The organism is Lentzea sokolovensis, from assembly GCF_033949975.1.
In the GTDB taxonomy this organism is placed as follows: Bacteria; Actinomycetota; Actinomycetes; order Mycobacteriales; family Pseudonocardiaceae; genus Lentzea; species Lentzea sokolovensis.
In genome coordinates, this window is sequence record NZ_JAXAVU010000018.1 from 1 (window position 1) to 230,686 (window position 230,686).

Annotated in this window: 178 protein-coding genes, 1 tRNA gene and 3 pseudogenes (1 of these 182 cut by a window edge); 80 read left to right on the plus strand and 102 right to left on the minus strand. The window is 68.2% G+C overall.

The window, feature by feature from the left end; translation table 11 throughout:
• From SK854_RS45615 to SK854_RS45680, 14 genes are all read right to left on the minus strand, one after another.
• The coding region (locus SK854_RS45615) for a hypothetical protein (RefSeq protein ID WP_319981449.1) at positions 1-15,295 on the minus strand (15,295 nt) is incomplete at its 3' end.
• A gap of 89 nt (positions 15,296-15,384) precedes the next feature.
• Positions 15,385-15,855 (minus strand): hypothetical protein, encoded by a 471-nt coding sequence (locus tag SK854_RS45620; protein WP_319981450.1) that lies wholly within the window; start codon positions 15,853-15,855, stop codon positions 15,385-15,387.
• Between the two features lie 9 nt (positions 15,856-15,864).
• A complete protein-coding gene (locus SK854_RS45625; protein ID WP_319981451.1) occupies positions 15,865-16,248 on the minus strand; it encodes a YbaB/EbfC family nucleoid-associated protein in 384 nt (127 codons plus the stop codon).
• A 167-nt stretch (positions 16,249-16,415) separates the two neighbouring features.
• Positions 16,416-19,724, minus strand: a complete 3,309-nt coding sequence (locus SK854_RS45630) for a right-handed parallel beta-helix repeat-containing protein (protein WP_319981452.1) — start codon at positions 19,722-19,724, stop codon at positions 16,416-16,418.
• A gap of 16 nt (positions 19,725-19,740) precedes the next feature.
• A complete protein-coding gene (locus SK854_RS45635; RefSeq protein WP_319981453.1) occupies positions 19,741-22,317 on the minus strand; it encodes a hypothetical protein in 2,577 nt (858 codons plus the stop codon).
• Positions 22,318-22,322: 5 nt separating this feature from the next.
• The gene (gene eccB, locus SK854_RS45640; protein ID WP_319981454.1) at positions 22,323-23,672 is read right to left on the minus strand and encodes a type VII secretion protein EccB; all 1,350 of its coding nucleotides are present in this window, start codon (positions 23,670-23,672) and stop codon (positions 22,323-22,325) included.
• A 4-nt stretch (positions 23,673-23,676) separates the two neighbouring features.
• Positions 23,677-25,092 (minus strand): type VII secretion integral membrane protein EccD, encoded by a 1,416-nt coding sequence (gene eccD / locus SK854_RS45645; RefSeq protein ID WP_319981455.1) that lies wholly within the window; start codon positions 25,090-25,092, stop codon positions 23,677-23,679.
• Entirely contained in the window at positions 25,089-29,063 is a 3,975-nt protein-coding gene (eccCa, locus tag SK854_RS45650; protein WP_319981456.1) for a type VII secretion protein EccCa, read from the minus strand. The genes eccD and eccCa overlap by 4 nt, the downstream gene beginning before the upstream one ends.
• Before the next feature lie 19 nt (positions 29,064-29,082).
• Positions 29,083-32,286: a hypothetical protein gene (locus SK854_RS45655; RefSeq protein WP_319981457.1), complete on the minus strand. Its 3,204-nt coding sequence runs from the start codon at positions 32,284-32,286 to the stop codon at positions 29,083-29,085.
• A gap of 129 nt (positions 32,287-32,415) precedes the next feature.
• Positions 32,416-32,979, minus strand: a complete 564-nt coding sequence (locus tag SK854_RS45660; protein ID WP_319981458.1) for a hypothetical protein — start codon at positions 32,977-32,979, stop codon at positions 32,416-32,418.
• A 102-nt stretch (positions 32,980-33,081) separates the two neighbouring features.
• On the minus strand, positions 33,082-33,369 hold the full coding sequence (locus SK854_RS45665) for a WXG100 family type VII secretion target (RefSeq protein WP_319981459.1): 288 nt from the start codon (positions 33,367-33,369) through the stop codon (positions 33,082-33,084).
• A gap of 31 nt (positions 33,370-33,400) precedes the next feature.
• Entirely contained in the window at positions 33,401-33,742 is a 342-nt protein-coding gene (locus SK854_RS45670) for a WXG100 family type VII secretion target (protein ID WP_319981460.1), read from the minus strand.
• A gap of 473 nt (positions 33,743-34,215) precedes the next feature.
• Positions 34,216-34,491 (minus strand): hypothetical protein, encoded by a 276-nt coding sequence (locus SK854_RS45675; RefSeq protein WP_319981461.1) that lies wholly within the window; start codon positions 34,489-34,491, stop codon positions 34,216-34,218.
• A 128-nt stretch (positions 34,492-34,619) separates the two neighbouring features.
• Positions 34,620-36,416: a 1-deoxy-D-xylulose-5-phosphate synthase gene (locus tag SK854_RS45680; protein ID WP_319981462.1), complete on the minus strand. Its 1,797-nt coding sequence runs from the start codon at positions 36,414-36,416 to the stop codon at positions 34,620-34,622.
• A gap of 188 nt (positions 36,417-36,604) precedes the next feature.
• On the opposite strand from SK854_RS45680, the gene SK854_RS45685 reads away from it, so the two are divergent.
• Entirely contained in the window at positions 36,605-36,811 is a 207-nt protein-coding gene (locus SK854_RS45685; RefSeq protein ID WP_319981463.1) for a hypothetical protein, read from the plus strand.
• A gap of 8 nt (positions 36,812-36,819) precedes the next feature.
• Here SK854_RS45685 and SK854_RS45690 read toward each other — a convergent pair whose 3' ends face one another.
• Positions 36,820-37,320, minus strand: coding sequence for a hypothetical protein (locus tag SK854_RS45690; RefSeq protein ID WP_319981464.1), 501 nt, complete (start codon positions 37,318-37,320; stop codon positions 36,820-36,822).
• A 212-nt stretch (positions 37,321-37,532) separates the two neighbouring features.
• On the opposite strand from SK854_RS45690, the gene SK854_RS45695 reads away from it, so the two are divergent.
• Positions 37,533-38,351, plus strand: coding sequence for an SAM-dependent methyltransferase (locus SK854_RS45695; protein WP_319981465.1), 819 nt, complete (start codon positions 37,533-37,535; stop codon positions 38,349-38,351).
• A 50-nt stretch (positions 38,352-38,401) separates the two neighbouring features.
• Here the strand turns inward: SK854_RS45695 and SK854_RS45700 are convergent, their stop codons facing one another.
• From SK854_RS45700 to SK854_RS45720, 5 genes are all read right to left on the minus strand, one after another.
• Complete coding sequence (locus SK854_RS45700) at positions 38,402-39,784, minus strand: aromatic prenyltransferase (protein ID WP_319981466.1); 1,383 nt, start codon at positions 39,782-39,784, stop codon at positions 38,402-38,404.
• 53 nt (positions 39,785-39,837) lie between these two features.
• A complete protein-coding gene (locus tag SK854_RS45705; RefSeq protein ID WP_319981467.1) occupies positions 39,838-40,797 on the minus strand; it encodes a 4-hydroxy-3-methylbut-2-enyl diphosphate reductase in 960 nt (319 codons plus the stop codon).
• Positions 40,798-40,991: 194 nt separating this feature from the next.
• Positions 40,992-41,666, minus strand: a complete 675-nt coding sequence (locus tag SK854_RS45710; protein WP_319981468.1) for an SAM-dependent methyltransferase — start codon at positions 41,664-41,666, stop codon at positions 40,992-40,994.
• Positions 41,667-41,767: 101 nt separating this feature from the next.
• Positions 41,768-43,519, minus strand: a complete 1,752-nt coding sequence (locus tag SK854_RS45715) for a hypothetical protein (protein ID WP_319981469.1) — start codon at positions 43,517-43,519, stop codon at positions 41,768-41,770.
• On the minus strand, positions 43,519-43,842 hold the full coding sequence (locus SK854_RS45720) for a hypothetical protein (protein ID WP_319981470.1): 324 nt from the start codon (positions 43,840-43,842) through the stop codon (positions 43,519-43,521). The genes SK854_RS45715 and SK854_RS45720 overlap by 1 nt, the downstream gene beginning before the upstream one ends.
• Positions 43,843-44,094: 252 nt before the next feature.
• Between SK854_RS45720 and SK854_RS45725 the strand changes: the two genes are divergently transcribed.
• On the plus strand, positions 44,095-44,778 hold the full coding sequence (locus SK854_RS45725; protein ID WP_319981471.1) for a hypothetical protein: 684 nt from the start codon (positions 44,095-44,097) through the stop codon (positions 44,776-44,778).
• Positions 44,779-44,803: 25 nt separating this feature from the next.
• On the opposite strand, the gene SK854_RS45730 is transcribed toward SK854_RS45725, so the two are convergent.
• Positions 44,804-46,255, minus strand: a complete 1,452-nt coding sequence (locus tag SK854_RS45730; RefSeq protein WP_319981472.1) for an aldehyde dehydrogenase family protein — start codon at positions 46,253-46,255, stop codon at positions 44,804-44,806.
• Positions 46,256-46,446: 191 nt separating this feature from the next.
• Here SK854_RS45730 and SK854_RS45735 point away from each other — a divergent pair, with 191 nt between their 5' ends.
• Positions 46,447-46,677: a hypothetical protein gene (locus tag SK854_RS45735; RefSeq protein ID WP_319981473.1), complete on the plus strand. Its 231-nt coding sequence runs from the start codon at positions 46,447-46,449 to the stop codon at positions 46,675-46,677.
• 40 nt (positions 46,678-46,717) lie between these two features.
• Complete coding sequence (locus SK854_RS45740; RefSeq protein WP_319981474.1) at positions 46,718-49,759, plus strand: AfsR/SARP family transcriptional regulator; 3,042 nt, start codon at positions 46,718-46,720, stop codon at positions 49,757-49,759.
• Positions 49,760-50,002: 243 nt separating this feature from the next.
• Here the strand turns inward: SK854_RS45740 and SK854_RS45745 are convergent, their stop codons facing one another.
• The 4 genes from SK854_RS45745 to SK854_RS45760 are packed head-to-tail and all read right to left on the minus strand — an operon-like array spanning position 50,003 to position 57,008.
• Positions 50,003-50,761, minus strand: a complete 759-nt coding sequence (locus SK854_RS45745; RefSeq protein WP_319981475.1) for a thioesterase II family protein — start codon at positions 50,759-50,761, stop codon at positions 50,003-50,005.
• 13 nt (positions 50,762-50,774) lie between these two features.
• Positions 50,775-51,998, minus strand: coding sequence for a cytochrome P450 (locus SK854_RS45750; RefSeq protein WP_319981476.1), 1,224 nt, complete (start codon positions 51,996-51,998; stop codon positions 50,775-50,777).
• On the minus strand, positions 51,995-55,414 hold the full coding sequence (locus SK854_RS45755; RefSeq protein ID WP_319981477.1) for a non-ribosomal peptide synthetase: 3,420 nt from the start codon (positions 55,412-55,414) through the stop codon (positions 51,995-51,997). Before SK854_RS45755 ends, SK854_RS45750 begins: the two co-directional genes overlap by 4 nt.
• Before the next feature lie 13 nt (positions 55,415-55,427).
• Positions 55,428-57,008 carry an amino acid adenylation domain-containing protein gene (locus SK854_RS45760; RefSeq protein WP_319981478.1) on the minus strand — a complete coding sequence of 527 codons (1,581 nt, stop codon included), beginning with the start codon at positions 57,006-57,008 and terminating at the stop codon, positions 55,428-55,430.
• 440 nt (positions 57,009-57,448) lie between these two features.
• On the opposite strand from SK854_RS45760, the gene SK854_RS45765 reads away from it, so the two are divergent.
• The 3 genes from SK854_RS45765 to SK854_RS45775 are packed head-to-tail and all read left to right on the plus strand — an operon-like array spanning position 57,449 to position 64,251.
• Positions 57,449-59,767 carry an ATP-binding protein gene (locus SK854_RS45765; RefSeq protein WP_319981479.1) on the plus strand — a complete coding sequence of 773 codons (2,319 nt, stop codon included), beginning with the start codon at positions 57,449-57,451 and terminating at the stop codon, positions 59,765-59,767.
• An 18-nt stretch (positions 59,768-59,785) separates the two neighbouring features.
• The gene (locus SK854_RS45770; protein ID WP_319981480.1) at positions 59,786-62,026 is read left to right on the plus strand and encodes a helix-turn-helix transcriptional regulator; all 2,241 of its coding nucleotides are present in this window, start codon (positions 59,786-59,788) and stop codon (positions 62,024-62,026) included.
• 2 nt (positions 62,027-62,028) lie between these two features.
• Complete coding sequence (locus SK854_RS45775) at positions 62,029-64,251, plus strand: ATP-binding protein (RefSeq protein WP_319981481.1); 2,223 nt, start codon at positions 62,029-62,031, stop codon at positions 64,249-64,251.
• Between the two features lie 236 nt (positions 64,252-64,487).
• Here the strand turns inward: SK854_RS45775 and SK854_RS45780 are convergent, their stop codons facing one another.
• Positions 64,488-64,652, minus strand: coding sequence for a hypothetical protein (locus SK854_RS45780; RefSeq protein WP_319981482.1), 165 nt, complete (start codon positions 64,650-64,652; stop codon positions 64,488-64,490).
• Positions 64,653-65,108: 456 nt separating this feature from the next.
• Here SK854_RS45780 and SK854_RS45785 point away from each other — a divergent pair, with 456 nt between their 5' ends.
• The 5 genes and pseudogenes from SK854_RS45785 to SK854_RS45805 all read left to right on the plus strand — a co-directional run bounded on the left by SK854_RS45785 (position 65,109) and on the right by SK854_RS45805 (position 70,932).
• Positions 65,109-65,507: a helix-turn-helix domain-containing protein gene (locus SK854_RS45785; RefSeq protein ID WP_319981483.1), complete on the plus strand. Its 399-nt coding sequence runs from the start codon at positions 65,109-65,111 to the stop codon at positions 65,505-65,507.
• Positions 65,508-65,827: 320 nt separating this feature from the next.
• Positions 65,828-66,190, plus strand: a complete 363-nt coding sequence (locus SK854_RS45790; RefSeq protein ID WP_319981484.1) for an integrase core domain-containing protein — start codon at positions 65,828-65,830, stop codon at positions 66,188-66,190.
• Positions 66,191-66,660: 470 nt separating this feature from the next.
• Positions 66,661-67,137: pseudogene (gene pssA, locus SK854_RS45795) on the plus strand (CDP-diacylglycerol--serine O-phosphatidyltransferase); the annotation flags it as partial.
• 700 nt (positions 67,138-67,837) lie between these two features.
• Entirely contained in the window at positions 67,838-68,275 is a 438-nt protein-coding gene (locus tag SK854_RS45800) for a VMAP-C domain-containing protein (protein WP_406601911.1), read from the plus strand.
• Entirely contained in the window at positions 68,272-70,932 is a 2,661-nt protein-coding gene (locus SK854_RS45805) for a MoxR family ATPase (protein ID WP_319981485.1), read from the plus strand. Before SK854_RS45800 ends, SK854_RS45805 begins: the two co-directional genes overlap by 4 nt.
• A 1,344-nt stretch (positions 70,933-72,276) precedes the next feature.
• Here the strand turns inward: SK854_RS45805 and SK854_RS45810 are convergent.
• From SK854_RS45810 to SK854_RS45830, 5 genes are all read right to left on the minus strand, one after another.
• Positions 72,277-72,627 (minus strand): Imm8 family immunity protein, encoded by a 351-nt coding sequence (locus SK854_RS45810; RefSeq protein ID WP_319981486.1) that lies wholly within the window; start codon positions 72,625-72,627, stop codon positions 72,277-72,279.
• A 75-nt stretch (positions 72,628-72,702) separates the two neighbouring features.
• Positions 72,703-73,440, minus strand: coding sequence for a hypothetical protein (locus SK854_RS45815; RefSeq protein ID WP_319981487.1), 738 nt, complete (start codon positions 73,438-73,440; stop codon positions 72,703-72,705).
• An 836-nt stretch (positions 73,441-74,276) separates the two neighbouring features.
• Complete coding sequence (locus SK854_RS45820; protein WP_319981488.1) at positions 74,277-74,555, minus strand: DUF6959 family protein; 279 nt, start codon at positions 74,553-74,555, stop codon at positions 74,277-74,279.
• Positions 74,556-75,096: 541 nt separating this feature from the next.
• Entirely contained in the window at positions 75,097-75,687 is a 591-nt protein-coding gene (locus SK854_RS45825) for a DUF4240 domain-containing protein (protein ID WP_319981489.1), read from the minus strand.
• Positions 75,681-81,764: a polymorphic toxin-type HINT domain-containing protein gene (locus tag SK854_RS45830; protein WP_319981640.1), complete on the minus strand. Its 6,084-nt coding sequence runs from the start codon at positions 81,762-81,764 to the stop codon at positions 75,681-75,683. The genes SK854_RS45825 and SK854_RS45830 overlap by 7 nt, the downstream gene beginning before the upstream one ends.
• Between SK854_RS45830 and SK854_RS45835 the strand changes: the two genes are divergently transcribed.
• Together SK854_RS45835 and SK854_RS45840 are read left to right on the plus strand one after the other, a co-directional pair.
• Complete coding sequence (locus tag SK854_RS45835; protein ID WP_319981642.1) at positions 81,691-81,897, plus strand: hypothetical protein; 207 nt, start codon at positions 81,691-81,693, stop codon at positions 81,895-81,897. The two genes, SK854_RS45830 and SK854_RS45835, sit on opposite strands and share 74 nt — an antisense overlap.
• Positions 81,898-81,930: 33 nt before the next feature.
• Entirely contained in the window at positions 81,931-82,230 is a 300-nt protein-coding gene (locus tag SK854_RS45840) for a hypothetical protein (RefSeq protein WP_319981643.1), read from the plus strand.
• 130 nt (positions 82,231-82,360) lie between these two features.
• Here SK854_RS45840 and SK854_RS45845 read toward each other — a convergent pair whose 3' ends face one another.
• Positions 82,361-86,965 (minus strand): LamG-like jellyroll fold domain-containing protein, encoded by a 4,605-nt coding sequence (locus SK854_RS45845; protein WP_319981490.1) that lies wholly within the window; start codon positions 86,963-86,965, stop codon positions 82,361-82,363.
• 604 nt (positions 86,966-87,569) lie between these two features.
• On the opposite strand from SK854_RS45845, the pseudogene SK854_RS48345 reads away from it, so the two are divergent.
• A pseudogene (locus SK854_RS48345) lies at positions 87,570-87,764 on the plus strand (integrase core domain-containing protein); the annotation flags it as partial.
• On the opposite strand, the gene SK854_RS45850 reads toward SK854_RS48345, so the two are convergent.
• Entirely contained in the window at positions 87,761-88,249 is a 489-nt protein-coding gene (locus SK854_RS45850) for a hypothetical protein (protein WP_319981491.1), read from the minus strand. The pseudogene SK854_RS48345 and the gene SK854_RS45850 overlap by 4 nt on opposite strands.
• A gap of 710 nt (positions 88,250-88,959) precedes the next feature.
• Here SK854_RS45850 and SK854_RS45855 point away from each other — a divergent pair.
• The 7 genes from SK854_RS45855 to SK854_RS45885 all read left to right on the plus strand — a co-directional run bounded on the left by SK854_RS45855 (position 88,960) and on the right by SK854_RS45885 (position 99,796).
• Positions 88,960-89,358: a CU044_2847 family protein gene (locus SK854_RS45855; protein WP_319981492.1), complete on the plus strand. Its 399-nt coding sequence runs from the start codon at positions 88,960-88,962 to the stop codon at positions 89,356-89,358.
• Entirely contained in the window at positions 89,355-93,875 is a 4,521-nt protein-coding gene (locus tag SK854_RS45860) for a serine protease (RefSeq protein ID WP_319981493.1), read from the plus strand. The genes SK854_RS45855 and SK854_RS45860 overlap by 4 nt, the downstream gene beginning before the upstream one ends.
• Positions 93,876-94,107: 232 nt before the next feature.
• Positions 94,108-94,707, plus strand: a complete 600-nt coding sequence (locus SK854_RS45865; protein ID WP_319981494.1) for an ImmA/IrrE family metallo-endopeptidase — start codon at positions 94,108-94,110, stop codon at positions 94,705-94,707.
• A gap of 1,288 nt (positions 94,708-95,995) precedes the next feature.
• The gene (locus tag SK854_RS45870; RefSeq protein WP_319981495.1) at positions 95,996-96,742 is read left to right on the plus strand and encodes a Crp/Fnr family transcriptional regulator; all 747 of its coding nucleotides are present in this window, start codon (positions 95,996-95,998) and stop codon (positions 96,740-96,742) included.
• A gap of 61 nt (positions 96,743-96,803) precedes the next feature.
• Positions 96,804-97,937 (plus strand): hypothetical protein, encoded by a 1,134-nt coding sequence (locus SK854_RS45875; protein ID WP_319981496.1) that lies wholly within the window; start codon positions 96,804-96,806, stop codon positions 97,935-97,937.
• Between the two features lie 344 nt (positions 97,938-98,281).
• On the plus strand, positions 98,282-98,566 hold the full coding sequence (locus tag SK854_RS45880; RefSeq protein ID WP_319981497.1) for a hypothetical protein: 285 nt from the start codon (positions 98,282-98,284) through the stop codon (positions 98,564-98,566).
• Positions 98,567-98,578: 12 nt separating this feature from the next.
• Entirely contained in the window at positions 98,579-99,796 is a 1,218-nt protein-coding gene (locus tag SK854_RS45885; protein ID WP_319981498.1) for a hypothetical protein, read from the plus strand.
• A gap of 921 nt (positions 99,797-100,717) precedes the next feature.
• Here SK854_RS45885 and SK854_RS45890 read toward each other — a convergent pair.
• The gene (locus SK854_RS45890) at positions 100,718-100,936 is read right to left on the minus strand and encodes a hypothetical protein (protein ID WP_319981499.1); all 219 of its coding nucleotides are present in this window, start codon (positions 100,934-100,936) and stop codon (positions 100,718-100,720) included.
• Positions 100,937-101,129: 193 nt separating this feature from the next.
• Here SK854_RS45890 and SK854_RS45895 point away from each other — a divergent pair, with 193 nt between their 5' ends.
• Positions 101,130-102,098, plus strand: a complete 969-nt coding sequence (locus tag SK854_RS45895; RefSeq protein ID WP_319981500.1) for a DUF4238 domain-containing protein — start codon at positions 101,130-101,132, stop codon at positions 102,096-102,098.
• Between the two features lie 120 nt (positions 102,099-102,218).
• Positions 102,219-102,995 (plus strand): hypothetical protein, encoded by a 777-nt coding sequence (locus SK854_RS45900; RefSeq protein ID WP_319981501.1) that lies wholly within the window; start codon positions 102,219-102,221, stop codon positions 102,993-102,995.
• Positions 102,996-103,243: 248 nt separating this feature from the next.
• On the opposite strand, the gene SK854_RS45905 is transcribed toward SK854_RS45900, so the two are convergent.
• Positions 103,244-105,355, minus strand: a complete 2,112-nt coding sequence (locus tag SK854_RS45905) for a helix-turn-helix domain-containing protein (protein WP_319981502.1) — start codon at positions 105,353-105,355, stop codon at positions 103,244-103,246.
• A gap of 138 nt (positions 105,356-105,493) precedes the next feature.
• Between SK854_RS45905 and SK854_RS45910 the strand changes: the two genes are divergently transcribed.
• Positions 105,494-105,856, plus strand: coding sequence for a hypothetical protein (locus SK854_RS45910; RefSeq protein ID WP_319981503.1), 363 nt, complete (start codon positions 105,494-105,496; stop codon positions 105,854-105,856).
• Positions 105,853-106,350, plus strand: a complete 498-nt coding sequence (locus SK854_RS45915) for an abortive infection family protein (RefSeq protein ID WP_319981504.1) — start codon at positions 105,853-105,855, stop codon at positions 106,348-106,350. Before SK854_RS45910 ends, SK854_RS45915 begins: the two co-directional genes overlap by 4 nt.
• A 24-nt stretch (positions 106,351-106,374) precedes the next feature.
• On the opposite strand, the gene SK854_RS45920 is transcribed toward SK854_RS45915, so the two are convergent.
• Positions 106,375-107,841 (minus strand): caspase, EACC1-associated type, encoded by a 1,467-nt coding sequence (locus SK854_RS45920; protein ID WP_319981505.1) that lies wholly within the window; start codon positions 107,839-107,841, stop codon positions 106,375-106,377.
• Positions 107,828-108,199, minus strand: coding sequence for an effector-associated constant component EACC1 (locus tag SK854_RS45925; protein WP_319981506.1), 372 nt, complete (start codon positions 108,197-108,199; stop codon positions 107,828-107,830). The genes SK854_RS45920 and SK854_RS45925 overlap by 14 nt, the downstream gene beginning before the upstream one ends.
• A gap of 279 nt (positions 108,200-108,478) precedes the next feature.
• On the opposite strand from SK854_RS45925, the gene SK854_RS45930 reads away from it, so the two are divergent.
• The 4 genes from SK854_RS45930 (at position 108,479) to SK854_RS45945 (ending at position 112,643) form a co-directional block, all read left to right on the plus strand.
• Positions 108,479-108,790, plus strand: a complete 312-nt coding sequence (locus tag SK854_RS45930; RefSeq protein ID WP_166056390.1) for a transposase — start codon at positions 108,479-108,481, stop codon at positions 108,788-108,790.
• A complete protein-coding gene (locus SK854_RS45935) occupies positions 108,787-109,692 on the plus strand; it encodes an IS3 family transposase (RefSeq protein ID WP_319981507.1) in 906 nt (301 codons plus the stop codon). Before SK854_RS45930 ends, SK854_RS45935 begins: the two co-directional genes overlap by 4 nt.
• A gap of 257 nt (positions 109,693-109,949) precedes the next feature.
• Positions 109,950-111,989 (plus strand): hypothetical protein, encoded by a 2,040-nt coding sequence (locus SK854_RS45940; protein ID WP_319981508.1) that lies wholly within the window; start codon positions 109,950-109,952, stop codon positions 111,987-111,989.
• 24 nt (positions 111,990-112,013) lie between these two features.
• The gene (locus SK854_RS45945) at positions 112,014-112,643 is read left to right on the plus strand and encodes a hypothetical protein (protein ID WP_319981509.1); all 630 of its coding nucleotides are present in this window, start codon (positions 112,014-112,016) and stop codon (positions 112,641-112,643) included.
• Between the two features lie 96 nt (positions 112,644-112,739).
• Here the strand turns inward: SK854_RS45945 and SK854_RS45950 are convergent.
• The 6 genes from SK854_RS45950 to cmk form a co-directional block, all read right to left on the minus strand.
• Positions 112,740-112,813, minus strand: a tRNA-Pro gene (locus tag SK854_RS45950).
• A gap of 172 nt (positions 112,814-112,985) precedes the next feature.
• Entirely contained in the window at positions 112,986-114,101 is a 1,116-nt protein-coding gene (locus SK854_RS45955) for a sensor histidine kinase (RefSeq protein WP_319981510.1), read from the minus strand.
• Positions 114,095-114,727, minus strand: a complete 633-nt coding sequence (locus SK854_RS45960) for a response regulator transcription factor (protein ID WP_319981511.1) — start codon at positions 114,725-114,727, stop codon at positions 114,095-114,097. Before SK854_RS45960 ends, SK854_RS45955 begins: the two co-directional genes overlap by 7 nt.
• 65 nt (positions 114,728-114,792) lie before the next feature.
• Positions 114,793-116,214: a ribosome biogenesis GTPase Der gene (gene der / locus SK854_RS45965; protein WP_319981512.1), complete on the minus strand. Its 1,422-nt coding sequence runs from the start codon at positions 116,212-116,214 to the stop codon at positions 114,793-114,795.
• Positions 116,211-116,843, minus strand: a complete 633-nt coding sequence (locus SK854_RS45970) for a lysophospholipid acyltransferase family protein (protein WP_319981513.1) — start codon at positions 116,841-116,843, stop codon at positions 116,211-116,213. The genes der and SK854_RS45970 overlap by 4 nt, the downstream gene beginning before the upstream one ends.
• Entirely contained in the window at positions 116,840-117,526 is a 687-nt protein-coding gene (cmk, locus tag SK854_RS45975; RefSeq protein WP_319981641.1) for a (d)CMP kinase, read from the minus strand. The genes SK854_RS45970 and cmk overlap by 4 nt, the downstream gene beginning before the upstream one ends.
• A 127-nt stretch (positions 117,527-117,653) precedes the next feature.
• Here cmk and SK854_RS45980 point away from each other — a divergent pair, with 127 nt between their 5' ends.
• Positions 117,654-118,706 carry an NACHT domain-containing protein gene (locus SK854_RS45980; RefSeq protein ID WP_319981514.1) on the plus strand — a complete coding sequence of 351 codons (1,053 nt, stop codon included), beginning with the start codon at positions 117,654-117,656 and terminating at the stop codon, positions 118,704-118,706.
• Between the two features lie 363 nt (positions 118,707-119,069).
• On the opposite strand, the gene SK854_RS45985 is transcribed toward SK854_RS45980, so the two are convergent.
• The gene (locus SK854_RS45985) at positions 119,070-125,129 is read right to left on the minus strand and encodes an RHS repeat-associated core domain-containing protein (protein ID WP_319981515.1); all 6,060 of its coding nucleotides are present in this window, start codon (positions 125,127-125,129) and stop codon (positions 119,070-119,072) included.
• Between the two features lie 317 nt (positions 125,130-125,446).
• Here SK854_RS45985 and SK854_RS45990 point away from each other — a divergent pair, with 317 nt between their 5' ends.
• Positions 125,447-125,887, plus strand: a complete 441-nt coding sequence (locus tag SK854_RS45990) for a pyridoxamine 5'-phosphate oxidase family protein (RefSeq protein WP_319981516.1) — start codon at positions 125,447-125,449, stop codon at positions 125,885-125,887.
• On the opposite strand, the gene SK854_RS45995 is transcribed toward SK854_RS45990, so the two are convergent.
• Complete coding sequence (locus tag SK854_RS45995) at positions 125,877-126,914, minus strand: hypothetical protein (RefSeq protein WP_319981517.1); 1,038 nt, start codon at positions 126,912-126,914, stop codon at positions 125,877-125,879. The genes SK854_RS45990 and SK854_RS45995 overlap by 11 nt on opposite strands.
• Before the next feature lie 87 nt (positions 126,915-127,001).
• On the opposite strand from SK854_RS45995, the gene SK854_RS46000 reads away from it, so the two are divergent.
• Positions 127,002-127,922 carry a homocysteine S-methyltransferase family protein gene (locus SK854_RS46000; protein ID WP_319981518.1) on the plus strand — a complete coding sequence of 307 codons (921 nt, stop codon included), beginning with the start codon at positions 127,002-127,004 and terminating at the stop codon, positions 127,920-127,922.
• On the opposite strand, the gene aroH is transcribed toward SK854_RS46000, so the two are convergent.
• The 5 genes from aroH to SK854_RS46025 form a co-directional block, all read right to left on the minus strand.
• Positions 127,912-128,274, minus strand: coding sequence for a chorismate mutase (gene aroH / locus SK854_RS46005; RefSeq protein WP_093605103.1), 363 nt, complete (start codon positions 128,272-128,274; stop codon positions 127,912-127,914). The genes SK854_RS46000 and aroH overlap by 11 nt on opposite strands.
• Before the next feature lie 31 nt (positions 128,275-128,305).
• Positions 128,306-128,605, minus strand: a complete 300-nt coding sequence (locus SK854_RS46010) for an STAS domain-containing protein (RefSeq protein ID WP_319981519.1) — start codon at positions 128,603-128,605, stop codon at positions 128,306-128,308.
• A 31-nt stretch (positions 128,606-128,636) separates the two neighbouring features.
• A complete protein-coding gene (locus tag SK854_RS46015) occupies positions 128,637-129,383 on the minus strand; it encodes an ATP-binding protein (RefSeq protein WP_319981520.1) in 747 nt (248 codons plus the stop codon).
• Positions 129,383-130,327: a hypothetical protein gene (locus SK854_RS46020; RefSeq protein ID WP_319981521.1), complete on the minus strand. Its 945-nt coding sequence runs from the start codon at positions 130,325-130,327 to the stop codon at positions 129,383-129,385. The genes SK854_RS46015 and SK854_RS46020 overlap by 1 nt, the downstream gene beginning before the upstream one ends.
• A gap of 63 nt (positions 130,328-130,390) precedes the next feature.
• Positions 130,391-131,491: a DUF1015 family protein gene (locus tag SK854_RS46025; RefSeq protein ID WP_319981522.1), complete on the minus strand. Its 1,101-nt coding sequence runs from the start codon at positions 131,489-131,491 to the stop codon at positions 130,391-130,393.
• Between the two features lie 18 nt (positions 131,492-131,509).
• Here SK854_RS46025 and SK854_RS46030 point away from each other — a divergent pair, with 18 nt between their 5' ends.
• The 5 genes from SK854_RS46030 (at position 131,510) to SK854_RS46050 (ending at position 135,155) form a co-directional block, all read left to right on the plus strand.
• Entirely contained in the window at positions 131,510-131,983 is a 474-nt protein-coding gene (locus SK854_RS46030; protein ID WP_319981523.1) for a cation:proton antiporter regulatory subunit, read from the plus strand.
• A 20-nt stretch (positions 131,984-132,003) separates the two neighbouring features.
• A complete protein-coding gene (locus SK854_RS46035) occupies positions 132,004-133,161 on the plus strand; it encodes a cation:proton antiporter (protein WP_406601910.1) in 1,158 nt (385 codons plus the stop codon).
• 63 nt (positions 133,162-133,224) lie between these two features.
• Positions 133,225-134,382, plus strand: coding sequence for a S8 family peptidase (locus SK854_RS46040; protein WP_319981525.1), 1,158 nt, complete (start codon positions 133,225-133,227; stop codon positions 134,380-134,382).
• Positions 134,379-134,600 carry a hypothetical protein gene (locus tag SK854_RS46045; protein WP_319981526.1) on the plus strand — a complete coding sequence of 74 codons (222 nt, stop codon included), beginning with the start codon at positions 134,379-134,381 and terminating at the stop codon, positions 134,598-134,600. The genes SK854_RS46040 and SK854_RS46045 overlap by 4 nt, the downstream gene beginning before the upstream one ends.
• A gap of 93 nt (positions 134,601-134,693) precedes the next feature.
• On the plus strand, positions 134,694-135,155 hold the full coding sequence (locus SK854_RS46050; RefSeq protein WP_245983645.1) for a DUF6319 family protein: 462 nt from the start codon (positions 134,694-134,696) through the stop codon (positions 135,153-135,155).
• Between the two features lie 336 nt (positions 135,156-135,491).
• On the opposite strand, the gene SK854_RS46055 is transcribed toward SK854_RS46050, so the two are convergent.
• Positions 135,492-136,463, minus strand: coding sequence for a quinone oxidoreductase family protein (locus tag SK854_RS46055; RefSeq protein WP_319981527.1), 972 nt, complete (start codon positions 136,461-136,463; stop codon positions 135,492-135,494).
• 2 nt (positions 136,464-136,465) lie between these two features.
• The gene (locus SK854_RS46060) at positions 136,466-137,266 is read right to left on the minus strand and encodes an SDR family NAD(P)-dependent oxidoreductase (RefSeq protein ID WP_319981528.1); all 801 of its coding nucleotides are present in this window, start codon (positions 137,264-137,266) and stop codon (positions 136,466-136,468) included.
• A gap of 130 nt (positions 137,267-137,396) precedes the next feature.
• On the opposite strand from SK854_RS46060, the gene SK854_RS46065 reads away from it, so the two are divergent.
• A complete protein-coding gene (locus SK854_RS46065) occupies positions 137,397-138,149 on the plus strand; it encodes an SDR family oxidoreductase (RefSeq protein ID WP_319981529.1) in 753 nt (250 codons plus the stop codon).
• 11 nt (positions 138,150-138,160) lie between these two features.
• Positions 138,161-138,613 (plus strand): MaoC family dehydratase, encoded by a 453-nt coding sequence (locus SK854_RS46070; protein ID WP_319981530.1) that lies wholly within the window; start codon positions 138,161-138,163, stop codon positions 138,611-138,613.
• Here SK854_RS46070 and SK854_RS46075 read toward each other — a convergent pair.
• The gene (locus SK854_RS46075; protein ID WP_319981531.1) at positions 138,594-139,169 is read right to left on the minus strand and encodes a TetR/AcrR family transcriptional regulator; all 576 of its coding nucleotides are present in this window, start codon (positions 139,167-139,169) and stop codon (positions 138,594-138,596) included. The two genes, SK854_RS46070 and SK854_RS46075, sit on opposite strands and share 20 nt — an antisense overlap.
• Positions 139,170-139,207: 38 nt before the next feature.
• Between SK854_RS46075 and SK854_RS46080 the strand changes: the two genes are divergently transcribed.
• Positions 139,208-140,263: a DUF2855 family protein gene (locus SK854_RS46080; protein ID WP_319981532.1), complete on the plus strand. Its 1,056-nt coding sequence runs from the start codon at positions 139,208-139,210 to the stop codon at positions 140,261-140,263.
• Here SK854_RS46080 and SK854_RS46085 read toward each other — a convergent pair.
• Positions 140,253-140,441 carry a DUF397 domain-containing protein gene (locus tag SK854_RS46085; RefSeq protein WP_319981533.1) on the minus strand — a complete coding sequence of 63 codons (189 nt, stop codon included), beginning with the start codon at positions 140,439-140,441 and terminating at the stop codon, positions 140,253-140,255. The genes SK854_RS46080 and SK854_RS46085 overlap by 11 nt on opposite strands.
• An 8-nt stretch (positions 140,442-140,449) precedes the next feature.
• A complete protein-coding gene (locus SK854_RS46090) occupies positions 140,450-141,238 on the minus strand; it encodes a helix-turn-helix domain-containing protein (RefSeq protein ID WP_319981534.1) in 789 nt (262 codons plus the stop codon).
• 98 nt (positions 141,239-141,336) lie between these two features.
• Here SK854_RS46090 and SK854_RS46095 point away from each other — a divergent pair, with 98 nt between their 5' ends.
• Positions 141,337-141,594: a hypothetical protein gene (locus SK854_RS46095; RefSeq protein ID WP_319981535.1), complete on the plus strand. Its 258-nt coding sequence runs from the start codon at positions 141,337-141,339 to the stop codon at positions 141,592-141,594.
• 2 nt (positions 141,595-141,596) lie between these two features.
• Here SK854_RS46095 and SK854_RS46100 read toward each other — a convergent pair whose 3' ends face one another.
• From SK854_RS46100 to SK854_RS46130, 7 genes are read right to left on the minus strand one after another with little or no spacing between them, the layout of a single operon-like run.
• The gene (locus SK854_RS46100; protein WP_319981536.1) at positions 141,597-142,139 is read right to left on the minus strand and encodes a 3'-5' exonuclease; all 543 of its coding nucleotides are present in this window, start codon (positions 142,137-142,139) and stop codon (positions 141,597-141,599) included.
• 22 nt (positions 142,140-142,161) lie between these two features.
• Positions 142,162-142,869: a hypothetical protein gene (locus SK854_RS46105; RefSeq protein ID WP_319981537.1), complete on the minus strand. Its 708-nt coding sequence runs from the start codon at positions 142,867-142,869 to the stop codon at positions 142,162-142,164.
• Positions 142,856-144,280: a vWA domain-containing protein gene (locus SK854_RS46110; protein WP_319981538.1), complete on the minus strand. Its 1,425-nt coding sequence runs from the start codon at positions 144,278-144,280 to the stop codon at positions 142,856-142,858. The genes SK854_RS46105 and SK854_RS46110 overlap by 14 nt, the downstream gene beginning before the upstream one ends.
• Complete coding sequence (locus SK854_RS46115; RefSeq protein ID WP_319981539.1) at positions 144,277-145,410, minus strand: hypothetical protein; 1,134 nt, start codon at positions 145,408-145,410, stop codon at positions 144,277-144,279. The genes SK854_RS46110 and SK854_RS46115 overlap by 4 nt, the downstream gene beginning before the upstream one ends.
• A gap of 14 nt (positions 145,411-145,424) precedes the next feature.
• Positions 145,425-146,183, minus strand: coding sequence for an SDR family NAD(P)-dependent oxidoreductase (locus tag SK854_RS46120; RefSeq protein WP_319981540.1), 759 nt, complete (start codon positions 146,181-146,183; stop codon positions 145,425-145,427).
• Positions 146,183-147,379: an acetyl-CoA C-acetyltransferase gene (locus tag SK854_RS46125; RefSeq protein ID WP_319981541.1), complete on the minus strand. Its 1,197-nt coding sequence runs from the start codon at positions 147,377-147,379 to the stop codon at positions 146,183-146,185. Before SK854_RS46125 ends, SK854_RS46120 begins: the two co-directional genes overlap by 1 nt.
• A gap of 10 nt (positions 147,380-147,389) precedes the next feature.
• On the minus strand, positions 147,390-148,535 hold the full coding sequence (locus SK854_RS46130; protein WP_319981542.1) for an acyl-CoA dehydrogenase family protein: 1,146 nt from the start codon (positions 148,533-148,535) through the stop codon (positions 147,390-147,392).
• Positions 148,536-148,627: 92 nt separating this feature from the next.
• Between SK854_RS46130 and SK854_RS46135 the strand changes: the two genes are divergently transcribed.
• Positions 148,628-149,248 carry a TetR/AcrR family transcriptional regulator gene (locus SK854_RS46135; protein ID WP_319981543.1) on the plus strand — a complete coding sequence of 207 codons (621 nt, stop codon included), beginning with the start codon at positions 148,628-148,630 and terminating at the stop codon, positions 149,246-149,248.
• On the opposite strand, the gene SK854_RS46140 is transcribed toward SK854_RS46135, so the two are convergent.
• A complete protein-coding gene (locus SK854_RS46140) occupies positions 149,241-149,513 on the minus strand; it encodes a GlsB/YeaQ/YmgE family stress response membrane protein (RefSeq protein ID WP_319981544.1) in 273 nt (90 codons plus the stop codon). The genes SK854_RS46135 and SK854_RS46140 overlap by 8 nt on opposite strands.
• 115 nt (positions 149,514-149,628) lie before the next feature.
• Positions 149,629-150,408 carry a sporulation protein gene (locus tag SK854_RS46145; RefSeq protein WP_319981545.1) on the minus strand — a complete coding sequence of 260 codons (780 nt, stop codon included), beginning with the start codon at positions 150,406-150,408 and terminating at the stop codon, positions 149,629-149,631.
• Positions 150,409-150,585: 177 nt separating this feature from the next.
• Here SK854_RS46145 and SK854_RS46150 point away from each other — a divergent pair, with 177 nt between their 5' ends.
• The 3 genes from SK854_RS46150 (at position 150,586) to secA2 (ending at position 157,325) form a co-directional block, all read left to right on the plus strand.
• Positions 150,586-153,633: a carboxyl transferase domain-containing protein gene (locus tag SK854_RS46150; RefSeq protein WP_319981546.1), complete on the plus strand. Its 3,048-nt coding sequence runs from the start codon at positions 150,586-150,588 to the stop codon at positions 153,631-153,633.
• A 54-nt stretch (positions 153,634-153,687) separates the two neighbouring features.
• Positions 153,688-154,944, plus strand: a complete 1,257-nt coding sequence (locus SK854_RS46155) for an MFS transporter (RefSeq protein ID WP_319981547.1) — start codon at positions 153,688-153,690, stop codon at positions 154,942-154,944.
• Between the two features lie 95 nt (positions 154,945-155,039).
• On the plus strand, positions 155,040-157,325 hold the full coding sequence (gene secA2, locus SK854_RS46160; protein WP_319981548.1) for an accessory Sec system translocase SecA2: 2,286 nt from the start codon (positions 155,040-155,042) through the stop codon (positions 157,323-157,325).
• Positions 157,326-157,328: 3 nt separating this feature from the next.
• Here the strand turns inward: secA2 and SK854_RS46165 are convergent, their stop codons facing one another.
• The 5 genes from SK854_RS46165 to SK854_RS46185 all read right to left on the minus strand — a co-directional run bounded on the left by SK854_RS46165 (position 157,329) and on the right by SK854_RS46185 (position 163,110).
• Positions 157,329-157,598, minus strand: a complete 270-nt coding sequence (locus SK854_RS46165) for a hypothetical protein (RefSeq protein WP_319981549.1) — start codon at positions 157,596-157,598, stop codon at positions 157,329-157,331.
• 44 nt (positions 157,599-157,642) lie between these two features.
• Complete coding sequence (locus SK854_RS46170; RefSeq protein WP_319981550.1) at positions 157,643-158,755, minus strand: aromatic ring-hydroxylating oxygenase subunit alpha; 1,113 nt, start codon at positions 158,753-158,755, stop codon at positions 157,643-157,645.
• A complete protein-coding gene (gene solA / locus SK854_RS46175) occupies positions 158,752-159,849 on the minus strand; it encodes an N-methyl-L-tryptophan oxidase (protein ID WP_319981551.1) in 1,098 nt (365 codons plus the stop codon). The genes SK854_RS46170 and solA overlap by 4 nt, the downstream gene beginning before the upstream one ends.
• Positions 159,846-162,212, minus strand: coding sequence for a GcvT family protein (locus SK854_RS46180; protein WP_319981552.1), 2,367 nt, complete (start codon positions 162,210-162,212; stop codon positions 159,846-159,848). Before SK854_RS46180 ends, solA begins: the two co-directional genes overlap by 4 nt.
• Before the next feature lie 127 nt (positions 162,213-162,339).
• Positions 162,340-163,110 carry an IclR family transcriptional regulator gene (locus SK854_RS46185; RefSeq protein WP_319981553.1) on the minus strand — a complete coding sequence of 257 codons (771 nt, stop codon included), beginning with the start codon at positions 163,108-163,110 and terminating at the stop codon, positions 162,340-162,342.
• 119 nt (positions 163,111-163,229) lie between these two features.
• Between SK854_RS46185 and SK854_RS46190 the strand changes: the two genes are divergently transcribed.
• The 5 genes from SK854_RS46190 (at position 163,230) to SK854_RS46210 (ending at position 169,115) form a co-directional block, all read left to right on the plus strand.
• Complete coding sequence (locus SK854_RS46190) at positions 163,230-163,550, plus strand: bifunctional 3-phenylpropionate/cinnamic acid dioxygenase ferredoxin subunit (RefSeq protein ID WP_319981554.1); 321 nt, start codon at positions 163,230-163,232, stop codon at positions 163,548-163,550.
• Positions 163,547-164,650 (plus strand): NAD(P)/FAD-dependent oxidoreductase, encoded by a 1,104-nt coding sequence (locus SK854_RS46195; RefSeq protein ID WP_319981555.1) that lies wholly within the window; start codon positions 163,547-163,549, stop codon positions 164,648-164,650. Before SK854_RS46190 ends, SK854_RS46195 begins: the two co-directional genes overlap by 4 nt.
• Positions 164,651-164,728: 78 nt before the next feature.
• Positions 164,729-166,168, plus strand: coding sequence for an aldehyde dehydrogenase family protein (locus SK854_RS46200; RefSeq protein ID WP_319981556.1), 1,440 nt, complete (start codon positions 164,729-164,731; stop codon positions 166,166-166,168).
• Positions 166,165-167,634, plus strand: a complete 1,470-nt coding sequence (locus SK854_RS46205; protein WP_319981557.1) for a GMC family oxidoreductase — start codon at positions 166,165-166,167, stop codon at positions 167,632-167,634. Before SK854_RS46200 ends, SK854_RS46205 begins: the two co-directional genes overlap by 4 nt.
• The gene (locus SK854_RS46210; RefSeq protein WP_319981558.1) at positions 167,634-169,115 is read left to right on the plus strand and encodes an APC family permease; all 1,482 of its coding nucleotides are present in this window, start codon (positions 167,634-167,636) and stop codon (positions 169,113-169,115) included. The genes SK854_RS46205 and SK854_RS46210 overlap by 1 nt, the downstream gene beginning before the upstream one ends.
• On the opposite strand, the gene SK854_RS46215 is transcribed toward SK854_RS46210, so the two are convergent.
• The 9 genes from SK854_RS46215 to SK854_RS46255 all read right to left on the minus strand — a co-directional run bounded on the left by SK854_RS46215 (position 169,095) and on the right by SK854_RS46255 (position 178,084).
• A complete protein-coding gene (locus tag SK854_RS46215) occupies positions 169,095-170,642 on the minus strand; it encodes a helix-turn-helix domain-containing protein (RefSeq protein ID WP_319981559.1) in 1,548 nt (515 codons plus the stop codon). The two genes, SK854_RS46210 and SK854_RS46215, sit on opposite strands and share 21 nt — an antisense overlap.
• The gene (locus SK854_RS46220) at positions 170,639-171,931 is read right to left on the minus strand and encodes an MFS transporter (RefSeq protein ID WP_319981560.1); all 1,293 of its coding nucleotides are present in this window, start codon (positions 171,929-171,931) and stop codon (positions 170,639-170,641) included. The genes SK854_RS46215 and SK854_RS46220 overlap by 4 nt, the downstream gene beginning before the upstream one ends.
• A gap of 10 nt (positions 171,932-171,941) precedes the next feature.
• Positions 171,942-172,673: an SDR family NAD(P)-dependent oxidoreductase gene (locus tag SK854_RS46225; protein WP_319981561.1), complete on the minus strand. Its 732-nt coding sequence runs from the start codon at positions 172,671-172,673 to the stop codon at positions 171,942-171,944.
• 300 nt (positions 172,674-172,973) lie between these two features.
• Positions 172,974-173,993, minus strand: coding sequence for an LCP family protein (locus tag SK854_RS46230; RefSeq protein ID WP_319981562.1), 1,020 nt, complete (start codon positions 173,991-173,993; stop codon positions 172,974-172,976).
• Positions 173,994-174,070: 77 nt separating this feature from the next.
• Entirely contained in the window at positions 174,071-174,457 is a 387-nt protein-coding gene (locus tag SK854_RS46235) for a DUF3037 domain-containing protein (protein ID WP_319981563.1), read from the minus strand.
• Positions 174,441-175,223 carry a HipA family kinase gene (locus SK854_RS46240; RefSeq protein ID WP_319981564.1) on the minus strand — a complete coding sequence of 261 codons (783 nt, stop codon included), beginning with the start codon at positions 175,221-175,223 and terminating at the stop codon, positions 174,441-174,443. Before SK854_RS46240 ends, SK854_RS46235 begins: the two co-directional genes overlap by 17 nt.
• A 51-nt stretch (positions 175,224-175,274) precedes the next feature.
• A complete protein-coding gene (locus SK854_RS46245) occupies positions 175,275-175,997 on the minus strand; it encodes an SGNH/GDSL hydrolase family protein (protein WP_319981565.1) in 723 nt (240 codons plus the stop codon).
• 50 nt (positions 175,998-176,047) lie between these two features.
• Positions 176,048-177,103 (minus strand): lactonase family protein, encoded by a 1,056-nt coding sequence (locus SK854_RS46250; RefSeq protein WP_319981566.1) that lies wholly within the window; start codon positions 177,101-177,103, stop codon positions 176,048-176,050.
• Positions 177,104-177,253: 150 nt separating this feature from the next.
• Positions 177,254-178,084 (minus strand): PPK2 family polyphosphate kinase, encoded by an 831-nt coding sequence (locus tag SK854_RS46255; RefSeq protein WP_319981567.1) that lies wholly within the window; start codon positions 178,082-178,084, stop codon positions 177,254-177,256.
• 140 nt (positions 178,085-178,224) lie between these two features.
• On the opposite strand from SK854_RS46255, the gene rocD reads away from it, so the two are divergent.
• The 3 genes from rocD to SK854_RS46270 all read left to right on the plus strand — a co-directional run bounded on the left by rocD (position 178,225) and on the right by SK854_RS46270 (position 181,383).
• The gene (rocD, locus tag SK854_RS46260) at positions 178,225-179,469 is read left to right on the plus strand and encodes an ornithine--oxo-acid transaminase (RefSeq protein WP_319981568.1); all 1,245 of its coding nucleotides are present in this window, start codon (positions 178,225-178,227) and stop codon (positions 179,467-179,469) included.
• Between the two features lie 79 nt (positions 179,470-179,548).
• Positions 179,549-180,934 carry a DUF2252 domain-containing protein gene (locus SK854_RS46265; protein WP_319981569.1) on the plus strand — a complete coding sequence of 462 codons (1,386 nt, stop codon included), beginning with the start codon at positions 179,549-179,551 and terminating at the stop codon, positions 180,932-180,934.
• A 44-nt stretch (positions 180,935-180,978) separates the two neighbouring features.
• Positions 180,979-181,383 (plus strand): GNAT family N-acetyltransferase, encoded by a 405-nt coding sequence (locus SK854_RS46270; protein WP_319981570.1) that lies wholly within the window; start codon positions 180,979-180,981, stop codon positions 181,381-181,383.
• On the opposite strand, the gene SK854_RS46275 is transcribed toward SK854_RS46270, so the two are convergent.
• From SK854_RS46275 to zapE, 3 genes are all read right to left on the minus strand, one after another.
• A complete protein-coding gene (locus SK854_RS46275; RefSeq protein ID WP_319981571.1) occupies positions 181,380-182,975 on the minus strand; it encodes an ABC-F family ATP-binding cassette domain-containing protein in 1,596 nt (531 codons plus the stop codon). The genes SK854_RS46270 and SK854_RS46275 overlap by 4 nt on opposite strands.
• A 46-nt stretch (positions 182,976-183,021) precedes the next feature.
• Positions 183,022-183,267, minus strand: coding sequence for a DUF3040 domain-containing protein (locus SK854_RS46280; protein WP_319981572.1), 246 nt, complete (start codon positions 183,265-183,267; stop codon positions 183,022-183,024).
• 73 nt (positions 183,268-183,340) lie between these two features.
• Entirely contained in the window at positions 183,341-184,333 is a 993-nt protein-coding gene (gene zapE, locus SK854_RS46285; RefSeq protein ID WP_319981573.1) for a cell division protein ZapE, read from the minus strand.
• Between the two features lie 66 nt (positions 184,334-184,399).
• On the opposite strand from zapE, the gene SK854_RS46290 reads away from it, so the two are divergent.
• Both SK854_RS46290 and SK854_RS46295 read left to right on the plus strand, forming a co-directional pair.
• On the plus strand, positions 184,400-185,053 hold the full coding sequence (locus SK854_RS46290) for a dihydrofolate reductase family protein (protein WP_319981574.1): 654 nt from the start codon (positions 184,400-184,402) through the stop codon (positions 185,051-185,053).
• Between the two features lie 17 nt (positions 185,054-185,070).
• On the plus strand, positions 185,071-186,132 hold the full coding sequence (locus tag SK854_RS46295) for an ATP-dependent DNA ligase (protein WP_319981575.1): 1,062 nt from the start codon (positions 185,071-185,073) through the stop codon (positions 186,130-186,132).
• On the opposite strand, the gene SK854_RS46300 is transcribed toward SK854_RS46295, so the two are convergent.
• On the minus strand, positions 186,129-186,998 hold the full coding sequence (locus SK854_RS46300; RefSeq protein ID WP_319981576.1) for an EamA family transporter: 870 nt from the start codon (positions 186,996-186,998) through the stop codon (positions 186,129-186,131). The two genes, SK854_RS46295 and SK854_RS46300, sit on opposite strands and share 4 nt — an antisense overlap.
• 113 nt (positions 186,999-187,111) lie before the next feature.
• On the opposite strand from SK854_RS46300, the gene SK854_RS46305 reads away from it, so the two are divergent.
• The gene (locus SK854_RS46305; RefSeq protein WP_319981577.1) at positions 187,112-188,614 is read left to right on the plus strand and encodes an alpha/beta hydrolase; all 1,503 of its coding nucleotides are present in this window, start codon (positions 187,112-187,114) and stop codon (positions 188,612-188,614) included.
• Between the two features lie 7 nt (positions 188,615-188,621).
• Here SK854_RS46305 and SK854_RS46310 read toward each other — a convergent pair whose 3' ends face one another.
• The 7 genes from SK854_RS46310 to SK854_RS46340 all read right to left on the minus strand — a co-directional run bounded on the left by SK854_RS46310 (position 188,622) and on the right by SK854_RS46340 (position 193,631).
• On the minus strand, positions 188,622-188,825 hold the full coding sequence (locus tag SK854_RS46310; RefSeq protein WP_319981578.1) for a hypothetical protein: 204 nt from the start codon (positions 188,823-188,825) through the stop codon (positions 188,622-188,624).
• A 309-nt stretch (positions 188,826-189,134) separates the two neighbouring features.
• Entirely contained in the window at positions 189,135-189,824 is a 690-nt protein-coding gene (locus tag SK854_RS46315) for a DUF6319 family protein (RefSeq protein WP_319981579.1), read from the minus strand.
• Positions 189,825-189,914: 90 nt separating this feature from the next.
• Positions 189,915-190,826 (minus strand): DUF1996 domain-containing protein, encoded by a 912-nt coding sequence (locus tag SK854_RS46320; protein WP_319981580.1) that lies wholly within the window; start codon positions 190,824-190,826, stop codon positions 189,915-189,917.
• Positions 190,827-190,915: 89 nt separating this feature from the next.
• On the minus strand, positions 190,916-191,125 hold the full coding sequence (locus SK854_RS46325; protein ID WP_093605216.1) for a hypothetical protein: 210 nt from the start codon (positions 191,123-191,125) through the stop codon (positions 190,916-190,918).
• Positions 191,126-191,202: 77 nt separating this feature from the next.
• Positions 191,203-192,024, minus strand: a complete 822-nt coding sequence (locus tag SK854_RS46330) for an aminoglycoside phosphotransferase family protein (protein ID WP_319981581.1) — start codon at positions 192,022-192,024, stop codon at positions 191,203-191,205.
• Positions 192,021-193,022, minus strand: coding sequence for a non-homologous end-joining DNA ligase (gene ligD / locus SK854_RS46335; protein ID WP_319981582.1), 1,002 nt, complete (start codon positions 193,020-193,022; stop codon positions 192,021-192,023). The genes SK854_RS46330 and ligD overlap by 4 nt, the downstream gene beginning before the upstream one ends.
• A 9-nt stretch (positions 193,023-193,031) precedes the next feature.
• Positions 193,032-193,631, minus strand: a complete 600-nt coding sequence (locus tag SK854_RS46340; protein ID WP_093605222.1) for a TetR/AcrR family transcriptional regulator — start codon at positions 193,629-193,631, stop codon at positions 193,032-193,034.
• Positions 193,632-193,671: 40 nt separating this feature from the next.
• On the opposite strand from SK854_RS46340, the gene SK854_RS46345 reads away from it, so the two are divergent.
• The 4 genes from SK854_RS46345 to SK854_RS46360 are packed head-to-tail and all read left to right on the plus strand — an operon-like array spanning position 193,672 to position 197,315.
• The gene (locus SK854_RS46345; protein WP_319981583.1) at positions 193,672-194,817 is read left to right on the plus strand and encodes an acyl-CoA dehydrogenase family protein; all 1,146 of its coding nucleotides are present in this window, start codon (positions 193,672-193,674) and stop codon (positions 194,815-194,817) included.
• Positions 194,818-194,827: 10 nt separating this feature from the next.
• A complete protein-coding gene (locus SK854_RS46350) occupies positions 194,828-195,997 on the plus strand; it encodes an acyl-CoA dehydrogenase family protein (protein WP_319981584.1) in 1,170 nt (389 codons plus the stop codon).
• Between the two features lie 15 nt (positions 195,998-196,012).
• Positions 196,013-196,735 (plus strand): MaoC/PaaZ C-terminal domain-containing protein, encoded by a 723-nt coding sequence (locus SK854_RS46355; RefSeq protein WP_319981585.1) that lies wholly within the window; start codon positions 196,013-196,015, stop codon positions 196,733-196,735.
• Positions 196,736-196,754: 19 nt separating this feature from the next.
• Positions 196,755-197,315 (plus strand): helix-turn-helix transcriptional regulator, encoded by a 561-nt coding sequence (locus SK854_RS46360; protein ID WP_319981586.1) that lies wholly within the window; start codon positions 196,755-196,757, stop codon positions 197,313-197,315.
• On the opposite strand, the gene SK854_RS46365 is transcribed toward SK854_RS46360, so the two are convergent.
• A complete protein-coding gene (locus SK854_RS46365; protein ID WP_319981587.1) occupies positions 197,312-199,030 on the minus strand; it encodes a helix-turn-helix transcriptional regulator in 1,719 nt (572 codons plus the stop codon). The two genes, SK854_RS46360 and SK854_RS46365, sit on opposite strands and share 4 nt — an antisense overlap.
• A 451-nt stretch (positions 199,031-199,481) precedes the next feature.
• On the opposite strand from SK854_RS46365, the gene SK854_RS46370 reads away from it, so the two are divergent.
• On the plus strand, positions 199,482-199,865 hold the full coding sequence (locus SK854_RS46370; protein ID WP_319981588.1) for an SsgA family sporulation/cell division regulator: 384 nt from the start codon (positions 199,482-199,484) through the stop codon (positions 199,863-199,865).
• On the opposite strand, the gene SK854_RS46375 is transcribed toward SK854_RS46370, so the two are convergent.
• The 3 genes from SK854_RS46375 to SK854_RS46385 are packed head-to-tail and all read right to left on the minus strand — an operon-like array spanning position 199,857 to position 205,087.
• Positions 199,857-202,163: an ATP-binding protein gene (locus SK854_RS46375; protein WP_319981589.1), complete on the minus strand. Its 2,307-nt coding sequence runs from the start codon at positions 202,161-202,163 to the stop codon at positions 199,857-199,859. The two genes, SK854_RS46370 and SK854_RS46375, sit on opposite strands and share 9 nt — an antisense overlap.
• Before the next feature lie 4 nt (positions 202,164-202,167).
• Positions 202,168-204,423, minus strand: coding sequence for a helix-turn-helix domain-containing protein (locus tag SK854_RS46380; protein WP_319981590.1), 2,256 nt, complete (start codon positions 204,421-204,423; stop codon positions 202,168-202,170).
• 10 nt (positions 204,424-204,433) lie between these two features.
• Positions 204,434-205,087: a GntR family transcriptional regulator gene (locus tag SK854_RS46385; protein WP_319981591.1), complete on the minus strand. Its 654-nt coding sequence runs from the start codon at positions 205,085-205,087 to the stop codon at positions 204,434-204,436.
• A gap of 107 nt (positions 205,088-205,194) precedes the next feature.
• Here SK854_RS46385 and SK854_RS46390 point away from each other — a divergent pair, with 107 nt between their 5' ends.
• From SK854_RS46390 to SK854_RS46435, 10 genes and pseudogenes are all read left to right on the plus strand, one after another.
• Positions 205,195-206,148 (plus strand): asparaginase, encoded by a 954-nt coding sequence (locus SK854_RS46390; RefSeq protein WP_319981592.1) that lies wholly within the window; start codon positions 205,195-205,197, stop codon positions 206,146-206,148.
• Positions 206,149-206,214: 66 nt separating this feature from the next.
• The gene (locus tag SK854_RS46395; RefSeq protein ID WP_319981593.1) at positions 206,215-206,505 is read left to right on the plus strand and encodes a hypothetical protein; all 291 of its coding nucleotides are present in this window, start codon (positions 206,215-206,217) and stop codon (positions 206,503-206,505) included.
• A gap of 96 nt (positions 206,506-206,601) precedes the next feature.
• Positions 206,602-207,024 (plus strand): peptide-methionine (R)-S-oxide reductase MsrB, encoded by a 423-nt coding sequence (gene msrB, locus SK854_RS46400; protein WP_319981594.1) that lies wholly within the window; start codon positions 206,602-206,604, stop codon positions 207,022-207,024.
• Positions 207,025-207,281: 257 nt separating this feature from the next.
• The gene (locus SK854_RS46405; RefSeq protein WP_319981595.1) at positions 207,282-208,175 is read left to right on the plus strand and encodes a TIGR04222 domain-containing membrane protein; all 894 of its coding nucleotides are present in this window, start codon (positions 207,282-207,284) and stop codon (positions 208,173-208,175) included.
• 89 nt (positions 208,176-208,264) lie between these two features.
• Positions 208,265-209,050, plus strand: coding sequence for a TIGR04222 domain-containing membrane protein (locus SK854_RS46410; RefSeq protein ID WP_319981596.1), 786 nt, complete (start codon positions 208,265-208,267; stop codon positions 209,048-209,050).
• Between the two features lie 7 nt (positions 209,051-209,057).
• Positions 209,058-209,813 (plus strand): annotated as a pseudogene (locus SK854_RS46415) (TIGR04222 domain-containing membrane protein); the annotation flags it as partial.
• Positions 209,814-209,845: 32 nt separating this feature from the next.
• Positions 209,846-210,583: a TIGR04222 domain-containing membrane protein gene (locus tag SK854_RS46420; protein ID WP_319981597.1), complete on the plus strand. Its 738-nt coding sequence runs from the start codon at positions 209,846-209,848 to the stop codon at positions 210,581-210,583.
• Positions 210,583-211,401: a DUF692 domain-containing protein gene (locus SK854_RS46425; protein WP_319981598.1), complete on the plus strand. Its 819-nt coding sequence runs from the start codon at positions 210,583-210,585 to the stop codon at positions 211,399-211,401. Before SK854_RS46420 ends, SK854_RS46425 begins: the two co-directional genes overlap by 1 nt.
• Positions 211,394-211,765 carry a hypothetical protein gene (locus SK854_RS46430; RefSeq protein ID WP_319981599.1) on the plus strand — a complete coding sequence of 124 codons (372 nt, stop codon included), beginning with the start codon at positions 211,394-211,396 and terminating at the stop codon, positions 211,763-211,765. The genes SK854_RS46425 and SK854_RS46430 overlap by 8 nt, the downstream gene beginning before the upstream one ends.
• A gap of 176 nt (positions 211,766-211,941) precedes the next feature.
• Positions 211,942-215,037 (plus strand): S8 family peptidase, encoded by a 3,096-nt coding sequence (locus SK854_RS46435; protein WP_319981600.1) that lies wholly within the window; start codon positions 211,942-211,944, stop codon positions 215,035-215,037.
• A gap of 12 nt (positions 215,038-215,049) precedes the next feature.
• Here SK854_RS46435 and hemQ read toward each other — a convergent pair whose 3' ends face one another.
• From hemQ to hemE, 3 genes are read right to left on the minus strand one after another with little or no spacing between them, the layout of a single operon-like run.
• Entirely contained in the window at positions 215,050-215,742 is a 693-nt protein-coding gene (hemQ, locus tag SK854_RS46440) for a hydrogen peroxide-dependent heme synthase (protein WP_030479954.1), read from the minus strand.
• Between the two features lie 23 nt (positions 215,743-215,765).
• Positions 215,766-217,193, minus strand: coding sequence for a protoporphyrinogen oxidase (gene hemG, locus SK854_RS46445; RefSeq protein ID WP_319981601.1), 1,428 nt, complete (start codon positions 217,191-217,193; stop codon positions 215,766-215,768).
• Positions 217,193-218,227 carry a uroporphyrinogen decarboxylase gene (gene hemE, locus SK854_RS46450; protein ID WP_319981602.1) on the minus strand — a complete coding sequence of 345 codons (1,035 nt, stop codon included), beginning with the start codon at positions 218,225-218,227 and terminating at the stop codon, positions 217,193-217,195. Before hemE ends, hemG begins: the two co-directional genes overlap by 1 nt.
• 72 nt (positions 218,228-218,299) lie before the next feature.
• Here hemE and SK854_RS46455 point away from each other — a divergent pair, with 72 nt between their 5' ends.
• Positions 218,300-218,848, plus strand: a complete 549-nt coding sequence (locus SK854_RS46455; RefSeq protein WP_229905701.1) for a DUF3000 domain-containing protein — start codon at positions 218,300-218,302, stop codon at positions 218,846-218,848.
• A 3-nt stretch (positions 218,849-218,851) separates the two neighbouring features.
• On the opposite strand, the gene SK854_RS46460 is transcribed toward SK854_RS46455, so the two are convergent.
• Positions 218,852-220,000 (minus strand): dipeptidase, encoded by a 1,149-nt coding sequence (locus SK854_RS46460; protein WP_319981603.1) that lies wholly within the window; start codon positions 219,998-220,000, stop codon positions 218,852-218,854.
• Positions 220,001-220,255: 255 nt separating this feature from the next.
• Between SK854_RS46460 and SK854_RS46465 the strand changes: the two genes are divergently transcribed.
• Both SK854_RS46465 and SK854_RS46470 read left to right on the plus strand, forming a co-directional pair.
• Positions 220,256-220,972, plus strand: a complete 717-nt coding sequence (locus SK854_RS46465; protein WP_015099292.1) for a response regulator — start codon at positions 220,256-220,258, stop codon at positions 220,970-220,972.
• A gap of 70 nt (positions 220,973-221,042) precedes the next feature.
• Positions 221,043-222,332 (plus strand): ribonuclease D, encoded by a 1,290-nt coding sequence (locus SK854_RS46470; protein WP_319981604.1) that lies wholly within the window; start codon positions 221,043-221,045, stop codon positions 222,330-222,332.
• Positions 222,333-222,365: 33 nt separating this feature from the next.
• Here SK854_RS46470 and SK854_RS46475 read toward each other — a convergent pair whose 3' ends face one another.
• Positions 222,366-223,013, minus strand: coding sequence for an O-methyltransferase (locus SK854_RS46475; RefSeq protein ID WP_319981605.1), 648 nt, complete (start codon positions 223,011-223,013; stop codon positions 222,366-222,368).
• Between the two features lie 70 nt (positions 223,014-223,083).
• Between SK854_RS46475 and SK854_RS46480 the strand changes: the two genes are divergently transcribed.
• Positions 223,084-223,683 (plus strand): TetR/AcrR family transcriptional regulator, encoded by a 600-nt coding sequence (locus tag SK854_RS46480; RefSeq protein ID WP_319981606.1) that lies wholly within the window; start codon positions 223,084-223,086, stop codon positions 223,681-223,683.
• Between the two features lie 93 nt (positions 223,684-223,776).
• Positions 223,777-224,271, plus strand: coding sequence for a GNAT family N-acetyltransferase (locus tag SK854_RS46485; RefSeq protein WP_319981607.1), 495 nt, complete (start codon positions 223,777-223,779; stop codon positions 224,269-224,271).
• A gap of 44 nt (positions 224,272-224,315) precedes the next feature.
• Here the strand turns inward: SK854_RS46485 and SK854_RS46490 are convergent, their stop codons facing one another.
• A complete protein-coding gene (locus tag SK854_RS46490; RefSeq protein ID WP_319981608.1) occupies positions 224,316-224,840 on the minus strand; it encodes an HIT family protein in 525 nt (174 codons plus the stop codon).
• Between the two features lie 104 nt (positions 224,841-224,944).
• Between SK854_RS46490 and SK854_RS46495 the strand changes: the two genes are divergently transcribed.
• The gene (locus tag SK854_RS46495; protein WP_319981609.1) at positions 224,945-228,118 is read left to right on the plus strand and encodes a S8 family serine peptidase; all 3,174 of its coding nucleotides are present in this window, start codon (positions 224,945-224,947) and stop codon (positions 228,116-228,118) included.
• 45 nt (positions 228,119-228,163) lie between these two features.
• Here the strand turns inward: SK854_RS46495 and SK854_RS46500 are convergent, their stop codons facing one another.
• From SK854_RS46500 to SK854_RS46510, 3 genes are all read right to left on the minus strand, one after another.
• Positions 228,164-228,907, minus strand: coding sequence for a hypothetical protein (locus tag SK854_RS46500; protein WP_319981610.1), 744 nt, complete (start codon positions 228,905-228,907; stop codon positions 228,164-228,166).
• Positions 228,904-229,410 (minus strand): RNA polymerase sigma factor, encoded by a 507-nt coding sequence (locus SK854_RS46505; protein ID WP_319981611.1) that lies wholly within the window; start codon positions 229,408-229,410, stop codon positions 228,904-228,906. The genes SK854_RS46500 and SK854_RS46505 overlap by 4 nt, the downstream gene beginning before the upstream one ends.
• A gap of 165 nt (positions 229,411-229,575) precedes the next feature.
• Positions 229,576-230,220 (minus strand): MerR family transcriptional regulator, encoded by a 645-nt coding sequence (locus SK854_RS46510; protein WP_319981612.1) that lies wholly within the window; start codon positions 230,218-230,220, stop codon positions 229,576-229,578.
• 59 nt (positions 230,221-230,279) lie between these two features.
• Here SK854_RS46510 and SK854_RS46515 point away from each other — a divergent pair, with 59 nt between their 5' ends.
• Positions 230,280-230,686, plus strand: partial view of a hypothetical protein gene (locus SK854_RS46515; protein WP_319981613.1) — the start only. Its footprint extends 475 nt past the window's final position; only the first 407 of its 882 coding nucleotides appear in the window; the start codon lies at positions 230,280-230,282; the stop codon falls past the right edge of the window.

A 230,686-nucleotide genomic window follows, 5' to 3' on the forward strand; every position in this document is an offset into this window, starting at 1 on the left:
GGTTCAGAACCACCAGATCACCGATCACCGCGATCTGAAGCGACCCCGCGGCGTCCAACACATCAGAGTCTTGCTGCCCCAACGGAATCGAGAACCGCTGACCGCGGAACACACCCTCACTCCCCCGACCCAGCGGCACCTGCGACCGCGCGGTCCCGTGGCCCACCTGAGCCGAACCAACGGGTCGAGTGCTCGGCCCCGCCTCCAGGCCCGAGGAACCCCTGCCAGATCCCCCTTCCTGCCGATCACCAGGACGGAACCGCGCCGCCCCCATCGGCGCAGCCGTCCAAGGACCACTCCCTCTCGTCAGATCAGCGACCAACGCGTCGAGCGACTCCTGACTACGCACACCCAGATCAACCTCCATCACCGCCACAGCCACCTGACGACGAAGCTCCTCACGCTCCACCAGCCTGCGCGCCTGCTCAGGAGACGGATCCGGCACCGGCATCACCAGCTGAGAACCCGCCAACACCAACAACCGCTCAGCCTCCGCCTCGTGGGTCGTGTCGGGGCGCTGTCGCGGGCCGGCGCTTGTGCCAGCGGCCGGCGCGGGGGCGGGCACCGTGCGGCCGGTGCCCGCGGTCGCAAGCAGTTCCGACATCCGTTGCGCCTGGGCCCTGGCTTCGGGGGAAGCCGTCGCCAGAGTCGCCGCCACGATGTTCCTGATCCTCTGGTGCAGCTCCAGGTAGGCGATGTCCCGCGGGGTTTGCGTGTTGCGGTCGCGGTTCGGCGGCTGATGACCCGATCCCACGATCTCGTCGGCCTCGCGCGTCACCTCGGCGCGCCGGGCCTCGGGCAGCCGGTCGAGCATCCGGATCGCCCTGGTGTGCTCCGCCTTGATCTTGTCGACGTTGCTCTCGGAAACGCTGCCGCCCTCAGGCGTGCGCACCGGCCCTCCGAGGTCGCCCAGGACTTTGCGCAGCGTCAGGGACAGCTGCTCGGCGTTCCGTTCGGGCGTTGCCGACTCGCGATCGAGGTGCAGCTGGTAGGCGACCGCGTGCACAACGGCGGAGAACCGCGCCGAGTACGCCGGAGGTGACGCGTGGTGGCGCTGGACGATGCTGGACGCCCTGTCCAGCAAGGCCGTTCTGTCCGGCAGCGTGGACACGACAGCGACCATGCGCTGGAGATGTGCCTGCCACGAAGACCTGTCGAGCCCCATGGCGGGTTGAGCCCCCGTCCACACCGCCGGCCGGTCACGGGGCTGGTCGAGATCCGCGACCGTGACGACGACCTGGTTCTCGGCGACCGCGTCGAACTCGGCCAGCACATCGTCGGGGTGCGGCAGGTCGTGGCCGGCACCGGCGTGCGACGCGTACTTGCCGAACTCGAGGAACATCTGCTTCTTCAGGGAGTTCCACACCACTGGCACGAACTTGCCGACCTGACCATCTTGCGCACTCTGGAGCCGGATCGCCGTCGGTACGGCAGGCCGCCCCGGGTCGTGGTTCAGCACCAACTGGCGGTAGAGGCTGCGCCCCAGCTCGACGACATCACGCCCGAACGCCTCTCGGCCATGGGCCGGGTTGAGTGCGTACGACGCGTGCAGGTCACGTGCTGCCGGTCTGCCCCCGGCAACATCCGCCGCGTCGACCTGCCGCACGAGCTCTTGGCCGGACAGCGGGGAATTCTGTTCGTCGTCGACTTCCACCTCGGTCACACCTGAGGTGGATCCCTGCAGCGCGGCCCAGTCGACGACACCTGCCGCGTGCTCGTCCGGATACAGCCCGTCCACAGCGACGTTCTCGCGTACCTCCGCGTCGGTCAGCGGAGGAAGCCAGCGGTACCGCCCCATCGTGTTGCCGTGGGTGAGGCCCTGATCCGCGAACTGGGCGGCGTGCATGATCTCGTAGAACGTGTGCGAGTCGATCGGGATCAGATAGCCGACCAGCGCCAGCCGGAACAGGTCCATGTCGATCCTGATGTTGCTGCGTGCGGCCAACTGCTCCACGAACCTGATCAGCAGGTAGGCCGTTCCGGACGTGCCGGTGCCGCTGAGCCCACCGGCGTTCTCCGCCATGCGGTGCACCCAGCCGTTCGCGTGCATGTACCTGGTCAGCGCCGCGGACTCCCACTTCAGGCGGCCCTTGTCATCGACCACGTAGGAGCGCTCCGCATCGCTCAGGGGCGGCCTCAGCGCGGCCGGATCCGTGGGCACGCGCAACGACGCGCCGTGGACCGCCAGCAACCTCTCCCGCTCCTCAGGCGGGAGCTTCCGATCTGCTTCCACCGCGTCGAAAGACCGCTTTGCCTCAGTTAACCTCCGCTGGTCCTGCTCGACGACGATGTGCTCGTGGCGCGGGATCCCCGGATACAGGATGTTGTCCATCGCGCGCCTGTTCAGCAACGCCATCCGCTCACGCAGATTGCCGTGCTCCACCACAGCACGCACGTTCTCGACGCCGAGCGGCACCGCGCCGGCGTAGATCGGAGACGCGAACATGAGGTGCCGGCGGTTCTCCGGAGAAGTCTCGTCCCACACCAACCGCGCGATCTTCCCCAGTTCGGCGTTGACCGCCGGGTGCTCGGCCACGTAGCCGGCGAGTCGGCGGTCGAACTCCTGCGACTGCGCGGTGTACTCGACGCGCGCTCGCTGCCAGTCGCCGGTGAACTCGGTCAGCGCGGGGACGCCCGGCTCCCGGAACGCGATCTGAACCCGGTGGTGCCCCTCCAGTTCTTCGGTCGCCAGCACGAGGTTCTCCTCGAAGCGGATGTCCTCGACCACCACCCTGTTACCGGGCAGGCTTTCCAGCTCCGAACGCACAGCGTCCACAAAGGTGGCCCGGACGGACGCGATCCGTTGCTCCGCGACAGCCCTGGCCGTGTCGTGCGGCAGCGAGGGGTCCAGGAAACCGGTGAGAACAACAGTCCGCCTGCTGTCCGCCGCCCTCGCGTACTCGTTGACGGCGCGCGTCAGCTCCGGGCTCTCCTTGCTCTTGCTGGAGATCCGGTGAACGCCTTCCGCGAAGGTCACGTCGAAGGGCTTGGGCACCCTCGGCCGGCCGCCCGCCGCCGACGACTCCCCAGCGCGCGGCGGTGCCGGAAGCGGGGCGAAGCCCAACGGCGAACCGCTGGTCCTGCGCCTGGCCCCCAGATCGACCGCGATCTTGGCCACGTACGCCACCGCGGAGTGCCCGCGAGGGTTGGTCGCGTGGTCGGCGGCCAGACGGGCGGCGACCACACGCATGGCCCTCGCGTGCAGCTCCCGGTAGTCGTCGTAGCCGGGCTTGGTCTTTTCCGGCGCCTCGATCGTGTACGAGAGCATGGACGCGGCCTCACGCATGAGGCTGCCGAGGTCATGCACTTGCCCCAACAGGGGCACCGCGTCGCGGTAATCGGCGTCGATGCGCGCGACTTCCTGCTGGGACAACAATTTGCCGCTCGGCGCGTACACCTGGCCCAGCACCGCGTCATGCCGGTCGCCGGTGTCCGCGGTGAACGTCAGTGCGTCGGAGTCCGGCTCCGCGACATACGCGAAGAGCGTGTCGTCGGCACGATGATCGTCACGAGAGACCCTCGGCGGAACTTCGGCATCGTCGTCCGTGTAGAAGCCGTCGTTCTCGGCCTCCTCCTCGTTCTCGGCCTCCTCTTCGTTCTCGGCCTCGCGCACCTCCTCAGCCGGGTTCTTGCCGCCGTCCGGCCCGCTTGCTGCCGGACCGGGCAGGATCTCGACGACGGGTGCGTCGTCGGGCATGACAGGCTCGTTCAGGACGAAGGCGTCCAACGACGTGGGTGCAGCGGCTCCCAGCGCAACGTCCGTGGAAGCGGTGTCATCACCCTCGCCGGAATCTTGACCCTCCTGTGCATCCGTGTACAGCCGGTCCGCGACATGGGCCCATGCGTCGTCACTGTTGTAGGTGGGGCGCCTGGAGTTGCCGCCAGAACGGAGGACCTCCCTTTCGAAGAAGCCGTCATCGGTCAGGTCGGACATGAATGTGGGAGACGTGCTCAGCCCGAAGCCCGCGTTCCGATCGGGACCAGGTCCCGGCGGGAGGTTCGGAGGCGTCTGCAGGCCCGCGTTGAAGTCCTCGATCCGGTCGCCCAGCGTCCTCTTCGCCGTCAGCCAGTTCTCCTTGGCGGCATCCGCGGCCAGGTGGGCCTTGCCGACCTCGACGGACACGGCGTCGCGCGCCTCGTCGAGCGCGGCAACGGCGTCGTTCGCCTTCTGCACCCGTGTTCGCGCCAGCAGGACGTCGGCGACGGCCTTGTCGCGTTTCGTGGTCGCATCCACGACCTTCTTGGCGTCGGCGGCATCCTTCTCGTTCGCCGCTGTGAACTTCCTCGCGATCTCTTGTCGCTGTGTCTCCTCGGCGGGCGTCATGTTCTCGAGGTCCGCGGTCGACAGCAACCGGAAGAGGTCCCGTTCGGCTTGCCGCCCGGCGTCCGCCAGAGCGCGAGCCGCCGCACCGCGGGCGGCCTCGGCCTCGCCCAGTTCCCTCGTCCGGTCAGATCGCGCGGTCTCGGATTCCTTCAGCTTCTGCGCGGCCGCGACGACTTCCTCGGCCGCGGCTTCGCGGCCGCTGCGCTGGGCGAGCACGAGGTCGTCCAGCGCGCGCTGCGCCTTTTCGACCTCCTTCTCCTTGTTGCGCCAGTCCGTGGCGGCCTTGTGCACTTCCTTCTGCGCGTCGTCGATCGGCGTCGGCACGTCATGACCGCCCAGCGCGAGCTTCAGGTCGGCGTCACTGACGCGGATCTGGGCGGACCTGTCGCTGCGCACGTCGACCACCGCCTGTTTGCCGTTGACCGTGGCGACGATCCGGTACTCGACGTCGTAGGTGACGAGAGCGGTCCGGCCACCGCTGCCGGTGCCTTCCTGGCGTGCGGAGCTGACGGTGCCGGCGATGTCCCCGGACTCGCTGAACGCGAGCTTGGCTTCGAAGTCACCGAACTGACCGCCGTGGTCGCGGACGAGGCCCTCGCCACCGCTGTCGCTGCCCATGGATCCGCTGAGCGCGACGGCCGCGTCGACCGCCTCGCTCACCGAGACCGTGGAGGTGACATCGGGGATCATCGCCCGTTGGCTGCTCATCGCGACGGCGTCGCTCAGGCCGGACAGCTGTGGGTTGACCAGCTTGGCGTGCAGTTCCAGGCCCGCGTGCTCGTCGGACAGCAGCGCGTTCTTGTGCAACTCCGGCAGGCGGACGCCCTGGTCGGTCGCATCGATCATGGTGACGCGGATGTTCTCCGCGCTCAGCGCGGACATGGCCGTGTTGGTCAGGCCCAGCACTCGGTTCGTCGCGTCCTCGCTCAGTCCGGCCGTTCTGAGCGCGCGCAACGCCCCCTCCCGGACCTGCGCCGCTCCGACCGAACTCTGGGGGTGGACGGTCTTGGGCAACTTGATGCCATCGTTCTTCCACGCCTGGATCTGCGTCGGATCGGCGTCGTCGGCCGGGGCCGGGGAGATTCGCGGGTCGGCCGGGACCGGGGTCGGCTTGACCGCCACGTCGTCGGCGACCACGCGGAAGGTCATGTCCTCGGTGACGACCGCCCGCGCGACCACGCCCTTGCGCCCGTGGACCTCGAGCTCCCAGTCGACCTTCCCGCCGTAGACGGCGGCTGGCGCGCCGGTTCCCGCCACGTGCACGTCGAGTTCGGTGTAGGACACTCCGTTCGACCCCGTCCGGCCGTGCTCGGCCGTGGAGCCCAGAGCTCCGGTGGTGTTGCCGCTGTGCCTGGTGTCCGCCGCGTGCGGGGCGACGCCGAAGAACGCGCGCAGGCCCGCCGACCAGGACCTGCTGGTGCCCTTGGTCTCGGCCTCGGTGCCGAGGTACACCAGGATGTTGTCCATCTTGACGCCGTCGTTGACGACGTCCTGGAACTTCATTTCACGCGGTGTCGCCTTCAGCACGACCTGGTACGAGTCGCGCCCGATGAACTTGGGGTTCTGCGCGGACAGCAGCACGCCACCGTCCATCGCGGACTCCATCATGGCGCGATGGGTTTCCCTGTCGGTCATTTCGAGAACGCGCTGCAGGTTGTTCATGGCGTCGTCGAGCACGGCGTCGGGCATCAGTGCCTTACCGGTGCTCTCGTTCTCGGCACGCAGCGTCGACACCAGCTTCGTCAGGTTCGGCAACCGCTCGAACACACCGAACCCGATCGAACCCGGCTTGTTCTCGCGCATCGTGGGAGGCGGCGCGAACGTGACGGTGGCGGGCTTGCGCGGCTGCGTGATCTCCGGCAGGAGACCGTGCTTGCGAGCCTGCTCCTCGCTCATCCTGAGGTAGACCGCGCCCTCCTGCACGACGCGGAAGCCCTTGCGGTCCACGGCGCGGTCGGGCAGAACGGCGTTGCCGACCCTGCTCTCCGCGACGATGTCCGCGACGAGGTCCACCTGGACGAGCGCGGTGCGGTCGGTGCCGGGCATGCTGCGCTTGCGCTCCATGAGACCTGTCATCTCGCGGGCCTTCGCGGTGACGGTCCGCCACGACCTGAGCTTGCCGCCGGCGCTCACGCCTCCCCTGCCGATGGTGGGCCCGCCGGGTGTGCTCACCGGTGCGGCGATGACCGTGGCACCGAGGTTGAAGTCCCAGCCCTTGCTCGTGGTCGTGGTCGCACCCGCCCGGTTGCCACCGGCCGCGGAGCGCTCCATCGCTGTGGTGTCCGAAATGGACACCAGCTTCGGGTTCGCCAGTGCGAGCTTCATGCCGACCGCGCCGGACCGGTCCTCGATCCTCCTCGCGTACTTCAGCCCGTTCTCCTGCAGGCCCGCGTTCACCGCGTGGTTGAGGTTCGACTTGATGTTCTCCGGCGTGAACATCTGGTCCAGGGCCCGCATCGACGGAGAGCCCGGGAGGACCAGCACGTCGTCGCCGCCCGCCGCATCGTTCAACGCCCTGACCGCGACCTTCTGCAGCCGGTCCGTGCCGGTCAGCGCCTCGACGTGCAGCCACTCCGTGATCGGGGGTTCGCCGTCCGGCGCGTACTCCGGACGTAGCAGCAGATCCGTGATGGACGGGTCGCCGGGCAGTGCGATCGGGGGCGACGTCCGTCCCGGGCGGAACTTCACGGGATCCTCGGTGAAGACCGAGCTTTCCGGGAGGAACAGCTGCACCTCACCACGCAGCACGCGGAGGTCGATCGGCCCGTCGCCCGGCCGCGCCGCACCGTCGCCCTGGGTGGCCGTGGACGTGGCTGCGGACAGGTTCGTCCTCGCGATCGTCTTCACGACAGGCGTGTCCCAGCCCGGCAGACCCGGCGTCACCCGGCGGACCCACGCCCTCGGACGGGAGTACGTCTCGACGACGACGTCGTACTCGATCTGGCTCGTGAACCGGTGGTTCACCTCGGTGCCGCCGTTGACCATGTTGTTCACGGCTCCCGGCCCGGAGCTGTTCTGATGCGTCGTCGTCGAGTTGTACTTGATCGACGCGTTCGGCACGACCGTCAGCGCCGTGTCACCCGCGGTGTTCGGGATGATCACGCGGCCTTCCACGCCGATCGAGTACCCGGCCGCTCGGTCGCTGCTCGCGCTCATCTTGGTTTCACGGGTGTCCGAGGTGCGGACGACGCGGCCGGGCGCCTCACCGTCGTACTTCGTGTTCGCCAGCTTCGCCTTGACGGTGACGCGCACGTAGTCCTTGGAGAAGATCCCGCTGCGCTGGAACACCATCGTCCTGCCCTTGCCGATCAGACTGTCCATCGTGGACTTGGTCGCGACGGGCGAGAGATTCGTGTCCAGCATCCGCTGGTTCGTCATCCGCTCGGCGAACGCGGCGTAGTCGTCACCCGAGCGCGGCTGCGTCCTGGAAACCTGGTCCAGCGCACCGGTGAAACCGCCGAAGCGTTTCACGGTGGACAAGGCGGTCGCGAGCCACGTCTTCACCGGCGTCAGGTCGACGCGGTACCACGGCCGGGCGTCAGCAGGCTTCTTCCAAGCAGGGAAGAAGTCCTCGAAACCGTCGATCTTCGAGAGGGTGTCCTGGATCTGGTCCTTGACGTCGTTCATCCCGTCCAGCCGGCCGACCTTCGCGTTGCCGGAGGCGAGATCGGACGCCAGGTACGGTGGCGGGAACCGGTCGATGCCATCGCGCGGAGGCGTGATCTCCTTGTCGGTGAACCCGGCCGGCACCGCGAACCCGTGGTCCGCCGCCTCCGCGAGGCTGAGCCGGACCACGCCTTCGATCGGCACGGAGACGACGTCGCCATCCGGAGTGCGCACTTCCACGGTGCCCTTGATCTCGTAGGAACCGGTGGGGCCCTTCACATCGGCACCGATCTCGTGCTTGCCCAACGAACCTGACGACGTGCTGTCCCCGGTCGTCACGCTCGCACTGCCGGCGAGCAGGCCCGCGCCGCCCACACCCACCGACTCGCCACCGCCGATGGAGGCCGAGACGCTGATGCCGCTCTTCGACTTCGCGCTGTTGGTGACGATCGACGTCGTCGAGTCGTGCAGAGCGAGCGTGGTCTCCTTGTCCTGCCCGATCAGCCGGGCCTCCTGGATGGAGGCCCTCATCTGCACCGCCACGCCGCGGGAGCCGTGCGGGCTGATCAGGTCGGGTGAGGACACCCAGTTCCCGAGCATGCCCGGGAACTCGTTGCGGATGTTCGTCGGGCTCAGGAACGTCTTGAGCGCCAGCCAACCCGGGGATTTGGGCTGTCCCGCGGCCGAGTTGTGGAACCTCCCCGCGATCTCGCCGTGCCTGTCGCCGACGTGCGTGATCGCCTCGGCCAGCAGGGTGGTGAGCTGCGGGCCCGCGGTCGGAGCGATCGGCACGAAAGCGGTGTTCGTGCCCTGGGGCAGGGGCGGGGTCTTGTTGGGCAGGCCGAGCGTGACCTCGTGCTGGAGCGACTGCGTACCGTCGCCGACCGGCTGCGACCGCTCGTCGAGAACACTGACCGACCACGTGACCGGCACGTCCACGTGCTGTGCTTCCTGGCCGCCGAAGATGCCGCGAAACGTCTGCGTGTTCGTCGAGTGCGCCTGCGAAACAGATGGTGACCCCATCGGTATCCGCACGGCGATCGATCCCAGCGGACCGAGACCGGTCGAGTAGCTGAAGGACGCGCCCACGTCCGCGCCGGTCGCGATCGTGCTGCTCGCACCGACGCCCTTCGACTCCAGCATGCTCATGTTGACCGTGGCCGTGGAGCTGCCCCCCTTCTTGGGCGTCAGCGGCCCGCTCAGGTCCAGTGCCGCGCGGATGGTCGCCGCGTACCACCGGTTGCCGACCCTCACCGGGAACGAACGACCGTCGCCGAGGAACGACTCGAACTCGCTGTCCGCGTCCACCACCTTCGTGATGGCGTCGAGGCCGTCGACCTCGGCACCGCCCAGCGTGGTGGTGACGAGGCCCGCGACACGTGTTCCGACCTTGACGGCGGTGACCGCCTTGACCACGCCGAGGGCACGGTTGTCGCGGACGTGGTCAGGGATGTTCAACGGCGGGGGGACGGGTGGCGCGGCGGGTGGGACGGGTGGCGCGGCGGGTGGGACGGGTGGCGCGGCAGGAGGTCCGGCGGGGGGCGTGGGCGGTGGCCCGGCAGGCTGGCTGGCCGGCTGTGACACGGGCGGCACGGCAGGTTGGGAGGCGGGCTGTGAGACCGGCGGCCCCGCGGGCGACGAGACCAGCGGCACAACAGGCTGCGGCACAACAGGCTGCACGACCGACGGCGCGTCAGGCTGGGAAGGCGGCTGCGGCACGGCGGGCGGTGCGACAGGCACCGGCGGCGCGGCGGGCGTTTCGTGGCCGTCAGGATCACTGATCACGGCGTCCCGCGTCGGTTGCGACGCCTGAGCGGTCGCTCCCGGCCCAGCGGTGAGGAACTCCGGCCGTTGAGCGACCAGCCACTTGGCGAGGTTCCTGGCGGACCTCAGGTCACCGTCGTGCCAGGCGATCTGCAGAGCGACCAGTCCGGCGACGCCGTCGGCGACGTCCTGCCCGGCGTCGGACTTCGCGTTGACCATCGTCCTGGCCTGGTCCAGGTGGTGCCCGTACTCGGTGACCGGACGCAGGTCGAACGCGGCATTCCAGGCAGCGTCGCGCTCCACCGTCGTCGAGAAGTTGCCGCGCTCCAGGTTTTGCACCTGGTACCACACGGACTTGACCGGCTGCTCCAACCGCTTGGCGGCGTACACCGCGAGCTCGGCCAGGTCGCTGGTGACCTGACCTCCGTTCGCGACGAGCTGCTCCGCGATCAGGTACCGCAGGCCGTTCCTCAAGTCCAGCTCGTCCGCGGTCTTCGCGTCCGGCTCGGCGTCGGTCTGAGCGGGCATGGGGCCCAGCACGTCGTTCACCACGCGGCCAGCCGTCCGGAGGTACCCCCTCTTGCCGGCGTACCGCTCCTCGGCCGCCTGCCCCGCGGCGATCAACTTGGCCCACCGCTCGTCCAACGAGTCGTCTTCGCTGCCGAAATCCGCCAACCGGTGCCGGAAGTCGAACACCGACTCGTCGGTCTCGCTGCCTTCCCCCGACGCCACCGAGACGTTGTCGTCGGGATCGGGATCCAGGCTCACATCTGGTGCGGTGGGACGGTTCTGGTCCAACGCGGCGTAGCTTTGGTGCAGCCCGCGCGCAACCTCGCGGGCCCTCGATGTGTCGCCGCGGTCCTCGGCGATCCTCTCCGCGACCCGCTGGATGACGTGGGTCCTGCGCTCCCGGTCCACCACGGCGTCACGAGACATGTCACCGTCCGCGTAAGCGGAAGGACCGAACACGGCTTCGACGATGTCGCTCGCGCTCTCCGGCGCGATGGCCGGCACGGCGGCCGGCAGGAGGGGCGCGCCGTCCCCGTCCGTCGACTCCGGCGTGGCGGCGCCGGACCGATCGATGCCTTCCGGCTCGCGCGAACCGGCCTCGGGCACCGCCGCTGTTTCGGCTGCACGACCCAGCTGATGCGCGGCCCACCTGGCCAGGTCCACCGGTCCGCTGGTCGCTCCGTTGCCTTCGAGCAGGATCGCTTCGGCGACGACGTGCCGCACTCCCCTGTGCAGCGACGCATCCTGCTCGGATCCGGTCATGACGACGCCGAACGCGTCCTCCACGAAGTCCTGCGCCACGTCGAGAGCGTTGGCGACGTCGTCCGGGTTGTCGGAAAGCCCGCCGAGCTGTTCTTCAGCGCGTGCGAACTCCGCCTCCCACTTGGCCACCCACTCGTGGTCGAGATCGGCATCCCCGCGGTCGAGGTGCGCAAACTCGGCGATCGGATCCCGCAGCGCGAAAGACGCGTCGTCGGCTTCGCTGATCTGCGCGATCTGATCGCTCAGCCAGATGGCCAGCTGGCGGCCGCGGCCGGTGCGGCCTCCGTCCGCCGTGATCTGCCGAGCGACCAGGGCTTCCGCGCCGTCTCGCCAGGGAGCGTCGTCCTCGACGTGCTCGAACTCCTGGTCAACGATCTCTCTCGCGGTGTCCAGGTGCTCTGGCGGACCGTCGAACGTACCTGCCGCGGCAACCACGTCGCCGAGAACATCGAGCTGGCCGCGCACCGAAGGCGTCTCCAGCAGCCCCCATTGCCCGGCGGCCCACTCGGCCAGCGAATAAGCCCCGCTGGTCAGCAGTCCTCCTTGCGAGCCGATCTCCCTGGCGACCAGCAGGCGAAGCCCGTCCACGATCGCGCGGCTGTCCTCGTGATCAGCCAGGTCACCGAGGAAGTCCACGATGACGTGATCGGCCAGCCCCAGGTCGTTGGCTCGATCCTCGCTGTCGAAGTCTCCTGCCAGCGCAACCTCTGCATCCCACCAGCTCTGCCATCCGTCACCGAGCTGGTCACGCCGGACGTCGGTCAACAGCACAGGATTGTCGACCGCAGAGGCCGGATCGTGCTGCGAGGACGAGGCAGAGGACGACGGACCGTCGGCCTCGGTTCCGACGGCGTCCACGTCTGCGGAGTCCTGGTTGGCCCCGCCCTTCACACCCATCGAGCCGATCATGAAGAACTCGGCGATCATCCGGCCGGTGCCTTTGGCGTCCATGCGCAGCGACATGGCCTTCGCATCGAGCGTGCCCAGCGCGGTGAACAGCTCGGTGAGACCGATGGCGCCGCCCGGCCAGCGCTCGCTCCTCAGCTCGCTGTTCACGACGTTCAGCAGGTCGCCTGCCTGCCACCGCCGGGTGACCGGGCCGTTCGGTCCCTCGTGCGGACGGTAGGTCGGGCGACCGTCCTTCATGATCAGATCGACCTCGACCGCGCGGTTGCCGCCCAGGCCGGTCAGCGGGGACAGCACCACCGGAGGAGCACCGTTGGGCCGGTGGATCACCACGGGCATGCCCAGGTGAGTGGCGATCAGGTGTCCGGCCAGTTCGGTGCCGTGGAAAGCGCTGAGGTTCTCGTTGAGGTCACCCACCAACCCGCGGTGCAGGTGTTCGTCGGTTATCGAGTTGCGGACGATGAAGTCCGCGGCTGCCGCAGCCACGTCGGGCCGGGCGATGGCCGCATTGACCGCTTCCTGGCGCAGCCGCGCCGGATCGGTTCGAACCAGGTGCCCGACGGTCGCGTACAGACCGTCCGGCGCAGGCGGAGGGCTCTGCGGCAGCACGTCGTTCGCAAGGAACGTCAACTGCCGCAAGGTTTCGCTCACCTGGTCAGCCTTCAGGAGCTCCTGCGCGCCGAAAGCCTCCTGGATCGGTTGGATGCCCGCGGCCGGTGCCGGTTCGCCATGGCGCTGTGCCGTGAACGGTGCGGGCACCGGCGTCGACACCGCCGGGTTGATCGGCTTCCCGAGGCTGTCCGTTGGTGTCCACGTGGTGTCCGGCTGTCCGGCGGGTCCCTCGGCCGGCACCTCCGTCCTGCGCTTGGCCGCCTGCGCATCCCGATGGGCAGCGGCTTCCGGCGTGCGCCCGCCCAGCCCGCCGAGCACCGGCGCGTCCACTTCCGTCGCGGAAGGAACGGCCGGCCGGGATCCCTTGTTCTCCGTGGACGGCAGTTCGGCGGGCACGGGGTTTCGGTACGCCACCAACGGGCCCGCGGTCGAGGACGGGTCGCCGGCACCGCTCACCACGACTGGTGTGTTCGGGCTGTCGCCCTTCGGTACGGCGACGACGTCGGGGTTCATGATGAAGCCGGCCACCGTCTGCCCCGCGCCCGTGGTGTCCTGGCGCAGCACCACACCTTGCTCGTTCAGCTTGTCGAGAGCGGTGAACAGGCCGGGGAGTTCGATCCGGCCCTCGGACCAGCCGGACTTGACCAGCTCGGCATTCACCACACTCAGCAGGTCGTCGGCCCGCCACTGCCGGGTGATGGCTGCGGCACTGGTGTTCCAGGGCGACTTCGGACTGTCAGCCGCGGTGCTGCCGGGGCCCGGGGTGGAGGCGGGGCTGGGGCTGGGAGTGGAGGTGGAGCTCGGGGTGGAGGCGGGGCTGGAGGTAGCCGGGATGGCGGTTGGCGTGGTGTTGGTGGTCGTGCCAGTGGTGGTGTTCGGGGCGATGCTCGGCTTGGAGGCCGGTGAGTCGTCGGTGTCCGAGTCGACACTCGTGTCGGAGTCGTCGTCGAAGGACTCGAACGTGATGGTGCTGGTGTCGGACTCGTTGCCGGAGTCCGAAGTGGAATCCCAGTCGGAGGCGTTGTCCGAGCCCGAGTCCTGGAAGAGGTCCTGGAACGGGTCGGTGTTCTGAACGAAGCCAGGGTCGGCAAAAGGATCGGCGTTCTGCACGGACCCGGTGTCCACAACCGCCGGTGGCGCGGGCGTCGATGGCGCGGGCGGCAACGCCGACTCGGTGAACAGCCCCGGTTCACTGACGAGAGGAACGCCGTCGTTGTTCGTGGCAGGCCCGTTGGCGACGATGCCCAGCTGGCCGTTGGTAGTGGCCGAGCCCGAGGTGGTCGTCGAACCCGGAGTGGCCGCCGAACCCGAACCGCCCGCAGGGCTGGAAACCGGGCTGCCCTGGCTGGGAACAGCCGGGTTCACCGACGCGGGCGCGACCGTGCTCGACGGCGGCTGGACAGACGACGGCGCGACGCTCGTGCCGGAAGGCAACACATCTTGGTTCTGTGAGTGGGTTCCGTCCGGACGGGCGACACCTGACACGGAGCGAGAGTCTGATGTGGATGGTGCAGCGGAATTGCCCGGCGGCGTGGACACCGACGATCCCGTGCCTCCGGCCGAGTCACCGGGAGCGTTGCGGGGCGTACCGCCCGGCACACCACCGGCGGCACCGTTGAACGTGTTGCCCGATCCACCAGTACCGAAGGTGACGGGTGGAGTGTCGCGCCAGAGCGGCAACGGGCTGCCGGACGAAGACGGATCGTCGTCCGAATACCCGTCGTCGGAGGAGCCGTCGTCGGAGGACGTGTCGTCGGACAGGAGCGGCACCCTGTCGTCGTCCACGGGGCGGTTGCCCGAGTTGGAACCGCTGCCCGGGTTCGGGCCGCCGGGGCCGTTGAGGCCCAGTTGTTCGTTGCGCCTGGTCCGCCAGTTGCGCATCGCGGTCATGGCGCCGCCGGTGGCGAGGCCGTTGACCATGCCCTTCCAGAGCTCACCCGGGTCGCCGCCGGCGGGGATGGTGATGGCGCCGACGAACACCTGGGTGGCTGCCTGGCGGAGGGCGCCGACGGTCACCCAGTTGAGGAGGTCGGGCCTGACGTTCTTCAGCACCGAGTGCAGGAGGCCGTCGAACGCGCCGCCGGCCATGCCGTACTGGAAGGACTGGAGCGTGCTGTTCCAATCCCACTTGGTGTCACTGAGGATCAGCACCGCGATCTGGGCGATCGCGTCCTCGACGACCTCGTCGATGCCCTCGTCAATGGTCTGCTGGGTGATCATCATGATGCCGTCGGTGATCACGTCGGCGACCTTGGTGATGGTGTTGACGGCACTGGTCGTCAGCGGCGTGCGGGTCACCCTGGCGCCTGCGGTGATGGCGACCTGCAACGCGTTCGACATCCACTGCCGGAACCTCGCGACGACTGCCTTGATCCATTCCTGCATCACCTTGAGGAACGGGGGGATGTTGATCCACTCGAACGGATCGAGCAGCATCCGGGTCAGTTCGAAGGCGGTGACCGCGGAGGCGACGATCATCGAGAACTTCGCGCTCTGGAGGTTTCGCGACTGTCCCCGCAGGATCTCGGCCAGGGCCTGGGCGCTGGTCGCGTTCTGCGCGGCCTGCTGCTTCATCTGATCGCCGTAGCGCACGAAGTTCCGGCCGGCCGTCGCGGGAGCGTTCGCCAGAAAAGTGGCGACCAGCGCGTCGACGTTGCCCCCGAACGCACTCCAGCTCGCGGATCCGTCTGCCAGGGCGTCCCCGGCCTTGTACATCTCCCCTTCCAGGCCGGGTGGCCAGTAGCCGCCCGCGATGAGCACCATGAAGAAGTTGAGTTCTTCGGGGTACCGCAGGTTGGTCGTTACCGGCACCACGCACCCCTGTCACAGCGAGGACCGGACCAGGACGTACGCCCCGATCCGGTCCTCGCAGCGCTCATTTCACGACCTTCACTCGTAACTCATGGACTCACGTTGGGCGTACGACGCACGGGGCCGGTACCGCCGGGGTTCGGCGTGGTGCTGTCCGGGCGCGGCGTGGGCGGCGGGCCGCCGGTGGGCAACGGATCCGGTGCCGAGAAGCCGGACATGATCCGATCGATCTGGTCGGACGTCTGCCGGCTGATCGACGTGGCGAACGAGGTGCCGAGCTGCTCGACCACGCGGTCCGTCTGCTCGAACATCTGCGCCGCCCGTTCGAGCCGTTTCGCCCCACTGCTCGCCGACTCCTCGAGCCAGGTGACGCCCCTGCTCAGGTTCTCGAAGTCGGCGGAGATCTTCTCCCACAGCTGCGAGTCGCCGATCATCTCCGAGTTGATGTTCGCCTCGTCCAGGGGCTCGTGGAACGTCTTGGCCTGCCGGCCGAGCTGCTCGGCCTGCGCGACCGCCTGCCACACGCCCGGAATGTTCACCGCGGAGAGTTCGTCAGGCATCGAGAACACCTACCTCTCGTCCATCGGACGGAAAAGCGGGCTGTCTTCCGGGTTGTCCGGGAAAAGCTCGTCGAAATCGACCTTGCCGGGGGTGTGACCCCGCATCGACAAACCTGGCGGCATCGTCGACTCCATCAGTTCCAGCATCTTCTCCCTGGCCGTCGCCTGCGCTTTGCGCACCGTGTCGCAGACGACCTTCGCGAGTTCGGCCGGAGCCATGTTCTTGTAGGCGGCCTGCGGGAACGTCACAGCGGTGATCTGACCGTGGACGTCAACGGTCACCGAGACCACGTCGCGTGGCGCGGTGGCCGAGGAGGAGATCTCCGCCATTTTCTGCTGCACCGAGTGCAAATCCGCACGCATTTCCCGGTACCCGGACAGGGCACGTTCCAACTCGTCTTCCAGCGGCGAAGATGCCACGAGAACTCCTCACCAAAAGCGAATCATCAGGAATGAACCTGAGTAAAATCGGCGCAAGCACCCTGATCAAGTGACCTGGCGCACATGTGTCCTGACGGACGGTCCTCGTTGCCCCTTCACCCACTTGACGCGACCGGCGATCACCTGACGAAGGTCAGCCCCTGCACCTGGGCACCACCCGTCGCGCCGGGAAACAGGTCCGCGACGGCGAGGGTGCGCGACGCGGCGGTCCTGGCGAGCCTGCCGGCGAGCTGGTGTGCCACGTGGACGGTCTCCCGTTCGGTCGTGGCCGCCAGTTGTGCTGCCACGGCGTCGCGCACCTCGTCGGGGACCTCGTGACCGCGCCGGACCAGGTCGCGGATGGCGAGCCCGGCCAGGTCGTCCACGGAGTACGGCGCGACGTCCCATCCCGTCAGGAAGCACTCCGCGAGCGGCTGGACCTCCTGGAACAGCGGTACCAGGCGGGCGTGCTCGCCGATCATGACGACGACGGGGTCTGCGGGTCCGCGTTGCATCAGGGCGACCACCGACTCGATCACCTCGAGACGGTGGTCCGCGTCCATCTCCCCGTCGACGTCCACGACCAGCACACCGCCGGCCGCGTCGGAGAACGCGGTCCGCACCAGGCTTTCCGCCTGTCCCGGCCACTGCGGTGACAGGTCCTCGGCGATCGACCGGCGGACCATCTGTCCGATGTGGACCAGACCGAACTCCGCCAGCGACTGCGCGTACAGCTGCGCGATGCCGCTGCGACCGCTGCCCCGTTTGCCGCCGATCACGACGTTCGCGGTGTGGCCGAGAGGGTGGTGGTGCTGCTTGGCGGTGACCAGGCGCACCAGGCTCGCCCCGGCGGCCTCGCGGATGGCGGCCTGCCCGGCCATGTCGTGGAACCGCTTCCAGCTCAGGCTGTCGTACACGGTGGCCGCCGGGTCCCGCACGTCGTCTCGTTGCCGGGCAGCGGCTTCCGCGGCCGGCTGGAGCAGGTCGAGCTCGGCCTGGAGGTCCGCCGCCGTCAGCCGGCTCATCTCCGAGTCCTTCGCGGGCGGATCGACGGCCAGCCTGGTCGCCTGGTTGTTGACCATCGCCTCGAACAGCTTGCGCGCCACGCGGCCGTTGCCGAACACCGAGTCCTTCGGCACCCGCTCGAAGTAGGCGGTGAGCGCCTCCACCGCGTCCTCGGTCAGCTCGTAGTAGTGCGTGTGGCACAGGCCCGTGGTGATGGTCACCAGCTCGTCCACGCTGTAGTTGGGGAACTCGACGGTACGGGTGAAGCGGGACGCGAGGCCGGGGTTGGACAGGAGGAACTTCTCCATCAGCTCGGAGTAGCCCGCGACGATCACGACCATCTCGTCGCGGTGGTCCTCCATGATCTTCATCAGCGCGTCGATGGCCTCCTGACCGAAGTCGGGGCCGCTGCCGCCGGTCGACGCGGACAGCGTGTACGCCTCGTCGATGAAGAGCACGCCACCGATGGCTTTCATGACGACCTCGGTGGTCTTGATGGCCGTCGAGCCGATGTACTGCCCCACCAGGTCGGCGCGTGCGACCTCGATCATGTGTCCCTTGGCGAGCACACCGAGTTCCGCCAGCACCTTTCCGTAGAGACGCGCGACCGTCGTCTTGCCCGTGCCCGGTGGTCCGGCGAACACCAAATGCCTGCTCATCGGGGGCATCGGCAGCCCCTTCTCCTTGCGCACCTGGGTCATCCTGATGAGGTTGATCAGCGCGTTGACCTCGCGCTTCACCCCGTGCAACCCGACCAGGACGTCCAACTCCGCGAGCGGGCCGGACAACGGGACGCTCGGCACGGCCTGCCGCGCGGCGCTCGGTGCCACCGTCTCCCGATCGGCGCGGTCGCCGACGGCGGCGGCGACCGAGGCGGGCCGTCGCGGTGCCGCGACCGCCGGCACCGGCTCCTCGATCGTCACGCTGTCCTCACCGAACCGGCGCACGTCGGCACCGCGGTTGTCCTTCACCACGCACCGGCTCAGCAGCACCGGCTCGGCGGTGTCCAGACTGACGCCGTCCTGTTCGCTGCCGACGACCTCGCAACCGGTCAGGGTGCCGCCCGCTCCCGGCGCGAAGTTCACGCCGGTGCGCTTCGACGCCAGCACACGGCACCGCGTCATGGTCGCCAGGACCCCTGACCGCAGGTCGACACCGTGGCCTGCGGCGTCGACGATCTCGCTGTCCTGCAAGGAGAACTGAGTGTCCGATGCGGACAGGCCACCGCCGCGCACCAGCAACGACGTGAGCGTGGCCCGGGCGTCACCGCTCAGCTGCACGGCGGCCTCCGCGGTCGAGGCGATCCGCACGTCCGACGCCTCCACCGTGGACCCGTCGGAGACGTCCAGCGCCGCAGAGGAAGCCGACTCGAACTCGGCGTCGGACAGCCGGATGACGCTCTTGCCCACGATGACGAGCCCAGGCCCCGAACCCACGCGCAGCCCGGAGAACACCGGCTTCGACGCCGCGCCCACGTGCACGGCGGTCCGGGTGACCCCGTTCAGCACGACGCGGTCGAACCGCGGCGAGCTGCCTTCGTCGACGGCGATGCCGACCGGCGACGCACCGATCTCGCAGTCCTCGAACGACGGTGCGGACTGCCCGTTCACCTGGATCGCGTTGCGGCCCGCACCCGTGAAGGTGCAGCCGATGAATGACGGTTCCGAGGCGCCGGCGATGTGCGCGGACTGCACGGCGGCACCGTCGAACGTGGAGTCCGAAATGGACACCCTCCCGGAGCTCATGAGGTAGAGGTCGACGTTCTCGCTGGCGGTCACGGTGACCTGGGACAGCGTCAGGTCGCTGCGCTGCTCGGCGACGACAGCCGGTTTCATCGCACCGGTGATCTCGCACTGCTCGGCGCGCACGGTGCTCTCCCCGTTGACGCAGATCCCGTTCCCCCTCGGCCGGGTGATCACGCACCGGCGCAGGACCAGGGATCCCCGCTCGGCCGCGACCACGGCCGAGGAACCTGCGTCGGCGATCTCGGTGTCCTCGACCGTGCTGACCGAAGGCGAGGAGGTGACGATGCCCGCGCCGTTGGCGCTGGTCACCTTGCAGCCTCGCAACACCACGGCACCGGTGGCACGCGCGAACACCGAGACCCAGGACGTGCCGCTGATCCGGCAGTCGTCGAACGCCACCTCGCCGCGCACGACGTCGACGCCCGCGAGCTCGTCGTCCTCGCACGTCAGCACGAACCCGTTGAGCTGTACCGCCTCCGCGTTCGCCACGAGCACACTGCCCTTCCTGGCGAACACCTCGACCGAACCGCTGCCCTTCTCGGCGCTGAGCGTGACGAGCTTGCTGACGACCAGGTTCTCCTCGTACCGGCCCGGCGCGACCGTGATCATCGCTCCGGGCAGCGCACTGCCGAGCGCGGCACCGATCGACGCGAACGCGCCCGGCCGGTCCCCCGCGACGACGAGCAGCTGTCGATTCATCGGTTCACCCAATCCCTCACGCCAAGCCGGGCAATGCGCCGAAACGGTCAGCCGCGGCGGGGTTCAGCTGGATCGGAACGCCATCCGCCCACTTCTCGAACTGCCTGCGCAGCGAGTTCAACGCCAGCTCGTCGAACGAGACCCGGTTCCGGTCGACCCTGCCGTCCGCGCCGATCTCGGCCGCGGTCAGCTCGCGCAGCAGGATCTGGCCGCGGGTGCCGTCCGGTCGCGGTTCGGTCATGTCCAGCACCTTGAAACTCGTGCCGGGCACGAACAACACCCGTTCGAGCGGACCGTCCGCGTGCTCGAGGAGCTTGGTGCGCCGCGCGGACATCGACCACACCAGCACGTCCGCGGTGCTCGCCTCGTCCACGGGCCGCTCGGTCAGCGCGTGCAGGAACGACCACTCGGTCACCAGCTTGTGGTCGCGGTAGAGGTCCCACTGGCCGGACGTGGGCGAGGCGGTGAACACCGCCGGCCCGCGGTGCGAGGGCAGCCGGCTCAGGCCGGCGACGACACAGCGGGCGAACGGGACGTGCGGACCGACCGCGCCGGTGCGCAGGGCCTCGTCGACGGTCTTGCCGCGGCCGGTCAGGTAGAGCTGCACGGCCACCGCGTCGGTGAGCACGTCGGCCGAGGACTGCGAGAGCGCTCCCTGGAAACCGGGGTGCTCGGACAGGATCCTGGCGACGGAGTTCGACATCGTGCCGAACTCGGCCGCCAGCGTGCGGCGCAGCCACACCCGCTCGTCCTCGATGCCGCGCTTGGGCAGCAGACCGGTCGCCTCGGGCTTCGGCACGGGCTGGAGGTGGGCGGCGCGCACCGGTCCGGGGCCCGGCTGCACCGTGCTCGCGGCCGCCGGTGCGGGTGCCGCCACGGCCGCTTGCACCTGCACGGGGGCACGCACAGGGGTGGCATCCGCAGGCTTCGGCACAGGCATCGGCATCGGCGCGGGGCGCTCAGCCACCGCAGCCGCCGCGGTGGCCGTGATGGCCGCGGGAGGCGCCACCAGTGCCCCGAGCGGAGCCGGCTCCGGTGCCGAGATCTCAACCGGCGCGAACTCCATCGGAGGCCTGACGGGCGCGGAAGCCGGCGGCACGGCGGCGGGCAACGCCGGGGCGGTGCCCATCAACCCGGACAGGGAAACGGGAACCTCTTGCGCGACAGGCTCGACCGGCACCGCCAGATCGGCAGACAGCTCGACGCGGTCCTGGCGCGCGGGCGGCGGTGCGGCGACCTGGCGTGGTGCGGCGAAGGTGAGCGACGCCGCGAACGACAGGAGCTCGCTCGGCTCGACGCCCCCGGCCGGCGCGCCCGCACGCGGGGCCTCGGCCTGCTCGTCCAGCAACGATCGTGCGCTGAGCACGCGGTTCATCCCGCGCACCGACGGGCTCAGCCGTCCGGCCAGGTCGCCCGCCAGGTACTCCATCCTGGCCAGGTCGTTCTCGTTGTCCGCGTCGAAGATGAGATTGTGCGTCGCGGGGTCTGTCGCGACCAACCGGATCGCCTCGAGCTTCGCGGTCGCCGTGGGCGGGCGCACGACCAGCCCGGACTGCACCACCTCCACGACGGCGTCGACCGAGTACCAGTAGACGCCGGGCGACACCTGCTGACCGCCGGGGACCGGCGCGCGGTGGCTCACCACGTCGGGCACGCCGGGCGGATCGTCGTCACCGGCGCGCGGCCGGTACCGCATCTCCTTCGCGTAAGCGTGCCAGCCGAAACTGCCGTCGGTGCGGACGGTGAAGATCTCGGGGGCGACCGAGGGGCCCACCGGCACGCCCACGTAGAACGTGATCTCACTGCCCACGGCGTCCGCAATCGCTTGCCCGAGCGCGTCCCTGGGCACCGACATCGGTCCGAACTGGACGAAGCGCACGCGATCGCGGACGTGGTCGGGCAGCTGGCGCCACAGCAGCACGACGTCGTCCTGGCCGAGCGGGACGCCGCCGGGGCTGCCGAGCACCACGGTCACGTATTCGGGCTGGCAAGGCATGTTCTCGATCAGCCGCTGCCGGTGGGCACGCAGCTGCGGATCGTCGCCGATGGGCCGGATCCACACGCCGCCGGGCAGCGGTTCGGCCAGTCCTCGCGAGCTGGTCGGGAAGTTCTCCGGTGCCACGCCCTCGTCCCACGGCGGACAGGGGAAGCGCTTGGCCTCCCACCTCGGCGGCTTGCCGGGGACGCAGCGCACCCAGCCGCCGCCACCCTGTCCCGAGTGGACGAACAGCGAGCCTCCCGCGCCGATGACGACCGGGCCGTCCGGGACGATGACCGTCCTCTTGAGACGTTCGGCGAGCCAGTGCCCGGCCAGCGCGGTGGTCTCCCTGGACCGCCCGCCGATCACCAGACGCACGCCCCGCCGACGTTTGGGCAGGGCCTGCGCGACGGACTCCCACATCGCGAGCGGGGAGCTCGGGGGCAGGTCGACCACGACGAGGTCGTTCTGCGTGTCCGGCGCGACGGTGAGCGCGAGGTCCTGCGCCGCCTTCGTCATGTTGCCCGCCGGGTAGACCACGAGGGCGTTCCCGACGGTGTGCTTGGCCAGACCACCACCGTCGCCGGGGTCCCGATCACGGGTCGAGATCGCCATCACGGTCATCCTCCTTGCTCGACGACCACCGCGGCACGGCTGAGCGCCGGCCCCGCGGGGATCGTGGAAAGCACCTCGGTGCGCATCGGGATCGGCCGCACGTCGCCGAGTCCCAGCGCCCGCATCGAGTCGTCGTCGGGAATCAGGAACCGCCTGCCGCGGTCGTTGATCAGGTACTTCTTCGGGTCCTTCTGGCCTTCCAGGACCGGGATCTCCGCGACGAGGACACCGCGGTTCGGCGGCAGCATCGCACCCTCCTCGGTGACCGGCGGCCACCCGTCGGCACCGGGTGCGGCGACGACGGTCGTCTCGACCTCGGCGCCCGATCCCCGCTGCTCGAGGCACACCCGCCCCTGTTCCGGCGGCACCGGCTGGCTCGTGACGAGGTCCGGCAGGCGGCGCAGCAACGACTGGTCAGACGAGAACGGTGCCGCCAGCACGGACTGGGCGTCGATCTCGGTGACGGCGGCGCCCGGCTCGGCTTTGAGCAGCGTGTACTCGGTGGCGGACAACGGGGACAGCCCCTTGCCGGTCATCACGTAGCGCTGCTGGGTCCCGTTGCCGGGGTAGTGGTAGAAGAGGTCACCAATCCGGCGCGACCGCCCGGCGACCTCCCTGGCCGGCTCCCCGGCCCCGGCGATCTGGGCCGGGGTGAGCGCAGGGCCGTCCGGGACCAGGTTCAGCCACACGTCCGGGGCGAACGGCGTCCTGGCCGCGGTGAGCCCCAGCGCCACGAGCGACCTCGACGAGGGAACCTGGTACTTCTTCCCCTCCCAGATCAGGAACATCTTCCCGTCGCGCGACTGCACGGGGGCGTAGAAGTCCGCGGTGAGGTCGAGTTTCGACGCACCTTCGTCCATGTTCACGCTCATCACCGGAGCACCGTCGGCCGCCCTGACCGGGCACAGCAACCATCCGCCCGTCATGAGCTCGTTCGGCCGCGGCACGGTGTCCGGTGCCCCCGTGATGCCCGCCTGCGGCCCGCGCGGCAGACCGGCGAGCGACTTGCGGGAGATCACCGAGACCGTCGAACCGGGGCCCTGCAACAACATCGCCGACGCCTGGTTCGGCGTCGGCAGCAGCTTGCCGTCGAGGTAGACGTAGCGGGAGCCGGACTCCTTCTCCACCAGGATGGCGCCCTTGCGCTGCCAGGCGGTGTTGCCGCCGGGCACGATCAGCCCGTAGACGCCGAAGCCGATGGCGATCAGCAGCGCCACCACCGCGCCGGTGATCAGACCCGACCGGCCGCGGCCCAGCGGGTGCTCCGCGCTGCTGGGGTCGCCGATCACCAGCGCGGTCGTCATCCGCTGCATGAGGAACTGGTAGGCGTGGACGTGGTCCTTCTGCGTCTGCATCAGCTCACCCCGCCAGCCCGCGTGCCCACGCGTACACGCCGAGCACCTGCAGCAGCACGGGAAGGGTGGCCGCGGCCATGAGCCACTCCACCCAGTGGGCGCGCTGCACCCAGATCGGCACGAGCCGCCGGGTCGGTGGACGCAGCACCGCCAGCACCATGGCGACCAGGACCGCCACCAGCACGGTGAGCACGACGACACGCCAGCCGAAGGTCAGCGTGGAGCCGTGGATCAGCGCGAGCCGGACGCATCCGGCCACCCCGGCGAGGACGAGCGCGATGCGTTGCCACGCGTTGAGAAAGCCTCCCGCGCGAACCAGTGCGGAGGTGGTGATCAGCAGGGCGAGCGTGGTCGGTGCCCAGCCCGGCGCGTCGAACAACACCCGGCAGCCGAAGACGAAGACCAGCGCCGCGGTGACGGTGAGGATCGTCAGGTAGCGGTCGGCGTTCTTGGTGCGTTCCGCGATCTCCTCGGCGTCGAGAGGCTCGATGTCAGTCTGCAGTTCGCCCGCGGTGCGCGGCAACTGAGGACCGCGCAGCCGAGCCGTCCTGATCACCAGCTTCGGCACGCCGATCAACGCCGCGAGCGCGATCGTCGCGAAGACACCCGCGGCGCTCGCCGGCTCCAGCGGCACGGCGAGGTGGGCCCAGGTGGTGAGGAACGCGGTGAAGCCGGCGCCGAACAGCACTCCGATGGGCACCACCGGCAGTTCCGGCGCCCACAGCACGGAAATACCCCACAGGCCGGCCGAGACGGCGGCGAGCCCGAGGCCGCCCACGGCGACCGCGCCGGGGTGCAGGTCGAACGCCGCGGTGACGCCCTGCGCCGCGACGGCGGCCGCGAGTCCGACCAGCAGCGCGCCCGGAACCGCGAACACCAGCGCGAGCGGCTGGTCACCGACCTTGCGGGAGACCGGCACCGAAGCCCCGGCCAGCAGCAGGCCGAGAGTCCCGCACGTGGCCGCCGCGGACACGGTGGTACCCGCTCCCAGGGCCAGCAACGCCATCAACGCGACCGTGGCGACGCCGAGTGTGAGGAACAGCCACCGCCCGAACTCCGGGCGCCAGCGGTCCTTCTGCCTGCCGACCGCGGTGGCCATGCCGTCCGCCATGTCGTCGAAAGCCAGTTCCGGCAACGCGTGCGCCGTCGGCCGGAGGTAGAACGACTCGCCCTCCAGCCACTCCAGGCTCTCCGGCGTGCCCTCGGGGTCGAACGGCGCACCGTCGACCCGCTGCAGGACCCAGGACTGCTCCCCGGTCACCTCGACGCCCGCGACGACGTGCTCGCTCGAATCGGTGGTGTGCTTCAGGAGCACGGGCAGGAGACTCGCCACCGGCACCGACACCGGCACGGCGAGGTCGGCACGGCCCGCCGGGCCGAACACCGTGATGCGGCAGAGTTCCGTCTGCGAACTCGTCATGACACATGTCCCGTCTGCACGAGCCGGACGCCCTTGCGGTTCACCAGTTGAGCCCGGCCGGGCACCAGCTTGCGAGGCGTCGCCTCACCGAGGAACTTCCCTTCCTCCTTGGGGTACGAGAACACGACACCTGGTGTGCTGAGCTCCCACATCCGTCTGATCACTGGATCGCTGAGCGCTCTCATGGCGCCTGAGGTGGTGCGCGCGATGATCACGTGCAGTCCGATGTAGACACCCTGGGCGAGCACGGGCAGCAGCGCGTCGAGCGGCGACTGGCCCGCCCCCGAGCTGAACAGCTCGTAGTCGTCGACGACGAGGAAGAACTGCGGCCCCTCCCACCAGTCGCGGCGGCGGAGCTGGTCCGCGCTGACGTTCTCCCCCGGCACCCGGCGGGACATGGAGACAGCGGCTTTGGTGGCCAGGTCCTTCAGCGTGTCGCTCGTGATCGCGTAACCGACCCGGTACTCCTCCGGAACCGCGGTGTCGAGCTGCCGGTTGGGATCGCCCATCAGGATCTTCGCCTGGTCCGGACGGTAGTGCGAGATGATCGACCGCAGGACCGAGCGCAGCATGGTGGTCTTGCCCGTCTCGCTGTCGCCGAACACCAGCATGTGGGCCGTCTGTTCGAAGTCGTGCCAGACCGGTGCCAGCCGTTGCTCGTCCAGGCCGATGCAGATCCGGACGTCGCGTTCGGGCCGGGGCAGCTGTTCGAACGGCAGCAACGACGGAAGCATCCGGACGGGCGGTGCCGGGTCGCCCGGCCAGAAGGTCGTGACCTCCTCCGCGACCGTCTTCGTGGCGGTGGCCAGATCGTCCGCGGCCGAGCTGCCGTCCATCCGCGGCAGACCGGCCAGGAAGTGGAGCCCGCTGAGCGTGATGCCGCGTCCTGGTTGCGAGGGAACGGTCTGCGCCTTGCGGGACCCGACCTCGGACTCCATCGGATCGCCGAGCCGCAGCTCGAACTTGGTGCCGATGAGGTCGCGCAGCGCGGGCCGGATCTCCGACCATCGGGTCGCGCTCATCATCACGTGAATGCCGAACGACAGGCCGCGCGCGGCCAGGTCGTTGATCCGCGGTTCGAGATCGGTGTAGTCCTGCCGGATCGTGTACCAGCCGTCGATGATCAGGAACACGTCTCCGTACGAGTCCTCCAGCTCACCTGTGCGCCGCAGGTTCCGGTACGCCGCCATGGATTCAAGGCCGCGACTGGTGAACACGGCCTCGCGGTGCTCCATGAGCTGGAGCAGCTCCGCGATCGTGCGGACCACGCGGTCGTGTTCCAGGCGGGTGGAGATGGACCCGACGTGCGGCAGCCCCGAGATCGACATGATGCCGCCGCCACCGAAGTCGAGGCCGTAGAACTGGACCTCCTCCGGGGTGTGGGTCATGGCCAGCGACAGCGCGAGCGTGCGCAGCAGCGTCGACTTGCCGGACTGCGGCGCTCCCACCACCGCGACGTGGCCGTCGGCGCCGGACAGGTCGGCGATCATCAGCTCGCGCACCTGCTCGTAGGGACGGTCGATCAGGCCCACCGGAACGCGCAGCCGGCCCTGTGCGGCGGGATCCTCGACGGTCATGCCGCGCACCGGATCCGGCAGCACGCTGGGGAGCAGGGAGTCCAGACTGGGCGACTCGGCGAGGGGCGGCAGCCACACCTGGCGCGCGGCGGGACCGGCGCCGACGAGCCTGCCGATGAACGCCTCGGCGAGGCTGACCGAGGACGTCGCCGGCGCGGCGGGCTCCTCGTCCTCCACGACGATCAACTCACCTGCCGGCACGGCCCGAGCGACGTCGTCCGCGACGACGAGCTGACGCGCCGGGCGTGCGTGCGTGACGAACGGGACGACCTCCTGGATCGCCTGCCGCGCTTCGTCCGTCTGGTCCTGCTTCGGCAGAGGTGCCGGGCCGGACACGTAAGCGCCCTTGAACCGCACCAGGTTGTTCGTGTCGATCTTGAGAAAACCGTTGCCCGGCTCGGAAGGCAGCTCGTAGGCGTTCGCGACGCCGATGACGCTGCGCGACTCCATCGAGGAGAACGTGCGCAACGCGATCCGGTACGAGAGATGTCCTTCGACGCGGTGGATCCGGCCCTCGTCGAGACGCTGCGAGGCGAGCAGGAGGTGTACGCCGAGGCTGCGGCCCAGCCGGCCGACCGAGACGAACAGGTCCATGAACTCCGGCTTGCTCGCCAGCAGCTCGGAGAACTCGTCCACGACGAGCAGCAGCGTGGGGAACGGTGCCAGCGCCTCCCCCGCCACCCTGGCCTTCTCGTACTCGTACAGCGACGGGTAACCGCTTTCCCGCAGCAGCTCCTGACGGCGGATCATCTCGCCGTTGAGCGAGTCCTGCATGCGGTCGACCAGGGGCAGCTCGTCCGCCAGGTTGGTGATCACGGCGGAGGTGTGCGGCAGCTTGTCCATGCCGAGGAAGGTGGCGCCGCCCTTGAAGTCGACCAGAACGAGGTTGAGGATCTCCGACGAGTGCGTGGCGGCGAGCCCCAGCACGAGGGTCCGCAGCAGCTCGCTCTTGCCGGAACCGGTGGCACCGATGAGCATGCCGTGCGGGCCCATGCCTCCCTGGGCCGACTCCTTCAGGTCGAGCTCGACGACCTCGCCCTCCTCCGTGACGCCGATCGGCACGGACATGCGAGCGCGCTGGGCGTTGCGGGGACGCCAGTGCTGCGGGACGTCGAACGTGTTGACGTCGCGGATGCCGAGCAGCGTGGTCAGCTCGAAGTCGGACTCGAGCGGGCGCTCGACGAGGTCGACGTGACCACTGGTGCGCATCGGCGCCAGCCGCCGGGCCAGCACCTCCGACTCGATCCGGCTCAGCTCGTCGCGTGACGCGACGCCGGTCCCGTCACCGGCGGGGAACTCCACCCGGTCCTCGACGGCCGTCAGGCGGAGCACCTTGGCGCCACCGGGCAGCATGCCGGTGATGTCGAGCAGAACCACGTTGCGCAGACCGACGTCGAACAACCGCGAGGACTCCGGGATCACCGCCAGGTGGGCGACCACCACGACGAACGGTTCGGCGTTGCTCGGCGCGACGATCTTGTCGTGCGCGCCGCGGTCCGTGACGTCCTTGCCGAGCAGGTCCATCAGCTCGTCGTGGTCGCACGCGAGCATCCGGACCGGTCCCGCGTCGTCACGCGCAGACGGGTGCATGTTGTGCGGCAACCACTTGACCCAGTCCCATTCGGACCTGGTCTCCTCCGTGGCGAGCACCGCGACGCGCAGGTCGTCCGGGCCGTGGAACGTCACCAGTTGAGCGATCATGGCGCGAGCCAGGCCGAGCGCCCGGTCCGGGTCGCCCGCGAACTCGACGCTGGTGAAACTGCGCAGCCCCACCGCGATCGGGATGCCCGACACCGTCCGGTAGGCCTCGCTGAACCGGCGCAGCGAGATCGCCGACAGCGGTTCGAGGTCCTCGATCGGCTTGGTGGACGGCGGCACCAGCTCCAGCGCCGCCTGCTGGGTGCCGAGACCGATGCGCACCCGGCCGAAGTCCTCGTGGCTCGCCCGCCGCTCCCACAACCGGGAGCCGCCCGCGACGTACCACAGCCAGCTCACCGGCGGGTTGTTCCACAGCACCGCGGCCCGCTGTTCGTCCGCCGTGGCACGGGTGCGCTCGCGCATCTGCCCGATGTAGCGCAGGTAGTCCCTGCGCTCCGCCGCCATCTTGCGCTTGCGCTCACCCGCCGCCCGGCCCAGCTGGCCGAGCCCCATGGTGATCATGACGATGCCCATGCCACCGCCCATGACGTAGGTCATCGGCGAGGTACCACCCGCGCCGGAGAAGGCGAGGATCATGACCATCGCGCCGAGTCCCATCGGAAGGACCATCAGCAGCGACGAGAGGTCCCGCGCCGCCGGTTCGGCGAGCACCGGCGGCTCCTGCAGCTCGATGTGCCCCTGCGGCATCTCGGGCCCGGTCGCCCGCGGAAGGCGTTTGTACGTCACCGTGGGCATCGGACGTTCCTCCCGCCCCTCATTCGAGAACCCCTGTCTGCCGGGACGTGCTCGGGCCGCCCCACGCCGAACCGCTCTCGTTGAGCAGATCGGCCGCGGACCGCTCTTCCTGCTCGGCGTCCTCCTCCACTTCCTCCTGCTCCGAATCCGTTTGCGCGGCCAGGAACTCCTCGCGCTCGCCCGCGGGCACCGAGTACTCGTCGCCGCACGACGGCGGACGCTGCCAGGAGTCGACGACCGTGGACCCCTCGCCCGGCTTCCGGCGGCGGTAGGTCGCGTGCTGGGCGACCGGCTCCCAGGGCTCGGACGACCTTTCGACGACGTCCACCGTCAGCTCCGGACTGTCCCAACCGGCCTTCTCGGACTTGGCCATGACGAGCGGGGCCACTACCGCCGACAGCAGGAGGTTCTCGGCTCCGACGTCCCAGGCGCTCGTGTCCTGGACCGCCTCGTCCGAAGCGACCACGGCGACCGAGTCGAGGCCGGGCGCCGGTGCTGGTCCCTGCACCAGCACCGGCGCACCACCTGCGGCCCGGTCGTGGTCCTGCTCTCCGGGCTCGCCGAGGGGGCTGCCGGCGGATTCCTCGCCGACAGCACCGCTTTCGGTCACGTGCGGGAACGCGAGGCCGTCCGCCTGGTTCTGGGCGGCGACGGACGGGCTCGTGGCTGGAGCGCCCCCGGGCCGGGCACCCGGTGACGTGCCCGCTGGAGTGCTCGAGGTGGTGCCCGATGGCGTGCCGGGCGGAGTGCCGCCAACGGGCGACACGTCCGGCACCATCGGGATCATCATGCTCATCGGCAGCGCGGCGACCTGCTCGAACCGCGTGCCCTCCGAGTCCAGCGGCGTGAACTCGAAGTCCTTCAGCCACTCCGCGTCGGCGGGGCCGAACTCCTCGTCGCCGAACTCCTCCACCACCTCCGGTGCGTCAGGCAGACTCGCCCACGTCTCCGGCTTCGACGGCGACGCGGTGCCGAAGTCGGCACCGGGCGCCGTGTCGGCAGCGACGGGAGACCAGGGTTTCGAGTTCCCGCCGAGCAGGCCGGACGAGTCCGGTCGATCCGCGGCCGCACCAGGCTGACCGCCCATGCCACCACCGGCACCCGGAGGCATCATCGGCGGCATCATCATCGGCGGCGGCATCATCGGCGCACCGCCGAACGCCTGTTGCCCCTGCGCGGTCTCGGCCCGCTCGCCCGCCGACTCGCCGGGCGCGTCACCATCGGGCGCGCTGCCCACCGTCGCCGTCGCGCCAGGACCGGCTGCCGCCCACTCCTCGGGCTGCACGGACGGCAGACGCACCGCGTCCGGCTCGCCGAGGGTCTCCGGTACCTCGATGTCCCACGGCTTCGTGTTGCCGCCGAGCAGACCCGACGAGTCCGGCCGATCCGCGGCCCCACCGGGCTGACCACCCGTGCCACCAGCGCCAGGAGGCATCATCGGCGGCATCATCGGCGCGCCGAGCCCCGGCCCGGAGCCGATCTGCGGCGGGGCGGCCCATTCCTCGGGCTTCCCAACCGGTGGCGTGTTGCCGCTGGGGTCACCGAGCGACGGCGCCGAACCCGGGTCCCACGGCTTCGTGTTGCCGCCGAGCAAGCCCGACGAGTCCGGCCGATCCGCGGCCCCACCGGGCTGACCACCCGTGCCACCAGCGCCAGGAGGCATCATCGGCGGCATCATCGGCGCGCCGCGGTCCTGCCCGGAGCCGATGCCGGGCAGCTGCGGCCGGTCCTGGCCCGAGCTGCCCTCGGTGCCGGGCGGCGCGGGCAGGTCGAGGCCTGGCGGACGCGGCACACCGCCGCCGGAACCGGTACCGGGAGGTGCGGGCACGTCGAGACCCGGTGGACGCGGTACACCACTGCCGGAACCAGTACCAGGCGGTGCGGGGACGTCAAGACCGGGCGGGCGAGGCACGCCGCCGGAACCGGAACCCCCGCCCGCGCCGGGGAACGGAGGCACGGTGAGCGACGGAGGCCGGGAACCGGCACCGCCGGTGCCGGTTCCCCCGCCGAGGCCGAGCGGCGGAGGCACGAGCCCGCCCGCGCCTGACCCCGGCGGGCTGGGAATGTCGAGGTTCGGCGGAGTCAGACCACCCGCGCCACCCCCGAGCCCCGGCGGCGCGGGCACGTCCAGGTTCGGCGGCGTCCGGCCGCCGGCACCACCGCCACCGAGTGCGGGCGGCGGGGGCACGCTGAGGTTCGGCGGCGCGATGCCACCGGCACCACCACCGGCACCACCACCTGCTCCACCACCGGCACCTTCGAGATCGGGAGGAGGCGGCACGTCCAGGTTCGGCGGGCGGTTACCGCCACCGGCACCTCCGCCACCTCCACCGCCGGCGCCCCCACCCTCGCCACCATCTCCACCGGGGGGCGGGGGAATGTCCAAGTTGGGCAGGCCGTTGCCGCCGCCACCCCCGCCACCGCCACCGCCACCGGTACCGTCGTTCAACCGAGCGGTGAGAGCGGCGAGCAGGTCGTTGGCCCCGCCACCGCCACCACCGAGCCCGCCGGTGCCTCCGCCACCGGGCGGCGGAGGCGCGAAGTCGTTGGGATTCGGCGGGGTGATGTCGCTGAGGTTGATGACGTACTGGCCCGCGAGCTGCCGCATGACCAGCTTCATCTTCTCGGTGAGCTCCGCGACGAAGTCCGGGAACTGGGAGATCTGGATGAGGCCGTTGTCCATGGTCCGAGCACCGAGGGCGCTGGCGGATCTGGCGTACTCGGTGTCGAGCCACTGGATCGTCTCCTGGGCCCACTGCAGGTAGTTGCCGCTCCGCCACAACTGGCTCGGCACGTGGTTGCGGCCGACCGAGTCCCCTCCTCCCCCGTTGATCTGCTCGGCCTTGGCGTGGAGCTTCGCGGCGAAGAGCCGGGTCATGGAGAGGAACTCGGCTGAGGCGGGGGTCTTCCACGCGCCGTTCTCCCCAGCGAGCGCCTCGGCCTGCAGCCTGATGCTGTCGGACACCAGTTGCATGCCCTCGCGCGTCCGGTCAATGGCCTGCGCCGCGCTGCGCAGCGACGCGGGGTCGGCGACCTCCATCGGGCCGTCCGGAACTCCCGCGGCGGGCATCGCGGAATAGCCGACCACCGCAGCCTTGATCTGCTTCCAGTCCCAGCTCTCGAAGTCCCGGTTGTCCGAGGTGTTCCCACCGGGATTCGCGAGGATCCCCCCGCTCGGACCGAGCGTGAACCCGTCCTTGTTGTACTTGTCATCCTCAGGCATTGCCACCCACACCTTGGTTCGGACGGGCCGCCAGACCGTCCACTGACGACTGGCCGGTCACCGGGACTGGTCCGCGGGACACCGCACGACCGGGTCCGTCCGCAGTGGACGGACCCGGCGTGGTTCAGATCACTTGGCGGCGCCGAGGGAGAGACCGGAGATCTTCGCGTTCACCCCGGTCACGATCTGCTTGAAATCGTCGGCGTCGAGCTTGGTGAGGTCGTCGGCGGTCTTGTACTTCGCCGCGATCTCCCGGCATTTGACGACCATGTCCTTCATGATCGTCTCGGCTTCGACGAGCACCGAGCGGATCGAACCGACCAGCGAGGCCCCGCCGTTCTGGCCGCCGTTGCCGACCACCGTGGCCTCGAGGTTGTTCGCGGCACCGAAGGCACCCGCGCCGAATCGCTTGGACAGGACGAAGTCCATCGAGTCGATCATGTTCGTCATGAACGGTTGCAGCGCTTCGAGGTTGTTCGCGTAGGTGATGATGGCGTCGACGTTGACCACGTTGAGGCCCTGCCCCGGCGTGTCCACCCCACCGGGAACGGGGGGCGGCGGCTGCCACGGGAACACGGCGTCCGGGTTCCAAGGGTCGCCGGCGGCACCGGCGGTGCTCGGGGTCCAGTCCGGATTCGGATAGGGAGTTCCCTGATCCGTGTGGTACTTGTACAGGTCTTGCCTGATACCCATGGGAAACCAGTCCAATCCAATTGTTGCGCCACGGGCAAGCCCAGCCGGACGAACGTCATCCGCACGGCCGGGCCTTGCTGATCGGTGTCACGAAAAGCGCCGCTACCACATTTCCGCGACGTTGGCATCCGTCCGCTGGAGCGTCTGGGTCATGCGGTTGAGCACGTCGGACGCGACGCCCAGCGACCGTGGCATCGTGTCCGCTGCCCCGTTCCACCGCTGCTGCGCAATGGCGTACTGGACCGGCGCGTCGCCGAGCCAGCTCGCGAGATCGTCTTGGAGGTTCCGTTCCATCGTGACGAGCAGCTGCTTGATGGCCAACGAAACTTCGTCCGCGTGACCGATGAACGCCGCATTCTCGGAACGCTGGAACGTGTAACGCGTAGACATGAAAATTGTCCTTTCGAACGAATCCGGGTGGTCAGAGTCCCTGCAGCGGACCTGCGGCCATGCTGTTCATCTCACGCGCCGCGTCGTCGGCCATGCTGACGGCCTGGTTGTGACCGGTGTCGAAGCTTTCAGCGCTCTGCTCCAGCTTGGCGGCCATCCGCGTCAGGGCGTCAATGACCGTCCGGCCGTTGGTGTGCCACCCCTCCATGGAGCTCAGGAAGGCCTCGGCGCCACCACCGGTGAACGTGCGGGACAGGCGGTTGGCGGCATCGCCCACGTTGCCCCTCAATTCTTCGATCTGCGACGCCGCGCCGCGCATCGCGCCGGCCGCATTGCGCATCGAAGCTACGGCAACCGAGTTTTCATCAGCCATTTGTGCGTCCTCACTCAAGTTTCACGAGGTGATCCACAGACCGTGGAAGATGAGCCACCGAAAGAGAGGAGCTCGCATCGGACGCTAATCATCGAGACGGAGATCACGCAACCAGCGTTGCCCGAAAGATCCACGCCAGGTTCCCTTGCAGACATCAACCGCCTTCAACGAGCTCTTCTTCCGCCAATGGGGAACAAACCAGGCCGCAGGTGTCCAGCACGTCTCAGTTGGTATGAGCCGCCGAAATACCAGAATCGTCGACGACCAGCAAATCCCGAGCCCGCTGCCGACCACCCGAAGTTCACTCGAACAGTCTGATCGGCAGAATCACCAGCTTGGCGTGAATGCCCGAAAGCGCCGCGAACCAAGCCCTTCTCGACACGACCCGACGGCCTCGGCTCACTTGAATGTTCATCCGGGCAACGAGGAATGCCCGAACACCTCCAAGTCACCTGGTTGCCGTGATCCGGAAGTTACTTTCCAGGGATGCGACGCTCCGCCTTGTGTGCCTTCATCGCCGTCAGCGCTCTCACTGGCGGGTGCGCCAGCGAGAAGACGGAGCGTTCGCCACCGGTCGAGAGCGTGGCCCCCTGGCGCATTCCCGTGCCCACGCTGGTTCCCACGGTCACCGCGACCCCACGCACCGCATCGACCACGACGACAACCGCATCGTCGCCCGCCAGGCCGTCGACGACGAGAAAGCCTGCGACGACGACACGGACCACCACGACCACGACGACACCGCTCACGGCAGCTCGCACGTCAGGGCCTCCAGCCACGACCACACCCCAGAGCGCTTCACCGCCACCGCCGACCACCGCTCAGCGGGGGCAGGGAGGATGACGATCGCGCGTCGACGCACCGGTTCAGCGCCGCGTCACGACCGCTCCGGCGGGAGGTCGGGGTCGTGCCGGTACACCGGCTCGCCCGCGAGTCCCGCTCGCACCGCGGCGCTGATGGCACCGCCGCTGAAACCGTGCTCCGCCAGCAGTTCCTGACGGGACGCGTGGGGCAGGAACCGACGCGGCAGCCCGAGGTTGTGCACCGGAACGGCGATTCCGGCGTCCGTGACGGCCTGGGCCAGCAGGCTGCCCGCCCCGCCGGTCCGCCCGCCGTCCTCGACGGTGAGCACGAGGCGGTAGCGGCCCGCCAGCGCGACGACCACGCGTGGCGCCGGCACGATCCACCGCGGATCCACCACGGTCACCCCGATGCCGTCCACGGCGAGCTCACGGGCGGCGTCGAGGCAGACAGCGGCATTCGGCCCGATCGAGACCAGCAGGACGTCCTCCGGGCCTGACCGGTGCAGCACGTCCACCCCGTCGACCTGGCCGACCGCCTCGATCTCCTCCCCCGCCACCGACTTCGGGAACCTGACCACCGTCGGCCCGCTGGTCACGCCGACTGCCTCGCGCAACAGCTCGCGCAACCGGCGGGGGTCGCGCGGTGCCGTGGCCCGCAGGCCGGGGACCGCCGCGAGCAGGGCCACGTCCCAGACACCGTGGTGGCTCGGGCCGTCCGGGCCGGTGACGCCCGCGCGGTCGAGCACGAACGTCACTGGCAGCCGGTGCAACGCCACGTCCATGACGACCTGGTCGAACGCCCGGTTCAGGAACGTCGAGTACACCGCGACGACTGGGCGGCAACCACCGAGCGCGAGACCCGCCGCGGTGGTGACCACGTGCTGCTCGGCGATTCCGGCGTCGACGACCCGATCGGGAAACCGCTCAGCGAACCGGCCGAGCCCGGTCGGCAACAACATCGCGGCGGTCAGGCACACCACGTCCGGCCGCTCTGCGCCGATCGCCGCGATCTCCTCGCCGAACACGTCCGTCCACGTGGGACGGACGGCGGGCGGCACGCCGGTGACCGGGTCGATCACCCCGATCGCGTGCATCCGGTCGGCGTCGTCCGACTCCGCGGGCGCATACCCCTTGCCCTTCTGGGTCAGGCAGTGCACGACGACCGGCCGGCGGAGTCCGCGCGCCTCTCGCAACGCGCGTTCGACCGCAGCGACGTCGTGTCCGTCCACCGGCCCGAGATGGGCGAACCCCAGCTGCTCGAAGATCGAAGGCGTCGCTCCGGGCGTGCGCAGATCACGCAGGTGCGCCGCCAGACCGCCGAGCGTCGGACCGTAGGACCGCCCGTTGTCGTTGAGCACCAACACGATCGGCCGGTGAGAGGCACCGATGTTGTTCAGCGCCTCCCAGCACATCCCCCCGGTCAGCGCGCCGTCACCGACGACGGCCACGACGGACCGCGCCCGCACGCCGGCGAGCTCGTCCGCCCGCGCCAAACCGTCCGCATAGGACAGGGCGGTCGAGGCGTGCGAGTTCTCGATCACGTCGTGCACCGACTCGGCCTGGCTCGGATAGCCGGACAGCCCGCCCCGGGTCCTCAGTCCGGAGAACCACTCCTGCCTCCCGGTGAGGATCTTGTGCACGTACGCCTGATGACCGGTGTCGAACAGGATCCGGTCCTCGGGCGAGGAGAACACGCGGTGCAACGCGATGGTCAGCTCGACCACGCCCAGGTTCGGCCCGAGGTGGCCGCCCTGCCGGCACACGGTGGCGATCAGGAACTCCCGGATCTCCCTCGCCAGAGCCGAAAGCTCGCCGGATCCGAGCTGACGCAGACTGCGGGAGCGGTGCGTCGCGGTTCGTGCCTCGGTCATCGCTCTCACTCCGCTCGCTGAGGTGTGGAGGCACAACTACGCCCCCGTTCGGTACAGCGGACAGCGAGGCGGCCGCGCAGGGCCCGGAGGGGCACGGATTGGTGCACTTCGACAGCAGCGGTCTGGTCAAGCGGTGCCGCAGGAACTCCCATGGACGTGGGGCCGGAACGAGAACAGGAGGTGATCGCATGTTCGAACAGGCCGCACGACCGAACGAGACACAGATGGTCCACGACCCGTTGCCGACAGCTCCGTGCACAGTGGTCTGGAGCAAAGGCCACGCCTACGTGCTCGACGGTCTGCGCTGCCGCTGGGAGGGGGTCGACGAGCGCAACCGGCCTCGGCTGTTCACCGGCGCCGAGCTCGCCCGTCGCGGCTGGAGCCGCCGCCGCTGATCATCGGCTCACCCGATGAGAACGCGCTCCCGGCCGCGGACGGGCACCGGAGCCCGGCAGGCGCGCAGGGCGTACGGGGTGGCGGCCGTGACGGCGGCCAGGAGCGCGGCGGCGCGGGGGAACCAGCGACGGGCGGGATCCGGGCTGCAGAACCACTTCCGGTTGTCCGGGAAGGACATCGTCATCAGCGGCAGCCTGAGGACGAAGGGCACGGTCAGGTACCGGACGCCGGGCGGCATCTGGAACTGCCCGAACACCGTGTCGTCGGCCTCACCCAGGAACGTGACGCGCGGGACGGGTTGCTCCACGTGCAACGCCGCGGTGTGGATGTCGTTTCTCTCCAGCACTTCCTGCACCCGTGCCGCGCGCTGGGCGGGTACGTCGAACGCCACGGTGCCGCGGCCCAGGGGCAGGAACACGTCGTCGTCCCGCACTTGGACGGGCCAGAAGTGGCAGTCGCGGTACCAGGCGGCGGCGGACTCGACCGCGGTGGATCGCGCTGATCTCATCGGCGGACTCCTTTGCGTCGTGGAGACACCAGTGCAGCATCCACACGGACCGCCAGGACGTCTTCGGATCTCAGGGGCCCCAAGCCGTGCCCGGCTGTGCAGCAATGCTGGACAGGACGGGCACGCATCGGCCGGAACCACGCCGACGGCATCGTCGCTGTGACTTCATCGGTGTGTTCCACGTTTGCAGTGCGCTCAACGGAGGATTTCGGATGTACACGTCGCCGGACCGTGCGACCGACCAGAACGACGCCGACATGGTCTGCGCCGCACGGGTTCACGACTACCTCCGCGGAGGCGGGCACAGCTTCTCCTTCGACCGGCTCTACGCCGAGGCGGACCCCGAGGTCGCCGGCATTGTGCGCGGGATCCTGCGCCGCGAGCACGAGTTCCTGAACCTGGCGGTGCAGTTCATGCTGGACCGGGGCATCCGTCAGTTCCTCGATCTGGGCTCCGGGCTTCCCGCGAAGGGCGGCGTTCTCGACGTGACCGCCCAGCACTGCCCGGAAGCACGGGTGGTGCACGTGGACACGGACCCGGCGGTGGTCGAGCACGGACGTCTCATCGTCGGCGGGCAGCACGAGCGCGCGCACTTCCTGCTGGCCGATGCCACCCGCCTCGACCGGGTGCTCGTGCCCGCCATCATGGAGGGAACGCTGGAACTGCACAGGCCCATCGGTGTGCTCGCCATCGGCTTGGCGCACCTCCTGGAGCCGGCCGCGCGCGCACTCTCGTTCCTGCCCTCGTACGGCGCGATGCTCGCCAGCGGCAGCGCGCTGGCCGTCACGCACCTGGCACCCTGGTTCGCCGGTCGCCTCACGGCCGAGGCGGCACCGCTCATCGCCGGTCCCGGCGGGTCGGTGCACCCGCGCAGGAGGCGCAAGGTCGCGTTGATGTTCGAGGGCTTCGACCTCGTGGAGCCCGGCATCATCTCGTTGTCGCACCAGTGGGCCTGGGGGCTGCGCGCTCCCGATCCGCAGCCGGAGAACGTGGACACGACGTTGCTGGCCGGCCTCGGCATCAAGCCGTGACGCCGGTGGGCGTGGTGGCCGGACCTGCTCCGGCCACCACGGTCACCGGGCTACGCCGAAGCGACAAGCGGTTCCCGGCGGTCCACGGGCAGGTCCTCGTCGAACCGGCGGGCCGCGATCTGCTCCAGCTCGGCGACGAGCACGACGCTCTCCTGCTCGTTGGGATCGGTGCGCGCGACGACACCTTCCACGGGTTCGTCGGAGAGGTTGGTGGCCAGGTGCGGAATGCCCGCAGGGATGTAGATGAGCTGGCCGGCCTTCGCGTCCACGAAGTGCTCGAGGCTGTGCCCGAAGTAGGTGCGCGACCATCCCTTCGAGACGTACAGCGAGGTCTCGTGCTCCTCGTGCAGGTGGACGTGTCCCCTGGTGCGCGGCGGCATCGCGATCAGGTGCATGCAGATGTTCCTGGCGTCCACCGACTCCTTGCAGACGCCGGCCACCGTGCTCATCTTCTGCTTGCCCTCGTAGGTGGACACCGCGTCCACGACCTGCACGGTCGGAACACCGCCCGCCAGCGCGGGATCACGCGTCCGGTCGCCGCTGAAGTAGCAGTCCCAGTCGCGCAAACGCCCGCTGACGTCACCGCAGTACGCGCGCTCGGCCTTGATGTAGGTTCCTCTTCCGGCACCGTACGACCAGCCGATGGCGCGGAACCCGTCCACGTCGTGACAGGGCGCCTTGCCGAAGAAGTCGTCGATGCGCTCCGGCAGTGCCGGCATCTTCTCGACAGGCACGTTGAGGGCGTAGAAGCACGCGCGCTCCGCGTGGCCACTGGTCGCCGAGAACGTCACCGCCACGCAGAAGTCGTGCGGCACAACGGCCTTGATGTCCTCGGCGGTGCTCCTGTCCGGTCCAGCCATGCCGAGCAGGGACAGCACCTCCGTCGCGCGTTCGGGCGTGAGCGGGCCGCGGACCCGGAAGTAGACGTTGAAGCTGTTCCGCACGTGGTCGGCCGCGACGAACCTGATGTGCGTCAGGCCGAAGCGGACGAACGCCGCCAGGCTGGCGCGCAGGGTCTCGGGCACGCCGGGCCGGTCCAGCACCTCGATGGTGGGCCGCGGAGCGCCGAGGTAGGTCCAGATCTTGGCCAGGCCGTGGGTGCCGTCGAAGTCGCCGCACTGGATGGTGTCGGGGCCGAAGTCCTCGTACCACGCGGAAGTGAGGCTGGTCAGCGTGCCCTCCGGCACGAGGCCCGCACGGAGCGCGGCTTCCGTCACGTCGTCGCGGCCGCGCGCGAAGAAGCGGTAGTACAGGCTGTCTCCCGGACGGCTGGTCGTCTTCCACAGCACCGCGCCGGTGTGGAAGTGGTCGGAGAACGACGTCACCGCGGCGCGGACGACCTCGGCATCCCACGGCGCGTCCAGTTCTCGCGCGAGCTGGGCTCCTTCCGACAGGAAACGGGAAACATCGAACTCAGTGCGGGATGCCGACATCGGAGCCTCCAAGGAAACGCGGTAATGCGGTGGCGGAACTGGAAAGTCGTTGTTCAGCTGCTGCTGTGCAGGTCCCTCGGCAGTGCGAAGACCTGTCCTTCCTCGGCGGTGACGACCTCGTCGGGCCGCGGCCAGCCGCGCTCAGCGAGATGGCCGATCACCTGGCGCACAAGATGTTCGGGTGCGGACGCGCCGGCTGTGATCCCCACCGTGCCGACGCCGTCGAGCCAGCTCTCGTCGAGGTCCGCGGTGCCGTCCACGAGATGTGCCGCCCGTGCGCCCGCTCGCAGGGCCACCTCGACCAGCCGCAACGAGTTGGAGGAGTTGCGCGACCCGACGACGAGCACCAGGTCGCACTCGGGCGCGATCCGCTCGACCGCGGCCTGCCGGTTCAGCGAGGCGTAGCAGATGTCGCTGCTCGGCGGGTTCTCCAGCAGGGGAAACCTCGTGCGCAGCCCATCGACGCGGTGCATCACCTCGTCCGGGGTCAACGTCGTCTGTGACAGCCAGACGACCTTTCCGGGATCCGCGACCGCCACCTCGGCGACATCGCGCTCCGTGTCGACAAGCCGCACCCGGTCCGGTGCTTCACCGAGGGTGCCGTCGACCTCCTCGTGTCCTTCGTGTCCGACCAGCAACACGTCGTATCCCGCGTCGGCATACCGCACGACCTCCTGGTGCACCTTGGTCACCAGCGGGCACGTGGCGTCGATCGTCCGCAGGTCGCGTTCGGCTGAGGCAGTGCGCACCGCCGGGGACACACCGTGCGCGGAGAACACCAGCACGGAGCCTTCCGGCACCTCGTCCACCTCCTCGACGAAGATCGCACCCCGGTTCGACAGGTCGGCCACCACGTGCGTGTTGTGCACGATCTGCTTGCGCACGTACACAGGTGCGCCGTAGGTCTCGAGAGCGATCTCGACGGTCCGGATCGCGCGGTCCACCCCGGCGCAGAACCCGCGGGGAGCGGCGAGCAGGATCTTTCGCGTCGTTCTGTCTTCGCAGTTGGGCATGCACGAGCTCCGCCTCTGTCGCGTGTGGACACAAGATCGAAACCTGCGGCTGCGGTCACGCCGAAGCCAACGTACGACCTGGCGGGATCGTGGCGCCCCGCAGACGGGGCCAACAAGCGGGTGGTTGCGCGCGAGGCCCGTCGGTACTCGGTTTCATGCCCTTGTGAACAGGCTGCTGCGACAGGCGGGTGACGTCATTCCTTGACAGCGATGGCCGCCAGCACCGGCGCGCTGCCGATGCGTCGCGCGCGCGTTCCCCATTCGTGAGGCAACGCGACGACGCCCGGTTTCACCAGCGCCAGCCCGCCGAACATCGAGGCGAACTCCCGCTGCTCCCGCGGATGCACCGCGCCACCGACCAGCTCGGCCACCTCGGCGGTCCCGTTGCAACCGTGCCAGCGCGTGAGGTGTGACGCCGCGAACATGCTCTCCGACGCCAGTTCCGCGCTGTAGCGCGGCAGCAGGTCGTGCGGCCGGTCCTCGCGAGGGATCAGGTGCAGCAACCCGACCGCCACGACGCCCGTGGGAAGGCGTTCGTCCAGCATGCCACCGGCCATGACGGCCGAGACCACGTCGGACACATCGGACGCGTTGAGGCACAACAGGTACCGGGCTTCCGTTCCCGCGGTGACCAGCCGCGCCCGTTCGATCACGCCGGGGTCGTGGTCGACGTGGACCACCCGGACCGCGGGCCGGGCCAGGCCACCCAGGTCGTGCGGGCTGCCCTCGCCCGGCACCCCGCTGCCGAGATCGAGGAACTGCCTGATCCCGTGGTCGAGCATGAACGCGACGGATTGGGCGAGGAACGCCCGTTCCAGCTGGATCACCCGTCGCACAGCCGATCCGGCGTCACCGGAACCTGCGGCCATCCCGCGCCCTCCCCGAAGCAGCACCACCCACCACGCACCAGATCACGCCGCTGTCGACAGACCGTCGACACGGAGTGAACGACCAGGCAGGGATCGCGCGGCTAGCGGATCGGGTACGCGGCGTTCTCGATCTTCCACCGCACGTGGTTGTCCAGGGACTTGCTGCCGATCTTCCAGAGGGTCTCCTCGATCCCGCCGGAGGGGAAGAGCGTGTTCGAGGCGACGGAGTTGATCCCTCCCCGAATCGCACCGGTGGCCCCGTTCAGCAACATGTCCTTCCAGATGTCCTCCGGCCTGCCGCTGCCGCGCGCCCAGTCGGCCGCGGACTTGGCGGCGCCGTTGGCCAGGCCCTTGAAGGAGTCCTTGGGGATGTCGTAGAACAACGTCTCCTGCCACGTCTTGGGTGAGCCGAACGACGTGGCCCACGCGTTGTTCGCCCGCATGAACGCGAGCTGCTGACCGATGGTGGTCTGGTCACGTGCGAGAGCTCGGGCGTGGACCAGCTCGCGCCACGCCGCTTCTCTTGCGGCGGCCAGGTTGGTCTGCGCCACCGCGGCTCCCAGGTCGTTCCTGGCCGTCGCGGCCTTCCGCACGGCGGCGTCGAAGTCGACCTGTGCCCTGGCGAAGGCTCGCGAGGCCTCGGCTCTCCCGGACTCGGCCAGTGCCGCGGTCATCCGGGCGTCGGCCAGGTCGCGGAGCCCGGCGTCTGCCCGCCTCGTGTTGCCCGCGGCCCGGTACAGGTCTGCCACCGACGCGGCGTCCACCGCGCGTTTCCGGGTCGCGGCGGCCACGCTTTCGTTCGCCCGCAACGTGATGGACGCGTCCGCGACGGTCGCGCGAGCCCTGTTCACGCCGGCGGCGGCGCCGCTGCTGCGGATCCGCTCCACGCGGCCGAGGTTCCGCGCGTCGGTGAGGGCACCGAGGAGCCGGGGGCCTTCCAGCGGTCCACCCCGCACCCCGAGGTCCCGCGCGGTCCGGTGTGCGTTCTGAGCGTTGCGGAGCAACGGGTTCGGTGCGGGCTTGGGGGTCGGCGCCGACCTGGTCCCGACGCTGTTGACGAGATCCCTGGCCTGCTTGTCGAACGTCACGAACGACGGCAGGCCGTCCGCCCCGATCTTCGGCTGGCCGGCGTTGTCGAGCACCTTCGTGACGCCGCTCTTCTCCAGGCCGCCGACGAGTCCGCCGACCGCGCCGCTGATGCCCGCGCTGATGAACAGCTGCTCGGGATCGATCTGCCTTCCGGTGAGGCCGCGCGAGACCAGGTTCGCGGTGAGGTCGACGACGACGTCGCGCGCCGCCTCGATCGCCATGCGTCCGTAGCCGATGCTGAACCGCGACGACTTCCAGGTCAGCTCACCGACCTTGGTGATCCACGCGCGGGCGCGGATCAGGAACCGGACCAGGGCGTCCAGCGCCTTCCCGAGCGCTTGCAGCACTCTGGAACCGGTGGTGACGAGGTATGCCAACCAGGACTGCGCCCACGCCAGCAGAGCGGGGAACAGGGAGGCCGCGGCGTAGAACGCCAGCACGGCCGCGATCTGCACCGCCAGTTCGATGATGATCTCGACCACCATCCGGTGCGTCCTGGCGTGCTGTTCCTGACGGGCGGCGACGGCCGCCGTGGAGCGCTCCGCCTGCTCGGCCTGGTGCACGAGCGTCCTCATGCGCGCCTCGAACCCTTCCGCACCGGGCCCCGACCAGTTCGTCATGCCGTGTGCGGAGATGTCGGTGAGGGTCGTGCGATACCTCTCCAGATAGGCGGAGATGTCGGCCCACCCCTGCGCGTTGTGGTCCAGCGTGGCCACGTTGCCGCCGGGACTGCTGAGACCGGCCTCCGCCAGCGCGTCCGGCATCAGAACGCTTTCTGCAGTTCGGTGGCCTCGAGCGTCGTCTCACGATCCGCGTCCGAGTACATCCGCGCCTGCTCTTCGAGGCTCTGCGCGGTGGTCACGAGATCGCGGTGCATCTTCTCCAGCCGCTCCACGGTGTCCTGCGTCGTGGCCCGGTACTCCCGCTCGGCCTCGGAGGCGTTCGGCGTCTCCCCGTACGCGCCCCGCGTGGTCGCGGCCTGTTCCTCGAACGCCCGGATGCGCCCGTGCAGCTCGGTGGCGAGCTCCCTGCATTCCCGGCTCGTTGTCCGGAGGTGGTTCACGTCAACGGAGACGAGGTCCGGCATGATATTTCCCTTCACTTTCCCGCTACGCATTCGAGAATGCCAGAAGAAAAGAGCAGCGAAGGCGCAGTTCCTCAATTGTCGATACCCGGTCGCCGGAAGTTCACCTGCTCCTTTACGAGCGCGAACAGGGCCGCTGCGACGCAGGGGGGAAAGGGCATCTGAAACTGCCCGAATCACCATTCTCGTCGCGGCTGCGAGTCGTCGGCCGTTAGGTTCACCGCCGATGGATTTCGAATGCCCGAGGAGATGCCCGTGCAGAAACGCCGCGCAAGCGTTGTCACCGGACTCGTCGCACTCGGAATCCTCGGCGGCTCCGGCACGGCCGGCGCGCACACCGCGGATGTCGCCGCCTCGTGCACCGCCGGCCGGACGACCCTTTCCATCAGCATCGCGAACTACAACGGCAGCCAGCCGAACTCCCTGCTCGTCGCCGACAACGAAGCCACCCTCGCGGCCACCACGTCCTTCGGCACCGAGTTCCGGCTGACCCGGATCTTCGACGGCGCCGCCGAGCACACGTTCACGGTGTCGGTGAAGGCGTGGGACGACCCGTCCGGTGTGCACGGCTGGTCGTTCATCAGGAAGATCAATGTCCCCCGCTGCACCTCGGCCCCGCCGATCAAGCCCGTCCCGGCCGGTGAGCCCGCCCCGCCCGGCAGGCCCGCCGCCCCGGCCGCGGCCTCCAGCACCAGCCCGGCCCCGGCGGTCTCGGCGCCCTCCTTCGTCCTGAGCACGACCGAGGCGCGGTCCGTGCTCGCGGGCGAGGAGGTCCCGCCTTCTCCACGAGCCCCGATCGGCCCGCTCGTGTGGTGGGCCGCGCTGACGAGTCTCCTTCTGCTCGGCGCGGGCGTGACCACCGTCATCGCCCTGCGCCGCAGGAAGGTCGAGGCGCCGGGGGGAGCCGGCGCCTCGACCGTCGACGATCGATCACCCTGATCCGATCACGCACATCCGCGAGCCGTCAGAACGGCAACGGGCGCTGTCCACTCTGGACGGTGACCCACACCAGGTCGGTGAAGTCGTTGACCGACTGCGGTCCCGACCGCCCCCACCCGCTGTCGCTGACGCCGCCGAACGGCGCCTGGAGCTCCTGGTCGATGGTGGGCCCGTTGACGTGCACGGCCCCCGACTTCACCCTGGCCCCCACCTCGAGACCCCGGCCCGCGTCCGCGGTGAACACCGCCGAGCTCAGGCCGTAGTGCGACCGGTTGGCCAGCTCGATCGCCTCGTCGACCGTGTCGAACGGTGCCACGGCGACCACCGGCCCGAACGTCTCCACGGTCGCCATCTCCGCCTCCAGCGGCACATCGGCCAGAACGGTCGGTTCGTAGATCAGTCCGTCGTAGGTGCCTCCGGTCAGCACTCTCGCGCCGAGCGCCACCGCGTCCGTCACGCGGCGGTGCACCTTGTCCAGTGCCGCCTGGTTGATCAGCGGGCCGATGAACGTGGCGGGGTCGCGCGGGTCTCCTCGCCTGAGCTCGGCGGTCTTCTCCACGAACTTCCGCACGAACGCGTCGTGGAGGCCGCGCTGCACGAGGATCATCCGCGCGGCCATGCAGATCTGGCCCTGGTGCAGGAACGCGCTGAACATCGCGGACCGAACGGCGTAGTCGAGGTCGGCGTCGTCCAGGACGATCATGGGGTTGTGGCCGCCGAGCTCCATGACGGTGCGCTTCAACGCCCTGCCGGCGCGCTCGCTCAGCATGCGGCCGGTCTCGACGCTGCCGATGAAGTTGATGCAGCGCACCCTGTCGTCGTTGAAGAACACGTCGGCGATGGCCGGTGCGGCACCCGGCGCGTGGGGCACCACGTTGACGACACCCGGCGGGAAGCCCGCCTCGTCGGCCACCTCCGCGATGACCAGCCCGGCCGACACGGGCGCGAGTTCGGACGGTTTCAACACCACCGTGTTGCCTGCGGCGAGCGGCTGCAAGGCGGCCTGCCAGCCCAGGATGCTCGCCGCGTTCCACGGCGAGATGCACGCCACGACGCCCAGCGGCCGGCGCACCGTCGTGGACGAGACGCCCGGCACGTCGGACTGCAGCACCTCGCCCTTCGGCTGGTAGACCCAGCCGGCGGCGTGCCGCAGGAACTGCTGGACGAGGTCTTGTTGCAGCATCGCAAGCATCGTGGTGCACCCGGTCTCGTGGACGAGGAGGTCGACGAGCTCGTCACGCCGCTTCGCGACGATCTCCTCGGCGCGGAGGAACAACGCGGCTTTGCGCGCCGGAGGCAGGCTCGCCCACTCTTCGAACGCCTCCGCGGCGGCGTCGACGGCGAGGACGGCGTCCGCCTGTTCACAGGCCGCGACCTTCGCGAACACCTTCCCGGAATACGGCTCGTAGACGTCGAAAGTCCCGCTGCCGGCGGGCGGATGCCAATCCCCGCCGCGGAAGTAGGTGTCTCTGGTCATGGTTCCTCCAGCGCACGAGATGTCCCCGCGCACGCTCGGGCTGGCAGGCTGCCCGGGACAAGCGAGAGGCGGCAACCCTGCACGGCAGGGCGCGTACTCGTGCCCCTCACGGGCAGACCGAGGCGTGGTCGCTTCACCACGCCGCCGATCGGCTCGACACTCGGCTGATCCCCGATCCAGAGGTGGTCGTCGTGACTGAAGGACTTGAAGACGTTCTGCGCAGACTCCTTGCCACGGTGAAGAACGCGGGCGAGGCGGAGGCCGCGGGACACCTGCTGGAGCACCTCACCACCGCCGCGATGGCGAACGAGCTGCAGGCCGCCGTCCGACGACGTGACCAGGAAGCGACGAGGTTCCACACGGAGGCTCTCGAACGCCAGATGTCCGGTCTGGGCCCGCTCAGGTTCGCGACCGACGGGTGAGAACACGCCCGGACGGCCCACTCGCGCGTAGCATTCGCACATGGTCGCGTTTGTGCCATCCGGGTCGAACGAGCGGATTCCGCGCGGCGCACCGGGCCTGGCGTTCGCGGTCCTCGGCCCGGTACGCGCCTGGCGGGACGGGACCGAGCTGGACCTGGGGTCGCCACAGCAGCGGTTGACGCTGGCGGTGCTGTTGCTCGCCCGTGGCCGGATGGTGCCGATCGCCGAGCTGGTCGCGGCGTTGTGGGCGGACCAGGAACCGTCGTCGGCGCGGGGAACCGTGCGAACCTACGTGCACCGGCTGCGGCGGGCGTTCGGCGGTGACGAGGAAACCGGGGGACCGTTGCGCTCGGCCGGGAACGGTTACCGGCTGCGCATCGACGAGCGGTCTCTGGACCTCGGCCGCTTCCGTGCGGCACGGCAGACCGCCGACCAGGCGCGGACGAGCGGAGATGCCCGCGCCGCCGGCACGCTGCTGCGCCAGGCGATGGACGAGTGGCAGGGCGAGGCGCTCGCGGGGTTGCCCGGCGAGTGGGCGGCGTCCGAGCGACGACGGCTGCACCACCTCGGCTTCCAGACCGCCGAGTCGCTCGCCGGGCTCGAGCTGGAGCACGAGCGGGGCGACCGGGCCGATCTCGTGGAGCGGCTGGTGGCGCTCGCACGGGCCGAACCGTTGCGGGAAAGCGTGCACGAACTGCTGATGCTGGCCCTGTACCGGTCCGGCCGCGCGGCGGAGGCCCTCGCCGCGTTCGAGAAGATCCGCGTCGCCCTGCGCGACGAACTCGGTGTCGATCCCTGCCCCGCGCTGCGCGACCTGCACGAGCGGATTCTGCGCTCCGACGACGACCTGCTGCCGTCGCCGCCCCGCGCACCGGTCACGGCACCTCCGGCCCAGCTGCCGGCCGCGCTGCCCGTGTTCTGCGGCCGGCGCACCGAACTCGACGAACTCACCACCAGGCTGGACACCGATCCCGCACCCGGTGTCGTCGTCGTGCACGGCACCGCCGGTGTCGGCAAGACGACGTTCGCGGTCCACTGGGCAAGCCTCGCCGCACCGTCCTTTCCAGACGGACAGCTGTACGTCAACCTCCGCGGCTTCGAGGCGGGCGGCGTCGCCAGGCCGCCGGAGGACGTTCTCGGCGACCTGCTCGACGCCCTCGGCGCCCCCGTCGCGGACCGGCCCACCGGCCTGGACGCGCTGACCGCGCTCTACCGCAGCGTTCTCGCCAGCCGCCGCGTGCTGATCCTGCTCGACAACGCGCGCAGCGACGCCCAGGTGCTTCCGCTGCTGCCCGGCGGCACGCGGAGCCTGACGTTGGTCACCAGCCGGCTGGAGCTGACCGGCGTCGTGGTCGCCGCCGGCGCCCACGCGATGAAGCTGGGGTTGTTCGACGACGAGCAGTCGGCCGATCTCATGGCGCTGCGCCTCGGCCGACGGCGGATCGCCGCCGAACCCGAGGCCGTGCGCGAGATCGCGGCCGCCTGCGCCCGGTTGCCGCTCGCGCTCGCGGTGGTGTGCGCACGGATCGCGTGCGACCCGGGACGCACCCTCTCCGACACGGCCCAGGAGCTCGTCGAGTGCCGCCTGGACGCGTTCGGGTCGTCCGACCCCAACGCGGACCTGCGGTCGTTGCTGTCGTGGTCCTACCTGGCGGTGACCCCGCCCGCCGCCCGGCTGTTCCGGCTGCTGTCGGTGATGCCCGGCGCGGACTTCACCCTCGAGGCCGCGGCGAGCGCCGCCGGACTGCCGATGCGCCAGGCGTTCGCGGCGATGGGCGAGCTGACCAGGGCTGACCTGATCAATTCCCAGCACGGCCGGTACAGCTCGCACGACCTGCTCCGCGACTACGCGGGCGAGCTCCTGGCCGAGACCGAGACCGCGGCCGAGATCCGCGCGGCGCACCGTCGCCTGCTCGACCACCACGTCGTCCTCGCGCACACGGCGACGGAGGCGATGGATCCGAACAACGAGGACCAGCCGCCGCCGATGGAGATCGCCCCCGGCGTGCAGCCCGGCCCGGCGCTCGACGACCAGGCCGCGCTCACGATGTTCATCGTCGAGCACCCGACCTTCCTCGCGCTGATCCGGCACGCGGACGAGCTCGGGTTCGACCGGCACACCTGGTACCTGGCCTGGTACCTGCGCCGCTTCCTCGACTGGACCGGCCGCATCGAGGTTCTCGCCGCGTGCAACGAGATCGCTTTCCGGGCGGCACACCGTGCGGGCGACCAGCGCGGCATCGGTTACGTCCACAGAGGACTCGCTCGTGTGGCGTGGTGGCGTGAGGACATCCCCGCCTGCCACCGGAACCTGGACCAGGCCATCGAGGCGTTCGCCTCCGCCGGAGACCGCGTGGCACAGGCCTACACCCACCGTCAGGTCGCCGGTGTGATGATCGACCCCGGTCGGCACGCCGGTCAGTACGACGCGGCCTTCGAGCAGATCGAACGGGCACGGGCACTTCTGCGTGAGGAAGGCAGGCTCGACCTCGAGTGCTCGCTGTTGAGCCCTGTCGCCAGGTGCCTGTGGCACGCGGGCCGGACCGAGGAGGCCGTGGAGGCGGCGGAGATCTCCCGCCGCCGCAACGAGGAGCTGGGCCGCAAGGCGGACCTGCTGGACTCCCTGGACGTTCTCGCCTTCGCCCACGCGAAGCTCGGCGACCACCGGACCGCCATCGCGTTCAAGGAAGAGCGGATCGCGCTCATCGGCAGGAACGACGAGTCGGCTGATCCCGGTTTCACCGCGACGCTGCGCGAGCAGCTGGCCTTCGAGATGGTCGAGCTCATCGGCATGCTGCTCGCCGCCGGTGACCACGCACGAGCGCAGGTGACGCAGCGCGAAGTGCTCGTGCGGCTGCGGCACGAACTCACCGATCCCGGTTTCACCACGGATCCCGGGGCCTCGGACGACCTCGGCGCCGTCCTCGCCGACCTGGACGCGCTGATCGGCAGGGACGACCTCGACCCGGGTTGGTACACCGCCTCCGAGGCGATTCTCCGCCGCGTCAGCGAGATAGCGGACCGCGCCGGCGCGGTGCGGTGGATGGCCCGGTTGTTCCCGCACGGCGTCCTCACGCCGTGACCACCTCCGGCGACGTCGTGTGATCCCTGGCGGCCACCGCGTAGCACGTCGGCTTCGAGCGCCACGCTGGAATTCCTGGTGCTGAACAGGTTCTGCGAGCGGTCCGGCACTACACCGCTTGCAGAGCGCGTGTCCGCTCGCGCGGCACGCCGTTGGCGAAGTCGTCGAGGAACGCCCGCGCCGTGAGCCCAGCCAGCCGTCCAGGCTGACCGCGTCCGTCAGCACGGGCACGGTCGTCCGCAGCTACCCGCTGATCGTGTCGCCGACCGCCTCCACGATCATCTGCACGATCCGCGGGTGCACGTCGGCGAGGTAGTGGTGCCCGCCGGGGAGCACCGCGGTGGTCGTCGTCGCGGACGTGTGCCGCCGCCAGCCCAGAAGGTCCACTTCGGACACGTGCGGATCCTCGTCGCCCGCGAGCGCGATGATCGGACAGGCCGGCGTCGCCCCGGACCGGTGCTCGTACGAGTAGAACATCCGCAGATCACCGCGCATCGCGGGCAACACGACCGATCGGGTCTCCTGGTCGTCGAAGGCGGACGGGGACAGCCCCAGCCGGGCCAGCTCGTCGACCGCGTCCTGGTCGCTGCGGACGAGCTCTGGTCGTGGCCGGTGCGAGTCGGGAGGCCGGCAGCCGGAGACGACCAGGTGGCTGACGCCGTCCGTGCCCTGTGCGGCCAGGACGCGAACGGCCTCGTAGCCGATCAGGGCTCCCAGGCTGTGGCCGAACACGACGCACGGACGGTCCACCAGCCATTGCAAGGCCATCGCGACCCGGCGAGCGGCTTCGGTCACGTCGGTGAAGGGCGCCTCCTGCAGGCGGTCCTCCCGCCCTGGCAGCTGCACCGCCCAGATCTCGACACCCTGGGGTGGGTCCACGGCCCACGGCTGGAAGGTGCTCGCGCCTCCGCCCGCCGGCGCCACGCAGACGATCCTGGCGCGCGCTTCGGGCGGTGCCGCCAGCAGCCGCAGGTGTTGCCGCCAGGGTGCTGTGGTCGTCATCGCGCAGCTCCTTTCAGGACAGTGCCGGCCGGCTGGTGGTGACCGGCAGCCGCAGGTAACCCCGCAGCACCGACTGGAGGTTGTGGTCCGGTTCACCGGCGCCGCACAGCCCCGGCAGCCGTGACAGGAGCTCGGCGAACACGAGCTCGCCTTCCTGGCGCGCCATCGCGGCCCCGATGCAGAAGAAGGGGCCGCCACCGAAGCTGAGCGGGGGCGGGCCGGTCCGGCCGAGCACGAACGAGTCGGGGTCGTCGTACACCGCGGGGTCGCGGTTGGCGCTGCCGAGGACGACGCCGAGCTCGGTGCCGGCGGGAAGCACGACTCCCCCGAGTTCGACCTCCTCGGCCGTGATGCGCCGAGTCACCTGCATGGGGGCGTCGTAGCGCAGGATCTCCGAGGTCAGCCCCTCTACGAGGCCGGGATCCGCGCGCAGCCGAGCCATCACGTGCGGGCAGTCGAGCAACGCCGCCACGCCGTTGCCGATGAAGCTGCTCGTGTTCATGGTGCCCGCGACGAACAGCGAGGTGAACATCGACTTGAGCTCGTCCCCGGACAGCATCGAGGGATCGTCGTGCTGGGTCTGCACCAGGTACGAGGCCAGGCTGTCGTCCGGTGCGTGCCGGAGGTTGTCGACGACCTCCTCGAAGAAGGCTTCGAGCTGCAGGTAGCCGCGATCGGCCTCGGCCAGGTGGTCGCCGGGAAGTTGCGGTTCGAGCAGCACGGCGAGGGCGAGGGACTGGGCGCGGAAGCGCGCGACCTCCTCTTCGTCCAGACCGATGAGGCGGGCGATGCTGATGCTGGGCAGCCGGTAGGAGAGCGTCTCCTGGAGGTCGGCCTGACCGGTCGCTTCGATCTCCGCCGCGAGCTCGCCGACGAGCACGCCGACCGTCGCCGCCGTCGCCTCCACGTGCGCGGCGATGCGCCGCTGCGTGAAGAAGCGGCTGACCAGTCCCCGGAGCCGGGGATGGGAGACGTGATCGCCGAACTGCATCGTCCTCATGAGACAGACGACGGCGGGGTGGTCGTGCCAGTCCGGGATGCGCCGCCTCAGCCAGACGGCGTCAGGGCGGGAGAACTCCTTGCCGGACAACGATCGCGCGCAGTCTTCGTAGCGCAGGACCAGGGTGGCCTGATGGCGTTCGTCGTGAAGAGGAGAGCTGTCTCGCAGAGCGTGGTACAGCGGATAGGGGTTGCGGCGGCCTTCGGGCGTGTCGAGCTGGGCCAGCAGCTCGTTCATCGGGAACCGCCGTTCTCCGCCACGAGACCGGCCATGGCGGCAACGGTGGGCGCGGAGTAGAGGTCGCGCAGGCTGATCCGGGCGCCGAGACTGTCGCGCAACGACTTGACGAGCGAGGTGGCCAGCAAGCTGTTGCCTCCCAGGGTGAAGAAGTTGTCCGACCGCGACACGACCGGAGCACCGAGCACCAGTTCCCACTGCTGCGCGATCGCCTCCTCCTGGCCGGGGCGCGGTGGTTCGTCGGTCGTCGAGCTGATCTCCGCGATGTCGGAGACCCACTCGGTCAGCGTTCGCCGATCGACCTTTCCGTTCTGCGTCACCGGAAGTTCGTCCACGACGTAGACGCGTGCGGGAACAGCGGCCGAGGAGAGGCGCGCGCTCGAGAACGACCGCAGATCGTCCAGGTTCACCGTTGTCCCGGTGGGCACCACGAAGGAGACGAGCTGTGGTGTCCGCGCACCGGCGGCGACGGTCACGCCGCGGCGCACGCCAGGATGGCGCCGGAGCACGTCGTCGATCTCGCCCAGCTCGACGCGGACACCGTTGACCTTCACCTGGAAGTCGGTGCGGCCCAGCATCTCGAGCACGCCACCAGGCCGGTAGCGCACGAGATCCCCGGTGCGGTACCAGCGCGTCCCCCGGTCGGCCACGAAACGCTCCGCCGTCTGCCCGGGGTCGTCCCGGTAGCCCCGGGCCAGGCACACGCCGCCCACCCACAGCTCGCCGGGCAGCCAGTCGGGGCAGTCGCGGCCACGCTCGTCGACGACCCGGTGGACCTGGTTGCTCAACGGATACCCGTACGGCACCGAGGTCCAGCCGTCGCCGGCCTGCCCGTCGAACACGTTGGACCAGATCGCTGTCTCGGTCGGCCCGCCCATCGCGGCCAGCCGGCACTTCCCACCGCCGGCGTCGGCCAACCGGCCGGGCAGGTCGAGAGGGATCCAGTCGCCGGACAGCACGGCCAGACGCAGGCTCGCCGGCAACCTCCTGCCCGGCCGGGCGGACAGCAGCGCGTCCATCAGCGAGGGCACCGAGTTCCAGATGGTGATCTCGTGCCGTTCGATCAGCTCCCACCAGGCGTCGACGTCACGCCGCTGGTCCTCGCCGACGAGCACCAGGGCTCCGCCGCGGGAGAGCGGCCCGAAGTTGTCGTACACGGACAGATCGAAGTCCAGCGCTGTCAACGCGAGCACTCGATCATCCACACCGACGCCGTACCGCGAGTTGACCCAGTCGATCGTGTTGACGGCGGCCCGGTGCGTGACCTCGACGCCCTTCGGGGTCCCGGTCGAGCCGGAGGTGAAGATCAGGTAGGCGATGGCATCGGCACTCTGCGGAACGGGACCCGGCAGCGGTTCGGCGCGGGTCGCCTCGGACGTGGTCAGGACCTCCGCGCTCCCCTCCCAGCCGGGCACCGGCTCTCCGTCCGGCACCAGCGCGAAGCGCGCACCGGCACGTTCGAGGATGTGCCTGCGGCGCTCGGCAGGCACGTCGGCACCGATCGGGAGGTAGGCCGCACCGGCCGCCAGCACCCCCATCACCGCCGCGATCTCGTTTCCTCCCTTGGGCATCATGACGGCGACCACGTCGGACGGCACGGCGCCGAGCGACGTCAGCGAGGCGGCGACACGCAGCGCGGAGTCCGCCAGCTCGCCGTACGACACGACTCCGCCGTTCCGCTGGTACAACGCGATGCGCGACGGCTCTTCCTCGGCGATGCGGAAGAACCGTTGGTGCAGAAGAACATCGGATGGCGGCGTCGTGGTGTGCACGGCCCGCCTCGCCTCCTGCTGATGCGGCGGCACGGTGATCTCAACCGGGCGCGACCAGGCACCCTCGTCGCTCGCCAGCTCGTTCAGCAGAGCGACGTACGCGGCGAACATGTCGTCGACGACCCCTGCTTCGAACAGGCCGTCGACGGCGTCCCAGACGAGCACGACGTCGTCGTCGCGGTAGTACACCTGGTGGTCCAGCCACACCTGCGGCGTCTGCGTGATCATGAACCCCAGCTCGCCGAAGTGCCGGCGGAACTGGTCGCCGACCATGTCCCGGCCGAACGCGTCGAAGACGTTGTACGAGAAGACGATCGGGGCGGGGTTGCCGTAGCTGCCGCTCTGCCGTGCGAGGTCACGCAACACCTCGACGCCGTAGTAGTCGCTGTGTGCCATGTTCTCCCGTTGGCACGACTGAAGGGCGCGCGCACGCTCGCCGAAAGCCGAGCCGGTGGACAGGTCGACCGGCAGCAGCACGATGTCGGAGAAGTCGCCCACCATGTCGGGGACCGCTGGATGGGTGACGCGCCGGCCGAAGTGCGGCATGTTGAGCAGGAACCGCGGTTCGCCGCTCCACCGGCCGAGCACTTCCGCGTAGGCGGCGGCGAGCGCCATGGCCGCGGTGACGCCGTGCGCCTGGGCCTGTGCCAGGAAGCGCTGCCACTCCGCCGCCGGCACGGTGTGGGCCGATCTGACGAACCGCGGCTTCCTGATGTGCTCCGGCGAGGTCGCCAACGGGAGGGCGGGGGCGCCCGGCAGCTCTGCCAGGATGCCGTGCCAGTAGGCCCGGTCGGCCGCGCGCGAGGCCTTGGCGCGGACGTCCCAGTCGGCCAGGTACTGCGCGAAGTCGTAGTCCAGCAACGGCAGCGCGACGCTCGGATCGGCGTAGAGCCGGCTCAGCTCGTCGAGCACGACCTGGACACTGCGCCCGTCCGCCACCAGCAGGTCGAAGCTGAAGTGGATCCGGGTGAACCCGTCACCGGCGACGGTGAGCCGGATGTCGAAGACCTCACCGCGCTCGACCTCGAGGCGGCGGTGCGACAGCGAGCTCCGGATCTCGGCCAGCGCGGCCCGCACGGCGGACTCGTCCAGCCCGCTCAGATCGTGCACGACGAGCCGCCACGGCGACTCGTCCGCGATCTGCTGCCGCCCGCCCGGCAGGAACCGCGCGCGGAGCATGCCGTGCCTGGCCACGAGAGTGCGGACTGCTCGGTCGAACGCGTCCCGATCGACGTCCACCGCGTCGAACTCGAAGTACACGTGCGAGCCGACACCGCCCAGCGGCTGGTCATCTCCCCGGCCGATCCAGTACGCCTGTTGAGTGGGCGTCAGCGCGAACGGCGCGCTCGGGTCGATCGGTGCGGACACTTCGCCGGCTTCCCGGTCCACGCCCCGGGCCAGCACTTCGCCGACCGCATCGGCCATGCTCGCGAAGCCGGGGTTCCGGTCGAGGGCGTCGATCGTCAGCACGCCCTCGCCGAAGGCGGACTCCACCCGGTGCACCAGTGCGATCGCGGTGAGCGAGGTGCCACCGAGCTCGTAGAAGTCGTCACCGTCGGCGACGGAACGAACCTGCAGCAGATCGCACCAGATCCCCGCGAGGGTCGCCGCGGTGGTCTGTCCTGTTTCCTGGTCAACACTCATGGAGAACTCTCACTCAACTTTGCGGACTCGACGGCGCCAGCAGCGCCTGGCGATCGACTTTGCCGTTGGGCAGCAACGGCAAGAGCGAACGGACACGTATCTGGGCGGGTACGAGGTAGCGGGGCACCCGTGCGACCAAGTACTGACGCAGGTGGTCCGGCGTGAGCTCCTGATCGCCGGACGCGACGAAGGCCACCAGCAAGCCGCGGTCACCGCGGTGCTGAACCGTCACGAAACACCCGTTCACCGCGGGATGGGCGTTGAGCAGGTTGGCGATCTCACCGAGCTCGATGCGGTAGCCGTTGACCTTGACCTGGTCGTCCCTCCGCCCGTCGAAGACCACGTTCCCGTCCGGGCGTAGACAACCCCAGTCACCGGTGCGGTAGAGCCTCTCGGAGACCCCGCCGATCCTCCTGTGCACGAACCGCTCCCGGGTGAGCTCCTCCGCCCCGAGATAACCCGCGGCCAGGCCGTCGCCCGCCAGGTGGAGCTCACCGACCTCCCCCGGCTCGCACAGCCGGCGCCCGTCCCCCGACACGACGTAGAGCCGCGTGTTCTGCAGTGGTCGCCCGATGGGGAACGGGCCGGTCTCGTCGGGCGGCTCGTCGACCGGATAGCAGGTCGCGACACAGCTCGACTCGGTCGGGCCGTAGAGGTTGAAGACGCGTCCCGGGCCGTAAGCGCGCAATGCCTTGGCCATGTGCGACGGTGACTGCGCTTCGCCGCCGACCGCGATCGTGGTGACCGGCGCCAGCACGTCCGGCGCCTCGGTGACGATCAGGTTGAACAGGGCGGTGGGGATGGCGGCGAGGGTGACCCGCCCGGCTCTCAGGACCTGCCGCAGCGTCGACAGGTCGATCGGGGCCGCCGGGTAGAGCACGCAGGTTCCCCCGGTCAGCAACGCGCTCCAGATCTCCCACCAGGCCATGTCGAAGGTGAGCGCGCCCAGTTGCAGCACACGGCTGCCGGGACCTGTCCGGCCGTACGCCGTGAAGTGCGCCACCCGCACGATTCCGCGGTGCGGGATCATCACGCCTTTGGGACCGCCGGTCGAACCCGACGTGTAGCAGACGCAGGCGACATCGTCGCCGCGCACCGATGGCTGCGGATTGACGTCACTCGTGGTCCGCGTCATGTCCCGCAGGGCGAGCACCTCGGCGCCGAGGCCGGCCACCTTGGCCGCGACCACCGCGGGCTGCTCGCAGATCAGCCGGTCACAGCCGGCGTCGGCGACCAGCTGACGGACGCGCTGATCCGGCCAGCCGGCGTCGATCGGGAGGAACGTGCCGCCGTTCTTGAGCACACCGAGCACCGCCACGAGCATCTCCGCCGACCGGGGCACGCAGATGCCCACCGTCGTGCCGGGCCCGCACCCGCCGGCGCGCAGGGCGTGAGCGAGCCCGTTCGCCAGCCGGTTCAGTTCCCGGTAGCTGATCTCACGGTCGCCGTCGACGACCGCCGGCCGGTCCGGCCAGAGCTCCGCCTGGAGCTCGAACTGGCCGTGCACGGTGCTGTCGCGCGGGTAGTCCGTCGACGTTCGGTTGACATCCAGATGCGCCGCCAAGGCGGCCGCACTGCACAGCAAGGACTCCACGTGAGCCCTCCACTCGGTGGGTTGGTTCGACGGGCACACGGGACCGGCCGAGGTCGTCCTCGTGTCCGGTTCGCCGGGCTTGGCCTTCGTTGCGCAGCCAACGCAACAGTGCCGGAGACGGGAAGACCGAGGGGCGCCCGGTAGCCGGCAGGACGTGGAATCGTGCACTTCGAGGCAGAGTGCGCACCTGCCACAACAGACCGTGAGAGCGCGATCACAGCAGAGGGCTGATCCACTGTGGACATCGATGGAGCGACCAGAGTCCTTTGTGGCCGCCTGTTCGCGGAGACCTCCCCGTGCGAGCGCGCTTCGCCTTGGACGCTACGGAGAGTGGCTCCCCTTCAGCAGGTCGCACGCGCGATTCGAGGTGTGGATTCGGATATACTGCTCGGCCGCCATCGCCACCGAAATCGACGATCGGCCGCGAGATCGGAGCGCAGATGGATCTGAAGACCAGTCTGCCGTCTGAGGAGACGTCCTTCGTCGGGCGTCGAGCCGAACTGGCCGAGGCGAAGGCGTTGCTCGCGGCCAGCCGGCTGCTGACGCTGACCGGCCCGGGAGGCATCGGCAAGACCCGGCTGGCTCTGCGCCTGGCACGGCAGGTGAGCCGCGCGTTCGCCGACGGCGTGCGGTTGCTGCGCGTCGACACCGTTCAGGACACCGATCTGCTCCCCCAGGCGATGGCCGTCGAGCTGGGTCTGCGCGACGTGGGCCGGGACGCGCCGGTCAAGATCATCGATTTCCTGCGGGACAAGGAGCTCCTGCTGGTGCTCGACAACTGCGAGCACCTGGCAGAGGCGTGTGGCGTCCTGGCGGGCCGGATCCTCGCCGCGGCACCCGGCGTGCGGGTGCTGGCCACCAGCCGGCACGTGCTGCGGGCCGAGGCGGAGCACCTGCTGCCCGTCGGGCCGCTGCCGGTGCCCACGGCGGCGGACGGGCGCGCCGCGGCGGCGCGGACCGACGCCGTCGTCCTCTTCCGGCAGCGTGCCGTTCAGGCGGGTGTGCTGGCCGGGCCGGAGGACCACGCCGCGGTGGCCCGCATCTGCCGGCAGCTCGACGGGATACCGCTGGCGATCGAGCTGTGCGCGGCCTGGGTGCGGCACATGTCGCTCGCGGAGATCCTGACCCGGCTCGACGACCGGTTCGCCCTGCTGGGAGCCGACGGGGTGGAGGTGCCGGCCCGGCACCGGTCGCTGGCCGCGGCGGTCGAATGGAGCTACGAGCGGTGCTCGGCGGAGGAGCAGACGCTGTGGACCCGGCTGTCGGTGTGCAGCGGCGGATTCACGCTGGCCGCCGCCGCGGCGGTGGGACTGGCCGCCGACCTGCCGCGTGAGGACCTGGTCGGGCTGATCGCCGGACTGGTCGACAAGTCCATCGTGACCAGGGACCGGACCGTCCGCGGCTCGGCCCGCTACCGCATGCTGGAGACGTTGCGCGAGTTCGGGCTGAGCAGGCTCACCGCGCGGGAGGAGCGGGCGGCCCGGATCCGCCACCGCGATCACCTGGTCGGCCAGGTCGACCAGTGGTCGTTGGAGTGGTTCGGCCCGGACCAGGTCGAGATAGTCGGTCTGACGAGGGCGGATCACGCCAACCTGCGTTCCGCGCTGCAGTTCTGCCTCGACGATCCGGCCCAGGCACCTCTCGGCGCCCGGCTCGTCGCGTCGATGTCCTACTACTGGACGAACTGCGGGCTGTTCGGTGAGGCGCGGTGGTGGGTGGACCGCGCCCTGCTGGTCGAGGACCTGTCGCCGGACGTGCGGTTCCACACCCTGTGGCTCAGTGCCTACACGGCGCTGGGCCTGGGAGATCAGGATCGCAGCATCGACGAGTCCTCCCAGGCGGAAGCCGTGGCCCGCGGTGCCGGGGACCCGGGCAGGATCGCCCTCGCCCTCGCGGTCCGGGCCTTCGTCCTCGGGGTCTTCGAGGGCGACCCGATCGCCGCCGACGCCTGTTACGCGGAGGCGATCTCCCGATTCGGCGACGCGCCGGAGCTCGGCGGCTACCTGGTTCTGACTCACGCGGGACGGGCGATGGTCGCCGGGCTGTCCGGGAACCAGGTGCAGGCCGCGGCCTCGGCCAGGCAGGCGATCGAGCTGGCCGAGGTCAGGGGCGAGCTGTGCCATCGCAGCTACGCGCTGTACGGGCTCGCGCTCGCCGAGTGGCAGCTGGGGAACTGGCCGGAGGCCGCCGCGAACGCGAAGAGCGCGGTGCGGCTCAAGCACCGGTTCGGCGACTTCAACGGGCTGGCGCTGGCGGTGCAGCTGCTGGCGTGGATCGCGTCGGCGAGCGGTGACTTCACGCGGGCGGCGAATCTGCTCGGCGTGGGTGAGCGGATCTGGACGTTCACCGGAGGCAAGGCGATGCTGGACTCCGACGCCTGGATCGTGCCCAACACGGCCTGCCGCGAGGTGGTCGTCGGGCGGCTGGGTCAGCGGAGGTTCGAGAGCGCCTTCCGGGAGGGCATCGACCGTGGTGGTGACCTGGACGACGCTGTGGACTACGTGCTCGGCGCCCAGGCGTCGTCCGGCCAGGCTCCCCCGGAGCTGACCGCTCAGGAACTGCGGGTCGCGCAGCTGATCGCCGAGGGCGTCGGGAACAGGACCATCGCCTCCCGCCTGTTGATCGCACAACGCACGGCGCAGGTGCACGTCGAGAACATCCTCGGCAAACTCGGGTTCAGCTCCAGGGCCCAGATCGCGTCGTGGGTCGTCCAACGCCGCCTGGACGACCAGCAGCTGCCAGTATTGGAGGACGACTGAACAGCGGGAGGTGGTGGGGTGCGGACAGCGGATTCCACACCACGGCTGCGAGCGGACACCACGAGTTTCGTCGGCCGGCGAGCCGAGCTCGCGCAGGCGCAGTCGCTGCTGCACAAGGCCCGGCTGCTGACGCTCGTCGGACCTGGTGGCATCGGCAAGACGCGGCTGGCGTTCCAGATCGCTCGCACCTCCTCCGACGAGGTGCACGTCGTCGAGCTCGGTGACGCGAGCGACCACGAGTCGGTCGTCGGGCATTTCGCGGCCGCGCTGGGCGTGCCGGGCACCGTCGACGCCGTGCTCGGCCATCTCAGCCGCCGGACGGCCCTGCTCGTCGTCGACACGTGCGAGCACGTCGCCCAGGCGTGCGGGCGGCTGGTCCGCGACGTCCTGCTCGCCGCGCCGCGGGTGCGCGTCCTGGCCACCGGTCAGGAGGCGCTCGGGGTCGAGGGCGAGCACCTGCTGCGGGTCGGCCCGCTGCCGATCCCGGCCACGATCACCGACGGCCGCACGCCGGATGATCAGGATGCCGTCACCCTTCTCACGCACCGGGTGACCGCCACGGCCCCGGACTTCGAACCGGACTACGAGAGCCGGTCCGCGATCCTCGACATCTGCCGCGAGCTGGACGGCGTACCGCTGGCACTGGAGTTCGTCGCGGCGTGGTTCCGGGTCCTGCCCGCGGAGGACATCGTGCGGGAGCTCTCCGGAGGCGCCCGGCTCTCCGGCGGTCCCGGGCGTCCGGAGCGGCAGCGCACCCAAGCCGCGGCCCTGGAGTGGAGCCACCGGCTGTGCACCCCGGCTGAGCGTGCACTCGCTGATCACCTCTCGGTGTTCCGCGGCGGATTCACGATCGAGGCGGCTGCCGAGATCGCGCGGGTCGCCGGTGTCGAGGACGACGACGAGCTGCTGAAGCTCCTCGCGGGGCTCGTGGACAAGTCCGTGGTCGTCCGCGATTCCGATCAGAGCATCGCGCGCTACCGGATCCTCGAGCCGACGCGGAAGCTGATCGAGCGCGCGCTCGCCGCCAGTGGTCGGCTGGAGCAGGTGCGCCGCGCCCACCGCGACCACTTCCTTCGGATGGCCGAACGGTTCCAGGCCGCGTGGTCGGGACCGGGGCGGCGCTGCGATGTCGTGGCAGTGATGCGGGAACGCGCGAACGTGCTCGCGGCACTGGAACACAGCTTCGCCGACCCGGCGGAGGCGAGCACCGGCACCCGGCTCGTCATCCTGCTGCAGCGGTTCTGGCTCAGCTGCGGGTTCACCGGCGACGGGTTGACGTGGGCGGGCAGGGCGGCCTCGGTACCGGGGATCTCCGACGCTGATCGCGCGGTGGCGTCCGGAATCTGCGCTGTGGCCGCCGGCCGGCTGGGTGACCACCGGACCGGCGAACGGTTCGCCGAGGACGCCGTACGACTCGCCCGCCACACCGAGAACGACGAGGTGCTGGCCACTGTGCTGAGGCTGGCAGGACTCACCGCGATGCTGGCCGACGAGCACGCTCGCGCACTCGATCATCTGACCGAAGCCTGCGCCCTGACGGCCGACGCGACTCCTGTGCTGGCGATCGCCACGTTGCTCGCCGGAGACGCCGACCGGGTGATCGAGTTGGCACGCGCGCACCTGGCGCGGGCCGAGCACCTGCCGCGCGGTCAAGCGCTGCACGCGCTGGCGATGGGCGAATGGCGGCTCGGCAGGTACGAACAGGCGGCCGCACACGCCACGGACAGCATGCGGATCATGCACCACTACGGCGACGTCTTCGGACTCGCCGCGCTCGTCGAGCTGATGTCCTGGATCGCCGCGTCGACCGGAGCGGGCCCCACCGCCGGCCGGTTGCTCGGCGTGGCGGAGAACATGTGGCAGTTCGCCGGCTGCACGGTCATGTTCGGCTCCCAGGCGTGGATCGACGCACACCACGACTGCGTCACCCTGACCAGGAACCTGCTCGGCAAGGCGGAGCTGCGACGGTTCTTCTCGGTAGGTCTCGCGGCGAGTTCCAGCATCGACCGCGCGGTGTCGTTCACCCTGAAGGAACTGCAGACCGAAACAGAGGACTTCTCCTCGACCGGGCTGACCGCACGAGAAGTCCAGCTCGCCAGACTCATCGCCGGCGGCGCTTCGAACAAGGAGATCAGCTCGACGCTGAACATATCTCCCCGGACAACGGAAACCCACGTGCGCAACATCCTTAAGAAGCTCGGCTTCACCTCACGCGTCCAGATCGTGACCTGGGTCGTCCAGCACACCGGATCGCTGTGATCATGGCCTGGCACGACTCCTGGCCGCCCGTCGAGCTGACGACCTTCGTGGGACGTCGCTCCGAAGTGGACTCGGTGCGCTCCTTGCTGGGGTCCGCACGGCTGGTCACCGTGACCGGTCAGTGGGGTGTCGGCAAGACCAGGCTGGCGCAGCGGGTCGCCACCGAGGTCGCGCAACAGTTCGCGGACGGTGTAGTGATGGTGCGGTTGGACACCGTCGACGGAGTGGCGGAGACCGTCTCGACGCTCGACCGCCTCGCACGCAAGAACCTGTTGTTGCTGTTGGACTCTTGTGAGCACGTGGCGCACGACTGCGCCCGGATCGTGGCCTCGGCACTGGCCGCGTCCCCGTCGGTGCGCGTGCTGGCCACCAGCCGATGGCCGCTGGGTCTCCCGGACGAGCAGGTGTTCCGGCTGCAGCCCTTGGTGATCCCGGAGGCCGGCGACCTCGCCGCTGCCACCGGGTCGGCCGCCGTCGAACTGCTCGCCGAGCGTGCCACGGCCTCGATGCCGGATTTCGCCGTAGGAGCCGAGAACTGGCCACAGGTCGTTGAGCTGTGCCGAGTCCTGGGCGGGGTGCCGCTGGCGATCGAGCTCGCCGCCGCCTGGCTGCGAATCCTGCCGCTGGACGAAGTCGTGGCCAGGTCGCACGACCCGTTCGGGATGATGTCCCGCGGAGACAACAAGTTCGTGCCTCCGCGACAGCAGTCGTTGCTCGACAGCGCCACGTGGACGTACGACCTGTGCACGTCGACCGAACAGCTGGTGTGGCAACGCGTTGCCGTCTTCGGCGGCACGTTCGACCTCGCGGCCGCAGAGGCAGTGTGTGCCGACCACGGCATCGACCGAGCTCAGGTGTCACAAGTCCTCCCGCAGCTCGTAGAGAAGTCCGTGGTGGTCGTTCAAGACGAGCGCTACAGCGTGCCGCAGGCCCCGCGCGCCTATGGCCGAATCCAACTACGTGCGTCGGGCGAGCAGACACGCCTGGGTATTCGGCACAGCGAGTACTTCGCCCAGCTGGTGCGTCACGAAGAGGAGCGGTGGCGCCGGGGACAGAGGCAGATCGACGTCCTGGCCAAGGTGCGGGACGAGCTGCCGAACATCCTCGCGGCACTCGAGTTCTGTTCGACCGAAGCAGATCAACAGGCGAACGGGCTGCAGCTAGCCGTGTCGCTGTACTTCTACTGGCTCGCTCGCGGCGACGCGACCGAGGGGCAGCACTGGATCTCCGCCGCGCTGGACCGCAATCCCGAACCCGGTCGTGACCGCGCGCTGGGACTGTGGCTGACCGCGGCACTCGCAATCGGGCAGCCGATCCGGGAAGCCGAGGCGTGGGCGGTGACCAACGGCGACGACGACGTCCTCGGCCGGGTCAGACTCGCGCAGGCGATGAACCTCGCCCGGCGAGGAAGCCTCAGCCAGGCCCTGGACTCGGCGATCGCGGCCGAGGAACACTTCATCACCGCCGATGACCTGTCCCACCGCCTTCTCTCACAAGCGCTGATCATTGAAATCCAGACCGGGCAGAGCTCGGCAGAGGCGGCGGTCACGACAGCCGAGCGCGCCCTGACGGGCGGAGATGACGATCTCTGGGCCCAGACTCACCTGCTGCTCGCCACCGGGATCGCGCGGGCCCACAACGGAGATCTCGCCGGCGCGGAGAAGCACGTCGTGCGCGCTCTGAAGATCGCACACCGGTTCGGTGACCTCCACAACGCCGCGAGAGCGATCGAGCAACTGGCGTGGCTGGCCTCCGACAACGGAAGTGACCTGTGGGCAGCCGAGCTGGTGGGCATCGCGGCGCGTGCCCGAGGCAGCCTCGGGCAAACTCCGCCCCTCGCACCGGTTTCCCGGTCGCGCGACCGGTACCTGGCGCAGATCCGGAACAACCTGGGGGAATCCCAGTACGAGTCGGCCTGCGAGCGGGGAGCCGACCACGTCGACGGCATCGACCAGGCCATCCTGAACGGAGCCGGCACACCGCGGCGTCAGAGCAGCCAAACGACTACAGCCGCCCTGACCAGCCGGGAACGTCAAGTCGCACAACTGGTCGCGGAAGGGCTGACCAACCGCGAGGTGGCCGACGAGCTAGGCGTGGCCCAACGCACCGCGGAGACCCATGTGGACCGAATCCTGCGCAAGCTGCAACTGTCGTCGCGCACCCAGCTGGCCGGGTGGCTGTCAGCTTCTCAAGACGCCGAAGCTCCTCCACGCACCCGTACGTAGCCGCGCAGAGCATCTACGCGGTCCGACCGATTGTGTCGTTTGTGCCGATTGGAGAGTGTGGTCGCAGGCTCGAAGCCGAACCAGCCCGGCCGCGGGCGACTTCGAGACCCGGCAAGGCATCGCAGAAACGGTGGATTCAATGGAGTTGTGTGAGATGCATGCCTTCGCGCTGTCACAGGCAAGCACCGACAGCGACTCGGCAACCCGCCCGCCCAACTGGCCCACGTGAGGACCGGTCAGCTGACGGGCTGACCCAGCCCGTGCACCACCCGGTCGAGCAGCGCCTGGATGACAACCTCGCCGTGCTCCTTGCACCCCAGAGCGATCATCCGGGACGCTGCCTCGACCATCACGTGCACGAGCATCGCCCGCAGCTGTGCACGCTGCCACCACCAAGACACCGGCCAACACCGCCAGCAGCCGTTCGCCCGGCCGAGACCTGCTCGCGCGACGAGTCAGGCATCGCGTGTACAGACAGGGCAACCACCGCACGACGGCTACCTCCGGTGATGATCTCCGCTCGGCGCGCAGGTACGTCCCCTCCTTCCGACACGACCCGGCGCTGTTCACCGCGAACTCCAGCTGGTCCGCCAACTCCGGCAACGCGTCGGACACGATTGCGGCGACCAGTTCCTCGCACGACCGCAGGTACTCCTGGAGGTTCGGGCAGGACAACTCCAAGCGCCGGCAAGCGAACGACCACACTCACTCATGCACCCACACGCGTCAACCGAACACACGTGTGAAGACGATGATCGGTCCTCGCCTTGGATCAGCAGGCTTTCGAACCGTCCCAACTGGACGGCAGGCTCACCTGCTGGACACCCCTCACAACGAGCGGCCGACAGCATGCTCAGGTGATCGTGTCTTTGCTGTACAAGGTGACGTGGAAGGTGCTGTCCGCCGCTTCGGCGCTGCCCTGCGGTGAGGCGGAGAAGCACGCGGAGCTTCTCGTGCTGCGGCACGAGAACGCCGTGCTCCGCCGACAGTCGACTGGCCAGATCCGCTACGAGCCAGCAGACCCATTCTGGTTCGCCACGCCATCCAGGCTGATCCATCGTTCGCGCTGGCGCGAGATCTTCCACGTCACGCCTGGCACGTTGCTGGTCTGGCATCAACGGTTCATCTCCTGGAAGTGGGACTACACCGCGCGACGACGCGCCGGACGCCCACCCATTCCGAGCAGCGGTAAAGGTATCTGCGCTCCGGCTCGCCAAAGAGAATCCGCGGCGGGGACATCGGCGGATCCAAGGTGAACTGGCCCGACTCGGCCACCCAATCGCCACCTCAACCGTCTGCAAGATCTTGAACGCAGCGGGCATCGCCCCAGCACCACGCCGGTCCGGTCCGACCTGGCGCGAGTTCCTCGCAGCCCAGGCCGAGGGCATCATCGCGGCCGACTTCTTCCATGTCGACACCGCACTCGGCACACGCCTAGGCGTTCCTTGAACACGACACCAGGCGCCTGGACATCACCGGCGTCACCACCGTCCGACGCAGGCCTGGACCGCACAACAGGCGAAGAACCTCCCTACCGGCCTCGGCACGCGGATGGAGTCCCTGCGCTTCCTGCTGCGTGACCGCGACGACAAGTACGGCGAGGCGTTCGACCGTCTTCGAGGCCGAGGAACTACGTGTGTTCAAGAGTGCGCCGCAGGCACCACGGATGAATGCCCACTGCGAACGCATCATCGGCACCATCCGCCGCGAGGTCCTCGACCACATCCTCATCACCGGAGAAGCCCACGCGCGTCAAGTCCTTGCCTACGAGATCCACCACAACAAGCACCGACCGCATCAGGCCCGCTGCCAGCTACCACCCGAAGCTCAAGAGCAACCGGCCGCCGTGCATGGCCTCAAGACCCGCAAGCTGCTACGCACCCGGATCCTCGCGGACTCATCAACGAGTACAGATACGCCGCATGACGAGCAGCGATGACTTTTCGAGCAGCACAAGGTCGTTGTCGCTCATTTAGCCACTCAGGTCCCCAAATGGTCCCCAACAAGATCACTAGCGTGATCGAATCGGCGACATGCAGAAGGCCCTCTGATCAGGCGTTATGCCACGATCAGAGGGCCTTTCACGACCGTCGGGACGACAGGATTTGAACCTGCGACCCCTTGACCCCCAGACACGGGTTCACAGGCCGCTGAACTGCGAAAACAGGCACACTCGAAGCAGTTGGGCGCACTTGACCGGGAATTAAGTGCGTTGCCGCCTTTTGCGCAGCCACCCAAGATCCACTCCTTGGAGTCAGAGTTCCACACGACCTCGCTCCACCTGCGACGCCGCACGAAGAAGTCCAGCAAGCCGTTACCGAAAACATCTTTCTGTAGGTCTCGTCCGATAAGGCGCCACAGTCTCCTCGAAGCAGCGAGAATCGATGGCTCCAGCGACTCGCCGTTAGCCTGCTGCCGAACGCGATCACGGTCCTGGCCATGTGCTCGGGCCTGTCCGCCGTGCACTTCGCGAACGTCGGCATGTGCGGCGCGGCCATCGCCTCGATCGCGGCAGCCTCCGTCCTCGACGGCCTCGACGGCCGCATCGCCCGCCTGCTGGACGCGACGTCGACGATGGGCGCGGAGCTCGACTCCCTGGCCGACGCCATCTCGTTCGGCGTCGCGCCGGCCCTCGCGATCTACCTGTGGAAGTTCGAGGGCAACCGCGCCGGCTGGGTCATCGCGCTGATCTTCGCGGTCTGCATGGTCGTCCGCCTGGCCCGCTTCAACACGTTGCTGAAGAAGGAACAACCGCCGTTCGCGAAGGAGTTCTTCGTCGGCGTCCCCGCTCCCGCAGGCGGCCTGTTGCTGCTGCCCCTGATCATCGAGGAGCAGGTCCGCACCGACGGCTGGTGGAACAACCCCTACATTGTGGGCGCGTGGACGTGCCAGGACTACGACGACCGTCTCGACGACCTGCTGCGCGTGCTGCGCGAATTGGAAGAAAAGTCCATCCGGTGCGCGCCGTTCGGAGCAAGCGATATGCGCACTGGTGGACGACAGGCCGCGAGTTTGATTGCGGTCTGTAATACACGACGGTGGTAAACCTGAACCCCGATGTCGGGGCGCTTACCGCCATACTCCGAACACCGACCTCGACTGGGAAGGCCAGGATGATGTTGGGCGGAGGACAGAGCGGATGGCGCACTCTGCGGTCTCTTGTCGGCGCCCTGCAGAAAATCACCTGCTTGACGGATCGCAGTGGCCGCTAACTGGTTGCCCGGATGGTGTGTGACGACTGCGCGTGCCATGCCGTTCCGGGAGCACAACCGATGGTCAGGCACTGCACAACCTGGCAGAGCCGTACACGCAACATCCGAAAGGCTGACCACGTTACTGCTCGTGATCGAACGAATCGAACGGAGCTAGAAGCCGATGGCCTCGCTGCGGACAATCATTGCCGAGATGACAACACTCGAAACCCTGCCGGCCACGGGAAACCAAAAGGCTGTTCACGTTGCCGCACGGCGCCCCAGTGGCGGACATCACCGCATTGAGGAGACGTTCGCGGGTCCGGCCAGGCCCTGGCTCCACGAACAAGCGACCTATCTCGAGGCGTTCCGCGCACTTGAGGCACTGAATTCCGATCCGAGCCGAATACCCAAACCACTGCTGCCCAGCGAAATCATCTCTCTCGACGTGGACCAGTGGCCGTGGGAGACCGAAGTTCGAACGCAGGCCGAAGCTGGTCTCGCTGGTGCTGAGCGAGTCACCCCAGGTGGCGAAGTCGGGCCGGGACGAGGTCGCGGTCGGTCTGCGCGCCGGCGTTCCGTTGATGGTGTGGCACCGGGAGAAGTGCGACTCGGCCGAGTTCGTCGCGGTGGTCGAGGAACTGCTGCACGGCGTGGACGATCCCCATCATCTGCTCGAGAGGATCCGGCTGGCACGTGCCACTGCGTTCGAGGAGGGCGCGGCGGCGAGGCACGTCTGCGGGAAGCTGACCGTTCTGTTCGACGATCCGGCGAGGGTGGTGATGCCGGTACCCCCGGCAGCGCCAGAAGGGGTACCGGTGGCCCAGGTATGAGTTCTGATCCGACCGGATGGCACGTGTACCGCGGCACCGGGGATGCCGCGGAGTCACCGATCGCCGAACTGCCGGAGCCGCCGCCGTGGCGCAGGTTCACCGGTACGGGCGAGGCGACCCGTCCGGACGACGACGGGACCGAGGTGCACCGGCGGATCGGCGCGTTGCTCTGCACGCCGCGCAAGCCGCAGCCGCTCGAGGTCCTCATGGTCAACGCCGCGATCTACCTGCGCAGGCCTTTGCTCGTCACCGGAAATCCGGGCACCGGGAAGTCGTCGCTCGCCTACCTGATCGCCCGTGAGCTTGGACTGGGGCCAACGTTGCGCTGGCCGATCACGAGTCGGACGGTGCTCAAGGACGGCCTGTACCTCTACGACGCCATCGGACGTGTGCAGGCCGCGGCGAGCCGGGAGGCCGGCGGCGAAGGCGAGTCAGGCGTCGGTGACTACCTGCACCTCGGCCCGCTCGGTACCGCGCTGCTGCCGTTCGAACTGCCGAGGGTGTTGTTGATCGACGAGCTGGACAAGGGCGACATCGACCTGCCCAACGACCTGCTCAACGTCTTCGAGGAGGGCGAGTACGACATCCCGGAGCTCGTCCGGCTGGCCGGGAAACAGGCGGACGTCCCCGTGTTCACCGCCGATCGCGGAGGTTCGGCGGTCGTGCGCAACGGTGCCGTGCGCTGCCGTCAGTTCCCGATCGTCATCATCACCAGCAACGGCGAACGCGAGTTCCCGCCCGCGTTCCTGCGGCGCTGCCTGAAACTCCACTTCGAGAAGCCGGACTTCGACCAGCTAGCCGGGATGGTCGCCGCGCACCTCGGCGAGGCCGAGGGCGTCGACCTGGCGAGGCTCATCGCCGACTTCCTGGAACGCCGCGCGCAGCTCGGCGGGCTCGCCTCGGACCAGCTGCTCAACGCCGTCCACCTGGCGGTGTCCGCGCTGTCGGGACCCCGCCGGATCGCGGACGCCCTGCGACCGTTCATGCGTCCGTCGCCGTCGCCATGGGGCAGGGTGCTCGACAAAGAAACGACGGCGGCCCGCGCGGCGCAGGAAAGCCTGTGGCTGCCCGAATGGCGACCGGCACCGTGGCGGTGGTTCGACATCGTGCTGGTCGCCGACGCCGCATCGTCGATGAAGATCTGGCGGCAGACCGCACAGGACTTCCTGACGCTGCTACGACGCCAGGGAGCGTTCCGCGATGTCCGGTTCCTGCGGCTCGACTGCGTGAAGTCCTCGCTCGCGGACCTGGTGCTGAGGCCGGAAGTCGAACAGGAGCACGGACAGCACTGGCCTGATCTCGTCGATACGACAGGCCGCTGGATCGTGCTAGTCATGACCAATGCCATCGGCCGCGCCTGGCACGAGGTGCGGCGAGCGAGCTGCTGTTTGGGCGGGGACAGGGAGACCCACGGTCGTCGTTCACGTTCTCGAACAACCACTCCTGGCGGTGGGGCGGCCTTGCGACGCGTCGTGTCCACCTGTCAGCGGGCCACGCCGGAGTCGGCCGACAGGAACCTGCGCGTGCGCGTGGTCGAGCCGGACTTCGAACTCGACGTCGGCGACCCGGCGGCGGTTCCCGTGCCTGTGCTCGGTCGTTCCGCGGAGCGGTTCACGGGCTGGTCGCGGCTGCTCACCGCGCCGGGTTTGGAGTGGGTCGAGACCACAGCGACGATGGTCCGCCCGCGTCCAGACGAACCCGTGGTGAGCGCGCCGGAAGAGCCGGCCGAGCAACTGACGGCAAGCACACAGGTGATGCGCTTCCGGAATCAGGCGTCGGTGCAGGCGTTCCACCTGGCGGGCCTGCTGGCCGCGACGCCGCTGAGCCTTCCGCTGATCAAGCTGGTCCAGCGGATCATGCTGCCCGGCGCCGGTCTCTCCGCACTCGCCGAAGTCGTGCTGAGCGGATTGCTGAAACACGTGCCGCCGAATGGATCGACTCCCGATCCAACGCGAGTCGCCTACGAGTTCCACGACGGAGTCCGCGAGGAACTGCTCTCCGGCGCCCGGCGAGCGGACACGATCCGGGTCGCGCGAATGATCGGCCAGTACGCCGAACGCGTCAACGGAACATTGCGGAACTTCGCCGCGGCACTGGATGCGCCGGACGACACCTCCGATCCGGCGCCGAGTGTCGAAAACCTTCCGTACATCCGGGTGCAGGAAGCCGTTTTCCGGGCGCTCTCCGGTCCCTACTACAGGCGCGCGAAGCGTCTCGCCACCCCTAGACTCCGCGTGAAATACGATCCCACTGGATCAATTCAGGCATCGAAGAAGCCCGCGGAGCAGGAGAAATGGAGCGTGCAGGTAACCGAACCCCCGAAGGAGGCCGCAGCTCCTGCAGATCTGCGCCTTCTTCGGACCGGAACCGATCTCTCGCAAGCTGTTCAGCGATGTGCGTGGCGCGCCGGTGCCCGACGCGCCAGCCAAGGCGTTCGACGACCCGATCAAACTCAACCGGGCAGTGCGGGAGATCAGCCGCTGCAGCCTAACCAAGATCGACCACAGGAACACCGACTCGTCCAGACAGCACCAAAAGACACACCAAGATGGCCTCTACCAGGCGTTTTAGATGGAAGTTCGGCGAGTGGCAACAGCCATCGTCATGACATAGGCCAGCACGACAGGAGTAGCCGACCACAACTACAGCGTCGCTGACCGGCGCCGATGTCACGACACTCCACCTCAACCAGCGACGACCACCAGAAACTCAACCAACTCGCTCACCTGGAGGCTCATAGATCAACCAACTTATCCACAGGCCCGTCAGTCCACGGGCCCCCCTTTCGACAGTCAAGTTCCAACAGCGTTAGCCGATACGATCTCAGTCGCGTCGTGGCAGCCGACTACGACCCGAAGCCATGTCGCACCAGCATCCTCTGCGTCTTCCAACTCCGGCCGGGTTGGGAAGCCGGCGACCCACCCGCGGCGAGACATCGTCTCGCTGTGGCGAGTCGGTGGAGGCTACAAATGGCAAACACCAATCACACGCCGAACGAAGAGCCGGTGGGTGATGAGCCAGAGAGAGTCGAGGAACGGCGGCCCAATCGGGGGTGGAACCCCGAGCGGACCACCGCCTTCCTCAGACTCCTGAACGAGGTCGTCGTCCTGGTAGCACAGTTGAGCGACCTGTTCAGTTGACGCGGCGGCGGTGCCCTCGAGAGAGAGCACCGCCTGCCCGCATGCCACCCGCTGTCGTTGCACGTTCAACCAAACTAAGGTTGCACATCATCAACTTCAACAGGCAGCTCCGTTAGTCTACTGCGCCAGCATGGACAAATCACACCCGTTTGACCTGCGCAAACAGATCCAACTGGCCAAATTGGTGTTTACACAAAACTCAGTTAGACCGGCGCTTCTGATGTCTCGGCGTGGCCGTTGTTCCTGCTGCGCAAGCGCTAGCCAGGGTGGACCAGGACAGCAACTTCGTGGCTCCGCCGGCGTCGCCTGCCGCCTTCGTCTTGACCGGCTGAAGGTGGGACAGGGTCATACAGAAGCGGGCGGCGCAGGTGAGGAAGGTGCGCCGGGACTCGGCTTGCATGCCGAGAATCGGGTTCTTCACCCTGTACCGCTCGAAAGCCCCCCAGGCTGGGAGCATGCTCAGTTGGCCTTGTCTCTGCTGTACAAGGTGACTTCAAAGTTGCTGTCCGCCGCGTCGGTGGGGTATGCGGCCGAGGAAGACGTGGGGACTGCAGCACCTGCGATGACTACCAGCGCCCAGCGCGTGCCAGCCACGGCCGCCAACACACCTGTCCCGACCCCTACGAGACCTCCGGACAGCATCAGCGTCGCGGTCCGCAGCCTGATCCCACCGCACTCCCCATCCGGAGGCCTCCCTCATTTCAAGATCATCAGCCCGCGTGTCGGACCATTCGCAGCCGCGCTGGGCAGTGCAACTGACCTTCAGGCAGCCAGTCCAACTTCCGAGGCCAGTTCAAGTATCAGGCCCCTTCGGCATCGCCGTCCGTTGCCGTCCCGACTGCCGCTGGGCAGGCGTAGCGGTTACTCGTAGTCCTCGAACTCGTAGAACCCGAGCCGGCTGAGACGCGAAGCGGCCTGAGCCCAAGACTCGGCTTCCACCCGCTCGATCGCCGACCTGACGGCGCCTAGAATCTCGCTGATCTTCGACGTGCCGACGATGACGAGCGACCTGCCGAAGACGATGCGATCTGACGACACGGTTGACGTCAAGCTGGCGAGGGTGCACACGTTGAGCTGCAGCAACTCCTCACCTTCACCGTCAGACGGGCCGACGATCGCCTCCAGAAGGAACGAGAAGTTCTCCGGATCATCCGGACGGAAGTTTTCCAAGTCCACATCGGGACTTACGAAGTAGCGTACGACCGCTTTCACTGTTCATTCCTAATCGATGATGTCGACGTGAGCGTCGGCTTGCCACTACCGATACCCCGCGTCAGAGCGAAGCCGCTACTCGAAGTTGGCTTGATACCCCGGGCCACCGAACTGGACCGGCCGATTCGGCTTGTACGACAGCGGACGATACTGGCGCAGCTCGTCCTTACTGATCATCACCTTGCCATCGGGTCCTCCGAGACGGTAGTTCGGCCCGACCCACGCCTCTCTCATCATGTCCGCTTGGCCCGGGTCACGGCGCCGATGCCCGAGTTTCCCTTGTTTTTCGTGGCTTGGCTGAGCATCGATGCCAATTCCATCTCGCGTTCCACAGAGACGGCCGAACAGACGCCACCGCCCCCTTGGCAACCGCGGCCGACCGCTTTGGCCAGATTGCCTGCTTCCTTCGACGTGCTGGCGGCTCCCTTCAACGCCGAACACGGTGTCCCAGCCATCCACAGGTTTGTTGCCCACGGTTTCGGACCACTTGCAGAACCCGGCGCTAGGGTCGCTGCTGCGGCAGAGGTATGTGGCCCAGTGCTTGACCGCTGTCGCATAACTCTCGCCTTCCTTCATCATCACCGGTGCGCCGAAGATCGGTCCTCGTTTCATCTCCTCGGCGGTGGGGAGGCGGTGGCCGTGGATGATCGGCTGGTTCGAGCCGTCGCCGGTGCCTGATGCCCACTCGTACTGCTGCTGCTCAAGCTGACGGTCCTGTTCGGAGACACCGCTTCCCTGCGGTCCGCACAGGCCGTTGGTCGAATAGCCACACCCGACCTCGTGGCCCGAGTAGGAGTGTTCGCTCTTGGTCACGGCGTTGTAGTTGCACATTTCGCAGTACAGGCCGGTCGGGTCGCTGAACGAGACCGGGCTGTTGTTGGAGTAGACCTAGGCGTTCCACTGCCACGGACCCGCCAGGTTCATGATCGGGTCGACGGAGATGCACCAGCCGAGCTTCGGGTCGTACTCGCGGGCACCGATGTGCGTAAGCCCGGTGTTGTCCAGCGTTCCTCCGACGAAGCCCTTGTCCAGGCAAGCCAGCCACGTGCCCGTATTGCCTGGATCTCGCCGAACGGCAAGATACGACTCCGTCGTACGTGGTCGTGGTCGCCAACGGGATGGTGTCGATCGGCACGAACAGGTCGTTGCCCAGGGCGACCGCGGCGAAGTAAGGGTTGTTGGCACGCTTGGCACGGCCGGCCGAGTCGTACTGCACGTCGCTGACGCCCGCGTCAGACGCAACTGCCCGACGCGGCGGGCAGTTGCGTCTGACGCGGGCGCAACAGCCCAGGGCGGGAGTCCCGAAGGCGATCCCGAGCCCGATCACCACACTGGTGAACGCGGTCTCGCCGGTGAAGGTCTCGACCGCATCCGGTACCCTGATCGACAGGGCCAGCACGACCCCGCACAGCACCGAACCTCGGGAAGAGGATCTTGTTGTCCGTCAAGCCGATGATGCTACGAACGCGGCCACCGTGCGCCGAAGTACCGACCGGCCACATCGGACGTCAGAGGTCATGCCCCGGCGGGGTGCCGGCCGGTACGTTCCTCCACGAACACCGTCCACGCGGCAAAGCGCACACATGCGAACGGGGCAGTGCTCGCTATGAGCACCACCCCGCCACATCACAACCGACCTCGCACCACGATCAGGTGGCGTAGGGCAGCTTGAACCCGCGTTCCTGAGAAGCGTCCTCGTACGTGGACATCATCGCCGAAATGACGGACTCGATCTCCGCGAGCGGATACTTGGCCTCGTCGAGATCACCTTCGGCGAGGCACTCGGAAAGCTCCTTGATCGTGTCTCGGAGCACGCTCAGGGAATCCCCCTGGATCGCCGCGGCAGGAAAGTTCCTGCCGGGCAGCTGAACCACGGCGAAGTTCCCGTCCACCGCCAGCACCTCGGCGGCTTCAATCGATTTGTCCACTGTCACCCCTGTGGGTGGAAGGTGATGCTGGGTTCGCCTTCGATGAGCTTCCCACTCAGGATATCCGACCGCCTACCCACTCCCGCCGTCACATCCAAGCGAGGGAGAGAGCTGGCGATTCTGCTCCTGAGACGGGCGCTGGCACCGGTGATCACGTAGTCCCAGCCCGATCCGGCGCCATAGCCCTTCGGGTTGGCGTCCGACCTGGGTCCCTTGACCCTGCTGCCGACCACCGAGATGCTCACACCGCGACTGTCGGCGGCGTTCTGGATCCTCCTCATCTCGGACGGCGAAATCCCTTCCAACAAAGCACCATTCGCCAGCACCGGGTCACAGAGACCCGCATTGTGCACGAGAACGAGCAGCTAAGCGTTTGCGCCCATGACCCTCACACTGCCAGTCGGATCAGGTCACGTCTCCGACCTGCGAAAACAGAGAACACCATGGTCAATCTGTGCGGTTGGCCGCCGTTCAGCGTTGTTGCGCGCCGTTACGTGACCATCTGCTCTACACGGATCCTCCAGGCCAGCCCGATCCTGACCTACACCGACCAACCTCGCATAGCACTTAGCATCGGCAGTCGAACGTGCACAGCGGTGTCGACGCCATAATCCGAAGGGAATGAGCCTTCTAGGTAGGCGGGGATCTGCTCATCAAGCACGGCTGGCCGGTCGATCGATTCCGCGATAGCTGGGCTCAACTTCCCGAGAATCACATCAAAAGCATCACTAGCGAGCGCACCCAATGAAGCGAAATGGGGATAGTCCACATCATCCCACGGTTGCGGAAGACGAACAATCCGCTCTATCTCAGATATTGACGCAAGAGAATCTGGATCGCGCAGAACTTCTCGACATACCTCGCTCCCCTGGGCCACCACCCACAACCTGAAGTCGGCAAAAGTATCACCTGAGCATGGCCGCTCATGAATGACGTCGGCCGCCTCCCACAATCTCCAATTCAATAGACCATTCACACAATCAAGGAGCTCGCGCTGAAATCGAGCCACCCGCGGTATTGGCAGTTTGGACAGCTTACCCAAGAGGGACTCGGCCATTTCTTGTTCACTTCGGGCAGTATTTGAAATTGAGTCGACAAGCGCCCACAACATGGATTCTTCAGACGCTAGCACGCCGGACCTCCTCTGTATCCAAATCGCCGAATGATATCGAGCGGATTCTCACCCGTACTCTTGCTGCCAGCATACCGCTCGTGGTTGTGCGGTCCGGGAGCCCTGGCGATCAGGTCACTTTCGACTGCGTGAGCGGCGTCCTTGGAGTCGAAGTTCCGAAGGACCGTGGTTTGAATTCCCTGCGTCTTAAGGTATTTCTGCGTGTAGCGCGAATAGTTTCCAGTGGTATTAGTCCAGACACCCCACTTTAGGAACTCACCGGTGCGCTGGCTGAATTGTGCATACAGGGCGGTCTGACCTCGCTGCGGAATGGGGCCATCTGTGTTCGGCCAAGAATAAATTCCACCGTCATTGTGAACCAGTACCGGAGTGTCACCCGCCAGCACATAATACGTGTGAAAATCATCGACGGTCAGGTTGTGCACGCGTTTAATCGCGGCCCTCTTCTTGATCGCCGTCACCTGGACCAGCGCGCCCGCCGAAGTCTGAAGCACCGATCCCGGTCGAAGCTCCTGGGCGTCTACCCAGCGCTCCTGGTCGGGCAGCCAGAAGGGATGCTGTTGTGTCGCAGTAACCTTGCCATCCGATGTCTCAATCTCGATCTCAACGAGATGCTTGATGCCCTCGCCGATGATCGTCGCGACCACCTCCCGCGCACCGGACTCGCCAGATTCAGGGTCTGCGGCTGCTACTTGGTCGCCGACGTTGACCTCGTCGATGCGCTTGGTCGAGCCGTCCGACATCAATACCAGCGTTTCAGGCAGGAAACTGTTCGAACCACAACCCTTCCGGTAAGCAGGACGAGCAGACCCAGGGAGAGGAACCGAAGGGCCTCCAGGTCGCCCGGAGGCGAGCTGGTGGCCGAGCGCGTCAGAACCGAGGCCGACCGCGAATCCCATCGCCGCTCCCAGGGCGTTAATGAGACGACCGCTGCACCCGAGGCTCTTCCGTTCCGTACAAGCCTTCGTCGCGAGGAAAAGCAGCTGGTGGGCACTGTATGAGCCGTCCAGGTCCTCCCCTTCGGGCATGTCCTTGCCCATTGCGGTGCGAATCGATCGCATCTCTCGGCCGATGTCGAAGATGTTGGGCGAGTCGACCGGCAACTCATAGTCACCGATGTAGCTCTTGTTCGTTGTGGTGTTGTAGGCGACCGAGATGCCGGTTTCCTCGCTGGTGACCCACTCCTGGGTCGGTCCCGACGGCGCGACGGCGTGGTCTTTGGTGTGATGGGTGCTGCAGTTGCTGCCGTCGTTCATACAGCTGGTCGCGTACAAGCCGGTCGGGTCGCTGTAGGTGATCGGTGAGTTATTGGCGTAGGCATAGCCGTTCCACTGCTGCGGATCCGACGTGTCCATGACTGGGTCCACGGAGACGAACCGGCCGGTTGCCGGGTCGTACTCACGTGCACCGATGTGCGTCAGGCCGGTGTTGTCCAAGGTTCCGCCGACGAGGCCCTTGTCCAGCCGGGCCGGCCAGGTGCCGGTGGTACCGCGGACCTCGCCGAACGGCAGGGTGCGGCGGGTGCTCACGGTCTGTTGGTTCAGGGCGTTGATCGTGTGTTGCGCGGTGCCGTGCTGATCGGACGACATCCACGTCAGGCCGGTCGACGTGCGCATCGCGATGGTCTGGCCCGCATGGGTGTAGTAGCGGGTGCAGGTCTTCGCGCCGCCTGCCTTCGTGTAGCGCAGTTCCTGGCCCGGCAGGTAGAGCGTGCTGCCGGTCGGGTCGCGGCGGACCAACCGGGTTCCGTCGGCGTCGTAGATGTACGAGGACGCTCCGGACTCGTCGGCCGAGGTGGCGACTCTGCCTTCGCGGTCCCAGGTCATTGTCTGCGTGCTACCGGACGGCGATGGGCGAGTGAGCGTGTTCCCGGCTGCGTCGTAGGTGTAGGAAGCCATACGGGAGCCGGCGTTGTCGGTGGTGACCGTGCTGGCCAGGCTGTGCTTGCCGGGCGTCGGGGTGTACTCGGTCTTGCGCTCGCCCGCACTGGTGACATGCTCGACCAGTTTTTCGCGGTCGCCCGAAATGTTGTAAGTGAAGGACTGCCAGTACTTTGACGGGCCGCCCAGACCGATATTCGTGCGTTCGTCGTTGCAGTTGCCGGAGCTTGGGGTCCACGCCTCGGCGAGGCGTCGCAGATAGTCGGTGGTGAAGCACTGGGTGTCGCCACTGATCGAGTCGGCGACGCGGGTGACGTTGCCGGCAGGGTCGTAGCTGTACGACACCTTGGCCACGTCGGTGGGTCCGGCCTGTTTGGAGGTATGGATCCCGCTTAGGCGCCGGGTGTACTGCTCGTAATTGCGGACGACGGTCACGCTGCGACCACTGCCCAGCATCGTTGTGCTCGCCAGTTCACCGAACGACGTGTAGCCAGTGCCGGCGACGAGCTCTGTCGGCGCTGACACCCCGTAAGCGGTCTTCTGGGTGCTCGGCTGGTCGAGTGCGTCGTAGCCGTACTCGAGTGATTCCTTCTTGAGGTCACCGGTCGCTGGCAGGTGCGTCACGTTCAGCGTGCCGTTGGCGAAGTAGTTGGAGGCATAGCTGTACGTGCCGCCGAGTCCGGTTTCCTGGTCCGGGATCGTGATGTCGGTTGCCAGCGGCATGTAGGCGGCGTTGAACCTCGTGTTCTCCTTGATGTACTGGCCGTGCTCGGCGTGCCGCACTGATTTCACCAGTACGCCCTTGACGATGTCGCCGTCGGCGAGCGTGTCGTAGAACCATTCCGCGCGGGCCGTTCCGGTCGATGAGTCGTCGCGGATGCTGGTCTTGCGGCCCAACGTGTCGTAGACGTAGGCAAGTGTCTTGCCCAGTCCATCCTTTGTGGATGCCAGCTGGTCGGCGTCGTCATATGCCGACTCGGTGATGCCCTTGTCCGGGTCGACGGCACGGGTCTGCCGACCCCGCAAATCGTAGGTGTACTGCCACTTCTTGCCGGACGGGTGGGCGACCTCGGTCAACTGGTCGTTGAGGTCGTAGGTGTATTTGGTGGCGTCGAAGCCTGTCGCGCTGCCCGCCGCAACACCCGAGTGGTACTGGCGCAGCTCGGTCTTGCGGCCCAGGACGTCGACGAGAGTTGACGACACGATGCCGCCTGCGGGTGGGGTGACGTCCGTGCGGTCACCGGCGTAGTAGGTGGACGTGCGGAACAGTTCGTTGCCGCCGGGGCTGCCGACGGGCACGTCCGTCTTGAGCATCTGGACGATCTCACGACCAGCGCCGTCGTAGGTCGTGGTCGATGCCGACGGGATGGCGGCCGTCGGCTTGAACAGGTCGGTGCCGGGAGCGGTGTTGGCGAGGTAGGCGTTGTTCGCCCGCTTGACCCGTCCCGCCGAGTCGTAGTGGACGTCTGTGATGACGGTGTTGGACGTGCCGCCCGCGGCGTCCGGCGTCTGTGTCTGACGTGGCCGGAGCAATCCGTCGAACAGTTGGTACGACGTGACGTACTGAAGAGATGTGTTCAGCGTGCTTGTCGCGACGGCGACGGCTCCGTCCGCCCGGTCCCGGTAGGAGAACTTCTTGGCCGCCGGGCCTGTCCTGTCGAAGCCGATGGGCCACACCGCGGTCGTGCGGCCGAGCCCGTCGTAGCCATAGTCAGTCTTCCGTTCGTTCGGATCCACGACCGACAGCGGCGAACCCCACGCAGGCTGAAGAACCGTCTTCGTCACCCAGCCCACCGAGTTGGTCGCGGTGAGCTCGGTGACCGGCCCGCCCGCGGCTGGGGTGTACGCGACGGTTGAGGTGCCCTTGGGGTCGGTCGTTTTCGTGGTCCGGCCGTAGATGTCGCGCTCGGTCACCTGGTCGGTCACGTAGGCCGGAGCACCGTTGACGTACGACTTGAGGCTCTCGATCGTGCTCGGCTCGCCCTTGGTCGGAGCGGCGCCATACCCCTGGCCGTCGTAGTAGGTCTTGACATCGCCCGCGATGTCCGCGTCCCTCAAACCCACTTGTGTCTTGGCGCGGGCGCAGTCGACCAGGTAGTCGCGCTTCTGTGACACCGTGCCGATCACCCAGGCGGACGTGTTGCGCGCGTAGGTGATCAGCGTGCACTTCTCGTCGCCGGTGACCTTGTCGTCGCCGCGGGACTCGCTGTGCGTCGCCATTCCGTAGGTCTGGTCGAATTCGGTCACCGAACTGGTGGTGCGGTAACCGCGGCCGCCGTCAAGCGCCACACGTGTGTGCTTGCCAGCCACTGAGGAGAACCGGGCGTGGACGGTGGCGTTGTTGATCGTGCGCGAGGCGGTCGGGTTCGACTGCCAGGGCACGCTGACCGTCGCCGACACCTCGGCATCACCGTTGTAGACGATCTCCTCGCGGACCATGCCCGCGAACGCGTCCTCGTCGACCGCCTCGGAGATATCACCAACGGCGATCGCCGGCATCGAAGCGAGGCGGGTGCCGGACGGCAGCTTGTCGCCATTCATGCCGCGGAAGTAGCGCTTCTCGGTCAGCGTCTGCTCTTCCGCGTCGCCCTTGCGCGTCTTCACCGCCCCGTAGCCGCGCCACACCGACCACGTCATGTACTCGGCCTTGGTCAGGCCGTCGTCGTCCACGTGGCGCCAGGCCGGGTTGCCGATGTACTCGTAGTCGGTGACCACTCGTATCGAACCGCCGGTGAGATCGGCCTCCTGGACGCTCTTCACCACGTACTTGTGGAAGAAGTCCCAGATCGGATCCTTGTTCCCCTCCGGCTTCCAGCGCACCGGATAACACCGAAGGTTGTTGTCCTGCAACGCGTTCACGTTCGGTGTCCGTGAACCCGCCACGCAGTCCGCGTCAGCATAGGTGACGTCGATCTGACCACCGGTCTCGGTAAAGATCGTTTTGAGCCGCCACCACTTCATCGCCGCGAGCTGGTCTGAATGCGTGTCGACGCGATTGCTGCGCTGCTCTCCGCGGAACCGGACGTCTGGCACCGGCGTCTCGCCTCCGACCAGGCCGACACGCGAGATCTTGTCCAGCCACAACCCGGCACGCGTGCCGTCGCCAGGATCCGGGAACGACTGTCCCAGCGTCCACTTCTCCACCGGGTTGCCGCCGGTCTTCGTGGTCACCGATGCAAGGCGCTTGGTGGTCCAGAACGTCGGCGACCCGACCCGGCACGGGCTCGTCGTGCACTCCATGTCCCACGGTGTGTCCGGCCAGTGCGTGGCGTCCTTGGTGCCGCAGTCGGCCAGGCAACGGTCGGCCGGTTCGAACACGACCTGCATCGGCGCTGTCTCGGTCCGGTCAGAACGCGTGCCGTAGTCGATCTGCTTGAGCACCGACGCCCGGTCGTACTCCGCGAGATCGGTCACGCTGTTGTTGCGCGCGTACTTGTTGGTTTCCTTGTCGTAGCTGTAGGTCATCGTGTTGCCGTGCAGATCCACGACGTACTCGAGGTTCCAGCGGTATGGCTGCGAACAGAACGAGTCCTTGAACAACGTCACCGCACACGGCTCTGTCGCGTGGTTGCCCGCCACCGGAACGCTGAGCACCGACTGCGCGCTGCGCCCGAACCAGTGCTGCGTACCGTCGGCGGTGGTCACCACCCAGTGCTCACCGTTGCGGGTGCCGTTGTTCGCGTTGACACCGAACTCCACGCGGGTACCGTCGTCGTTGCGCAGACGCCAGCGTTTCGAGGTCTCGCTTTCCTTGATCAGCTCACCGGAGTGGCCCTGCATGGACAACGTCGCGTTCTCGTTGCGCCAGCACAGATCACCGGTCTCCTCGGTGTTGCGCGCGCTGTCCTGCCTGTCGTCGGCACAGCTCACGTATCTGCGCTCGATGAAGTTCGAGCCGAACTCGAAGCCCTCACCGATCCATGACGGCTGGTTGTTCGACGCCGCCATCCGCCCGTCCACACTCGCCGACGAGTACTCCAATGCCAGCGACGGCGTCGGGCCGCCCAGCGACGGCGGCATCCGCAGGGGGTAGTTCCAGGTGAATGCGCCCGTGTTCGACCCAGCTGACCACGTCGCCGACGGTGACAAGCTCGTCGCCTTGTAGGTACCCGACCCACTCGACGTGGCCGCGGCCAGCGCCATGATCGCTCCGCCGGACGGCGACGCCTCGGTCGCGGTCACCGTGTTCTTCGCCATGTCATTGCGCGACGGCACAGGCTTCCCCGCGCACTCCGGTTTCTCCGGTGTTCGCAACGCGCACTCGGGCAACTCGACCAGCCGCAACCGGGAAGCCCAGTCACCACCATGTGCCCAGCGGTACGACGAGTAGTTCACCTCGACCTTCGCCGAGCCACCCGAGACCTTGAACAACACGCCGTCGACGCCGGCGGCGCGGGTCTTCTCTCGATCGAACGTCTCGACCTTGATCTTCGGCTTCGACTTTGCGGCACCATCGGCGGCAGCGACCGACACCGAGGTGTCCGCGACCCGTGCAGACTTGTTCGCCGCCAACGCGCCAAGATCGATCTCGGCCACCGAGGCCTTCGGCCACATCGGCGCCACACCGGCGAAGTTCTTGCCTGTGCGCGCGTCTTCGGACTGGCGCGCACCGGCGTTTTCGCCGGCGACCACGGGCTCCTTCGCCGGCACAGGAGGTTTGTAGGGCGCGGCTGGGGTGGGCGAGGCGGTGAACATCGTGGCCACGAGGGACGCGGCGAGTGCGGCAGCCAGTCCACGCTTAGATCGGGCTGTGAGCATGACACAACTCCAGTTCAGGGCAGGGTGTGGACTGATCAGCTGAAGAACGCGCGGCCGGGCTCGTTCCAGTCCCAGCCGAGTTGCTTGGGTTCCTCGGTGTAGGGGAATCCGGTACGGCTGTCGAGGCCGTCGACGTTGCGGAACGACCACACGGTCCCGTCCGTGCCGATCGAGATGATCTCCGCCTTGCCGTCGCCGTTGATGTCCGCGAACCAGGTGCGGTCGGGCGTCCAGCCGTAGCCGACGTCCTGCGACGTGTCGTAGGAGCCGTAGCCGAGCCCGCCGAGGTTGCGGAACACCGAGACGGACTGGTCGACGTTCACTGTGATGAACTCGGCCTTCTTGTCCCCGTTGACATCGGCGAACCGGACACGGTCCGGGGTCACTCCGGTGGCGAGCACCCCGACGATCACAGGGGTCGTCGCGAACGCGGTTGCCTGGCCGAGCTCGTTGAGGCCAAACAGGTTGCGGTAGACGCGAACCCGGCCGTCGACGTCGATGGACACACGGTCCGCTCGGCCGTCACCATCGATGTCGGCGAACCGGATCCGGGAGGTCTCCCCCGGCGCAGAGCCGATCACCGACACGTCCCCGAACGGGAACCCGTTCATGCCGTTGACGTTCTTGAACGCCTTGATCGCACCGTTCGGTTCGACAGCGATGATCTCGGACTTGCCGTCGCCGTTGATGTCGGCGAACCAGGTGTGGTCGGCAGCGAAACCGGAACCGACCACCTGCGGATCGTTCGGATAGACCGCGGTATCGCTGACATTGAGGAACGCGCGCACGTTCCCGTTGGCGTCCACCGAGATGATCTCGTCACGGGCATCGCCCGACAGCGACGATCCCTGGAGCGCCTGGGTTTCGAGCGCCCTCGGGGCGAGCACACCCTGGTACGCCTTGAGCTCATCGATGTTTCCGCTGAAGTACTCGCCCGCACTGCTGCGGCCGACCGACAGCACGCCGGTCGAATTCCAGCCAACGACACCGGTGACCGTGCTCTTCAACACGTCCACGGCAATCGCGTTCTCTTGTTCTTCATTCACCTTGTAGCCGACCGAAAGCTTCAGCGTCCGCGCACCGGCGTCATAGGTGGCCACGAGGTGCGTCCACTTGTTCACGACGGCGTCGCCCTTGGCCTTCCACCACGTCGACGGGTTCACCGCCACGTTCGGCATCTCAGCACTCCACTGGGAGCCGTCGTACTTCAGCGTGAACGGGTCCACTCCGGACGGACCTCGCTGAACGACAACAGTGCGAGGTGTGCCGGTGGCGTTGAGCTTGACCCACACGTCGACCGAGAACGACTGGTCGGTGTTCAGCACAGGCTCGTTCGTGCTGGCGGAACCACCGGCGCCGTTGAGTTCCAGGCTGTGGCCAGGCTGGACACCCACGCCCCACTTCGCGCCGCCAGCGAGGTTGAGCTTGAGCGCACGCCGGAACTGCGTGTAGTCGTCAGCAATCGACCCCGAGCCCTCGTCGAACAGCCACCGTCCCACCTCGTAGGCCTCGGCCATCTGCAGCGTCTCCTGCGGGGTGATCGCACGGTTCCACGCGCGCACCTCTGCCACATCGCCGAGCCACGGCTCCACAGGCGCGGAGTTGCGCATCGCCTTGCCGATCCACACCTGGCCGGCGGCGGCGAATCCGTCCTTCACCACGTCGGTCTTGAGCTGCAACGCACCGTCTACGTACAGCCGGACGTCCTTGTTGACGCTGTCGACCGTGCCGGTCAGGTGAGTCCAGACGCCCGCAGAGGCCGGAGCGTCGGACTTCGCGGTCTTCAGCTGAGGGTTGGCGGTATCGGTCTCCGCCAGCGCGAACACCCACTTGTGGTCGGCGGCCTCGTAGCCGAGCCGGAACGCCGACGTCGCGGAACCTTGCTGGCTCACCACAGTGCGGTTCACCGTGTCACCAGTGAGGCGAACCCATGCGGAAACGGAGAAGTCCTTGCTCGTGTCCAGCACCTTCGTCGTGGTTGCACCGTTGTCGGCCACTCCGTCAAACCCGATCGCACCCAAGCCCCCGACCGCACGTCCGGACCGGCCCGTGTCCAGTCCTGTCAACGTGAGCTCGTGGCCGTTACCGGCGGCGTCGAACGCGGGATCGTCAGCGGTGAACCACTGCGCCTCATTGGGCTTGTCGCCCGCCACAGTGAAATCGAACGTCCTGCGCGTGGGCAGACCGGCGTAGTCGACGGCCTCGACGAACAGCGTCTTCGGACCGGACGACGGCGGCGTCCACCGCACCCGCGTACCCTTCGCGACTCTCATCGAGGGCGGATCCGTGAAGCCCCAACGGAAGTACTCAACATCGGCGGAGGTACTGGCGAAGGTGAACGTGTCGGCGATACCGAGCGCGCCGCAACCGTCAGTTGGGCAGCCGGATGTCTTGTAGACCGTGGAGCCGAAGGTCGGCGCGTCCGGTGGGGTCACGTCGACGCTGAACTCGCACCAGCTCGACGCCGCGCCCCACAGCTGCATGTCGTTGGCCGTCATGCGGTAGGCGTAGTTGCCGGTGGTGAGGCCGTGTCCCGCAACGGCCCATGGGCTGGCGCCGTAGCCGGTACCCACAACGCCGGGATAGAGCAGCCAGTCGGCCGATCCCGGCAGCTTGGCGACGATGTCGTTCGCGCCGTCGGCGTTGAAGTCGGTGATGGTTCGTGCCATCGCGCCCGCCCAGCCGGAACCGATGTCGTAGCGGGCAGGGTTGCCGCTGTACGGCTCGCGTTTGCCGCTGCCCAGGTACAACCAGATCGTGCCGTTGTGCTCAGCGAAGATGTCCGGGGCGCCTTCGCCGGTGCGGTCGATCACGCCGAAGAAGCTGACCGTCTGCCAGCCGTTGCCCAGCACGATCCGCGGCTGAGTCGACGGTGCACGGGTGCCGTCGCCGGGGTAGAGGTAGAGCACGCCGTCGGCGTCCCTGGCGATCAAGTCCTGCTTGCCGTCGCGGTCGTAGTCCGCGAGCCCGGCGAAGGTGAAGCTGTTCCAGATCGAGCCGAGCTGCACCCGCAGCGGGCTCGGCTCATTGTTCGCCTTGCCGGGATACAGCCAGAGCACGCCAGTCGTGTTATCCCTCGCGACGATGTCCTGCTTGCCGTCCTTGTCCCAGTCCGCGACCCCCGCGATCGTGAACGCTTCCCACCCGCTGCCGATCTCGACGCGGTCGCCGGACCGCCATCCGCCGGGTTTCACCTCGGTTGGCAGCAGGTACAGGTAGCCGTCGAGGTCGCGGATCAGCAGGTCGGTGCGGCCGTTGTTGTCCCAGTCGCCTGTGCTGATCAGGGTGTCCGACGACTCGACCACGCCCGTCGGCAAAGTGCTCGGCTTGGGAAGCGAGTACTCGGCGGTGGTGACGTTGCCCCAAGGAGAACGCTCGACCTGTGAGATCGGGCCGTGGGAGCCGTTGGGGCGGATGCGCCGCCATTCGAAGCGGGCCTTCATGGTGTCGCCGGGATCGGGGTCACTAATCCTGCCGCGGATCGTCGGCTCCGAGGTCGGCACAGCCGGCCTCGCGTCACCGGTCGCGCAGGCCTTACCGTCGGCCGTGAGCGGACCAGGCGCGTCCGGGATCGAGTTGTAGTCAATGGCCAGCACCGCCGACCCGGCATTGAAACGCTTCCAGTAGTTGACGCTGCTCTCGTCGACGTGCATCACGAGCGTGATGTAGCCCCAGTTGTCGGTCGCCGCCTGCTTGACAACACGGGTGAAGTCGAACTCGACGTCACCCGGCCCGGCACATCCGTGCGTCGCGCCGTATTTGCGGTTGGCCGCAGCCGACGCTGCCCAGTCGTCGCCCCACCAGCCGGGCTGGTTGTTCCACGTCGTGCCGCCGCCGAACTCGGAGGTCACCCGGATCGTCGCGTTGGACCCGCCGTTGTTGCAGCCCCACGCCCACCGCTGCTCGACGCGGAACGACGCACCGCTGACGACCTTGCCCTTCACCTCAGAGGTGTCCATACGGAAGTACGAGCGGGTCTTGTACTTCGCGCTCAGGCATGTGAGGCCGTCCGCCGAAACGCTGTCACAGGTCTGGCCCGTACCCGCGTTACCCACAATGCCGGAGTTCTGCAGGTAGTCGTTGCCCTGGTTGTTGCGGCCCTGCCAGTACGCGGTGCCAGGGTCCTTACTGGACACCAACGTCCACGCGTTGTCCGCCACCCGGCCCGTCCACGACGGATCGATCATGACCGGATAGCGCGTCGCCGCATCACTGAGCATCGCGGCGTCCGGAACAACGGTGATCTCACCGTTCTCCACCGCCACCGGCATCGTGGCCGTCCGCTTCCCCTCCGGCTCCGCAACCGCTGCCTTGGCCGGCACCCCTGCTGCCCCGGCGCCACCCGAGTCCCACATCAACGGTGTGGGCGACATGAACACCACACGTCCGGACGCGTCCTTGGCCTCCAGCCCACCGCCTGCGGGGTGTGCTGTGACGCCCGTCGTCGCGAACCCGAACCGCACCTTGTCCAGCTTCGAATTCTCTGCTGCTTCCCGGTTCTTCACGACCAGGAGTTGCGAGAAGCCCCGCACCGACGCGGTGAGCTTCAGATCCACGCCGGGCAACACCTCGGTGTAGGTCGCTTCCGGACCGGACAGCACCGGCGTCGGCAACGCCCCGAACGGCCACGTGATCGACAACTCGCGATCCCCGTCCCGCAACCGCGCCGCGGGACCAGTACCTCCGGCCGAGAACTCCACAGGCAGTACAGCCGCAACAGGCGCTACCGTTGAGCCCGACACACTCAACGTCGTGTCGATCCGTGCCCACGATCCATCAGCCTTGCGCGCCCACCGCGGCTCCGCCGACTGCTCCGTCGTGTAACCACCCGCCGGCTTTGCGAACGTCTGCGAGCTCTCCGAACGCTGCCCGACAATCTCGACCCGGCGGTTGCAACGAGCCGCCATCTGCACTGCCGCCTGCGCAGTCGGCTGCGCGTCAACGCACTCCGGCTCGGCTGCCCTGACCTGTTCAGGCACGGCCAAGGCCGTTGCTACGACTGTGAAAGACAAGAACGCGCGCAGGACAAAGCCCTGCGCCACCCCGACGCGTGCCAACCGAATCCCCCGCTATCCGCGCATGTCCCCCGACAACACGCGAACTCCACCCCACCTAGCCGCAGGGAGTCTGCCTGCCCAGATAGCAAAATGACAATGAGGCCGAACGGGTGAGAGCGAGCACGAGGCGCTACACGAGGCAGCGGAGTCCGACAGTGAACGTCCACCCCTCCACGGGCGCGGTCCCCGTCAAGACCTCGCCGAGGTCGAGTTCGTGCTCATGGAATGGACAGACTGGTACAACAACGCCCGTCTGCACTCGCGTCTGGCCTACCCGACCCCGGCCAAGCACTACTCCCAACACGCGGCACGCCGACCAGCGCTGGCGCTGAAACCGGAGCCGGCCTCAAATCCGTGGCGGTTCACTTACAAGCGGGTCTAGCCGCGGGTCTTGTCGGAGCTCCTGAGATCCTCGACGATCTGCTGCACGGCGTCCTTCACCTCGTCGGTCACCGGAACCTCGAACACCGACACCCGCACGTTCCACCGCCCGGCAACCGCATGCAGCGAGTACGTCTCGCCGTCGACCGTGCCGGCGGTGCACGCCTTGGTCTCAGCGTCCAGCTTGCCGTCAGTGCAGAGCATCGGTGTCAGCCGTTCCGACTCCTCCGCACTCGCGTAGGCGACAATCCCCACGTTGAGCGCCTTGCGTCCGGTCGAGACGAAAACTTGGCAGCCGTTGGTCTCGACGGAATTCACCTCCGAGACCACAAAACCCTTGGTGATGACCGCGAGCGGTTCGGGCTTCAGCAGGTCAGGACAACCCGACTTGACCTTGTCGGCGAGGCCGGCGGGCACGTCGGTGCCACACGCAGCCACGGCCATGAGCATGAACGCCGTCAAGGCGGCCGCGAACCTGGTCCTCACTTGCTCCCCCATGTGTTCCCAGCGCCTGCTTGTCCGGCGCAGGTGAAATGGTCGCACGGCGTTCCGGCATGCGTGGACTAGCCACGTCCGACCAGAACCTGGCCGTGACGTACGACCTCGCGGCAGAACATGCTGTTCAGCGCAGTTGAACGCGCTTGACCCCCAGTCAAATCCACAAAGGACTCTGACCAGCGGAAACCCAGTTCCCCCAGGACATCCAGTGCCGTTACCTGCCGTTCAAGGCCGTTACGTGCCGTTCGGTGACGTTCAACTCCTTGCCGTGCTCCAGTTTCGCTCCACCACGTTCAGTGTGAGACTCGCCCGAAGCAGCACGAAACGCCTGCAACCCAAGGGTTACAGAGCTTCGACACCAACGTGAGCAGTTCACCCCACCAGGCTACTCCCGCCGCCACCAAGGCGCGCTACTACGTCGGGCACTTTCTGTCTTCCAGGGCAGACTGTGCTGATCGCTGATCTACAAGTCACAACGTGATCGTTCTGCCCGAGCAGGTATGCAACGTCCGCACGTGCCGATGAGCGGTCCGGCCGCACCCTTCACGTCCAAATTAGGACTCAGGCCGCCCCCATCGCCGTGCGTGAGCAGGCCGGGCAGCTGCGTCGAGTCTGAGCCCGCGGGCGTGGAATCGCGGTAACAAGTGTTGCGAGCGGTGCGACCTTCTGATTGACCCAGGAGGTGCGTCGTGGTCGACATGTCTGATCCGAAGAACTACCAGGAGGTCCTCGGCGCCGGTGCGGTTCCACCGGCCGACCCGACGGAAGCACAAGCTCATGCGGGTGTGGTTCGGGTCGAAGTCGTACCGGATCCCGCTTTGGCAGGCACGCTGGGCCCGGCCGACCTCCTCGAACGCTTCACGGATCGGGTTGAGGAGCTGGGCACAGCGATCTGCGGGATCGCGGAGAAGTTGCGAGTGTCGCTCGAGACCAAGCTGGTCGACGAAGAGGCGAACCGCTGGGGGATGTCGCAGGTGAGCATGGAATTCGGGCTCAACCTGGAAGCCTCAACGGGGGTGGTGGTCGTCAAGGGCAAGGCAGTCGCCGCGTTCAAGGTGACGATCACTTGGACCCCCAAGGACTCCTCGGGCACATGAGCGCCCATGCGATCGGCGAACTGATCGTCGCGGGTCGTAGACGCGGCACCGCGTTCGCAGTCACCGAGGACCTTTTGCTGACGTGCTGGCATTGCGTGGCGGATCCGGGTGACCTGAGCCAGCTGTCAGCATGCGACGTCGTGGTGCGGTTCGCTGACGGCGTGACCGTGTCCGCGAGATTCCTGCAGAACAACCCAGAACTGGACCTGGCGCTGTTCGGGATCCTGCCTGGGACGCCGCTACCGCCTGACTGGACGCCGCTGCCGCTGGCGCAGGACACCGATGGACCGCGAGGCACATTCGCCGACGTGATCGGCTGGCCGATGGAGAACCCGTCGCGATCGGCGCCGCAGGCCATGCCTGGCCAAGTCGAGAACAACACCACCATGATCGACAGTTCTCCGTCGCTCGAAGTGTTCTCCAAATACCTCGCGGCAGGGCTCCGACCCCGCGGGTTCAGCGGTGCACCTGTGCTCGTCAGAACACCAGCAGGCCCGGTCGTCATCGGGGTCGTGCGCTGGATGAAGGAAGATTCGGCCGACAGCGGAGTTGCGGTCGGCGGCACGATCTACGCCAGCCGCGCCGCGGACATCGCCGCGTGCTGGCGACGGCTGCGACCGGAACCGACGGTGATCGCCGATCTCGTCGGTAGCAAGTGGCTGCAGTTGAGTTCGGAGGTGGAGCGATTCGTCACGAGCCAGCTGATCGGTCCTGGCGGCGACCTTCCCTTCGCGGGCAGGTCGTCTGAACTGGCCGCGCTGACGAGGTGGTTCGACGAGGGCGACACTCCCTACCACGTGGTGGCCGGGCCGGCTGGCATCGGCAAGAGCACGCTGCTGGTCCGCTGGTGTGCGGAAGTGGTTCGACGGCGACAGGTCCGTGTGGTGCTCCTGCCGATCAGCGTGCGGTACGAGACCAACGCTGTGGCCGACATCCTTCAAGCACTGAGCAGCCGGCTGGCCCGCGTACACGGCGAGGATTACAACTCCTCCGCCTACCAGGCGAATCCGCGTGGAACAGCACTCGAACTGCTGCAGAGATCCGCGCCCGCCGACACATCGGTGATCGTCGTGCTCGACGGTCTGGACGAGGCACGTGATCAGTCGTCGTGGCTGCGGTTGTTCCCGCGCACGCTCGGTGAGCGAGTGCGGATCCTGGTGTCCGCCAGGCACACCCTGGACCATCCGACCGGGCAGGCGTGGGCCGGCCACCTGGGTCTCACCTCCGTGGACGTCACGACACTCACGCCGCTGGGACCCGCGGCGATGGCCGATCTGCTCAGCTCCGTCCGCGTGGGCGCACCAGCGGAGGAACTGGCGGCCGCCGCAAACCGCCTGTGGGACCTCACCAGGGGTGAGCCCGTGACGACCAGCCTCTACCTGACGAGCATCCAGGAGAGTTCCGACCTCACGTTGACAGCCTGGACAGCAGCGAAGCGCAACACCGCGCCGGGTTTGAAGGAGTTCTTCGAGGAATGGTGGTTCGAGCAGCAGAAGCTGTGGAACGGAAGCTACTCCGCCCAGGACGCCGACCGGGTGCTGCGGATCCTTGTGATGGCTGAAGGTCCATTGTCGCGCAAGGATCTGAGGTTGCTCGTCCGCAGGCTGCCCGAGCCGCTCGACGCCGTCCGGCTGGACGACGCGATCGGCGTGCTCGGACGGTTCATGCTACCCGGCCGCACCACGGACTCCCTTTCCGTCGCACACCCGGTCATCACCGAGATGATGCGCGCACGGCTGCACGTCGGCCACGCCGATGACGAACTTCAGGAGGTCTTCGTCGCGTGGGGAACCGAGATGCTGACCGGATTGCGGTCTGGCACGCTCACCACTGCCGATGTCCCCGACTATCTCACGCGGCATCTGGCCGAGCATCTCACCACGGGCGACAGGGTCCGCCCAACCGCGTTCGACCTCGCGGCACCGTTTTGGCGCAGGCACAAGGACGCGACCTCGGACACCACCGAGGCGTTCCAGACCGACGTCCGGCTGGTCATGGAACAGGCACGGCGGGCAGACCAGGCACGCTTCGACAGAGGTGAGGCTCCGCGACTCCTGCCGGAACGCATCATGTGCGCGGCTGAGGTCGCCGGCCAACAAGGAACCATCGACGGGCACATGACGTCGCTGCTCGCCGCGGAACTCGTACGGCACGGCTTGTGGCGCATCGGCCGCGCACTGGATTTCGTCGAGCGCAACGCCTACGTCAGTGGCAGTGATCGGGTTGATGCTGTCGTCGCACTGGCCCCGGTCATCGCCGCCGATCACCTCGACTGGCTGGAGAAGCTCGTCGACTCGACCTTGAAAACGGGGGACTCGGAAGAGAAAGCGCGGGCGGTGGCGGCGTGGGCGGTGCGCCTGCTCGAACTCGGCCATGTCTCGGAAGCGCTCGTATCCGCGCACCGGCTGCCGACTGGAGACCGCTCGCGGTCGTTCGTGGCGGTGTGGGTGTTGGCCGAGTTGATCCCTCGGCTTCCCGATGATCTCGCGAGCACCGCACTCGCCGCTGTGTTCGCCGAGCTGCTTCACACGAGGACAGGCGACAAGACCATCTGCTACGCCGTCACGAGGCTCACCAAGCAGGTCAGCCTTGACGAAGCTGAACGACTTTGGAACCTCGTAGAGATAGGCGCGCTCTCCGCAGACGTACAGCGCGAGGCGCTGCGGGCACAGCAGGCGGACGACCCGAGCGGACCACGGGCGGTGTTGATCGCCGCCGTGTCGCGAGACCAGTGGAGAGAGCGAACCTCGCTGACTTGGCCGCGTTTCGTCGCGGTGGCGAGGTGGCTACCAGACGAACGACGCGGCAGCGTGATCAGAAGCTTCTTCGAAGCCTGGGAAGCGGACGAGTCCGGCCGCCTGACCGACGACCGCAGGCAGGCACTACTGCCAGGCATCCACTACGACGGGTTACTCAGCGTCGTGCCGATCAGCATCGCGACCAACGCCGTCGAGTGGGTCCGCCGGCTGACCAAGGGACACACCCGGCTCGCTTGCCTCGCGCAGCTGTTGCCGGTGCTCGACGACGGGGTCCGCCGGCAGGTCGCAGACGAGATCTTCAAGGCTGCGCACGAAGATCTGGTTGAGCTCGACGGATCGTACGACGGAGCGCTGGTGGCCGTTGCAGGCCTCGTCGCCGTCGGTGATACCGACCGCCTGCTCGGTATCATCAACACCCTGGGGCCGGTCCACTTCCTCGGCCGCATGCTCGCCCCTGAGGTCACGGCGGGCCAGGCACGGGTGGCCCTGGCTGCCATACCCGCCTGGGACCTGGAGAAACGGCATCTGCGCAACGCCTTTTTGGCAAGGCTGGCATCGTTCGGGCCCCGAGAGGCCGCCGAGGTGCTGGCGCAGTTGTCCGCCGCTGGACCAGTCGACGCACTGCCTGGTGACCTGCTGCGGCTGTTGCGGGACCACCTCGGCGGCAACCCTGAGGGAGAAATCCCGCCCTTCAAGCGCGTCAATGCCTGGTGGCCACCTGGTGACCCGTACCCGCGCCGGGAAGCTGTACGCAGCTACTGGCCTCGCCCCCGGCCCATGGACGAGGGTGGGCTTCATCGAGCACTCCGCGACACCGATGCGGATCCTTATTCCGTCTTGCGGACTGCGATGGATCTCACGTCCAACCTGAGGGCCCGCCATGTGCCGATGTTGATCGAACGCTCCCGTGCGTTGCCCGACCGATGGCTCGGCCTGGTCTTGCTGGCCGCCGGCACCCACCTGCCACCGGGTGACGCCACCGCCACCGTCATGACTGAGATCCGATCGACCATCGACTCGCTGCGAGCTGCCGCCGATGCGACCGGCCGACCGTGGTGGTTCACGGCAGACAGCGCCTGGTACGCGCACAACCCCAGCGACATCGCTCCGTTCTTCGCCAGACTCGTTGCACCACAGGCACGCGCCGATATCGCATCGTGGTTGTTCGACGACGGCTACCTCCACGGCGTCATCAGCAAACCGATGTATGGCGTTGAAAACGTCGACATGTGGGCGCGCGATGCCGCAGGCGTCACACCACTGCTCGACGTGTCGCAACTGAACGAACTCGCTGCGTTGGGGGACCGCAGCATTTCGAGCGGTGGGACCAGGGCTGTCTTCGAGGCCGGGCTCGCCGTCGGATACGCCGTGTGCGGGGAGCTGGACCGCGCGCATCACTACGTCAAGTCGTTAGGTGGTCCAGAGCCCCACGAACTGCGTTGCCAGGTGCTCGCCGACATCATGTACCTGCTCCGTCCAGCAGACCTCGTCGGCTGGATCGCGCAGGTACACGCGATCATCACCAGCGCGTATCGGCGCGGCCCTTTGTGGGCTCATCTGGAATGTCGACTCGGTGAGCTGTCCAACATCCAGATGTGGGCCGCCCTGGACCAATGGCTGAGCATGCCGCATCGAGGTAGCCGCGCCGAGGTATTGGCAGACGCGCTGCTTTACCGCTTCGCGATCGCACGGATCACCGGTGGAATCGGTGAATGCGCCCGGCTGTTGAGCCTGATCGACGAACGCGAAGCGGCTTAGCCGCCGCGTACCCCAGCCACCAGGTGAGCGCGCACGTTGCCGACCTGTTCAGTACGACAACCGTTCCACAAGCTCAAGTACTTTGTGCCACGCCGAAGTCCGCGAGCGGCCCCAGCCAACCCGCACCGGTCTGCTCTGCGGCTTGTGGGGTGCCAAACCCTGCCGAGCAGCCTGACCTGCGCATCACATTGCTGCAGGTTCGTACTCGTTGATCAAACTACGACTCGTCGCAATGCTGCCGTTCGAACGCGCCGAGGCTGCCCGGATCGCTGCGTTCTCGACGTCCCGGCTGCCCCGGCCGTTGATCGTATTGACTCCCGATCGGGCCGACGACGTCTACTGGTACCGGTTCAGTGCGGCCCACGAACTCGGTCACCTGATCTTGCACGGCGACACCCCGCCCGGCGACCAGCAGCACGAACGGGAAGCCGACGCTTTTGCCGCCGAGTTTCTCACTCCGCGCATGAGTATCAGCCCGGAGCTTCCCTCGCGGGTGGACTTCACCGTGCTGGCTCGGCTGCAGACCGCGTGGGGTGTTTCGGTGAAGTCGCTGCTCTACCGCTGCCGTGAACTGGGCCTGTTCTCCGCGCCAACCGCAAGCCGCGCCTACCAACGGCTAAACCAGTTGAGGGCGCAGAACTTGTTCGCAGATGAGCCCATCGGTCGCTACCCCGGCGAGAAACCCGTGCTGCTGAAACAAGCATTCGAACTGGCCACTCAACACGGAGCCAGTCTCACTGGGCTCGCCACAGAACTCGCATGGTCAGTTGATCGTGTCGAGGAGCTACTGGGCCTGTTGTCCGATCGGCCGGCGCTTCGGCTCGTGCCGTAGCAAACGCCGGACCTCCCCCTCGACGGAGCCCGATGCGCCTCCTCGCACCGCCGAGATCCGTCTCTCTTCTAAGGTTGCCGGTCGAAGCGGTGGGCGCCTGAGCCACACGGTGCCCTACTTAGCTGGAACCGAGGCCCTCAGGTCGATACCTTTCCCTTGGCAGCTTCTCAGACAGAGCACCATCCAGTACGCGGCGAGGTTGATCTGATCCTCTCCTGTACCAATGTCGGCCGTTCGCGTCGAGGAAATGCAAGCTCAGTCCAACCTTGCGTGTAAGCCCCGTGTCCAACGGTCCGCTACCCTCCAGATGTTGGACGACAAGTTTAGCGCAAACGGATTCGCCCGGCTTGAGCATCCGGAAACCTTCTCGCCCAGTGCCTACTTCATCCATTGCGACCACAAGATTGAAGATCGGCATGTCGCTATAGTTTGAGATCGTGCCTTCCAGTTCCTGCACTCGGAAATTATTCTTGAGCGAGTTGAACTCATCGGTGATAGCCGACACGATTAGCCTCGCTTGCCTAGCGTTCTCATCATCCTGCCGCAGCTGGCCAGCCTGCCGCTCCTCTCTTCGCATACGAGTTTCGCGCGCTAGCAGGAAGAGCGTTGCGAGGAAGGCACATCCAGTGAACACGCCTCCGAGGATGGACCCGAGCGCATCCCATGTACTCCACGGCATCTCGACTGCCTCCGCTGTGTGGCCCAGGTGATGAGCAGAGTGTCGTTAGGATCTTCGGGAGTGTTACGACGGCGCGAACATGGACAAGCGCGCTGTTCCGATCGGGGACTGTACCCCCGATGCCCTCAGATGCCACGAGTTCCCGATGGGTGTGTATCCGGGCTACAAAGTCACGCGACGCACATCTTCTCCAATTCACCCACACGGCGCTATCGACGTCTCAGGGCGACGGATGGGCATACCGCTCAGAGATCACCGGGAAACAGCGACGAGCTGCAGTCCTCTGGGTGCGGCGCCCTTAGTCATGGCCAGCAAGAATTGCCCAGGTCGAGCGGCGGGAAACATCCGCAACTTGCAGATTCCGGGTTGCCACACACCGTCACACGCTGCAGCGAAGAGACGTGCACGAAGGCGCAGAACGGTGCCTGAGGCTGCCAAATCGACCCGGCAATACTGTGCCAGGGCGAAACCACGAAGTTGCTTGTTCGACAACATCAAGTTTCGCGCACTTCTAGCCCATTTGGGTGTTTACCGAGCGTTCCTGCTGACATCAGAGGCATGACAGCCGATCAGTACAAGGTCAGCATCCGGGGATCGGGAGGAGACCCGATGGGCCGCATCGACCCGGCCGACGTCAGCTCACTCGTCGAGGCGAACCGCCGCAAGTGGTCGTCGCGATCTTTCCTCGCCTGTCTGAGCCCTGAAGCGTTGCGACGTCTGTGCGTCCAAGGCAGCGCCGAGTGGTTCGATCCCGGAGAAGAGCTCATCGTCGAAGCAGCCAACGACCGCACCGTGTATTTGGTGCTCTCCGGTTGCGTGAAGATCGTCGTACAGCTGGATGGAGGCAAGGAGGGCTTGATCGCGATACGCGGCAGCGGCGATGTCATCGGTGAACTCGCCTCGCTTGACCGGCAGCCCCGCAGCGCGACGGCGAGGATCAGTGGTGCCGGTCCCAGTCTGGTGCTCCTCGTCAACGGCGACGCGTTCATGAACGCGTTTGCCGATTTGCCTGACGCGGTCGAAGTGCTCGCCGTCGCAATCAGTGGAAAGCTGCGCGACGCGACCTCTGCGCGGCAGTACGGTCACCTAGGATCGACCACCACGCAGACCCGCCTGGCCCGCGCATTTGTCGCCCTGGCAGACACGCACGGACAGGTCGTCTCAGGAGACGTGGTCATGGGACTCGACCTGAGCCAGGAGGAGATGGCGAGTCTCGCCGGAGCGAGCGTGCCGAGTGTGCAGCGTGCGTTGGGCTCGTGGCGTCGGCTTGGCGTGGTCGGCGGTCGCGGTCGCAGACTCGTCATCCGCGACATCGCAGCTCTTCGCCGCATCGCATACCCATCAAATGATGTTTAGCTAACCGTTCTCGACCAGAGTCCAGCACGATGCTCTTCCGCATTCCACCGCAGGAGAGCGCTTGACCAAGAACCAGGACCCCAGCAAGATCGTCTCCCCGTTCACCGGGTGGGACATGGACGGGTACAGCAGTCATGTCGTCGACGACCAACGGCAGGCTCAGGCCGCGCTCGTAGAGATGGATCAGCGAGCCGCTCAGGCCGCGGGTCTTCCTCGCCTGAGCAAGAGTTCAGTTCAACGCGCGGGTGACGGGGCCATGATGAGGTGGCCAGCTGACACCGACCTGGCCCGCTTGCTGACGGACTACCCGGCCAAGCTGGTCACGGAACTGAATGCCGTCAACAAGCGGCTGGCGGCCGAGCATCGGATCCGGGTGCGCATCGCGATCGGGTACGGGATGTCGGAAGAAGCGGCCGGTGGTTTCGCAGGGCCGGCGCCCATCGCAGTTGCAAGGATGCTCGAAGCGGAGTCGGTCAAGCAAGCACTCAAGGACAACCCTGACGCTGCAGTCGTCCTCGTGATCGATTCCTATCTTCACAAGGAGTTCGTTCTGCAGCACGTGTCCGGACTGAATCCCAACGACTTCACCCCGGCACAGATCTCCGTGAAGAACTTCCACGAGACGGCCTGGATTGCCGTCCTGGGCCGCGATGAGCGCACCCCGACGGTGATGCCGGCGAATCCGGAGAAGACGCGCGAAGCCGGTGACCCCAGGACATCAGGGCCGATCATCGCCGCCGTTATCGGTGCTGTCGCCGCGATCACGGCAGCGATCATCACCGCATCCGCCTATTTGAACAAGGCTGACGGCACGAACACATCGACCCCGCCCACGACGCCGACACCAACGAGCGCGCCTACCGCGACAACGACCACGGCGTCGTTGAGCACCGTTTCCCCGCCCGCGCTCGCGACGTTCAAGGAGGTAGGTGGCAACCGCCTCGGTGTGCAGACGTTCATCAGCACCAGGGGCCACGTCGCGGACAACAAGCCCTTGATCTACTTCGGTGACGAGGTACAGGTACGTTGCTGGGCCGCCAACAAATCTGGCATGCCAAGCATTAACCGCTTCTACTTGATCACCGGAGGCATCTGGGACGGGCTGTATGCCCCGGCGAATACTTTTCTCAACGGTGCCCCGCCGGAGGACCCCGGCTCGACCCAGATCGATCCGGCGGTTCCACCGTGCGCCTGAGGAAACCGGCGACTGCTGCGGTGTCCTCCGCCGCTGTTCTGGTGCTCGTGACCGTCGCGGTGACAGCGTGGCGCGCCGGGCAGTCCGGGGAGGAATTGCCCGGCAGCCTCACCACGGCACCGCCTAGCGCCGACACCTCAGCACCGTCGTCTTCATCGTCATCCGTGTCCGATACGCCTCCGACGACGCAACCGTCCACCGGCGATGCCCCTACGACCACCGTTGTAGCAGTGCCGCCGCCCAGCCTTGGCCCGACGTCCCGCACAATCGGGCGTTCGCCGCCGATCCCATCCGGCACCGTCGGTCCGGCACCTACCAGCACAACGACTCCGAAGCCGTCAGGAGTGCCTGTCACCCAAGGCAACCGCAACGGCGCCAACACCTTCCTCGACACGCAGGGTCTTGCGATGGGACCCGACAAGGTCCTGTTCGGACAGGTGGTGCTCGCCTCGTGCAAGGTGCTGAACACATCGATGCCTAGCGCCAGTCCCGCCGGCTACTGGTACCGGATCGCCAGCCCGCCGTGGCACAACCGGTACTACGCCGTCTCGAACACCTTCACCAACGGTGATGATCTTGGTGACCCCAGTGGTTCCACCCCCGTCGACCCTGCCGTTCCCGACTGTTGAAAGGACACCTCGTTGGCCAAGCTCCCGCTCATCCTCATCGGAGTTGTCACGCTCGCCTCGGGTATGACCGTCGCAATCGGCCCGCAGCCGGAGGTCACCGGCTTCCCGACCGCAGAGCCTGTGGTCCAGGATGTAGCAAGAGCCGCCGCTTCTTCAGCGGGTAAGAGCGTGGTCTACCGGGACTCCAACGACCGTATGGTGGCAATGCGGCCATGTCCTGGCACGCCGCAGCGCGCCCCTGACGACACACACTGCGCGCCGTTCGACTTCCTGCCCAACGGGACCTACGTGACCATGCGCTGCTGGCAAGACACCGCGAAACCCGACGGCTACCCGTCGCCGCGGTGGTTTTACGTGACGCAGGAGGAGAACGGCTGGCACCCCGGCTGGACCGGCTGGGTGTACTCCGATCTCGTCAAAGCGCAGACCTCCACACCGAACTGCACACCGGACATCCTGGCGGCACACCCGACGCCACAGCATCCAGGCCCGCCGACAAATATCGAGATCCGGGGCACGTGCACCAGCGCGGGAGGCTCACTGTCCGCCGTGTCGAGCGGCTTCACCCCTGGTGGGCCGTTCACCCTCTCGATCTCCTGGAATCCCGTGGAAGAGGAGGTGTTCCAAGGCAAGGTCGACGCACGCGGAGGCGTTCCATGGACGTGGTCCTGCGCCGACAGGGACAGCGGTGACTACGACCTGCGCGCGGTGGATGAAGCCTCCGGGCGCTGGGCATGGTCGAAGTTTCGCGTCAACACCCCGCCTCCCTCCGTGCCATCGCCACGGTCCGTGCCTTCGCCGACCGAGCCATCGCCAGCTACAGCTGCACCGACCCTTTCCACCCATGTGCCGCCGACATCAACCGGTATTCCGCTTCTGGTGTCTCGCGACGTCGTCACCGACAACCGGGTTACCAACGGACCCACGCAGATGCGTGAGGACAGCCCTGCTTATCTGTCTACCCAGACCCTGGCTCGGTGCAGATCGCTGGGCTGCGCCATCCCCGGCACAGAATTCGGCAGCGGCAGGACGTTGCGAGCCGTCTGTCAGGTGATCGGCGCCGAACTCACCAACGGCGACCGGACGGAGCCGTCGGACGACAACAACCCAGGCTTGTTCACCTCCAACCGCTGGTACCGGATCCAGTGGAACGCCTCAACCAGCGGCTACCTGTCGGAGGTATGGCTGCGATCGTCCGACCGCGGCGGCGCCGGGCTACCGATGTGCTGACTCAGATCCAGCCCACTCGGCAGGTCGGACGATTGTGGAACCAGGTATGCATCCGTTTCCCGTCGCCGAAGTCACCTGCGAGAAGGAACGTGGTTCTGGTGCGAACGGAATCCCGTGCGTCCACGCGATCGGTTCCAGCTCGTCGGGCAGCGAGGTGACCGTCAGCGAGTGGTACCGCACCCGGAGGTGCTCGTCAATCAACGACCAGCCACCGCCGTCGCGGGCAATCGCTTCCTCACTCGACGTTGCAGCCGAGACGCAGCCGTTCCCCGCTCGGCGATATCGTGGCAGATCCTGCACTCGACGGCGGTAGTTTCGTCGAGTGCGTGGCGTGAGGAGAGCCTGGCCGTCTTCGAGTCCTACCGGCTATGTGACTCAAGTGCTTGTGCGCCGCCGGAACTCGGCGGCGCACAAGCACACATCCGCGATCGATCAGTTCCAGTTGCAGCCGAAGTAGCCCTGGCTTTCCCATTGGTAGATGCTCAGCCGGAAGCATTCGCGGATGAGGCGTTCGTGCTCGGCCGCCTTGCCGCCGGCGAACTTGCCGACGTAGAGCCGGAGTTCGATCTGGAGCTGAGGGGACTCGAACCCCTGACCCTCACACTGCCAGGGGCAACCCTGCGCCTCTAGCCTGCGAAAACATAAGGGGCACAAGAAAACCAGCGCAGTTGACTACCGTTCAGCGCAGTTACGTGCAGCTTACGGACGAGGTGGCAGAACAGAACCACTGCCGCACACCGTGTAGCAGGTTGGGGGCGGTTGGAGCGACGCGAGCACCGCGGCAGCTGCCACGCGGATGCTGGCTCTGCGTCTGCCGCACCTGTTCGGCGCGGCGCCATCATCACGGTTCGATGGTCAAGCGATGCGATGCAGGAGTCCAGGGAGCCGAAATCGTGCCGTCAAGCTCCCATCCGTAGCGGCTCAGCCGATCGCCATCCGTTGTCTCACCAGAGTTATGCAGGAGGCGCACGGCAGCGCCGTGGGCGAAGCGGTCACCGGCTGTGGCACGAGCCCAAAGCCAGGCACGTCCTGATCCTGCGTACTCGCCTGGATCCGCACCGACAGGCCAGCAGCGAAGACCTTCTCGATCCGCACGCCGAGCAACTGAGGGAACACGACACCGAGCAACTCCGTGATCAACACACACCATGATCAACTACGGAGGGCCGTCACGAAAACCGTGCCAGATCCAGGTTTTCACGCGTCGCCGACAGCGGCCGACCTGGCGCGGACGGAGTCCCCTATCCGAAGGTTTCGGACAGGAGTTTTGGCCTGGTGCTTAGATGCGCGCAGCCGACAACCAGTCCACCTAACAAGTAGCTCGAGGACGAGCATGTCCGCACCCAAGAAGCATCACTACGTGCCACAGTTCTTGCTCCAGCTCTTCGCCGACGACCGCGGGCGGCTTCTGATCTACCGAACTGACCGTGTCGCTTCCTATCCATCGAACGTGCGGGACGTCGGGCACACCAACCTGGGACACAGCCTGTACTGGCCCAGTCGCGAACCGGACCACGTCACCCTCGAACAGGGCATGAGCGAGATCGAAGGTGCTGCCGCCGAGGTGATCAAGACGCTCCGCAGCACGACCACCAGAACGGTCAGCGAGGCTCAGCGTGAGGTACTCGGCTTCCTGATCTCGCTGCAATGGGCTCGCAGCCGGTTCTTGCTCACTACCGTCCGACGCAGCGTGACGGGGGATGTTCCTGTGGACGACAGCAATCGCTCTGCAGGGCTGCTCCCCATACTCATGAACGTTCTGGGCCCGTGGTGGGCTCGCGCCCGCGACGAGTTCAATCCCAAGGAGCGATCCAGCTACGTCGTGGACTGGCTGCAGCACGGGCCGTGGACCTGGCGGTTGTACCGGCCAACTTCAGCCAAGCTTGCGGTTGCCGACAACCTGGTCTGCATGTGGGGTGTAGCCGACGGCGAAACCAGCGACATGCCAACAGCATGGACTCATCATGGCGTCGCACTCGGCTTCGGCAACTGCGCACGCATCACCGTGCCGCTGGCGCCCGACCTGGGATTGATCATCGCCCGTGAGCCGTACACCAACCGCCGGCTCAGCGCCTCAGACTTCAACCGGGCCACGGTGTTCAACTCGCGGGAGTTTGTCGCGCACCGCCCTGACGGTTTAGCTGACGACCCACTGCGCCAAGCGCTGGATGACGACATCCAGACGCAGCGCTGGATCCTCCCGACCATCTGGGGCGCCACGCTCAGCGCTGCTGACAAGGAAGCCCGCGAACTTGCCGACCTGCCCGATCCGTTTCACCAGATCGGCCCTGTCGACGACTGACTGTGGACACAAACGCTGCCACCACGGCAGTACCACAGGTGACGATTCTGTTTGCCGTGCAACGGCTTGCGTACGGGGCGCCAGGTACATATGCGACTCTGCCGTGACTATCGTCAGTCCATGAGCGCAGACCGCCCCGATGAAAAGTTCGCCCTAGCCGTCGTCGGCAAAGTCCTCGACGTACTCGTCGAGGAGTACGACGTCAACGGGCGCCAGGCCGACGTAGACGCGCTGCTGCGCTACCCAGACGGGCGTATCGCCGCCCTGGAAGTCTCGTCTCTCGGTCCGGTCGAGGAGGCACGCATCATGAACGTCCTCGACAAGCAGGGGCACAAGCGCACCATCGCTGGTCTCTCCCAGTGCTGGATGACTTGGGTTCCGCGGGACTTCTCCCCGAGGAAGTTCCACCTACTCGATCAGACCCTCCTTCACTGCGAGGACCGCGGCTACACCGACCTCAAGAATGCAGTCGAGACAAGCACAACCGCTGCTGAGCTGTTCGATCTCGGAGTGGGCGGTGTTGCGACGAAGGAACCGGTCACCGGCGTTCCGATCGTGTGGGTCATCACCGCGCCGATCGGCGGCTTCACCGGAACCGGCGGACTGGACCTGCCTGACCTGGTGAACGCTGCGCTTCTTGACGAAAAGTTGCAGGGCAAGATCGAAAAACTAGCTGCGTCTGGCCACGAAGAGCGGCACCTGTTCCTGTCGGTCAGGCCCCAAGCCTTCAGCTTCGCCGCCTACGACAACCTGTGTTTCGGAGGGCCGCTGCCGACCGAAGCCCCTCAGTTGCCGGAGGAGCTCTCCCAACTCTGGCTCGTGAGCGGGTTCAAGGAGGGCGGAGTAGTTCGAGCGATCGCCAACCACGAATGGCGACGCGACCACCCCTTCGACTGACCTGGCCCGCACCACGCGCAGAACGAGATCAGCAGCGGAGGCGAGGCAAGCCCAAGCTGGGGTTCCTGGGTGCAAGGTTAATCGACGCCGCATGTCCCCCGGCGACGCCGGGGGACCGCTTATCGCCGGCCCGTGGTTCTGGTCGTGGTGTGTCTTTGCAGTACGGGGATGTGGCTGGCTATGCGGCGATGCGCCACGAGGTTGACAGAGGTGTCGACGCGACAGGCTACGCCTGCAACAGCTTTTCGTTACGAGGCATCAAAGATCGACCCGACGCGGTCAAGCAGGGCGGTCCACTCGCGATGGAGTACCGCGTTGAGCTGGGACTCAAGGTCCTGGCGCGCCTGCTCCTGAAACCAAGCGCGGTTGCGGCGCAGAACGCGGTTGCGGTACCCGGAACCGTGTCCCCACTCCGCCGCGTTGTCGAGCCAGAACTGGGGATCTTGCCGCAACTGGTCCTGGTAAAGGGTGAGGCTGGTCAGCTGTACCTTGCGGAGCAACTCCTCGTACGAGGCGGCCATTAGACCCTGCGCCTGGGATAGCAGCTCCTCTGCTTCGGGCATGGAGGCACGAAGCGTGCCGCACATGTCGGAGAACCCGTTCACCGAGTTGTGCAGCGCCATCACCGCGAGTTTGCGCGCACCATGGCCAAGCTGGTGCGAGTAGCTCAACGACCGCCATTCGCCCTCTCTCCGGATAGCAGCGTGGACGCTGCTCGCATGAGCGGTCTCGATCTGGTCAAGGAGGGTGTCGTGGACGTGGCCGCCGATCGATGCAGGCGCGGGGTGCTGCCTGATCCAGGTGGCCAGGAGCCTGCCAGCCTCGCGCTGGACCTCCTGCACCTGTTCCTGCTCGGCGTTGTCGAGAAGGGTGCGCGTTCTGGCCAGGACGCCGTCCAACTGCCCGCGGAACTCATCGCGCGTGTGCGCCACTCGCTCGCGCAGAAAGGTTCGGAGGAGGCCAGGCTCGTCTTCTAGGGCGTTGAAGAAGAAGACCGGGCTCTCACCCAACCGATAGGGAATCAGCGCAGTGCCCACCTGCTCGCCCTTGAGTTCGTAGCCCTCCTCAATCGTTTCGACCTGCGCTCCGACTTCGTCCTTGACCGCGCACGCCTCGTTCGGACGCGCGAGGACGAGCACCCCCATGTTGGAGTCGATCCGCGAGTTGTTGATGTCTCGAGCTCGCTGGAGCAGGTGTTTGATGGTGTCCGACGGGGCGTCGTTGAACGCAGAGCACAGGATCGACACCGTGTGGGGGTCTTCTAGCAGAGCTTCGAGATCAGCTCGGGCCGAAGGCTGGTCGATCCCCCTGGTGTCGATGATGCTGACGTCCAGATCTCCGGCATCCAGCAGCTGTGGAACCACAAGATCGATTCGTCCCGGCAGGGAAAACTCCGGATGCCGCCCGTTGTTGATCTGCTCGAAGGTCGTTCTCATCCACTCCAGAGGGCTAGCGGCGAGCGCGGGGGTGTGCCACTCATCCCGCCTGTCCCGCCGATGCAGGCCCATCCGGGTAAGCACCTCGACGACAAGTTCACGCTTCGACGGAATCTCGGCTGCGAGCACCTTGGCCGGATCCGCGCGCACTGTCTTGCCGTCGGCACCCTTTGTTCGCTTCGGCACGAGGTTGGCCATGTTCCGAATCGCGCGTTCGATCTCCCGCGGTACTGCAGGCGGACCGTCGTCGTCAACGACAGACGGACTGGCCTGCAGGAGCTGATCGACGAAGTCCTCGACGTCCGCGCGGATGTCGTCGTGGGTACGGGGCTCGACGATGATGCCGTATCCGGGCCCAAGACCGAGATGGACTTCACACAGCGTGACGCCACCAGCCCCCGTCTCCAAAACCGGTACCGGGCGACCATGCTGGCCGGGCACTTCAAGGCCCGTCGCGCGGCAGATCGCCGTGGACTTGCCAATGCCGATGCTGCCGATGAAGGCGATCTGATGTTCGCGCCGCAGCAGCAAACCGGCCAAGCCGGAGATTTCGTCGACGTACTCTCTTAGCCGACGCTGAAACGCGGGGCGGGCATCAGGAGCGGCGGCAGCTTCCTCCAGGGCGGCCGTCATCCGCTCGGCGTCCCACAACAAGTCCTGTTCAGGGTGATCGAGCGCTGGTCGAGGAAGGAACCGCCAGTCTCGTTCGAGGACGACAGCCAGCTGCGACGCTTCCGAAGTGGCGATGGCCTCGAGCAACGCCTGGAGCTCGTCATCTGAAATCGCGCGCTCGCCGGCCTCGATGCGGGACAGGACCGCCTGACTCCAGGTGACCCTCCGCGCCAGCTCCGCCTGCTTCATTCCGGTCCGCTCGCGCAATTGGGCCAATCGATGACCCAGCTGAACGTCGCCAAACTCATTCATAGCCGACACAGGCCCTCCCTAACTCCTGGCGACAGGTTGCAGCAACGTTGCTGCAATTGTCAAGAGAGGTTGCTGGAGGCTAGGTGTCCTTCGCTCTGCACCCGAATACTGGTTGCTCTGGGTGACTAGAGTTGTACCGTGATCCAAGACCGCCAGCTGGTCAGCCGCGCCACGCGGCGCGCGTTCCGCGACGCCGCCTCAGGTGTTGTACTGCGAGACATCGACGGGATGTGGCAGGACGAAGGCTTCGCCCCCAGCGGCGAGGACAACCAGGAGCAGGGAGAGCGCCGGAGTCGCTTCCGCGAGTACGAGCACAGCGTCAACTGGGCCGATCACTCGCACGTTGCCCGTGCACTGCTCGCCTTCGAGACGCTGCTGCAGCAGCTGTCAGACGACCAGATCGTCACCCTGCAAGGACGGCTGGAACGAGATTCACCGAGCAACGGCGGATCGTGGCGGTGGCGAGCCCTGCGGCGGTTCCGGTCTCACTTGCCCACTTGACTGATCCGTCGGCGATCCTGGACGGCTTCGACCGCATCGCCCGTACGCTGCCCGGCCACCCCCGCGAGGCCATCGGCGCGGCGAAGGAGCTGATCGAGTCCACCGCCAAGGTCGTTTTGGTTCAGCTCGGGCAGCCTGTGGATGAGCGTTCCGATGACCTGCCCGCGTTGATCAGTCGCGCCCAGAAGGCTCTGCGGCTGCACCCGTCGACTGCCACAGTCGGTCCCGACGGATCAGACGCCGTCAAGAAGATCCTGGGTGGCCTCACGTCGGCGGCAGTAGGCGTAGCCGAGCTGCGCAATCGCGGCTACGGCACGGGCCACGGGCCCGCGAGCACCCCGGTAGGGCTTCATCCCCGTCATGCCTACCTCGCGGTCGGCGCGGCCCGGACGTGGTGTCAGCTGATACTCGACACCCTCGCCGATCAGCGAGCGCCGTGGCGCGAAAGCCAGGCTGCTGCCGCCGCGCCGAGCAGGAAGGCGTCTGGGAGTTGACCCTATCCGCTGAGGCTTCGCTGGTCAGGCCACGAAGTCGACGATCCACTCGGTGTCGCTCTCGACGATCTTGAGCCTGTCCAAAGAGAGTGTCAACGCGCACCCCGGCTCCAGGATTGCGCTAGCCAGTACCCGCAGTTCCTGGCCCGTGCCAGGGATATCAAAGTCCACGCGGTCGAGCGTGGGGAGGGTGCTCGCGCTCAACCGCGCCGCACCTGAGGCCCGGTTCGCGAACTTGGCTTCGTAGTACGGAGTCTGGTCGATCTGAAGCTCCACGTCGAACTCGACGTTGCGGCAGCCTGATTTGAGGGACACGGCCGGTGAGACGGAGCTGATCTTCCGGTACTTCAGCCCTGGAGGGAGGGTGAAGATGGTCGAGATGTTCGGGTCATCGGCGCGCAGTTCGAAAGACAGAGCGTTCTGCGCGTTCAGCGGTGCATCACCCTGCGGCGTCAGTTCGCCCACATAGCGCGTCTCGGAAGAGCTGAAGACTGAGATCAGGAAGATCACGCCGAAGGCGACCAGCACACCACCTCCGCCCGCGCCGACCTTGACGGGAGAAGTGGTCCCGGCGCGTGTTTCGACGGGTTCCTCCGCGGGTTCAGCGGCTCTCGCGATTCTTGACAGAATGGGCTTGGGTGACGGGGAAGTCTGCTGCCGGGGTTTAGGCGGACGAGCCATACGGCGGCTGGACGAGCTGGGGCGGGGTTGTCGCGAGTGCCACCACCGCAGCAACAGGTCGAGCATCGTCAGCTCACCGATCGGAGTGCAAGCCGGGTTCGGCAGGAGCCACAGCTCGCCGACGTTACCAGTGTTGAACGGCTGAGGAATCCTAAGCTTGGTGTGCCGCAGCCGATGGCGCACCTCTTCATAGATCATCCACGGGGTCAGGAAGGGCGAATCGTCCGTGACGCCGGTACGCAGCAGATCGATCAACTTACCTGTGAACAGGGTGAACGGCTTCCCGCCAGGCACCGTATCGGAGCCATGGGTGGAGGCGAGGATGAACGATCCCTCGATGTCGAGCAGAGGGCCGTCGGATCCGAGGTGGTCGACCGCGAGACCGCTGTGGCAACTGTCGATCACCACCATCTTGCGCTGTGCGGAGACGTTCTGCTGAAGCGCCAAGCGCAGCCGGTCCCACTCCAGCGCCGACGCCTCCCGGAGCCGGATGTCTTGCGCGGTCCCACTGTCGGTCAGGAACAGCTGACGGGTCTCACTCGGGAAGCCGTGGCCAACGTAGTACAAGAAGAAGAAGTCAGTCGCCTCTTCCCCGACCTCCAGGATCTTGCGCAGGATCTCGGCCGGGGAAGAGGGATTTGGCAGCAAAACGCAGTTCTCCGGGGCGACACAGCCCTGTGGACCGCTGAGCAGTTCTCGCAGCGCCTCGATGTTGTTCTGCGCGCCGGGAACGTCCTCCCAAGCCGGATCCTCGTATGTGCTCACGCCGATGAGCACCGCGTACGACTTGCTGCGGTCAGGGCGTGTCATCGTCGCCGGACGAAGGGAGGCTCGGCGTGTCGAGGCGGCGCAGCAGTTCTCTCGCTTCCTCCGGAGCGATGTTCTTGAACGTCCCCGTGACCTCCCGCTCGCCGTCCTTGATCGTGAGCTCGAAACTCTGCTCGGGGCGCCGGTGTTTGAGCCACTCGCTGAGGGTTTGCAAGAAGACCGCGCCCACCCCACCGCTGCCGACTGCGATCACCACGGCGTCCCAGGCCCCGCTCAGCTGTCCCTCGGCAGGTGCCGGCACGAGCGTGACCCTGCCTCGGAATTCAGGATCACGCACGAGCCAGGAACGCAGACTGGGCAACGAGATGCTGTCCTCCGGCATCCGGACAAGCAGTTCCACTCAACACACCTCCGCAACTGTGGCAGATACTGGCAACGACATCGGACACCCACCGATCTCCGTTACCGTTCGACGGAACGCCGCAGCATTCACCAGGGGAAGAAGCATGACCGACCTGCTTTGTACAGCCGCACCCATGCACAAGATGCTCGACGCCGCGGCAGTGGCCAACGCCGACTATGTACGGCACGCAGGCATCCAGTTCGACACGGTGTGAGGTTCCCCCGGTAGCTCGGAGACTTTCAAGCATGGTCCGATAGGACCTGAAGGGAGTCGTCCGTGGCACCACCGAAGAAGTACCCCGACGAGCTGAGGGCTCGTGCAGTCCGGCTGTATCGAGAGTCTGATCCCAAGCCGGTGATCCGTCGGCTGGCCGAGCAGCTCGGGGTGCATCACGAAGCACTGCGCAACTGGATCCGTCAGGACGAGGCCGACCGCGGCGAGCGTGACGACCGGCCCACGACCAGCGAGTCGGAGGAACTGCGCCGGCTGCGGCGGGAGAACGCGGAACTCAAGCGTGCCAACGAGATCCTCAAGGCCGCGAGCGCTTTTTTCGCGTCGGAACTCGACCCGACCCGGCGACGGTCGTGAAGCTCGTTGCGCAGCTTCGTGGCCGCTTCGGGGTCGAGCCCATCCTCCGGGTCCTCGGTATCGCCTCCTCCACCTACTACGGCTGGGTCCGGCGCCAGGCAGACCCGTCACCGCGGCAGCGCCAGGATAAGGAGCTGGTGGCCGAGATCGTGGACATCCACACCACCTACGGCAGCCCACGGGTGCACGCGACGCTGCGCCGCCGCGGGATCCTGGTGTCGCGCAAGCGGGTCGAGCGGCTGATGCGTGACCACGAGCTGCAGGGCGCGTTCCTGCGCAAGAAGTGGCGAACGCCCTCGACCCGACGTGATCCACGAGCGGCGCCGGCACCGGATCTGGTCAACCGGGACTTCACCGCCCCGGCCCCGGACCGGCTGTGGGTCGCCGACGCCACCCGCATCCCCACCGGCGAGGGCGTGTTCTGGCTGGCCGCCGTCCGAGACGCCTTCTCCAACCGGATCGTGGGCTGGAAGACCAGCGACCGCTGCGACACCAGCCTCGTACTCGGCGCGCTGGAGTACGGCATCTGGTCGCGGGATGTCCGTGACGGACAGCTGATCCACCACAGCGACAGAGGCTCGACCTCCACCTCGATCCGCTTCGCGCAACGCCTGGCGGATAACGGAATCCTGCCGTCGATGGGCTCGGTCGGCGACTCCTACGACAACGCGCTGATGGAGAACTTCTTCTCCACACTGAAGATCGAGCTCGTGTACCGCAACTCGTGGCGCACCCGTGACGAGGCCGAGAACGCGATCTTCAGCTACATCGACGGCTGGTACAACACCCAGCGCATCCAGAAAGAGCTCGGCTGGCTCAGCCCCGACGAGTACGAGGCCGCCTGGCACGCCGATCAACTCGAGCCATCTATCCTTCCTGCGTCCCCGACCGGAGCCAGGTAACCAACCCTCCGAGTTATCGGGGGAACCTCAATGTGGGCTGAAGGCATTGCGCAGCTGATGGACCACCACGGCTCCGGACGGCATCCCTGGCAGTCGTTCAGTGACGAGTGGAAGGTATGGGCATAACCAGGTGTGAAGCGTGGTCATTCATACGGGGCCCTGCGAGCGGATCGGCGCACGGCCGTTGTCGGCACTCTTCGGTATGGTCGCTCCGTCCTTTCGGTATGGTCGCTCCGTCCGCGGCGAAGGGACGGATCATGGCGCTGACGACCTCCCTGGCGGGCCGAGTCCGCAACACGAGTCTGCCCAAGAGCCACGCGCTCCTGCCGCTCCTCGAGGCGATCGTCAACGGCATCCAGGCGATCGACGCGCGGCACGAGGACTCCACAGTGCCTGGTCGGATCGACGTGAAGGTGTATCGCGACGCACAGACAGAGTTTGACTTCGGCCCATCAGGCCCTGGGCGCGCCCCAATGAAGCCGATCGTCGGCTTCACAGTCAAGGACGACGGCGTGGGATTCACGGCTCAGAACATGTCCTCGTTCGAAACGTTGGACAGCGACTACAAGGCAGACCTCGGCTGCCGCGGCGTCGGGCGACTGCTGTGGCTCAAGGCCTTCGACAGGGTGACGGTCCGCAGCGCGTACGAGGACGAGGACAGGCAGCTACGGGGACGCCAGTTCAAGTTCTCGGTCGAGCGCGAGGTCGAGCAAGACGGCGAAGCGGACGGGTTCGACCGTGCCGGCACGGTCGTGAGCCTCGACGGCTTCAAGAAGTCGTACCAGCAGCATGCTCCGAAAGGCGTCGATGCCATCGCGCGCGAGGTATTCGAGCACTGCATCTGGTACTTCCTCAGGCCCGGCGGCGCACCTATCGTGACGATCGCAGACGACGACGAGTCGGTGTCGCTGGCCGACCTGATGGACGAGTTCGTCGACTCGGAGATGGTGCCGTCGACGATCGAGGTCAAGGGCAAGAAGTTCGACATGATGAACCTTCGACTCAAGGCGTCTGCGCGTAGTTCCGTCCCCCGTCTCCACTGGTGCGCGGCGAGCCGCGTCGTCATCGAGGAGAACCTAAACGGGAAGGTACCGGGGCTCCACGGCAAGCTCAACGACCAGGAGTCCGGTGAGTTCGTCTACGCGTGCTATCTGACATCGGACTACCTCGACGATCGTGTCCGGTCCGATCGGACGGCGTTCGACATCAGCGACCGCAACGCGGACGATCCGCAGGTCGACGAGCTCTCGTTGGACGACATCCGGGAGGCTGTCCTCGAAGAAGTCGGAAGGATCCTGCAAGAGCCGCTGAAGTCCGCGCGAGAGCAGGGTAAACAGCGGATCCACGACTTCGTGAGCAAACGTGCTCCGCGGTACCGACCGCTTCTGGCCAAGATCGAGGAGCGTGGCATCACGGTCGATCCGTCGATCAAGGATCAAGACCTTGAGTTCCTACTTCACCGGCACCTGCAGAAGATCGAGTCCGAAGCCTTCGTGCAGGGACAGGAAATCTTCGCGGAAGCCGATTCGGAGCCGGCGGAGGGCTACGCGGAACGACTCGTGGCGTACCTCAGCACCGTCAGCGAGATCAACCAATCGGACTTGGCGGCGTACGTCTCGCGCCGCCGAACGGTGCTGGATCTGCTCGGGCGTCTGATCCGCGCGGACAAGGACGGAAACTACAGCCGAGAGGACGCGATCCACACGTTGATCGTGCCCATGCGGACGGATTCCAATGAGATCTCCTCCGAGGGGTCGAACCTGTGGATCATCGACGAGAGGCTCGCATTCCACGACTACCTCGCGTCCGACAAGACGCTGAAGAACATGCCGATCACAGGGTCCGGCTCCACGACGGAGCCCGACATACTCGCGACGCGCCTCATCGACTCGCCGGTGCTCACATCGGAAGGGCAGAAGCTGCCCTTGCCGTCGATCGTTGTGGTCGAGATCAAGCGTCCGATGCGCAAGGACGCCACCGAGGACAAGAATCCGATCAAGCAGTGCCTCGACTACGTCAAGAGGATCCGCGCAGGGGGCGTGCTGACCGCGACGGGGAGGCCAATCCCGCCGACGCACGAGCCGCCAGCCTTCTGCTACATCATCGCCGACCTCACGGCCAAGATGATCGAGCGGTGCGAGACCTCGAACCTGCGCCCGACACACGACGGCCTCGGGTACTTCGGCTTCAATGACGCAGCCAAGGCGTACATCGAGGTCATGAGCTTCGATGGGCTGGTCAACTCGGCCACGGAGCGGAACCGGGCGTTCTTCGACAAGCTCGGGCTGCCCAGCTAGGCGCATCACGCGGTAGAGATCTCCATGACGCTCACGCTCGAGCCGATTCTCCGCAGCGCCGACATCGACCCCTCTGACGCCAGGCGATCCACAACGCCTTCGTGCGCGAGCGCGAGGACACCAGCCTTCCTGGCATACACGCCGACTCCACCGGCGATGTCGCAGGTTCGAATCCTGCCGCCGGTCATAGCGGGGTTTTCGTCGGTAGGCAGGGACCTCTTACGCTGGTGGTTGTCTAGCCAGAACACCGTGGCGGCCATCCATAGGGATGAGGTCGTGATGAACGGCGCCGCTCCTGACAGGGCGATCGCGATGGATGCCGCGATCGCTTTGCCGCGCACGTTGGCTGCCGAATCGCGTGAGGTCTACGAGCAGGAGAGAGCGGGAGAGTTTGGGCGCTGGGGCGATGTGGACCGTGTCGACCGCAGCGCACCGCCTACCGGGAGCGTGCCGCAAGCCGTAAGCAACGAACGCGAACCGCGTCAAACCGAACAGGGCGAAGCCTGTGACTCAGTCCCGTTGGTGGACGACTACGCCAGTTCACGCCGATTCCGGCCGGTTCAGCAAGTTCACCCGTTCGTGGTGACCTCATTTGCCGTTAGTCAAAACGAAGGAGCCAGCGGCTCCTTATTCACTCCTTCATCCGCCTGTTGATCATGAAATTGATGATCAAGCGAAGATCGTTTCGCGCGAACGAAAAAGCCCGCCGACCTGGGCTTTCACCCAGAATCAGCGGGCTGTTTCAGACCGTCGGGACGACAGGATTTGAACCTGCGACCCCTTGACCCCCAGTCAAGTGCGCTACCAAACTGCGCCACGTCCCGGCCACACGTCCGGTTTCCCGGCGTGCATGAGAAATCCTACAACACCCCGGACAGAGATCAAAAACGACCCCCGAAACAGGCCGCGAGCTGCGGAAATACGGCGGGGACCCGAAGTTCGGGTCCCCGCGTCCCTCGGTCCGACCGATCCCCCGATCCTCGACCGACACCCAGATCATGCGGTGGCGGTGTCTCGGGCGCCACCTCCGAAAGTCGAGTCTTGTCCGTCAACCTTCGGCTTACCGGGCGGTAGGACGGCGCTGACGCTGAAGCCGCCGTCTGCTCGGTACGAGGTGGTCAGGGTGCCGCCGGCGAGGCGGACTCGTTCTGACAGGCCGTGCAGGCCCGCGCCTCCTCCGTCGGCCAGGGACGGTAGGTCGCCTGGGCCGTTCACCACTGCTACGCGGACTGGTGTGGCTCTGTCCACCGTTACGGTCACGGTGGCGCCTGGGGCGTGTTTTGTCACGTTGGTGAGGGATTCCTGGACCACTCGGAAGAGGGCTCTGGAGACGGCTGGGGACAGTGGGGTGTCGCCTGTTTCCGAGAGTGTCACGGACACGCCGGCCACTCGGGCTCGCTCGACCAGTTCCTGCAGGGAGGGGTAGGAGGTGTCGGAGTTCAGGAGGCCCAGGGCCGCTCGCATTTCGGACAGCGATTCCTTTGCCAGGGCGCGTAGGCGCAGGGCGGTCTCGCGTACTGCCGCGTCTGGGGCGGTGGCGGCCAGGGCGGCTGACTCGACGGCTATCAGGGTGGCGTGGTGGCCTACTGCGTCGTGGATCTCGCGGGCTATTCGGGCTCGTTCCGCGGCACGGGCTGAGGTCTCTTGTGCCTCTAGTTCTGCGGCTCTGGCTCGGCGGGTTTCGTATAGCGACTGGGTCAGCTCTTTGCGGGTGGTGATGAGGGCGCCGAGGGCTGTGGGGGCGGCGGCCAGGCCGAAGGCGAACGCGGTGGCCAGCAGTAGTGGGCCCAGGGGGATGGACTCGGTCATGAGGACTGGGGCGATGGAGGCCACGGTCATCAGCAGGGCCCAGAAGAGCTGGACCGGGATCGACTTCTCCTTGCTTCCCAGGCGGTATTGGGCGACCAGTGCCGGGGCCCAGCCCAGGCCGCCGGCTACCGCGGGGACGCACAGGAGGGAGGCCAGCCACGGCCAGCGCAGGCGCAAGGGCAGCAGTAGCGACGCGGCTATCGCGGTCCACAGGGACCACTCGAACGGGCGGTCCTGGGTCATCAGGACCACTCCCGTGGTGACGGCGACGGTGAGGACTTCGCGCAGGACCGGTTTCACCACACACCGACCTGGTGCGCGACGAGAGCCGCCTGCACCCGGTTCTCCACGCCCAGTTTGGTCAGGACGGTGGAGACGTAGCTCTTCACCGTCGCTTCGGACAGGCAGAGTTCTTCGGCGATCGAGTGGTTCGAACGGCCTGCCGCGACCAGTTCGAGGACCTGGCGTTCGCGGGCCGACAGCGAGTCGAGCTGGCGGTTGGCGCGGAAGCCGCGCAGGCGCGGTAGCAGGCGGGCGGTGATGCGCGGGTCCAGGACGGCTCCGCCTGCCGCAAGGTCGACCACGGCTCGGACCAGGGCTTCCGGTTCGGCGTCCTTCAGCAGGAAGCCCTGGGCGCCGAGGTCCAGGGCGGTCGCGACGTAGTCGTCCAGGTCGAACGTGGTCAGCACGGCGATGGCGGGTGGTGTGGCCCAGGTGCGCAGCCGGCGCACCGCCTCCAGGCCGTCGACGCCCGGCATCTGGACGTCGACCAGCGCCACGTCCGGCAGGTGGGCCAGGACCGCGTCGACGAGTTCGGCGCCGTCGGCTGCCTCGCCGACCACCTCGACCCGTCCGTCGGCCTCGAGGAGGACTTTCAGGCCCCGCCGCAGCAGGGCCTCGTCGTCGGCTAGCACCACGCGTACGGCCACTGACCCAACCAACCGCACCCCATGACAAAGGGCAACCAGATCGGCCGGGTCGTCACCCGGAGAAACTACTTCTTGCCGGCGCCGGCCTTCTTCTTCTCGCGCACGCGCACGGAGATGCGGACCGGGCTGCCCTCGAAGCCGAACTCCTCACGGAGCCTGCGCTCGATGAACCGGCGGTACGAAGCCTCCAGGAAGCCCGTCGTGAACAGCACGAACGTCGGCGGGCGGGTCGAGGCCTGCGTCGCGAACAGCACCTTGGGCTGCTTGCCGCTGCGCACGGGCGGCGGGGTGGCGGCGATCAGCTCGGTCAGCCACTGGTTGAGGCGGCCGGTCGGAACGCGGGTGTCCCACGAGTTCAAAGCGGTGCGCAGCGCGGGGGCGAGCTTGTGCACGGCGCGGCCGGTCAGGGCCGAGATGTTGACCTTGTCCGCCCACGGCACGCGCACCAGGCCGCGTTCGAGCTCGCGGACCATCTCGGTGCGGCGGTCCTCGTCGACGAGGTCCCACTTGTTGAACGCCAGCACGCACGCGCGGCCCGACTCGACGACCATCGTCAGCACGCGCAGGTCCTGCTCGGCCAACGGCTCGTGCGCGTCGAGCAGCACGACCGCGACCTCGGCGGTCTCGATCGCGGACTTGGTGCGCAGCGAGGCGTAGTACTCGGCGCCGCCGGAGAACTTGACCCGCTTGCGCAGGCCGGCGGTGTCGACGAAACGCCAGATCTCGCCGTCGAGCTCGACCAGCGAGTCGACCGGGTCGACGGTGGTGCCCGCGACCGAGTCGACGACCGAGCGGTTCTCGCCGGTCAGGCGGTTGAGCAGCGACGACTTGCCGACGTTCGGCTTGCCGACCAGCGCCACGCGGCGGGGACCGCCGTTGCCGGCGCCGAAGTCGTCGCGCGGGGTCTCCGGCAGCTTCTGCAGGATCACGTCGAGCATGTCGCCGGAGCCGCGGCCGTGCAGGCCGGACACCGCGATGGGCTCGCCCAGGCCCAGCGACCACAGCGACGCGACGTCGGCCATCAGCCGGTCGTCGTCCACCTTGGACGCGCAGAGGATCACGGGCTTCTTGGACCGGCGCAGGACCTTCGCGACGGCTTCCTCGGTCTGCGTCGCGCCCACCGACGCGTCCACGACCAGCAGGATCACGTCCGCGGTCGCCATCGCGAGCTCGGCCTGCGCGGCCACGGAGGCCTGCAGCCCGACCGCGTCCGGCTCCCAGCCGCCCGTGTCGACCACGGTGAACTTGCGGCCGTTCCACAGCGCGTCGTACGCCACCCGGTCGCGCGTCACGCCGGGCACGTCCTGCACCACGGCCTCTCGGCGGCCGATGATGCGGTTGACCAGCGTGGACTTGCCGACGTTCGGCCGTCCCACCACCGCGAGCACCGGCTGTGGCGGCGCGGCTTCCCCACCGTCAGAGCCGTCGAGGTCGTCGAAGGCTGACCAGTCGGCCTCGTCCTCCCAGGTGCCGTCCAGGTCCGTCATCGTCTTCCCTCACTCGTACGAAGTCCATCAAGTTCGGCGACCAGTGTCGCCAGGCGATCGCGCACCTGCTCGGTGGCAACGCCCAAAGCAGCCCGTCCCTTCCCCTCGGGAAGGTGGAACGGCTCACCGATCAGCACGTCGACCTCGGGGCGCCAGCCCTTGGCCTGGTAGGTCCCGCGGCAGGCGATCGGCAGCACCATCGCGCCGGACGTCTTGGCCAGCCACGCGGCGCCGTTCTGCGCGCTCGCCACGTCGCCCTCGCCGCGCGTGCCCTCGGGGAAGATCCCGATCACGCCGCCGGCCTTGAGCAGGGACTGCGCGGTGACCAGTGCCGTGCGATCGGCTTCGCCCCGTTTGACGGGAATCTGACCGATCTTGCGCAAGAGGTTGCCGACGACGCCCTTGAACATCTCCTGCTTGATCAGGAACGTCACGCGCCGGGGCAGCGCCCCGAACAGGATCGGCCCGTCAGACATCGAGCTGTGGTTGGCGACGACGACCACGCCGCCGCTCAAGGGTACGCGGTCGAGGCCGTGCACCCGAATCCGGAACTGCCAGGCGTAGGGAACCCGCCCGATCCAGCGTCCGAGGTCGAACAGCCAGGGCACCGTCCCCGCGGGAACGCTCACCCGGTCACCCGCAGCCCACGGCGCTCCACGAGCTCCAGCAACGCCCGGATGGTGCCCGCGAGGTCGAGGTCCGTGTTGTCGAGCTCCACCGCGTCACTGGCCGCCTTCAACGGCGACACGGCGCGCGACGAGTCGTAGTTGTCGCGGCGCTGCACGTCGGCGAGCGCGGCGTCCACAGTGGACTTGCGACCGGCCGCGGTGTCCTGTTTGGTCCTGCGCGCGGCCCGCGCGTCCGCGGACGCCGTCAGGTAGACCTTCAACGGGGCGTCGGGCGACACGACCGTGCCGATGTCACGACCCTCGACGACGATCCCGCCGACGTGGTCGACGGCGTCCGCGATGATCGCGCGCTGCTGGGCCACGAGGAGTTCCCGCACGTGCCTGGTCGCGGAGACGGGCGACACCGCCAGCGACACCTCGGGCCCGCGGATCTCGGCCGACACGTCGTCGCCGTCGAGCGTGATGCCGGGTTTCTGGGGGTCCGTGCCGACGACGAGCACCGCGCCGTCCACGACCGCGGCGACCTTGACCTCGTCCGTCGGATCGACGCCCGCGCGCAGGACCGCCAGCGCGATCGCCCGGTACATCGAGCCGGTGTCGAGGTAGCGGGCGTCCAGCGCCATCGCGACGCGCTTGGCCACGGTGGACTTGCCGGTGCCCGCCGGTCCGTCGAGAGCGACCACACCGCGCAACTGACCCTGGCCCACAGCAGCTCCCTCCGAGACACCCACGGCCCACATTGTGCCTGGTGCGGACGCTCACACCGGCACCGGGACGGTCCAGGTGCCGATCATCCGGAATCATGCCCCGGTGAACTTGCGCAGGTGGCGGCTCGCCGTCGTGGCGTTCGCCGTGTCGGTCATCGGTGTCCTGATCTGGCTGACCACGCCGGACGCGGGCGGTGAACTCGGTGGCGTGGCAGGGGCGGTGCTCGCGGTCGCGGGCCTGGTGGCCGGATTGCTGAGCCTTCGTACCAACGACACCGCGCGTGACCCGGACCAGGCGCTGGAGGACCTCGCCCGGCTCGTCGCCGGGCGGTGGGAACGCACGCGCCAGGACCCGCTGGAGGCACGCTGGGCGTCGACCGGACGGCCGGTCTCCCCGAGCCCCGCGGAGATCATCGGCACGGGCGTGGTCGCGGGCAGACCGATCCGGCTGAAGCTGCACGGCGAGGCGGGCGACCTGACGAAGGCGCTGTGCGCACTGCCGGCACACCAGCTCGTGGTGCTGGGCGAGCCCGGTTGCGGCAAGACGAGCGCCGCGGTCCAGCTCACGCTCCGCCTGCTCGCCCAGCGAGAACCCGGCGACCTCGTGCCGGTGCTGTTCCCGCTGGCGTCGTGGAATCCCGGGAAGCAGGACCTGGACGAGTGGATGGCGCGACGGATTTCGGCGGACCATCCGGTGTTCCGCCGACGCGGTAAGCGTGTCGCACGAGAACTCGTCGAACGCGGACTGGTCCTGCCCGTGCTGGACGCCCTGGACGAGGTCGTGCTGAAGGCCGACGCCGTACGGGACATCGCGCGCGTGGCAGAGCAGACCAGGCCGTTGGTGCTCACCTGCCGTGCCGACGACTACGAGGAGATCGTCCGGGAGAGCGGTGTCCTGGTCGGACGCGCCGCCGTGGTCGAACTGCGGCGGCTCTCAGTCAGCGGGGTGAAGCACCAGGGCCGACGACATCAGGCCGAGCCGGCCGGCACGAGCCTCGGCGAGAGCGTGCGGCCCGATCCGGAACGTGGGCATGCGGACGTGCTCGCCGGTGGGCCGGTGGTGCCGCACCAGGTCGTTGGACGTCAGCCGGAACAAGATCCGCCACACCGACCGGACGAACTCCTCCATGCCGGGCTCGATCACGACCCCCAGTGAGCCCGCCGACAGTGTGCCGTCGGCCGCCCTGCAGCGGCTCCACTGCACCGCTTTACCGGTCTCGACGCCCCACACCGTGCCGTTGCTGCGCACCTCGACCGGCAACTCGGGCTGCAGCGCGGTAGGCCACAGATAGCCGGTGAACCGCACCTCGGTGATCGAACCGAGCACCGGCGGCGTGCCCGCGTCCGCCCACGGGCCGGAGTCGAGGACGCGGACGTCCGGGTGCGCGGCCGTGATCTCGGCCTGCAGAGCCACCTCGTCCTCGGGCAGCAGCAACACCGGGGAGAGCTTCTTCCTCGCCACGTCACCTCCTCGGAAACGGCGAAGGGGGCGCCACCAACGGCGCCCCCAGAGCCTGGATCACTTTATCTTCGGGACGTTCATGACGGGTCCCTTGCCCCACAGCAGGAGATCGATCCCGTTGCCCATCTCGCGCGGATTCGCCGTCACGCCGTCAGCGAGCGTGTCCACGGTCTGCACGAAGAACGGTGAGCCGTCCTCCAGTTCGAACTCCAGGTCCGCGTAGCGCACCTCGCCGTTCGGACCGGTGACGGCCCGCTCGGGCTCGCTGCCACCCGCGACGTGCTTCCAGCCGGGGTTGACCTCCAGCATCTCGTCGCGGATGTCGTCGAGCTGTGCCTGCGTGGCCGGGCTTCCCTTGCGGCCGTGCGGGTTGCGCACGACCCGCGGGTCCTTGCCGCTCGCGCATTCGCACTTGGTGGAGTGCTTGGCGACAGAACCACCGCAGTTGTGCACCAGCAACGGGGTCGCGCCGGCCAGCGCGTAGTAGGTGTTGGTGCCGTTGATGGTCAGGTCGAACGTGCTTTGTGAGGCCGTGTAGGCACGCACGGCCGTGATCTGCACGAACGTCCCCGCGGCCGTCTTGAGCAGGTCGCCGGTGCGCAGTTCGCCCGCGTCCACCCAGCGTCCGGCCGTCACCGACCAGAACGGGTGGTTGTCCGTCGCCGTGATCGTGGCCGACGAGCTGTCCTCCGTCTTCACCGTGACGTCCACATAGGACTTGTCGTGGTCCGTGCGGATGGTGAAGAACACCTGCTGCGACACGGACTTGCCGGACCGCGGCTCGGTGGCGACGACGGTGTCGCCCGGCTGAACCTCCTCGATCGGCTTGGTCGTGCCGTCGGCGAGCAGCACCCGTGTGCCCGCGGGGAAGCTGTGCTTGGTCCCCGTCGCGCAGGCCTCGGGTTTCTTCTTCGTCGCCGCTTTGGCCTTCGCCGCAGCGGCTTTGGCACGTTCGGCGGCTTGTGCGGCCGCCTTGCGCGCGGCCTCCTCCGCCGCGGCGCGGGCACGGGCCGCCTTCTCCGCGGCTGCCTTCGCCGCCGCCGCTGCCGCCGCCCGAGCCGCCTCGGCCGCCTTCTCCGCGCCCTGGATGATGGCGCGCGCCCACTTCAGCTCCTGGAAGAAGGTGACGACGGCCTTGCCCGCCTTGAAGATCGCCCCGATGATCTTCGGCGCCTTGAAGATCTTTCCCCACGGCAGCGCGCCGACGACCATTGACACGCACGCGCCCAGGTCGCCCTTGAGGCAGTTCATGATGTCGTTGATCCCCAGGAACTCCATGAGGATCTGGCCACCGGCCTCGAGGATGACGTCGAGCACGCTCTTGCTCTGCAGCTGTTGCGCCTTCGCGACGTCCTCGGGGCTCGGGCCGGTCGGCTCGGTGGCGCCGCTCTCCAGCGTCGAGCCGCCGCCACCGCCCGCGTCGACCACCGCGCCCGTCGGGTCGGTGAACGCCATCGGGTTGTTCTCGGCGTAGGCGTACGCCGAGATCGCGGGACCGGGCTGCGGCATCGGGTCGGTCGAGGTGAACCGGCCGGTGTCCGGGTTGTAGTTGCGCGCCCGCAGGTAGTAGTTGCCCTCACCGGAGCTGGAGTCCTGGTACTGCCCGGTGTAGCGCAGCGGGTTGGCGGGAGCGGCCTCGCCCGGTGTCAGGGTCGGGCCCTGGCGCGGGTTGCCGAACGGGTCGTAGTCGTAGCCGGTGAGCGGTTTGCCGTCCGGCGACAGCATGTTCGCGGTGCCGCCGAGCCAGTCGTGGGTGTACGGGTGCACGCCCGCCGCCGGATCGAGCAACGCCAACGGCTCGTCGTCCGGTCCGTAGGTGAACGCCCGCTTCTCCAGCTGGGCACCGGCCGCGTTCGTGGTGGTGTCCACCGCGATCTGCGGCAGCGTGCCGTTGACGTCCCAGGACCAGCGTTTGGTCGTGTCGCCGCTGCTGCCGGCCAGCCGCAGCCCCGTGGCGTCGTAGGAGAACGACGTCGTGGCGCCGGCGGCGTTGGTGGCCGTGGCGAGCGAGTTGTCCAGGTTGTAGGTGGCCTTCTCCCGCCCGGCCTTGGTCTGGTTGCCGTTGAGGTCGTAGTCGTAGTCGGTGAGAGTGGGAACACCGCGACTCGGCTGCACGATCTTCTTGGTGAGCTGGTTCGCGGAGTCGTAGTCGTAGTGCGTGACGTCGTCGCCCGCGGTGCCGGTCCGCTTCTGCTTGGTGCGGTTGCCGACCAGGTCGTACTCGTAGTCGATCCGGCCCGCCGCGGCGGTGTTCTTGCCGCAGTCGGCCGCCGCGTAACAGGCGGACTTCACGCGGTCCACGTCGTCGTAGGCGTACGCGACCGACTCGGACACGCCACCGCGGGTGGTGACGACCTTGGTGGGGTTGCCGACCGGGTCGAGGTCGATCTGGTACTTCGACACCGGGTCCTGCACGTCGGGCCGCGGCGGGCTGCCGGGCACGCGTTCGGTGCCGACGCCGGTGAGCCGTCCCGCGTCGTCGTAGACGCGGTTCTCCACCAGCCCGGTGGCGCCGGGCAGGGTCGTGCTCGTGCGCCTGCCGGCCACGTCGTAGCCGAACCGCCAGGTCGCGCCCGCCGCGGTCTGCTCGGTGATCCGGCTGTCCGCGTCGTAACCGGTGGTGACCCGAGTGCCGTCCGGGTACTCGCGGGAGGTGATGTTGCCGCGAGCGTCGTAGTCGTAGTTGAACGTCTCGGTGCGGTCGCCGGCCTCGCGGCGCACGACGCGCTTGATCTGGTCCTCGTCGTCGTAGGTGACCTCACGCACGCCGAGCGGGTCGCCGTAGGACGTGATGCGGTCCTTGGCGTCGTAGCCCCACGTGTAGACAGGGCCGCCGTTGCCCAACGCCCTGCGCTCACGCCGGTTGACGATGTCGTAGGTGTTGACGATCGTGCGCTTGGCGCGTTCCTCGGGTGAGAGGTGCTCGTGCGACGACCGGGTCAGCATCGTGAGGAGGTTGGCCTCGGTGTCGTAGGACGCCTCGACCTTGCGCCCCAACGGGTCCACGGTGCCGATCGGCCGCCCGGCCCGGTCGTACTCGAGCTTCGTCGTGCGGAAGTACGGGTCCCGCACGGACTTCAGCAGGCCGTCCTCGTAGTAGTCGTAGACGGTGGCGTTGATGTCCGGCGCGTGCGGGAGGTACCTCGCGTCCGCCTGGTGGACGCTGTGGACCTGGTTGTCCTCCCGGTAGCGGTAACGGGTGACGTGGCCGTTCGCGTCGGTGACCGAGGTCGGCCGGTTGTTCGCGTCGAACGTCGTCGTGGTGGCCTGGTCGAGCGCGTTGATCACCTTGGCGCGGTTGCCCGCCAGGTCGTGCTCGACGTGGGAGGTGAACCTCTCCTTGTCCGCGCCGGGCACGTTGCCGCGCGGTTCGGTGCTGGCCACGAGCAGGCCGTCGTCGCTGTACTCCCACGAGGTCTTGCCGCCCGCCGCGTCGGTGCGGCTGGTCTTGTTGCCCGCCTCGTCGTAGGTGTACTTGACCGAGTTGCCACCCGCGTCGGCCTGCGAGGTCTGGCGTCCGTTGCGGTCGTAGGTCATCGTCGTGCCGCGGCCCAGCGTGTCCGTGGTGGACGACACCTGACCGGTGTTGGACCGCTGGAACGACGCCGTCTTGCCGAACTCGTCCACTGTGGATGTCGTGCGGTCGAGCGGGTCGACCTTGATGTCCTTGTGCACGACCTGGCCACCCGGATACGGCCGGGACATGCGGACCAGGTTGTCGTTCGCGTCGTAGCGGTACGTGGTGGTGAAGTCGGCGGGGTTCGCGCCCGGCACGTTGCCGCGCGGCGACGTGGTCGACTGCATCAGACCCTTGGCGTTGTACTGGTACGACGTGACGAGGTCGGGTCCGTCGCCGCCCATCTCGGTCCGCACGGCCGCGCGCCTGCCCGCGTTGGTGTAGACGACCTTCGTCGTCCTGCGGGGATCGATCACGGCGTCGAGGCGCCCGTTGTCGAGGTAGCGGTTCCTGACCTCCAGCCCCTCGGGGTTGATCGTCGACCGCACCCGGCCGACCTCGTCGTAGAACGTGCGCGACGAGTGGTCCTTGCCCGGCTCCTGGACCTCCACGGTCCGGTCCTGCTCGTCGTAGCCGAACTTCGTGGTGAACTGCCAGCGGTTCGCGCCGTTGACCGTGCCACGCGGATCGGTCTCGGTGACACGCCGGCCGGCCTTGTCGTAGCCGAGTTCGGAACGCCTGCCCTCCGGCGAGACGACGGCCGCGAGCAGACCCGCGTTCGGCTGCCCGTTCGCGATGTACTCGTACCGCGTCACCTTGCCGCGCTGGTCGGTCGTGGTGGTACGCAGGCCGCGCTCGTCGTAGGTGTGGTTGATCGAGTGGTTCTCCGCGTCCGTGCTGCGGGTCAGCTCGTCGAACTCGTTGTAGGTGTTCTTCCAGACGTTGCCGTTGGCGTCGGTGAACTCGATCGGGTTGTTGCGCGCGTCGTACTTGGTCTTCTCGTCGAACTTCATCTCCGCCGGCGCGCGCCGGGTCACCGGGTTGCCGTTGAGGTCGAACAACGACTCGTGCTGGTTGTGGTTACCGCTGACGATCAACGCGCGGTTGAGCGACTTGTCGTAACGGTGGTTGTCGGTGTCACCGGCGCCGCGTCGGGTGTAGATCAGCACGTTGCCGCGGTAGCCGTCGCGGACGATCACGCCGTCCGCGTCCGTCGTGGTGGCTTCCTGGGTCTCGCCGTTCCAGGCGAACGTCGTGGTGTTGCCGAGCGCGTCGGACTGCTTGGCGACCCTGCCGTCGCCGCCGTACTCGTTGCGGATCAACACGATCCGCTTGTGGTCCTGCGGACTCTGCACCTCGGTGAGGCGGTTGTCGGTGCCGTAGCGGTACTTCCACTTGAAGCCGCGCGCGTCCTTGTAGACGGCCAGGCGTCCTGCGTCGTCGTACTCGTAAGAAACCTTGCGGTGATCGGGAAGCGCGATCGAGCGGATGCGCTCGTTCTCCACCCGCACCTTGACCACACGGCCGGACGGGTCGGTGATCTCGACGCCCTCACCGGTGTACGCGAGCTTCGTCGCGACGCCCCGCGCCGTGCGGACGGCGACCAGCTTGCCCTGGCCGTCGAACTCGTAGGTGATCTGGCCGAGCGTCACGAGCTCCCAGCCGGACGCGGTCTTGCGCAACGACGAACGCACGCCCGGTGGGCGTTGGAAACCGCCACCGTCGGCGTTGCGGAAGAGCACCTGCGCACCGTCGTCGGCGAGCACCATGGCGCCCTGATCCGTTGGCGTGACGCGCATGCCGTACGACCAGGCCCACCCGGTTCCGAACAGGCCCGGCACCGTCAGGCTCGACGAGTACACCCGGCTCGACGAGAACGGAATGCCGAACGACGCCATCGACAGATCGGTCTCGATCCGCGTGTACGCGCCGATCGCCGTGCTGACGCCGTCACCGCGGAACGCGGGCCGTGCCCCGGTGTTGCTCAGCGCGGTGCCGCACCCACAACCGGACACCTGCTCCACCGGCAGCGGGTCCGGCAGCTCGGTCGTGCGCGGCCTGCTGTTCGGGCTCGGTGCCGACACCAGCTCCTCACCGGAGTCCAGCACGGCCGCGATCGTGACGAAGTACTCCTTCCCGGGATCGAGCACCCAGCCGTCAGCGGCGCCGAACGACCGGCAGAACTGCCTCACCGATCCGCATTGGACGGTCAGCTCGGACCGCGGCAGCGTCGTCGAGGCCTGCTCGGTCGTGCTTCCGGCCTCGAAGACCCTGGCGCGCCAGGACTGCCACGGCCGCGGGTCGTTCTTGACGTCGAAGTAGGCCACCAGCGAGGTGTCGCCGAGGACGAAACCCGACCGCAGCTCGACGTTCGCGAAGACCTCGTCGACCTCGGCCCTGACCTGCGCGAGCCGTTGCCCGTCCACCGTGGACGGTTGCCCGCCCGCCTTGACGCCCAGCGGCACGACCGGCGGCCACTTGTCCGGCGGCACGGCCTCGTCGGGCCGCGCCTCCGCGGGCACCGGCCGGTCCACCGGCCCCGCACCCGCCGTGACCCCCGGCGCGGCTCCTGCCGCCTGTGCGTAGGTCACCGCCTGCAACAGGCTGGCGCCCAGCACCACGACACAGCTCAAAGCGATCAAACGCGGGCGTCTGCCCACGACACGACTCCCCACAGCTCCCCCTGCCCCCAAGGTGTCCACTGGTTCGCCCCGACGCGGTCACGTAGTCCCCAGGTGACCCAGAACAATGCGCGATACGAACAGTTGCGTGGTTCCGCCACCATTCCTAGCGGTCCTCAAACCCCGGCACCACAGCCATTCGGGCGAGTCGCGCAATTCTAGGTTGCATGGGATTTCCGGCGTGTCAAGAAATCACAAAAGGCTTGCCATCGAGGTATCGATCGGTGGAATCCGCAACAGGCGCGAGCTCCCGTGGCCGATCACGTGTGCGCATCACCGATCACATGGAGGGCTCAGTGACCAGCACGGAAGAGCACAGCGCCATCGAGGCGTTGCTGCACCGCACGCTCGCCGCGCACAAGTCGATGTTCCTCGCCACGGCGGGTTCGGACGGCTCGTGGGTGAGCGGCGTCTACTTCGCCGAGGACGGGCTGCACACCCTCGTGCTCGTGCTGGAGGAGCGCGGCCGGACGCTCAAGGCGATCAAGGAGAACCCCGAGGTGGCGCTGGTCGTGTCGACCGGGTCGCCGATGGAGCCGTTCCTGCAGGCCAGGGGCACGGCCGTGGTGGTGGACGGCGCCGAGGACGAGGCCGTGCGGCAGCGGCTCGTGACGAAGGTGCCCGAGGTGGAGCCGTTCCTGGCCACGCCGATCCGCGCGGTCAAGGTGTCCGTGCCGTCGTGGCGCGTGACGGACATCCCCAACGGGTGGCTGCCCGGCAAGGACTTCAGCGCGTGACGTCGCCGGCGCCCTGCCCGTCCGGGTGGGGCGCCGCGAGCCGCTGGAACTCCTCCTCGGAGATCGGCAGCGACTCTCCTCCGAGCGATCCGCTGACCCATTTCCAGCCGTCTGGTGTCAACAGCTCGTACTCCAGTTCGTACGGATTCGGCAGGCGCCTGGCCAGGAAGAGGACCTTGCCGAAGTCGTAGACGTCGTCACTGCTGTTGAAGAACGCCTGGTAGTCGTGGCGGCGGTCGCCGAACCTGCGCGATCTCCCCATCATCACGGCGACGTAGCGCGAGCTGCCGAAAGCACGCTCGCCGAGCTCCAGCACCCACCAGCCGGGCTCCAGCCGCCTGAGCACGTCGGTGTGCTGCCAGCCGAGGTCGTCGATGGTCTCGTCCGCCGATCCGGTGCGGCGAACGAGCACGTGGCGGTAGAGCCCGTTCTCGACGGTGCCGCCGAGCCAGACGTCGAAGTACCTGGCCTCAGCGGTCTCCCTCGCCCGGCTGATCCGTTCGACGTCCTCGCGGCCGACCGGCAACACGTGCTTTCGCCGCGGTTCCTCCCCCGGCACCCACGTCCCCTCGTGCAGGAACATCTCCCATTTCCCGCCGCCACTGGCGGGGCACCGGATCAGGGCGTGCGCGCGGTCGACGTCCACGACGTCGGCAAGCTCGTCGAACTCCGCGAAGTAGTAGTGGCCGTCCACCGGTTCGGCGTTCCGCCGTGCCGCCAGCAGAGCGACGACGCCGGCTGACTCGCCGGGCGACGACTGCGGCTGTTCCTGCTGCTGCTCGTCGGTGCGGCGCTTCAGGTACTCCACCTCGGCCGGGCTCGCCTCGCGGTAGTCGGCGTAGGAGTCGCGCTCCGATGACATCGACAGGCCGATGCTCAACTCCCACCTGCCGTGGCCCTCGTACCGCTCCTCGCAGTACGCGCTGATGGAGCGGTAAAGCCCGGTGGCCCGGCCGATGTCGGACATGTGGCTCTGGCTCTCGAACAACGCGTAATAGCGGTAGTCGGCCAGATAAGGCTGGAACATGCGATCACCCCCCGATGATCACTTCATGTTAGCGGGCGGAAACGGCGTCCGGAACGCACACTGAGCCCTCCGGCCTGGAGGCGCCCGATGACGCAGTTGCCCCAGCTCGACGCCCCGCTCTTCCTCACCGACGGCGGCGCCGAGACCACCCTGATCTTCGACGACGGCATCGACCTGCCCGACTTCGCCGCCTTCCCGTTGCTCGACGACGCTGACGGCCACGCGGCACTCACCCGCTACTTCGAGCGCTACGCGGGCATCGCCGAACGCGACGGCGTCGGCGTCGTCCTGGAAACCGCCACGTGGCGCGCCAATCCCGACTGGGCCGCACGGCTCGGCTACGACGACGAACGGCTCGAAGCAGCCAACCGCAAGGCCGTCGACCTGCTTCTCGACGTGCGGCAGCGGTTCGCGATCCCGGTCGTCATCAGCGGCTGCGTCGGGCCGCGTGGCGACGCCTACCGGCCTGAGTCGATCATGACCAGGGAGGAGGCGCGCGACTACCACTCGCCCCAGATCAGAACGTTCGCCGGCACCCCCGCCGACCTCGTCACCGCCATGACGCTCACGAACGTCCCGGAGGCCACCGGAATCGTCGACGCCGCACGGGAAGCGAACGCGCACGTGGTCATCTCGTTCACCGTCGAAACCGACGGCAGGCTGCCGTCAGGAGAAGCGCTCGGTGACGCGATCGAGGCCGTCGACCGCGTCACGAACGGCTATCCGGTCTACTACATGGTCAACTGCGCACACCCGACCCACATCGCACCCGCGCTCGACCCGAACGCCGAGTGGACGAAACGCCTGAGAGGAATCAGGGCCAACGCGTCGAAACTCAGCCACGCCGAACTCGACGAGGCCGAGACACTGGACCGGGGCGATCCCGAAGAACTTGCGGACGACTACCGGAAACTCAGAGCGCGCTTCCCCCAGCTGACCGTGCTGGGCGGCTGCTGCGGCACCGACCACCGGCACGTCGACGCGATCAGCAGAACGTTCAGTGGTTGAGATCGGTCCGCAACGCCGCCGCCCCGCGCAGGTAGACGTGCTTGATCGACGACCGCGGCAGATCGGTCTCGACGTGCGCCAGCAACCGGATCACGCGCGGCATCGAGCCGGGCACGGCGATCTCCGTCGCGGACAGCAGTGGTACGTCCGAAAGGCCTGCCAGGCGCGCGGCGTAGGCGGGGAACTCCGACACCAGGTCAGGGGTGGCGGTCAGGACGACGCTGATCAGGTCGTCGGCTGTCAACGCGTTGCACGACAACACCTCCCGCACCAGCTCGGCCGTCGCCTCCAGCAGCAGGTCGCGCGAGTCCGCGTCGATCTGCGTGGCTCCCCTGATCGCTCGTACCGCCATGCGACCGACCCTACAGCGTCCTCAGTGGACATCAGTGGTCCACGACGATGTTGGGGAAGCGGAGGGTCAGGCCGAGCAGGTTCACGACGTAGGCGCCCCACCCGCCGCCGAGCAGCACCAGCCGCCGCTGCCCGAGCACGCCCGCGGTCTCGATCAGCACGTGCAGGCCGCTCGACCCGATGAACGTCAGGCCGCTGAAGTCGATCACGACGTCTCCCGCGCCGTCCCCGAACGAACAGGCGAGAGCGAGCTCGGAGCGCAGCAGGTCGCTGGTGCTCAGGTCGACCTCGCCGGTGAGCGTCACCACCGCGCCGTGGCGACGTACCTCCAACAGGACTGGCTGCGGTTCCATCGTGGGTGCCTCACGGATCAGGAGACAGCAGATCTCGCACCGCCGCGAGCACACGCAGCGGGTGCGTTGGTTTCGGCAAATAAGCATCGGCGACGTGAGCGGCCGGCTCGATCGCCGAAACGGCTACCACCGGCACACCGGACGTTCGTGCCGCCGCCGCGAACCTGGTCCCCTCACCATGAGACGTCAGCAGGTCCACTATCGCCAGTGCCGGTGGACTCTGAAGAGCCTCTTGCGCGGCCGGGACCGTCGTCACGAGCGTCACGTCGTACCCCTCGGCGTGCAGGAACGCGGCCAGCGACTGGCCGGAGAACCGGTCGCCGTCCAGGAGCAGCACGCACGGGCGTCCCGGAGGCGCGGGCAGGTCCGGGACGCCCGCACGCGACCAGACCCGCACGAGCGCTCGCACGACCGTGCCGGGCCAGGTCGGTTTGCCTGGCCGCACCTGCACCTCGTCGGCGATGCCGAACAGCAGTCGCAGGCCCAGCGGCCGGGCGGCGGTGCCGGCCTCGAGGTCGAACACGCCGTCGTCCTCGATGGTCAGCAGCACGGCGTGGTCGCGCGGCTCCCACGTCACCCCGACGACGGACGCCCCCGCGCGCCGCACCGCGTTGTCCGCCGCCTCGGACACCGCGAGCAGCACGTCCCGCGCGTCGTCGCCCTGCAGCCCGGACTCACCGGCGAGACCTCGCACGAAGGCCCGGATCTCCGGCAACGACCCTGGTGTCGCCGGAAACCACCGGGTCCGCGCGCTCATCACGCGGCGTACGACGGGACCGCCAGCAACGGCGTGATCAGCTCCCGCACCGTGGTCGCGCGGCGTCTGCCCGCTTCGGCGTGCAACGGATCGAGCTTCTTGCGCGTGCGAGCGGACAACATGTCCCCGGTCTGCACCACGGCCAGCGCCGCCGTCACCGCCGCCTCGTCCGCGTCCCCTTCCCGGAGATGGTTGAGCGACAACGCGATCAGCGCGAACGTGCGGCTGCGCGCCATGTCGTCGCGGTACCCCGTCACGGCCTGCCGCAACGACGTGATGGCCGGTCGCGCGAAGCCGGGGTCGACGGTGCTCGCGAGAGAGGTGTAGACGGCACCGGTGATGCCTGCGAGGTCGTGCACGTCGAAGAACGCGGCCCACGGCGCGGCACGGTCCACGTCCGCCCTTGCGAACTCGTCGTGCGCACGCCCCAGCAACGCCAGCGCGGCCACCCGATCCCCCATCTCGGCGTGGCACCACGCCTGGTTCGCGGCCAGGATCGCGTTCGTGTGGTGGTTGTCCGCGACGATTCCCGCGAGCCGGAACATGCCGAGCGCTTCGGCGGGTCCACCGTGGTGCAGGTGGACCCGCCCCATCCGATAGCGGATGTTCGCCACCAGATCCTCGTCCTGGGCGAAGTCGAGGGCGAGAAGGAAGTGGCGGTGCGCGGACCCTCCGAGCCCGGCGTCGAAGGCGGTCCACCCGGCGAGCGCGTGCAGTTCCGCGATGGCGCACCGGAAGTCGCGCCGAACGGCGGCGCTGGCCGAGTGCGGGAAAGCCTTGTCGCACCAGGACAACATCGCCTGCACCTGCGTGCGGCACGCCCCACCGCCGTAGCGGTAGTCGACCGCGCGCAACGCCGACGTCATCGCCCTCAGGTGCCTGACGTGCACGAGCCCGATCTTGGCGTGGGGCGGCGGCAACGAGGGTGAGGCGTCGTTGTGCATTGAACGATTTTCAACGCGTGTTGGGCCGGGGACCAGGGTCGAACGAACCCGCCGGGCAGGGCCCTACGGTGACAGATCGGCCAGCAGAAGCCCGCTTCGCGGCTTCGGAGTGAAATAGGTGCTCTTGCGCGGCATCTTGGTGCCCGCCAGGACCTCCCGCAACGGCACGGGCGCGATCAGCAGCACCGCCTCGGCCTCCACGGACGGATCCACGACGGCCCGCACGCACGGGCTCTCCGGGTCGAGCCCGAGCGCCTCGCCCAGCAGCACCGACTCGACGACCGCGTGGTCGATCCCCTGCCCCGCGGGCAGTTCGACCCGCAGCACCGCGTCCGCGCACCGCACCACGACGACACCCGGTTCCGGATCGACGACGTACGGCAGCGACGACACCGTCAGCCCGACCCGTTCCCACGCCGTCACGAGATCGGACGTGCTGAACCCGGTGCCGACGATCGCGCGGTGGATCGGCCCGACCCGCAACCCCGGCCCGGACGTGACGAGCGCCAGCAACCCGGCCAGCCCCGCCTCCCGCGCCGCAGCGACCCGGTGGTTGCCGTCCGCGACGAGCAACGGATGCGCGCCCGCGGCTTCGAGGAACCGCTGCTGCAACTCCCCCGGCCCGACCAGCCACACCCAGTGCCGCCGCCCGCCCGAGTCCACGAGCGACACGGCCGGATCGCCGGTCATGCCCAGCACCAGGTCCGTCAGCCCGTCGTGCGGGGTGATCGGAACGAGCATGGCCGCGCTCGTCGCGATGCCCAGCGAGGCCAGCACCTGACCGCGCTCGGCGACCACGTCCGGGTAGACGTCCTCGGTGTGCTCGATCCCGTCCGGATCGACCAGGCACAGCAGACCGCACGCCGTCCCGTCCGGCCCGTCCACCCGGTACGGCGCGACGACGTCGGTCACCTCGGTGTACGCCCGCCGGATCAACGCGGCGAGCTCGGAGCGGGCGTGCGGCAGCGCGTCGAGCAACCCGGTGCCCGCGGCCAGGGCGGCGGGCGTGCGATGGGGGTGCTGGACGGCCAGCAACGTGCCGTGCGGGGCTCTCGCGAGCGCCCCGATCACCTGGCCGGGTTCGGCGAACTCGTCGACGTCGGGACCGGGCACGCGCTCGCGCACCACCCAGCCGCGACGCACGGGGCGTACACGCAGTGACATGCACGTATCATGATCTGTGTGAACGTAGAGATCACGCCCCTGCCGGGCATCGGTACGCGCCAGGACTTCATGATCCGCGCCGGGCGCCGAGTCGGCGTGATCACCTACCGGGACGGCCGGTTCGAGCTCATCCTGTCCAAAGCATCGGATCCCGACTCCTGCGCCGCCTCGATACCGCTCTCGCCGGAAGAGGCGAACACGCTCGCGGGCCTGCTCGGCGCGCCGCAGCTCGTCGCCCACCTGCGCGAGGAGACCCGCGACATCGCGGGCATCACCACCCGCCAGCTGCCGGTGACCGCGTTCGCGAACCACTCGCTCGGCGAGACCGCTCTGCGCACGAGGACCGGTGCGTCCATCGTGGCCGTCGTGCGATCGGGCAACGCGCATCCGTCGCCCGGCCCCGACTTCCTCTTCGAAAACGGCGACCTCGCGGTCGTCGTCGGCACCGCGGAGGGCCTCGACGCCGCCGCTGAGATCCTCCACGGCGGTTAAGCACAGTGCACGAGACAACTATGGCCATGATCCAGCTCGGCGCGGTCTTCTTCGGCCTCGGTCTGCTGGGTCGTGTGGCTCGCCGTGCCGGAATCTCCCCGATCCCGCTCTACCTGATCGGCGGGCTCGCGTTCGGCCAGGGCGGGTTCGTCCCGTTACACGGCATCGAGGAGTTCACGCACATCGCCAGCGAGATCGGCGTCGTGCTGCTGCTCCTGCTGCTCGGCCTGGAGTACTCGGCGTCCGAGCTCACCACCGGCCTGAAGAAGTCCTGGATGGCCGGCGTGCTCGACCTGGTGCTGAACTCGGCGCCGGGCGCGATCGCGGCGATCCTGCTCGGCTGGGGCACGGTCGGGGCGCTGGCGATGGCGGGCGTCACGTACATCTCGTCGTCGGGCATCGTCGCGAAGGTGCTCGGCGATCTGGGTCGTCTCGGCAACCGCGAGACGCCGGTCGTGCTGTCCGTGCTCGTGTTCGAAGACCTGGCGATGGCCGTGTACCTGCCGGTGCTCACCGCCGTGCTGGCGGGCGTGAGCTTCCTCGGCGGCCTCACCTCGGTCGGCATCTCGCTGTTCGCGATCACCGTGGTCCTGGTGGTGGCGTTGAAGTACGGCCGGTTCATCTCGGCCATTGTGGACAGTCCGGACCACGAGGTGTTCCTGCTCAAGCTGCTCGGCTCCGCCCTGCTCGTCGCGGGCATCGCCTCGCAGCTGCAGGTCTCCGCGGCGGTCGGCGCGTTCCTGCTCGGCATCGCGATCTCCGGGTCGACCGCCGAGAACGCGACGCGCCTGCTGGAGCCGCTGCGCGACCTGTTCGCCGCGATGTTCTTCGTCGTGTTCGGACTGAACACCGATCCGCGCTCGATCCCCCCGGTGCTGGGGATCGCGGTGGCGCTGGCCGCCGTCACGACCGCGACGAAGGTGTTCACGGGCTGGTGGGCGGCGCGCAGGCAGGGCATCGGGCCGATGGGCCGCATGCGTGCGGGAGCGGCACTGGTGGCGCGCGGCGAGTTCTCCATCGTCATCGCCGGGCTGGCCGTGGCGTCCGGCCAGGTGGCCGACGAGCTGGCCGCCCTGGCCACCGCGTACGTGCTGCTGATGGCCATCCTCGGGCCCATCGCGGCGAAGTACGTTGAGCCAATCGGTGAATTCTTTCAGCGCAGACGGCAGATGGCCTGAAACAACTGCCCCGATGTGACGACTCTCTAGTGAGGGCTAGACGGAGAGTAGGGGCGAATCGTCATGACCGAACCCGCGGAAGTGGAGACCACCGGCCGGTTCCTGGTGCTGTTGCAGGAAGACGCCGTAGAAGAGGGCCTGGCCGAACTCGGCGCGATCGCCGGGTTCAACCCGAACACCGGCGAAATCGGCTCGGACACGCTGCAGGTGTTCCCGGAGCTCGGCGTCGCCGTGGTGTCCGGTGACCCGAACCTGCTGGGCCAGCTGAACGGCGCCGCGGAGGGTCCCGGCGCGGTCCAGATCGTCGAACCGGAACGCGTCGTGCACGTGTTCGCGGCACCGGCCGAAGAGGAAGCGCCTGAGGCGGCAGCCGACGAATCAGTGCTGACCTGGGGGCTGCAGGCGGTCGGCGCGGACGTCAGCACGGCCACCGGCAAGGGCATCAAGATCGCCGTCCTGGACACCGGCTGGGAGACCAATCACCCGGACTTCGCGGGCCGCACCATCACCACGAAGTCGTTCATCACCGGCGAGGACGTGCAGGACGGCCACGGCCACGGCACGCACTGCATCGGCACGTCCTCCGGCCCGCGCAAGCCCGCCACCCTGCCCGGCTACGGCGTCGCGTCCGAGGCGGAGATCTTCGCGGGCAAGGTCCTGTCGAACGCGGGCTCCGGCTCCGACGGCGGCATCCTCGCGGGCATCGACTGGGCCGTCGCGAACGGCTGCGCGGTCATCTCGATGTCGCTGGGCGCCGACGTCCCGGCGGGCACGCCGTACTCGCAGATCTACGAGACCGTGGCCCAGCGCGCGATGGCCAAGGGCACGCTGATCATCGCCGCGGCGGGCAACGCCTCGTCACGCCCGGCCCGCATCGCGCCGGTGGGCCACCCCGCACGCTGCCCCAGCATCATCGCCGTGGCCGCGATCGACGTGAACCGGGCGATCGCGTCGTTCTCCTCGGGCTCGGCGGACAGGATCGGCCAGATCGACGTGTGCGCCCCCGGCGTCGACGTCTACTCGTCGTTCAAGCTCCCGCAGAAGTACTCACGCCTGCGCGGCACGTCGATGGCGACCCCGCACGTGGCAGGCGTGGCGGTCCTGATCGCGGAGAGGACCGGCGCCCGCGGCTTCGAACTGTGGGCCCGCCTGGCCGGCACCGCACTGCGCCTGCCCCTGCCGTCCACCGACATCGGCACCGGACTCGTCCAGGCGCCATGACCGCTTCGGTGGACCAGGTGATGGTCTCCGTGACGGACGGCAGCCTCCCGCGGGTCCTCGACGACCTGCGGGAGGCGGGCCTGGTGGTCGACACGGTCCTGGAGGCCCTGGGCGTGGTCACCGGCACCGCCGAGGTCAGAGCCATCCCGGCGCTGCAGGCGGTACCCGGAGTCATCGACGTAGAACGGCAGTGGCGCGTACAGCTCCCGCCGTACTGACTAGGCTCTCCGCTGACCCCACACACGACTGATCGAACAAGTGTTCTATGCTGTGCGCGGGGTCACGTCGTTGCGGAGAGAGGAAACCTGATCGTGTCGGACACGCTCACCGAGGTGCAGGCAGTCGAGGAGACCGTCGTGGAGGAGACTCCGGCGTCGGCCCCAGTGGCCGAGAAGGCCGAGGCGCCGAAGCCGGTTGAAGCGCCGAAGGCCGAGGCTCCCAAGGTCGAAGCCCCCAAGGCGGAAAAGCCGAAGGCAGGCCGCCCGAAGAGCACGGCGAAGAAGACCCGCACCGTAGAGCTCACGCTCACGGTGACCGGTACCGCCGAGGGCGAATGGCAGGCCGACCTGGTCCACGGCACGCAGCGCGTCGTGTCGGGCCTGGTCATCCCGGCCATCGCCGTCGCCAAGGCGGCCAAGGAACTGCACGTGGACATCGCGGAGGGCATCGAGTCGGTGCTGGAGGCGGCGCGCGACCAGCACCGCACCCGCATGGAGGAGCTGGAGGCCGAGCTGGCGAGGGTGAAGGCCCAGCTGGCCGAGCTCTCCGAGTAAGACCAGCAGTCCCAGCAAGACGCAGAAGGGCGGCCCGCACCACGCGGACCGCCCTTTCGCATACCCGCCAGCAGACACGAACGCATGATCAACCGCGAAGCCGAAGGCGAGCCGTCCTTACCGAGCGGTCAGGGCGACGCAACCCTCTAAGCAACGCGCAGCCGCCCAAAGCAACAGGCGTGCCATCAACCCGCAGGCGGCGCCACCCCCCGATCAGATTGCCGGGGGTCTGGGGGCAGAGCCCTCAGGGAAAGCACCCAACGCAAGGTCGCCGCCCGCAATGTGACCACCCGCAAGGCCGCGCCCCGCCCGCAAGCCGGGGAACAGCCAACGAAACTAGCGAGACGGATCAAGCACAAGCTTCCCCTGGGTCTTCCGGGACCGAAGGTCCTCGTGAGCCTGCCGAACCTCCCCCATCCCGTACTCCCCACCAGGAACAGCCCGGACCTTCCCATCCACAACAAGCTGGAACAGCTCAGCCATGGCCCGATGAGCAAGGGTCCCGTGCTCCGCGTCCCGAACCCTCAACGCGTGCGGCAACCACATACCCGCAACGGCCGTGGAGTGCACCAGCAACGCCCCGAGGTCAACCGGCTTCGGCCTTTCTCGCGAGGCCATGCCATAAAACGCAAGCCGCCCAAAAGGCCCCAACGCCACAACCGACTGATCAGTGACCGCTCCCCCAGTCATGTCGAGCACGACATCAACCCGCCGCCCCTCGTTGGCCTCGATCAAGGCAGCGGTCATGTCCGAGGCACGCGAGTCGATCGCAACATCAGCCCCAAGATCCAACGCCAACTTCCGCTTGTCATCAGAAGAAGCGGTGGCGATGACCCGCCCGGCCCCCCACAACTTGGCCAGCTGAACGGCGATCGTCCCCACACCACCGGCAGCAGCGTGCACAACGACCGACTCACCGGCTTCCATGTGAGTCGACTTGCGCAACAACAACCAGGCGGTAGCACCCTGAACGATCAACGACAGCGCGGTCAGATCGTCCACACCATCAGGAACGTCGAAGGTGGTGAGAGCAGGCGCGACAGCCTTCTCCGCATACCCGCCGGAGTTCTTCGTCAGAGCGACAACCCGACGCCCATCCGCAGTCGTCCCCACGACCTCACCGCCGGGAACGAGCGGCAGCGACATCTTCGCCAGGTACGAGTTCTCGGCCTGATGCGTGTCGGCGTAGTTCAGCCCGGCACGCGAAACGTTGATCAGCACCTCGCCCTCGCCCGCGACCGGGTCGGGCAGCTCCACCTGCTGGAGCACCTCGGGCCCGCCGAACTCGGTGATCTGGATGGCACGCACGATCAGTTCTCCTCAAGCGCGATGGAAACGGGGTCCTTGCGAGCGGCCTCGATGCGCGAGCCGTCAGCGGCACGAGGTCCAGGCGGGTTGCGGAACCCGAACGGCTCCGACGGACGACCTGCCTGCACGAACCAGGCCTCGCCGGTGCCGGAACCCTCCACGATGGACATGAAACCGTCCACCACGGCGGACACCGGGATGATCGGCATGCCGATCTCGTCCAGCGTCGAGCGCAGCGGAACGATGATGTTGGTGTCGGCGAAGCCAGGGCACAGCGCGTTGATGCGCACGTCGGGGTAGGCGCCGCCGAGCGAGCGCACGAGACCGACGACGGCAGCCTTGTTCGCGCCGTAGACGGGGTCGCCCGGCATCGCCATGAGGCCGGCCATAGACGCCGTGGCGATGATCTGGCCACCACGCTTGCGGACCTCGGGCAACGCGTAGTGCGCGCCGTAGACCACGCCGTCGAGGTTGATGGCCATCGCCCGCCGGTACGTCTCGACGTCGAAGTCGTCGCCCAGCGAGCACCCGGTGCCGATGCCGGCGTTCAGGAACGCGATGTCGAGCCCGCCGAACTCGCGCACGGCGAGTGCGACAGCCTCAGCCGAGTCCGACGCCTGGGTCACGTCGCAGCGCACGAACACGCCGCCGATCTCATCGGCGACGGCTTTGCCCTGGTCGGCGTCCACATCAGCCACGACTACGCGCACGCCGAGCGACGCCAGACGCCGGGCGGACGCGGCGCCGATGCCGTTGGATCCGCCGGTGATGAGCGCGACCTTGCCGGTGAGTTCCACGGGCATCTGCCTCCTCGAATTGCCACATTCCGACCAGTCGGTATGGTCGTCCGCACAGACCTGGACGTCAAGCGGACTGATAGGTACGTTACTAAGCGCTTGCTTAGCTCACCATCCCCTCACCGAAGGAGGACCCGTGGCCGACAGGGTTGCGATCGTCACCGGCGCGGCTCGTGGCATCGGCGCCGCGGTCGCGCAGCGTCTCGCCGCGGACGGCCTGGCCGTCGCGTTGCTCGACCTCGACGAGCAGGGCGTGCTGGACGGCGCCGACAAGATCGTCGCGAGCGGTGGGCGCGCCATCGGCCTCAAGGTCGACGTCGCCGACGAGGAGCAGGTCAACGCCGCCGTCGCGAAGGTCGCCGAGGAGCTCGGCGCGCCGACCGTGCTGATCAACAACGCCGGCGTGCTGCGCGACAACCTGCTGTTCAAGATGACGTCGTCGGACTGGGACACGGTCATGAACGTGCACCTGCGCGGCGCGTTCCTGATGAGCAAGGCCGTGCAGGCGTTCCAGACGAAGGAAGGCTTCGGCCGCATCGTCAACCTGTCGAGCACGTCCGCTCTCGGCAACCGCGGCCAGGCCAACTACTCCGCCGCCAAGGCCGGTCTGCAGGGCTTCACCAAGACCCTCGCGATCGAGCTCGGCAAGTTCGGCGTCACGGTCAACGCGATCGCGCCGGGCTTCATCGCCACCGAGATGACCAAGGCGACGGCCGAGCGCATGAAGATCCCGTTCGAGGACTTCCTCACCGGTGCGGCGCAGGCGATCCCGGTCGCGCGCGTCGGTCAGCCCGAGGACATCGCGCACACCGCGTCGTTCCTCGTGAGCGAGGGTGCCGGGTTCGTGTCCGGCCAGGTCATCTACGTCGCCGGCGGACCGAAGGACTGAGGACTCCCACCATGCGCGCTTTCGAGAACATCGACGAGCTGGTCGCCGCGAAGGGCGAGCACCTCGGGTTCGGCGAGTGGCACGAGGTCACGCAGGAGCAGGTCAACCTGTTCGCCGACGCGACGCTGGATCACCAGTGGATCCACGTCGACGTCGAGAAGGCGAAGAAGGGCCCGTTCGGCGGACCGGTCGCGCACGGCTACCTGACGTTGTCGCTGGTGCCGTATCTGGTGCGGGACGTCTACACCGTCAAGAACATCAAGATGGGCGTGAACTACGGCAGCAACAAGGTCCGCTTCCCGCAGCCGGTGCTGGTCGGCGCCAGGGTGCGCGGCGGGGTCGAGCTGCTGGACGTCACGGACATCTCGCTGGGCAAGCAGCTCGTGACCAAGGTCGTCATCGAGATCGAGGGCAGCGACAAGCCCGCGTGCGTCGCCGAGATCGTCAGCGTGATCGTGCCGTGAGGCTGTGGATCAGCAGATCCGCGTAGTGCTCCGCCAGCCGCCCGGCCGGGATGTCCCCGTCCGGGCGGTACCACGTGCCGAGCTGGTGCAACGACCCGAAGAAGTAGTACGTGGCGACGTCGGCGGGCACGTCGTCGCGGAACGTCCCGTCCTGCTGGCCCTCCTCGATCAGGCCGCGGAACTTCTCGTGGTAGCGCCGCCGTTCCGCCCGCACTTCCTTCTGCTTCTCGGCGGACAGGTGGTTCATGGACCGGAAGAACACCTTGGCGGCGTCGAAGTCCTCGATGCTCGTGACGATCACGTCGATCGCGGCCTCGCGGAGGCGCTCGACGACCGGGCCGGTGCTCGACGCGATCTTCTCCAGGTGTTCGGTCTGCAAGCGCAGCAACCGCCCGTAGATCTCGTGCAGCAGGTCGTCCTTCGACCCGAAGTAGTGGTACATGGCGCCTTTGGTGACGCCCGCGTGTTCCACGATCTCCTGCACGGCGACCCGCTCGTACCCCTTGTCCGCGAACAGGCGGGTGGCGGCGTCGATCAGTCTTTCAGGCACGGTCACGACCGGAGCGTACCTTCCGAGCTAGGAGAATCCAGGCAATGACCACTCGCTGGACCGTGGTCGTCGATCGCGACGACCTCACCAAAACCGAGGTGCTGCACGACGAACTGCCGGAGCCGCCCGAGCTGTCCGACTGCGAGGTGCTGCTCCGGGTGAGCCACGTCGGTCTCACCGCCAACAACGTCACGTACGGCGTGATCGGCGACCTCATCGGCTACTGGCGCTTCTTCCCCGCCGGCGGCCCCGGCCAGGGCGTGATCCCGCTCTGGGGCTTCGCCGACGTCGTCGAGTCCACTGTGGACGCACTGCCCGCCGGCACCCGCGTCTACGGCTACCTGCCGATGGCGAGCCACTTCGTCGCGCGCGCCAAGCTGACCTCGTCCGGTTTCGTCGACACCGCCGACCACCGCGCCGACCTTCCCGCGGTCTACAACAGCTACCTCGTGACGTCGCAGGACCCCGCCTACGACGCGTCGCTGGAAGACCTCCAGGTCCTGTACCGGCCACTGTTCCTCACGTCGTTCCTGCTGGCCGACCAGCTGGTGGACAACGACTTCCACGGCGCTCGCACCGTCGTGATCTCCTCGGCCTCCAGCAAGACCGCGTTCGGCACCGCGCAGTGTCTTCGCAGTCAGGGCGTACGGGTCGTGGGCCTGACATCGCCGCGCAACGTGGAATTCACCCAAAGCCTCGGCCTCTACGACACCGTGCTGCCCTACAGCGCTTCGGTGGACGTCGAACCGAGCGTGTACCTGGACTTCAGCGGGTCTGCCGACGTGCGTTCGGCGCTGCACGACCGCCTCGGCTCCGCGCTGGTGAAGGACATCTCGATCGGCCTGACCCACCAGGCCGCCTCGCAGGACGCGCGCTCCGAGTTCTTCTTCGCCCCGGACCAGCTGCGCAAGCGCACAGCGGACTGGGGCTCGGACGGTCTGGCTCAGCGCTTCGGCGAGGCGTGGCGAGGCTTCACCGCTCAGGCGGGCGACTGGGTCGGCGTCGTGCGGCACAGCGGGCCGGACGAGCTCGCCGAGGTGTGGCAATCGGTGCTCGCGGGCAAGACCAACCCGAACACGGCCGACGTCATCACCTTCTGAGCTGGTCCTCGCCCTTGACCATGGCGAGGAACGAACCCCAGGCGGGCGCCGCGACAGTGGCGTCCGCCAAGCCTTTTGAGTCACGAATGCGCGCGACGGAGCCGTCCACGGCGATCTCGACACACTCCGTGTTGTCGCCGGCGTTGCTCCGGCTGCTCTTCCGCCAGACAGCAGACAAGTCGATCCCTACCTCTCAGCAGCCAACCTCCCGATCCAATCGGCGGACTCGTTCGGCGCCAGCGCCAGCTTCGAGAGGTGCTTGAAGAGCACTTTACTGGCCTTCACCTGCTCGCTGTCCTCCACGTGCGAGGCACCCGCGGGATGTTCGACGTAGAGCACCGTCATGTCAGCGAGGTAGGCGAAATCAAGCAGGTGGAACGATCCGGTGTACCCGTCGTTCAACCCCACTGCGAACGGCAGGACCTGCACCCTCACGTTGGGCCGCGTCCCCATGTCATTGATGTGCAGCAACTGCTCACGGTCAGCCAGAGGAAAAGCGGCCTCGGCGATGATCGCGTGATACTCGAGCCCTTCATCTGCGACCAGCCGCTCCTGCCGCCGCGTCCGAACCGCGATCTGGTTCTCGATCCATTTCCGTGAGCGCTGGACCTGCCATCCCGCGAACAACGCACGCATGTAGCTCTCGATCTGCAGGAGCCCGGGGATGTAGCCGAGGGAGAACGTGCTCAGTCGGGTGGCGTCGTGCTCCAGGCTGAGGTAACCGTGATCGGCGACGCGGTAGGGATGCCACCAGCCCTTCTCGCTGGCGCGCTCCCACATGTCGATGAAGGGCGCCTCCTCGGAGACCAGAACGCCGTAGAGGTCGAGCATCGCCCGCAAACCGTGGTACTCCGGCAACTGACCGTTCTCGATGCGGCTCAGCTTCTGATAGTTGTAGCGGAGCCGGTACGCCGCCTCACGCTGACTGATCCCGGCCCGTTCGCGCAGCTTCCTCAACGCCTCGCCGAGGCGCACCTGCCGGAACGTTGGGTCGGTCATAACCCCAAACGTTACGGGCGAGATCTGACATTCGTGAATCACGCTGACGGAGTCTGCTGAGGACCGTCCACAGCATGGAGTACGTCCACAGCATCCAGTACCACCGGCGCGGCCAGAACGGCCGGCTCACCCTCGCCTACGTCGAGTCCGTCGAAGATCATGGTTGGTACATAAGGAAAGGAGCCGACTGGAAGTCCCACTACACGATGGCCTGTGCGACGGAGTACCTCACCCGAGTGTCAGCGGACGCGGGCACGTTCGCCATCACGGTGTGGCGGGACGCCATCCGAGTCTGCACGGTAGGGATCGACTGGAATCCTCCGAACAGGTGATCTCACCGCCGGAGCAGCCCGACCAGCAGACCCGCGATGTTGTAGGCGTCGTCGTGGCCGCGGTGGTGCGTGCCGTCGATCTTCCGGCCTGTCAGCCGCACCGCCTCGGCCATGCCCACCTCGCGCGGCAACGCGTGCGTCAAAGCGAAGAGCGTCTTGACGTTGAGGTGCCGCGGTCCGAACGGATAGCGGACGCCGAAGTCGGCGCACTGCCGTTCGAACATCTTGCGGTCGTAGTCGCCGTACGACGCCCACACCCGGCGGTCGGAGCGGAACTCCTTGCGCAGCACCGCGCAGGCCTCGGCGAACGGGAGGCCCTCGTTCACGTCGGCCTGGGTGAGGGTGGTGAGTTGAGTGCAGAAGGGACTCACGGACGAGCGGGAGGGCCGCACCAGGATCGACCGCCGCTCGCCTCGTTTCCCGGTGGCCACCTCGATCGGGCAGATCCCGATCTCGATGATCTCCGAGATCTCACCGGCGGGCGGCGTTCCCTCCCAGCACGTCGACTCCACGTCGGCCACGAGCACTTCATCCAACGCAATCACGCGCTGATCGTCCCTCACGCGTCTACTGGAATACGACGACCGGCAGCACCACGATCTCGCCGGTCGCCGCGTTCCACGACTGGACCTTGCCGAGGCATCGCGCGTTGAACTGGCCCGGTGGCAACGTGTCGCGCAGGCTCGCCCGATCGCACTCCACCCGCACCCGATGCTCGCCCACGGGCGCGATCAGCACCGCCGCGCCGTCGCCGTCGCCGACCTCGAACCGGCCGTGCAGCGACACGTAGTCGCGGATGTCGTTGAGGCGCCTGGCTTTTCCTCGCCGCCACGACTCGTCGGCCGTGATGGTCCGCGTCGTCAGGTCGACGTCGACCACGCCGTGGCCCGCGCGCAGGCCCGCCAGCACGACGCCGATGACGTCGATCTCCGTGGCCGGTTTCTCGTAGGTGTCGGTGTTCTGCGAGACCACCGAGCCGTCCACGCCGATGCCGAACTCGCTGGGACCGACCTGCAGCTTGCCGTTCTTGGTGACGGTGATCTGCTTGACGAACTGCCGGGTGACCGCGTCGTCGTACCGGCCGACCTTGCACAGGTTGATCATGCGCTGGCCGTGCACGTAGAACAGCAGGCCCGGCACCTCGGGTTCCGGTTCACGGCGCCGCAGCCACCGCCACCCGAGAGCGACGACCACGACCAACGCGATCAGCGTCGCGCCCCACAGCAGGATCCAGCCCCACGAGACCGACCACCACAAAGCTCTATCGACATCCACGGATCTCTCTCACCGCCTCCAGCAACGACTTCGCGCCGGCCTCCACGAGACGGCCACCGCTCGCCTGCGCCACCCGGTCCAGTTCCGCCGTCGAGGCCTCGCCGAACCGGATCGGGAACACCGGTACTTCCCCTCGCCCGACCCTCAGGAACTCGTTCACCGACGGCCCCGCGTTGTTCTCCCCGTCGGTCATCAGCACGACCGCCGTCTCCCCGCGGGCCAGCCGGAGCGCGTGGTCCAGCGCGGCCCAGATCGCCGTGTTGTCCCGCAGGTCGTCGGACGCGACGACGGCCAGCAGCGCGTCGAGGTCCTGCTTCCCGCGCACGGTGATCGAACGCTCCTCCAGCACGGTGCCCGCGAACCGGACGATCGTGACCGTCTCGCCGACGTAGAAGCGGTCGAACCCGTTGAGGGACGCGAACGCCTCCCGCAGCCCGGCGAGCCGCGGGCCCCGCATGGACGTCGAGTAGTCCAGCACGAAGATCACCTGACGGCCTTCGCCCGCGCGGTCGTGGAACAGCAGCAGCCGGTCGATCACCTCGGAGCTGTTCGGGAAGTACAGCGCGGTGCCGAGGTCCGCGCGCAGCTTCTCGTTGCGCACCACGGAGGGTTCGACCGGCCGGCGCCAGGTGCGTTCGGCGATCATCCGCTGCGCGTCCGGCGACCGAAGCCATTCCACGACCCGGTCGTAGGCGGCCCGGTGCGCGGGCTCGACGAGCATCAGCGGGTAGTCCGACAGCACGATGCCGTCACGCGGGTAGACGATCTCCAACGGTTCCGCCAGACGCCCGGAAGCGTTCAAGGACAACAACTCGGACTCGTGCGCGACCAGTCCGTCCACATCGGACCGCCGAGCGAACTCGTCCACGGGATCCGGCACGTCGAACGCGCGCCCCGCGAGGAACCCCTGCAGGCGGTCGCAGCTCACGTCCTCGGGTCGCAGCGGCGCTCCAGTGCCCGCGGCCGCCGTCGCGACACCGATCAACGCGGCCATCCCGCCACCGGACACCCGCGGATCGGCCATGCCGTACCGGAACTGGCCCAGCGCGGCCCGGTCGGCGACGTCCGCCCACGTCGGCCGCTCGCCCAGCACCGCCCGGCTGCCGCGCTTCACGCCGAGCACCACCGGGGACGTCATGACGCTCGACGCCAGCTCGGGTTCGGCACCCCGCAACCGCAGGAACCTGGTGGTGGACAACCACGCCAGGTCGAAGCCCGCGAGCGACCTGCTGGCCTCGACCGTGCCGCGGTGCTCCACCGTCAACTCGACCCCGGTGGCCTTCCTCAGCTCTGTCAGCACAGGACCGAGGTCGGCCAGTTCGGTGCTCGCCAGCATCTTCAACCGGACCTCGGGTGTGCTCGGCGTGCACGCGGCCAGCACCAGCAGCAGTACCGCTGCCAGCGCTCTCATTTGCAGTCGCCGACGACGTCGAGCATGCGCTCGAAGAGCTCCGCCTTGGGCAGCTGCACCCTGCCCGCCTCACCGGCCGGTGGCTTCGGCAGGCCACGGCCCGCGATGTAGGTGCCGAAGTCGTCGGCGGACTCCCCGTTCCAGCTCAGCGAGTGGAAACCCAGCTCGACCGCGCGCTTGCGCAGTTCCGGGTCGTTCATCATCAGCTCGCCGATCCGGTCGCCCTCCGGCGTGAACGAGATCAGCTCAGGCGTGCTCTGGTGCTGCTTCTCCGGGTAGAGCAGCACACGTTCGGTGTCAATGTTCTTCTGCCGCAACTGATATGCGATGTACTGGTGCTCGTAGATCACCGCGATGACGGCGTGCGTGCGGCCCTCCGGCACGAAGTACTTCGGCGCCATGTCCTCGCCGGCCTGGCCCTGCGCGTCGACGTACGGCTTGACCTTCCGCGCCAGTTCTTCCGCGGCTTCCAAGGTCTGCGGCGGATCGTCGCCGAAGGCGGTCGCGAAGAAGCCGACGAGCGTCGCGCCCGAATAGGCCTTGCACGGGTCGGGCGACTGCGCGAGCACCTTGTTGCCGTTGCTCAGGCCCAGGTCGCTCCACTGGTCCTTCGACGGGTCCGCGGACAGGTTCTTGAACCCGGCCATGTCGAGGTCGTAGTAGAGGGGTTTCTCGCCGGTGTCGTACGGCGTCGCGACACCCGCCAGCTTCAGCGCCTCGGCGTACTCGCGGAACGTGGCGAGCACGACCGGGGTGAAGAACGGCCGGTACGGCACCACGTGTTTGCCCGCCCGGCGCTTCTTCACGTGCTCGTTCGCCACGTGCCCCGACGGGAACACGAAGTGGTACGAGTCGAGGTCGGGTTTGTCCGCGAGGTCGCGGGAGCCGATCGGCGTCACGTGCACCTGGTAGCCGCGCGCCATCAGGATGCGCTTGACCTGCTCGTCCTGGAAGAAGTCGCGCTTGGAGGCGAACAGCGCCCGCACCACCGTGACAGAACGGAACGGGCCGGTGATGTGCCCCGAAACGAGCAGCACCACCAGCCCGGTCACGAACACCGCCAGCGGCGGGACGAACCACAGCAGGAACCGTCTTCGCGGGTCGACAACCTTGAACTCGGGCTCCCGCACGGCTCCCCCTGGAGTCAGACGATCACGGCACCACCGTCGACGACGAGCGTCTCCCCGGTAACGTAACCGCCCGCCGGTGAGGCCAGGAAGACAACGGCGGAAGCGAGCTCCTCCGGGTCACCGATTCGCCCGGATGGCAGCGTCGCCTGGATCTTCTCCAGGTAGCCCGGCGGGTACTGGTCGGTCATCTCGGAGGCGAAGAAGCCGGGGCAGATCGCGTTGACGCGGATGCCCTTGCGGCCGGTCCACTGCTGCGCCAGGTCCCGCGTCAGGCCGAGCAGGCCGGCCTTCGACGCCGAGTACGCGGCCTGGGGAATACCGCCGGTCACGAGGCCGAGCACGCTGGAGATGTTGATGATCGAGCCACCGGACGTCATGACGGCCGCGGCCGCCTGGGCCATCCAGTAGGCACCGTTGAGGTTCACGTCCATGACGCTGAGAAACTGCTCCGGCGTCTCCCGCGAGGCCGGCACCGCCGACGCGACACCGGCGTTGTTCACGAGCACCGCCACGGTGCCGAACTCCGCCGCCTGCCGCGCGACCTCACGGCAGTCGTCGGGCTGCGACACGTCGGCCTGCACGACCAGCGCGCGCCGGCCGGTGGCCTCGACCAGAGCGGCCGTGTCCTTCAGCTTGTCCGCGCGACGAGCCGCGAGAACGACGTCCGCGCCGGCCTCCGCGAGCCCCTTGGCGAACGCGACGCCGAGACCCGAGGACGCGCCGGTGACGATCGCGACCTTCCCGTCGAGGCGGAACTTGTCGAGGATTCCCACTACGAAAGCCTTTCCAGGATGATCGCCATGCCCTGGCCGCCGCCGACGCACATCGTCTCCAGGCCGAACTGGGCGTCTCGGGCCTGCATGCCGTTGATCAGCGTCGTCATGATCCGCGCACCGGTCGAGCCGAACGGGTGGCCCAGCGCGATCGCGCCGCCGTGCACGTTGAGCCTGTCGATGTCGATGCCCAGTGCGCGCTGTGAACCGAGCACCTGGACGGCGAAGGCCTCGTTGATCTCGACCAGGTCGATGTCCGAAATGGACAGACCGGCGTGGCCCAGTGCCTGCTTCGTGGCGTCGACCGGCCCGAGGCCCATGATCTCCGGCGACAAGCCGGAGACGCCCGTGGACACGATGCGCGCCAACGGGGTCAGGCCCAGTTCACGTGCCCGCACGTCACTCATGATCACGACAGCGGCCGCGCCGTCGTTGAGCGGACAGCAGTTGCCGGCCGTGATCGTGCCTTCGGGCCGGAAGGACGGCTTCAGCGCCGACACAGCCTCGTAGGTAACGCCGGAACGCGGTCCGTCGTCAGTCGACACAACGGTTCCGTCAGGCAGAGTCACCGGCGTGATCTCGCGGGCGAAGAACCCGTCCGCGATCGCCTTCTCCGCGAGGTTCTGCGACCGCACGCCGAACTCGTCCTGGTCGTGCCGCGTGATGCCCATCTGCGTGGCGACGTTCTCGGCCGTCTGGCCCATCGAGATGTAGTAGTCGGGCAGTGCGCCGTTGAGCCGCGGGTCGGTCCACGCCGCGTTCGACGCGGCCGTGTCCAGGGTCCGCTGCTGCGCATCGGCGAACAGCGGGTTGAACGACGGCGCGCCCGCGTGCATGTACCGCGAGACGCACTCGACGCCGGCCGAGATGAACCCGTGGCCCTCTCCCGCCTTGATGGCGTGGAAGGCCATCCGCGCGGTCTGCACCGAAGACGCGCAGAACCGGTTGACGGTCGTGCCCGGCAGGTTGTCGTAGCCGAGTTGCACGGCCACGCGGCGCGCGATGTTCTGGCCGTGCTCGTCCTGCGGCTCGGCACACCCGAGGTGCAGGTCGGTGATCTCGGACGCCGGAATGTCGCCCAGCGCGGCGGAGATCACCTGCGTGGCCAGGTCGTCCGGGCGCAGCGAGACCAGGGAACCCTTGCGAGCACGGCCGATCGGCGACCGGGCGGTGGAGACGATGACTGCTTCAGCCATGGAAAACCTCCTACAGGCCCAGGTCGCGGCCGATGAGTTCCTTCATGATCTCGTTGGAACCGGCCCAGATCTTCGTGACGCGGGCGTCCATCCAGGCACGGGCCACGCGGTACTCGGTCATGTAGCCGTAGCCGCCGTGCAGCTGCACGCAGGCGTCGATGACCTCGTTCTCGACGTCGGCGCTCCAGTACTTGGCCTGCGCCGCCTCAACGGGGCTCAGTTCGCCACGCACGTGCTGCATGGTCAGCGTGTCGATGAACGCCTGCGAGACGTCCAGCTTGGTGCGCAGCTCGGCGAGCAGGAACTTGTTGTGCTGGAACTTGCCGATCGCCTGGCCGAAGGCCTTGCGCTCCTTGACGTACTCCAGCGTCTCGTCGAAGACGCCCTGCGCGTGCGCCAAGTTCGAGATGGCGCCACCGATCCGCTCTTGCGGCAGGCGTTCCATCATGTAGATGAAGCCCTGGCCCTCCTCGCCGATCATGTGCTCCTGCGAGAGGCGCACGTCGGAGAAGAACAGCTCCGCGGTGTCGGACGGGTGCTGGCCGACCTTGTCGAGCTTGCGGCCGCGCTCGAAGCCGGGCATGCCGGTCTCGACGGCGAACAGCGTGATGCCGCGCGCGCCCTTGGACGGGTCGGTGCGGGCCGCGACGACGATCATGTCGGCGGTGTAGCCGTTGGTGATGAACGTCTTGGAGCCGTTCAGGATCCAGTCGTCACCGTCGCGCACGGCGTTGGTCTTCAGCGCGGCGAGGTCGGAGCCGCCGGACGGCTCGGTCATCGCGATGCCGGTCTTGATCTCGCCGGTGCACATGCCGGGCAGCCAGCGCTGCTTCTGCTCCTCGGTGCACAGGTCGACGAGGTAGGGCGCCACGACGTCGCCGTGGATGCCCAGCGACGAGGCGACCGCGGCGTTGACCCGGCACAGCTCTTCGGCGAACACCGTGTTGAACCGGTAGTCGTTGGCGCCGCTGCCGCCGTACTCCTCGGGGATCTCCAGCCCGAGCAGGCCCTGGCGTCCGGCCTCCAGCCACACGTCCCGGTCGATCACCCGCTGCTCGATGAACTTCTCGACGTTCGGCGTGATCGTGCGCTCGACGAACGCTTTCGCCGACTCCCGGAACGCGGCGTGATCCTCGTTGAACAGCGTCCGCTGCACGACTACCTCCATACTAAGCGGTTGCTTAGCGCTAAGCGCCCGCTTAGCGTGCAGTACGATCCATCACCTGTCAACACGCGAGGAGCCGCCCGATGACGACGACCGGACTGGACGGGTTCTCGCTGCTCGACGAGACCTGGCGCACCGTCACCCCGGACGCCGCCCGCCGGATGCTCATCGCGGCCGTCCAGGCGTTCGCGAGCAAGGGATATCACGCCACGACGACCAGGGACATCGCCTCGTTGGCCGGAATGTCCCCCGCGGCCGTGTACATCCACTACCGGTCCAAAGAGGAGCTTCTGTTCAACATCTCGCTCGTGGGCCACGAGACGTCGCTCGCGCTGCTGTCGAGCATTCAGGGCGACGGTGCGGTCGAGCGGCTGAAGAACGCGGTGGCGGCGTTCGCGGGGTGGCACGCGGAGTTCCACACGACGGCGCGGGTGGTGCAGTACGAGCTCGGCGCGCTCTCTCCCGAACACCACGAGCAGGTGGCGGAGCTGCGCCGGCAGATCGAGCAGCGGATGCGGGCCTACATCGCGGCCGGGATCGAGGAGGGCGTGTTCGACGTCCCCGACCTCAAGGGCGCGACCCTCGCGGTGCTGTCGCTGTGCATCGACGTCGCCCGCTGGTACCAGCCGAGCGGGAAGCGGACCCCGGACGAGATCGGCGCGATGTACGCCGACCTCGTCCTGAGGATGGTCAGGCCTACCTGACCGACTTCCTGCCGTACACGCCAGCTACGAGCGAAACACCGATCGCGGCGACGACGATCTGCACGATCACCTCGATCCAGTCGATGCCCGGCGTGTCCTCCACGCCCAGCAGCCGCGCGATCCACGACCCGACGAACGCGGCCGCGATGCCGACCAGAAGGGTCAGCCAGATCGGGATGGCCTGCTTGCCCGGTGCGAACAGCTTGCCGAGCAAGCCCAGGATCAGACCGATGATGAGCGCGCCGAGAATGCTCTCGATGGTCACGGACGCCTCCTCCCGCTACACCCCGAGGCACTCGGGGATCTCGCGGAAAATCATCCCGTCATCCGGCAAGATCCGCAGCTTGAGATCGGCAAGCGGTACACCCGTGTGCCGATGACTACCAGCGACTGCCGGAGACCTGGCTCATCCACTGGTTGATCGTGGCGGTCCAGTCCGTGCCGACCGCCTGCTGGTGCGAGACGGCGAAGCGGCCGTACGCGTCGCCGCCCGCGCGGAGCAGACCGGCGCGCTTGTCGGCCTCCAGGATGACGTGCAGCTCGCCCGGCGTGGTGACGAACGTCAGCTCGACCTGCTTGACGCGGCCCGCGAACTGCGGCGGCGGGTAGAACTCGATCTCCTGGTAGAACGGCAGCTGCTGCGGCACGCCGTGGATGCGGCCGCGCTCGTTGTCCGCCTTGGTGAAGCGGAAGCCCATGTGCCCGAACGCCTGGAGCACGGCGTCCTGCGACTGCAGGGGGTGCACCCAGATCGGGTCGAGGTCGCCGGGGTCGACGGCGCCGCGGACCTCGAGCTCGGTGCGCAGGCCGAGCTGCATGCCGTGCAGCTGCTGACCGCCGACGACGTTGATCGGGCACTCGAACGGCACCGGGATCTGGAACGGCAGCGAGAGGTTCTGATGCGGCTGGACCACGATCCGCTGGCCCACGGAGAACTTGTGGAACTCCATGTTGGTGTTGTACTCGTTGTCGCCGCTCTCGACCTCGACGCGGGTGAGCAGCGCGAGCGTGACGTGGTCGATCTCGGCCGGGTGGTCGCCGCCGGCGATGCGCACCTCGCCGGACAACACCTCGCCGGGCCTGACGTTGGGGTTCGTCAGCACCGTGTCGACAGTCGGCCCGCCCACGCCGAACGCGCGCATCATCCTCTTGAACACCACTGCGGCCTCCTGAAGCCCTTGCTGTTTGCGGGGAGTCTGCCAACTGGATCGCCCGTGTGCGGCGAAGTGTTCCGTTGACGCCTCAACCCCCCGATCGGTTCCGTATGGACTTCTGTTCACTTCAGATGGCAACATGCGACCGCCGTCACATACTAAGCGGTCGCTCAGGAGGTTGTCTTGCTGCTCGTCGCCAACCGGGGTGAGGTCGCCGTGCGTGTCCTACGCGCGGCATCTGACCTGGGGATACGCACTGTGGCGGTGTACGCGGAGGACGACGCTTCCTCGCTCCACGTGACCCTCGCGGACCGTGCCGTGGCACTGCGCGGGCCCTCGCCGTACCTGGATGTGGACCAGCTGCTGGACGCCGCCGAGGGGTGCCAGGCCGTGCATCCGGGGTGGGGATTCCTGTCGGAGAACGCCGCGTTCGCTCGGGCGTGTTCCGAGCGCGGACTGGCGTTCGTCGGGCCTTCCGCTGACGTTCTGGAACTGCTCGGTGACAAACGGCGAGCACGCGAGCTGGCCTCCTCGCTGGGGATCCCGGTGCTGGACGCGCTGCCCGGCGAGTTCCCGGTGATGGTGAAGGCGGTCGCCGGCGGTGGCGGCAAGGGCATGCGGGCGGTGTACTCCTCCGAGGATCTGGATGCCGCGGTCGAGGCGTGCCAGGCGGAGGCGCTGGCGGCGTTCGGCGTCGGGGACGTCTACTTCGAACGGTTGATGCCCTCGGCGCGGCACATCGAGGTGCAGCTCGTCGGGACGTCGGTGATCGGCGACCGCGACTGCTCGGTGCAGCTGCGGCACCAGAAGGTCGTGGAGATCGCGCCCGCTCCCCTGCTGGACCCGTTGCTGCGCAAGGCACTGCACGAGGCGGCTGCCGCTGTGGCTGGCGCGGCGGGCTACACCGGCGTCGGCACCGTCGAGTTCCTGGTGTCCGGGGACTCGTTCGCGTTCTTGGAGGTCAACCCGCGGCTGCAGGTCGAGCACACCGTCACCGAGATGGTGTCCGGAGTGGACCTCGTGCGCACCCAGCTGCTGCTCGCCTGGGGCGGCGACGTGGACTTCACGCCGCACGACCGCGGCGCGGCCGTGCAGGTGCGGCTGAACCAGACCTCGGGCGGCGTGCTGACGTCGTTCGGACTGCCTGCCGGACCGGGCGTCCGCGTCGACACGCACGGGTACGTCGGCTACCGGGTCGGGACGCGCTACGACGGGTTGCTGGCGAAGCTCGTGGTGCACGGCGAAGACCTGGACGTGGCGCTGAACCGGGCGCGGCGGGCGTTGGGCGAGTTCCGGGTCGAGGGGGTCTCGACGAACCTGGAGTTCCTCCGCTCGCTACTCGCGCGCGACATCGTCGGCGCGACGACGGACTTCGTGGTCGAGGAGCCGGTTTCTGGGATGCGGGCTCCGCTGGCGGGCACGGTGGTGGCTGTTTCGGCGGAGTCCGTCGTGCTCGAAGCGATGAAGATGCAGCACGTCGTGCGGGTGTCCGGCGATGTGCTGGTGTCGGTGGGCGACACCGTGGCCGAGGGCCAGGTGCTGGCTTCCGGCGTGGGCGAGTCCACTGAGGACGTCGCCGAGGTGGACCCTTCGCACGTTCGGCCGGACTTGGCCGAGGTGCTGGCACGCCACGACTTCGACCGCCCAGAAGCCGCCTCTCGGCGACATTCCCGGGGTGGCCGGACCGCGCGGGAGAACATCGCGGACCTGTGTTCCTCGTTCGTCGAGTACGGCGGACTCGCGATCGCCGCCCAACGGCAGCGCCGGTCGTTGGACGACCTGATCGAACGCACGCCCGCCGACGGTCTTGTCGCAGGCATCGGCGTCGTCAACGGCGCACGGGTCGTGGCGATGTCCTACGACTACGCCGTGCTCGCCGGCACCCAAGGCCTGCGCAACCACCAGAAGAAGGACCGGCTGTTCGCCCTGGCGCAGCAGGAGAACCTGCCGGTTGTGCTGTTCGCCGAGGGCGGCGGCGGACGTCCCGGCGACACCGACCACAGCATGGTCAGCGGACTCGACTGCGGCTCGTTCCACGCGTTCGCGCAGCTCAGCGGCCAGGTCCCGTTGGTCGGCGTGGTGGCGGGCCGGTGTTTCGCGGGCAACGCGGTGCTGCTCGGCACGTGCGACGTGATCATCGCGGTCGAGGGCGCGAACATCGGCATGGGCGGCCCGGCGATGATCGAGGGCGGAGGGCTCGGCACGTTCCGGCCGGAGGACATCGGCCCGTTGGACGTGCAGGTGCCCAACGGCGTCGTGGACATCGCGGTGGGGTCGGAGGAGGAGGCTGTCGCCGTCGCCAAGAAGTACCTCTCGTACTTCCAGGCTCCGGCAGGCTTGCAAGCTCCCGCAGGCCTCCAGGCTTCCGCAGGCGTCCCCTCGTCAAGTGCGCAGCCTTCGCCGTCGCCCTCGGGGGGACCCCTGAATTCAATTCTCCCAGACAGCACCGACAATTTCGGATCGTGGAACTGCGCGGACCAGCGCCTCCTCCGCCACGCCGTCCCCGAGAACCGCCTGCGCGCCTACGACATCCGCGCCCTGATCCGAACCCTCGCCGACACCGACAGCGTCCTCGAACTCCGCCAAGGCTTCGGCAAGGCCATCATCACCGCTCTCATCCGCGTCGAAGGCCGTCCGATCGCGCTGATCGCCAACGACCCCAAGATCCTCGGCGGCGCCATCGACGCCGACGCCGCCGACAAGTGCGCCCGCTTCCTCCAGCTCGCCGACGCGTTCGACATCCCGGTCGTCTCCCTGTGCGACACCCCGGGGTTCATGGTCGGCCCCGACGCCGAACGCACCGCCACCGTCCGCCACCTCACCCGCATGGTCGTGACGGGCGCCAATCTCACCGTCCCCTTTGGACTCGTGATCCTCCGCAAGGCCTACGGCCTCGGTGCTCAGGCGATGGCGGCCGGAAGCTTGAAGGTCCCGCAGTTCGCGATCTCCTGGCCCACCGGCGAATTCGGCCCGATGGGACTCGAAGGCGCCATCAAACTCGGCTTCAGGAAAGAACTCGACGCCATCGCGGACCCGGACGAGCGCAAGCAGCGCTACGACCAGATGGTCGCAATGGCTTACGAGCACGGCAAAGCCCTCAACGTCGCCTCGGTCTTCGAGATCGACGACGTGATCGACCCGGCCGACACGCGCCGCTGGATCACCACGGCGCTGGCCCCCGCAACTTCCCGTTCTCAAGGGAAGAAACGCCCGTTCATCGACACGTGGTGAGGAGAATCCGTGGTCAGCGTCGCCCCTGCGGAACAGAAGACCTTACGTCGGCTCATGGCAGCCGGACTCGTCGGTTCGAGTCTTGAGTGGTACGACTTCTTCATCTACGCGACCGCCGCGGCACTGGTGTTCCCCAAGCTGTTCTTCCCGGAGGCGACGCCGATCGTGGCGCTGCTCCTGTCGTTCAGCACGTTCTGGGCGGGCTTCATCGCGCGCCCGCTCGGCGGCCTGGTCTTCGGCCACGTCGGCGACAAGGCAGGCCGCAAACCGGCCCTCGTCATCTGCCTCGGGCTGATGGCGGCGGCGACGTTCCTCATCGGTCTGCTGCCCACCACGGCGTCCATCGGCGTCGGCGCACCCCTGCTGCTGGTGCTGCTGCGCTTCCTGCAGGGCATCGCGGTCGGCGGTCAGTGGGGCGGCGTGGTCCTGCTGCTGACCGAGACGGCGGGCCCGCGCAAGCGCGGCTTCGCGGGCACGTTCGGCCAGGCCGGCGTCCCGATCGGCGTGCTGCTGGGCAACGTCGCCTTCATCAGCGCCACGACGTCCCTCTCACCGGAGGCGTTCGCGTCGTGGGGCTGGCGCGTGCCGTTCCTGGCGTCGGCACTGCTGTTCCCGGTGGTGCTGTTCATCCAGCTGAAGGTCGAGGACAGCCCGGTGTTCCGCGAACTGAAGGAACGCCGCGCGACCCAGCCCGCCGTCGCCGCCGCCCCGCTGACGGAGGTCCTGCGCACCCACCGCAAGCCGATCCTGCTCGGCGCGGGCCTGATGTTCGCCTCCAACGCGATCTTCTACGTGTCGATCGCGGGCGTCCTGTCCTACGCGACCACCACGCTCGGCCTCGCCCGCGAGTCCGTGCTGATCGTCAGCCTGCTGTCGTCCATCGTGAGCATCCCGGTCATCCTCTGGGCCGGTCACGCCTCGGACCGCCTCGGGCGCCGTCCACTGATCATCGCGGGCACCGTCGGCATGATCGTGTGGGCGTTCCCGTACTTCCTGCTCGTGGACACCGGCTCGCTGGTGTTGATGTTCGTCGCGTCCACGGTCGGAGGCATCGCGTCCTCTCTCGTGTACGGCCCCATCGCCGCCTACCTGGGTGAACTGTTCGAGCCGCACGTGCGGTACTCGGGTGCCTCTCTCGCGTACCAGCTGGCGTCGATCCTGGTCAGCGGCGGCACGCCGTTCGTCATGACGGCCCTGCTGGGCGCGACCGGGACCTCGATGTCCGTGTCGGCGTTCCTGCTGCTCATGGGCCTGTGCACGCTGGTGTCGGTGATCAAGCTGCCGGAGACGCACCAGCCGGAACGGGCCTGATCAGAGACTGTGAAGGCCCGATCCAAGAGACAAATCGGGCCTTCACAGTCAAGACCTCTGCGGAACATCCGGCCGATGCCGTACGTTGGCGCGTCGTGACCACTCTCATGGCGCGCTTCAAGCAGCGGATGCGCAGGTTCGCGCAGAAACCGGGGTCGATCGACCTCGCCCCGTTCCAGGCCCTGCTCTCGGACGTGGACAAACACGCCGAGACGTTCAAGGCTTTCAGCGACGAGGAGCTGACGGCACACGCCGAGAAGCTGCGCGAGGAGAGCACGGACACCGAGCTCGTGGCGCTGACCCGGGAGGCCGCCGAGCGCGCCATCGGGCAACGGCCGTTCGACGTGCAGGTGCTGGGTGCGCTGGGGCTGCTGAGCGGCCTCGTCGTCGAGATGGCCACCGGTGAGGGCAAGACGCTCGCGGGCGCCATGGCCGCGGCCGGGTTCGCGATCAAGGGCAAGCGCGTCCACGTGGTCAGCGTCAACGACTACCTCGCCCAGCGCGACGCGGAGTGGATGGGACCGCTGTACGGGCTGCTCGGCGTCACCGTGGGGTGGATCAACGGCAGCTCGAAGGCCGAGGAGCGCCGCGAGGCCTACCAGTGCGAGATCACCTACGCGCCGGTCAGCGAGATCGGGTTCGACGTCCTGCGCGACCGGATCGTCACGAGCCCCGACGACCTGATCGTGCCGGAGCCCGAGGTCGCGCTGATCGACGAGGCCGACTCGGTGCTCGTCGACGAGGCGCGCGTGCCGCTGGTGCTGGCCGGCTCGACCAGTGCGGAGGCGGCCGACCCCGTCATCGCTGACCTGGTGAAGCGGCTGCGGCAGGAGCTGCACTACGAGATCGACGACGAGGAGCGCAACGTCTTCCTCACGGGTGCGGGGTCCGAGGCCGTCGAGCGGGCGCTCGGCGAGATCGACCTGTACTCGCAGGAGCACGTCACCTCCACGCTGTCGAAGGTGAACGTCGCGCTGCACGCGCAGGTGCTGCTGCACCGCGACGTCGACTACATCGTGCGTGACGGCAAGGTGCACCTGATCAACGACACGCGTGGCCGTGTCGCGAAGCTGCAGCGGTGGCCGGACGGCCTGCAGGCCGCGGTCGAGGCCAAGGAGAACGTGCAGACGACCGAGTCGGGCGAGATCCTCGACTCGATGACGGTGCAGGCGCTGCTGTCGCGCTACCCGACGCGCTGCGGCATGACCGGTACCGCCGTCGCCGTCGCCGAGACGCTGCGGGAGTTCTACGAGCTCGAGGTGCTCGTGATCCCGCCGAACAAGGAGAACATCCGCGAGGACGAGCCCTTCCGCCTCTACGCGACGCTGGAGCAGAAGGAAGACGCGATCGTCGAGGAGATCAAGACCGCTCACGAGAGCGGGCGCCCGATCCTCGTCGGCACGCTGGACGTCGCCGAGTCGGAGCGGATCTCCTCCAAGCTGCGCGCCGCCGGCATCGAGTGCGTGGTGCTCAACGCGAAGAACGACGCCGAGGAAGCCTCGATCATCGCGGACGCCGGTTCGTACCAGCGCATCACGGTCTCCACGCAGATGGCCGGTCGCGGTACGGACATCCGCCTCGGTGGTCACGAGGGCGAGGACCACGACCGGATCGCCGAACTGGGCGGCCTGTACGTGATCGGCTCGGGACGCCACTCGTCGTCGCGGCTGGACGACCAGCTGCGCGGCCGCGCCGGACGTCAGGGCGACCCCGGCGGCTCGGTGTTCTTCTCGTCCATGCAGGACGAGCTGATCACCCAGTACGCGCCGGACGCCGAGGACCCGTCCGAAGTGGACAACGACGGCCGGGTGCACGACAAGGGCCTGCTGCACACCTTCGAGCACGCGCAGCGCGTGGCCGAGGGCGTGAACCTGGAGATCCACCGCAACACGTGGCGCTACAACAAGCTGATCGAGCACCAGCGCGACCTGCTGCTCAAGCACCGCGACGTGGTGCTGCGCACGGACGCGGCGTTCGAGAAGCTCGGCGAGAAGGAAGGCGCGCCGGACGAGATCGCCGCCGACGCCGCCCGCAAGATCACGCTGTTCTTCCTCGACGACCTGTGGACGCACCACCTGACGTTCCTGTCGGACCTGCGCGAGGGCATCCACCTGCGCGCGCTGGCCCGGCAGAACCCGCTGGACGAGTTCCACCGCGAGGCCATCCCGGCGTTCAACAAGATCGTGCCGGAGTCGTGGGAGCTCACCAAGGAGAAGTACGAGGCGGCCAAGATCACCGACGACGGCTACGACCTCGCCGACGCCGGGGTCAAGCGCCCGAGCTCGACGTGGACCTACCTGGTGCACGACAACCCGTTCGGCTCCGGGTTGGAGGAGACGATGAAGGGTCTCGTGAAGATGGTGCGCGGCCAGCGCCGCTGACAGTCAGATCTTCCCCGGGACGACGAGGTCGTCCGCGGGTCTCGCGGGCCGGGGCAACGCCTCGGCCCGTCTGGCTTCCCCGGACGTGGCCGTGGTCATTTCCTCGGACAGTGCTCTGATCTCCGCGAGGATGTCCAGGTGCTCCTGCGACGGCGGCGTGCCAACGAAGTTGGACCGGTTGTGCGCCGTCCGCTCCGCGCGCTCGGCCAGAAGCCGGATGCGGCGAAGAAGATCGTGCTCCCCGTCCGGGAGCAAGAGTTCCGTCTGCTCCATCACCCGTGCCAGCTTTCGCCGTGCACGGGTGAGCAGTCGATCCCCTAGTCGGCTGATTCCAGTTTCTGGACGAGCCACGCGTGGAATCCGCCGATGTGGTGCTCTGAGGGCACCAGCACTCCGCCCTGCGCGTAGGCGCGGGAGGACATCGCGGGCTGACATCGCTCGCAGGCTTCGAAGTCCTGCTCGTTCACCCGGTGGAACAGCTCGACCGAGCGAGAGACGTCACGGCCGGTGTCGACGACTTCCTTGGCGTAGAGCCAATCGCACTCGACGATCGTCCGGTCCGCCGCCAGCGGGTACATCCGGTGCAGGATCACGTGGTCCGGCACGAGGTTGATGAACACCTGCGGTTTGACGGTGATGGCGTAATACTTCCTGTCGCGTTCCTCTTCCAGCGCCGAGAGTTTCTCGAATCCCTCGCTGCCGTCGACGGTGAAACCCCTGATCTCGTCACCGAACTCGGCGCCGTGCCCGACGTAGTACTGCGCCGCGTAGCCGTCGGCGAACTCGGGCAGCACCTCGGTGAGCTCGGGGTGGATCGTCGCGCAGTGGTAGCACTCCATGAAGTTCTCGATGATGAGCTTCCAGTTGGCCTTGACGTCGTAGACGATTCGTTTGCCCACGGACAACTGGTCGATCTCGTACCCGTCGATGCCCTCCAGCGAGCCCAGCCGTTCGGTGACGGCGCTCAGGACGTCGTCCTCGAAGCTCGGCGGGTCCTCGGCGAGGTTCACCCACACGTAGCCGAGCCATTCGCGCAAGTGCACCTTCGTCAGTCCGTACGCAACGCGATCGACGTCCGGCATTGAGGTGAGATTGGGTGCGGCGATCAGGTTGCCGTCCAACGCGTACGTCCAGGCGTGGTAAGGGCACTGGAACGCCCGTTTGACGCTCCCGGCCTCGTCGACGCAGATGCGCGCGCCGCGGTGGCGGCAGACGTTCAGGAACGCGTTGAGGCCGCCTTTGCGGTCGCGCGCGATGAGCACGCTCTCCCGCCCGACCTGCACCGTGCGGAAGTCGCCGGCGTTGGGCAGATCGTCCGACTTCACCGCGCAGAACCACATCTGCTCGAAGATGCGCGCCTGTTCCCGCGCGAAGATCGCGGGGTCGGTGTAGTAGCGGCCTTCGAGGGTGGAGATCAGGCTGCCGGTCATGCGCTGCCTCTCAAGCGAGCAGGATCGAAAAGGCCGATCGGGTGCCGCGTGGCCCCGTCGATCACGAGGTCGGCGAGGATCTCGCCGACGACGGGCACGAACTTGAAGCCGTGCCCCGAGAAGCCGCACGCCACGGTCACGTCGTGCTCGCGCGCGATGACGAAGTGCCGGTCGGCGGTGTTGGTGTACATGCAGGTCGCGGCGCGCTGGAAGGTGCCGGCGAGGCCGGGCATCGGCGGCCTGGTCGCGGCGGCCATCGCCTCGACCTCGTGGGCGTGCACCGTGCGGTCGATGGTCTCGGGCGTGCAGATCTGGCCGCCGCTGTGGAACGCGACCTTCACCGCGCCGTCGTGCTCGGGGAAGCCGTAGAAGTTCGTGCCGTCCGCGCGGTCCCAGATGTAGATCGGGTGGTCGCGGAAGTCGTCGTCCGGGGTGAAGTAGAACTGGACCTGCCGTTCGATCTCAAACGGGATTCCCAGGTCCCCCACCAACTCCGGCGCCCACGGGCCGGGGCACACCACGACGTGCTCGGCTTCGTAGGTCGCACGGGTCGTGGTGACTCTGCCCTCCCCCCAGCTGGTCACCGGTTCTTCGAAGTGCAGGTCGGCACCCGCCTGCTGGGCGAGCGCGAGGTGAGCCCGCACGGCCGTCTCCGGCACGACGAAGCCCGCTCCGGGTTCGTACAGCGCGATCTCGTCCGCCGCCGGCCGCATCCCGGGGAAGCGCTCGCGGATTTGGGACGCGTCGAGCAGCTCGTGTTTCAGACCGAACTGCTCGACGCTCGCCCGGCTACCCGTGATGGCGCCGCTGGCCGGATCGCCGACGATGACTCCGCCGACGCGGTGGAAGACGTGCTCGCCGCTGTCCCGTTCGATCTGGTCCCACATCTCGTGGGCGCGCAGCAGCAACGGCACGTAGGCAGGGTCCTCGAAGTAGGCCTGCCGCGTGATGCGCGACCCGCCGTGGCTCGACCCGTGCGCGTGCACGGGCGTGAACTTCTCCAGTCCCAGCACGCGTTTCCCGCGCTGGGCGAGCCGGTACGCGGCGGCACTGCCCATGCCGCCGAGCCCGATGACGATGACGTCGTAGGTCATCCTCGGAGCCGCTTCATCTCAGGATCGAACAACGGCTCAGGCGCCGGGCGGGCCTTGACCTTCTGGCCGAAGTACTCGATCTCGACCTCGTCGTCGATCTCGCTGGGCAGCCACGCGTACGCGATGTTGAGCCCCGTCGTGTACCCGTAGGCGGCACTGGTGACGTAACCGACCGGTTCTCCTTGGTGGAACACGGGTTCGTTGCCCAGCACGACGCTGTGCGGGTCGTCGATCGTGAGGCAGGTGAGCTTCTTGGTCGAGGTCAGGTTGTGCAGCGATCCCTTGCCGAGGAACTCCTTGTCCTGGCGCACCGCGAACCCGAGCCCCGCCTCGAACGGGTCGTGCTCGGTCGTCATGTCCGTGCCCCACGACCGGTAGCCCTTCTCCAGGCGCAGGCTGTTGAACGCGCCGCGCCCGGCCGCGATGACCCCGTGCCGCTGCCCGGCCTCCCACAGCGTGTCCCACAGCTTCGGGCCCATGTCCGCGGTGGTGTAGAGCTCCCAGCCGAGTTCGCCCACGTAGGACAGTCGCAGCGCGGTCACCGGAACGTTCTTGATGAACGCCTTCTGCGCGGTGAAGTACCCCTTCCGCGTGTCCAGGGTGTGCGAGATGTCGTCGACGAGATCGCGGGCCAGCGGCCCCCACAGGCCGATGCAGCACGTTCCGGCCGTGATGTCCTTGAGGTAGACGTCATCGGGCGCGTGCCGGGTGAGCCAGTCGAGGTCGAGGTTGCCGTTCGCGCCGACCTGGAACGTCGTCGCGTCGAGGCGCGCGATCGTGAGGTCGCTGCGCACACCGCCCTGCTCGTCGAGCAACAACGTGTAGACGACCGCGCCGGGCTTGCGGTTGAGGTTGTTGGTCGTCATGTGCTGCAGGAAGTCCAGCGCTCCCGGACCGCTGACCTCCAGCCGTTTCAACGGAGTCATGTCGAACAGCGCGACCCGTTTGCGCGTCACCAACGCCTCGGCGCCGCAGATCGGCGACCAGAAACGGCTCGCCCACTCGCCCCGAGCAGGCACCTCGGCCACCTCGGGCAGATCGGCGTTGGCCTCGTACCAGTGCGGCCGCTCCCAGCCGGACGCCTCCAGGAAGAACGCGCCGAGCTCCTGCTGCCTGCCGTAGAACGGACTCGTGCGGATCGGCCGCGGGCTTTCCATGGGCTGCAACGGGTGCAGCACGTCGTAGACCTCGACGAAGTTCTGGCAGCTGCGCTCCAGCACGTAGTCCGGCGCCAGCTGCACCTGCTCGAACCGGTTGAGGTCGCTCGAGTGCAGGTCCAGCTCGGGCTGCCCGTCGACGATCCACTCGGCCATCGACCGCGCCACCCCGGCGGAGTGCGTGATCCACACCGCCTCCGCGAGCCAGAACCCCTTGAGGCCAGGATGTTCGCCCAGCAACGGCATCCCGTCGCTGGTGAACGAGAACAGCCCGTTGAACCCGCGCTCGACCCCCGCCTCGGCCAGCGCGGGGATCAGCTCGACGGCCGACTCCCAGGACGCCTTGAAGTCCTCCTCGGTGAACGGCAGCTCCGAGCCGGTGATGTCCTGGGCGGCGACGGGCATGGGCCGATGCCCGTACGCGCCGATGCCCAGCGCCTGGCCGTGCGAGCGGAAGTACAGGTCGGCTTCCTGGTGCCGCAGGATCGGCTGCCGCGCAAGCGCTTCCGCGTCGGCGTTCACGTTGCCGGTGAACACGTACTGGTGCGCCATCGGCACGAGCGGGACGGTCAGCCCGACCATCTCCCCCAGCACCGGTCCCCACATCCCGGCACACGACACCACGACGTCGGCCGGGAACACGTCCGACTCGGTCCGCACGCCGGTGACCCGGTCGCCCGCGGTCTCGACGGCGACGACCTTCTGCACGAACTCGAACCGCGCCCCGCGCTCGATCGCCCGCCGCGCCTGGATCTCCGCGGCCTGGACGGGCCTCGCGAGGCCGTCGCTAGGGATCAGGAACCCGCCGAGCAGCTGTTCCCGGTCCAGCAACGGATGCAGGCGCGCGACCTCGTCGGCGTCGATCAGCCGGCTCCGCACGCCCCACGACGTGGCCCAGCCGTGCCTGCGCGAGAGGTCTGCGAGCCGTTCGGCGCTGGTGGCGATCTCCAGGCCGCCGATCTGGTCGAAGCAGCCCAGAGCGGTGTACTTCTCGACCGTGTAGCGGGCGAAGGCGGTCATGCTGCGGCACGAGTTGGTCTGGAAGACGAGGCCGGGGGCGTGACTGCTGGACCCGCCGACCGCGAGGCCCGGAGCCTGGTCGAGGACCGTGACGTTGGTGAAGCCTCTGTCGGTGAGCTCGTCGGCCAGAGCGCACCCGACGATCCCCGCACCCACGAGCACCACACGAGGCACTTCACCAGGCATCAGGACACCCCTTCGCCGCAGTTGCGAGTAACAGAACTCGTTCCGCTATCTGCAACAAACTGCGGCTCGGGGGCCCAACTGTCAATACCGCCGTTCAGCCGCCAGAACCCGGCGGCACCGACACGATCTAGCCGGCGAAGTAGCCGAGCTGCGCCGAGAGTTCCGCGGCCGCGGACGTCATCGTCGGCACGATCTCCTCCACCCGCTGCCGGGACAGCCGGTACGACGGCCCCGACGCACTCATCGCCGCGACCACCTCACCCCGATGCCCGCGCACCGGGACGGCGACCGCGTGCAGCCCCAGTTCCAGTTCCTCGAAGCACGCCGCGAAACCCTGCGCGGCGATGGCCTTCAGTTCGACCAGCAGCTGCGAGGCCTCCACGACCGTGTTCTCGGTGTAGGAGTCGAGCGGCAACGACGCCAGCCGCTTGCGTTCGTCGTCCGGCAGGTAGGCGAGCAGGATCTTGCCGGACGAGGTGGCGTGCAGGGGTGTGCGCTGGCCGATCCAGTTCACGGCCGAGACGGCCGCGGAGCCGCGGGCCTGGGTGATGTTGATGGCGACGCCTGCGTCGTGCACGGCGATGTTGACGGTCTCGCCGAACGAGTCCGCGAGTGTCTGGCAGACGGGCTGGCCGAGCTTGGTCAGGTCCATCCGTCCGGTGGCGGCACCGGCCAGGCGGACGACCCCGAAACCGATGGCGTATTTGCCTCTTTCACCGAGCTGCTCCACAAGGCCACGCGACTCCAGCACGGAGACGAGTCTGGACACCGTGGACTTGTGCACACCGAGCTCACCAGCGATTTCGGTGATACCGGCTTCACCTTGGGCCAGTAGCTCGAGCACGCTGATGGCTCTGTCCACGGACTGCACCTGAGCTGCCGAGTCGGAGTTGCTCATCGCGCAACAGTAACCGGCAGGCAAAACAACCGGCTGGACTCTTGACGGCGGGTCTCCCGAGGCTCACATTGTGTTGCGTCATTCGGAACGTGTGCCGTGTCACGCAACGGAGGCCGACGATGATCCGCGCCTGCGCTCTCATGGACCTGCCCCCAGGGGAGGCGGTTCGCATCGTCGGCTCTCATGCGCCGATCGCGGTGTTCAACGCCGAGGGCGCCATCTACGCCATCGACGACACCTGCACCCACCAGGACGCCTCGTTGAGCGAGGGGTGGCTGGAGGGGTGCTTCGTGGAGTGCCCTCTGCACGCCGCGAGCTTCGACCTTCGCACCGGCGAGGCGTCTTGTCCGCCCGCCAAAAGACCGGTGAAGACCTATTCCGTCCACGTGAATGATGGAGAGGTCTATGTCGATGTCGAAGTGAACAAGGACGTGGCGTGAAGACGATCGCGATCATCGGCGCCTCACTCGCCGGTTTGAGGTCGGCGCAGGCACTGCGCCAGCAGGGGTTCGACGGACGGCTCGTCGTCATCGGCGACGAGATCCACCTGCCCTACGACCGGCCTCCTCTCTCGAAGGACTTCCTCCTCGGCAAGGTCGAGGCAGTGCCTCTCGCGGACCAGGAGGACATCGACGCGCTCAGCGCGGAGTGGCGTCTCGGCGTGCGGGCGACCGGGCTGCTCTCCACCCGGGAGATCGCGCTCAGCGACGACACCACCGTCGAAGCCGACGGCATCGTCATCGCGACGGGCGGTCTGCCGCGCACGATCCCCGGCACGCACGTCCTGCGCACGCTGGACGACGCGATCAAGCTCCGTGAGGCGTTCGGCACCGCGCAACACATCGGTGTCATCGGCGCCGGGTTCATCGGGGCTGAGATCGCCTCCAGTGCGCGTGCGCTCGGCAAGGACGTCACAGTCGTCGAGGCACTGCCCACGCCGCTCACGCGCGTGCTGGGGGCCGAGATGGGCACCGCGTGCGGACATCTGCACAGCGACCACGGATCAACGTTGATCACGGGAATCAACGTTGACTCGGTCAACGTTGACGGCGGAATCAACCTCGCGGACGGCCGGGTCGTCAACGCCGACGTCGTCGTCGCGGGCATCGGCACGCGGCCCGCGACGGACTGGCTCGCCGGCGGGCCGGTCAACCTCGGCAACGGCGTCGTGTGCGACGCGGGCGGCGTGACGAACGTGAAGAACATCGTCGCGGTCGGCGACGTCGCGAACTGCGCGGGGCACCGCGCCGAGCACTGGACGTCGGCGACCGAACAGGCGCAGATCGCCACCCGCAACCTGCTCGCGGGCGAAACCGTCGCGACGCACACGAACGGCGGCTACGTCTGGTCGGATCAGTACGGCGTGCGGATCCAGTTCATCGGACGGGCGACGGACGATGTTCGAGTGGAAGATGGGTCCATCGAGGACAGGAAGTTCGTCGCGACCTATCGAGACGGTGAGAACCCGGAGGACATCGTCGGCATCGTGGCGATGAGCAACGCACGGCTCTTCACCAGGCTCCGCCGGAGTCTGAAGTAGGAGACGGTCGTCACGGTTTACCGCCACCGGCGACCGGCTAAACCCCAATGTCCTACTTGGACATACGAACAGGGAGGCGTGTCGCCGGTGCGGCAGATCATCAACCCCTTCGACCAGAGTGTTCTCACCGAGGTCGAGGACCAAACCCGCGAACAGGCGATCCAGGCGATCGCCAGGGCGAGAAACGCCTTCGATCACGGTGACTGGCCGCACGCGAGCCCCGAGCACCGCGCCGCCGTGCTGCACCGCGTCGCGGACCTCCTGGAACGCGACAAGGAGGACATCGCCCGCACCGAGACGCTCGACACCGGCAAGACGCTGGTCGAGAGCCGCATCGACGTGGACGACGTCGTCGCCGTGTTCCGCTACTACGGCAACCTCGCCGGCCTGCTGCACCCGAAGATCGTTCAGGGCGCGCCGGCGGACGTCATCAGCCGCATCGACTACGAACCGGTCGGCGTCTGCGGCCTGATCGCGCCCTGGAACTACCCGCTGCTGCAGGTCTCGTGGAAGATCGCGCCGGCCCTGCTCGCGGGCAACACGCTGGTGGCCAAGCCCAGCGAGGTCACTCCACTGTCGACGATCAAGTTGTTCGAGCTGATGGCCGAGGCCGGAGTGCCCGACGGGGTCGCGAACCTCGTGCTCGGCACCGGTCCCGAGGTCGGCGCGCCGCTGTCCGAGCACCCCGACGTCGACCTGGTCTCGTTCACCGGCAGCCTCGCGACCGGCCAGCGGATCATGGCGTCGGCCGCGAAGACCGTGAAGAAGGTCGCCCTCGAGCTCGGCGGCAAGAACCCGAACATCGTCTTCGCGGACGCCGACTTCGACACCGCCGTCGACTACGCGCTCACCGCGGCGTTCTTCCACGCGGGCCAGGTCTGCTCGTCCGGCACGAGGCTCATCGTGCAGTCGAGCATCTACGACGACTTCGTCACCGAGGTGGCGAGGCGAGCCGACCTCATCAAGCTGGGCAACGGTTTCGACGAGGACACCGAGTCCGGGCCACTGGTGAGCGCCGAGCACCGTGCCAAGGTCGAGAGCTACGTCGAGATCGCGAAGCAGGAGGGCGCGACCCTCAAGGCCGGCGGCAAGCGTCCCGACGAACCCGAGCTGCAGAACGGGTTCTTCTTCCGTCCCACCGTCTACGCGGACTGCACCAGGGACATGAAGCTCGTCCAGGACGAGACGTTCGGCCCGATCATCACGGCCGAGCGCTTCGAGACCGAAGAGGATGCGATCAGGCTCGGCAACGACACCGAGTACGGCCTCGCGGGCGGTGTCTGGAGCCAGGACCTCGACAAGGCGCAGCGCGTCGCGAAGAAGCTCCGGCACGGCACGGTCTGGATCAACGAGTTCGGCCCGTACCTGCCGCAGGCGGAGTGGGGCGGCTTCAAGCGCTCCGGCGTCGGGCGCGAACTCGGCACCGCCGGGTTGCACGAGTACACCGAGCCCAAGCACGTGTACCAGAACCTCAAGCCTGAAGCCCAGAACTGGTTCGCGCGAAGGGACTCGAAGTGACCGCATATGACTACGTGATCGTCGGCGGCGGAACAGCGGGCTGCGTGCTCGCCGCACGGCTGACCGAAGATCCCTCGATCACGGTCGCGGTCATCGAGGGCGGTCCCTCCGACGTCGGCGACGAGAAGATCCTGAACCTGCGCAACTGGATCAACCTGCTGGAGACCGAGTACGACTACGACTACCCGACGGTCGAGCAGCCGCGCGGCAACTCGCACATCCGGCACAGCCGCGCGAAGGTGCTCGGCGGGTGTTCCAGCCACAACACGCTGATCTGCTTCAAGCCGCTGCCGCAGGACCTCGACGACTGGGGTCACGGCTGGACGTGGGACGCGGTCGGCCCGTACTACGACAAGGTCCAGCTCAACATCATCCCGGTGGTCGAGAAGGACCGGAACCCGATCGCCAAGGACTTCGTGGCGGCCGCCCAGAAGGCCGTCGACGTCCCGGAGATCGACAACTTCAACGCCGCGCCCTTCGAGGACGGCGTCGGCTTCTTCTCCATCGCCTACCACCCGGAGAAGAACAACCAGCGCTCCTCGGCGTCCACCGCCTACGTGCACCCGATCCTGGAACGCAGGAACCTCACACTGCTGCTCAACACCTGGGCCGGCCGGATCGAGTTCGACGGCAACCGGGCGATCGGCGTGCACACCGACAAGGGCTACATCGAGGCCGACAAAGAGGTTCTGCTCTGCGCGGGCGCGATCGACACGCCCCGGCTGATGATGCTCTCGGGCATCGGCGACGCCGAGCACCTGAGCAGCATCGGCATCGAGCCGAAGCACGACCTGCCCGGTGTCGGCGAGAACCTGCTGGACCACCCGGAGTCGGTCATCGTCTGGGAGACCACGAAACCGTTGCCGGAGAACTCGGTGATGGACTCCGACGCCGGTCTGTTCATCCGGCGCGACGAGTCCGACCCGCGGCCGGACCTGATGTTCCACTTCTACCAGATCCCGTTCACCACCAACACGGAACGCCTCGGCTACCCGGCGGTGGAGCACGGGGTCTGCATGACGCCGAACATCCCCAGGCCACACAGCAAGGGCAGGCTGTGGCTGAAGTCCAGTGACCCCGAGGAGAAGCCGGCACTCGACTTCGGCTACTTCGTGAACCCCGACGGCTACGACGAGCAGACCCTCGTCGACGGCTTCCGGATCGCCCGGCAGATCGCCGAACAGGAGCCGCTCAAGTCGTGGCTCAAGCGGGAGATCGCACCCGGGCCGGACGTCACGAGCGACGAGGCCCTGTCGGAGTACGGCCGCCGCGCGGCCCACACCGTCTACCACCCCGCGGGCACCTGCGCCATCGGGTCCGTTGTGGACGGTGACCTGAAAGTCATCGGACTCGAAGGCCTCCGGGTCGTCGACGCGTCCGTGTTCCCCACCATGCCCACCGTGAACCCCATGGTCACGGTGCTCATGATTGGAGAACGCGCCGCGGACCTGATCAAGGAGGCGTAGTGGCTGCGACATCGACAGCAGGCACAGCGGAAGACAGGCTCAGGGATCTCGGTTACACCTCGGAGTTCAAGCGGGACATGAGTCCCTGGGCGAACTTCTCGCTGGGCTTCACCTACCTCTCCCCCGTGGTCAGCACGTACACGTTGTTCGGCGTCGCCCTCGCCCTGGGCGGCCCGCCGATGATCTGGAGCTTCGTCGTCGCGGGCGTCGGCCAGTTCCTGGTCGCGCTCATCTTCGGCGAGCTCGTGGCGCAGTACCCGGTGGCGGGCGGTGTGTACCCCTGGGCACGCCGCCTGTGGGGCAAGCGCTGGGCGTGGATGACCGGCTGGGTCTACATGATCGCCCTGCTGGTCACCATCGCGTCCGTCAGCTACGGCGCGGGTCCTTATCTGGCAACGCTTCTCGGCTACACGGCCAACGTCGGCAACACGGTGCTGTGCGCGATCGCGATCATCGTGGTCTCGACGCTCATCAACTACGCGGGCACGAAGGTGCTGTCGTGGGCCGCGATCTTCGGGTTCGCGGCGGAGATCGTCGGCGCGCTCGTGGTCGGCATCTGGTTGCTCGTCGACAACCGCGTCCACGGTCTGGGCGTGCTGTTCGACAGCTTCGGCGCGGGCGGTTCGGGCAGCTACCTGCCGGCGTTCTTCGCGGCGGGCATCATCGGCCTCTACCAGTACTACGGGTTCGAGGCGTGCGGTGACACCGCGGAAGAGGTCAAGGACCCGGGCCGCGTCATCCCGAAGGCCATGCGCCGCACCATCTACATCGGCGGCGCGGCGGCCACGTTCGCGTGCCTGTCACTGCTGCTGGCGGTGCCGGACTTCGGCAAGGTCATCAGCGGCGAGGACGCCGACCCGGTCACGAACATCCTGACCAACGCGTTCGGCCCGGTCGGCTACAAGATCGTGATCGGCGTCGTGCTGATCTCGTTCCTGTCCTGCACGATGTCGCTGCAGGCGGCCGCGTCCCGCCTGACCTACTCCTACGCCCGCGACAAGATGATCTTCGGGCACAAGGCGCTCGCGAAGTTCAACAAGAAGCGCCACATCCCGCCCTACGCCCTCGCGCTGGCCGGCATCATCCCGGCGGTCATCGTGATCGCGTCGATGCTGTCCACGAACGCGCTGGACAAGATCGTGTCGTTCGCGACGCTCGGCATCTACCTGGGCTTCCAGATGGTCGTGTTCGCGGCGCTGCGGGCGAGGCTCAAGGGCTGGACGCCGTCCGGCGAGTTCACGCTCGGCAGGTGGGGCCTGATCGTCAACGTCCTGGCGCTCGCGTACGGCGTCGCGGCTATGGTGAACATGGTCTGGCCGCGCACCCCGGACGGCCCCTGGTACGACAACTACGTCGTGATCCTGAGCGGCACGCTCGTGGTCGGCATCGGCCTGGTCTACATGCTGATCGCCAAGCCGTTCGGCCACTCCGACGCGGCGGCGGGCGACGCGGTGCCGGTCCTAACCGGTCAGGCGAAGTAACCGCAGGGCGAGCTGCACCTCCAGCACGCGGTCCGGCGACTGCCAGTCGCCGAGCAGCGACGTGACCCGGTCGAGTCGTTGGGTGACCGTGTTGACGTGGAGGTGCAGCTCCGCCTTGGCACGACTCAGGTTCGCGCCGCAGCGGAAGTAGATCTCCAGCGTGTGCACCAGTTCCGTGCCGCGCTCGGAGTCGTAGTCCAGCACCGGGCCGAGCACCGACCGCACGTACCCGGACACGTCCGCGCGATCGCCCAGCAGCACGCCGACGAACCCGAGGTCGTCCATCGTCGCGGCGTCCTTCTCGCGGCCCAGTTGCCGCAACGCCTTCAGGCACCGCCGCGCCTCCTCGTAGGCCGCCGCGATGGCCACCGGACCCGCGACCGGCCCGCACGCACCCACGGTCGCGTCCAGCGCCTTCGCCACTTCGTGAGCGATGTCCGTGGACCGCGACGGCAACGCCAGCACGACGTCCCGGTCACGCGACCCAGCAAGTCCTCTGTGGACCGACGCGTAATGCGTTGCCCCGGAAAGGTTTCCATCGGCGACCAGCACGACGTGCGGATCGGACAGCTCGACACCCACCCGGCGAGCGCGCGCCAGCAGCCCGGCAGCGTCCCGTCCGTCCAGGACGTCGGTGATCAGCTCGCCGCGAACCTTGTTCTCCGCCTCGGCCACGGTTCGGCGCAGCAGCAACAACAACGCCGTCACCACGGCCGATCGCTCGAACAACCGCCGATCGACGTTCGGCAGGTCCGGGCACCCGCTCAGCGCGATGCCGCCCAGCAGTTCCGAGCCCGCCAGCACCGCGCACACCCAGACGTCGTCGAGCAGCACGGCCCGCCCGTTGGCCCGCACCGCCGGCGTCGGCACGGTGTCGAGCACCTCGACCTGCCCGCCGAGCAACTCCCCCACCGCCGCGGCGACCTCGGCCGAGGAACCACCGCGCAGCACCAGGTCCGTGAGCCGGTCGTGGGCCTCCTCGGCCCGTTTCATGGCTTCGTTGTGCGACTGGATCGTCGCGAACAACGACGCCGTGTCGATCGCGATGGCCGCGTGGTCGGCCAGCGACTGCAGCAGCGCGACTTCCTCGGCCGGGAACTCCCGTGAGGTCCGGTCGGCCGCGTACAGCACGCCGATGACCTTCGAGTCGAGCTTCAGCGGCACGCCCAGGATCGCCGTCAGGCCCTCGTCCCGCACCGCCGAGTCGATCGGCCGGGTGTGGTTGAACCGGGCGTCCGCGAAGTAGTCGGCGGTCGCGTAGGGCCGTGCGGTCTGCGCGACGAGCCCGCCCAGGCCCTCGCCGAGGCCCAGCCGGACCTTCTGGAACAACGGGGAGAACGACCCGTCCGTCACCCTCATGTAGGTGCCGGCCGGGTCGTTCATCGACAGGTACGAGACGTCCGTCCCGAGCAGCGTCCTGGCTCTGCGCACGATCGAGCGGAGAACCGCGTCCGGGTCGCGCATGCCCGCGAGCTCGGACGCGGTCTCGAACAACGCCGCCAGTTCGGCCTCACGCCGTCGTGTCACACCCCAACCCTGTCACGATCCTCCAGATCCGCACCACGGGTCTCCTTCGCCAGCAGGATCGCCACCACCGTGATCACGCACGTGACCACCACGTAGATCGAGATGGGGAGCGAGGCCCCGTAGGCCTTCAGCAACGCCGTCGCGATCAACGGGGCCAGCGCACCCGCCGCGATCGACGCCAGCTGGTAGCCGACCGACGCGCCCGAGTACCGCACTCGCGTCCCGAACAGCTCCGAGAAGAACGCCGCCTGAGGCCCGTACATCGCGCCGTGCAGCACCAAACCGATCGTGGTCGCCAACGTGATCAGCACGGGGTCCTTCGTGTCGAGCAACGCGAAGAACGCGAAGATCCAGACGCCCATGCCGACCGCGCCGATCAGGTAGATCGACCGCCGCCCGAACCTGTCGGACAGATGACCCCACACCGGGATCGTCACGAGGTGCACGGCCGAGGCGATCAGCACTGCGTTGAGCCCCACCGACTTCGACAGCCCGAGCCCCGTCACCACGTAGACCAGGATGAACGCCGTGATCACGTAGTACGACACGTTCTCGGCGAACCGCGCGCCCATCGCGATCAGCACCTCGCGCCAGTTGTGCTTGAGCAGTTCGAGGACCGGCGCCTTCTCCCGCACGGGCTCCTTCGCGCGCTTCTCCTGCGCCGCCAGGAAGATCGGCGACTCGGACACCGTCAGCCGGATCCACAGCCCGATCACCACGAGCACGCCGGAGAGCAGGAACGGGATCCGCCAGCCCCACGCGAGGAAGTCCTCGTCCGACTGCACCGCGGCGAGAATCGCCAGCACACCTGTCGCCAGCAGGTTCCCGCACGGCACACCGGCCTGCGGCCACGACGCCCAGAACCCGCGCCGTTTCGCGTCACCGTGCTCGGAGACGATGAGCACGGCCCCGCCCCACTCGCCACCGAGCGCGAAGCCCTGCACCAGCCGCAGCAGCGTGAGCAGGATCGGCGCCAGGACGCCCACCGACGCGTAGGTCGGCAGCACACCCATCAGCATCGTCGCGCCACCCATCAGCAGCAACGACAGCACCAGCAGCTTCTTGCGCCCCAGCCGGTCGCCGAAGTGGCCGAAGACCACGCCGCCCAACGGCCGCGCCAGGAAGCCGATCGCGTACGTCGTGAACGCGAGCAGCGTGCCGTTCAACGGATCCGCGGTCGGGAAGAAGAGCTTGTTGAACACCAGGGCGGCTGCCGAGCCGTAGAGGAAGAAGTCGTACCACTCGACAGTTGTTCCGATGAGCGAAGCGCCTACCACTTTTTTGATCATCGACAACTCCTCATTGAGCTGACCAGCCGCCATCGACGGCCAACGACGTACCGGTGACAAAACTGTTGTCGCACAACCACAGCACTGCCGAGGCCACCTCGGAAGGCTCCATCATCCGTTTGACTGCGCTGCGCTGGAGGAAGATCTTCTCCGGAACTTCCGACTCGGGAATTCCGTGCGCTTTCGCCTGATCGGCGATCTGCTTCTCCACCAACGGAGTCCGCACATAGCCGGGTGCCACGCAGTTGGACGTCACGCCATGTGGGGCGCCTTCGAGCGCGGCGACCTTGGAGAACCCCTCCAGGCCGTGTTTCGCCGCGGTGTAGGCGGATTTGAACGCGGACGCGCGAATGCCGTGCACGCTGGTGATGTGGACCAACCGGCCCCAGCCGCGCGCGTACATGTGCGGCAGCACGTGCTTGGTGAGCCGGAAGGCCGCCCCCACCATCAGTTCGAGCATCGCCGAGAAGCGCTCGGCGGGGAACTCGTGGATGGGCGCGACGTGCTGCACGCCGGCGTTGTTGACGAGAACGTCGATCTCGGCGGGCAGGGCGTCGACCGGGTCCATCAGGTCGAGCACGTGACCGGCGCCGCCGAGTTCCTCGGCGAGGACCAGGACCTTCGGATCTCGATCCACCAGATGGACTTCGGCGCCGGCGGCGGCCAGTGCGCGAGCGCAGGCAAGGCCGATGCCGCTCGCGGCGCCGGTGACCAGCGCGCTGTGACCCGTGACACTCGACATGCCTGGAAACGGTAGGCGTCACGCGGCGTGATCAACATGTGGCTGGCCCACACAACGCCTGGTCACAGGGTGGCTTTAGCCAACATTTAGCGTCTCACTGGCATATCTGGCCGAACGACTGGGTACAGAGGCGTAAGCTCCCGTCACCTGAACGGGGGAAGATCCGCAAGAGGGGGCTGCACCATGTCCACAACACCCATTTACGACGACCTCCTGCGCGAGCTCGACGAGATCGCACAGGAGGCCGGTTTGACCAGCTCGGAGCCCACTCCCGAGCCCGTCACGTCGTAGGGGGAACCACTACTTCGGAGGGGCGATCAGCTCGGCGGGCACCGGCTGGTCCTTGCTGATCAGGTCGAACAGCTCGGACGCCTTCTCCTTGTTCCACTGCACGACCGAGCCCGCACCGGGCACCGTCGGCGTGGATCCGACCGGCACCGTCCCGCTCGTCGCGTCGCTCATGTTGAGCGCGACGCTGGCCAGGTGCCACACGTGGTCGTCGTCGTTGACCGACACCGAACCGGACGCCGCGTTCATCAGCGGGATGACGCGGAACGGGTTCGCCAGCGTCGCCGGGCTCTTCACCTTCTCGAAGAGCGCCGACAGGAACTTGCGCTGGTTCTGCACGCGCTGCAGGTCTGCGGTCGCGAAGGCACGTGTCCGCACGAACCCGAGCGCCTGCGGTCCGTCGAGCTCCTGGCAGCCCGCGGGCAGGTCGATGCCGGCCAGCGGGTCCTTGATCGGCTCGTCGAGGCAGATGTCCACTCCACCGACAGCGTCGACCATGTCGGAGAACCCGCCGAAGCCGATCTCCATGTAGTGGTCGATGCGCACGCCGGTCGCACCCTCGACGGTCTGCACGAGCATCTGCGGCCCGCCGAACGCGTACGCCGCGTTGACCTTGTTGCGGCCGTTCTCCGGGATCGCGACGTAGGAGTCGCGCGGAATCGACACCAGCACCGGCTTGGCGGCGCTGTTGTCCGGCAGGTGCAGCATCATGATGGTGTCGGTCCGCCGTCCGGCGGCGTCACCGGTGGCCAGCGCGTCCTTCTGCTCCTGCGTCAGGCCTTCCCGCGCGTCCGATCCGACGAGCAGCCAGGTGGTGCCCGGCGTCTCGGCAGGACGGCCCTCGTAGTCCGGCAGCGCGTTGATCCGCGTCAGCGTCGAGTCGACGTAGAAACCGAATCCGACGGTGCCGAGAACCAGGACGAGCAGCAGCACCAGAATGACGCGTCCCGGACGCCTCTTCTTCTTCATCGGCCGCTGCGGCGGCATGGGACGCCGCGGCTGCTGGTAGCCGTGGTGATACCCAGCGCTCATGTGTCGCCAACCCCGATCCGCTTTAGTTTCGCTTTGCACCTATGGACGCCGTTCGTCCGTTCAGGTTGCGAGGAAACCTACCGGGGTGGCAGCACCAACGCCTGGAAAAGGCGCTCGACCTCGGCGGACGGGTCGTCGGTCCAGCCCGTATGAGCAGGTGAGGTCTGCACGATCGTGCTGCGGGGCGCGGTGAGCCAGCGGAAGCGCTGCCCGACCGTGGTCCTGCTCACCGGACCGGCCCCGGGAGTGCCGTCGCACGAGTTCGTCAGGTGCTTCAGCGACGATTCGAGCGTCTCGACGTCGAGGTGCGGGTCCAGCACCCGCAGCCGCTCACCGTCCACATAGGTCTTCGCGCACAGGAAGTCCAGCGGCGCGCAGTAGACGATGACGCCGACGTTCATGAACTCGCCCCGCTCCTGCCGCGGCACCGCCCGCAGCAGCGCGTACTCAAACACGTGCGGCACGGGCGGCCTCCAGCGAGTCGACCCAGCCGCGGTTGTTCAGGCGGTAGGTGAAGAAGTCCTTGTAGCGCTGACGGAGTTCGGCCGGATCGCCCTCCAGCCACTCGTCGGGAACGAGCGCGAGCACCTCGTCGAGCAGCTCCGGCGTGACCTTCGCGGCAAGTTCCGCGTCCACTTCGGACAGCGAGCCCGCGTTCGGCAGCATCGCGTGGTCCGACGAGTCGTAGCGGTAGTCGCGCATATTCCATTCTGGGGTGGGCCGGGAATCTTCACTCCACGAGTAGTGGAAGTAGAGCGCGGCGCCGTGGTCGATCAGCCACGGTTCGCGATGCCACAGCAGCATGTTCGGGTTGCGCCAGCTGCGGTCCACGTTGAGCACCAGCGCGTCGAACCACAACAGCTTCGTCGCGAGCTCGGTTCCGGGGTCGCGCACGATCGGGTTGAAGTCGAACGAGCCGGGCAGGTAGTCGAGGCCGAGGTTGAGGCCGCCACTGGCCCGCAACAGCTCCTGGACCTCCTGGTCCGGTTCCGCGCGCGCCAGCTCCGGGTCGAGGTGCACCAGGACGATCTCGGGTATCCGGAAGCCCAGCCGCCTGGCGAGTTCGCCGACGACGATCTCGGCGACCAGGACCTTCACGCCCTGCCCCGCGCCGCGGAACTTCACCACGTACATACCCAGGTCGTCGGCCTCGACCAGCCCCGGCATCGATCCGCCCTCGCGGAACGGCGTCACATAGCGGGTGGCCGTGACCTCCCTCAGAAGACTCACCCGCGCATGATCACACGAACGCCTGCCCGAAGCCGACCCGAATACCGCCGGCTACGAGGTCAACGCCCTGAAGTAGGCGGTCTGACCTGCCTTGTTCGGGTGGTAGGAGTCGGCGGTCGGGTTGGTCAGCGCGTTGATCCACGGCTCGCGCGAGCAGACGCCGTGGTCCGCAAACGCTTCCCTCACGTCCACGTACCGCGCTCCCGCCCGCGCGGCGGCCTCGGCGATCACCCCGGACAGCTCGTTGGCGGCGTCGTTGAGGTACTGACGCTTCATCGTGGAGAGCGAGCGGCATCCGTCGGCCTGCGTGAACAGCCGCGGATAGCCGAGCACCACCAGTTCGGCGTTCGGTGCGGCGGCCCTGACCGCGGAGTAGGTGGCGTCGAGCCTCGCGGGCAGTTCGTCGCGGGCGAAGGCCCGGGCCTTCTCCACCCGCTTGTCGCACGCGTTGTCACTGCCGAGCGTGCAGGTCGTCAGCACGTCGACGAACCCGAGGTCGTTGCCGCCGATGGTGATCGTGACCAGCGTCGTGGCCGGGGTCAGTGCCCGCAGCTGCGACTTGAGCGACTTCGTGGTCGCGCCGCTGCACGCCACGAACTTGAACGACGGGAACTCCTCGCCCCGCAACGCCGGGTAGGCGTTCGCGCTTCGGCGACAGGACCCGTCCACATAGGAACCGGCGCCCGCCCCGGACGCGTAGGAGTCGCCGAGTGCGACGTACTCCGGTGCGAACGGCGCGGGCGCCAGCAGTGCGACAGCGAGGACTCCAGCCATAAGACCCATGAGAGCCGGAGTACCACTGTGGACGATCGACTAGAAGGGCATTAACCCAGTCGTGTGGGCAGCACGCAGACCGGGATCGCGGTCTGCAGCGCCGTGCCGGACGAGGTGATCCTGCCGGTTGCCTTGTCCACCGTGAACGACGTGACGTTGTTCGAGTTCTGGTTGGCCGCGAACAGCAGAGACCCGGTCGGGTCGAACGTGATGTGCCGCGGGTACTTGCCGCCGACCGCGGTGGTGCCGAGCATCGTCAACCCGGAACCGCCGACCGCGAAGTGCGCGATGCTGTCATGCCCGCGGTTCGACAGGTAGACGTTCCTGCCGTCCGCGGAGACCAGCACCTCGGCCGGGTAGTTCGTCGGGCTTCCGGACGGCACGGTCTTGAGCACCTGGCCCGGCGTGAGCGTCCCGTTCGCGTAGGCGCAGGTCACGATCGTCGAGTCCAGCTCGTTCGCCACGTAGGCCGTCTTGCCGTCCGGGTGGAACGCGATGTGGCGCGGTCCTGCTCCCGGCTTGACCTTCGCCTGCGAGACCTGGGTCAGCTTCCCGCCGGTGAACGAGTAGACGAACACCGAGTCCGCGCCGAGGTCGACCGCCGCCGCGTACTTGCCGGCCTGGTCGAACACGATGTGGTGTGCGTGCGGGCCTTCCTGGCGTTCCTTGTTCGGCCCGGACCCCTTGTGCTGGACCTTCTGCGTGCGCGCGCCGAGGCTGCCGTCGGCGCCCACCGGGAAGACGCTCAAAGACCCCGACGAGTAGTCGGCCGTGATCAGGAACTTCCCGGACGGGTCGAGCGTCAGGTGGCACGGGTCGGCGCCGCCGGTCGCCTGCTTGTTGATCACCTTGAGCGTGGCCGCGTTGATCGCGGTGACCTCGCCCTTGGTGTTCTCGTTGACGGCGTAGAGGAACCTGCCGTCCCGCGACTCGATCACGAACGACGGGTTGACCACGCCCGTGATCACGCCGGTCGTCTTCAGCTGCCCGGTCACGGTGTCGTAGGTGCCGATGCCGATGCCCTTGGCGCCACCGCTCCACGTCGTGTAGGCGCCGAAGAACACTCTCCGGGTGGCGGGGGCCGCCTCAGCGGTTCCTCCGGTCATCAGCAGTCCAGCTCCTACGCCCATGGCTCCGAGAAAACGTCGCCGATCAACACCCACGTCCGCACCTCCGGAATGAACTTTGCGGCGGCGGCGCAGCCCACACTGGCCCAGACCACTACGGCCAGGCAATAGGTGCAATCAAGATTGCGTCTAGCGCAACGGGTCGTTCGCGATCAGCCGGGCCTTCTCGGCCTCGATGTCGTAGGCGGGTGGCGGGAACTTCGGGTCCATCTCGCGCATGGTCTCCAGCAGCAACTGACTGACCGCCCAGTTCCGGTACCACTTCCGGTCCGACGGGACGGCGTACCAGGGCGTGGCCGAGCAGTTCTTCAACGCCTGCGCGTAGGCGTCCTGGTACTTCGACCACTTCGAGCGCGAGTCGATGTCGGCCGGGTTGTACTTCCAGTGCTTCTTCGGGTCGTCCAGGCGTGCGAGCAGCCGTTCCTTCTGCACCTCCGGCGAGATGTTCAGGAAGCACTTGACGACCGTGACGCCACCGTCCGCGAGCTCCCGCTCGAACGCGTTGATCTCCTTGTAACGCCCGCGAATCTCCGCGGCCGTCAGCAGGCGTTCTACTTTGGGCACCAGGACGTCCTCGTAGTGGGAGCGGTCGAACGCCCCGATGCGGCCCTTCTCGGGCAGGACCTTCCTGACGCGCGCCAGGAAGTGCTGGCGCCGTTCGGCGGGAGTCGGTTTCTTGAACGACGCGATGCGCACGCCCTGCGGGTTCACCAGGCCGACGACGTGCCGGACGACGCCGCCCTTGCCCGCGGTGTCCATGCCCTGCAGGACGAGGAGGACCGCGCGAGAATTCTCCGCGTACAGCGCTTCCTGCAGACCGTCCAGCTCGGCCCCGGTGGCGACCAGGCCCTCGGCCGCCTCCTTCTTGCTCTGGGGACCGACCGGGCGCCCCGCCGGATCGAGGGTGGAGAGATCCACCTCATCGAGCCGCAGGGCTTCACGAACCGACTTCTTCGCCATCACCAGACCGTAGCGATTCACCGCCGATTCCGCCTGCTGTGCAAAGTTCCGCCACTGATTGATGAATCTACGCAACGAACTGAGGCAATGCGCAACGCTTCACGGTCGAAATCGCTTGTCCGGGACCCTAGCCTTGGAGGATGACCGCCATCGCTGACCACCACACCGCGGAGACCACCACTTCGGCTAGCGCTGACTACGTCGCCCTGGACGAGGAGTGGAGCACGCACAACTACCACCCGCTTCCGGTGGTCATCTCGCACGGCGAGGGGTCCTGGGTCACCGACGTCGAGGGCCGCCGTTACCTGGACTTCCTGTCCGGCTACTCGTCGCTGAACTTCGGGCACCGCCACCCCGCCCTGGTGGCCGCCGCCGTCGAACAGCTCGGCCGCGTGACGCTGACCAGCCGCGCGTTCCACCACGACCAGTTCGGCCTGTTCTGCCGCGAGCTCGCGGCACTCACCGGCACCGAGATGGTGCTCGCGATGAACTCCGGCGCGGAGGCCGTCGAGTCCGCGATCAAGGTCGCGCGCAAGTGGGCCTACCAGGTCAAGGGCGTGCCGGAGGGCACGGCCGAGATCATCGTCGCCGGGTCCAACTTCCACGGCCGCACCACGACGATCGTGTCGTTCTCGACCGACGAGACCGCGCGCAACGACTTCGGGCCGTTCACGCCCGGCTTCAAGGTCGTCAAGTACGGCAACCTCGACGAGATCGAGTCCGCGATCTCCCCGCGCACGGCCGCCGTGCTGCTGGAGCCGATCCAGGGCGAGGCCGGCGTCGTCGTGCCGCCCGCCGGGTACCTGGCCGGAATTCGCCGCCTGTGCGACGAGAACAACGTCCTGATGATCGCCGACGAGATCCAGTCCGGCCTCGGCCGCACCGGCGAGCTGTTCGCGCTGGATCACGAGGGTGTGCGCGCTGACCTCTACACGCTCGGCAAGGCGCTGGGCGGCGGCATCCTGCCCGTGTCCGCCGTGGTCGGTTCACGGGCCGTGCTGGGCGTGCTGAAGCCCGGCGAGCACGGGTCGACGTTCGGTGGCAACCCGCTCGCCTGCGCCGTGGGCCGCGCGGTCGTGAGGCTGCTCGCGACCGGCGAGTTCCAGCAGCGCTCACGGGAGATGGGCGCGTACCTGCACGCCGAACTGAACAAGCTGGTCGGCCACGGGGTGGCCGAGGTGCGCGGGCGTGGGCTGTGGGCCGGTGTCGAGATCGCGCCCGGCGGTCCGGTCGGCCGGGCCGCGTCCGAGGCACTCTCCCTGCGCGGGGTGCTGTGCAAGGAGACGCACGCGTCGACGTTGCGCGTCGCTCCGCCGTTGGTGATCACGCGGGACGAGATCGACCTGGGCGTTCAGGCAATCGCTGAAGTCGTTCGTCCCGTTTAGGGTGATTTTCATTCGTAGCTAGGTCACAAATGCGGCGGACGGGCCACGGCGCCCGTCCGCCGCAGGCATGATGACTCTTATGGGTGAACGGGTGCGTGCTGAGGCCGCTGCCGCTTTGGGCAGATGGGTTGAGCCTGAAGAGGTCTACGCCGAGGGGCGCGCGCTGCGGTCCTCAGTGGACTTCAAAGCGCACCGGGCGATGTCGCTGGCCTCCGCACGCCCGTCCGTCCTGGAGTTCCTGCGCGCCAGCAACAAGGGCCGATTGGAAAACCTGATCCCGCTGCGGATCGGACGGATGCTGGAGAACCCGTTCGCGTTCTTCCGCGGTGCGGCCGGCTTGCAGGCGGGCGATCTCGCCGCCGGATGCGCGACGGGCCTTCACGCTCAGTTGTGCGGTGATGCACACGCAGCGAACTTCGGTCTCTACGGCACGCCCGAGGGCCAGATCGTCATGGACATCAACGACTTCGACGAGACGCTCCCAGGCCCGTGGGAATGGGACCTCAAGCGGCTCGTGGCGTCTTTGGTGCTGGCGGGCCGGGTCGGCGGCGTGTCGGACAAGGGCTGCCGTGACGCCGCGGAAGACGCGGTGCGCGCGTACCGGGGCTCGATCAAGCACCTCGCGGAGCTCCCGTTCCTGGACTCGTGGAGCGCGCTGGGCGACGAGTCCTCGCTGTCGAAGGTCAAGGCGGACGACCTGATCAACGACTTCTCCAAGGCCGCCGAGAAGTCGCGCAAGAACACCAGCGCCCGGTTCGCCGCGAAGTGGACCGCGCACGACGGCGAGAAGTGGCGGTTCATCACGAACCCGCCGACGTTCACCGAGGCCACTCCCCCGACCGCCGAGGCCGTGATCGCCGCGCTGCCGTCCTACGTGGACAGTCTGCGCGAGTCCCGGCGGAACCTGATCATGCGGTACGGCGTCTCGGACGTGGCGTTCCGCGTCGTCGGCACCGGCAGCGTCGGCCTGCGCAACTACCTGATCCTGTTGCACGGCAACGGGTCCGAGGCTCTGGTCCTGCAGGCCAAGGAAGCCAGGCCCTCCGCCCTGCAGCCGTTCCTGGACGTCGATCCCGCCAAGCACGAGGGCAAGCGGATCGTGCACGGCGCGCGACTGGTGCAGGCGGAGACGGACATCCTGCTGGGCTGGACGACGATCGAGGGCCGACACTTCATCGTGCGGCAGTTCCGCAACCGCAAGGGTGAGATCGACGCGACCACGTTGAAGCGCGACGACCTGGACGACTACGGCCGCCTCGCCGGCGCCCTGCTGGCCCGCGCGCACACGCGTTCACTCGACCCGCGGCTGCTGGCCGGGTACTTCCAGAACGGCGGCGGCGACGACCTCGACGAGGCGTTCGCGAAGTACGCGTTCGACTACGCCGACCAGACCGAGGCGGACCACGCCGAGCTGGCCAGGCTGGTCAAGAACGGGAAGCTGCCCGCCGTCGTCGAAGACCGGTGACGCGCCTTCGGGCCCTCGCCCGAGAGTTGACCTAGCCTGGCGGTATGAAGATCCGTCGCGCCGCCTCCCCCGACGACGTGTTCGCCGCCGCGCACCTGTTCGACGCGCCACCACGGCCGGACGCGACCGCTCGGTTCCTGGCGCAGGATCACAGCCATCTGCTGATCGCCTACGTCGGCGACCAGCCGGCCGGGTTCGTGTCCGGGGTGGAGACGACGCACCCGGACAAGGGCACCGAGATGTTCCTCTACGAGCTGGGCGTGGACGACTCGTTCCTGCGCCGCGGCATCGGCACGGCGCTCGTCGAGGCGCTGAAAGCCCTTGCGGTGGAACGGGGTTGCTACGCGATGTGGACCGGCACCGCCGCGGGTGACACGGCGGCGCAGGCCACGTACAAGAAGGCGGGCGGGTCGATCGACGACGGCGCCTTCGTCTCCTGGGAGCTCTAGCTCCAGACCGGCTCGTCCACTTCGGACACCTTGCCGTCCGCCCGGAAGTGCAGGAACCGGTCGAACGACTTGGCGAACCACCGGTCGTGAGTCACGGCGACGACGGTGCCTTCGAAGTCGTTCAGCGCGTTCTGCAACGCCTCCGCCGACGCGAGGTCGAGGTTGTCCGTCGGCTCGTCGAGCAGCAGCAACGTCGCCCCGGACAGCTCCAGCAGCAGGATCTGGAACCGCGCCTGCTGCCCGCCGGACAGGTTCTCGAACCGCTGGTCGCCTGCCTGGTGCAGGCCGTAGCGCTGCAGCACCGACATCGCGGCGCCACGGTCCTTGCCGCGCCGCTGGCCCTCGCCGTGCCAGAGGATGTCCACGAGCGTGCGGCCGAGCCACTCCGGGTGCTCGTGCGTCTGCGCGAACAGCCCCGCCACGACCCGTGCGCCGAGCTTCCACTTGCCGGTCGTGCGGACGTCGTCCCCGCCGAGCAGCCGCAGGAAGTGGCTCTTGCCGGAGCCGTTCGAGCCCAGCACCGCCACCCGGTCGCCGAAGAAGATCTCCTGCGAGAACGGCCTCATCAGCCCGGTCAGCTCCAGCTGCTCGCACGTGATCGCGCGGACGCCCGTCCGGCCACCCTTGAGCCTCGGCGTGACCTTCTCGTCCTGAGGGATCTCCGGCGGCGGGCCCGCCTGCTCGTACCGTTCGAGGCGCGCGGCCATGACCCGATACTTCTGAGCCATCACCTCGGAGGACTTGGCCAGCTGCTGGAGCGTGCGGACGAGGTCCTTGAGCCGCTCGTGCTCCTCGTTCCAGCGCCGGTGATCTTCCAGCAGCCTGTCGATGCGTTTCGCTCGGGCGGCGTGCCACGTCCCGAACGAGCCCGCGTGCGTCCACGTGGAATGCGCCTCGACCGTGACCACGTGCGTCGCGGCAGTGGACAGCAGCTCACGGTCGTGGCTGACGACGAGAACGGCCTTGTCGGTGGCCTTCAGCCGGTCTTCGAGCCAGCGCTTGCCGGGAACGTCGAGGTAGTTGTCGGGCTCGTCGAGCAGCAGCACCTGCTCGTGGCCGCGCAACAACGTTTCGAGGACCAGCCGCTTCTGCTCACCGCCGGACAACGTGCGCACCTCGCGGAACCGGGCCCGGTCGTAGGGCAGGCCGAGCGCGGCGACGGTGACCGTGTCCCAGAGGACCTCGATGTCGTACCCGCCGGCCTCGCCGTAGTTGGTGAGGGCGTTCGCATACCGCATCTGGGCGGCTTCGTCGTCGACGTCCATCAGCGCGAGCTCGGCGTCGTCGAGCTCCTCGGCGGCCTTCCGCAACGCCACGGGCGCCACGGACAGCAACAGGTCCCGCACCAGGCTGTCGTCGCGGACCGAGCCGATGAACTGCGGCATCACCGCGAGCCCGCCCTGCACGTGCACGCTGCCCTGCTTCGGGATGAGCTCACCCGACAGGATCCGTTGCAGCGTCGTCTTGCCGGCACCGTTGGCGCCGACGAGCGCGACCACGGTCCCGCCGCTCACCTTGAACGAGACGTCGCGGAACAGCTCCCTGCCATCAGGCAAGGCGTACGCGAGCCCGTTCGCTTCCAGATAACCCACGCGGAGATGGTCCGGGTTGTGCTGTTCCGGCGCCAGCGAGTTTCCGCTACCGGAGGCGAAGCGGGTACTTGCGAAGCACCAGAACACCGGCTGTGACCAGCAGGCACTGGAAGGCGGGGCCGAACGCGCCGATCACCGTCAGCAGCACCGTGAGGCCACCGAAGACGACCAGGAGGGAGTAGAACAGCCAGGGCCGGACCTGGCGGTTCATGGTGCGGGCGAGTCTGGGCTCGTCCGCGAGCAACCGCTGCTCGATCTCTTCGAGCGAGCGGCGTTCGGCTTCACTCAGCATGGGTGCCTCCGGAAGACGTCGGGACGTCATCATTCCCGCTCGTCACCCAGTGGATACTCGAACGCCGCCGGAGTCAAACCCGAGACAACGCGACCAATCGGCTGACAGCCCGCAGGTACTTCTTGCGGTAGCCGCCGCGCAGCATCTCCTCGGTGAACAGCTCCGACAGCGGCTGCCCCGACACCGCCACCGGGATGTCGCGGTCGTAGAGCCGGTCGCCGAACGCCACGAGCCTCAGCCCGACGCTCTGGTCGGGCGCCGGCTTGACGTCCTTGAGGTGCACGGCGGTGACGCCGTCGAGCAGCCTGCCGTACTTCGACGGGTGGATGCGGGCGAGCGCCTTGCACAGGTCGTCGAAGTCGTCGAGGGTCGAGCCTGCGGTGTTAGAGGCTCTAACAGTCAGTTCGGTGTCCGACATCGGTGTGGGGGCGTCGGGCAGGCCGCGGTGGCGGTAGTCGGGGCCGTCGACGCGGACCACGTCGAACTTCGAGGACATCGACTGGATCTCGCGCAGGAAGTCGGCGGCGGCGAACCGCCCCTCGCCGAGCTTGTCCGGCAGTGTGTTCGAGGTGGCGGCGACGTGCACGCCGGCCGCGATCAGTTCCTTGATCAGGCGCGTGACGAGCATGGTGTCGCCGGGGTCGTCGAGCTCGAACTCGTCGATGGCGAGCAGCTTGTGGCCGCTCAGGCGCCGGACCGCCTCGGGGAACGTCAGGACGCCGACCATGTTGGTCAGCTCGACGAACGTGCCGTACGCCTTCGGGCCCGGCACGGCGTGCCAGAGCGAGGCGAGCAGGTGGGTCTTGCCGACGCCGAAGCCGCCGTCGAGGTAGAGGCCGAGCTTGCCCGCCTCTTCGTCGCGGGAACCGAACAGCGACCACTTCTTGCGGCGGACGCTGACCCGCGCGGCGAACCGGCGGCCCGCCTCGACCGCGGCGGCCTGCGAGGGCTCGTCCGGGTTGGGGATGTAGGTGTCGAAGCTGACCGAGTCGAACATCGGCGGCGGCACCAGGTTCTCGATCAGTTCGTCGGGACTGATCTGGGGATCCCGGTCGGACAAGCGCATGCCCGCAGCTTATCGGCGTGATGGGATGGCCAGGTGGAGATGTTGTGGCCCTCACCGGGCGTTGAGATGACCGACACAGCCCTCGAGTCGCTGTACGCCTATCCCGCCGATCGGACGTGGGTCACCGCGAACTTCGTGTCCAGCGTGGACGGTGCGGTGTCGGTCGACGGGCGTTCGGCGGGGCTGGGGTCGCCCGCGGACCGGAAGATCTACCTGCTCGGGCGCGAGCTCGCCGACGTCGTGATGGTGGGTGCGGCGACGGTGTTGATCGAGGGGTACCGGGGTGCGAAGCGCGCCAGGCCGTTGCCGATCGCGGTCGTGACCACGCGAGGATCTCTGACGCCGGACCTGCCGCTGTTCACCGACACCGCCGTGCCGCCGATCGTGATCACCACCGAGGCCGCGCGCATGCCGGCGCTGCCCGCCGAGGTGATCATCGCCGGCGACACCGAGGTCGACCTGTCGGTCGCGGTCGCCGAACTCGCGGCACGGGGGCTGCACCGGATCAACCTCGAAGGCGGCCCGCGGCTGTTCGGGTCGATGGTGGCCGAAGGGCTGGTGGACGCGCTGAACCTGACCGTGGCGCCGGTGCTCGCGGTGGGTGACTCGTCGCGGATCGCGCACGGTGCGGTCATCCCGCCCGTGGATCTCGCGCTGGCGTCGGTGTTGCGCGCGGACGACGTCCTGTTGCTGCGGTATCAGCGGCGGAATTCCACCTGAAGAGGCAGGATGTGCCCGTGGACCTACCGCTGACGCCACCTCTGCAGCCGATGCTCGCCACCGCGGTGGACGGGATCCCGGACGACGCGAACCTGTTCTTCGAGCCGAAGTGGGACGGGTTCCGCTGCGTGGTGTTCCGCTCCGGCGACGAGGTGCTGCTGCAGTCGCGCAGCGGGAAGCCGCTCAACCGCTACTTCCCCGAGGTCGTCGCCTCGATGCTCGACGTGCTGCCCGACAAGGTGGTCGTCGACGGCGAACTGGTGGTCGCGAAGAACGACGAGCTGGACTTCGACGCGTTGTCCGAGCGCATCCACCCGGCGGCCTCGCGGGTGACGATGCTGTCGGAGGCGACGCCGGCCACGTTCGTCGCGTTCGACCTGCTGGCGCTGGGGTCCGAGGTGCTGCTGGAGCAGCCGACGATCGCGCGGCGCGAGGCGTTGCTGACGCTGCCGGGGTTGAACGTGACGCCCGCGACCACGTCCGTCGAGACGGCGCGGCAGTGGTTCACGCTGTTCGAGGGCGCGGGGCTGGACGGCGTGATGGGCAAGCCGTCGGACGGCCCGTACACGCCGGGCAAGCGTTCGATGATCAAGGTGAAGCACGCGCGCACCGCCGACGTCGTGCTCGCGGGCCTGCGCTGGCACAAGGACACCGAGCCCGGCACGGCGGTCGGCTCGTTGCTGCTCGGCGTCTACGACTCGAACGACCTGCTGCACCACATCGGCGTCTGCGGTTCGTTCAAGGCGGCCGAACGCCGTGAGCTGGCCGTCGAGCTGGCGCCGTTGATCACCTCGGGAGACCACCCGTGGGCGAATCCCGTTCCCGGCCAGCGGATCCCCGGCGAGATCAACCGGTGGCGCGGCAAGCAGGCCGAGTACGTGGCGCTGCGGCCCGAGCGGGTGCTGGAGATCCACTACACGCAGACGGAGGGCGAGCAGCCCGTGCGGCTGCGGCACAACGGTCAGTTCGCGCGGTGGCGCCCGGACCGCGAGCCGCTGTCGTGCCGTTACGACCAGCTGGAGATCCCGGCCCGCTACGACGTGGCGTCGGTGCTGAAGGGCGAGCTCCGGGCCCGTTAGACGTCGGGCTCGGCCGATCTCGCCGCACCGACCGACGCGATCACGACGCAGCCGACGGCGATCCACTGCGCCGGTGCGAGGTGTTCTCCGAGCAGCAGCAGGCCGGCCACCGCGGCCACCGCCGGTTCCAGCGACATCAGAATCCCGAACACGCGCGGCGGCATGCGGCGCAACGCCTCCAGCTCCAGCGAGTACGGGACGACCGACGACATCAGCGCGACCACGATCGCCACCACCAGCACCATCGGGTCGAGCATCGCGGTGCCCGCCGAGCCGATGCCGAACGGCAGCGCGATCACCGTGCCGACCACCATCGCGAGCGCGAGGCCCTTGCCGTCGGTCGTCTGGCTGCCGAGCTTGGCCGTCACCAGGATGTACGCCGCCCAGCACGCGCCCGCGGCCAACGCGAACAGCACGCCCGTCCACAACAGACCGCCCTGCACGCCCGTGAGCAGCACAATGCCCGTGCCCGCCAACAACACCCACACGCCGTCGAGCCAGCGCCGTGAGCCCGCGACCGCCACCGCGAGCGGCCCGAGGAACTCGATCGTGACGGCCGCGCCGAGCGGGATGCGGTCCAGTGCCGCGTAGAAGCAAAGGTTCATCACGGCGAGCACGGCGCCGTAGGTGACGACCGTGACGAGCGTTCTGCGGTCGAGCCTGAGTGAGGGACGCCAGATCAGGACCAGCACCAGTGCGGCCATGAGCAGCCGCACCGTGACCATGCCCGCCGCGCCCGCGACCGTGAAGAGCTGCTTCGCGAACGCCGCGCCGACCTGCACGCTGACGATGCCCAGCAGCACGAGCGCCGTCGGCGGGATGCCGCCCACGAGGCGAGCCACGGGGAGCCGATCGGCGTGATCCATGTCCCCCATCCTGACTCACCTCGCATTTACCTACCCCGTGCGAGGCTCAGCTTCCCGGAGTGTGAACGAGAGTGAGGGAATCTGTGCGTGGCGCTGCCTTGGCCCTACTGGCAGTGAGCGTGCTGACGGCGTGCAGCGCGGGTCCCTCCAGCCGGCCGGTGATCGCGGTCAAGGGCGAGGAGAACCAGCCCGTCGACCAGAGCGCGCTCGCCGGGCCGCAGCCCGTGCCCCCGCTCGGCGAGTACAAGAAGGACTCGCTGCAGTGGGCGCCGTGCAACGAGCAGATGAAAGACCGCTTCGGCGCGGACGCTCCCCAAGGCGAGCAGGCCTACGAATGCGCGCGCATGCCCGCGGTGCTCGACCCGCCGGGACGCCCCGGCCGCGGTCAGCTCGGCATCGCGCTGACGCGCGTCGGCACGGGCAAGAGCGCGCTGGTCGTCGTCAACGATCCCGGCGGTGAGCCCGGCACGCTGAAGGCCGCGCGGCTCGCGGCGGCGTTGCCCAAGGACATCCTCAGCACGTACACGATCATCGGCGTGGACCGGCGAGGCACGGGCCGTTCGGACGGCATGTCGTGCGTACCGCAGGCCACGCGCGCCCAGCTCGTCGAGTACGACCCGGCCGAGACCGAGCAGTCGAACCTCGTGGTCGCCGCGGGCGAGGCCTCGCAGGAGTGCGTCCTCGACCTGGAAGGCAGGCTGACCGCGTTCGACTCGTGGCGCGCCGCCGCCGACCTCGAACGCCTCCGCGACTTCCTGGGCACCGACCGCCTCAACGCCATCGGCCTAGGCGAGGGCTCGCGTGTCATCACGACCTACGCCCAGCGCTACCCGAACCGCATCGGCCGCACCGTCCTCGACGGCGCCCCGGACCCGACGCTCGACCAGGTGGGCGTCCTCGAGTCCCGTGCCGTCGCGGCCGAGGCGACGTTCGACGCGTTCGCCCGCGACTGCAAGACCCGCGGCTGCGCGCTCGCGAACCCGCGCGAGGACGTGCAGGCGCTCCTGACCCAGCTGCGTTCCGGACGCGTGCGCGGCGACTACGTCGACCTGACCCCGGGCTCGGCCCTGAACGCGATCGCCGCGGGCCTGGCCGATCGCGGGCGGTGGCCTGCTCTGGCCGACGCGCTGGTGAAGGCCCGCGCCGGCGACAGCACTGGCCTGTTCGCCCTGCTCGACCCGCTGGTGAACGACCTGGACGAGAACCCGCCGCGCTTCGACGCGGGCCTGATCATCGGCTGCAACGACACCGCCACGCGCATCCCGCCGGACCGCGTGAAGGCCCTCACGGCCGACTGGCAGTCGAAGCACGCGATGTTCGGCGCCCTGTTCGCCCGCCAGCTGCTGCACTGCAACCCGTTCCCGCCGCCCAAGGCCGAGAAGGTCGACGCCCTGAAGAGCGCGCCCCCGATCGTGGTCCTGAGCACGGCCAACGACCTCTCCACGCCCGCGCCGGGCACCGAGCACGCGGCGCAGCGGTTGCCCGGGTCGTCGTTGATCGGGTGGCAGGGCAGCGGACATGGCGCTCTGACCCTGTCGGGGTGCGCGACCACGGCCGTCCGGGACTACCTGATCGATGCGAAGGTGCCGTCGAACGGGACCGTCTGTCCGCCCTGATCGGGTGTCAGTCCTCGTCCACGACCAGTGTGATGAGAACTCCGAGGCCCCAGTACTGGATGGCGTGTGAAGTCACCCTGCCTCGCCCGATCGCCTGCGCGATGGCCGGGTGAGTTCTCGCGAGTGACGCGGGATCGAGGTCGATGACGCCCGGAGCTCCGGGCGTTCCGTTGAAGTCGTGAGTGTTCCAGTGAACGATCTTCTGAGTCATGCGGTCCCCATCGGCGGACCCGTGCCTCGGGTTACCCCGGACGTGGCGCGGGGAGCCTTTCGCGTGACCACGACGCGCTGAAGGCTCCCCCGCCCGAATCTTGTGTCAGCAGCTCGAACAGCAGCCGCAGCCGGGACCCGTGCACCCGGAACAGCACCCACACGTACCCATCAGGGCCTCCCCGTACTCCAAGCCGGACCTGCGCGGGACCTCCGCGCATCCCACGGTCCGCCCCGGTACAAGTCCTGGGAACCCCTCTCACCCGAACGCGTGGGGACAACCACCGGGGAGTCGCAGCCCGTGATGGCGCTATGCGCCCAGGTCGTCCAGAGCCTTCTGGGCTGCCTCCAGTTCGGCGCGCAGTTGCTCCACGCGGGCGAGCTGCTGAGCACGCGCCGCGTTCAGCACGCCCTCGACGATCTCGGCGACCTCGGGCGTGAGCAGCTTCGCGGCCTGGGCCACGGAGGCGGGCGGTACCGGCGTCGGACGGACCGTCTTGCGGGTGCCCTGCAGCACCTCCACGGTCCACTCGCCCTCGCCCACCGACACCAGCGTGACGGTGACCTCGGGGACGGCGTTCTTCGCGGACGGCTTGCGCGCGGCAGGCTTCGCGGGCGCCTGCTCGACGGGAGCGGGTGCGGGTTTCGGCTTGGGGGCCGCGGGTTTCACCGGCGCCTCCGGGACGTAGGGGTGAATGATCTCAGTGTGGCGTGGCGGCTCCGGAGGCGCAGGGGGCGGGGTCGCCGGCTTCTTGCGCGGCGGCGGCTTCTCCAGCGTCAGCTCGGCCGGGGAGAACGACATCTCGTCCTTCGAACCCGTGGGCCGGACCTGGATGAAGTCGCCCTCCGGAGGATCGGTGACGGCCAGCAGCTTCGCCGACCTGCCCTCCTCCATGCCCACCGCGGCCGCCGTGAACCACACCATCGGCACGGTGCCTTCGTTCAACTGCGAGCGCAGGCTGTCGACGTCCTCCGCCGACAGCCCGCTCTTCTTCGCCATCGCGCTGCCTCCCCAACCATTCGAACACCTGTGCCCAAAGCATGCCCTACACCCCTGACATTTCTGAGCACCGGGTCGGCAGCAAGATCGTTAAGGGTTTCCGCCGACTCCGCAGATACGACCGGCGTTGATGCAGTTGGAGACACGCCGTTGCAGTTCAACGGGATCCCACACGTTCATGAAGTCGCCGTGGAACGTGTAGCCGGGCGCGCTCGTGACGTTCGCACCGTTGAGCGTGCCTCCCAACGACAACCCGGCACCGTTCACCGGATAGGTGATCAGGAACTCCAGCCGCGGCACCACCACCGGGTGCGAGGCCGGGCAGACCAGCCCGGCCGCGAACGCCATGTGGTCTCGGTGGTTCGCCGAGTCGAGGTCGCGGCCGTTCCAGCACGTCGGGAAGTCCAGGTAGGTCTCCACCTTCGTGCCGGGCGGGCAGTTCAGGAAGTCGCGGTTCGACGGCGACTGCGTGGTGCACGACCACCGCGCCGCCGGGTTCTCGGTGGGCGAGGCGGCCTTCGCGTTGCCCACCACGTACCGCAGCCCCTGGGGAGGCGCGACCGCCCGCGTGTGGTCGTGAATGCCCTGGTAGTAGATGGTCACGCTCTCGGGCGCGACCGGCTGACCGTTCTTGTACAGCGTCGGCACCCAGTACGCCGACTTGTCCGAGATCGGGTCGCAGTTCGTCGTCCCCGCACGCAACGACGTCAGCGTCGAGAACGCGTCCGTCGTCCGGTTGCCGAAGAACTCGTGCATGTGTGAGACGCCGGACTGGTTCTGGAACACGATCGGGTCATCTTGACGACGATGGCTCGACGCGCAGGTCACCCGGAACTCGGACCCGGCCACCGCCTGCTGCTGCACCATCGCCCGCGCCTGCTCGGCGCTGTACAGGTAGCCGTGCCCCGCGTGGGAGACCGGTTGCCCCACCACGAAGCCCGCCGCCACGACCGCCATCGCCACCGCCGCGACGCCGATCGCTCCTCGAATCCGCACGTGCATGGAATCTCCTCTCGCACCACAGTGTGTGAGAGCGCTCTCATGACGAGACGGTAAACCCAGATGCCTCTACATGTCCACGTGAGGCTTGCTCAGGCTTCGTCGCCCTCACCGGCGCGCAACCGGTACTCACATCCGTACTCGACCGCGTACTCGAGGTCGTAGACGTGCACGATCTTGGGACCGCCGTGCAGGTGCACGTACGTCACGGTCTGCTTCGGGTCCTCCGGCGTGGACGGCAGCGAGTCGACCCTGCCGTCGAGGGGACCGCCGACGTACCGCACGACATAAGGCTGGGACATCACGACCTCCTCTCGCGTTTCGTCCATTCTACGAGGTCGCCGACTAGATCCGTTCCCAATACAGCCGGTTGGCGCACTCACGCACCGAACCACCGTGCGGCGAGTTCGTCGAACGAATCCCCCTCGGGCATCTCACGCATGTACCAGGGCATGTTGGAGTAGACGTGCAACAGCGCGTAAGCCATCACGCGCCGCGGCTCCGGCACACGCCCGTACGCGTCCACCAACGCCTTCCAGCACTCCCGATCGCCCTTTGTCACGAAGATGCCAACGCTGACGAACTCGTACTCGAACGCCCCGCGCATCGCCGGCTCGAAGTCGAACAGCCCGGACAGCTTCCCGTTCCGCCGCAACAGGTGCGCGCTCATCACCTCGGTGTGCAGCAGCACCGGGCGTTCGGCGCCGAGATCCACGCCGTCGAGGAACCCCGGAATCCGCTCCAGCCACCGCTCACCGAGCCCACGCTTCCGTTGCTGCTCAACACAACCCTTGCGCTGTCCAGCAACGAACGCCGCCCAGTCCCCCGGCCCCAGCGTCGCGGGCGGCTCGACGGCGTGCAGCGCCCTGAGCATCTCCCCGACCCGCGCGCTGACCTCGACGTCCGGTACCTCGGGTTCCTCGCCGCGCAGGCGCGACATCAGCACGTAGGCCCAGTCGTCGAGCAAGCCCGTGGCGTGCAGCCGCGGCGTCGGCACGGGCAGTTTGCCGTGCAACGCCTCCATCACCGCGACCTCGGTCGGCACCTCGCCGTGGTACTCCGGTGGGAACAGCTTCAGCACCAACTCGTCGCCGATGGCGAAGACGGGCAGCGAGCCCTCCTCGAACCGCACCACGTCGCCGCGCAGACCCAGGCGGTCGCGGTACGACTCGGCGTCCCGACCGGAAGGATCGATCGTCATTCCGGCTTGCGGGCGCGGGACGGCTGCACGCGCATCGGCTCGCCCGGCATCTTCGGGTAGTCCGGCGGATAGGGCATCTCGCCGCGCGGATCGGCCGCGTACCACTCCAGCAGCGTCTCGATCCCGAACGCCTCCGAGTCCAGCGAGGCGTGGAGATCTCCCCGCTCCTCCAGGTACTTCGGCACGGTCAGCACGTCGAAGTCATCAGGGTCCACAGTGGACAATTCGTCCCACAGCACAGGTGTGGACACGGTCGCACGAGGTGTGCCGCGCACCGACCAGGCCGAGGCGATCGTGCGGTCGCGGGCGGCCTGGTTGAAGTCGATGAAGACGCGCTCACCGCGTTCTTCCTTCCACCAGGCCGAAGTCGCCAGCTTCGGTGCCCGCTTCTCCACCTCGCGCGCCAGGGCGATCACGGCGTGCCGGACGTCGATGAAATCCCACTCCGGCCGGATCCGCACGGCGACGTGGATGCCGCGGCCGCCGGAGGTCTTCGGGTAGCCGGTCAGGCCGGCGTCGGCGAGCACCTCGCGCAGCACCAGCGCGACGCGGGCCGCGTCGGAGAAGTCGGTGCCCGGCTGCGGGTCCAGGTCGATGCGCAGCTCGTCCGGGTGGTCGACGTCGGAACGCCGCACCGGCCACGGGTGGAAGTCGAACGTGCCGAGGTTCGCGGCCCAGACGATCACGGCTTCCGAGGTCGGGCAGATCTCGTCGGCCGGACGGCCGGACGGGAACTTCACCTGCACGGTCTCGACGTAGTCGGGAGCGCCCTTGGGCACGCGCTTCTGGTAGAACGCCTCGCCCTCGACGCCGTCGACGTAGCGCTTCAGGACCACCGGGCGGTCGCGCAGCACCGACAGCAGCACGGGTGCGACGGTGCGGTAGTACTCGACCACCTGCCGCTTGGTGATGCCCCGCGCGGGGAAGTACGGCTTGTCCGGGTTGGACACCCGCACCAGCTGGTCACCGACCTCGAGCTCGATCGCCTTGGAAGCCACGCCAGAACACTAAAGGCCGCGCACGAACGCCGCGAGCGCCAGCTCGAAGCTGTCGCGGTCGAGTTCTCGCGCGACGCCCGGCAGCAGGTGGGCGCGGTCGAGGTGGGGATAGCGGTCGGTGTAGTCGGCGGGGTCGGCGGAGAAGCCGCTGGAGAACGAGCTCAGCGCGGAGCCGAACACGATGTACATCAGGCCCGCGGCGATCATCGTGGCCTCGCGGCGCGACCAGCCGGCGTCGACCAACGCGCCGTGCAGCAGGTCGAGGCGTTGGAGCGACTCCTCACGACCGGCCGGGCCGTAGGCGAGGAACGGCACGATGTTCGGGTGCGACGACAAAGCCGCACGGTACGAGCGCGCGCATCGGATCAGGCCTTCGCGCCAGTCGACCTCGAAACCCGAGACGTCGACCGTCGACAGGATCGACGACGCGATGTCGTTCAGCAGCTGGTCCTTCGTGCGGACGTGCCCGTACAGCGACGCGGCCTGCACGCCCAGCTCGGCGGCGAGCTTGCGCATGGACAGGCCGTCGAGTCCGTCGCGGTCGATGATGGCCAGAGCCACCGACCTGATGCGGTCTGGGCTCAGCAGAGGGGTGCTCGGCCGGGGCATGTGAGTTAACCTAACACTGTTCGGTTAGTCGGGAGGGCCTGTGGATCTAACGCTTTCGGACGAACACCGGCAGCTCAGGGAGCTGGCCCGGCGGTTCACCGACGAACGCATCGTCCCGCACGCCACGCGCTGGGACCGCGACGAGGCGATCGACAGAGACCTGGTCCCGGCACTCGGCGAGGTCGGGTTCCTCGGGCTCGGCATCGACGAGCGCTACGGCGGCAGCGGCGGCGACAACCTCGCCTACTGCCTGGTGCTCGAAGAGATCGCCCGCGGCGACAGCGCGGTCAGGGGGATCATCTCCGTCTCGCTCGGGCTGGTCGCGAAGTCGATCGCCAAGCACGGCACGGAGGAGCAGAAACAACGCTGGCTGCCCGGCCTCACCGCGGGCACTCGACTCGGCTGCTTCGCCCTCACCGAACCCGGCACCGGCAGCGACGCGGGCAGTCTGACGACCAAAGCCACGAAGACGGAGAACGGCTACCGGATCAACGGCCGCAAGGTCTTCATCACCAACGGCACCTGGGCCGACGTCGCGCTCGTGTTCGCCCGCACCGGAGGCCCTGGCCCGAAGGGCATCAGCGCGTTCCTGGTCCCCACGGACACCGCGGGCTTCAACGCCACCGAGATCAAGGGCAAGCTCGGCATGCGAGGCCAGGCCACCGCCGAGATCACCCTCGACGACGTCGAGGTGCCCGACGACGCCCTGCTCAGCCAAGAGGGCTTCAAGCTCGCGATGGGCTCGCTCGACAAGGGCCGCATGTCCGTCGCGGCGGGCTGCGTCGGCGCCGCGCGAGGTGCCCTCGAAGCCGCGCTCAAGTACGCCCAGGAGCGCGAGCAGTTCGGCAAGCCCATCGCGGGCTTCCAGCTCGTCCAGGAACTGCTCGCGGACATGGCCGTGGAGACCGACGCCGCCCGGCTCCTGACGTGGCGCGTCGCCGACCTGGCCGACCGGGGCGAACCGTTCGGCACCGAGGCGAGCATGGCGAAGCTCTACGCCAGCGAAGCCGCGGTCAGGGTCGCCAACAACGCCATCCAGGTCTTCGGCGGCTACGGCTACATCGACGAGTACCCGGTGGGCAAGTACCTGCGGGACACCCGTGTCACCACCCTCTACGAGGGCACCAGCCAGATCCAGAAACTGCTCATCGGCCGGGCGCTGACCGGCATCAACGCGTTCGTCTGAAAGGAAAACCATGGACTTCACGCTCGACGAGGAGCAGAAGGAGATCCGCGACTGGGTGCGGACCTTCGTGCGCAAGGAGATCATCCCGCTGGAGCCCGAGGTGCTGCGCCGCGAACGCGCGGGCCAGCCGGGTCTGCCGAAGGAGGAGCTCAAGGCGCTGCAGGACAAGGCCAAGCAGGCCGGGTTCTTCGGTGTCCTCACGCCTCAGGAGTACGGCGGCATGGGCCTCGGCGCGGTGATGACCGCACTCCTCGAAGCCGAACTGGGCCGCAGCTTCGTCCCGTTCCGCTTCGGTGGGTACGCGGACAACATCCTGTTCCACGGCAACGAGGAGCAGAAGCAGCGCTACCTGCTGCCGACGATCTCCGGCGAACGCGTCTCGTGCTTCGCGATCACCGAGCCCGGCGCCGGCAGTGACGCCAAGGCCATCCGCACGTCCGCCGTCAGGGACGGCGACGAGTGGGTCATCAACGGCGAGAAGACGTTCATCACGCAGGGCAACGAGGCCGACTTCGTGATGGTGTTCGCGGTGACGGACAAGGAGAAGGGCGCCGACGGCGGCGTCACGTGCTTCCTCGTCGACCGCGACATGGGCTGGAAGTCCGAACCCATCCCGACGATGGGCCAGTGGGGTCCGGCGGCGCTGGTGTTCGACAACGTCCGCGTGCCGCACGAGAACATCCTCGGCGAGGAGGGCAAGGGCTTCCACCTCGCGATGCAGTGGATCGGCCAGGGCCGCTACCTGCTGCCCGCCCGCGCGCTCGGCAGCGTCGAGCGGCTGGTCGAGATGGCGATCGACCAGGCCAAGAACCGCGTCACGTTCGGCCAGCCCATCGCCGAGTACCAGGCCATCCAGTGGATGATCGCCGACTCCGCGGTCGAGATCGAGGCGCTGCGCTGGCTCGTGCTGCACGCCGCCTGGCTCGTCGACCAGAAGCAGGACTCGCGGCAGGCGCAGTCGATCGCGAAGCTCTACGGCGGCATCAAGGCCAACGAGATCGTCGACCGCGTCCTGCAGATCCACGGCGGCATGGGCTACACCCGTGAACTGCCGATCGAGCGCTGGTACCGCGAACTGCGGCTGCTGCGCATCTACGAGGGCACCGACGAGATCCAGCGCCGCACGATCGCCCGCAACCTGCTCAAGGGCCACGCCAACATCCGGGGCACGCTCGGCTAGCTCTATCTTGGGGTAATGCTTCAACGAGACATCCTCGGCGTCGTCGAACGACAGGTCCGCACCTGGTCGGCCGGCGACGCCGAGGTGTACGCGGCGGCGACCGGTGGCCACTCCCCCGCGTTCGCGATCCCGTTGCTGCAGCACGGCGGCCCACAGCTCGGCCTGACCGGCGCCGACATGACCCGGGTCCTGCACGCCGAACAGTCGTTGTGGCTGCACGGCAAGCTGCCAACGCAAGGCTCGACGGTCGTCACCAAGACCGTCACGAACATCTACGACAAGGGATCGGGCGCTCTCGTCGTCAGCACGTGGGAGTCCGAGTACGCGACAACGCGGTCGTCGTGCTTCATCAAGGGCGAAGGCGGTTTCGGCGGCGAGCGTGGTGAGACGCGCGAGTTCACCGTCCCCGAGAAGCGCCACGAGATCAGCTTCTTCCAGACCACGGAAGACCAGGCGCTGCGCTACCGCGAGACCGGCGACGTGAACCCGATGCATTACGACCCCGAGTTCGCGCGGCGGGCGGGGTTCGCGAAACCCGTCCTGCACGGCCTGTGCACGCTCGGAATCACCGTGAGCGGCCTGGACTTCACCGAGTTGCACGCCCGGTTCACCGCGCCCGTGACGCCCGGCGACGAGCTCCGGATCGAGCGCTGGCCGACCGGCGAGTTCCGCACGTTCGCGAAAGATCAGCAGGTTCTCGTCGGATCGGTTCGGTTTTCCGAAGTGGACGGCCGCTGAAACCTCGCACGATCGTGTCATGAGTAGTGCCCTGGCGACCGTGGACTCCGGAATCGAACCGGTGCGCGTGGCGGTGGAGTCCCGTGACCTGATCAGCGCGGCCGGCGTGACGCACCTGCTGAAGACCACACCGCGGGTGCGCGTGGTGCAAGACCGTTCGGACGCGCATGTGCTGCTGGCCCTGGTGAACGAGCTGTGCGCGCAGCAGGCCGCACGGCTGCGGGCCTGCGGTTCCGCCAGGATCGTGGTGATCGCGGCCCGCGTGCACGACCTCACACCGTCGATCGCGGCCCAGGCCGGGCTGGCGCTTCCGTTGCGGCGAGCCGACGTCAACGCCGAACGCCTCGTCAAAATGCTCGTCGGCGGCCAGGCCGTGCAGGACCGCTCCCCGGTGCTGAACGACCGCGACCTGCAACTGCTCAAGCTGCTGGCGGACGGCGCGACGATCGCGGAGGTCGCCGCGCGGCTGTTCTGCTCGGAGCGGACCGTGAAGTACGCACTGCACCAGTTGCTCGAACGGTTCGGGCTGCGCAACCGGGTGCACGCGGTGGCGTGGGCGCTGCGGTCCGGCCTCCTCTAGGCGGGAAAGACGGCGGAGAGCTGCACTCGCCTGCTGATCCCGACCTTGCGGTAGACGCGGGTCAGGTGCAGCTCGACCGCCCGTTGCGTGACGCCGAACCGCGCGGCGATCGCCCGATTCGTCTCCCCTTCCAGTGCCAGCAAGACGATTCGGGACTCGTGTGGCGTCAGCTTGTCCCACGCCGCCCCGCGTGCCGGTCGGTGCCTCGGTTCCGCCAACGCCGCCCGTGCTCGGTCCGCCAGCTCGGTGGCTCCCGCGCGTTCGGCGTCGGCCAGGGCGGGCCGTGCGGCTCCGAGAGCGAGGTGCATGCGGGCGCGCTCGCGCAGCAGCAAGACGCACGCCCAGGCCGGTGGCAACGCTCCCGTGTAACCGAGCCGCACCAACATCTCCCGCGCCTCACCCGGACGTCCGGCGTCCACACAGGACGCCACGAACGCTGCCGCACCCAACGCCACACAGCCGCGCAACGGGGACGCCTGACCGAGGTCGCGCATCAGCCGGGAGACCTCGGCGTGATCGCCGTTGGCTCGGTGCGCCCACATCTCCAGCGCCGTCAGCCAGTCCCGCTCCGCGCCGACGAGCCGAACCCGCAGTTGTGGCGCGAGGTCCAGCACCACCTGTTCGGAACCTCGTCGCAGCAAGCCAAGTCCGGCGAGAGCGAGCGACGGAACCACGAGCGGCCCGCTCTCCGGAAGATCGCGCAGCGCCTGTTCGGGATCTTCCGGCACGACCGGGTCGCCGCCGAGCAGGTCCTCGTCGCACTGCCAGTCGAGCACCACCGCGTCGAACCAGTCCCCGGCGGCGACCCGCTGCCGGGCGAGTTCGTCGGCCCGGGGCGCGATCCCGCAACGCAGGTGAAGATCCGCCATCGCCACGGCCACGTCCGCCGCGACCTCGCCGGTCAACGGTTCGCGCAGTGCCGCGCGCAGACACCTCGCTGCCTGCTCCGGTCGTCCCGCCGCCCGATGCAGTCGCGCCGCGCCGTGCAGCACCGGTGCCGTCCACCCGGCCCCCACGGGTTCCGCGCACGCCACCACGTGCTCGGCGACGACGACCGGTGAGTCACACCGCCGTTGCAGGACCTGAGCGGCCGCGAGGTGCAGGCGTTCGCGCTCCTCGGGCACCATCTCGTGCCGGATCGCATGACTCAGCGCGGGCGTCTGGACGCGCATCGGCTCGTCGACGGCCAGGCGCGCGTCGACAAGCCGTTCGAACGCGGCGAGCGTGCGGAACGACCCCATTCCGGCGACCTCGCACAGCACGTCCAGCGACGTGCTCCCGAGCACCGCAAGCGCTCGCGCGACCGCCACCGCGTCGGCGTCCAGCACCTGCCGGCCGCGGCGCACGGCTCGCAACAGCCGTGGCACTCGCAAAACAGGGAGCATGACGCGCAACGCAGAGACTGAAACGTCCGTTACAACCTCTAACACGTCACTCAGCACTCCTGGCGCGCCACCGCAGTACTCCAGGCACAACGCGGCCAGTTCCGGCGAGACGTCGATGTCGAACCGCCGCCGGATCAGTTCCGCCACGGCCTCGGCGCCGATCGGTCGCAACGGCACCCGCACGGCGTCGAAAACCGACAAATCGTCCGGATCGCAGTCACCCGCGAGCAGCACCGCGCCCCGGAAACGCGCCAGCCGGTCGGCCTCTTCCACGCTGAGCCGCTCGACGTCGTCCACCACCAGCACCGTGTGGCTGTCGACTCCGCTCAACCCCCGCAATCCGCGAACCGGCCGCAACCCGCTGCGCAACGCGATTGACGACGCAACGGACAACAATGCACTTTTGCCCATACCAGTTGCACCATGCACAACGCACGATCGGGCGCCACCGCTCAACGCGTCCGTCAACAGGGCGATCTCCCGCTCACGGCCCACGAGCAGGCCACCCGCCTGGTGCACGGCGGCGCCGACGAGGCCGGGGCGAAGTGGGGCAACCATGTCAGCCAGCAAATCGCGAGGGCCGCGGCAGGACCATGCAGAAGCACCGGCAGAACTTCCGCAGGTCTGCCCCTTCGCACAGCATCCCCGGCCGACGCGCCGGCGGAGAACGCGAAAACCATTCAACCAATCAATTGGTAATGGCAACAGGACACGATGAACCAATTCGGTTCCCATTACGTGATGTCTTAAGTACCCATGGCGAACACTTCAGGGAGTCCCGATGCGGGTCGCGTCACGCACCGTCTTCGACTTCGTCCGGCCGAACGGTTCCACCGCCCCGGTCGAGACCGAGCTGCTCTACCGGTCGGAAGACCCCTTCGCGGTCACGATGAAGTTCCGCTCCGGCGGCTCCGTCGCCACCTGGGTCATGGGCAGAGACCTGCTCGCCGAGGGCGTGAGCAGGAGAGCGGGCGATGGCGACGTGCGGTTGCGGCCGCACTCGAGCCGCGTGCTGGTGCTGGAGCTGGTCTCGGACCGGCACATGACGGTGTTCCGGGTGCCCGCGGGCACCCTGCGGAGGTTCCTCGACGCCACCTGGCGGCTCGTGCCGGCGGGGTCCGAGCGGTTCGACGCCGACGCGTTCCTGAGCACCGTCCTACGCTGACTTGATGCCCAGCGCGTCCGCCACGTCGTGCTGCAGCCTGGTCATGCCGGGCGACTCGTAGCCCTCGCACTCGGCCAGCGCGCGCACCCGGTGCCGGATCGCCGCGTCGCGGTCGTCCATGCGGTCGCAGAGCCCGGCGAGCTCCATCAGCACGGACACCCTGAGTTCCGGATCGGACAGCGCCTCCACGGCCCCGGCCAGTTGGTCCCGCGCCTCGGAAAGCCGTCCGGCGGCGGCCAGGGCATGACCGCGCGTGTGCCGGGCCATCGACACCAGGTTCGCCGCTCCCCGCCCGGTCAGTTGCTCGGCCAGCGCCACCACCCCGAGCGCCTCCGCGTGATCGCCCGCCGCGACCAGCGCGTCCGCCAGGCGCAGCACCAGCTGGGCGGCGTTCTCCAGGGCCACACCACGCTCGTTGCCGCGCAACGCGCGTTCCTCCTCGACGCACGCCCGGTGCGTCTCGACCGCCTCGGCGAAGCGACCCAGCCGTTGCAGCAGAACACCGGAGTAGGACAACGCGAGCACCACGTTCATCGGCTGACCGGCCTCCCGGAACAGTTCCGCGGCCAGCCGGGCGTGCGTCACTCCGGCCTCGTGGTCACCGAGGCGGGTCTCGACGGCCGACCGGTAGTAGTGCGCCCAGGCCGTCTCCTGCACCGAGCCGCACTCCCGCGCGACCCGCGACGCCTCCTCGTGCCACCGCAGGGCCAGCGGGATGTTGGTGTGGCGCGCGACGTAGACCCAGCAGACGAAGTTGAGCTGTTGCGCCTGCCGCTCCCGCTCGCCCAGTTCCCCCGCCGCGGCGACGCCCGCCGTGTAGATCTCCAGCCACAGCTCGCCCGTGCCGCGATGGTCGGAGTACCAGTGCATCGCCGTCGCCAGCGCCAGCACCTGCTCGTGGGCGCCGTCGGCGACGGCCTGCCGGAACGCGCCACGCCAGTTCGCCAGCTCGTCCGACAACCAGCGGCCCGCGCTGACCAGGTCCGACGCACCCTGGCCGGGCAGGAACGCCGACGCGCATCGGGTCGCGGTGGTCAGCAGCCAGTCGCGCGTGCGCAGGCGGTGCGTCTCCACGTCGGTTTCGTCGCTGTGCAGGCGTTCGCGCGCGTAGTCGCGGATCAGGTCGTGGAACGAGTAACGGCCGGGAACGTCCGGCCGGAGCAGGCTCGCGTCGACGAGCTCCTCCAGCACCGTCTCGGCGTCGTCCATCCCGGCGGCCACCGCGGCGAGCGCGACGGACGTGTCCGGGCCGGGGATCAGCGCGAGCCTGCGGAACAGCGTCGCGGTCTCGGGCGCGAGCAGCCGGTAGGACAGTTCGAACGCGGTGCGGACCTGCACGTCGCCGGTCGCGAGCACGTCGAGCCGAGCGCGTTCGTCGGAGAGCTGCTCGGCGAGGTGCCGCAACGACGACGTGGTGCGGCCCGCGATGGCGAGCGCCAGCGGAACACCGCCGCACAGCGTCGCGACCCGGTCCGCCGACTCGGGATCTGCGGCGGTCCGATCGGTACCGGCGGTCGCGGCGAGCAACGCGACGGCGCCGTCGTGCCGCAACGGGCCGAGCTCGACGCGCGAGCGGCTGTTCAGGCCTGCCAGGACGTTGCGGCTGGTCACGACCACGAGCGAACCGGGGCTGGCGGCGAGCAACGGCCGGATCTGGGCCTCGTTCGCGGCGTTGTCGAGCACGAGCAGCACGGTCCGTTCGCGCAGCATCGACCGGTAGAGGCGGAGGCCGTCGTTCGGATCGGACGGCATCTTGGCGTCCGGCACGCCGAACGCCCGCAGCAGCCGCGCGATCGCTCGTTCCGCCGACAACGGGGACGTGTCCATGCCGCGCAGGTCGAGATGCAGACAGCCGTCGGTGAACCGGCCGGCGAACCGGTGCGCCGCGTCGACCGCGAGAGAGGTCTTCCCCACGCCAGGAGGTCCGTGCACGACAACGACGTCCAGCGCGGACGACGCGGCCGCACGGCTGATGCATTCCGCCAACTGCTGCTGCTCTGCTTCACGGCCGATGAGCGGTTCCGCGGGAGGTGGCGCGCAGTCGGTGCGTTCAGGACGTGGTCGCACGGTCTCCGACGACCGTGCGAGCGCCACGAACTCCTCAGCCTCGGCACCGTCCAGGCCGAGCCCGGTCACCAGCAGGTCGACGGTCTGGGCCTGCGGGGTGTGCACGCGGCCGCGTTCGAGATCGCTCAGCGTGCGCACGCCCAGACCGGCGCGTGCGGCGAGGTTCTCCTGGGTGAGGGCCGCCCGTCGCCGGTAGAACCGCAGGAACTCGCTGAAGGTGGTCGCCCGCATCCCCTCACCCTCCGGACAAGCACTCCCGCACCTCGGCGGCGATCTCGCGCGTGGCGTCGGTGTCCCACCGTTCACACGCCGCGAGCGAGTCTCGCAGATGATGTTGATACGCGCTGTGGTCACCCCGTGACTCGGCGTTGTCGGCGAGCACCCGCAGGATCTCGATCTCCCCGAGTCCGTCGCCGATCGCGCGGAACCCGGCGAGCGCCTGGCCGAGGTCCTCGTCGGACTCGGTGAGCCGGCCCGCCGCGCGGTGGGCGAGGGCGCGGTGCCACAACGTCCGGGCGAGCCAGGACGCCATCTGCGCGCGCCTGTAGACGTCCTCGGCCTCGGTCAGTGCCGCAACAGCGTCATCAGGCCTGTCGACGTCTATCAGCGCGAGGCCGAGCCATCCGAGCGTGCGACCCAGCGCGGAGAGTTCGTAGATGGTGTTGGCGTAAGCGCGTTGTTCCTTCGCTACTTCTTCGTGGGCGGTCACGGCGGCGATGGGACGGTTCATCGACCGCCACAGCACGCCCAGCACGGACCGTGCGTAGTGCTCGTCCATGGGCTCGTGCATCGAGTCGATCGCTTTGAGGCACACGCGTTCGGCCTCGTCGAAGTGGCCGAGCCCGCTGTGCGCGGCCGACGCGATCAGCCACACCCAGCCGAGGTGCCCGGTCTCCCCCGACTCCTCGGCGACGCGGGCAGCGTGGGTCAGCACCTCCAAAGCGGGACCTGACCGGCCGGCGACGTCGAACAGCACCCAGCCGAGCTGGCCGCGCACGACGATCTCCTGCCACGGCTCGCGGGCGGAGGCGAGGGCGAGGCGGTAGACGCGTTCCCAGACGAGGCCCGGTTCGATGGCCGCGTAGTGCGAGAGTGCGATCACCGCGCGGGCCACCTCGTCGTGCAGGTCCCTGGCCTGCGCCCGTTCGACGATCTCGGGCAGCAGGTCGCGGTGCTCGTCCAGCCAGCGCCTTCCCGTTGCCACGTCGGGGAAAGTCCTGCCTCGCGGACTCACCCGCCGCGCGTCGCCTGTCTGTCCGAAGAGGACTCCGGCGGCCACGGTGGTCTCCAGCAGCCAGGCGAGCATCCTGCGGTCCGCAGCGTCGTCGGCGCCGTCGATCAGGCCGGTGGCGAACGCCCGGACGAGGCCGTGGATCGCGTAGCCGTGGCCGTCGGGGTCGAGCAGGCTGACGTCGGTGAGTTCCTCCAGCGCCTGTTCGGCCTCGGCGACGGAGAGGCCGGTCAGCTCGGCCGCGAGCGCCGGGGTGACGTGGGTGCCGACGAGCAGTCCGAGCCGCCGGAACACCAGCCGCGCGGTCTCGGGCAGGTGAGCCAGCGACACCTCGAACGCGCCACGCACGTCCAGATCGCCCGCGGTGAGCGCGGCCAGCCGGCGTTCCTCGATCTGCTCCACGAGATGGCCGAGGGGCCAGCGCGGACGGCTGGCCAGCCGGTTGCCCGCGATCCTGAGCGCGAGCGGCGACATCCCGCACAGCCGGACGAGTTTCCGTGCGGTCTCGCGGTCGGCCTCGACGCGATGCGCCCCGATGATCGACGCGAGCAACTCGAGGGCGCACGGCTCGGTGAGCCCGCCGAGCCGGATCCAGGTGGCATCCGCCAGCCCGGCGAGCCTGCGCCGGGACGTGACGATCGTGAGACAACCCGGATCGGCTCGGAGAGTGCGGATCTCCTCCTCGGTGCGCGCACCGTCGAGCACGAGCAGAAGGCGCTTGTCCGCGAGCAACGACCGGTAGAGCCGCGTCTGGCCGTTCACGTCCTCGGGCACGTGTTCGGCGGGCACTCCGAGGTCTTTGAGCAACCGTTGGAGCGGCTGTGCGGAGCCCTCCAGGTCGATGAGCAGCTGACCGTCCGGAAAGCGGCTCTCCAGCAGATGGGCGGCCCTCACCGCGAGGCTGGTCTTACCGGTTCCCGCGGCGCCGTGGACGACCACGAGTCCGTTGGGCTTGTTCGCGATGGCGTCGAGCTCGGCGTCCCGGCCGACGAGGTCCGCGACGTACATCGGCAGTGACCACACCGGGCTGCTCAGCGCGACCCGGCCGGTCCTGGCGAGGCGGCGCAGTTCGGCGCGGTCGGCCTCGCCGAGGTCCAGCGCGTCGAGGAGCGCCTCGGTCGTGCGGCGCTGCGGGGAACGGGCGCGGCCGCGTTCCATGTCGCTGATGGCGCGGACGCTGACACCGGACCGCTCGCTGAGCTCTTCCTGACTGAGCCCGGCGTTCTTGCGGTGCTGCACGAGCCGGGCGCCGAACGTCATGCAACTGAAGTTAGTGGGTCAAACTCGTCAGCATCTGCGCACACACCCGAGAGAGGTGCCTGCGCATCACCGTCGACGCCTTGGCCGCGTCGCCGTCCGCGATCGCCCGCACGAGTTCGTCGTGGTCGTCCATCGACGCGTGCTGATGCGGCGGATCGTCCGCCAGCGCACTGCGCAGCAACACCACGCGCTGCTGCACGAGCCGGACCTGCTCGGAGATGTACGGGCTGCGCGCGGCGTGCAGCAACGTCTGGTGGAACGCGAGGTCCAGCCGGTAGGGGAACGGCTGCCCGGCCTTGTAGTTGCGCCGGCTCTCCGCGCAGACCTCCTGCAGCCGCACGAGATCGACATCGGTCCGGCGCGACGCCGCCAGTTCCGCCGCCGCGCACTCCAGCGCGGTGCGCAGCTCGAACAACGCCCTGACGTCCTCAAGAGTCGCGTCGGGCACGAACGCGCCCCGGTGCGGGACCAGCGTCAGCAGTCCCTCGGAGGCCAGGTGCCGGATCGCCTCGCGCAACGGCCCGCGGCTGATGCCGAGCTTCTGCGCCACCTCGACCTCGTTGACCCGCGAGCCGGGAGGGATCTCCCCGGTGAGCACCTGCTCTCGCAGCACGTCCACGGCCTGTCCGGCCAGACTGAGGTGCAGGGGCGTCGGGGGTGTCACCTTCGTCTCCTGATCTGGACGGCACCGGCCGTCCTCCCGCTAAACTAGCGAACGTGTCAACTGTCGACAGTTGGCAGTTTCCGGGATCTGAGCGCGGGAGGGGCGACATGGGACACGAAGTGGTGGCCGAGGTCTGGCGAGGCGACTTCCTGGAGTCCGTGCACCACGGCACCGTCGTCGCGACCGATCCGTCCGGTTCCCCGGTGCTGTCGGTCGGCCGCCCCGGCGACGTCGCGTTCCCGCGCTCGTCGAACAAGCCGCTCCAGGCCCTCGCGATGCTGCGCAGCGGGCTCGACCTCGACGGCGAACTGCTCGCGCTGGCCTGCGCCTCCCACTCGGGCGAGGACTTCCACGTCGACGGCGCCCTGCGGATCCTGGCCTCGGCCGGTCTGACCGAGGACGCGTTGCGATGCACCCCTGACCTGCCGCTCGGCGAGCAGGCACGCGCCCAGCACCTCGCGCAGGGCCTGGCCGCCGCCCCGAAGTACATGAACTGCTCCGGCAAGCACGCCGCCATGCTCGCCACCTGCGTCGCCAACGGCTGGCCCACTGACAGCTACCTCGACCCGACGCACCCGCTGCAGGTCGCGACCCGCCAGACGATCGAGGACGTGGCCGGCGAGCCCGTCGCCCAGGTCGGCGTGGACGGCTGCGGCGCCCCGATCTTCGCCATCAGTCTCACCGGCCTAGCCCGCGCGTTCGGCCGTCTCGCCGCCGCTGCCCCCGGCACCCTCGAACACCGCGTCGCCACCGCCATGAACACCTTCCCCCAGTGGGTCGGTGGCACCGGCCGCGACGTCACCGTTCTCATGGACGCCCTGCCCGGCGTCATCGCCAAGGACGGCGCCGAGGGCGTCTACGCGGTCGGCCTGCCCACTGGCGAGGGCGTGGCGCTGAAGATCGCCGACGGCTCGTCGCGCGCCCGTGCGGTCGTCATCGTCGCGGTGCTCAAGCGGCTCGGTGTGGACGTGAGCAAGGTCGAGGACCTCGCAACCGTGCCGGTTCTCGGGCATGGCCGCGCGGTCGGCGCCGTCAGGCCGTCGCTCGCGCTGGCGAGTTGACCGTCACTTCAGCGGTGAACGCCCAGCACACCGGAATCCCCTCCCCCAGCCACTAAGCTGGGAGTTATGGGCGATTCGAAGGACGAGAACGAGAAGTTCCAGGAGGAACTGATCGGCCTCGACCCACACGATCCCGAGACGAAGGCGTTCGCCGACCATCTCGACAAGATGAAGCGGCAACGCCCCGGCTTCACGGTCGAGGGCTACCTGGACGGCGTGCAGGACTTCGCCGACTCGGCGAACCGCACGACCGGGCACCAGCGGCTCGTCGCCGTCATCGTGGTGGGGCTCATCCTGCTGGGCGTGCTCCTCACGATCTGGTTCGCGCTGGGCGACATCCTCGCCATCATCTTCTGATTCCAAACGAGAACGAGTCCTTAACGGGGCCTTACGGCGCCGCGGGCCACACCCCCGCCGGGAAGCCCTGAGGGCGCCGCGGAGTTATAAAGAGTCATGGAACCTGTTGTCGGCACCACCCCCAAGGTCGTGCGTTCCGAAGAGGAATGGCGCGCCCAGCTCAACCCCGCCGAGTTCGCGGTGCTGCGCCAGGCCGGCACCGAGCGCCCGTGGACCGGCGAGTACACCGAGACCAAGACCGAGGGCCTCTACGAGTGCCGTGCGTGCGGGGCCGAACTGTTCCGCAGCGACACCAAGTTCGACTCGCACTGCGGCTGGCCGTCGTTCTTCTCGCCGCTGGCCGGAGACTCGGTGATCCTGCGTGAGGACCGGGCGCTCGGCATGAAGCGCGTCGAGGTGCTCTGCGCCACGTGCCACAGCCACCTCGGGCATGTTTTCGAGGGTGAGGGGTATCCCACTCCCACGGACCAGCGCTACTGCATCAACTCCGTCTCCTTGAAACTCGTTCCGTCCGAATAGGAGACTGAGCCTCAGTCCGGTCACCAAGGACCCGGACAAACCTGGGAGGCATCATGAACTTCCGCATCGCCCTGCGCGGCACCGACGGCGAAGGCTCCAGCGGTGTCGACGGCGGCTCGTCGAGCTAGCCACAGGCGCAGAACAGTGACAGAAAGCCGCCAACCCTAAGGCTTCGTCAACAAGCCTTGTGAGGCTGTGGCGCGGACCACACCATTGACCCACCGAAGCACTTTCGGGGCAGTCAGGGGGTGGGTCGCATGCAGAGGCCTTGGGGATTGTCCGGACCGGAGTTCCTTCAGCTCTACTGGATCGGGCTGGCACTCGCCGTGCTGGTCGCGATCGTCGTTCGGGTACGCGTGCGGGCGGGTCACAGCACCCAGCCCGTGCGCTCCCTCGACATGGACGAGCTCGCCTATCTCGCGGGCGGTCCAAGGCGCGTGGTCGAGACGGCCATCGCGCGACTGCTCACCTCGGGTGAGCTCAGGACTTCACGGCGTGGCACCGTTCAGGCCACGTCCACCACTCGGTCGCTGAACCAGGTGGACCGCGCCGTCATCACCGACTGCCAGCGCTACACCAACCGCACCGTCAACCTGATGATCCCCGCCGTCGCAGCGGACGGCGTGGTCACGGCGATCGGGCAGCGCCTGCGGGACATGGGCCTCGTGGTCGACCCGGCCGTCGCGAAAAGCGCTCTGCGCAAGGGATCCATCGCGTTGTGGGTGCTGCTCGTGATCGGGTTCGCGCGCTGGATCAACGGACTCGCGATCGGCGCGAACATCGGCTGGCTCACGCTTCAGCTCGTCCTCGCGGGCCTGCTGATCCTGCTTCTCACGCGGCGCGGCAAGCACGTCCGCACCAGCAAGGGCAACCGCGTGCTCAGCGGCGCTCGCACCACGAGCACCAGGGCAGAGGGAAGCGTGGACGAGGTCGTGTACGCGGGCGCGGCCGGCGCGGTTCTGTTCGGCGGCCTCCTCGTCTACCCGGATCTGGCGGTGCGCACCTCATTGCTCGCCTCCTCCGGTTCCGGCAGCTACAGCAGCAGCAACAGCACGTGTTCGGTCGGTTCTTCTTCGTGTTCGAGCGGAAGCAGCTGCGGCGGCGGTGGAGGCGGCGGCTGTGGCGGCGGGTGCGGTGGAGGCGGCGGCTGATCCACCATCAGGTCCTTTTCAGGTAACACCAGGAACCCAGGGGTAGATCTCACGTCGAAGATGCACTGACACCAGTGAGGGGAGTGCTGATGTCCAACTCTTCGACACCGCACCACGCCACGTGGTCCGCGGAGGAGATCGGGTTCCTGGCAGGGGGACCGGGCAGGGCGGCCGAGGCCGTTCTCGCCCGGCTGCTGGACGGCGGTCTCGTGCGCATCTCCCGCGAGGGCCTCGTGACCGCCGTCCACCAGAACGGGTACGGCGCCAGGACAGCGCTGGAGGCGTACGTCCTCGCCGGACTCCAGGGCACCGCTCGCCCCATCCAGCAGGTCGTGCAGGTCGCGCGAGCGAGCCACGAGATGGGCGCGTTGCACCAGAGCCTCGTCGACCGCGGCATGGTGCACCGCCGGTTCGGCAGACCCCGCGGTGGCAGGATCGCGTTGCGGGTGGTGCTGTTCCTGCTGGCGTTCGTCTCGGTGTTCGTCGCCTTCGCGATCGACGCGAGACTGTTCCTCCTGACAGCACTGCTGGTGTTCCTCGCGATCCTGCTGCGCAACCCGGGCAGGCTCACGCGAAACGGCAAGACCGTGTGGATGTACGCGCTGAAGAACCGCAGCACCGCGGACGCGGTGGCGTTGTTCGGGCTGCGCCGGGGCAAGCAGCGCACGACGTCCTCCACCCCGTACGTCGGCACCACCGGTTGCAGCTCCTACGACTGGGACCACCACAGCTGCGGCGGCACGTCGAGTTGTGGTGGCAGCAGTTGTTCGAGCAGCAGTTCCAGCAGCTGCAGCAGTTCCAGTAGCAGTTGTTCGAGCAGCAGTAGCAGCTGCAGCAGCTCTAGTAGCAGTAGCTGCAGCAGTTCCAGCAGCTGAGGGGGAATCAGTGAAGAAACCGACAGACGCGCAGGGGGCGTGGCTGTCCGCGGAGGAGGCCGGTTTTCTGACGGCCGGTCCCGGACGGGCCGCGGAGACCGTGCTGGCCCGGCTGATCGACCAAGGCCTGCTGCGGGTGTCACGCGACGGACTGGTCTCCGCGGTGCACCAGAACGGCCAGGGCGCCACCACGTCGGTCGAAGCGCGGATGCTGAGCTTCGCACGGACCCCCGTCCAGTTCGACGCGATCGTCCTGGCGACCAGGAACTGCACGGAGGTGGCGCAGCTGTACCGGCAGCTGCTCAGCCGCGAGCTCATGCGGGTGCCTCACCGCCGCCACGACGGCCGGTGGTTCTCGCTCGCGGTCGCGGGTGTGGCGGTGGTGCTCGGGTTCATCTCACCCGTGTTCCTCATCGCCGCGGCGATCGCACTGGGTTTCTTCGTCTGGCAGTACGGCAGCGGCCCGATCACCCCGGCAGGCAGAGAAGCCCTGAGTCAGGTGAAGGCGAGCGACCGGGTGCACGCGGTGGCGCTGTACGGGTTCGACGGCAGGGTCCGCGGGCAGGACGTCGGTGAGCTGTTCGACTTCCCGCGTCGTGTTGTGAGGACGGTCCCGCGCAGGCCTGCCAGGGCGAGGCGGCGGTCCATCTGGAACGGTGGCGGGTGCGGTTCGGCGTCGAGCTGCGGCAGTTCCGGTTGCGGCAGTTCCAGTTCCAGTTGCGGCGGCGGTAGCGGCTGCGGTGGTGGCGGAGGGGGAGACTAGTGGCGGCACCAACGGCGGCAACGGGCACGCGAGTGCCCCCGGAACAGATCGGCTATCTGACGGATGGCCCCGGCCGGGCCGCGGAGACCGCGCTGGCGAGGTTGCTCAGCGCCGGTCTGGTGCGGGTGTCGCGCGACGGGATCGTGTCCGCCGTGCACCAGACCGAGCTGGGCGCCACGACCGCGGTCGAGACGCTCATCCTCATCGGCCTGCGCAAGCCGGTCCGGTTCGACGCGGTCGTGCGGAACGCCGCGAAGAGCGCGGAGATGCGTGCATTGCACCAGCAGCTGCGGGCGCGCAGGCTGACCCGCGAAGCCCGCCCCCGCCTCGCGGCGTGGTGGGTCTTCCTCGCGATCGGCGTCATCCTGAGCCTGCTGGCCTTCCTGGAGCCGTGGACCCTCTTCGGCGCGGTGGCGTTCCTGGGTGCCGGATGGTGGACGTACGGCGCGAAACCGCTCACCAGGGCGGGGCGGGCGGCGTTGAAGGACGTGACCGCGAGCGACCCGGTTCTCGCCGTGGCGTTGAAAGGCTTCCGCGGCAGGGTCGGCAACCAGACCGTCGCCGAGATCTTCAGGCTGCCGCAGAGCGTCGTCAAGATGCTGCCGCGCAAGAGGAGGAAGAAGGCCGGTCGGCGTGGCGGTGGAGCCGCTTCGAGTGGGGCGGCCTGTGGCTCCAGCAGTTGTGGTAGCAGTAGCAGTTGTTCGTCGGGCAGCAGCAGCAGCTGCAGTGGCGGCAGCAGCTGCGGCGGTGGTGGCGGAGGAGGCGACTGATGGCGGGGATCAAGGACCTGGGTGTCGGCATCGGCTGGCGCTCGGAGATCGATCTGACGGTGGAACGGCTGCCCGGCGTGGACTTCGTCGAGGTCGTCGCCGAGAACCTCCACATCGGACACCTGCCCGAGTCGGTGACGCTGCTGCTGGAACGCGGCGTCCCGGTGCTCCCCCACGCCGTGTCGCTGTCACTGGGCGGCGCGGACCAGGTCGACCTGCACCGCGTCGAGCACCTGGGCGCGGTCGCCGAGGCGGTCGGCGCGCCGATGGTCAGCGACCACGTGTGCTTCGTGCGAGCGGGCGGACTCGACTCCGGGCACCTGATGCCGGTGCCGCGCACCAAGGACGCGCTCGACGTGCTCGTCGCGAACGTCAAGCTCGCCCAGCGGAACCTGCCCGTGCCGCTCGCGCTGGAGAACGTGGCCGCGCTGCTGGAGTGGCCGGACGGCGAGCTGACCGAGGGCCAGTTCCTCGCCGAGCTCGTCGAGCGCACGGACTGCTGGCTGCTCGTGGACGTCGCGAACCTCTACGCGAACGCCCGCAACATCGGCACCGACCCGGAGCGGTTCCTGGACGAGATCCCGCTGGAACGGCTGGCGTACGTGCACGTGGCCGGCGGCGAACAGCACGGCGACATCTACCACGACACGCACGCCCACGCGGTTCTGCCGGAAGTCCTGGAAGTGCTGGACGAACTGTGCTCGCGCGTCGCGCCGCCCGGCGTTCTGCTGGAACGCGACGACAACTATCCGTCCGACACCGAAATCGCGAGCGAACTGGCCGCGATCCGCGCCGTCGTGGACAAACACCGTGACTGAAATCGTGAACGAGAATGAAGTTTCGGCGGCACGCGAAAGGCTTGCCACCCGGCAGGCGGAGCTGCTAAACGCATTGCTCGGCAACGGTCCGGCACCGGCGGGATTCGACGAACAACGCCTGGCTGTCGAACGCCGCGCGTTGTTGTCGAAACGACGCGGCATCGTGCGGATGCTGGGCCCCGCGGTCGCCGACGAGCTCGGCGACCGGTTCCGGCCGCTCTTCGACGCCTACGCGGTTGAACACCCACGTCGTGCGGGCTCACGCGCGCGTGAGGACGCCGCGGCGTTCGCGGAATGGTGCCGCGCTTCCGGAGAACTGTCAGCAAAACGCAAGGCTCGCTGGAAGTTCTGGCAGTCGAACTGACGGGCGAACGAAACGGGGACCAGAATCCCCCGTTCGGCCCTGTGTTACCCGGTTGTTATATCGATACGTTCGAAGGGTCGGGGGACCTTTTTCGCATTGCCTTCGCATACCCGCGGAAGGCCTTCCGGCCTGCGCGGACCACAGCGCGCAGCAATTCGAACCACGAGGGGATTCGAATGCGCGGAAAATCGAAAGTGCTGGGCGCCGTCACGGCGCTCGCCCTGACAGCGGCCTCCGTGGCCACGGCCACGGCCGCACCACCGGACGACCACGCCCCGCGTCCCGGCCAGACCACCGACGAGGTCAGCCTCGTCACCGGGGACAAGGTCCTGCTGGGGCACGACGGGCAGGTCGTCGCGATCCAGCCCGGCGACGGCCGCAAGAACATGACCTTCAAGACCGCCCGCACGGCCGACGGCCACACCGTGGTGGTGCCGAAGGACGCCTTCGAGCCCCTGGCGGCGGGCCGGCTCGACCGCAGACTCTTCGACGTCACCACGTTGCTGGAGTTCGGCTACCGCGACCGCATGCCGTTGATCGTGGACGGCCACGCCAGAGTCGGCGCCAGGTCCTCCAGCGACTGGTCGGCACTCAAGTCGGAGGCCGCGACCGGCGACAAGATCTGGCTCGACGGCATCCGCAAGCCGAGCCTCGACCGCAGCGTCGCCCAGATCGGCGCGCCGGCCGCCCACCAGAAGGGCATCACCGGCAAGGGGATCAAGGTCGCGATCGTCGACACGGGCGTCGACGAGAAGCACCCCGACCTCGCGGGTCAGCAGGTCGCGGAGAAGAACTTCACGACCGACCCCGACAACACCGACAACGTCGGCCACGGCACGCACGTCGGGTCGACCGTCGCGAGCCACGACTCGAAGTACGGCGGCGTCGCACCGGGTGCGCAGCTGATCGACGCGAAGGTCTGCGTCGAGTTCGGCTGCCAGGAGTCCTGGATCCTCGACGGCATGCGCTGGGCGGCGGAGCAGGGCGCCCAGGTCGTCAACATGAGCCTCGGCGGCGGCGACACCCCCGAGGTCGACCCGCTGGAGCAGGCCGTCAACGATCTGACGGCCCAGTACGGCACGTTGTTCGTCATCGCGGCCGGCAACTCGGGTTCGACCGGTTCGGTGAGCTCCCCCAGCACGGCGGAGGCCGCGCTGTCGGTCGGCGCCGTCGACCGCGACGACAAGCTCGCTCCTTTCTCCAGCAAAGGCCCTCGCGTGGGAGACAGCGGGCTCAAGCCCGAGGTGACCGCACCGGGCGTCGACATCGTGGCCGCCAAGGCAGGCACCTCCGACCACCTCGCGGGTAGCGGCACGTCGATGGCGACGCCGCACGTCGCGGGCGCCGCGGCACTGCTGCGCCAGCAACACCCTGAGTGGACGCCCGCACAGCTCAAGTCGGTGCTCGCGACCACGGCCAAGCCGACCGAGGGCGTCAGCGCGTTCGACCAGGGCGCCGGGCGCATCGACGTGGCCAAGGCGATCGGCCAGGTGCTGACCGCCGACGTCGTCGCGGTGAACCTCGGCCTGCACGAGTGGCCGCACGCCGACGACAAGCCTGTGACCAAGCCGATCACCTACACCAACCCGACGGACGCGGCGATCACGCTCGACCTGGCGTTCAAGGGCAGCGCTCCGGCGGGCATGTTCACGCTGGGCGCGTCGAAGGTGACCGTGCCGGCCAAGGGCACCGCGTCGGTCAACGTCACCGGTGACACCCGCGTCGGCACCAAGGACGCCGCGTACTCGGGCGAGATCGTCGCCACGTCCGGCACGCACACCGTCCGCACGCTCGTCGGCATCGACCGCGAGGTGGAGAGCTACACCCTCACGATCGACATGATCGGCCGCGACGGGCAGGATCCGGGCAACTCGTTCACGTTCCTGGTCGGCCTGGACAACAACGTGGTCAAGCCGCTCTCCGGCGCCGGGGACCTGAAGGTCCGCCTGCCCAAGGGCAGCTACTACCTCGACACGAGCCTGCCCAACGGCGAGCGCGGCATGGACCTGCTCTTCCAGCCGGACGTGAAGCTGACCGGCGACCTGACGATCACGCAGGACGCCCGCCTGGCCCAGCCCGTGTCGGTGAAGGCGCCGGAGGAGACCGGTGACTTCACCCTGGGCCTGATCGCTTTCCGCCGCTCGATGGGCGGAGAGGACCGGGTGGGCGGCACGCTGGTGATGTTCGGCGGCTTCGAGGGCGTCGCGGTCGCCCAGGCCGGCGGACCGCTGCCGCCCAGCGACCTGTCCTCGCTCGCGATGCTGCAGGCCAACACCACGGCCGATCCGCACACGTTCTACCGGCTCGCCTACCCGGTTCCCGGCAGTTTCCCCGTCGGCCTGAACAAGGCGCCGGCCAAGAAGGACCTGGCCAGGGTCGAGTCCACGATCGGTGGTCTCAAGCCGGACAGCCAGGCGCTCAAGGGCGAGCTGCCGGTGACCACGCTCGGGGTGAGCAGCGGCACCGCGCTCTACCCGGTGGCCGTGGGTGCCACCGCGGTCGACTACGTGACGACCGAGGACGTTCGCTGGCAGTCCGCGGTCTCGACACGGCACGCCAACGGCGCACAGGAACGCATCACCTCGGGGACGCGCACGTACGCGGCGGGCAGGACCTACCGGGAACGCGAAGTCCGGCCGGTGTTCTCGCCGGGGCTGCCCGAGTCGCCGTACGGGTTCGTCGAGCGGTACGGCTCGCAGTTCAACGTCGCCCCGCCGATGGTGAGCGACGGCACGCACGGCGAAGGCAGGTCCACTGTGGACAGCGCCAGGACCGCGTTGTACCGCAACGGAGTGCTGATCGGCGAGACCGACACCCCTGGGGGCTACTTCCCTAACGTGCCGCTGCCGCGGGGCGACTTCCGGGCCGAGGTGAGCCTCGACCGGAGCTCGCAGTTCGAGTTCAGCACCAAGGTGTCCGCGGTGTGGACCTTCAAGTCCCAGGGCACCGAGGGCAAGATCGACGCTCCGCCGCTGTCGGTGGTGCGCTTCGAACCGAAGCTCGACGACAACGGCGCGGTGCCCGCGGGCACGTTGCAGCGCATCGGACTGCTCACCCAGACGCAGGGTGACGCGGGCAAGGTGCGCATCACCGGAGTCGAGTACTCGCACGACGACGGCAAGTCATGGCGCCGTGCGGGTGTGGTCGGCAACAGCGCGCTGGTCTACCACCCGACGAACGCGCAGTGGACTTCGCTGAAGGCCACTGCGACGGACGCCAAGGGTGGAACCGTTGAGCTGACCGTAATCCGTGCCTATCGAGTGGCCGCGTAGCGGTCACACAGATCAGGGCAGGTTGAGCACGAGTTCGGCCGCCGGGACGCGGGTGCCCGTGTAGAAGGGGATTTCCTCTCGCACGTGCAGCCGCGCCTCGGTGCCGCGCAGGTGCCGCATGAGGTCGACGATGCGGTGCAGCTCGTCGGCCTCGAACGCGAGCAGCCACTCGTAGTCGCCGAGAGCGAACGACGCGACGGTGTTCGCGCGCACGTCCGGGTAGTCGCGGGCTTCCTTGCCGTGGTCCGCCAGCATCTTGCGGCGGTCCTCCTCCGGCAGCAGGTACCACTCGTAGGACCGCACGAACGGGTAGACGCAGATGTACTTGCGCGCCTCTTCCCCCGCGAGGAACGCGGGAATGTGGCTGCGGTTGAACTCGGCCGGGCGGTGCAGGGCGACCTGCGACCAGACCGGCGTGGAGACCTTGCCGAGCGGGGTGCGGCGGAAGCCGGTGTAGGCGGCCTGCACCTGCTCGATCTCCTCGGCGTGCCACCAGATCATGAAGTCCGCGTCGGCGCGCAGACCCGCCACGTCGTAGACGCCGCGCACGACGACGCCCTTGCCCTCCAACGCGTCCAGGTAGTTCTGGGTTTCACTGGCAGCAGCCGAACGGTCGTCCGGAAGCTTGCCGGGTTCGACCCGGAACACCGACCACATCGTGTAGCGGATGGTGTCGTTGAGCTCGTTGTAGTTCAGGCGCGCCATAGGTCCATCTTGGCACGGGCCTCTCAGCGCCGAACGCGGCCCAGCAGGTGTGCTGCGACACGGGCGGCGGCCGCGTCGGCGGTCGCGATGCAGGCCGGCACACCCACGCCGTGCAGGGTGGCGCCCGCCACGGCGATGCCCGGCACGTCGGCGATGCCGCGTTCGATGGTGTCCACCAGGTCGACGTGGCCGACGCCGTACTGCGGCAGCCCGCCGCCCCAGCGCTGCACCACGTAGTCGATCGGCGCGGCCTTGATGCCCGTCAGCTCGTGCAGGTCGTTGCGCACGGCCTTGACCAGGTCGGCGTCGCTGCGCTGCAGGAGCGCCGTCTCACCGTGGCGCCCGACCGAGCCGCGCAGGATGACCGGTTCGCCGTAGTGCGCCCACTTGCGGCTGGAGAACGTGAACGCCTTGGCGGTGAACGGGGTGATGCGGTCGGAGTACCGCTCCCCCTCCGCGATCAGGACGCCGGAGCGCTGCGGCAGTTCGGTGCCCGGCGGCAACGCGAGTGCGACCACGGCCATCGAGGCGACCTCGACCTTGCCGTACGCGGCGGACACCTGCGGCGCGATCTCGTGCAGCAGCTTGCGCGCGGACGGGGCCGGGACCGCGAGCACGACGCCGTCGCACTCCAGGTACTGCGGGGTCGCGGCCGAGCCGATCTCCAGTCGCCAGCCGGCGCCGAGCCACGACAGGACCCGGACCGGCAGGCCGAGCCTGATCTCGGGCTTCGCGACCTCGGCGAGCCTGTCGGCGAGCGACGAGACGCCGTTGCTCAGCGACGCGAACACCGGTGGCCGTGCGGAGCGCGCCTGCGGTGGGGCGGGCATCATCGTCGCGGCGGCCGCGAGCAGCGAACCGACGCCCTTGTCCAGCAGCGTCGCGATCTGCGGCATCGTGGCGCGCAGGCCCAGTTCGTCCGCGCGACCCGCGTAGACGCCGCCCAGCAGCGGGCTGACGAGGCGGTCTCCGACCTCGGGGCCGAACCGCTCCTTCATCAGCGTGCCGACGGCGACGTCGCCGCCCCTGAGCTCGATCGGCGGCAGCGTCGGTTCCATCTCGACGCGCAGCGCGCCCTCGGACGACAGCATGTGCCGCACCGTCTCGACGCTGGCCGGAACGCCCATGAACGTGTGCGCCGGCAGCTGGTGGGTGCGCCCGGCCGCGTGCACGCTCGCCTTCGCGGCCGTCGGGTGCACGACGTGTTCGGCGAGCCCGACCTCGTTGATCAGCTCCTGCGCCTCGGGCTTGCGGTGCAGGAACGCCTCGGCGCCCACGTCGAACCGCACACCCGCGAGCTCGGTCGTGCGCAACTTGCCGCCGAGCCGGTCGGACTGCTCGATCACCGTGATCCTGGCCTGAGGGCCGAGCAGCATCCGCAACCGGTGCGCGGCGGCCAGGCCGGAGATGCCTCCCCCGACGACTGCGACGTGCGGCGCTCTTCCGTGCATTACAAGCTGTGGATCAGTTCGACGGTCCGGGTGATGATCTCCGGATCGGTGTCGGGCAGCACGCCGTGGCCGAGGTTGAAGATGTGGCCCGCGGCGGCTTTGCCCTCGGCGTGGATGCGGCGCACCTCGCGTTCGACGGCCTCGAAGCCCGCGAAGAACAGCGCCGGGTCGAGGTTGCCCTGCACGACCGGTTTCGGCAGTTCGGGGTTCGCCTGCTGGAGCCGCCGCACGGCGACGTCCAGGGGAATCCGCCAGTCGACGCCGACGACGTCCGCGCCGGCCTCGCGCATGGCGGGCAGCAGCTCGCCGGTGCCGACGCCGAAGTGGATGCGCGGCACCGTCGTGATCGTCTCGAGGACGCGCTTCGAGTGCGGCAGAACGAACTCGCGGTAGTCGCGCTCGGACAGCGCGCCCGCCCACGAGTCGAACAGCTGGACCGCCTGGACGCCCGCGTCGAGCTGGGCGTGCAGGAACGCCGTCGTGACGCCGGCGATCTTGGCCAGCAGCGCGTGCCACAGCTCGGGGTTGCCGTGCATGAGCGCCTTGGTGCGCTCGTGGTTCTTGCTCGGCCCGCCCTCGACGAGGTAGGAGGCCAGCGTGAAGGGCGCTCCCGCGAACCCGATCAGGGCGACGTCCTGCGGGAGTTCCTTGAGCAGCAACCCGATCGCGTCCGCGACCGGCTGGACCTGCTCGGCGTGCAGCTCGGGCAGCGCCTGCACGTCGGCGAGCGTGCGGACCGGGTTCGCGACCACGGGACCGGTGCCCGCGACGATGTCGAGGTCGACACCGGCGGCCTTGAGCGGCACCACGATGTCGGAGAAGAGGATCGCACCGTCGACGCCGTGCCGCCGGACGGGCTGCATGGTGATCTCGCAGACCATCTCCGGGTCCATGCACGCGTCGAGCATCGCGGTGCCCTGGCGGAGCGCCCGGTACTCGGGCAGCGACCGTCCCGCCTGCCTCATGAACCAGACAGGGGTGTGCGACGGGGTGCCGCCACTTGCGGCCACGAGGAGGGGAACTTGAGTGCTCATATCTCTTTCATGGTCCCACGTCTCGGCGTGCCGCCATCACCCGGCCGGATTGCGAGGCATACAGTCAGTTGTGTGACCGAGCCGGAAATCTTCCGCCGGGCGGTGGGGACGCTCAAGTCGGTTCGCCACAGGCCCGAGATCGAACTCACCGAAGTTCGCCCACCGCAGCGGCTCGCTCCGTGGGCGTACGCGCTGACGGCTGAGGTCACCGGCCCGTCGGACGAACTGTCGACCGGAAGGCTCGTGCTGCTGCACGATCCGGACGGCGACGAGGCGTGGGGCGGTGTCCTGCGCGTCGTGGCGTACGTGCGCGTCGAACTGGACCACGAGCTCGCGTCCGATCCCCTGCTGCCCGAGGTCGGGTGGTCGTGGCTGACCGAGGCGCTGGAGCAGTCCGGGGCCGGGTTCACCGCCCTGGGCGGGACCGTGACGCAGACGTCGTCGGCCCGGTTCGGCGACATCGCCGGCCCCGCGCGCACCGACGATCTGGAGCTGCGCGCGTCGTGGACCGCGCTCGACGGAGAACTCGCCGAGCACGGCACCGCGTTCTACGAGCTGATGGCGACGGCCGTGGGGCTGCCACCGGTCGGCGTCACTCTCTTCGGTCAGCGCCAGCCCTAGGCCTCAGCCGGCGTCGGCGTCCCGCAGGACTCGCAGGACGTTCGCGCCGGCGAGCTTGGCGCAGTCGTCCTCGGACCAGCCCTTGTCGAGCAGCGCGCCGAAGAGGTTCGGGTAGGTGGAGACGTCCTCCAGGCCCTGCGGCAGCGTCTGGACGCCGTCGTAGTCGCCGCCCAGTCCGAGGTGGTCGACTCCGACGACCTCACGGGCGTGCTCGAGGTGCAGGACGACGTCGTCGAGCGTGGCGATCGGCTTCGGGTGCTCGACGATCCACTTCTCGCCGAACGCCTTGCGCTCCCCCATGTCGGCGTGGTTCGCGCCGGCGGCCGTCATGGCCGCACGAAGGGCTGCGTCCCATTCAGCGACACGGGGCGAGACGAAGTCCGGCACGAATGTGATCATGGCCACACCGCCATTTGCCTTCAACTTGATCAGCACGTCGTCCGGAATGTTGCGCGGGTGGTCCGCAACCCGGCGGCACGACGAGTGGCTGAAGATGACGGGCTTGACGCTCGTCTCGAGCGCGGCGTGCATCGTGCTGGGCGCGACGTGACTCAGGTCGACGAGCATGCCGATCCGGTTCATCTCGCGCACGACGTCGCGGCCGAACTCCGTCAGCCCACCGTGTTCTGGCTGGTCAGTGGCACTGTCCGCCCACGGGGTGTTGTCGTTGTGGGTCAGTGTCATGTACCGGACGCCCAGGCGGCGCAACGCGCGCAGAACGCCGAGTGAAGAGTTGATGGAATGTCCGCCCTCGGCACCGATGAGGGAGGCGACACGCCCGGAGGCGAAAACTTTTTCAGCTTCGGCGGCGGTGGTCGCGAGGCCCAGGTGATCGGAGTATCGCCCGGCCAGCTCGTAGACCAGTTCGACCTGCTCCAGCACGGCGGTCACCGCTCCGTCACCCGCCAGCCTGCCGGGAATCCAGACGGACCAGAACTGCATCCCCAGGCCGCCCTCGCGCATTTTCACGATGTCCGTGTGCAGGCTGGGATGACGTTCCGTGAGATCGATCTTCGCGGCGGTCGTGTAGACGTCCTCGCCCGTTCCGTCGCCGAACTCGCGCAGAGCCCACGGCAGGTCGTTGTGGCCGTCGACGAGGGGTGCACGCTGCAGCAACGCCCGCGCTCGTTCGAGACCAGAACTGCTAGGCACAACCAACTCCAAGATGTCGTTCTGAGAGGGGCTCGCGTTACACCCCCTATCTAGTTGTCATCCAATCGTGTGACACATGGGGCCATCTGTCACAACTCAATAGGGATAGATACCCGATTGATCGTCCCGTAGACCCGCATGGGCGGCTACGCTGCCCCAGACGACACCACTTTCGGTCGATCAGTGGCGCGGCTGATTGGACGAAAGTCTCCGGTGCCGGTCGGGGGGCACGACCGACTCCAGGGAGGTAGTGACGTGGCTGCCGTCGGCTTAGGTCAGGCCGTTCGTACCACGCCAGCCGGCTCGTTGCCGGCGAACATGGTCCCGCACCCGCGGGAAGAGCTTTTTTCAGTGCTGGTGGTCGACGACCACCCACTGCTGAGGGAGGCGATATCAGCCCGGCTCACACAAATGGGAGCCGGCACAGTTCATGAGGCCGCTTCGGTGGCGGAGGCTCGGGCGCGGGCACTCGCTACCGGACCATGCGACCTCGCGATCCTCGATCTGGGCTTGCCGGATGGCACCGGCATCGACCTGGTCACGGAACTCCGTGCTCAGGGCTGGCCCCGCATCGTGGTCCTCGCATCCTCCGACGACCCCTACGCGGTCAGGTCGGCCTTCCAGGCGGGCGCCCAGGCGTACCTCCTGAAGTCCGCCTCTCCGATGGTGGTCACCGACGGGGTGCGCAGGGTTCTCGATGGTGGCGTTTACGCAGATCCGAGCGTGGCACCAGTACTCGCAGCGGGTACTCGGGTGCCGGGCACGGACAACACGCCGCGGGAACTTTCCGCGCGTGAGGTCGAGGTGCTCCAGCTGGTCGCCGATGGCCAGAGCAACAAGGAAATCGGCGAGGCTCTGAGCTTGTCCGCGTTGACGGTGAAGTCTCACCTGTCGCGGATCGGCCGGAAGCTGGGCACAGGAGATCGCGCTCAGATGGTCGCGCTGGCCATGCGTGCCGGCGTGATCCGTTAGATACCGGTTTGAAGCACTGAACCGGCCGAGAACACCTGTGAGTGGTGCGATCGTCGTAGGGTCATCCGCTGTGGATGTACCCGCCGACGAGCCAACCGCACCAACCGGACCAGATCCGGTACCGCTGACGGAACCTGCTGATGGGGTCCCGCCCGTGGTCGCCGATCAAGCTGCGCTCCGGCGAGCCGCTGACGCGCTCGCCGGGGCGAAGGGCCCGGTCGCGGTGGACACCGAGCGAGCCTCGGGCTACCGCTACTCACAGCGTGCCTATCTGGTGCAACTGCGCCGGGAAGGCGCCGGCACTTGGTTGGTCGATCCGATCGCCCTAGGCGGACGGCTCGATCCACTGGTGCAGGCGTTGGATGGCACTGAGTGGGTGTTGCACGCGGCGTCTCAGGACCTGCCGTGCCTCGCCGAACTCGGGCTGCGACCCGGCGTGCTGTTCGACACCGAGCTGGCGGGCAGGCTGGCTGGGTTCGACCGTGTCGCACTGGGCACGCTGGTGGAACGGCTACTCGGTTTTAGGCTCGAGAAGGGGCACGGCGCGGCCGACTGGTCGCGCCGGCCCCTTCCTGCCGACTGGCTGACGTATGCCGCTCTCGACGTGGAGCTGCTCGTGCAGCTGCGCGACGTTCTCGAAACCGAGCTTGAGCGCCAGGGCAAACTCGCCTGGGCGCTCGAAGAGTTCGAGGCGGTGCGGATGGCGCCATTGCCGCGTCCCCGTACCGACCCCTGGCGGCGCACGTCAGGTATCCACCGCGTGCGCAACCAGAGGCAACTGGCCCTCGTGCGTGCGCTGTGGGAAGCCCGCGACGCCGTGGCCCGCGACCGCGACATAGCCCCAGGCCGAGTCCTCCCGGACTCAGCTCTCATGGAGGCAGCCGCCCGCAACCCGGCCAACGAGGCCGAACTTCTCGCTCTGCCGGTCTTCCGCGGCCGCTCCCAGCGGCGCATGTCCAGCGTCTGGATGAACGCCCTGCGCAAGGCGGGCGCGTTGGCCAAGTCGGAGCTCCCGGAACCCGCGGGCCAGCACGACGGCCCGCCGCCGCCCAACCGCTGGGCGGACAAGGACCCGGACGCCGCGGCCCGCCTGGCCGCGACCCGTGCGGCACTGGCGACCATCGCCGAGGCCAACACCCTCCCGGTGGAGAACCTGCTGCTGCCCGACCTGGTGCGCCGCACCTGCTGGCAACCGCCGGCCGACCTCTCCCCCGAATCCGTGGCCACCGTGCTGCGCGACGGAGGGGCCAGGTCGTGGCAGATCGACCTCACGCTGGAAGCCCTCACGAAGGCCCTGGCGGCGACGGCACCTCCGCCTGCGCCTCCTGCCGCGACTCCTCCTTCTGAGCCCGCTAACTGATATCCGATATATCAGCTGCCGTGCGTGGTCAGATCACGCACGGCAGCTGATCTCCATGCCGTCCTCGACCGGAAATGCGACGCTGACGTACCCGTTGGCCGGTTCGCGCACGTAGGCGAGGTAGTCGGCCATCGACTCCTGGTCGATGTCGTCGGCGACGACGAGCGCTCCGGGCGCGAGCCGGGACTCCAGATCCCGCAGCACCGGCAGGCAAAGCTCCTTCCAGCCGTCGAGCAGCACCAGCCCGATCGGCCCCTTGAGATCGGCCAGCGTGCGCCGGGCATCTCCAGGCAGGATCGTCGCGACCCCACCGAGCCCCGCCTCGTCGAGGTTCTTCCGCGCGGTGGCGACCTTCACCTCCGACATCTCGGTCCCGTACACGCGCCCCTTGCCGTTGTCGGCGACCGCCGCCGCCAGGTAGAGCGTCGAGATGCCGAACGACGTGCCGAACTCGACGACGGTGTCCGGCCGGCTCGCCCGCACCAGCCCGTAGAGAAGATCTCCCCCGCGCGCGGATATCGGCATGTAGATGCCCGCCAACGCGTCAGCACGTTCCTGCGCGCTGGCCGACCCCAGGTCACCCCAGGCCGGCGCGTCGAAGTGGTCGTCGTCGGACGCCGCGGCGCCGAAGAGCCGGTCAAGAACCGAACGAACCCGAGGCTCGTGCAATGTGATGGTCATGGCCGCCAGAGTAGACGCAACGTTGCGTCTAGACTAGCCCTGACTAAGGTACGGCTCCTGGAGGTGGCCGATGGAGAGCAGCACCGCGCACCGCGGAAACCGGCACGGACGCAGCGAAGAGGCCAGGCAGGCAGTCCTGGAGGCGGCCGACGACCTGCTGGCCGAACGCGGCTTCGCCGGCGTGACCATCGAGGGCATAGCCGCACGGGCAGGCGTCGCGAAGCAGACGATCTACCGCTGGTGGCCGTCGAAGGTCGACGTGCTGCTCGAAGCCTTCACCGAGGACATGGCCGAACACCTGACCCCGCAGGACCACGGCGACCTCGGCACCGACCTGCGCACCCACCTGGCGAACGTGGCCGAGTTCCTCACCGACTCCGACCCGGGCGCCGTCTTCCGCGCCCTGACGGGCCAGGCCCAGCACGACCCACAACTGGCGACCAGGCTTCGCGACGACCACCTGAGCCACCAGCGAGCCCGCGACCGCCTCCCCCTGGACCGCGCGATCGAACGCGGCGAACTCCCCGCCGACCTCGACGTCGACGCCGCCCTGGACCACCTGGTCGGCCCCGTCTACTACCGCGTGCTGGTCACCGGCTCACCCGTCCCACGCACGTTCACCGACGACCTCGTCGCCGCCTTCCTGCACCGCCACCACCGCCCCAACTGATATATCGGCCAAGCCGCAACCCCCTGAACTGCCGCTTAGCAATGACTCGTTGGACTTCGACCGCAAAAGACTCGTTGCAAAGGGCACTCCACGTTGATCAGCACCGCCCGCCTCGACCTGCTGCCGCTGCGACCCGAGCACGCCGCCGAGATGGCGGAGGTGCTGTCCGACCCGGCCCTGCACACCTTCATCGGCGGCACCCCGCTCTCCGCAGAAGCCCTCCTCGCCCGCTACGAACGCCTGGCCGAGGGCTCCCCCGACCCAGCCGTGCGTTGGCTGAACTGGGTGATCCGGCTCCGCGACGAAGACCGCCTGACGGGCACCGTCCAGGCGACGATCACTTTCGCCGACCACACCGCCGAGATCGCGTGGGTCGTCGGCACCTCGTGGCAGGGCCGCGGCATCGCCCGCGAAGCAGCCCAGGGCCTCGTCACCTGGCTCCGCACCCAGCCGATCCACACCGTGATCGCGCACGTCCATCCCGACCACCACGCCTCCGCCGCCGTCGCCACCTCCGCCGGCCTCACCGACACCGACGAGGTCCACGACGGCGAGGCCCGCTGGCTGCTGCACCTCCCCTTGCAATGACTCGTTTGCGGACGAAGTCAAAAGAGTCATTGCTAAGCCGCAGGTCACAGGATGCCGCCAACTGATATATCGGCCGATATATCAGTTGGCCATGCGCTCGCCGAGCCTCCGGACGAGGTCTGCGACCTCGTCGTCAGGCAGGTCGAGATGGCCGCGAGATGCCTCGAACAGGGCGATCTGCTGATCTTCGTATGGCACCCCCGGCGGCAGCGGGGCGAGGTGCCAGTGGACGTGCCGGTTGGCCTGCTGGCTGCCGAGCGACAGCACGTAGAGCGCTCGACGGGCAGCAACGAACTGAGGGCGCTGCCCGCCCGGTGCACGACGTTCTGGATCGCCGCGTACTCGTCGGGCGTGAAGTCGGCGATGACGTGCTCGCGGTGCTCGACCGGCGCCACGAGGAAGTGGCCGGTCACCGACGGGAACCTGCTCGCGAAGACGATGGCGACCCCGTCCCGGTAGGCGACGTGGTGCGGGTAGTCCGGGTTGCCGGCGAGGAGTTCGCAGACGAAGCAGGCGCGGCGGGCGAGCGCGAGGTAGCTGTCGGGGTCCCAGGGGACGCGGCTGGTCATGATCCAGCTGTACCGGAGTGTTGACAGTTGCCGTTGCGAAATATCGAGGCCGGGTGACGGACATATGCCGCCGAGGAGTTGTCCGTCCCTAGGAGAGGCCTCCGTTGAAACCTCATCTCCCCCTCGCCATGGCCGGCCTCGTGCTGGCCACGGCCCTGAGCGGCGCCACCCCCGCCGCCGCGACCACGGCCGGCACCACGAGCGCGCCGGCATCGGCCGAGCAGCAGTGGATCACCCTCATCACGGGTGACCAGGTGCTGACCGACGACAAGGGCAAGCCCCAGCAGTTCAAGGCCGCACCGGGCCGCGAGCACATCATGGTCTCCACGAGAGAGGACGGCACGCACCTCTACGCCGTGCCCGCCGACGTGGAGCCGATGATCACCGAGGGCCGGCTGGACCGGCGCCTGTTCGACCTCGCGCTGCTGAGCAGGCCCGAGTACACCAAGCGCAAGGGTCTCGGCGTGCTCGTGTCGGCGGGGTCCGGGCTGCAGAGTGCGCGCTCGTTCAGCCGCATCGGCGTGGACGCCGTCACGGTGACCGCCGAGACCGCGCCGGACGTGTGGAAGTCATTGGCGAACGGCCGCGCGGCAAAGACCACGATCTGGCTGGACGCGGTGCGCAAGGCCGCGCTCGACCGCAGCACCGCCCAGATCGGGGCTCCGCAGGCGTGGCAGGCCGGGTTCGACGGCAAGGGCGTGAAGATCGCCGTGCTGGACACCGGCGTCGACAACACGCATCCGGACCTCGCCACGCAGGAGGTCGCGGAGAAGAACTTCTCCGAGTCCCCCGACAACCAGGACCGCGTCGGTCACGGCACGCACGTCGCGTCGATCGCGGCCGGCACCGGGGCGAAGTCGGGCGGGAAGTTCAAGGGTGTGGTGCCTGGCGCGCGCATCCTCGACGGCAAGGTGCTCGGCGACGACGGGTCCGGTTACGAGTCCGGGATCCTCGCGGGCATCGAGTGGGCGGTCGAGCAGCAGGCGGACGTCGTCAACATGAGCCTCGGCGGCGAGGACGGCCCGTTGCTGGACCCGATGGAGATCCTGATCAACAGGCTCTCGCAGGAGACCGGCACGCTGTTCGTCATCGCGTCGGGCAACTACGGCCCGAACTCCGTCGGTTCTCCCGGCAGCGCGGACGCGGCGCTCACCGTCGGTGCCGTGGATCGCGACGACAAGCTCGCGAGCTTCTCCAGCACCGGTCCGCGCGAGGGTGACGGCGCGATCAAGCCGGACATCACCGCACCCGGTGTCGGCATCGGCGCCGCGGCGGCGGGCAGGCTCGGCGAGACCATGCCCAAGCCCGCCGAGGGCTACATCTCGCTGAACGGCACGTCGATGGCGACCCCGCACGTCACTGGCGCGGCGGCGATCCTGGCCCAGGTGCACCCCGACTGGCGCGGCGACCAGATCAAGGCCGCGCTGATGGCGTCGGCGAAGCCCGGCGCGCACGACCCGTTCGAGCAGGGCGCCGGACGCACGGACGTCGCCAAGGCGATCAAGCAGACCGTCTCGTCCGGTTCGGTCTCCTTCGGCACGGCGTTGTGGCCGCACCACGACGACGTCCCGATGACGCGAGATGTCTTCTACCGCAACGAAGGCGACCAACCGGTCACCCTCACGCTCAAGGTCGACACGGCCGCGCCGCAGGGCTTCTTCACGCTCAAGGACGCCACTGTGACCGTGCCCGCGCACGGCACCGCCGCCACCACGCTGACCGCCGACACCAAGATCGGTGGTGACGCGTCCGGCACGTTCAGCGCGTACATCAACGCAACCGGCGGCGGCCAGTCCGTGGTGACCCCTGCGGCCGTGACGCGCGAAGCCGAGCGCTACACCGTCACGGTCAAGGCGATCGGCAGCGACGGCAAGCCCGCCGCGGACTGGCGCGCGGAGTTGCAGGGCGTCACCGGGGACGCGCAGGGCGACTACGTCGGTCTCGGCACCGGACTCGAGTCGCTGCGCGTGCCGAAGGGCCGCTACCTGCTGACCGGCCGCCAGTGGGTCTCGCCGGACCAGCCGAACGCGGAGTACAACTGGTTCAACGGCACGAACATCGAGGTCGGCGCCGACACCACGATCACGCTCGACGCCCGCCAGGCCAAGCCCGTCGACATCGGGTGGCCGGGCAACCCGGCCGAGCGCCACTCGTACATCAGGGTCGGCCACAAGATGCCGTCGATGGAGTACGGCTTCGGCCTGCTGGGCCTGCCGCTCAGCGTCCTCAACACCGCGCACGTCGGTCCTGAGGGCAAGCCCGGCGAGATGAACGAACTGGTCGTCGCCTCCTACACCGGCGCCGATCGCGAGGAGTTCCACCTCGCCGACCAGTCCACGACGCTCACGAAGTTCTGGACGGGCTACGGCAAGCAGCTGAAGTCCAAGGACCTCGTGACCATCGAGGCCTCGTCGGGCGCCACCGCCGAGGGCCGCACCGGTTACCTGTTCGCCAGCGCCGCCCTCGGTGACAGCCCGCTGTTCGGCGTCGCCTTCGGGTACGCCCTGCCGCACACCAGGAAGATGTACCTCTACTCCCCCAAGCACACCTGGGGTTTCCGCTTCGAGCAGGACAACGCCGACGGCACCGAGGCGTACTGGAACGCCGACGACGAGCAGTTCAAGCCAGGACGCACCTACAAGAAGACGTTCAACACCGGCGTCTTCGGACCGGCGCTGACCACCGAACGCCGCGTCGGCCTGTACCGCGACGGGGACGTCCTCTACGGCAGCCTGCCGTTCTTCGCCGACGGACAGGGCCGCTCCGGCGGGTCGGTCGTCGAGTCGGGGTCGACGGTGCTGAAGCTCGGCGGCAAGGTGGTCGACTCGACCGACCGGCCGCTCGACCTGGAGACGTTCTTCTCCCTGCCGCAGGCTCCCGGCCGCTACGAGCTGACCACCACGGCGAACCGTTCGGGCGTCGCGGCGATCAGCACGTCGGTCACGACGACGTGGGGCTTCGACTCGGCCACGACCTCGGGCGTCACGCAGGTGCCGTTGTCGATGGTCCGCTTCACGCCGGACCTCGGCCTCGACGGAACCCTGCCCGCGCACCGGTTCCAGCGGATCCCGCTGACCGTGCAGGGCAAGGCGAGGTCGCTGACCGCGCAGGTGTCCTACGACAAGGGCGCCACCTGGCAGCGGACGCTGGTCTTCGGCGACTCGATGTTCGTGCTCAACCCGGCCAGGGGCGGAAGTGTCTCGCTGCGGGCCACGGCCGTGGGCAAGGGCGGTGACTCGGTCACCCAGACCGTGATCAACGCCTACCTGACTAAGTAACGGCGAAACGGCGATGCGCCCACACCGGGCGCATCGCCGTTGCGTTCAGCGCTTCGGGAACGCCTCGTCGTAGACCGCGCGCAGCTCGGGCTCGTCGAGTCCGCTGTAGCCGCAGCCCATCACCTGCAGGTCGCTCGCCGCGACGAGGTACCTGCGGCCGATCTCAGGCTCGAACCCGGCCAGCACCGGCGAGTTGGTCGTGTTCCGCACCTCGACGAGGTCGGCCTCACCGGTCCACGAACGATGCACCTGCAGCGTCACGACGTTGCCCTCGACCCGCAGCACAGTGGCCTCGAACGCCATCTGCGCGCGTTCCTGCAGAACCGCCGCCTCCGGTTTGCGGCACCGGACCTCCGGATCCACCGGCGCTTCCGTGAGCACGGCGACCGTGGTCTTGCGTCCGCTGGACGACGTGGTGGTCGGCGGCGGCGCCTGCGAGGTGCTGGTGCCGGGCCGCGGCTGACCGCTGGTCGTGGGCCGTCCGCCGCTGTTGTCGGGCAGTCCCGAGCCGTTCTCCAGACCGGGCCGGGTCGAGGTCGGCAACGCGACGTCCGGGCCCGGCGCCTGCCCGGAACCACCACTGCTCGCCACGAGCACCCCGGCGACCACCGCGATCACCGCCGCGGCACCGACGAGCACCGGCAGCCTTCGCGAGGAGACCCGCGGTGCGACGGGAACGTCGAGCGCGGCCCCGGCCACCCGTCGCCGCGCCTCGCCATCAGGCAGCGGGCGCAACGAGGCCGCCGGATCGGCGCGGCGCATCCGGTCGCGCAGGTCGTCGTCCGTCATGGCCGCTCTCCTTCCGCCTGCTCGTCCAGCAGGGACTTCAACTTCCGGCGTGCCCGGTGCAGGCGGATGCTGACCGCGTTGGCACTCATCCCGACGACCTGTGCGATCTCGGCGGGCCCGAGCTCCTCCCACGCCCAGAGCCGCATCAGCTCGGCGTCCGCGGCCGACAACCGCGCGAGTGCCCTGGCCAGCCCCGGATCCGGGTCGTCACGGGCCGGCGCGTGCTCCGGCGGTCTGGCGAGCTGCCAGATCCGCACGAGCAACCGGTCCTGCCTGCGCCGCGTCCGTTCCGCGTTGGCGAGACAGTTGCGCGCGACGGCGTACGCCCAGGCCAGCGGTTCGGCCGGCATCTCGGCGCGGCGGCGCCAGGCCACCAGCAACGTCTCGGACAGCACGTCGTCCGCGGTCGCGGCATCGGTCCGCCGCGCCAGGTACCGGCGCAGCGGCTCGATCAGCTCCTGCGCGACGGCCTCGAAACCCGTCTGGCGCGGTTCCACGTCCACCTGCTCCACCCTGGGTCATGTCCGGCAGGACGCCCGCTCTTTCACCCCGCTGCCACTTTCCCTCCAGCTCTTTGCAACGAGCCATTTGCGGACGAAGTCCAAAGAGTCATTGCTAAGGCGCAGGTGGGAGGTGTACCGAACTGATATATCGGCCGATATATCAGTTCAGGACGTTGAGTCGACGGGCCCGTCGCCGATCACGTCGCGCGACACCTGGACGTGTGCGAGCCGCCGGACGGCCTTGAGGACGGCGTCGCCGATGAGGGTGCCGATGATCATCGCCTCGATGACGTCGTCGCGCGACCTCTGCCTCGCGATGTAGTCGACGTCGGCCTGAGCGATGATCTTCAGCCCCTCCAGGTAGGGGTCGAGCAGGTCGCGGAAGTGGTCGTGGCCGACCGAGCGGGCGGCGGACAGCGCGGCCGCGAGCATGTGGGTCACGTTGCTCTCGGTGACGTCGGCGCACTCGGTCTCGCCCTGCCGCGCGAAGAAGGCCTGGACGTCCTCGATCGCGAGCGGGTCGAGCTCGGTCGTGCCCGGCTGGCTGATCGCCTCCTGCACGGCTCCGAGCTTCTTGTGCAGCGACTCTCGGGTGTCGATGGCGGCGAGGACCTCGCGCACCGACGCGATGGAAAGGCCGCCGACGTCCACGAGAGCACGCACCAGCCGGAGTCTGCGCAGGTGCTCCTCGTCGTAGTGGGCCTGGTTCGGGCTGGTCAGCACGCCGGCGGGCAGCAGTCCCTCGCGCAGGTAGTACTTGATCGTCGGCACCGCGACGCCGCTTCTCTTCGAAAGCTCGCCAACACGCATATGGATAGTGTAGCTTCCGGATAGTAGAGAGTGCTGCTATCCATACAGGGGGTAAAGAGATGCTTCGCACATGGCACCGGCCATTAGTCCTCTTCGGCTGGTCGATGGCGCTGCTGATCCCGATCTCGCTCATCGGGCTGCTCGTCGACGACCGGATGCTGGTCAACTCGCCGATCTGGCTCAAGCCGTTCAAGTTCGCCGTGTCGCTGGCGCTCTACGCGTTCACGCTGGCGTGGCTGCTCACGTTCCTGAAGAGGTTCCAGCGCGTCGGCTGGTGGGCGGGCACCGTGCTGGCGGCGGCGGGCGCGGCGGAGATGGTCGTCATCGTCGGGCAGGTCGTACGCGGCAAGCGCAGTCACTTCAACTTCGAGACGCCGCTCGACGGGGTGTTGTTCTCGATCATGGGCATGACGATCGTCGTGTTGTGGGTGACGCACGCGATCGTCGCGATCCTGCTGTGGCGCAC

What these genes read in the sequence shown, in the direction of transcription:
- SK854_RS45620 (WP_319981450.1), bottom strand. Translation starts at nt 15,855, where the DNA reads ATGCCTGACGAACTCTCCGCGGTGAACATTCCGGGCGTGTGGCAGGCG.
- SK854_RS45630 (WP_319981452.1), bottom strand. Translation starts at nt 19,724, where the DNA reads ATGAATCGACAGCTGCTCGTCGTCGCGGGGGACCGGCCGGGCGCGTTC.
- SK854_RS45635 (WP_319981453.1), bottom strand. Translation starts at nt 22,317, where the DNA reads ATGGCGATCTCGACCCGTGATCGGGACCCCGGCGACGGTGGTGGTCTG.
- eccB (WP_319981454.1), bottom strand. Translation starts at nt 23,672, where the DNA reads ATGCAGACGCAGAAGGACCACGTCCACGCCTACCAGTTCCTCATGCAG.
- eccD (WP_319981455.1), bottom strand. Translation starts at nt 25,092, where the DNA reads ATGACGAGTTCGCAGACGGAACTCTGCCGCATCACGGTGTTCGGCCCG.
- eccCa (WP_319981456.1), bottom strand. Translation starts at nt 29,063, where the DNA reads ATGCCCACGGTGACGTACAAACGCCTTCCGCGGGCGACCGGGCCCGAG.
- SK854_RS45655 (WP_319981457.1), bottom strand. Translation starts at nt 32,286, where the DNA reads ATGCCTGAGGATGACAAGTACAACAAGGACGGGTTCACGCTCGGTCCG.
- SK854_RS45660 (WP_319981458.1), bottom strand. Translation starts at nt 32,979, where the DNA reads ATGGGTATCAGGCAAGACCTGTACAAGTACCACACGGATCAGGGAACT.
- SK854_RS45665 (WP_319981459.1), bottom strand. Translation starts at nt 33,369, where the DNA reads ATGTCTACGCGTTACACGTTCCAGCGTTCCGAGAATGCGGCGTTCATC.
- SK854_RS45670 (WP_319981460.1), bottom strand. Translation starts at nt 33,742, where the DNA reads ATGGCTGATGAAAACTCGGTTGCCGTAGCTTCGATGCGCAATGCGGCC.
- SK854_RS45680 (WP_319981462.1), bottom strand. Translation starts at nt 36,416, where the DNA reads ATGACCGAGGCACGAACCGCGACGCACCGCTCCCGCAGTCTGCGTCAG.
- SK854_RS45685 (WP_319981463.1), top strand. Translation starts at nt 36,605, where the DNA reads ATGTTCGAACAGGCCGCACGACCGAACGAGACACAGATGGTCCACGAC.
- SK854_RS45690 (WP_319981464.1), bottom strand. Translation starts at nt 37,320, where the DNA reads ATGAGATCAGCGCGATCCACCGCGGTCGAGTCCGCCGCCGCCTGGTAC.
- SK854_RS45695 (WP_319981465.1), top strand. Translation starts at nt 37,533, where the DNA reads ATGTACACGTCGCCGGACCGTGCGACCGACCAGAACGACGCCGACATG.
- SK854_RS45700 (WP_319981466.1), bottom strand. Translation starts at nt 39,784, where the DNA reads ATGTCGGCATCCCGCACTGAGTTCGATGTTTCCCGTTTCCTGTCGGAA.
- SK854_RS45705 (WP_319981467.1), bottom strand. Translation starts at nt 40,797, where the DNA reads ATGCCCAACTGCGAAGACAGAACGACGCGAAAGATCCTGCTCGCCGCT.
- SK854_RS45710 (WP_319981468.1), bottom strand. Translation starts at nt 41,666, where the DNA reads ATGGCCGCAGGTTCCGGTGACGCCGGATCGGCTGTGCGACGGGTGATC.
- SK854_RS45715 (WP_319981469.1), bottom strand. Translation starts at nt 43,519, where the DNA reads ATGCCGGACGCGCTGGCGGAGGCCGGTCTCAGCAGTCCCGGCGGCAAC.
- SK854_RS45720 (WP_319981470.1), bottom strand. Translation starts at nt 43,842, where the DNA reads ATGCCGGACCTCGTCTCCGTTGACGTGAACCACCTCCGGACAACGAGC.
- SK854_RS45730 (WP_319981472.1), bottom strand. Translation starts at nt 46,255, where the DNA reads ATGACCAGAGACACCTACTTCCGCGGCGGGGATTGGCATCCGCCCGCC.
- SK854_RS45740 (WP_319981474.1), top strand. Translation starts at nt 46,718, where the DNA reads ATGGTCGCGTTTGTGCCATCCGGGTCGAACGAGCGGATTCCGCGCGGC.
- SK854_RS45745 (WP_319981475.1), bottom strand. Translation starts at nt 50,761, where the DNA reads ATGACGACCACAGCACCCTGGCGGCAACACCTGCGGCTGCTGGCGGCA.
- SK854_RS45750 (WP_319981476.1), bottom strand. Translation starts at nt 51,998, where the DNA reads ATGAACGAGCTGCTGGCCCAGCTCGACACGCCCGAAGGCCGCCGCAAC.
- SK854_RS45755 (WP_319981477.1), bottom strand. Translation starts at nt 55,414, where the DNA reads ATGAGTGTTGACCAGGAAACAGGACAGACCACCGCGGCGACCCTCGCG.
- SK854_RS45765 (WP_319981479.1), top strand. Translation starts at nt 57,449, where the DNA reads ATGGATCTGAAGACCAGTCTGCCGTCTGAGGAGACGTCCTTCGTCGGG.
- SK854_RS45775 (WP_319981481.1), top strand. Translation starts at nt 62,029, where the DNA reads ATGGCCTGGCACGACTCCTGGCCGCCCGTCGAGCTGACGACCTTCGTG.
- SK854_RS45805 (WP_319981485.1), top strand. Translation starts at nt 68,272, where the DNA reads ATGAGTTCTGATCCGACCGGATGGCACGTGTACCGCGGCACCGGGGAT.
- SK854_RS45830 (WP_319981640.1), bottom strand. Translation starts at nt 81,764, where the DNA reads ATGGCGAAGAACACGGTGACCGCGACCGAGGCGTCGCCGTCCGGCGGA.
- SK854_RS45855 (WP_319981492.1), top strand. Translation starts at nt 88,960, where the DNA reads ATGTCTGATCCGAAGAACTACCAGGAGGTCCTCGGCGCCGGTGCGGTT.
- SK854_RS45860 (WP_319981493.1), top strand. Translation starts at nt 89,355, where the DNA reads ATGAGCGCCCATGCGATCGGCGAACTGATCGTCGCGGGTCGTAGACGC.
- SK854_RS45865 (WP_319981494.1), top strand. Translation starts at nt 94,108, where the DNA reads ATGCTGCCGTTCGAACGCGCCGAGGCTGCCCGGATCGCTGCGTTCTCG.
- SK854_RS45870 (WP_319981495.1), top strand. Translation starts at nt 95,996, where the DNA reads ATGGGCCGCATCGACCCGGCCGACGTCAGCTCACTCGTCGAGGCGAAC.
- SK854_RS45895 (WP_319981500.1), top strand. Translation starts at nt 101,130, where the DNA reads ATGTCCGCACCCAAGAAGCATCACTACGTGCCACAGTTCTTGCTCCAG.
- SK854_RS45900 (WP_319981501.1), top strand. Translation starts at nt 102,219, where the DNA reads ATGAGCGCAGACCGCCCCGATGAAAAGTTCGCCCTAGCCGTCGTCGGC.
- SK854_RS45905 (WP_319981502.1), bottom strand. Translation starts at nt 105,355, where the DNA reads ATGAATGAGTTTGGCGACGTTCAGCTGGGTCATCGATTGGCCCAATTG.
- SK854_RS45920 (WP_319981505.1), bottom strand. Translation starts at nt 107,841, where the DNA reads ATGACACGCCCTGACCGCAGCAAGTCGTACGCGGTGCTCATCGGCGTG.
- SK854_RS45940 (WP_319981508.1), top strand. Translation starts at nt 109,950, where the DNA reads ATGGCGCTGACGACCTCCCTGGCGGGCCGAGTCCGCAACACGAGTCTG.
- SK854_RS45945 (WP_319981509.1), top strand. Translation starts at nt 112,014, where the DNA reads ATGACGCTCACGCTCGAGCCGATTCTCCGCAGCGCCGACATCGACCCC.
- der (WP_319981512.1), bottom strand. Translation starts at nt 116,214, where the DNA reads ATGACGGACCTGGACGGCACCTGGGAGGACGAGGCCGACTGGTCAGCC.
- SK854_RS45995 (WP_319981517.1), bottom strand. Translation starts at nt 126,914, where the DNA reads ATGTTCCAGCCTTATCTGGCCGACTACCGCTATTACGCGTTGTTCGAG.
- SK854_RS46000 (WP_319981518.1), top strand. Translation starts at nt 127,002, where the DNA reads ATGACGCAGTTGCCCCAGCTCGACGCCCCGCTCTTCCTCACCGACGGC.
- aroH (WP_093605103.1), bottom strand. Translation starts at nt 128,274, where the DNA reads ATGGCGGTACGAGCGATCAGGGGAGCCACGCAGATCGACGCGGACTCG.
- SK854_RS46015 (WP_319981520.1), bottom strand. Translation starts at nt 129,383, where the DNA reads ATGAGCGCGCGGACCCGGTGGTTTCCGGCGACACCAGGGTCGTTGCCG.
- SK854_RS46020 (WP_319981521.1), bottom strand. Translation starts at nt 130,327, where the DNA reads ATGCACAACGACGCCTCACCCTCGTTGCCGCCGCCCCACGCCAAGATC.
- SK854_RS46025 (WP_319981522.1), bottom strand. Translation starts at nt 131,491, where the DNA reads ATGTCACTGCGTGTACGCCCCGTGCGTCGCGGCTGGGTGGTGCGCGAG.
- SK854_RS46035 (WP_406601910.1), top strand. Translation starts at nt 132,004, where the DNA reads ATGGCCATGATCCAGCTCGGCGCGGTCTTCTTCGGCCTCGGTCTGCTG.
- SK854_RS46040 (WP_319981525.1), top strand. Translation starts at nt 133,225, where the DNA reads ATGACCGAACCCGCGGAAGTGGAGACCACCGGCCGGTTCCTGGTGCTG.
- SK854_RS46045 (WP_319981526.1), top strand. Translation starts at nt 134,379, where the DNA reads ATGACCGCTTCGGTGGACCAGGTGATGGTCTCCGTGACGGACGGCAGC.
- SK854_RS46060 (WP_319981528.1), bottom strand. Translation starts at nt 137,266, where the DNA reads ATGCCCGTGGAACTCACCGGCAAGGTCGCGCTCATCACCGGCGGATCC.
- SK854_RS46070 (WP_319981530.1), top strand. Translation starts at nt 138,161, where the DNA reads ATGCGCGCTTTCGAGAACATCGACGAGCTGGTCGCCGCGAAGGGCGAG.
- SK854_RS46080 (WP_319981532.1), top strand. Translation starts at nt 139,208, where the DNA reads ATGACCACTCGCTGGACCGTGGTCGTCGATCGCGACGACCTCACCAAA.
- SK854_RS46095 (WP_319981535.1), top strand. Translation starts at nt 141,337, where the DNA reads ATGGAGTACGTCCACAGCATCCAGTACCACCGGCGCGGCCAGAACGGC.
- SK854_RS46110 (WP_319981538.1), bottom strand. Translation starts at nt 144,280, where the DNA reads ATGAGAGCGCTGGCAGCGGTACTGCTGCTGGTGCTGGCCGCGTGCACG.
- SK854_RS46125 (WP_319981541.1), bottom strand. Translation starts at nt 147,379, where the DNA reads ATGGCTGAAGCAGTCATCGTCTCCACCGCCCGGTCGCCGATCGGCCGT.
- SK854_RS46135 (WP_319981543.1), top strand. Translation starts at nt 148,628, where the DNA reads ATGACGACGACCGGACTGGACGGGTTCTCGCTGCTCGACGAGACCTGG.
- SK854_RS46155 (WP_319981547.1), top strand. Translation starts at nt 153,688, where the DNA reads ATGGCAGCCGGACTCGTCGGTTCGAGTCTTGAGTGGTACGACTTCTTC.
- SK854_RS46165 (WP_319981549.1), bottom strand. Translation starts at nt 157,598, where the DNA reads ATGGAGCAGACGGAACTCTTGCTCCCGGACGGGGAGCACGATCTTCTT.
- SK854_RS46170 (WP_319981550.1), bottom strand. Translation starts at nt 158,755, where the DNA reads ATGACCGGCAGCCTGATCTCCACCCTCGAAGGCCGCTACTACACCGAC.
- solA (WP_319981551.1), bottom strand. Translation starts at nt 159,849, where the DNA reads ATGACCTACGACGTCATCGTCATCGGGCTCGGCGGCATGGGCAGTGCC.
- SK854_RS46180 (WP_319981552.1), bottom strand. Translation starts at nt 162,212, where the DNA reads ATGCCTGGTGAAGTGCCTCGTGTGGTGCTCGTGGGTGCGGGGATCGTC.
- SK854_RS46185 (WP_319981553.1), bottom strand. Translation starts at nt 163,110, where the DNA reads ATGAGCAACTCCGACTCGGCAGCTCAGGTGCAGTCCGTGGACAGAGCC.
- SK854_RS46190 (WP_319981554.1), top strand. Translation starts at nt 163,230, where the DNA reads ATGATCCGCGCCTGCGCTCTCATGGACCTGCCCCCAGGGGAGGCGGTT.
- SK854_RS46220 (WP_319981560.1), bottom strand. Translation starts at nt 171,931, where the DNA reads ATGATCAAAAAAGTGGTAGGCGCTTCGCTCATCGGAACAACTGTCGAG.
- SK854_RS46225 (WP_319981561.1), bottom strand. Translation starts at nt 172,673, where the DNA reads ATGTCGAGTGTCACGGGTCACAGCGCGCTGGTCACCGGCGCCGCGAGC.
- SK854_RS46230 (WP_319981562.1), bottom strand. Translation starts at nt 173,993, where the DNA reads ATGAGCGCTGGGTATCACCACGGCTACCAGCAGCCGCGGCGTCCCATG.
- SK854_RS46245 (WP_319981565.1), bottom strand. Translation starts at nt 175,997, where the DNA reads ATGGCTGGAGTCCTCGCTGTCGCACTGCTGGCGCCCGCGCCGTTCGCA.
- SK854_RS46250 (WP_319981566.1), bottom strand. Translation starts at nt 177,103, where the DNA reads ATGACCGGAGGAACCGCTGAGGCGGCCCCCGCCACCCGGAGAGTGTTC.
- SK854_RS46255 (WP_319981567.1), bottom strand. Translation starts at nt 178,084, where the DNA reads ATGGCGAAGAAGTCGGTTCGTGAAGCCCTGCGGCTCGATGAGGTGGAT.
- rocD (WP_319981568.1), top strand. Translation starts at nt 178,225, where the DNA reads ATGACCGCCATCGCTGACCACCACACCGCGGAGACCACCACTTCGGCT.
- SK854_RS46265 (WP_319981569.1), top strand. Translation starts at nt 179,549, where the DNA reads ATGGGTGAACGGGTGCGTGCTGAGGCCGCTGCCGCTTTGGGCAGATGG.
- SK854_RS46270 (WP_319981570.1), top strand. Translation starts at nt 180,979, where the DNA reads ATGAAGATCCGTCGCGCCGCCTCCCCCGACGACGTGTTCGCCGCCGCG.
- SK854_RS46280 (WP_319981572.1), bottom strand. Translation starts at nt 183,267, where the DNA reads ATGCTGAGTGAAGCCGAACGCCGCTCGCTCGAAGAGATCGAGCAGCGG.
- zapE (WP_319981573.1), bottom strand. Translation starts at nt 184,333, where the DNA reads ATGCGCTTGTCCGACCGGGATCCCCAGATCAGTCCCGACGAACTGATC.
- SK854_RS46290 (WP_319981574.1), top strand. Translation starts at nt 184,400, where the DNA reads ATGACCGACACAGCCCTCGAGTCGCTGTACGCCTATCCCGCCGATCGG.
- SK854_RS46300 (WP_319981576.1), bottom strand. Translation starts at nt 186,998, where the DNA reads ATGGATCACGCCGATCGGCTCCCCGTGGCTCGCCTCGTGGGCGGCATC.
- SK854_RS46310 (WP_319981578.1), bottom strand. Translation starts at nt 188,825, where the DNA reads ATGACTCAGAAGATCGTTCACTGGAACACTCACGACTTCAACGGAACG.
- SK854_RS46315 (WP_319981579.1), bottom strand. Translation starts at nt 189,824, where the DNA reads ATGGCGAAGAAGAGCGGGCTGTCGGCGGAGGACGTCGACAGCCTGCGC.
- SK854_RS46320 (WP_319981580.1), bottom strand. Translation starts at nt 190,826, where the DNA reads ATGCACGTGCGGATTCGAGGAGCGATCGGCGTCGCGGCGGTGGCGATG.
- SK854_RS46325 (WP_093605216.1), bottom strand. Translation starts at nt 191,125, where the DNA reads ATGTCCCAGCCTTATGTCGTGCGGTACGTCGGCGGTCCCCTCGACGGC.
- SK854_RS46330 (WP_319981581.1), bottom strand. Translation starts at nt 192,024, where the DNA reads ATGACGATCGATCCTTCCGGTCGGGACGCCGAGTCGTACCGCGACCGC.
- SK854_RS46340 (WP_093605222.1), bottom strand. Translation starts at nt 193,631, where the DNA reads ATGCCCCGGCCGAGCACCCCTCTGCTGAGCCCAGACCGCATCAGGTCG.
- SK854_RS46350 (WP_319981584.1), top strand. Translation starts at nt 194,828, where the DNA reads ATGGACTTCACGCTCGACGAGGAGCAGAAGGAGATCCGCGACTGGGTG.
- SK854_RS46355 (WP_319981585.1), top strand. Translation starts at nt 196,013, where the DNA reads ATGCTTCAACGAGACATCCTCGGCGTCGTCGAACGACAGGTCCGCACC.
- SK854_RS46360 (WP_319981586.1), top strand. Translation starts at nt 196,755, where the DNA reads ATGAGTAGTGCCCTGGCGACCGTGGACTCCGGAATCGAACCGGTGCGC.
- SK854_RS46370 (WP_319981588.1), top strand. Translation starts at nt 199,482, where the DNA reads ATGCGGGTCGCGTCACGCACCGTCTTCGACTTCGTCCGGCCGAACGGT.
- SK854_RS46375 (WP_319981589.1), bottom strand. Translation starts at nt 202,163, where the DNA reads ATGCGGGCGACCACCTTCAGCGAGTTCCTGCGGTTCTACCGGCGACGG.
- SK854_RS46380 (WP_319981590.1), bottom strand. Translation starts at nt 204,423, where the DNA reads ATGACGTTCGGCGCCCGGCTCGTGCAGCACCGCAAGAACGCCGGGCTC.
- SK854_RS46390 (WP_319981592.1), top strand. Translation starts at nt 205,195, where the DNA reads ATGGGACACGAAGTGGTGGCCGAGGTCTGGCGAGGCGACTTCCTGGAG.
- SK854_RS46395 (WP_319981593.1), top strand. Translation starts at nt 206,215, where the DNA reads ATGGGCGATTCGAAGGACGAGAACGAGAAGTTCCAGGAGGAACTGATC.
- msrB (WP_319981594.1), top strand. Translation starts at nt 206,602, where the DNA reads ATGGAACCTGTTGTCGGCACCACCCCCAAGGTCGTGCGTTCCGAAGAG.
- SK854_RS46405 (WP_319981595.1), top strand. Translation starts at nt 207,282, where the DNA reads ATGCAGAGGCCTTGGGGATTGTCCGGACCGGAGTTCCTTCAGCTCTAC.
- SK854_RS46410 (WP_319981596.1), top strand. Translation starts at nt 208,265, where the DNA reads ATGTCCAACTCTTCGACACCGCACCACGCCACGTGGTCCGCGGAGGAG.
- SK854_RS46425 (WP_319981598.1), top strand. Translation starts at nt 210,583, where the DNA reads ATGGCGGGGATCAAGGACCTGGGTGTCGGCATCGGCTGGCGCTCGGAG.
- SK854_RS46435 (WP_319981600.1), top strand. Translation starts at nt 211,942, where the DNA reads ATGCGCGGAAAATCGAAAGTGCTGGGCGCCGTCACGGCGCTCGCCCTG.
- hemQ (WP_030479954.1), bottom strand. Translation starts at nt 215,742, where the DNA reads ATGGCGCGCCTGAACTACAACGAGCTCAACGACACCATCCGCTACACG.
- hemG (WP_319981601.1), bottom strand. Translation starts at nt 217,193, where the DNA reads ATGCACGGAAGAGCGCCGCACGTCGCAGTCGTCGGGGGAGGCATCTCC.
- hemE (WP_319981602.1), bottom strand. Translation starts at nt 218,227, where the DNA reads ATGAGCACTCAAGTTCCCCTCCTCGTGGCCGCAAGTGGCGGCACCCCG.
- SK854_RS46475 (WP_319981605.1), bottom strand. Translation starts at nt 223,013, where the DNA reads ATGACCATCACATTGCACGAGCCTCGGGTTCGTTCGGTTCTTGACCGG.
- SK854_RS46480 (WP_319981606.1), top strand. Translation starts at nt 223,084, where the DNA reads ATGGAGAGCAGCACCGCGCACCGCGGAAACCGGCACGGACGCAGCGAA.
- SK854_RS46490 (WP_319981608.1), bottom strand. Translation starts at nt 224,840, where the DNA reads ATGACCAGCCGCGTCCCCTGGGACCCCGACAGCTACCTCGCGCTCGCC.
- SK854_RS46500 (WP_319981610.1), bottom strand. Translation starts at nt 228,907, where the DNA reads ATGACGGACGACGACCTGCGCGACCGGATGCGCCGCGCCGATCCGGCG.
- SK854_RS46510 (WP_319981612.1), bottom strand. Translation starts at nt 230,220, where the DNA reads ATGCGTGTTGGCGAGCTTTCGAAGAGAAGCGGCGTCGCGGTGCCGACG.